Below are 230,686 nucleotides of genomic sequence, written 5' to 3'. Positions count from 1 at the left end.
CGTCTCGCAGGCCGTGCCGAACGAGTGAACGGCGCATGGCTCGTCACCGAGCTCATCGACGGCATGTCCCCAGAAGAGCTGCGGCCACTGGCGACCGAGCTCGCGCAACGGCCTGGACCAGGGGCGGTGGTGCTCGGCACGACCGCCACCGGCAGAGCGACGCTGGTCGGCGCGTTCACCCATGACCTCGCCCGCGACGGCCTGCAAGCCCGCGATCTCCTCACGGACGCGGCACGGGCCGTGGGCGGCGGCGCGGGCGGCAAGGGCGCCATCGCACAAGCAGGTGGCCGCCGACCAGAACGCCTACCCGAGGCCCTCGCGATGGCCGCGACCACAGCCCGAACCCTCCTACGCGACCACCCCTGACACAGGCCGCCGCCGACAGCGGGCTCGCATCACCACAGCAGCGCTGGCCTGCGGCGACCGCCACCGCAGGCCAGCACTGACCCAGGCGGCCGATCAACGCAGGCGGGCGCTGACGCGGGCCAGCGCCGACGCGGGCTGGCGCGGACGCGGGCCAGCGCGGACGCGGGCTGGCGCGGACGCGGGCTGGCGCGGACGAGGGCCAGCGCGGACGCGGGCTGGCGCGGACGCGGGCTGGCGCGGACGCGGGCTGGCGCGGACGCGGGCCAGCACTGGCGCAGGCTGGCTCTGACGCGGGCGGGTGATCAACGCGGGCTGGCTCTGACGCGGTTGGTGATCACGCAGGCGTGGCTGGCATGGGCGGATAGTGGGGTCAGGGTTTGGGGAGGTTTGGGGATAGTACGTCGAGGTGGTCTCGGTCGGTGTGGCGGCGCACGGGGCGCGGGTGGGTGAGGGACGTGATCGCTCGGGGGCCTGCCAGGGCCACGAAGACGGCCAGGCAGGCGGGCACGGCGAGGGCGGCCGGAAGCGAGGTGGCGTCGGCCAGGTGGCCGATGACCGCCGGTCCGGCCAGCAGGCCGCAGTAGCCGAACGTGGTCACCAGCGCCAGCGCGCGGCCCGCCGCCTCCTGGGAGGCGCCGACCGTGCTGAAGACGACGGGCACGACGGTCGCCAGGCCCGTGCCGACCAGCGCCCAGCCCGCCCAGGCGCAGCCCATGGCCGCGCCGCCCAGGGCGGGGGCCAGCATCACGAGGGCGTAACCGGAGGCGGCCAGGACGCCCGCCAGGCGCAGTGTCCGTGCGCTGCCGAGGCGGCCACGCAGGCGGTCGCCGAGGAAGCGCATGGTGGTCATCGCGACCGAGAAGACCGTGAACGCGAGCGGTGCCAGGTCTGGGCCGGCGTCGAGCACCCGCCGGGCGTGCATGGCGGCCCAGTCCATGGCCGCGCCCTCACTCACCGATCCGGCGAAGACCACGATGCCCAGCAGGGCGACGGCTCCCTTGACCGGCGGCCGGCGTCCGTCACCGGACTCCTTGGCCTCGGCGGGCTCGCGTGCGAGGCGGTCGCGCAGCAGGAACCGGCCGGGTAGCAGCATGAGGACGGCGCCGGCGAGCGCCGTCGCCGTCAGCAGGGCGCCGACGCCGAGGCCGCTCCGGAGCGCCGCCGCGGTCACCAGCCCGGCGAGCGCGCCGCCGAGGCTCCACATGCCGTGGAACGCGGACATGATCGGCCTGGCGTACCGTTCCTCCACCTCGACGGCGTGCGCGTTCATGCCGATCTCAAGGAGGCCGAAGCCGAGCCCGAAGACGAACGCCCACACCAGCAGCGCCTCGTACGACCCCGACAGCGCCGGGCCGAGCAGGAGCAGCGGGTGCAGCGGACCGGAGACCAGGCAGAGGCGGCGGCTTGAGAAGCGGTCGGCCACGCGCCCCGCGCCCTGCATGGAGACCAGCGCGCCCAGCGAGACCAGCAGGAGCACGGTGCCGGTGCGGCCGGTGCCGAGGTCGAGCCGGTCGTCCAGCGCGGGCAGGCTCGCCGCCCACACGCCGATGACCAGGCCGCACAGCCAGAAGTAGCCGAAAACGCCGAGCCTGGCGCGTTTGATCACGGTTCCTCCCAAATTTGCTCGCGCCTAGAACATAATCGACGACCGGCGGCTGGCACAATCACCCCATGCGGGAAACGGGAGCGACGACGAGCGGTGAGCTGCGGCTGCACAATCTGGTGCGGCTGCTCCGCGCGGTGCACGAGGCGGGCGCCGGGGCCACGCGTTCCGAGCTCACCCGGTCCCTCGGGCTGTCGCGCGGGACCGCCGCCGTCCTGGCGGGCGAACTGGCCAACGCCCGGCTCATCCGTGAGGAGATCGCCCGTCAGGGCACCCGTGGCCGCCCGACGGGCATCCCGCGTCCCCATCCGGACGGCCCGCTGGCCCTGGCCGTCGATCTCCGCGAGGACGTGTGGACGATCGCGGCGGCCGAACTCGGCGGGCGGCCGGCCGTTCTCGAACGGCGGCCGCACCCCGGCGCTCCCGCCGAGGACGTGCTCGGCCCGCTCGCCGCCGCGATCCGGCGGCACCGGGAGGCGCTCGCGCCCCGTTCGGTCGGCGTGGCGGTCGCCGCTCCCGGGCCGGTCCGCGACGGCCGGCTGCTCGACATCCCGCATCTCGGCTGGCGGGAGATCGACGTCGTGGCGGCGCTCCAGCCCGCCCTTCTCGACAACGACGCCACCCTCGCGGGCCTGGCGGAGGCCCGGCGGGGCGCACTGCGCGCCCGCGGGCTCGGGCTGCACCTGCACATCGAGTTCGACCTCGGCGGAGCGCTCATCCTCAACGGAAACCCCATCCCGGGGTCACGCGGGGCCGCCGGGGAGTTCGGCCACATGCCGCTGATCGGAAGCGACCGGCCCTGCCCCTGCGGCGCGACCGGCTGCTGGGGTCTGGAGGTCGGCGCGAACGCCCTGCTGCGGGCCACCGGCCGGCCGCCTCAGGACCGCCCCGGGGCGCTGGAGATCCTTGCCGACCCCGCCCACCAGGCCGTCGTCGACCAGGCGGCGAGCATCCTCGGCATCGGCATCAGCGCGCTGGTGAACGCCCTCGACCCGGAGATCGTGACGCTCTCCGGGCTCGGCGCCGGGCTGCTCGCCCGTTCGGCCGAGGCCCTGGAGACGTCCTACCAGGCGGGGTTGATGGACTTCCGCCGCGAGCACCCCGCCGCCGTCGTCCCCTCGGCCCTCGGCGCGGAGGCCACCTTGATCGGCGCCTCCGAGCTCGCGTTCGACGCCTTCCTCACCCCCGCGGGCGTCGGCGCCTGGCTGGCCGCTCATGAGAAGGGCTCAGCCGACTGACCCGTAGGTCGGGCTGGCGGGATTTGAACCCACGACCCCCGGCACCCAAAGCCGGTGCGCTACCAAACTGCGCTACAGCCCGTACACCCCGGACGCCGTCCGGGTCCGGACGGTGTGGGGCGACCTGAGCAGTGTAGTGCCGATCAGGCGCGACCGCCTCTTCATATCGCGCCGAAGGCCCCGATCTCCCACAGGCGGCGGACATGGTCGGTCAGGGGCGGGGCGGCGGCGCGCAGGGCGTCGCGGTCGCCCGAGGCCACGGCCGGGGTCACCAGGGCGCTCGTCGCCGCGACGACCACCTGGCAGGTGTAGTGGCCCACCTCGTCGGTCACCTCCATCACCTCGGCGAGCGCCCTGGTGAGGGCGATCTGCCCCTCGGTGCGCCGCCGCACGGCCTCGGGACCCGCCGCGTACACCTCGACCATGAACAGCCGCGCGAACGGCAGCTCGGCGGCCAGCACGTCGAGGTAGGCGGCGAGCGCCCGCTCGAACCGGACCAGCGGCTCCTCCCCTTCGGGCGACGCCGCGAGCACCTCGCGCAACCGTTCCATCAGGTACTCGCTCGCCAGCCGGGCGGTGGCCATGAAGCAGTCCAGCTTGGAGTCGAAGAGCTGGTAGAAGCTCTGGCGCGAGACCACGGCACGCTTGAGGACGTCCCCCACCGACGTGCCCACGTACCCCTTCTCGGCCATCACCTCGGCCATGGCGGCGCACAGCCGTGCGCGGTGGATGCTCTCCACCTCCGCACGGGACAGGGCGTACCGGCCCCGAGGCAGCCGACGTGGCTCAGTCATGGAGCCGCGACGACGGACAGATCGATGCCCGAGGGCGCGGCGGCGTCATGGCGAACGGTGTAGCGCCCGCCCAGCAGCCCGGGCAGATCGGCCAGCGGGACGAGGTGCGGGAAGTCGGCGGTGGCGACGCGCAGCCGCAGCCGGTGCCCGGCCGGGACGGTGGCGAACGCCGGGCGGATCGCGACGTCGTACCGGACGACCTCGCCCGCCGGGACCGGCCGCAGCGCGTCCTTGGTGAGCCTGTGGTACGGGCTGAGCCAGTGGCCGGAGGTGCCGGGCCAGCTGCGTCCGGTGTCCAGTGCGCGCATGGAGCCGAGCTGCGCGCCGCCGGACACGTCGGTGGACGTGCCGTCAGGAGCGACGTCCTCCAAGGTGAGCGCCCAGAGCGTCTCCGGCCGCGTGGCGGAGGCGCGCAGGGTGACTCCGATGGGCCCGGCGAGCCGCATCGGCCGGTCCAGCGGCTCGGTCGAGTAGGTGACCTCGCCTGGGCCGCGGGCGGGTTTGCGCTGGGGTCCGACGCACAGGCCGCCGATCCCGGCCTCGGACAGCTGCGACAGCAGGCCCGCCGCGAACTGGTCGGTGGAACGGGTGCAGGGATTCGACACGCCGGTGAAGAGCAGGGTGTCGGAGGGCTCGCCGGCGGCGGGCCTGTCGCTGGTCAGGCGTCCGCCGGAACGCAGGGACAGGTGAACGGGTTTGGCCTCAGCCAGCGGGTAGTTGGCCGTGGCATAGGACGCGCCGCCAGGTTCGAGCACCCGCAGCGGCGTCGCGGTGTCGGTGACGCCGGTGTCGCGGTCCTTGAGCCAGTGGTCGAACCACTGGAGCTGCAGCCGGTCCAGATCGATCCCGCGGCCCATGTCTCCATGCGTCCATGGACCGAAGGTCAGCTGGTACTTGGAGGAAACCTGCTGCCCCGGTCGCATGGGCGCGGTGACCGGCCGCCCGGCCGCGGCGTTCTGCAGCCCGCTGTAAAGGAGCGGCTCGCCGCGCTGGAAGACGTCGTAGAGGCCGCCGACGAGATGGACGGCCACGCCGTTGGCCACGATCTTCGACAGGACGCGTTCGGGCGCGCGGACCTTCCAGTACGCGTTGTCGTAGCGGCGCGGCCCGTTGGTGAGCATGTCGCGCGCGAACCTCAGCTCGAACGGCCCGGCCTGCAGCAGGTTCCGGAACGCGAGCGTGAGCGCGGTGACCGGGTCCGAGGCCAGCTCGGCGAACGGCGTGAGGACGCGCGTGACGCCGTAGCCGAACACCAGGCCCAGCGGCGACAGGACGTTGAGCGCGCCGCCGCTCGTGAACAGGTCGCGGTACGGGTCCACCGACGCCGCCATCGGGAAGATCGCCTTCAGGGGCGAGCCGGGGCCGATCTCGGCGGCGGTGAACAACTGGTCGATGGCCACGTACGACAGGCCGAGCATCCCGACCTTGCCGTTGCCGCGCGGGAGCGCCGCGGCCCAGCGGACCACCTCGGCGCCCGCGCGCGCCTCATCCGGGCTGAACAGGTCGAACTTTCCCTCCGACCCGCCCGTGCCGGGAACGTCCACCACCACGCCGATGTAACCGCGCTTCACCAGGTAGGGATTGAGGCCGCCGCTGCCATGCGTGCCCAACTGCGCCGAGGTCGACTTGCCGTACGGGGTGAAGCCGACGACGACGGGGAAGGGTCCCGCGGCCGGGCGTCCGGTCGAGGTATCGGCCGGAGTGTGCACGTCGGCGCGCAGGAGCCTGCCGTCGCTCAGCTTGACGGTGAGATTGCGCTCGACCGCGATGCCGTACCGCTCCGGATCGGGAGCCCAGGCCTGCGGTGCCGCGACCGCGACCGCGGTAGCGGCTGCCGGCGAAGGACCGGCCGGGACGGCCATGACCACGGACATGGTCAGGACAAGGGTCGTCCAGACGGCGGTCAGGGCACGGCTACGCATGGCGGTCCTCCCCGAGAGAGTGCGCCGAGTCTCTTACAGACACTGTTGTCTGTCAAGAAACCGCAGCTCGGCCTGCGCCTGCTCCCTCCCCCACCTCAAGCCACCGCTCCTGAAACGCGCCATGGCGGCGACGGCGCGGGGGGTGGGCCGGGTGGGGACGCCTGCGGGTCGGGGCTTACCCGCAGGCGTCGCGGTTCACGTGCTCCTCGTTCGGGCTCGGGTTCACGTGCTTCTCGTTCGTCCGGCTTCTCGTTCGTCCGGTTCAGGTCGTCTTCGTTCTCGCGACGGCCGGTCCCGACTCGGGCACGATGTGGCCGGAGGCGATGCGGCGAGGGGTCATGCCGAGCGCTGCGAAGGCCGCGACGATCATGAAGGCGCCGATCACCAGCCAGGCGTCGACGAACGACTCGTGCGCGTCCAGGTAGCCGTGCGGGGTGCCGAGCACGGCCACCGCCAGGCTCACGCCGAGGACGCTGCCGATCTGGCGGCTCATGTTGACCACCGCGCTACCGGTCGCGAACCGGTGCTCCGGCAGGTCGGTCGCCGCGGCCGACAGGATGGTGGGGAGTGCCAGGCCGACGCCCGCACCGCCGACGAGCCAGCCGGGGAGCAGGTCGGAGGCGTAGGCGGGGGTCGGGCCGAGGCTCGTCACCATGATGGCGATGCCCGCGGCGCAGACCGCGCAGCCGAGGGCCGTGACCACGCCGACCGGGACCCGCGCGCCGATCATCCGGCCGGCCACCAACGCGAAGATCGGTACCATCAGCGGCCCGGGAGCCACCCCGAGCCCGGTCTGGATCGCCGAGTAGTTCCAGACCTCCTGCATCCAGAGGACACCGATCAGCAGGTTGCCGGCGAACGCGACGCAGAACAGCAGGATCGCCGCGTTCGACGAGGCGAAGGTGCGCACCGCGAGCAGCGACGGCTCGATCACCGGTGTGGCGTGCCGCGACGAACGCAGCCAGAACGCACCCAGGGTCAGCATGGACACGGCCACCACGACCGCGGTCCGCTCGCCCGGCCAGTCATTGATCTTCACGAGCCCGAGCGCGAGCAACGCTATGGAGCTCGTCAAGATCACGGCCCCCGTCAGGTCGGGGACACGAGCGGACGCGCCGTCCCGGGAGTCGGGCACGTAGCGCAGCGCGAGCAACACCGCGACGATCCCGATCGGGACGTTCACCTCGAAGATCCAGCGCCACGAGGCTTCGACCAGCACGCCACCCGCGGCCGGACCCGCCGCGGCCGCCAATGCCGAGGAGGCGGACCAGATCCGAACCGCGGCGGCGCGCCGCTTGGGGGGATACACCGACAACAGCAGCCCGAGGCTGGTGGGGATCAAAGCCGCGGCGCCGATGGCCTGCAGGACGCGGAAGGCGACCAGCCACCACAGGGACGGGGCGAGCGCGCAGGCCTGGGAGGCGGCGACGAAGACGACGAGGCCGATCAGCAGCCCGGCCTTGCGGCTGTAGCGGTCGGCGAGCCTGCCGAGGGGCACCAGCAACGCGGCGAAGACGATCGTGTACGCGTTGAGCACCCAGGAGAGATCGGCGAGCGAGGCGCCCGCGTAGTCGCGGCCGATGTCGTTGAACGCCACGTTGACGATGAACAGGTCGAGCCCGGCCATGAAACTGGCCACGGAGAGTACCGCGAGGGCGAGTCGCGGACGCACCTGACTTTGATCAACCATAGTTAGGTAGCGTAGCGAGATCCGCTGACTGCGGTCAATACAAGTCAGCATGTTCTTCGGCGTATAATCGCGAAGGTGACCATCGCACTTGAGGGGCACTTCGCCGACCGCACCACCTGGTCGATGCAGAACTGCCCCGTATCCAGGACACTCGCGGCGATCGGCCCGCCGTCGGCGGTGCTGGTGCTGAGCGAGGCGTACCTCGGTACGAGCCGTTTCGGCGACTTCGTGCGGAACCTCGGCATGACCGAATCGGCCGTCACCGACCGGCTGCGGCATCTGGTGAATTTCGGCCTGCTCAGCAAGGAGCCGTACCAGGAGCCCGGCCAGCGGACCCGCTACGAGTACCACCTCACCAAGGCGGGCCTCGCCCTGGCGCCCACCCTGGTCAGCCTCATGGAATGGGGCGACATCTACCTTGAGAGCGAGGAGGGGCGGATGGTCTCCCTCGTCCACGCCGACTGCGGCGAGGCCGTCATGGCCGAGGTCCGCTGCGAGGCCGGCCACGACGTCGGCGTGAACGAGGTCATCATGCGTCCACCACTGGACCCACCGGAGGAGAACGAGGAGGTCACCGGCCTTCCGACGACCGATCCCGCCACGGAGGCGCCGACCGCCTGACCCCCGCGGACCAGCCCCTGGCAGCGACCTCCACTCGCACCCAGGCGCTGGCCACAACCGGCGGCCCGGCCTGGCCTCTACCGGCCAGCATCCGACCGCCCGGCCACGCAGCCCTAGCGGCCGACCGTGGCGCCCTGGCGGCGGGCCGTGAGGCGCTAGCGACCGGCGGTGGCGCCTGCCAGTCGCAGCGCGTGCTCGACCAGGCCGACGAGCACCCGCTTGGCCGAGTCGGTCCGCCGCGCGTCGCAGAGGATGACGGGGACGTGCGGATCGATGTCGAGGGCGCCTCGGATCTCGTTCGACTCGTACCGGTCGGCGTCGTCGAAGCAGTTCACCGCCACCACGAACGGAGTGCCCTTCTCCTCGAAGTAGTCGATCGAGGCGAAGCTGGCCGTGAGCCGCCGGGTGTCGGCCAGCACCACGGCGCCGAGCGCCCCGCGCGACAGCTCGTTCCACATGAACCAGAACCGCTCCTGGCCCGGCGTTCCGAACAGGTAGATCGCGACGCCGTCCCGCAGCGTGATGCGGCCGAAGTCCATCGCCACGGTCGTCGTCCGCTTGGCGTCGACGCCCTCCAGGTCGTCGACGCCGACGCTCGCGTCGGTGAGCGCCTCCTCGGTGCGCAGCGGGCGGATCTCGCTGACAGCGCCGACGAGGGTGGTCTTGCCGACCCCGAAGCCGCCCGCCACCAGGATCTTGAGCGCGACGCGCGGGCCGTCGTGCTCGTCGTCGGACCGGCCATCGGCCGGATCATGCAGTTCGTCAGAGCGCGCGGAGTTCATCGAGAACCCTCCTGAGCAGGTTCTGATCGGTCTGGGCGGCGGGCGAGGTCCAGCGCTGGACGCCCACCAGGCCCGAGTCGAGGAGGTCCCCGGCCAGCACCCGGAGCACGCCGAACGGCAGGTCCAGGTCGGAGGCCAGGTCGGCGATGGTGTGCGGGCGGCGGCAGAGCCACAGGATCCGCCGCTGCTCGCGGGTGAGGCGGCCGGGTTCAGCGGGCGCGTGGCCGATCGCGACGAGGATCGTGACGAGGTCGAGCGGCTCGCCACGGGCCCGGGTGCGGCCCCGGGTCATCGCGTACGGCCGGACCACGGGCCCGGCGGCCTCGTCGATCCACCGCTCCCGGCCCGGGCCCCGGGGGCCGCCGGAGACGCTCGGGTCCATCACCGCTCACCCGGATTCCGGGACCGGGCCGCGCGTTCTCAGCCCCGTGGAGAGCTGCCGGCCGACACGTTTGACCAGCATCGTCATCTCGTACGCCACCAGGCCCGCGTTCGCGCCCACCTCGCTCAGCAACGCCAGGCAGCTGTTGGCACCGGCCGGGACCACGAAGAAGAGCCCTTTGTCCATCTCGATGATGGTCTGCCGGATCTCGCCGGAGTCGAGCTGCGGCTTGGCGCCGAGCGCCAGGCTGTGGAAGCCGGCCGCCAGCGCGGCCAGGTATTCGGAGTCCTCGCGGCCGACGTCCCGCGACGATCCCATGACCAGGCCGTCCCGCGACAGCACGACGACCTTGCGCACCTGGGGCACGCGGTCGACGAGGTCGTTGAGCAGCCAGTTCAGTTCGGTCCCCACTCCCTGCTGCGTCATGATGTCGGTCCTCCCCTTCCCTCTGGGTGATCGGACGGTCCCTCGTCCTCGTCCCGGCCGCGCATCCAGCCCGCCTGGAGTTCGGCGAACAGGTCCCGGGACGCCTCGGCCGAGCGTTCCTCCCAGGCGACGAGCGCGTCGTCCGGCTGGTAGCCGGTGGACTGCTCGTCGTCGCGCAGTTGCGGCGCCAGGCTGGCCCTCCTGGTCCGCCGCGGCAGCGGGGCGCGCGAGCCGGACGCGGGCTGCGCGTACGGCGCGTGCGGCGCGTGCGGCGCGGCCATCGGTTCGCCGAACGACACCGGCGAGGTGAACGAGGTCTGCCGGTCGGCGGGCTCGGCGGCCCAGACCGGCGCCTCGGTGCCCCAGGTGGGGGTGTCTGCCGCCGACCACGCCGGTGGTTCCGTACCCCACGCGGACGTGTCGGAGGCCCAGGTCGGCACCTCGGGCGGCGCGGGCGACCCGGATGAGCGCGGCGGCACGGGTGGTGCGGGCCGCGCGGGCGAACGTGGCGGCGTGGACGACGCGGAGGGCGTGGACGGGGCCGGGCCGGTGGGCGGGGTGGGCGTCCCGAACGACGGCGGCGCGTCCGGCCCTGTCCCTTGAACGGGGGAAGCGGGCACGTCGAACGGCGTCGGCGCGTTCAGCATCGCCTTGGATCTGAGCAGGGCCTGCCGCTGACCGTTCCCCTCGGTGTGGCCGGAGCCGTTCGCCGTCGTCTCCGCCGCCTGCCGGGGGACGGGCACGCCGTCGGCGGGCACAGTGGCGGTGGCGCCGGGTTCGCGTTCGTCCTCGGGGCGGTCGATGTCGACCATCAGCTCGCGCGGGACCAGCACGACCGCCGTGACGCCGCCGTACACCGACGGCTGCAGCGCGACGCGGATGCCGTGCCGTCCCGCGAGGCGGGCGACGACGAACAGGCCGAGCCGGTCGGTGACGGCCAGGTCGAACTCGGGGGCCCGCGACAACCGCAGGTTGAGGGCGTTCAGCTCGGCCTGGTCGAGCCCGATGCCGCGGTCGATGATGTCGACCGCGAAGCCGTTCGCCCCCATCTCACCGCGGACCAGGACCTCGGTCGGCGCCGGTGAGAACACCGTGGCGTTCTCGATGAGCTCGGCGAGCAGGTGGACGACGTCCGCCACGGCCTCCCCGATCAGCGCGGCCTCGGCCGACAGCACGACGACCTCCACGCGCGTGTAGTCCTCCACCTCGGCGATGGCGGCGCGCATGACGTCCTCGACCGGCACGGGCCTGCTCCAGCCCCGGCCGGGCGAGGCGCCGGACAGGATGACCAGGCCCTCGGCATGGCGGCGCATGCGGGTGGTGAGGTGGTCCAGCCGGAACAGGTCGGCCATCACGTCCGGGTCGGTGGCGCGGCGTTCCATCTCGTCCAGCATGCGGAGCTGCCGGTGGAGCAGGGACTGGCTGCGCCAGGCGACGTTGAGGAAGACGCGGCTGATGCCTTCGCGCAGGTACGACTCGCGTACGGCCGTCTCGATCGCGGTGTGCTGGACGCGGGTGAACGCGTCGCCCACGCGGCAGACCTCCCTGGTCTTGCCGATGATGAGCGGCGGCGCCTCGGCCTCGACGTCCACCTCCTCACCGCGGCGCAGCCGGGCGACCACGCTCGGGATGCGGTCCTCGGCCAGCCGGAGTGCGGCGCGCTGCAGCCCGCGCAGCTCGCGCGACAAGCTGCGCGCGGCGAAGACCGACAGGAGCACCGACGCCACCACCGCCAGCAGACCGAAGCCGCCCACCAGGACGAGCCGCCGGACGACGCGCTCACCGATCGGCTTGGCCAGGTCGTTCAGCGTGAGGCTGGCCTGGGTGACCTTCTGCTCCCACGCCTGGGACAGCGGCGCGATGGTCGCCTGCCACTCCGCGATCTCGGGGGGCAGCCGGTCGCCGCGCCCGTTGACCACGGCCGTCTCGATGGCGCGGTAACGCTGGAAGTTGGGGGTCGCGGCGAGCTGCTGCAACGGGCGTTTGAGGTCGTCGTTCATGTCCACGAGCCCGACCTGGAACTCGCGCCGCCCGATGGCCGCCCACTCCGCGAAGGCCAGGTGCTCGGCGTCCGACAGCCTGCCGCCCTTCGCGAGCGCGGCGGAGATCAGCGCGTCCTGGCGCAGCATGTAGGCGCGCGCGTTGCCCACGCTGATGAGCGCGCGGCCCTGTTCGAAGATGTCGAGGTCGTTGACGATGACCAGACCGCTGAAGACCAGGATGACGCGGTCGAGGACGCCGCCGTAGGCGTCGATGAGCTCCAGCGTCCCGATCTGCCCGGTGTCGACCTTGGCGCGCAGCGCGGGCAGCCGGTCGAGGGCCTTCATCGCCTCGGCCAGCCGCTGCTCGGTCTCCGGCTTCGCCGCGTCCGTGGCCTCGGGCGAGAACGCCGACTTGCGGAACGCGGCCTGCACGGCGCTCGCGCGGGCGCGTTGCGCGCCGAGCTTCTGCCGGTCGGCGGGCTTGCGGGTGCTCACCGCGACCACGCTCAGCGAACGTTCCTGCTGGAGCTGGTTGACCAGGAAGAGGCCGGGCAGCCCCACCTTGTCGTAGGTGGTGGAGAAGTCGTACTTGTCGAACGCCGCGCCGAGCGTGAGGTTGGCGGCGAAGCCCCAGAGGGCGACCAGGGACATCAGCGGCACGAGCAGCAGGACCGTGATCCGCAGGCGAATCGGCAGGCCTCGCCTCCTCCCTCCGCCGGCGGCGTCGTCCGGTGCCTTCTTCCTTGCGGCCGCCCCGGGCGGGGTGGGCGGCCGGCGGTTGCTCTTGGTGCCCATCAGATTTCACCCTCATGTCGGTTCGGGCCGTGGGGCCCGGCCCGCCTTCTTCTCGATGTCGGGTAGTCGAGTTCGGGTTCGTTCGGGTTCGTTAGGGGTTCGTTAGAGATTCGTTGGGAACGGGTCGTCAGCCGGTGGCCGACCAGCCCTCGTGCCCGGTCGACCAGGTCTCTCCGGCGTTCGAGCGGGCGACCAGCCGGCGGAGCCGGTCAGTGATCATCGCGACGGCCTCCGCGTGGCCGCGGGCCGCCTTCTCCCGCGTCGTGTACTGGCCGATGTCGGCATGCATCGTGAGATCGGACGCGATCGTCTGCCACAACAGCGGCCGTCCGTTCGCCGCGAGCCCCTGGTCGATCACGGTGAACCAGGTGGACACGACCACCACGACCGGTCCGACGCGGATGACGTCCTGCGCGAGCAGGCGTGATCTCACATCGAGCAGCAGCCGCTGTGCCTCGTCCGATGTCGCGGGTCTTCCATCTGCTCGGTACCACTCCACGGACATCGCGTCCCCACCCCTATCGCCGACGGTCGGTACGTCTGCGAGGGCTTTCGGACGCGGCGTACATCGCCATGAAAACGCGCATGATGCTCTTCCGCTCCAGAACCTGGGCTCTCGTCCGGCCCGCAGGGCGGGACGGCCGGACGGCTTGCTATGAAGGACCGGCGCGGGCCGTCACGGCCACGCGGGCACTTCACACCAGACCGACTTGCCGGCGGAGGTCTGCTCGATGCCGTGCCGCTCAGCGATGATCGCGACCAGGAACCAGCCCCGGCCGGTCTCTTCCAGCAGGTTGATCCGGACGGCGCGCGGCAGCACGGGACTCGGGTCGTGGACCTCGATGCGCAGCCGCGTGCCGGCGCGGAGCATGCGCAGGCACAGCGTGGCCCCGGACACCGCGGCGTGCTGCACGGCGTTGGTGACCAGTTCGGAGACGAGCACCTCGGCGTCGTCCCGGACGTCCGGGATCTGGCAGGCCGTGGTGATGGAACGGCTGAACCCGCGGGCCAGGGGCACGGACGCGTGTGCCGCCGGAAGGTTCAGCTCACCCAGAAGCACGTCCGGTGACCCGAGGACGTCCGGGGGCCGGAGGGTGTCCCGTGGTTCCGCCACTGCGAGCACGGCAGGCGGGGCGTCCGCCGTGACCGTGGTGGAGGGAAGGGCCCTGGCCGCGACCGCGGACGCCACGGCGGATGTGGCGGCGGACGTCACGGCGGGCAGGTGCGCCGCATGGGGCGCGGTGGGCGCGGCGTGCGCCTCGGCGTGTGGCTCGGCTGGGTCGCTAGGTCGCTCTATCGTGCGGTGTTCGCCCGTCATGAACGCCTCCTCGGCTGGGGCGTGGCGACCGGTTCCCGCGCGGGCGTGGCGTGGGGCCGGGGGTCACGATGACTTGCCTTCCTCGGCGTGCGCGATTGCTCGGTCGCGCAGCAGTTGGGCAGTGCTCTCGAACCACTCGCGGTTCTCCTGCTCGAATCGGAGCCCACGCAGACACGTCAGGTAAGGCCCGATCGGAGAACCGGTACGCAGATAGGACTCCTCGTCGAGATCACCACGGAGGTGCTCGAGAGTTCGCTCGAAGATCGCGATCTTGGCGGCGGAGGCCAGCGCGCGGTCCTCGAGCTGGGTGATCACGGCAGGCGTGGAGATGTGATCCACGGCCTGCACCATGACCAGGAGATTCTCGCGGATGATCCCAGGCTTGGCCGGTACGGCGGCGAACCGTTCCAGCTCGTCGATCCCTGCCTGGGTGACGGTGAAGACCCGCTTGTTGGGACGATCGTGCTGGATGATCCGGCGGCCGGTGATCAGCCCCTCGGACTCCAGCTTGGTCAGCTCGGCATAGAGCTGCTGGGGAACGGCGTGCCAGTAGTTGGAGACGGACAGGTCGAAGATCTTGGCGAGCTGGTAGCCGCTGTACTCACCGTCCAGCAGGGCCGCGAGAACCGCGTGACGTAGCGCCATGGCCCGTCTTCTCTCCACTCTGTGCACCGGGTGATCCGTGACTTTATCAGGCAAAGACATACCTAGTCTCGTTTTTGACTAATTTGTTTTGACACAACTGGTTGAAGATCGGTTGCGAGCTGAGTGATCTTCCCGTTCAGCAGGGCCTGCCGAGTCAGCCCACGCTGTATCTTTCCGCTGGTCGTACGGCGAACCGCGCCCCGTCCGGCGAAGACGACGCTGAGTGCCGGCAGGTCGAACGCGCGGGCCACCCGCGTCTTGGTGCGGGCCGCCAACTCGCTGAGCGGCGTCTCTCCGGCCGCCGGGGCGCCCACTTCCTGCACGATGACGACCTGTTCCGTACCGGTGTCGATCGAGAACGCGGCGCTGGTGCGCGCCTTGGGATTGGCCGACTGGGCCGCCTCCTCCAGATCGTGGGCGTGGATGTTGCGCCCGTTGACGATGATCAGATCCTTGATCCGCCCGGTCACGTACAGCTCCCCGTCCAGGACGAACCCGAGGTCCCCCGTACGCAGGTACGGCCCGGCGCCGTCCGCGGTGAACGCGTGGAACGTCTCCCGCGTCTGCGAGGGCCTGCGCCAGTACCCCTTGGCGACGCTGCCGCCGCGCACCCAGATCTCCCCCACATGCCCCGCCGGCCGCACGACCCGGCTCTCCGGCTCCACGATCCGCACGTCCAGCGTGACCGCACTCCCATTGCCGACCAGCCGGCGGGTGGCCCGTTCACCGGGGTGTCCTGTGGCCAGCGGATCGTCGAGCGGGATCGCCAGGTCGTGCGTCAGGGCGTCGGCGTCGAAATCGCGGACGACGGCACCCTTGCCGAACGAGGCGCCGGTGATGAGGAGCGTCGTTTCGGCCATGCCGTAGCAGGGCATCCAGACGTCCGGCCGGAACCCGACGGGGCCGAACCGTTCGACCATCCGCCGCAGCGTCGCGGGGCGGACCGGCTCCGCGCCGTTCTTGGCCGTCCGCAGTGAGCTGAGGTCGAGGCCCTCCAGTTGCCGGTCGGTGACGCGGCGCAGGCACAGCTCGTAGCCGAAGTTGGGCGCCAGCATGATCGTCGCGCGGTGGCGGGTGATGAGCTCCAGCCACAGGACGGGCCGCTTGACGAACGTGATCGGCGACGTGAACACGTACCGGCAGCCGAGGTAGAGCGGCTGCAGGAACTGACCGAGCAGGCCCATGTCGTGGTAGTGCGGCACCCAGCCCGTGCCGACCGTGTCGGGACGGCCGTGGATGCGGCGCTTGATCTCTTCGGCGTTGTGGAGCAGGTTGCCGTGGGAGACCATCACACCCTTGGGCTCGCTGGTCGACCCCGACGTGTACTGCAGGAACGCGAGGGTGTCAGGGCCGATGTCCGGCATCGACCAGTCGCCGGGGTCGGCGCCCACGCCGGTCTCGGTGTCCAGGCACCCGACCTCGCCGGCCAGGCCCGCGTCGGCGAGCCACTTCTCCAGAATGCCGCGGTGCGCCCGGTCGGTGAGGATCCAGCGGATGTCGGCGTCCGCGATGATCCGCCGAGTGCGCCCCGACCGGCCCGCGTCGAGCTCGGGCAGCGGTGCCGGAACGGCGAGGACGCGGGCGTACAGGCAGCCCACGAACGCCGACACGAACTCCAGTCCCTCCGGATAGAGCAGCATGACCGCGCGGTCCTGGAGGTCGTACCCCTGCAGGCGCGCGGCCAGGGTGCGGGCGCGGCGGTCGAGATCGGCGAAGCCCAGCTCGGTTTCCCGGTACGTCCTGCCGGGCCCGCGTTCCTCGCTGACGAACGTGAAGTAGCGCTGGTCACCGTAGGACGCCACGTTCTCCCGCACGACCGACACGAATCCACCGCCCTGTCCCTCGCCCCGGGCGAGGCCGTCGCGTGACCGCACGGCGGATCACACCCCGGCCCGCGGGTCGGGCCCGTCCTCGGCGGCCAGCGAGAGCAGCGAGAACCAGCGGCGCTCGCCGAACCCCTTGAACATCGCGGCCTCGATCGCGGGCAGATGGTCCTCGGTCAGCGCGGTGTCGGGCTGGACGCGTTGCAGGAGTCGCTGCAGGCAGAGCACGAGCCATCCCCCGCCGGCGAACGCGCCGCCGAAGTCGTCGCGGTTGTGCAGCCAGGTCAGCATGCACGAGACCATCGCGTGGAGCTCGCAGTACCGCCGCGCCCGGCCCAGCGCCGCCACCGAGGTGGTGTCGCCCGGCGCCTCCCGGACGCCCGCGCACAGGTCGGCGCGCAGGTCGGTGATGCGGGACATGAGGTCGGCGAGGTCGTCCGCGACGCCGGGCGCCGCGTGGGCCTTGGCCTCGGTACGGACCTCGTAGGCGGTCGCCTCGAACCGTTGCCCGATCTCGTCCAGGCCCTCGTTCGTGAGCTGGAGCAGCCGGCCGTCGGGGCGCCAGGCGGGCGGGGTGCGCGTCCAGCGGAAGAGGTCGGCGAGCAGGACGTCCTCGTCGCCCGTCACCTCGGGGGAGGTGACGAGATACGGCAGTTGCGCGGCGACGTTCGCCAGGTTGACGTGCGTGGTGCCCTCGAAGATGCTCGCGATCGCGTGGTCGCGCTGGAGCTTCTGGAAGACGCCGTGGGCCACGCCCTCCCGCAGGTAGCCGCGGGCGGCCAGGACCGTGCCAATGCTGGCGACGACCTCCTCCCCCAAGATAGGGACGAAGTATTTGACGATGGACGACCACAGGCTGAGCCGTCCCGGCGCGACGGTGAGGCTGCGGGTCACCGGGATCGCGACGCATTCGGCGATCAGCAGATCGAGATGCGCCTTGACGAGGTGGTCGCGGATCACGGGGATCTGGTAGATGTCGGCGCCGTAGAGCGTGCGCCTGCGCGCGTACTCCATCCCGATCCGTGCCACCGCGTCGATCGTGCCGACCGACAGCGCCGCGATCGCCGTCCGCGTGATCTGCAGCGTCTTCAGGGTCTGGACGAGGCCGGAGCCCCGCCGCCCGATGACCCGGTCGGCCGGCAGCCGCGCGCCGGTGAACACGATGCCGCTGAGGTCGTGCCCGCGCAGCCCCACCGTCCTGACCGGCGGGAGCACCGACCAGGTCGCCGGATCGAGCGTCTGCTTGTCGACCAGGATGAGCGAGAAGTCCCGCGAGCCCGTCCGCGCGTACGTGGTGACGAAGCGCCCGCGGGTGGCGTTGCCGACCGGCCACTTGGTGCCGGACAGGACCAGCTCGTCCTCGCGCGGCTCGGCTTCGGCCTCGCACGCCATCACGTCGCTGCCATGGTCGGCCTCGGAGACCCCGAAGCAGGCGAGGGCACCGTCGAGGACGCCTTCGGCGACGGTCCGCTGCTGGCGTTCGTTACCCCAGAGCCACACGGGGTTCACCGCCAGCAGCCCCGATCCGTACATCACCGCGAGCGTGACGCTGCGCCGCGAGATGCCGCGGGTGACGAAGAACAACTCCTCCAGCGTCGCCAGGCGCCCGCCGAGATGGCACGGCACCAGGTACGCGGGGAATCCCCAGTCTCGGACCGCCTCGACCGCGCCGGGCGGCAGTTCGTCGTGCTCTTCGGCCGCCACGATGGCCTGGTAGGAGAACGGGGCGGCACCGTCGTCCATGGGATCACCGAGGTAGGCGTCCAGATCGGCGGCGATCCGGTGCGCCGGGCTCAGCGCCGCGCGACTCGGCACCGCGCGGGCGGGGACCTGGCTGTCCATCTTTCGACTCCCTCTTACTGGTCTGGGTCAGGCGGATTCGTTCGCTTCCATCCGCCTTCCGACGAGCCGCGCGAGTGTCATCGCCGCGGGCAGAGGCCGGACCATGACGGTCAGGCCGGTGACGAGTCCGGCGTCGTTGAACCTGATCAGGTCGAGCCCCTGCACGTGCTTGCCCATGACCCGGGCGCTGAAGATCAGCGCCTGGGCCGGCGGGCCGCCTGGCGGGTCCGACCGGCCGGCCGGGGCGGAACCCACCAGTTCGTCGGTGTAGTGAAAGTCCTCGAAGACCTCGAGGAGAACCCGGAGCAGCGCGGTGACCGCGTCCCGGCCCTGGTACGGCTTCACCATCACCGGGCTGTGGAACTCGATGGCCGGGTCCAGCGTCCCGGTGATCGCGGCGAGGTCCTTGGACTCCACCGCGGCACGGAATGTTCCAGGAACGGTCACGTCCGCTGCTCCTTTGCGTGAAGCGACACCGTTCAGGCGTGCCGGCACCGGCCAAACGGCACCGGCACACATCAGAGCGCCCCCTCCAAGCCCCACGCGCGCCCCCAGCCACCACCGTCCAGCCGGTGTTGCGGTTGGGGTTGTGCGTTGTTGGTGGGCGTGCGCTTGTCGGGGGGTGCGCCGGCAGACGCGCCGTTTGCCGCGTCGGCTCTGGTCAGCGCATGGTGTGCCGTTCAGAGCGCGGAGCGCGCCGGATGGACGGGGCGGGGCGGCCAGGGTGCGTACGCCGCGGGCGAGGAGATGGCCAGGGCCAGGTCGTGCGCCCAGACGCGGTAGCCGGCCGGTGACGGGTGGAACCCGTCGGAGGCGAAGAGCCGGCGGTCGCGCGCCATGGCCTCGTCCATGGGCACATGGACGGCGCCGTGCTCGTGCGCGACCTCGCGCATGATCCTGTCCATGGCCCGCGCCTGGGCGCCCAGCACCATGCGCAGCGGCTGCGGGATCGCGGGAAACCTGTGAACGGGCGGCATCCCCGCGACGAGCACGGCGGCATGGCGGTATCTGGCGCGCAGGGCGGTGAGGAGCTCGGCCAGGTCGGCGGCCCAGCGTTTCAGGGGGCGGCGCCGGATCAGGTCGTTGATCCCGACGGTGACCACCACGAGGTCCGGGGCCGAGCCGTTCGAGGTCGGTACGAGATCGGTGATGACCCTGCGGACCGTGGCGCCGTTCTTGCCGGTGACCGACCAGGCGACGCTGCGGCGCAGGTGCCGGCGCAGGGCGTCGGCGAGGAAACCGGGCAACGCCTCGGCGTGCGCCGTGGCGCCCACTCCCGCGGCGGTGGACTCACCGATCACGAGGAGGCGGAACGCGGGTTCGGTGCCGGTGGTGACGCCGGTCTCGGCGCCGGTCGCCGGGTCCAGCCGCGGTGTGTTGCGGGCCGTCCGGCGGGCCTGCACGAGCAGGACGGGCGCGAGCGGCAGGAACATCGTCGACTGCGTGATGCGGGTGATGTGGGCGAAGGAGAGTGGTCTCTTCATCTCTTAACCCCAGACGGTGACTGTCCCCCGAGGATCAGGTCGTCCGCTCAGTTCGCCGCACGAATGGATCGTGAACCGGATCGTTCGCTCCGGATCGGTCCCGAAAGGCCGGCCGGGCCGGTCATCGAGTCAGATCGTTTCGCGTGGATCGTCGGGTCGATCATCGGTTCAGATCGTTCGCGCGCTGAGCAGGTCTCTGGCGAGGTCCGCGATCACCTCCGCGACATAGGCGTGCCCTTTGGAATTAAGGTGGATTCCATCTGGACTCCAGAGGGACGCATGGTCGACTCTGGGTACCGCTTCCGGCGGGAGAAATGTCATCCCGCAGGCCTTCGCACTCCGGTTGAGCGCCGCGTTGAACTCGTGAATTCTTTGCAGCACCCGTTTCTTTCGGAAGTCGGACATGAGCCCGCGGTAGAGCAACGGCGGGTGCGGCACGGGGGCGGCGATGGCCGCCGCGCCCTGGCTCGCCGACCACGTGAAGACCTCTTCGAGACGGTCGGCGACGTCGGCGTTCTGGAACCCGTTGAGCGCGTCGTTCATGCCACAGTTGATCACCACCAGGCCGGGCCGCAGGTGCCCGACGGCGGGCAGCTGATCTCGCACCACGTCCGCGATGGTCGCGCCGGGCCGCGCCGCGTTCGCGATGTGCCCGCGGGGCATGTCCAGGTGACCCGCGAGGCGGCCGGCCCATCCGATCCAGCCGCCGGCCGGGTCCGGGTCGTGCTGCCCCTCGGCGACGCTGTCGCCGAAGACCACCAGGTGGCGGCGGGCGGTGTAGTCGTCCGGCCAGCCGTTCATCGGCCGACGAGGTCGAGCAGGTAGCCGGTCAGCGAGTCGACCGTCTCCCGGCGGCGCGCCTCGTCCAGGTCGACCTCCACCTGGAGGTGGTCCTCGATGTCGCTGATGATGCTGATGGCGTAGACGGAGTCGACGCCGTAGCGCGCCAGCTCGACCGCGGGGTCGATGCTTTCGGCCGGCTTGTCGAGGTAGAAAGCGATCCTGTCAATGAGCCACGTTTGTAGCTCGCCGTTGGATATTGTTGTCGCGTTGCCCACAGCGTTCCTCCTTTACCGGGACGAGCTATGAATCGATCGCGGTGGCCACCGGAGGACGAGCACAACGCAACATACAGCCAAACCAATGCCGCGTACACTCCCTCATGTTGACTATCTGAAACAGCTCTTCTGGCGTCTTGTAAATCGATCCGTCACCGCCGGAATAAAGGGCAGCGAAATAATCCGCGCCGCCAGTTCCAATACCTGGCTTGGATCGGGCACAGTCAGCTACGAACCTGGCTAGTCTCGGCCACAGTCAGCTACGGACCCTCGCCTCGGGCCGAAGACCGCGCTGCGCGCCGGTGAGCCGTGCCACCCCCTGGACCAGCGACGACCCGGGATCGAGGCGTCCCGGCCGAGCGACCGGAGCGGAACGGTAGGGCCCCAAACGGCGCACCCCTGTGGGGGTATTTGGGACACGGTCGGCCACGCTAGTGGCGGCTACTCCCCGTACCACCGGCCGTCCCGACAGTCACTGCCGCCCCGGTCCATGGCCGGATCGGGTCGGGAAAGTCTTACGTCGAAGCCATATCAAAGGTGGTGCAATAGGGCGGATGGCGGACAGAGAACGCGGCCGGCTCACCGGTCTCTTGATCATCCTGGGGATCGTCGCGGCGTGCTCGGCGTCCGGTGGCGGTTCCGGTAAAAGATCACACGAACCCGGTTCCCGTCAGACGGGCGGCACGGACGTGGGCGGCGGCACGCACGTGGGCGGCGGCGAACGGCGCGGCATCGCCCTGCCCTCCTGGAACACCGACGACTACGCGAGCCCCGCCGCGCGTTCCTACGTCGAGGCGATCGCGGCGACCGGAGCGCGCTGGATCCAGCTCAATCCGACGTGGTACCAGGATTCGCCGAAGGCGGCCGACCTGCGCGCGACGGAGGAGACGGCCAGTGACGCGAGCCTGCGGCACATCATCGGACTCGCGCGGCGGGCCGGGCTCAAGGTGCTGCTGAAACCGCACGTCAACCTCCCCGGCGACCAAGACCGTTCGGCGATCCGGCCACGAAGGCACGACCGCGCCCGCTGGTACGCCGCGTACACCCGGTTCGTCGTGCACTACGCCGACCTGGCGCGCGAGACCGGCGTGGCCGAGCTGGCGGTCGGCACCGAGCTCGCCGGGATGTCGGGTGACCGTTCCGGCTGGCTGGCCGTGGTGCGGTCGGTGCGGGCCCGCTTCCACGGGCCGCTGGTCTACGCGGCGAACTACGACGAGTTCGAGGACGTCGCGTTCTGGGACGCCGTCGACCTGATCGGCATCGACGCGTACTGGCCGCTGGCGCCACGTCCCACCACCGACGTCGCCGCACTGCGCCGGGCCTGGTCGCCGATCCTGGACAAGGTGGGACGATTCGCAGCCGAACGGCAGCGGCCCGTCCTGTTCACCGAGGCCGGATACGTGAGCCAGCGCGGAACGACGACCGAGCCGTACGCGTGGGAGCTCAGCGCCACCAACGGCAACGCCGAGCAGGCGGCAGCCTACGAGGCCCTGCTCGCCAGCTGTGCAGGACGGCGGTGGTGGGCGGGCGTTCACTGGTGGATGTGGGACGACTGGCCGGACGCCGCCGAGACACCCCCGCACCTCGCGTACAGCCCCCACGGCAAGCCCGCCGAACAAGTCCTACGCCGCTGGTGGCGCCCAAAGTAGACCTGAGCGCAACGCCGTGTGGGCTGCCGGCACGGCAGCATGGGCTGGTGGCGCAGCCGCGTGGGCCGGTAACGCAACCACGCGGGGCCGGTAACGCAACCACGCGGGGCCGGTAACGCAACCACGCGGGGCCGGTAACGCAACCACGCGGGCTAGCGAAGCGCGCAGGTGCGGCGGGTGGTGGCGCAGCGGCGGGGGGTTGTGCCGTTGCGCTGCTGCGCCACCGAGGGTCTGCGGGTTACTGGATCAGGGTTGCGGGGTCGACGAAGGTGTAGCCGAGGTCGCGGATGCCTCGGACGATCTCGCGTAGCGGGGCCACCGGGAAGTACGGGTGGTAGAAGGTGCTGGCGAAGCCGTCGCGGACCGCCAGGTTGTAGCGTGCCGCTCGGATGATGTCGGCTGGGTACCGGGCTGGGTGGTTGTTCTGTGACACGGGCTCGTAGTTGCCGAGGTTTTCTGGCAGTACGGTCGCGCCGTTGACGTCACGGACGGGGTAGGGGAAGAACTGGCCGATGTAGCGCTGGCCGTCCACTGGTCCGCCGGAGAGCTGACCCGAGAAGAAGAGGCTGCGCTCCAGGCGCGCGGCGTAGTGCTGCTTGATGACGCCGTAGTCCAGGGCTGATGCGGCGTAGTGCGGAGTCGTCCAGATCGTAGGTTCGGGTAGCCCGACCGTTCCGTACGCTGCCTTGCCTGCCGTGAGCCGACCGGCCGCCCAGGTCTCGGAGTCCTCCGGCACCGGGCCGTCAAAGACCACGCGGTCGTCAGCGTTGATGTGGGCCCGGAAGAACTCGAAGTCGTCGCCGGTGACACCGTTGTAGGGGTTGGCCACGTCCTTGTACTGGTGCGTGTAGCCGTGGGCGACGATACGGCCGCCGTTGGCGAGCATGTACTTGAGCGCGGCCACGACGAGCGGCCGTTGCGCCAGGGTGACGTTCTCCGGCACGCCGTCGTTGCCGGCGCCGTTCGGGTCGTTGTAGACCGGGATCACCTGGAAGGCGTACGGAATGCGCTGGCCGGCGAGGTAGCGGGCGATGTTCATCAGCTGGGTGGTATCGCTGTTCGGGCTGATGTCCTCCAGCCGCAGGATCGCGCGGTGCCGGGTGGGCGTGTCCGGCGCGAGCACGTCGAACAGCAGGTCGTGCCAGGCGATGATCCGGTCGGTCTCGTTGACGTAGGAGTACGGGATCTCACCGAGGTAGGTCAGGTTGGACGACCGGAGCGCCCACGGGAACGTCGTGACCGGCGTGGTGCTGGTGTCGTTGGCCACCGCGAGCGTCGTCACGAGGGACGGGTCGGTCACGTACGGGCGCAGCACGCCGTTGTCGCCGCCGTCCGGGACGGTGCGGCTCAGCGGCTGGGTCTTGTAGTCGACCCGCGTGACGTCCCCGATCGGGTCGAAGTAGGAGTTGGTCGGGTCCCAGCCGTACTTGGCCGTGAAGTTCGCGACGCCGATCTTGTTGGCCAGCGTCCAGATGTTGTCGTTGATCCAGACCACCGGCTTGGCGGTGGTGGCGACGTCGCTGTAGAACGCGTCGGGGACGGCGTCGGGGATGCCGCCGCCGTAGTACGTCGAGCCGATGTAGATCGTCGCGGTGTGCTGGTCGACCTGGCCGGCGGTGTACTGCGAGACCGGCTTGGCGGTGACCGCGCCGAAGCGCCCGGCCAGGTTGGCCGTGGCCATCCCGTACAGCTCGCCGAGGAACCCGTAGGGCCCGGCCGTGTCGTACAGGACGAGCGCGGACGTCGCGGCGGCGGTGCGCGCGGACGGGCCGTTCACCCTTGAAGGGATCTTGAGACCGGGGATCGGCTTGGTCGCCCGGGGGTTCGCGCGCCGTTGCTTGTCGGCTCTGACCTGCTGCTTGGCCCACTCCTTGAGCTTGAGCGCGGGCGACGGCGTCCGCGGCAGCGTCTCGGCGTGGCCGCGTCCGCCGGGACCGGCCAGTCCTCGTTCGGCCAGTCCTCGTTCGGCGAGGCCTCCGCCGTCCGCCGCCCCCGCGCCGGAACCGGCCACGATCCCGAACGCGAGGACCGTCATCACGGCCACCAGCAGCGCCATTGCTCTCCGGCTTCGCCATCTCACCCTCATGAAGTGCCCTCCACCTTTGCTGGAACGAGGTAATGAGAAATGTGGCGGCCGTCGCAACAAGACATGAAGTTCGGATTAATCAGAACTTGATCTCTGGCTTGCCGAGCCGTGCCACCAGGTGTTCACTTCCCCCGACTTTGCAAGGACTTTACTTCGGGATACGGTGCCTTCGGAACAGCAGAGGAGCCCGGATTCCGAGCGACCTGGGGAAGTCCTGCAACGGACGTAGGCGGCCTACGAGCTTTGTGGGTTTCCAGCTCGAATGACGGGCAGATGAAACGGGGGATCCGTGCTGTGTACGTCAAGTTGTCTGTCAGCACCTTTCTCATCTTCGCGGGAATCATCACGCCTCCCGCGGCCACACCCGCGGCCAGGGTCGCGCGCATTCTCCTCCAGGTGACGGGAGTGGGATTCGGCGTCTACTGCGTGGCCGCAATCGGCCTTTTCCTCGTCGGTGTGTGCGTTCGGGTGCGGGGGCGCCCGACCGGCGTCGCAGCGGACCGCCCGGCTGCGGAGGAAGGCCCATGACGGGACGCGGAGGAGCCATCGCAAGCTCTCTGGCCAGCGGTTTTGATCCGGCGATGACCGGGCGGATCGCGGTGGCGGGCAGTCTGGCGATCATCGTTCTGGCCGTCTCGTACAACAGCGGGATGTTCGCGTTGTCGCGCCGTCCCACCGGAAGGACCGTCGCCGCGGCCGGTTCACGCACTTATGTTTTCCTGCTCGCCTGTCTCAACGAAGAAAAGGTGATCAGCGAAAGCCTGGCGCGGATTATCCGGCTTCCCCTGGACGACATGCTCGTTCTGGTGGTGGACGACGCGTCCGACGACGGAACGGCGGCCGCCGTCCGCAATCTCACATCACCACGCGTCCAGCTGTACCGGCGCGAATTTCCGGACGCCCGGAAGGGAAAGGGGGCCGCGCTCAATGCCGGGCTGCGCTGGCTGCGCGAATCGGAGCTGCTCAACGGCAAAAATCCGAATGATATCATCGTCTGCGTCGTGGACGCCGACGGCCGGCTCGACGGTCACGCGGTAGAGCAGGTCGACCCCTTTTTCGATGATCCGAAGATAGGTGCCGTGCAGGTCGGCGTGCGCATGTACAATCGCCGCCTGCGCCTGCTGGCCCGCCTCCAGGACATGGAATTCGTCGTCTACGGCGAGATATTCCAGAACGCGCGGCGCCATCTCGGCAGCGTCGGGATGGGCGGGAACGGCCAGTTCATGCGGCTCGCCGCGCTGGAGTCACTGCCGGGCGAGCCGTGGAGCGACTGCCTCACCGAGGATCTCGACCTGGGCGTACGCCTGCTCGCCGCGGGCTGGATCAACGGCTTCTGCCCCACGGCCGCCGTTCACCAGCAGGCCGTGCTCACGCTCGGCCGGCTGCTCCGGCAGCGGTCGCGCTGGTTCCAGGGGCATCTGCAGGCGTTCCGGCTGGTACCGCTGATCCTGCGGCAGATCCCGGCGCGGTCGGCGGTCGACCTGATCTACCACCTGTCCAGCCCGGCGCTGCTGCTGCTCACCTCGCTGCTGCCGATCGCGTTCATGATCATGCTCGGGGACACGGTGGTCGCGTCGGTCCAGTCCGGGCACAGCCTGCTCTCGCCCTGGTGGCTGCCCTGGTTCTACCTGATGACGTTCAGCATGGCCGCGGCCTACGCGTTCGTCTACCGCAAGCGTGAACCCGTGAGCTGGGCCTTCGCCCTGCTACTCGGCCACGTCTATGTGGTCTACGGCTACATCTGGTTCATCTCCGGCTGGTGGGCCCTGGCCCGTGCCCTCACCGGCAAGCACACCTGGCTCAAGACCGCACGGACTTGAGCGAACGCTCCCCCGGCGCGGCGCCGACCGGCGCCGCGCCCGACCCTGCGGTCCTCGCGCTTCCCGCCGCCCCTGTCGAAGAGGAGCCACCATGTCCATGCCCGACCCTGCCCTGAACGTGCTCGCCGACGGCCCGATCCGGGCGATGGTCGTCCTCGGCACCCGGCCCGAGGCGATCAAGCTGGCCCCGGTCGTGCGCGCGATGAACGCCTCCCCCGCGTTCGATCCGATCATCGTGAACAGCGGGCAGCACCGCGAGATGCTCCTGCCCATGCTCCGCACGCTCGGCATCGCCGCGGGCACCGACCTCGCCGTCATGCGGGACCGCCAGCGCCTGTCCGAGCTGACCGGCCGCCTGGTGAACGCGCTCGACGCGGTCATCGCCGACCGGCGGCCCGACGTGGTGATCGTCCAGGGCGACACCACCACGGCGCTGTGCGGCGCGCTGGCCGCCTCGTACGAGCGCGTCCCCGTCGCCCACGTCGAGGCGGGACTGCGCACCGGCAACCTCGCCAACCCGTTCCCCGAGGAGCTCAACCGCCAGCTGATCGGCCGCATCGCCCGCTGGCACTTCACCCCCACCGCCCGCGCCGCGGCCCACCTGCGCGCCGAGAACGTACCGGACCGCAACATCATCACCACGGGCAACACCGTCATCGACAACCTGCACTGGATGCTCGCCCAGGACGAGGGCAAGCCCGCCTTCCGCACCGACCTGCGCCGCGTCCTGGTGACCCTGCACCGCCGCGAGAGCCAGGGCGCCGGCATGCGCGAGCTGGCCGGCGTCCTGCGGCGGCTCGCCGACCGGGGCGACTGCGAGGTGCTCCTGCCGCTCCACAAGAGCCCCGCCGTCCGCGAATCCCTCGTTCCGACCCTTAAGGACCACCCCGCCATCACGATCTGCGAGCCTCTCGACTACCCCGACTTCGCCGCGACCCTGGCGGCCTGCGATCTGGTTTTGACAGACTCGGGCGGTGTCCAAGAGGAGGCCCCCAGTCTGGGCAAGCCCGTGCTTGTCCTGCGCGCCACCACAGAACGTCCCGAAGCGGTCGAAGCGGGCGTCGCCCGCCTCGTCGGCACCGAACCGGCCCACGTCCTGGCCGCGGCCACCCGTCTCCTCGACGACCCCGCCGAACGAGCCGGCATGGCGAGGGCCGTCAACCCGTTCGGCGACGGCAAAGCCTCCAACCGCATCGTCACGACCCTCGTCCGTGACTGCCTGCGACCGGATGCCCTTTTTGTCCCGGCATTCGACTGAGGCCGCATGAGGGGCCGCCGCTGGCTCCTCGCCCTCGCGCTGATGGGCGCCCTCGCCGCCGCGGCCGTCGTCGTCGTGCCCGACTACGGCAAGACGGAGTTCGTGCAGTGGCGCGACGACACGGTCCACGGCCCGTGGCGCGCCGTCTACGACGGCCACGGCCGCAACGGCATCCGCGACGGCGTGATCACCATGCGCCCCCAGCCCGCGACGGTCCCCACCGAGACCCACGCCGGCCTGATCGTCTCGTTGACCACCTACCAGAACGTCAGCCTCCGCCTGCGCGCCCGCACCGTGGCCCAACTGCGGAACGTCCGCCCCAACCCCTGGGAATCCGCCTGGGTCATCTGGCACTACACCGACGACCACCACTTCTACTATCTGGCGCTCAAGCCCAACGGCTGGGAACTGGGCAAACGCGACCCCGCCTATCCCGGCGGCCAGCGCTTCCTGGCGACCGGAATGCCGAAGTTCTCCCTCAAACGCTGGTACGACATCCGCGTCGACCAGAAGGGCCCCACCATGACCGTCCGCACCGGCGACCGGACCCTGACGACCTTCACCGACACCGAACGCCCCTACACCAGGGGCTCAGTAGGCCTCTACACCGAAGACGCCGAGGTCGAGTTCCGCAACATCACCGCCCGCGACTGACGACACAACCACCCCGGAAACCCGGTACGCTACGGCATGGTGATCGGTCCACCCGATCCACGCGGGCGTAGCTCAATGGTAGAGCCCCAGTCTTCCAAACTGGCTACGCGGGTTCGATTCCCGTCGCCCGCTCCAAAAACCCCCAGCTCAGCCCCCTGATCACCCATAGATGATCAGGCCTCAAGATCGTTTGCCATCGGGATCTGAACTGATCAGGTGAACAGCCCGGTGCCTCGATGTCCCTTGGCGGCACTCCGCGGCACCCAGGCCGAACGCCGCCCCAAGTCCGGTCGATCACTCCGATCAGCCCGGAGGGTCGGCTGCCCGCGCCGCTTCCCGGGTCGCGCCGAGCAACTTGAGCATGTCTGCGGTAAACACGCGGTAGCACCGGGTCGCGTCCTAGGAGGCGGCAACGCGCTGACCGCCCGACTCGGCCTGTCGTGTACCAAGAAGGCAGCCAGGAAGTGCGCCCGAGCCCTGTTTCCCAGGTCAGCGCGTTCCGAGAAGACCATGTTCCGGAAGTTCTCACGCCGTGGACTTCCGAGAACGAGGGCCAAGCCATCCCATTCGACCAACTCTGCACTTCCGAGAACAAGGCGGCGTACCTGCTGGCGCTGTCCTTAACGACAGGCCGACTCTCGTTAATCCGTCCACTGCGGGATACCCAACGGGATTTTCCGTTTGGATGCTTGTCATGCCCCAGGGAAACTGGGGAGGGCCGTCCGACTGGGTTCACGTATAGACGCGCCGGCAACCGCTATTCTGATCCTCGGCGCCTTTACCTCCCAGAGGCTAGAGCCATTTCCTCTTCCACGGCCCCCAGCATCGGTTCGTAAGAGCGGTTGTGGCGCGACGCCCTTCACGGACCTCGATCCAGGTGCCTGCACCTGCCCGCCTGCCAATCGAGAAGTTCACCACCGCCCCGTAGCGGGTAGCGCTATACCCTACCTTATGGCCGTCGGCGAATTTGATCTGTACGGCCGCCCAGCGGCTGTCGGCCGCAGTGTCCTTGACATATCCCCGAACGTAGGTTTTGGAACCACTTTGCCAAGCGGTTCCCTGAGCATGTGCCCCCGCACATCCAGTCGTGGACCACGAGGCAGCTGCGGATGCGGCCGGCGCAGCGGCCGACGTGATTGGTGCTGGCGGGGCCAGGGCCGTTCTCGAGTTGTCGGCGTGCGCGGGCGAAATGAGCGTGGCGGCGGCCGTCACCACGGCGGGAACGATGATGACCTGATGTGACAAGCGCATGTGACCTCTTCTCTGTGGCTTTCCCGAAAGTGTCCGTTGAGGGGGACATCGGTTGTCGTCGTGCGGGTGGCGAGAACTCCTTCCCTTACTTTTCCTCTTGCTAGTTTTTGGTGTGCGTGCCTGGGGGTTGAGTGGTCACCACAACTGTCAGGAAGCCTGCACGCGGTGGCAAGCCCAGCCCTGTTCGGGAACGTTCACGAATCGCGGATCGTACGACGACGTGGACCTTTCAGAACACCCGGCATGGGTTGCCCCCTTGTGATCGAACTGCGCACCCGACGGGTGCGCATGCTCCTGGGACCGGCCTGCCGCAGTCGAGTGGCCGCCGAGATCCAGGCGCCTGTATTCGCGGCCGACGGCTGAAAGCCGGACAGAACACGCCTCGGATCCGATAGGTGTTGCGCATGAAAGCTATGAGATCCGGCGGCACAGCACATCAAACGAGCGGTTGAATCGCGCTACCGCGATGGGCTGGAAGAAACTCCGGGGCCTGCAACCAGCGCCGTACAGCCGTACAGCAGTGGGTTGAGTCTGAGTGGCGACCGACCGAACGTCATGGGGGCATGCCGGGAGCGAGCACACCCACGAAACACATCGAACCGCCCGGCCCACGGCAGTCACCCGACGAGAAGGTCGACCCGTACCCGCGCGGTCAGCTGGACGAGTGATTCCTAGTGGTCGTAGGCGATCAGCGAGCGGGTGACCGGTTGGCGGGCGCGGTGGTTATGTCAGGTGGCCGCCGTCATGGCCGGGGTGCGTTGGGCGACCCGGACGGCCACACCCGGGAAGGTGCGGCCGCCGTGGCGTTCCAGGTCGAGTCGGCCTTTGAGTGTGTCGTGGACCGGCTCGATCAGCTGGCGGACCGGTTTACGCAGTGATGTACCCCGCCTCTCGTGGAGTCACATTGGTTGACTTGCGTGCCATGGACCCCACGAGGAGAGGTCGGCATGCCAGGCAGGGGCTGGCTCGGTAAGCCTTGGTCGGCGATCAGCAACAGGTCTGGCCGGTCGGACGCCAGGTCGGGTTCGACCTCCAGCATCGCCTCCACCACCCCGCGTTCGTCCATCTTGGGGCTGGCCAGCGCCCAGCAGATCGGCATCCCGGCTGAGGTGCAGATCAGATACAGCCGTCACCCCCAAAACCAGCGGGAGTGAGAACGGCAGTAGCCGTAGCTCCCCCGGCCGGCCATGTCCGACCACTGGGTGGTGAGGTGGGAGCGGCCACACTCGACCGGGGGTGGAGTCGGCGATCCAGACGTGGCCGACGTCGAGGACGGCGGGTACGCCGAGCGTGTCACCACCGAGGTGGAGAACCTGATCCCGGTGCCGGACGGGGTGGGGACGCGTGAGGCGCTGGCGTTGCTGCACGATGGCGCCGGCGCGTTGATGGTCTTCGATCGGGCCGGGGTGCGGCCCGGCGCGACCGTGCTCGTGCAGCCGGCGGCCGGTGGTCTCGGCAGCGGGCTGGTGCAGCTGGCCGGCGCCGCCGGAGCCCGTGTCATCGGCGCCGCGCGGGGCGCGCGCAAACTTCAGGTCGTCGAAGGGCTCGGCGCCGACCTGGTGGTCGACTACAGCGCGCCCGGCTGGATCGACCAGGTCGGCGGCGTGGACGTGGTCTTCGACGGGGTCGGCGGGGATCTGGGCCGGGCTGTGTTCGACCTGGTGCGCTCCGGGGGCACCTACTCCAATTATGGGTTCGCCGGTGGGGGATTCACCGAGATCGACCGGGACGAGGCGGCGCGCCGTGAGGTGACCGTGATCGGAATGGAGCAGCTCGTCGAAGGCCGGCCGCACCGCAGGGCCTGGGCACGCAGAGTGCTGGAGGAAGCGGCAGCCGGCCGGATCCACCCGGTCATCGGCCAGACCTATCCTCTGGAACAGGCTGCCGAAGGACACGCCGCCCTGGAGAACCGCGACACCATCGGCAAGACCCTCCTGCTGACCTGACCCCGCCGCGTCGCTCGCGTGTGACGATCTGGGGCTGTTCGACCGCGAGGGCTGCAGCGCTGAACGGCTGGGCATGCTAATCGGCCGACGCGGAGAAGGATGTCGCTGATGGCCGGGTAGATCACAGAGTGGGAGCGCATCGGTCCGGTTTGGTGATGGCGGTCAGGTCCAACGCTGGGGCAGGAGTGATCTGATGCGGTCGGCGATGTCGGTGGACTGGCGCTGCCCGGCCTTGTGGACCTGGGCCCATCGGCTCCGATCGGCCAGGTCTGGTCCGAACGCCTCCAGCGCGGCCGGGTCCGGTGTGACCCGCACGTCCGCCTCGATCGGCGCGGCCGGGAACAGGTGCCCGATCGGCTCGATGAGGATCAGCGTGCCCGCACCGTCGGCGAGGTGGACGTTGGAACCTGCTCCGAGCCCGCCGTCCATGTAGCGCCGCCCGCCGATGGTGATCGGCGCGGCGTAGCCGGGTGCGGCGCTGCTGGAGGCGACGGCGGCGTGCAGCGGCACACCGCTGTCTCGATTCCAGACCACCGGCTCGCCGCTGTCGGTGTCCACGGCGGTGACCAGCAGCGGGGTGTCGGGCCAGGTGTGGGTGCCGACCAGGTGCTCCATGGCGGCCAGGTGCCGTTCCTCGGGCAATGCGTCGGCCTCACGGGCGAGCGCACCGACCTGGCGCAGCGCCTCGCGGCGATCCACACCAGGCATGTTGAGGATCTCCAGCACCCGCGGCATGACGGTCAGATCCCCGGCCCGCTCGCCCGGCCGTACCGGAGGCAGATCAACGAGTGCCTCCAGGTCGCGTCCGATGGCCACGGCGGCGCCGGCGATCGCGCCCGCCGAGGTGCCGACAAGCAGGTCCGCGCGCGCCAGGTCCGCGCCCTCGCGACGCAACCCGGCGGCAAGGCCGAGCAACCAAGCGGTGCCGACCGGACCACCGGGGCCAAGAACGACGGCCACATCGGACTCACTGCGAGCAAAGATCACGACCTGACCCTACGAGGCCCGGCCCGCCGGCGGTATCGGACCTTGGACCGACGACCTTCGACCGATCAAGATCGACACGCACCAGACAAACCCGACCCATCAGAGCCACCGCCCAGCGACAGTGACAAACCACCCAACAACCCCAGCAGTCCTCCCAACGCCCTCCACACACCCCCGCCCCCCGACACCCACCCTGGCCGGCCCGATCCCCCCGCGCCCGCCCTTCCACAAGCCACGCAGACCCGACACCGCCCCACCGCCCACCGCACGACCGCGGCCCAGCCCGCTAGACAGCGCAGCACCTCCAGCGCGGCCAAGCCGGGCCAGCCCTCGCCACGCCCGCCTCAGCCGCAGACTCATCCGCCGGCAAACCGTGAGCCCAACGCTGGAAGCGAAGGCATGGCTTTGCCGGCGAGAACCGGGCCGACCCTCACGTCATAAACGATGTCGTCTATTGACCTGGGTTGGCCCATGGCTATGTTTACGACATCGTTTATTAGTGCCGGATGACTGGAGCGCATCATGCCAAGGCAGATGATCTACCGGTACGGCGAAGACCGCCTATCCGAAGCCAAAGTCGAAGGCTGGTTCGACCCCGACCGGGCCCAGGCATTCGTCGAAGCCAACACCGTTACCGACGACGATTACGCCCAATGGGAGCGCACGGGCAGGGGCAGCATCCGCGGAGTCCGCGAGACCCTTTTTCACACCGATTCTGGACAGTGGGTCCTGCACCGGCATCACCTGGGTCCCAGCGACTGCTCACCATCGACCTGGGAGCTCCTCCCGACCGACCACCAGGCCGTCGACTGGCTCACGCGTAACGGCTACACCGAAGCGGTAACACGACTTCTTCCCGATCTACCCGCCGAAACAGGCCCAGGCAGACCCGAGATCGGTGGCCGCGTCCAGGTACGCCTTGGAGACCTACTGCCGCAGGTAGACCAGTACGCCGACCGGCACGGCATCTCCCGTGCCGAAGCCGTGCGAACCTTGATCTCTGCCGGGCTGGAACACTCCGGCAGCTGACGCAACCCAGCGATCAGGAACCGGTCTGCACCGCCCCAGCACACGGTCTCGGTCCAAGTGCCCGACGTGCGCGCCGAAGGCGCGGAGGCGCACGATCTGCTCGAAGCTCCGCTGGGCCGACGACGAACTGCGCGCCCGCCATGCCCGGCTGCTGACCCAGGGCTCGCCGAACACGCACCGGGCCGTGGCCGCCAGAGCCAGCCTTGGAACGCCTGGCCGCGCGGGTCGTGACTGGCAACGCCGCGGCGGTGCGGCGGCTGCTCGCCGCCTGTTCCCAGACGTGACGGAGCCGCTGCTGCTCGGGGCGCTGGGCGACGGGCAGCCGAACGTCCCGGGGCTCGCTTCGCGCCGCGCGGCTCACCGCACAGGCGCCAGCACCGGGCTGTTGTGATAGGCGGCGATCAGCCACTGGCCGTCCCGCTTCTCGAAGACCCAGGTCGCGTTCACCTTGCGCGAGTCGTCCGGGATCTCGGTCTCGCCGGGGAACAGGATGGCCGATTCGCTGATGACGATCGCGGCGTCCCCGCCGACGAAGCGGATGCTGAGCTGCTTGTTGTGGGTCGAGCTGCCCTTGAGCGGCCCTTCGAAACCCAAGGCCATGTTCTGACGAATCACGTCCCGGCTGTCGCGGAGCGAACCGGTCATGATGGCGGTCGCGTCCTCGGTGTAGTCGGCGACCATGCCGTCGGCGTCGCCGGCCTGCCACGCCTTGTAGGAATCGGCCAGCACGGCCTGGATCGCGGCCTTGTCCGCTGCACGACTGTTCGACATCAGGTTCTCCCTCGTGAACGGTCCGCCCGGGTAAGTCCGGCGAACTCGCCCATACATACCGGCGGCGGAGCCCAAACTCATCGCGCCCGCGGTCAGAACTTTCGAGACGTGCTCGCCGGAGAACAAGCACCCCCTCACCCGGCTAGGAACCCCCGGCCTTGGCGACCCCCTGGGCGTCGAGTGCGACCGCGAGACCGAAAGCCGTGAAGACCTCGGACTCCTGGAACACCGAGTTCCGGCTGATGCCCTCTGCGGTGACGGTGAAGATCTGGAGCGTGTGCAGCTCGTATCCGTCACCGACGCGCCGGTAGGCGGCGAATCCGGGCTGGCCGCCGTTGGCCGTGACCTCCTTCAGCAGCCAATCCCTCCCTGCCGCCTCGAAGACCCATTCCATGAACAGGCCGTAGTTGCCGCGGCCGGAGAACCAGTTGAGCATCGGCGGCATCTCCATGAGCACATCCTCGGTGAGCAGCCGCTTGAGGCCCTCGACGTCGGCGAGCTCGAACGCCTTCATGTAACGCTCGACCCAGGCGCGCTGCTCGGCCGTGGACGGCTCGCTGACCCGTTCCTGCCGAACCCCGACCTCCCGCAGGCGGGTCCGCGCCCGCTGCAGGGAACTGTTCACCGACACCACGGTGGTGCCGAGGATCTCCGCCGTCTCCGACGCCGAGAAGCCGAGCACCTCACGCAGGATCAGCGCACCGCGCTGACGCGCCGACAGGTGCTGCAAGGCAGAGGCGAACGCCAGGCGCAGGCTGCCGCGGTCGATCACGACCCCAGCCGGATCGCCCGCGTCCAGCGACGAGTCCGGCAGGGGCTGCAGCCAGGCGGCGTGCTCTGCCTGGACGAGCGGCCCGCGCGGATCCGAGGCGGCCACCAGCCCCGACGGCAGCGGCCGGCGACCGCGAACCTCCAGGGCGGTCAGACAGGCGTTCGTCGCGATCCGGTAGAGCCAGGTGCGCAGTGAGCTGCGGGTCTCGTCGTACTGCTCCCGCGCCCGCCACGCCCTCAGGTAAATGTCCTGGACCAGGTCCTCTGCGTCGTGAGCCGAGCCAAGCATCCGGTAGCAGTACGCCAGCAGCTCCATCCGGAAGGGCTCGATCCGACGATCCAAGCCCTCTTCCTCCGTCACACTCCCCCCTCCGTCCCCGCCACCACCACGATATCTGCCGTATGTGGTAACAGTCCGCATGGGTTGATAGACCGCAACGTGGTTGTAAACGGGCCGCCGCGACCAACCAACCGGCTCTACTGAAGGACCCGGCCCACACGTGATCCCAGCCGGGTCTTCTCCTGCTCCAGATACCGCTTCACCTGCGAGAGGCCCTCGATCACGATCGCCGTCCTGCTCATCTGGCTCCGCGCCTGATCCAAGGAACAGGCTCTAGCGGTGTGCCGCGATCCAGGAAGCAGGCTGACGAGATCAAGGCGGCTTGACGCAGGGCTGGAGGCCAAAGGCCTGGTCTTCAACGAGGACAGACCAGAATCGTTCACTTCCGTGAGGAGGTCTCGTGCCCCCGAGTCCCAGACCCCGTCCACTGGCACAGGCACGGCGTAGAACCGCGATGGCTCGGCAGACGATGCCCGGCGTGCCTGGCGGTTTTACGGCGACGTGTTCGGCTGGCGCCAGGACACCGTGTACACCGACGAGCCACAGGCGGGGGCGGCCCGCGGCGAGATCGTCGACCGCGACGACGAACTGCGGCATCCGCGGCTGGTCATTCGGGTCGACGACCTCGACCAGATGATCGAGAGGATCACCTCCGCCGGCGGGCAGATCACCGTCGGGCGAACGGAGATTCCCGAGATCGGCATGGTCTACGCCTCCTTCGTGGACACCGAAGGAAACGCCCTGAACATCGTGGGCGACCTATAAGTCCCGCCCGCCATGGCCCGGACCTCGGCTCCGCGCCGTCCAGGGCAGGGGCTGGGCGCTGACCTGATTGGTGAAAGGCCAGACGACCTGTAGGACGTCGACCTAACGGCTGATCTTGGTTGCCGAGGTGGTCAGTAGTGGTTGGCAGGCGTGAAGTGAGCGGACGCGCAGGATTCTGGAGGTCAAAGCAAAGGGCACCGCGCCGCGATCGCGCCCAGGCAGTTGCCGCACCCTACGTCGGCCCAGGTCAGCGTCCATGTCCTAGCCTGTCAGGCATGCACATGTTTCCCCGCATCATCGTGTCCGACCCGGACCATGCGTCGGCGTTCTACAAGGACACCCTTGGCGCTGAAGAAGTGTTCCGTGCTCCCCCACTCGACGATGGCCGCCCCTCCGTCATTGATCATCGCGTTGGTGATTCGTCCCTCAGGATCTCGCCGGCCGTCTCCGAGTGGGGGTGGCTCGCACCTGGTGATATTGGCGGCTCCCCGGTCCTCCTCGAAGTCGAGGTCGACGACCCGGACGGCATCGGCGAACGCATGAGCGCCCGCGGCGCCGAGGTCATCGTGCCGATCGAGAACCGGCCCTACGGCAAGCGCTCAGGCCGCATCCGTGACCCATTCGGCCACCTGTGGATCATCACAGGCGACCTTCGTTGAGCCAACCCGCGCCCTGCCCTTACGCCTGAGCCCGGGGAAAGCGCCGTGTCCGCTGACACAGGTGGAGTCCGCTTCGCCTTGCAAGCACCGTTAGCGAAGATCAGAACTTAAAAGACAAGGTCAGTGCCTGCCTGAGAACGCTGATCTTTGATTGGGCGGCAGGAGGTTCGGGTGCGCCGGGGCACGCGTGCGAAAGGTGTGAGGGTTTCACCAGCCCCGAGCCGACGCACACCCCCGGTTCCCGCGCAACCGCAGGCGTGTCGACACGGCGAAAGGGAGGGCGGGCGAGACTTCGGGAATCTGGTGATCTGAGTGGCGATCTCAATGCGGCCGCGGGAAGAGGCTGGCGAAGGTCGTGGCCAGGGCGTCCAGCGCCGGGGTGTAGGCGTGGTCGGGGGGACGGCCGTAGCCGATGATGACGCCCTGGGGAGTGCGGGGCAGTTCGCTGCGGTCGGACAGGTAGCCGAGGGCGAGTCCGCGGGCCTGGGCGATGGTCTGGACATCGGTCTCGGTGGGGCCGTCCGGGGAGAGGGGGATGAGGGCGTGCAGGCCGGCCGCGATGCCGGTCAGTGTGATCGGCAGGTCAGCCAGGCGGCTGCGGAGCCGGTCGCGTCGGCGCAGGTAGCGCTGGCGGGAGGCGCGGATGTGACGGTCGTAGGCGTGGCGGGTGATCAGGTCGGCGAGGGTGAGCTGGCCCAGGTTCTCGGTGTGGTGGTCGGTGTGCGCTCTGGCGTCGGCGATCGGGTCGATCAGGCGGTGCGGCAGCACCATCCAGCCGATCCGCAGCGCCGGGCCGAGGGTCTTGGACGTCGTGCCCAGGTAAGCGACGTGGTCGGGGGCGGCGCCCTGCAGCGCACCGACGGGCTTGCGGTCGTAGCGGAACTCGGCGTCGTAGTCGTTCTCGATGATCAGGCCGCAGGTCGAGCGAGCCCAGTCCAGCAGGGTGCGCCGCCGGTCGGGATGCAGGGTGTGGCCGATCGGGTACTGGTGTGCAGGGGTGACCTCCACCGCGTTCGCGCCCAGGCCGGTCAGCAGGTCGGTACGGGCTCCGCGGTCGTCGACCGGTAGCGAGATCACCCGTGCGCCGGTGCGGCGGATCGCCTCGCGGTGCATCGAGACGCCGGGGTCCTCCATCGCGAACGTTCCGCCGATGACCGCGGTGAGCAGCGTCAGGCCATGCAGGTACCCATTGGTGATCACGATGGTGTCCGGATGGGCGGACACGCCGCGGGCGCGTCCCAGGTATCCGGCCAGCGCGGCCCGCAGTTCCGGACGTCCTCGCGGGTCGCCGTAGCTGAACGCCTCGGCCGGAGCCGCGGCCACGGCGCGCCGTGACGACTCCAGCCACGCCGCCGCTGGGAACGCCGATGCGTCCGGACTCCCGGGACGGAGGTCGTGCCGTGGCCGCTCCACGGCCGCGGGCACCGCCGTGGGCGCCGGAGCGGTCTGTGGCCGCAGTGCCACCACGGTGCCCGAGCCCTGCCGCGCGGTGAGGTATCCCTCGGCGATCAGTTGGTCGTAGGCCGCCCGCACCGTTCCCCGGGACAGGTCCAGATCCTCGGCGAGCCTGCGGGTCGCCGGCAGCCGCATCCCGGTCGCCAGCCGCCCCGACCGCACCGCCTCCCGCAGCGCCCGCTCCAGACCCGTGCGCAGCCCGTCGCCGGCGTCCAGGTCCAGATGCAGATCCATCCCGCAATTGGGCCACTCGTCCACCATGGAAATGGATCTTATCGGCGGCCCAATCACCTTTCTAAGGTCGTCCGGGTGACCATGGTTCAACCTGCGCGAGCGACCTCACGCACGACCGTCGGGATGCTCGCGACGGCCTACGGGCTGACGATCGCGAACCTCTACTACTGCCAGCCCCTCCTGCCGGAGATCTCTCGCTCCCTGGGCGCGCACGCCGTCGACCATCTGATCGCCGTCGGGCAGCTCGGCTATGCCCTCGCGCTGGTCCTCATCGTCCCGCTGGGCGACATCGTCCCTCGTCGTCCTCTCGTGGCGGTCCTGCTGTGCGTCAACGCCACGGCCCTCGCCCTGACCGGCGTCGCCGACAGCGCCGGCGTCCTGCTGGCCGCCGGGGGACTCATCGGACTCACCGCCGCCGCTGTCGTGAACACCCTGATCCCTTACGCCGCCACCCTGGTCGCGCCCGAGGAACGCGGCCGTCCCATGGCCACGATGCTCACCGGCGGTCTCACCGGCATCCTGCTGTCGCGTACGGTCGCCGGTCTGGTGTCGCAGGTCGCCGGGTGGAGGGCCTTGTTCGCGGCAGCGGCGGTCCTCACCCTGGTCCTGGCCGTCGTGCTCACCCGCACCATGCCGCCCGCCCCGCCCGATCTGGCCCTTGCCTACCGGGCCCAGCTGCTCGCCATCGTCCGGCTGGGAGCCGCCCACCGCCTGCTGCGCCGGCGCTCTCTCATCGGGGCCTGCTCCTTCGCCGCCTTCGGCGTGTTCTGGTCGACGGTCGCCTTCCGCCTGGCCGAACCGCCCTACCAGTACGGACCGGCCCGGATCGGACTGCTAGCCCTGGCCGGCGCCGCCGGAGTGCTCGCCGCCCGCCTCGTCGGCCGGGCCGCCCCCGACCGACTAGGTCACCTTCGGCCCACCCGGGCGGTCCTGGTCGTCGGGGTCGCGTCCTTTGCCGCCCTGTGGCTCGGCGGCCGTCACCTGGCTTGGCTCCTCATAGGACTCCTGGCCCTGGACGCCGCCGTGAACGCCACCCACCTGTTGAACATGCGTGTCGTCTACGGCATCCAAGACGCCCGAGCCCGCCTCGCCACGGTCTACATGACCACCTACACACTCGGCGGCGTCATCGGCGCGGCCACCGGATCCACCGCCTATGCGACAGGCGGCTGGACCGCGACCTGCCTGCTCGGCGCGGTCTTCCTCACCATCGCCCTCGCCCTGACCCGGACGGAGAACCCGTGAAACCACAGCTGATCATCTTCGACAACGACGGTGTCCTCGTTGACAGCGAGCCCACCGCACACCGCGTCCTGTCGGGCTACCTGACAGAGCTGGGCTTCCCCTTCACCCTGGAAGAGTCCTACCGGTACTTCCTCGGCAACGCCGCCCGCACTGTCCACACGGTCGTAGCCGAACGCTACGGCGGCACGCTTCCCGCCGACTTCACCGCCCGCTGCCACGATCGGGTGTTCACCGCCTTCCGTCAGGGGCTGAACGCCGTCCAAGGTGCCTTCACCGTCTTGGCCGAGCTACGGCGCCGCGAAATTCCCTACTGCCTGGCGTCCTCCTCCGACCACGCCTGGATCGATCTCACCCTCGGCCAGACGGGCCTGCGCCCCCTCCTGCCACCCGGCGCGGTCTTCAGCGCCCAGGACGTCGGCGGCATCGGCAAACCCGCGCCCGACCTGTTCCTCCACGCCGCCGCCACGTTCGGCGCCGACCCGCGTGACTGCCTGGTCGTCGAGGACAGTCCCAACGGCGTCCGTGCCGCCAAAGTCGCCGAGATGCCTGTCCTCGGCTACACCGCCGGCAAGCTCACCGAAGCCACCTCACTCATCACACACCTGACCGACCTCCTCGACCACCTCGAACACGACCGCTGAACCCTGCCAGACCACCCCGCAGGCCAACGACCGCACAACGGCGAAATCCCGTCAGCGCCAGTAGCCGATCAATCCAGCGCCCCTGTCCGACACGGCCGACTTGAACGAGATGGATTCCCGACGAGAAGCAGGGGTGGTCTCGATTACGCCGCCGAGCCAGTTGGGTCGACGATCTGTCGTGTAGCGAGCAGTACGCCGAACCCATGCCGTCGGAGCATGAACATCGCGCGGGAGATCCGGAATTCGCTGGGTCCCGGGAATTCGCAGACACCCGAGTGGAGATCGTGGACTTCGCCGCGCCGCTTCGTCTGCGTTTTCCTCTAGCCATCTCGCATAGCCGATCTACTCTTCAAGGGCGTTAAGGCGGCTTCTCGGCGGCGTCGAGGGGCTGGGTACCAGCGGTGCTTGCGGAACCAGTTCGCGGAGATGTGCGGTCGTCGTCGATGATGCGCGGTGTGCGGGGGTTGTCCTTGCTCTGGGCACGGCGCTTGGTGCCGCTTGCTGGTGGATCAACGCTGCCCCGCACCGAGGTGTGCCCCATCCGCTCCTTGAGGCTCGCCGGCCATGCCGGGGGCCGGGCGTATTGGAGATCGCATACGGCGCCACAACAGGCTTCCGTCCTCAGTGGAGGCCGCCACACAGGTCCGGTCACAGCCGGGTCACAGCTTTGGGCACCGTGCTGTGACCGTCCGTTGGCTAGAAAGTTGCGGGTGGACGAGATCACCAAGGGAGAAGGCCATGGCTGCTGACGGAGAATGGGGTCGGCGTTCGCTGTTGCGGGGCGCCGCCGTGGTGGCCGGTGCCGCCGCGACCACGCCTTTGCTGGGGAAGGCGGCCACGGCGCGAGCCGGCGTTAGTGACGCGGACGCGCTGTTCAAGGCCGGGAAGTTCGAGCAGGCAGGCCGCGCGTATGAGGAGATCCTCAAAACAGATCCCACGAATCTGCACGCGGCCCGCCGACGCGGCTATGTCGGGCTACTGGGCAACAGGTTCGCCGAGGCTGAGAAGTATCTCAAGATGGCCCTCCGGCTGGCCCCCGACGACAATGACGCCAACTACTTCCTGGCCGATTGCTACATCCGGCAAGACAAATTCTCCCTGTCCGCACCACACTGGCAGGCAACCGGCAGCGAAGCCTACACCAAATGGTTTGCGGCAATCCGCGGTGAGGCGTATCAGGTGCACGGCGACGTCGCGCGGGTGCCGTTCCAGCAATTGGATCCGATGCCTCTGGTAGAGGCCTCGGTCAACGGCGGACCGCCGAAGCGCTTCACGTTCTACACCGGCGCCCCGAACCTGAGCGTGACCTCGACGGTGGCCAAGGAAGCCGGGCTGAGCCCCGTCGCCAGCGAGAAGGTCGATTACGAGAACGGCTTCGTCTGGGCGCACTACGGGATACTGGATTCATTCAAGCTGGGCGGCATCGAACTGCGCAATGTCCCCGTGGGCTGGTGGTCGACGGAGTCGGGCGACGATGTCGACGCCGAAGGCGACGGCATGATCGGCACGTGGCTCTTCTACCACCTGCTGACCACGTTCGACTACGCGGGCCGCTCGCTGGTCCTGCGCCGCCGCACACCCGAAACGGCCAGGAACGCACGCGCCGCCGCCGCCCGGGCGGGCGCCAAGCCCCTGCCGCTATGGCTGGCGCGTGAGCAATATGTGCACAGCAGAGGCAGCATCGCCGGCTCCGGCCCACGGGTGGTGGGTGTGAACTTCGGAGGAAGGGGCGGCGAGAGCGCCGCGGTCGTGTTCGGGGAAACGGCCGAGCAGTTGCAGATCCGCACCGACTACGACCGCCCGATCGAGACATTTGCCCAGAGCCATCCAGCCGTCACCTACCCCTGTTATCCGAAGGAAATCCGCCTCGGCGACGCCGTCGCCAAGGAGATCTACTGCGAGGCGAACCCGAAAGCCGCGCTCGCCCCCCTCGGATTCGACGTGCCGGCCGCCTTCTTCCACTCCTTCCACAAGCCCTACAACGTGACGCTCGACTTCACTGACATGAAGCTCTATATCGCTCGCGGCAAGGCCACCTGACCACTGCGGGAGCTCCCTGAGGCTCTCCTACGACCGCGAGGTAAGGGCGTACCAGACGCCCATCGTTGCCCCCGTATATATGCCGACCCCACCCAGAACCGGAGGATGCAGAAGTGACCGGCAGTGAACGAGGACAGACGATGGCGCAGGTCGACACGATCGAGACCGGGCAGGGCGACGCCGACACCCAGGACACCGGCTCCGGGACCCGCCGGGGTACCGGCTCCGGGACCTGGCGTGCGGGCTTCCGCCGGGCGATCTCTTTCGGCTCCCAGCCGGAACCCTGGAAGCGCGGCCTGGTGTTCGCGGCACTGGCGCTCCTGCTGGGCCTGGTCATGCTGCTGCACGCGTACATCCCGAACCGCATCGGCAACCTGGGCAGCCTGGTGGAAACGTTCCTGCCGTGGTTCGGCCTGTTCATCCCGGTGCTGCTGGCCGGGGCGCTGTGGCGCCGTTCCACCTCCGCGGTGGCCGCGCTGCTGCTGCCGGTCGTGGTGTGGCTGAGCCTCTTCGGCGGGCTGCTCAGCGACAAGTCCCACCCGGGCGGCGACTTCACCGTGGCCAGCCACAACGTCGGCGCCGACAACCCCGACCCAGTCGGCACCGCCCGCGACCTGGCCGCCTCCGGGGCGGACGTGCTGGCGCTGCAGGAGCTGACCCAGCAGGCCCGGGGCACCTACGAGAAGGAACTCGCGGCGACCTACCCACATCACACGGTGCAGGGCACGGTCGGGCTCTGGAGCAAGCTGCCGCTGTCGGACACCCGGCCGGTCGACACCAAGATTGACGTCGGGCCGCTGGCGGACACCAAGCCGATCGACGTCAAGATGGCCTACGCTCGGGCGCTGCGTACCACGGTGGCCACCGACCGCGGACCGCTGGCGGTGTATGTGGCCCACCTGGGTTCTGTACGGGTGAACCCCAGGGCGGGCTTTGGGACGGGCCACCGCGACAGAAACGCCCAGGCGCTCGGCGAGGCCATCGCCGCCGAGAAGAACGAGCGGGTGGTGCTGCTCGGCGACCTGAACGGCACCGTGGACGACCGCGCGTTCGCCGGCATCACCTCACGGATGCGCTCGGTCCAGGACGCGGCCGGGAACGGCTTCGGCTTCAGCTGGCCGGCGTCCTTCCCGGTGGCGCGGATCGACCAGATCCTGGTCAAAGGCATGGAGCCGAAAAGCTCGCGAGTGCTGCCGGCCACGGGGAGCGATCACCTGCCGGTGGCGGCCGGAATCAGCTGGTGAACGCCGGTGCCGCACCGGAACCAGAACCCGCCACAGGATCCGGCTCGCCGCCCTCATGCCAGGCGGTGACTCACCGCCTCGTGGCAGGCGTGGTTTGTGTCCGGGGCAGCCGTTCGGGTGGCCGGGACAGCCATGCAGGCAGGCGGCTGATGTGGTCGGCAAGGCGGATTGAGGGCTGTGCAGCTTGGCATGCGGCGGTTGGTCGGGCGGGGGTTCAGGTGGCGGGTGAGGGTGGTGATGTGCGGCTGCGGCTCGTCATTGGTGATCAAGGTTGGGGCGCTGGCCGACGATGATTCCTGCTACGAGGGCCGCTGCGGGGATGAGTCCGAGGATGATGCTTACGCCGGTGCTGCCGCCGGTGACGAGCGTGAAGTTCGAGACCACCAGCCACAGGCTCACCGTCAGACCCACCGCGGCCGCCGCGGGCGCGACCAGCGTTGCCCAGCGGCGGCCGGCGCGCAGGGTGGCGTGGCGGCCGAAGAACGCGACGACCGCGACCGATGTCAGCAGCATCAGCAGGACCATGCCGACCGTCGCCACGCCGGCCATCGATCCGAACACGCCGACCAGCGGGTCCAGTCCGGCCAGCGTGAACACGACCACGAGCACCAGCGCGGTGCCGGTCTGCACGACCGAGGAGACCGCGGGTGAACGGTGTCGCGGGTGCACCCGGGCCAGCGGGCGCGGGAAGGAGCCCTTGCCCGCCAGCACGAACTGGTAGCGCGCGACGACGTTGTGGAACGACAGCACGCACGCGAACACGCTTGAGCACAGCAGCACCTGCATGACGTCTCGCAGCACCACGCCGAGGTAGGTGTCGGTGGTGTCCAGAAGCATGTTCCCGCCGTTCGACAGCGCCTGGGTGGCCACGGAGTCCGCCCGGTCCGCGCCCACGCCCTCCACTAGGGCCCAGCAGGAGAACGCGTAGAACACGCCGATGATGAGCACCGCCAGGTAGGTCGCGCGCGGGATCGTGCGTTCGGGGTCGCGGGCCTCGTCCCGGAACACCACGGTGGCCTCGAACCCGATGAAGCCGGTGAGCGCGAACAGCACCGCGATGCCCAGCGGTCCGGAGTCGATCGCGTCCGGGGTGAAGGACGTGCCACCGATGCCCTCCATGCCGCCGCGTACCAAGATCGCTGCGTCCAGGGCGAGCACGATCGACAGCTCAAGTACCAGGGCGACCCCCAGTACCTTGGAACTGAGCTCGATGTGCCGGTAGCCCAGCAGCGCCACCACGCCCACTCCGGCCAGCGCGAACAGCCACCAGGGCAGGTTCGGGCCGCCGTAGTGGGTCACCAGGTCGCCGATCGCCCAGCCGAAGTAGCCGTACATGCCCGCCTGGATCGCGGTGTAGGCGATCAGGGCGACGTACGCGGTGCCCATGCCGAGCCGGCCGCCGAGCCCTCGCGTGACGTACGAGTAGAACGCGCCCGCGTCCGTCACATGCGGGGTCATGGTCGCGAACCCGACCGAGAACACCAGTAGCACCAGCGCCGCGATGAGGAACCCGACCGGTGCGCCCGCGCCGTTGCCATAGCTGATCGCCAGCGGTACGTTCCCGCCGATCACGGTCAGCGGCGCGGCGGCCGCGATCACCATGAACACGATGCCGCCGACGCCGAGGCGGCCGGACAGCCGCTGCGGCCCGCCTTCGTCCGGGGCCGGGCGTGTGGTGTCACGCAGGGGCGAGTTCACGGGCGCTCCTCGTACAAGTCGGGCCTGCGATCGGTGAGATAGGGGTTGTCGGCCTGAGCTCGCGCGACCGCTTCGGGGCTCACGTCGGCGATGAGGAGCTTGGTGCCGTGAACGACGCTGTCGAGGACTTCGCCGGACGGAGCGATGATGCTGCTTCGGCCCACATAGCTGAGCGTGCGTTCGTTGCCCTCGTGGTTGATGTACGCGACGTACACCTGGTTCTCCCACGCGCGGGTGCGGACGACGTTCTCCGCCACGAACTCGAACGGGGTCATCTGCGCGGTGGGCACGGCGATCAGCTGCGCGCCGGCGTCCGCGGCCGCGCGTACCGGCTCGGGGAACTCGACGTCGTAGCAGATGAGCAGCGCGATCTTCAGCCCCGCGTACCGGACGACGCAGACGAGCTCCTCGCCCGGTGCGAAGTATTTGCGGTCGAGATCGGCGAACAGGTGCGTCTTGCGGTAGCGGGCTCGCAGCTGACCATGATCGTCGAGAAAGAAGGCGGTGTTGTAGTAGGTCCCGTCCGCGTACTCGGGAGCGCCCAGGACGATCGCGACTCCTGTGCGGGCCGCGATTTCGGCCGCGCGGGCGCAGAGGTCCTGGCGGGCGAGGCGGTGGACCTCGTCTCCGATGTCGTAGCCGGTGAGGAACAGCTCGGGCGTGATGAGCAGCCGGACGCCCCGTTCGGCGGCCTCGTGCGCGGCGCGGTCGAGTTCGGCCAGGTTGGCCGGGACGTCACCGGGCGTGCCCCGGGTCTGCAAACCCGCGATTCGCACCGACTCCTGCGCCTTCGACGGCTCGCTCATAGCCAGCACTGTCCACCGCGGACAACTCAGGCGGCAAGTGACGAACCGTAAGGCGTGCGCGCCGTTGACGTACGAAGTGTCAACGGCGGCGGCAATTCAGCCACGGATCTCAACGGCCTGCCCGTAGGAAACCGCTCTGCTGAAAGGCCCGGCCACGGTCCGAGTGGCCCGCCCTACTCGGCCCGGGAGAGTCCGGAGGCTGCCTGGTCATGGTCGACGCTGTGGCGCCCGTGCCACGTGGCGATGTGGCGGGGTCGTCGGGAGGTGCTGAGTTTCGGTCTGGCGCGGCTACGGTGACGTGATCGAAGTCAGACGATCAGGACCGCCACTTCGCCGGGCTTGGTAACGAGATCGTCGAAGACGAGCAGCCGTCCAGCGGCGTACCGGACGTAGCTGGACTGGCGCAGGACGTCGTTGATCTGGTGACGCGGTCCCTTGATGTCGTGGCGGGCCACGATCCGGCCGCTGTCGGCGGCCACCTCCACGAGACCGGCGGATCGCCGCTTGGTCCCGGACCGGACGGCCAGGAGGCGTCCGCCCTCGAAGCCGACAGGCGTCAGGAGGCCATCGCGGCTGTGCGGGATCTCCCACTTGCGGCGGCCCGTCGCGAGGTCGAACGCGACGATCGGCGCGTTGCCGGCATCACCTGCCTTGCCGGGTTTGGTGTAGAGGCTGCCGCCTCCCACCACGATGCCCTTGCAGAGCATCCGATCGGAGGGGTCACATTTCACTTCCTGGCTGGTGGGCAAAGGTATCCGCGCCCGTTCGGTCCCCGATTTCGCATCGAGCACCGCGAGGTGCGCGATGCGCCCTCTCGCGCCAACGCCGATCACGGGCGCCGCGGCGAACGCCATCACCTCGCCTTGGAGCTGGTGGCTCCACAGCGCCCGGCCGGTACGCGGGTCGAGACGTTGGACGGTCGCGCGTTCACCCGACGCCGTACGACAAATCCGGTTCGCCAAAAGCATGTCCCCTCCGCCGAAGCCGCTGAAGAAGCAATCACGGCTTCGCTGCGGAGTGCTCCACAGTCGCCGGCCATCCCGGACGGAGAACGCCATGGCGCCCCCGGCCCAGTTAGCCACGACCGCTCCCCCACCGATGAGGGCCTGCACGTAGGAGACGTCCTTGCCCAGCGCCAGCGTCCGCTCCCAGACCTTGACGCCGGTACGCAGGTCGATGACGGCCGTCCGACCGCAGCGTGGGGTGGCCCCGAGCATGACGGCGACCCGTCCGTCAACGTGGTGGGCAGAGAACCCGCAGACATCGGCTAGCGGAACGCTCCATCGCTTGGCGCCGCCATCCTTGGAGTAGCCAGTGACCGCGTCCCGTCCGGCCACCGCCACCACGGCATCGGTGGCCCATACCTTCGGCTTGGCCCACCCCAGAGGCCCGGCCCCGTCACCGACCCCCACGCCACGCCCGTCAAGCCGCAGCAGCACCGACCGACCGCCGCCCTCCGAACTCCCTCCGCAACCGGCAAGGGCCGCGACCAGCGCCGCCCCCATAACCGCGACGCCACGAAAGGGCCGCCCGCTTGATGATCTTCGCTCCCACATCACGGCGTATGACGGTATCCACCCGACTTCCGTTCCACCGCCCCGGGCTCACCCGCGAGTGCCGCAGCATCCGATTGACCCCGCGACCGGCCACCTAACGCGACTCCACCGGCAGCCACCCGCCGTCGCGTGCACCTACCATCCACTGCGGCGTGCGTTCGAGCGCCTTCGCTCGCTCGGACTTGAACCGCCGCGTAAGGATCACGTCCCGAGTATCCGTTGCGGGCGGCTTCATCGGTAGAGCTTGACTCCGTTGTGCAGGACGGCGGAATAGCGGGCCATGGCGTCGGAGAGCCGAACGTAGGCGCGGAGGGTTCCGTTTCCTACGCCGACACTGACGACCTCCAGATCGGAACGGGATGTGAAGTCCCGGCGACCTCACTTGAGGCGGCCCCGGAGGGCTGACCTGACGGGTTTGTGAACCTCGCAGGGCGGTCGCGCGTCTCCGATGCAGAGGTGATCACTATGCCGACTCGTCCGAGCTCGACTTCCGTCCGGGTGGGCGCCCCCGCCGGCGCCTTGGCCGTGGCTCTGGCCTTGGGCGGGTGCAGTTCGGACAAACCGGCCGCGACCGTGACGGTCACCGCGACCCCGGCACCGACCGCCGACCAGATCGCGGCGAAGGCACGCGACGCGTTCGCCAAGGTGCCCAACGTCCGGGTCCGCGGCAAGGTCAAGACCGAGGCGGGCCGGATCACCGTCGACTACAGCATCCAGGGCAAGAACTCCAAGGGCAGGCTCAAGGGTCGTTTGGCCAGCAAGGACGACACCAACACGGAGTTCGTCAGCATCGGTGACAAGCACTACACCAGGAGCCTGGGGATCGGCTGGACCGGCCCCAAGCCGCCCGCCGGTCTCCTGAAGCGGCTCAACAAGCAGTGGACCATGATCCGGGGCAAGGACACGGGCCTCCTCGGAACCCTCCTGACGACCACCACGATGTTCGGGCCCACCGGGCAGCCCCTGTCGTTCGGGCCCGGGCGTGCCTTCGAGGGCAAGCCCGCCCATGACCTCGCCGACGGCAAGGGCACCCACCTGTGGGTCTCCAGCCAGGGCGAGCCCCTGCCCATCGCGGTGACCAACGACAAGTCGCCCGGCGACCGCCTCGACTTCGCCTATGGCCAGGCCGAGAAGATCAAGGCCCCGGCCAATGCCGTCGACATCTCCAAGCAGGGGTCGTTCCGGTTCCCGTGACCTAGGAGGAGCGGTGGTCGTTCCACGCCCACCGCAAGGTCCGGCGCGCGATGACGCCCAAGGCGTGGCGGCGGTACGCGGCGCTGCAGCGAAGGTCGTCCTCGGGGTCGGCGGCCTGGCCGACCAGCCGGGCGAAGTGCTCGACGGTCTCGTCCGGCAGGGGACGGCGGCCCTGCCAGTCGAGTTCGGAGGCCAGGAACCGTTCGGCCGCCGAGGCCGAGCGCGGCGCGGGGACCGCCGCCCCGATGCCGGTGCCGACGCGCCGCCGGCGGGTGTCCAGCACCAGGGCGAACGAGCAGACGGCGGTCACCATGGCGTTGCGGAGCCCGACCTTGGCGAAGTACTGCGGTCCGGTCGCGGCGGGAACGTGCACCGCACGGATCAGCTCGTCGGCGCGCAGCGCCGTACTCCCGTCGGGCCGGTAGAACCGCTCGGCCGCGATCATCCGTGGTCCCGCGGCGGCCGAGGCCACCTCGATGTCCGCCGCGCAGGCCAGCAGGAGAGGATGGCAGACGCCCTTGGTGGCGGCGGTGCCGAGGTTGCCGCCGAGCGTCCCCCGGTTGCGGATCTGCCGGGAACCCACCGTGCGCGCCGCCTGCGCCAGCCCCGGCAGCGGTCCGCCCAGTTCCTCGATGAGCCGGGTGAACGTGACACCGGCGCCGACCCGTACACACTCCCCCGCCGTGTCCCACTCGGTCAGCTCCGAGACCGGGCTCAGGTCCAGCAGCGCTTCCGGGCGGCACCGGCCGGCGTTGACCTCCACCATCACATCGGTGCCTCCGGCCACCGGCAGCGCCCCGGCCTCGGCGGCCCTGACCTCCAGGGCCTGCCGCCAGCCCGGGGCCCGCACGAACTCCACACACGCCGTCTGCCCGCGTCCGGGTCAAACACCGCGAGTCGTTCCCCATCGTTTGGAAAAACCTGGCGAAGGGCCGCGCGGACGGGCGGTCGCGGGTCGTTCAGCCGACCGTGCGCCGCACCTGGTAGCGCACCTGGCCGATGGTGACCTCGCCCTGACGCTCGGCGGTGACGGCGGCTGCACGGAACGCGGCGGCCGTCTGAGGGCGGCCGTCCATCTCCAGGTTGTCGGCGGAGTAGATCAGGTAGTTGCACAGCCAGCGCCGCGCGATGGCCTCGTGCCAGAACTGCGGACCCAGCGCGTGCGGGGCCGCCGCGGGAACGCCGGGGTCGATGCGGAACGCCTGGAAGAGTCCGGCGACTCCGGTGTCGGCTTCGGTCTTGGATTCGGTCTTGGCGGGGGGATCATGGTTGGCGGATGGCATGGTCTCGCATGGTCGGCGCAGGATCAGGGAGCCGGGAGCTCCGCCGGCGCGGTGCACCGGTCGGACACCCAATGTTCTCACCCGCACGGTTGCGCTGCCAGGAACACGCCCCGGTCGTCATCACGATCATGAAGAGACCGGCTGTACTCCTGACCGGCAAGGCTTCAGACGCCGGTGGGCAAAGTCTCCAGTTCGCCCTGCCGCGCCGCTTCGAGGTGGAGCGGCTCCAGGGCCGTCGTCCGACGGAACCAGCAAAGGGCGTCGTAGCGCTCACCGAGCCTGCTGGGCACGTAGTTGCGGTAATCCCGGGTGGGGTCGTACACGACGCCGATGGCCCGGTGCCCCAACGTCGACGTCAGCCATGGGGCATCAGGGCGATCGGAGAAGATGTAGAGCGCGTGCTCGGGAGAGTCGTCGGAGAGGCCGGCCTCCAGGGAGCCCGGCCGCGGCCTCGGCACGGGCATGATCTCCATCGGGTCACCCCAGCGGGAGGCGGCGACCACCTCTCCGGTGCCGCCGGCGAACCCCACGATGACCGTCTGGTCGCGGCCGTGCCGGTCACGGACGAGCTGGCCGAGGTTGACCATCCCCGCGTCCGCCATGGTGGTGGCGCGGGCGTCGCCCACATGCGTGTTGTGCGCCCACACGACGGCGCGGGAGCCGTCGCCGTGGAAGTGCAGAAGGCGGTCGAGGGTGTCGGCCATGTGGATGTCGCGGATGTTCCACGACCGCGGGCCGCCGCCGAGCATGGCGCGGTAGTAGCGGTCGGCTCCGGCGGCGACCTCGGCGTTCTGCAGGACGTTCAGGTCGTCGGCGGGCTTACGGCGCAGGCGGTTCAGGATGGCGAGCACTTCGTCGGTGCAGTCGTCCGGTGCGAACGCGTACAGCTGCGGGTCTTCGTCGTACGGCTCGAAACAGCGGTAGGCGGCCCGCGCCGTCTCCAGATACTCCGGACGATGAGCGCCCAGGTAGTCCATGATCGCGCGGAGCGACTCCCACAGGCTGTAGACGTCCAGACCGTAGAACCCGGCGCCGCCGGGCCGCCCGGCGTTGTGGCCGCGGAGCCAGCGGCAGAAGTTCACCGTCTCCTGGTTGGCCCACATCCAGGTGGGCCAGCGACGGTAGCCGTCGAGCACGTCCCGCGGATCCCGGTCGCCCGCCGTCACGCTGCGGTTGACCTCCCAGCAGTCCGGCCAGTCGCCCTCGACCGCGACGAACGAGAAGCCGTGCTCGGCGATGAGGCGTCTCGTCAGCGCCGCACGCCAGGCGTAGTACTCGTGCGTGCCGTGGCTGGCCTCGCCCAGCAGAACGCACCGGGCGTCACCGATCCGATCCAGCAGCGGGTCGAGGTCGGACTCTTCCTCCAGCGGAAGGGCCATCTCGCGCATCATGTCCTCACCTCCCAGGCGAGGTGAGACTTACCCTCTCCCACCAGCCAAAACACCTGGTCAATGGGCCAGCGGCCCTGGCCGGGCCAGTGGCCGGACCGGCGAACGAAGATCGGACAATCAGGGCCGGAACGGCCGGTTTCGGACGCCGGGCGGGTGCTTCGGCACACCCTGACGGAGGGTGTGGGCATGGACGCTGAACGAGCACGGCTGCGCGAGTCGGCGGCCCCGGACGCGCCATGGCGGCGGTGGGGCCCGTACCTGAGTGAACGCCAGTGGGGCACGGTCCGTGAGGACTACAGCGACAACGGCGACGCGTGGAACTACTTCCCGCACGACCACGCCCGTTCGCGCGCCTACCGGTGGGGCGAGGACGGTCTCGGTGGCATCAGCGACGACCGGCAGCGGCTGTGCCTGTCCGTGGCGCTGTGGAACGAACGGGACCCCATCCTCAAGGAACGGCCGTTCGGGCTAACCAACGGCGAGGGCAACCACGGCGAAGACGTCAAGGAGTTCTACTTCTACCTGGACAGCACGCCGACCCACTCCTACATGCGGTACCTCTACAAGTACCCGCAGGCCGCCTATCCCTACGAGAAGCTCGTCCGCACCAATCGGGAACGCGACAAGCTCAGCTTCGAGTACGAGCTCCTCGACACCGGCGTCTTCGACGACGACCGCTACTTCGACGTCTTCATCGAGTACGCCAAGGCCGCGCCGGACGATCTGGTCGTACGGGTGACCGTCGCCAATCGGGCACCCAGCGAAGCGGTGCTCCACGTACTGCCGACATTGTGGTTCCGCAACACCTGGTCATGGGGCGGCGACGCGTACAAACCGGCTCTGTACGAGGACGGACCGGGGGTCATCAGGGCGGAGCACCGGGATCTCGGCACCTACCGCCTTCGCTGCGACGGCGAGCCGGACCTGCTCTTCACCGAGAACGAGACGAACCACCAGCGGATCTTCGGCTCGCCGAACGCCTCGCCCTACGTCAAGGACGCGTTCGACCGGTACGTCGTCCACGGCGACGAGAACGCGGTCAATCCGGGCCGTACGGGCACCAAGGCCGCCGCCCACTACCTGCTGGCCGTTCCGGGGGGCGGGCAGGCGACCATCGACGTCCGCCTCAGCAGCAGCGACCCGCGCGGCACCGCCGACCGCGACACCGCCCACCGCGAAACCGCCCACCGCGGCAGCAGTCACCCGCCCGGCACCGCCGACCAGGTGCTCGGTGAACGGCGGGCCGAGGCGGACGCGTTCTACGCCGAGCTCTCCGGTGATCTCGGCGCGGACGAGGCCCTGGTGATGCGGCAGGCCATGTCGGGGTTGCTGTGGAGCAAGCAGTACTACCTCTTCGACGTGGAGACCTGGCTGGCCGAGCACCACCTCGATCCGTGGACGCCCTCGGACCGCCGCGACCACGGCTGGTTCGGCATGATGGCCGCCGACGTCATCCTGATGCCCGATACCTGGGAGTACCCCTGGTTCGCCGCCTGGGACCTGGCGTTCCACGCGGTCGCGGTGGCCGCGGTGGATCTCGATCTGGCCAAGCACCAGGTCGAGCTGCTGCTCGGTGAGCGCTACCTGCATCCGAACGGCCAGATCCCCGCGTACGAGTGGAACTTCGGCGACGTCAACCCGCCCGTCCACGCGTGGGCCGCGCACTACATCCATGGCGAGGAGCTGCGGCGGACGGGCCGCTCGGACCGCGGCTTCCTGGAGCGGGTGTTCCAGAAGCTCCTGCTCAACTTCACCTGGTGGGTCAACCGCAAGGACGCCGACGGCAACAACGTCTTCGAGGGCGGCTTCCTCGGCCTGGACAACATCGGCGTCTTCGACCGCAGCGCCCCGCTGCCGACCGGCGGACGGCTCGACCAGGCCGACGGCACCGCGTGGATGGCCTTCTACGCGCAGTCGATGATGCAGATCGCGATGGTGTTGTCGGACGGCGACCCGTTCTACGAGGACATGGCGGTCAGGTTCGCCGAGCACTTCCTGTGGATCTGCGGCGCGGTCGACCGCGTCGGCGATGTCAAGGAGGAGATGTGGGACGAGGAGGACGGGTTCTTCTACGACGTGCTCCGGCCGCCGTACGGCGACGCCATGCGGCTGCGCGTCCGCTCGCTCGTCGGGCTGCTGCCGCTGTGCGCGTCGACCGTCTTCGTCCCGCGCCCGGAGGGCGAGCGCCGCGACCTGCTGCTCAAGATCCGTCAGTTCGCCGAGCGCCATCCGGAGCTGGCGGCGCGGATGTCGGCGGCGCGGACGCCGGGAGCGGGCGGCCGGCTGCTGCTGTCGCTGCTGGACGAGCACAAGCTCCGGCGGGTGCTGGCGCGGCTGCTCGACGAGCGGGAGTTCCTCGGCCCGTACGGCGTGCGGTCGCTTTCCCGGCACCATGCCGAGCATCCCTACGAGTTCCGGGTGAACGGGCGGACGTTCCGGGTGGCCTACCTCCCGGCCGAGTCCGACAGCGGCGTGTTCGGCGGCAACAGCAACTGGCGGGGACCGGTCTGGGTGCCGGTGAACGCCCTGGTCATCCGCGCTCTCCGTAATCTGCACGCCTATTACGGCGACGGGTTCACCGTCGAGTGCCCCACCGGCTCGGGCCGCCGGATGACGCTGCTGGAGGTGGGCGAGGAGCTCTCCCGGCGGCTCACCGCGATCTTCCTGCGCGGCCCGGACGGCCGCCGTCCGGTGTACGGCGGGCAGGAGGTGTTCCAGTCCGACCCGCACTGGCGTGATCTTGTGCTCTTCCACGAGTACTTCCACGGCGACAACGGAGCCGGCATCGGCGCGAGCCACCAGACCGGCTGGACCGCCCTGGTCGGCGCCCTCCTGCTGGGCCACGACCCCGCCGTGGCGGGCGCTGTACGGCGCCGTACGGGGCGTCGTACCGAGACTGTCCGTTTCGATGGCATATTTGGGGTGTGAGCGTCAGTGTGGTGAGTCCGGTGCTGGTCGGACGGGGTGCGGAGCTCGGTGAGCTCGACGCCGCGTTCGCCGAGGTCCGTGCCGGGCATGCCCGCGCCGTCCTGGTCGGCGGCGAGGCCGGGATCGGCAAGACCCGGCTGATGCGGGAGTTCGGGCGGCGGGCGGGCGACCACGGCGCCCAGGTCCTCACTGGCGGCTGCCTGGAGCTCGGCGTGGACGGTCTGCCGTTCGCGCCGTTCACCGCCATCCTGCGGCGGCTCGTCCGGGAGATCGGCGCGGACGGCGTCGCGGAGCTCGTCGGCGGCCGGACGGCCGGGCTGGCCCGGCTGCTGCCGGAGTTCGGCGAGCCGGCCGACGACGGGACCGGGCAGTTCCAGGCGCGGCTGTTCGAGCTGGTGCTGACCCTGCTGGACCGCCTCGCCGCGCGCGGCCCGGTGGTGCTGGTCATCGAGGACGCGCACTGGGCGGACCGGTCGTCCCGGGACCTGCTGGCGTTCCTCGTCCGCAACCTCGGCGCCGTCGCCGCGCTGATGATCGTCGTGACGTACCGGTCGGACGAGCTGCACCGCTCGCATCCGCTACGGCCGATGCTGGCGGAGCTGGACCGGATCGACCGGGTCGCCCGGCACGAGCTCGGCCGGCTGTCGCGGCGCGAGGTCGGCGAGCTGATGACCCGGCTGCGCGGCGACGAGCCGCCCGGTGAACGGGTCGAGGCGTTCTTCGCCCGCAGCGAGGGCAACCCGCTGTTCGTCGAGGCGCTCATGGAGGCGGACGGCCAGATCGCCTGCGAGCTGCCCGAGTCGCTGCGCGACCTGCTCCTCGCGGGCGTCCAGCGCCTGCCGGACGAGACCCAGGAACTGCTGCGCATCGCCAGCGCCGGGGGCGCCCGCATCGAGCACCGGCTGCTCGCCGCCGTCAGCGGCCTCGGTGAGGTCGGCATGACGCGCGACCTGCGCCCCGCCGTGGCGGGCAACGTGCTGGTCGTCGACGGCGACGGGTACGCGTTCCGGCACGCCCTGATCCGCGAGGCGCTGCACGACGACCTGCTGCCCGGCGAGCGCACACGGCTGCACACGCGCTACGCCGAGGCGCTCGAAGGCGACACCTCGCTGGTGCCGCCCGGCCGGGCCGCCGCCGAGCTGGCCTACCACTGGCACGCGGCCCACAACGTGGAATGGGCGCTGATCAGCGCCTGGCGCGCGGCCAAGGAGGCCGACCGGGCCGCCGCCTACGCCGAGGACCTGCGCATGCTGGAGCGGGTCCTGGAGCTGTGGGAACGGGTCCCGGACGCGGCCGCCAAGATCGGTGAGCCGTACGACAAGGTGCTGGAGTACGCCGTCATCGCCGCCGATCTGGCGGGCGACAGCGAACGCGGCATCAGGCTCGCCACCGCCGCCCTGCGTGAGATCGACGACCCGCACCGGCGGGCGTTCATCCTCGAAGCGCGCGGCCAGATGAAGCACCGGGCGGGCCACCGCGAATGGCTGGCCGACCTGCGCGCCGCGATCGCGCTGATCCCGGTCGAGCCGCCCACCGTCGCCCGGGCCCGCGCGCTCGCCGGGTTCGCGCAGTACGTGTTCATGGGGACGGCGAACGACGAGGCCCGCGCGGCCTCCGAGGAGGCGCTGGTCGTCGCGGCGGAGGTCGGCGACCCGCTCGCCGAGGCCAGCGCGTTGCAGACCCTCGCCTGCATGGAGGACCGCACCGCCTACGACACCCAGGACTTCCAGCTGCTCGACCGGGCCGAGCGGCTCGCCGTGGAGCACGACCTGGAGGAGCAGCGGCTGCGCTCGGCCATCAACCGTTCGCACTTCCTTGAAGGCGCCGGACGGCACGCCGAGGCCGTGGAGACGGCCCGCCGCGGCATGGATCTGGCCCGCGAGTGGGGCCGGTTCCGCACCCAGGGCTCGTTCCTCGCGATCAACTACGCCGAGTCGCTGTACTCGCTGGGCCGCTGGGACGAGGCCCTCGCCGGGATCGAGCTGGCCCTGGAGAGCGATCCGCCGCGTCCGCACCGGTCCAGCCTGCTCGGGCTCTCCGGCGACGTCCTCTTCGCCCGCGGCGACCTCGAAGGCGCCGCCCAGCGGGCCGCGTTGTGCCGGCAGAACCGGGCCTGGGAGATCGACCGGCGGCTCCAGGAATACCTGCCGATGCTCCGGCTCGAAGCCGAGCTGCTGGTGGCCGAGGGCAAGTCCGCGGAGGCGCTGGCCCACCTGTCGGAGCTGCTGGACTACACCGGCCGTCCCGACGACGCCCGCTACGCCTGGCCGGGCCTGATCGTCGCGGCCAGGGCCGCCGACTCGGCGGACGCCCTCGCCCCGTTCGTCGAACGTGCCGCGGCCACCGCCGCGCACGGCGCCCTCCAGCGGGTCCAGCACGACACGTTCTTCGCCGAGGTCGCCCGGCTGCGCGGCGAGGATCCCGGCTGGGAGCAGGTCATCGACGGCTGGCGGCGCCTGGACCAGCCGTACTCGCTCGCCCGTGCCCTGGTGAGCGCGGCGCAGGCCGACGCGGCCCACGGAGAGCGCGAACGCGCCGCCGCCCGGCTCGACGAGGCCGTCGGCCTCGCGACGGGCCTCGGCGCCACGGCACTTCACGCCGCCGCCAAGGACCTGGCCGGCCGGGTCGGGGCGGGCGGCGCCCGGGCGTCGTCCCACGGCCTGACCGCGCGCGAGCTGGAGGTCCTGCGCCACCTGAGCCTCGGGCACTCCAACCGGGACATCGCCGAACGGCTCTTCATCTCGGCAAAGACGGCCAGCGTCCACGTCAGCAACATCCTCGCGAAGCTCGACGCCGCCAACCGCACCGAGGCCGCCGCCACCGCCCGGCGGCTGGGCATCGGGCTCGACTAACGATCACTCCCGTGGTCATGGCCCGCCGGAGGTAGATGCGTGTTCGAGTGGAATGCCGGGGTAAAGCACCGCCATGAGCAAGTCACGTGAGGTGGAGCAGGCCGACGACAGCTTCGAGCTCGCCCACTACGTGGTCGGCGCGGCCCAGCGGGAGATGGCGGAGAAGGCCAGGGAACACGTGCCCGCGCTGAGCCTCGGCGCGGTCGCCGGCGGCCTCGGAATGCTGTCGGCCGCGGCGTCCTACCGGCTTGGTGTGCTGCTGCTGGAGAAGCGGCTGCCGCCCGAGGCGGCGGCGTTCGTCACGGCCGCCACGTTCGGCGGCGGGGCCGCCCTTGCGGGGGTCGCGGCCAGGCGCAGGTGGCGGGGCGCCCGGGCACCCCTGCCGACCGAGACGGCGCGTCAGGTCGTCGAGGTCATCGCCGACGCGGCGAAGTAGCCCCGGACCCGCACAGTCCCTCCACGATTCGTCGGCGAGCGCTCCACATCCGCCCTCTTGAGTGGAACCGGCAACGGCTCATCGGGAGGGACACCATGCCGGTTCATGCAAAGCTCACCGACGCACGTGACGTGCTCGGCTGGCGTCAGCGGTTCGAGGCGCAGGCCGCAGTCCGCGAGACGACCCCGGACCCCGACTGGTCGCGCGGCGCCCGGCTGGACAAGGCGCTCGTCCGCAGCCTCCAGCGTTTCCAGGTCGGCGAGGCCGGGGACGGAGCGAACCTGATCCGCAAGGCGCGCGGCTCCGGGGCCGCGGACTACGCCGCGGCGGTCGGGCTCTTCATCGCGGAGGAGAAGAACCACGCCCGCCTGCTGGGACTGCTCCTGCACGCGGCCGGCGCGCCGACCATCACGCACCACTGGAGCGACGCGATCTTCATCAGGTTGCGGCGGACCCTGGGCCTGCGGGTCGAGCTGCTGGTGCTGCTGGTCGCCGAACTGATCGCGCTGCGCTACTACCGGGCCCTCCGGGACGGCACGGACGATCCGCTGACGGCCGAGGTCGCGCGCCGGATTCACGCGGACGAGGAAAGGCACGTCCCGTTCCATTGTGATCGCCTCCGGAACACCCACCGCGGGCTCATCGCCCTCTGGCGAGTGTTGCTCTTTGGCGCCACGGTGGTCGTCGCGGGTGACCACGGGCGGGCGCTCGCGGCGCTGGGCGTGACGCGGCGCCGCTTCGTCGCCGACGTCCTCACCGAGTCGCGGAAGGCGTCCGCCCTGATGCGAGGCCGCTGGTGAACGCGTCGTCGAAGGCGGCGTCGCCGAGGGCGCTCCGTACGGCCGCCGTGATCCGGTCGACGTCGCCGCGTTCGGCCTGAGGGAGCGGGGCGCCCGCCGCGGCACGGGCGGCCGTGGCCTCGCCCAGCAGGCGCGCGGCTTCGGCCGGCCTGCCGTCGAGCGCGGCGGCCCCGGCCAGCCCTTCGAGCGCGAGCGCGACCGCGCGGGGGTTGCCGGTCGAACGGGCGGCGGCGAGGCCCTCGGCGTGCAGGTCCGCCGCCGTACGCGCGTCCCCGCGCTGCTCGGCGGCGAAGCCGAGCTCGGCGAGCACGAGCGCCAGCCCCGGCGCGCCGTCCACGTCCCGGATCCAGCCCAGCCACCTGCGCAGATACCGTTCTGCGGTGTCCAGGTCGCCGCGCCGCCGGGCCACCAGGGCCAGGCCGGTCTCGGCGAACTGCTCCATCCGCTGGTGCGACCGCTCGGCGGCGATGCGCCTGGCACGTTCGTGCAGCTCGGCGGCCTCGGCGTGGTCGCCGGTCAGGAGCGCGATCCGGCCGAGCCTGGAGAGCTTGTAGGAGACCTCGGCGTACGAGCCGAGCTCCTCGGCCATGGCCAGCCCGTCGCGGTGCAGCCGCGCGGCGCGTTCGTAGTCGCCGACGGCCTCCGCCAGCACGCCGAGCACCTCGGTGGCCTGCAGCATGCCCCAGCGGTCCCCGGCTTCCCGGAACAACGCCATGGCGTGCTCGCCATCGCGCGACACCGCGGCGAGCTCACCGCGGGCCATGGCCTGGCCCGCCCGCGTGACGAGCACGGCGGCCTGTCCCCAGCGGTCGCCCTGGGCACGGAAGCCCGCCAGCGCGCGCGTGAGCAGCTTCTCGATCTCGGGAACATCACCGAAGCCGGTCCGGGCGAAGCCGAGAAACCACTCCGCTTCGGCGCGTCCGTCGTCCAGGCCGTCGAGGGCTCGTTCGGTGAGGGCCGTACGGTCGGCACGGTCGGCGCCCTCACCCTCCAGCATCGTGAAACCGGCCAGCCACGCCGACGCCCTCGCACGCTCGGAGGCCGGGACGCCTTCCCTCGACAACACCGACCCGAGCGTCCGGCGCGCCTCGTCCAGCCGTCCGCTCAGGAACCAGTGCCACGCCAGCGCGTTGGCAAGCCGCGAGGCGAGGCCTGGAGCGCTCTCCCGCAGGACCGCACGCAGGTTGGCGGTCTCGGCGTTCAACCGCTCCAGCCATCGCCGCTGGTCGCGTCCTCGAAGGTGCGGCCCGGCCCGTTCGGCGAGCTCGGTGTAGTAGCGGTCGCGCCGGCCCAGCACCGCCGCCCGTTCGCCCGCCTCGTCCAGCCGTTCGGCGCAGTAGGCGGCGACCGACTCCAGCAGGCGGTACCGGCCGTCGGCCCGGACGACCAGCGAGCGGTCCACGAGCCGGGCGAGCAGGCCGAGGACCTCTCCGGGTTCGATCCCGCCTCCGGCGCAGACCTGCTCGGCGGCCTCCAGCGTGCAACCACCGGCGTGCACGGAAAGGCGGCGCAGGACGGCGCGTTCGGGCCCGGCCAGCGGCTCCCAGCTCCAGTCGATCATGGCGCGGAGCGTGCGCTGGCGGGCCGGGGCGTCCCGCCGCCCGGCCGACAGCAGGCGGAACCGGTCGTGCAGGCGGTCCGCCAGCTCGGTCACGTCCATCGCGCGGACCCGGGTGGCGGCGAGCTCCAGGGCGAGCGGCAGGCCGTCGAGACGGCGGCAGATGGCGGCGACGGCCTCGGCGTCGCCCGGCCCCGGCGCGAAACCCGGCGCGGCCGCCGCCGCGCGCGTCACGAAGAGCTCGACCGCCGACGACGTCTCCAGCGGCGGGACGGACCAGACCAGCTCGCCCGCGATGCCCAGCGGCTCCTGGCTCGTGGCCAGCAGGCGCAGCTCCGGCGCGGCCGGCAGCAACCGTGCGGCCAGCGCGGCGACCGGCTCGATCACATGCTCGCAGTTGTCGAGGATGAGCAGCGTCCGCCGGCCCGCGAGGGCGTCGAGCAGCCGGTGGACGGGCGAGGAGCGTACGGCGGCCTCGTCCCGCAAACCGAGGCCCGCGGTCACGGCCGACGCCACATCGTCAACGGACAGGGCGTCAACGGACGGGGCGTCGGCGGACGAGGCGTCAGCGGACGAGGCACCGAGGGCCGTCAGTTCGACCAGCCGGACACCGTCCGCGTACTCGGCCTCCAGACCGCGCGCACTCTCCACGGCCAGCCGGGTCTTGCCCACCCCGCCCGGACCGGTGAGCGTGACGAGACGCGCCTTGCCGAGCAGCGCCCGAACGTCGCGCACGGCCCCGGCCCTGCCCACGAGCTCGTTGACCGGCGCGGGCAGGCCGGCCCGGGTCCGGGCCCGCGTCTTGTGATCGAGGATCGACCGCTGGAGGGCGACGAGCTCCGGTCCGGGGTCGAGGCCGAGCTCGTCACGCAGCCGTTCCCGGAAGTCCTGGAAGCTCGCGAGCGCCTCACCCTGGCGGCCCGCGCGATAGAGGGCGCGCATGTGCGCGGCCCGCAGCCGTTCGCGCAGCGGATGGGCGGCCACCAGCGCGGCGAGGTCGGCCGCGCCGAAAGCCGTCCCGGAGCCGGTCTCCGACCACTCCTCGATCGCCGTCAGCCGCAGCTCCTCCAGCCGGTCGATCTCGGTGCGCGCGAACTCCGCGTCGCCGAAGTCGGCGTACGCGTCGCCGCGCCACAGCGCGAGCGCCTCGTCCCAGAGCCCCGGATCTCCCGTCCGGCGCGCCCGCTCGACCAGCTCCTCGAACCGTCCGGCGTCCACGGCATCGGGCTCGACGCGCAGCGCGTACCCCGGTGCCCGCGACTCGACCAGCCCCCGGGCCGTCCCCTCGGCTCCCGCCAGCACCTTGCGCAGCTGCGAAACCCTGGCCTGCAGGGTCGCCGCCGGGTTGGCGGGAAGCCGGTCACCCCACAGGTCGTCGATCAGCCGGTCCGCCGGCACCGCCCGGCCGCGGTGCGCCAGCAGATCGGCCAGCAGGGCGCGGACCTTGAGATCCGGTACGCGCACCCGCTCGCCGCCCTCCGTCCACACCTCCAGCGGACCGAGCACCCCGAAGCGCATGTCCTTCACCGTATTGCAGCCGAAGGCCACCCGAATCCCACCCGAAGCCCGGCCGTCCAAGGTGGGTTCGGCGGCGAGCGGACGCCGCCCGAACAGAGGAGATTCGCGATGACGAACACCGTGACGGTCATGGGCCTCGGGCTGATGGGCACGGCGCTGGCCGAGGCGTTCCTCAAGGACGGCCGCACCACCACCGTCTGGAACCGGACGGCCGCCAAGGCCGATCATCTCGCCGCCAAGGGAGCGGCGCGAGCGGCCACCGCGGGCGACGCCATCACGGCGAGCCCGCTGGTCGTCCTGTGCCTGTCGGTGAACGACAACGTGCGGGAGGTGCTGACGGCCGCCGGTGACACGCTCGCGGGCCGGACGATCGTCAACCTCACCAACGGCACGCCCCGCCAGGCGCGCGAGCTCGCGGAACTGGTCACGGCACGCGGCGGCGAGTACGTGGACGGCGGCATCATGGCCGTCCCGCCGATGATCTCCCAGCCGGAGGCGCTGATCCTCTACAGCGGGTCGCGGCGCGCGTTCGACGCCCACAAGGAGCAGCTCGGCAGCCTCGGCGCGGCCCGGTACGTCGGCGCGGACGCGGGTCTGGCGGCGCTCTATGACCTGGGCCTGCTGACCGCGATGTACGGGATGTTCCAGGGCTACTACCAGGCCGTCGCGCTCCTGCGTACGGAGGGCGTCAAGGCTGCGGAGTTCACGCCGATGATGCAGTCGTGGGTGACGGCCATGATGGCGGGCCTTCCGGAGCAGGCGGCGCAGATCGATTCCGGCGACTACCTGACGGACATCTCCAGCCTCGCCAACAACGCGGCGGGCTACCCCAACCTCATCGAGGCCGCCAGGGAGCAGGGCGTGAGCACGGAGCTGCTCCTCCCGCTCCGGGACCTGCTCGACCGCTCGGTGGCCGAGGGGCACGGCGCGGACGGCGTCGCCCGCCTCGTCGAGCTGCTCGGCGCCCCGGCCGCCTGACGAACGTCTGACACCGCGTCCGGCCGTTCAGGGAAGGTTCACCGGCGGCGGCGGGTGGGGTGGTCGGGATCGTCGGGCTTGCGCGGCGCGTCCGGGCTACGGGGCGCGTCCTCCGCGCGGCGGCGGCGGTCGGCGGTGGCCGGTCCAGACGCGGCCGGTCCAGACGCGGCCTCGGCCTCGGAGGGCCGGGCGCGCTGCCGCGCGGGCTCGTCGGCGCGTGCGACGGCCGCCGCCGGGCGCCGGGCGCCGCCCGCCGATGCCTCGTCGAGCAGTCCCGCGGTCTCCAGGTAGTCGCGTCCGCGCGGGGTGATGTCCCAGCAGTTGCGCCGCCACTCCTTGCGCTTCCACACCACGCCCGCCGACAGGAGACGGCGGCCGACCCGGCTCACCTCGGTCTCGTCGGCGCCCAGCCGGGAGGCGAGCTCCTGGTTGGACAGCCCGGGGTCGGCGGCGACCGCGGCGAGGAACCTGGCGGCGTGGCTCCCGGGCTGGAGGCCTAGCTGCAGGCCCGACGGGAGCCGCCGCAGCGCCCAATGCGCACAGTCGATCAGTCCGAGGATGCGGCCGCGCTGCTCGCGGCGCTCGCCGTCGAACGCGGGCACGTCGAGATAGTGGCTGCGGTGCAGCCACTGGAGGCCGTCCTTGACCTCGACGAGGGCGGCCTCGTCGGCGCTCAGGGAGGCGTCGGTGATGAGCATGCCGAGGGCACTGAAGTGCCCGTCGGTGATGGTCTTGGCCTGCTCGATCGAGTCGAGGATGCGCCGCGCCTCGGCGCGCCGGCTCCGGTCTTGAGCATCCCGGCCCCGCTGTCCACGCGCTCGGGTCACGCTCAGTTCGTCGTCCACGGCTCACCTCTGGCGGGTCGACTGAAGCCGGACCCTTCCCAGAGTGCGACCATGCCAAGTGAATGTCAAGTGAGAGCCCGCCGATCGTTCGCGGCATTTTTCTACCCCGCCGTGACCAGCGTCGCCAACTTTCGGCGGTCGTTCTGCATCACATGACACTGAGTACTCCGGTCAGCGGGAGTTACCATCGACCGACCGAAGGTGACTTCCGCTACACCCACCCCTATCCCCGGACGCACCACCATGACGGACCCGCTGACGGCACCCGCCGTCGCGCCCTACCCTGCAGACCCCGCAGACCTTTTCGTCGTCCTCTACGACGAGTTGCCCGACTCGCTCTTCCGCGGCTGGCGGGTCATGGAGTGGTACGGCAGTTCCGTCGTGCAGAACCTCGCCACCAAGATCGCCGACGCGGTGCTGGAGTACGGCGAGCTGGCCCCCGAGGACGTCGGCCGGATCGTCGCCCGCGACGGCCACCGCGGCCGCTTCACGATCCTGCTGGGCCTCGACATCGCGCTCGCCCACGTCAACCCGTACGGCCCCTACCACCAGAGCGGCGCGATGAGCTGGCTCGCCTACCGATCGGAGTACGAGCGCGGCCACCTGCTCAACAACCCCGAGAAGACGGCGGGCGCGCTGCTGCCGCGCTGCGCCTACCCGGGCCGCCCGATCGGGCTGCGCCGCAAGGACGAGTTCTTCGGCGTGCACCGCGTGCCGCCCGAGCAGTGGGAGTCGGTCGAGCACCACGTGCTCTCACCGGCCAAGGACGCCTACGTCAACCGCGACCGGCCGGTGCCCGTGGCCTGCGCGCCGCTCCTGGAGTCGTACGAGGACGTCCGGATCGACTTCGAGCGACGCCACGGCATGACCGTCTACAAGCTGCGCCCGCGCGGTTCCGACGCCCTCCGCAACCGGATCAAGCAGGTGCTCGACCGGCTGGACGAGTCCGGCGCGCGGCTGGCCGTGCTGCCCGAGGCGACGCTGGACGACGAGCTGCTGGAGCACTGGCGCGACCTGATCTGGCAGACCGCCGACCGGCGCAGCCCGCTGCGCTACCTGCTGCTCGGCACCGGCCCGGTGGGCGGCGGCGATCCGCCGCCCAACCGCGCGGTTGTCCTGGACCGCTGGACCGGCGATGACATCCTCGTCCAGGACAAGATGGCCTGCTTCATCCTGGACACCCCGCAGATCGAGCTGTGGCGGCTGCCGAACGCGCCGGCGGCGGGCCCGGCGGAGGAGTACATGACGCCGGGCTCGAAGGTGCGCCTGGTGGACGCCGACCTGGGCCGGCTCGCGGTGCTCATCTGCGAGGACCTGAGCCGCTCGATGGACTGGGAACGCGAGCTGCGCGCCTGCGGGGTCTCGCACCTGCTGGTGCCGATCTTCTCCAAGCCCATCCTGGAGTACCGCTGGGAGCGGGGTGCCGCCGAGCGCGAGGTGACCATGCTGGGCAGCTGGGTCGTCGTCTCCAACAGCCTCGCGGTCGGGCACGCGATCCCGGCCGAGGCCCTGAAGGGCGAGCGCTTCACCTGCCTGGTCGCGGGGCCCGACGACCTGCGCCGCGCCACGTACCAGACCAGCGTCCAGCTCGGCGCGGCCGCGGGCGCCGACGAGCTCGGCCTGGTGAAGGTGAAGACCGAGGACGAACGCGTCGCCTACGAGCTGCCGAGGGTGCTGCCGGGAGCCGTCCACGACATGTGGCACGAGCACTGGCCGACGCCGGGCGACCGCTGACGAGCGCCCCGCACGCCTCGAAGCCCTCCCCACAGGTCACTCGACGGTGAACTCCATCGGGCTGACCGCCGACCCCGCCGGAGTGACCACCACGGGACGGCCGCTGGCGGCGCCCGGCGGGACGGTGACGCGCACCAGTTCGTCGGACACGTCGGTGGCCGCGGCGTCCGCCGTCCCGAAGCGCACGGTCGTGGCCGCCCCGAGCCCGACGCCGTGCAGGGTGACCATGCCGCCGACCGGCCCGGCGGCGGGCTCGATCGACCGGACCTGCGGCGGCAGCGCCTGGTCGCGGCCGGCCTGCGCGGGCGCGAACAGCGTCGCGAAGACCGCGCGCAGCTTCTCGGCGGTCTCCTGCGAGAACAGCCCGACCAGCGCCGCGATGGCCGTGATCCCGTACGGGTTGATCTCGGCGGAGCCGCCCGCGGGCGAGGTCAGCCCGCCGCGCAGCACCAGGTAGACGATGAGCCCGAACGCCGCGCCGATGAACGGCAGGAACAGGTACATCATCAGCCAGCTGCGCTTGAGCGTCCGGTTGCCGACGTACCAGTAGAGGGAGCGCAGGGCGTGCACGGTGCCGCCGATCGCCCCGGCCGCGAGCACGATGACGAACAGGCTCGTCTCGCGGGAGACCCTCGGCGACCAGCCGAAGAGCCGCACCGCCTTGTGCGCGGGCGGTTCCTGGCCGACGCGCGTGGCGCCCGGCGGCCACGCCTGGATGAGGACGACCACCAGCGCGGCGGCGAGGAGCAGCATGAGCACCGCGACGACGACGATGTCGCGGGTGCGTGCGAACTGCGTTCCGACCGGTGACTCCTGCCCCAAGGCCACCCACCTCCGCCGGAGTATCGCGCGCCACGGCGGCGGTGTTTCCCGTGCGAGCTTTCCCGCGCGAGGGGCGTATTTCGCAATCAATGACAAATTGGTGACAACTTCACCGTTCGTTCGCCGGATCAGGCCACGTCAGCTTTAGTGTCCGGCGCATGCGTCGAACAGCAGCAGCACTCACGACCGCGCTGGCGGCCGGCCTCGTCACCACGGCCGGACTCCACGCGGCACAGGCGGCGGAGCCGGGTCCGTGCTCCACCCCCGCCACCCACCAGATCGCCCAGGTCCAGGGCGCCGGTGACGCGAGCCCGGTCAGCGGCCAGACCGTCCGGGTGGAGGGCGTCGTCACGGGCGACTTCCAGGCCGGCGACCAGCTCAAGGGGTTCTTCCTCCAGGACGAGACCCCGGACCGGGACGCCGGGACCTCCGACGGCCTGTTCGTCTACTCGACGAAGGACGTCAAGGTCGGCGACCGCGTGCTCGCCACCGGCAAGGCCATCGAGTTCAACGGCCTCACCGAGCTCTCCCCGGTGACGGCCGTGGACGTGTGCGGCACCGGCAAGGTGAGGCCCGCCAAGGTCCGCCTCCCGCTGAGGGCCGGCACGAGCCTGGAGTCGTACGAGGGCGTGCTGGTGCGCTTCCAGCAGAAGCTCACCGCGACCGAGACCTACCAGCTCGGCCGCTACGGCGAGGTGTCGCTCTCCGCGAAGGGCCGCCTGTTCCAGCCCACTGACGGCCACGGCTCGACGCAGGCGGGCAACAACGCCCGCCGCGTGCTGCTCGACGACGGCTCGACCGTGCAGAACCCCGAGAACGTCCCGTTCACCAGCCCGCGCGTGCTGCGCATCGGCGACTCGACCAGCGACCTCACCGGCGTGCTGAGCTACGGCTTCAACCTCTACCGGCTGCAGCCGACCGAGACCGTGCGCTTCGCCCGCACCAACCCGCGCCCCGCCAAGCCCGAGAACGTCGGCGGCGACGTGAAGGTCGCGAGCTTCAACACGCTCAACTGGTTCACGACGCTGAACAGGCGCGGCGCCAACTCCGCCGCCGAGCAGGAGCGCCAGCTCACCAAGCTGGTCGCCGCGCTCAAGGGCCTGAACGCCGACGCGGTCGGCCTCATGGAGGTCGAGAACAACGGCGACACCGCCGTCAAGGCGCTCGTCGACCGGCTCAACGCGGCCGTCGGCGCGAACGCCTACTCCTGGATCAGGCACCCGAACCCGGGCACCGACGAGATCCACGTCGCGCTCATCTACAAGCCCGCGAAGCTCAAGCCCGCAGGCGCGCCCCGGTCGTCCACCGCGCCGGTCTTCGAGCGCCCGCCGCTCGTGCAGACGTTCCAGCGCGCGTCCGGCGGCGGCGCCGCGTTCACCATGATCATCAACCACTTCAAGTCGAAGGGCTGCGGCGGCGCCACCGGTCCCGACCGTGACCAGGGCGACGGGCAGAGCTGCTACAACGCCCGCCGCGTCACCCAGGCCAAGGCGATCGCGGAGCTGGCCAAGGGCGAGAACAACCCGCTCGTCCTCGGCGACCTCAACGCCTACTCCGCCGAGGACCCGATCAGGACGCTCACCGCGACCGGCCTGGTCGGCCTGACCGAACGCCACGTCAAGGCGGCCCAGCGCTACAGCTACGTCTTCGACGGCCAGTCGGGCGAGCTCGACCACGCCCTGGCGGGCAAGGGCCTGGCCCGGCGCGTGTCCGACGCCACGATCTGGCACATCAACAGCGACGAGCCGACGATCCTCGACTACAACACCGAGTACAACCCGCCCGCGCTCTACCAGCCGGACGCGTTCCGCTCGTCCGACCACGACCCCCTGCTGATCGGACTGCGGCTGCGCTGACCAGGACGAACACAAGCCAACGAACAACACCCGTCCGACCAACCAACTGACCTAGATCAAACCGACCTACGTCTCTCCGTTTCCCCGAGGTTTCCCCTCAAGAGGCGGAGATCCCAGAGCCCCGTACGGCCTCAACCGTACGGGGCTCTCTCATGACAACCAGGTGACCGGGAAAGGCAACCAGAGACGGCCTCAGGCCCTCCCAGACGACGCCATGTCCGTACGCTCCCCCCACGGCCTACAGCCACAGTCAGCACGGGAGCAGGTACCCCAGCGCTAGGCACCGCCCTCACCACTCGACCCCGTGGGTTTAAGGCCAGGCCCCTCCTCCGCCCATAGAGTCGCCCCTAGGAAAACCCCCAAAAGCGTCACCCTCATGGAGGGTGGGGTAATACCCCCACGGCTTGCGTACGAGCCCCGCCCGGGGTAGGGCAGTCTCCCCATGTACGGGTCAGGGACTTGAGCTAGGACGCCACACCACCCCAGATATTCAAGGACGGGAATATTCCTGTGCGGTGTTGACCTGCGGAGATACTGAGCCTAATTTCGTGCTCAGAGCCGGACGAGAGGGAGAGAAATGGAGCTAGGACGGATCATCGCGGGACCCGACTGCACTGAGGATGACTGTCCCCAGATAGCTATCGCTCCCGATGGCATGGTGGACGTTCAGGGCTACCATCAGACGCAAATTCCTACTCCGGACGGAGAAATGATCGTCCGCATCCCAGCGAATCTCATCCTGGAGGCAGCACGTGCGCTTGGAGGGAAGTGACTGGCGAGACTTCTTCGACAGCTACAAGCACTCCGCTTGGCGACTGGAGTTGCATCCTGTCTATACCATGCCGCAGGAGGCGGATGAGCTAGCAAGATATCTCGCAGGAGAAAGGCTTCCCGACGACTACTGGTCGGGGTGGATGGAACGGGTCACAGGCTACATAGCTTCTGGCCGCACCATCGGCCGCGTACATGTAGTACGCAGGCCTCTCACCGAATACTTGAGATTCGAGTTCGAATACTACCGGCCTCACTGCAAGGCGGGTGAGGACATCCGAATTCTCGATCTCACGGATAAGCCCGACCCAGGATTGCCAGATCACGACTTCTGGATGTTCGACGAGAAGCATGTCGTGAAGATGCTCTACCGGTCAGACGGTACGCAGATCGGACGCGAACTGATCGACGATCCGGACATAGAACAGTACAAAGTGTTCAGGGATCTTGCACTTGACGGCGCGATCCCATTTCCGGAGTACCGGCAAGGCTAGTGCTCGAACCGGAAGAACTAGGGCAACGCAAGAGCGATCTAGCCGCCACACTGCGGACACTTCGCAAAGAGGCCGGGCTCACCGGACAGAGCCTGGCCTTGAAGTGTGCCATGAGTCAGAGCAAGATATCTAAGATCGAGACGGGCAGACTACTGCCCTCCGTAGTTGATGTCGAGCGCATTCTTCGAGCCGTCAATGCCCCTCAAGACCTAGTAGCCGAAGTCGTCGCCCTGGCCAGGATGGCCAACACGGAGTTTCAGGATGTCCGCTCGCTTCTCCGCAAGGGGCTGGAGAAGCGGCAGCACGAGTTGGCAAGCCTCGAAGCAGCCGCCCGGGAGGTGCGCTTCTTTCTGCCCGCGATGATAACTGCACTCATCGCAACTCCGGAGTACATCCGAGCCAGCCTAAGTCATTCTCCGGCAGATACCTCAAAGGCCGTAGCGAAGAAGCTCGAACGCCAGGCGGTTCTGTATGACGAGTCGAAGACGTTCAACTTCATCATCGTAGAATCTGCCATCCGCTGGGCAATCCTACCCCCTGCCCTCATGGCCCTTCAGATTGACAGGCTGGTCTCCCTGTCCCACTTGCCAAATATTCAGGTAGGCGTAATCCCGCTTGGCGTTCATTCGCCTAGAGGACCGATGAACACCTTCACCGTGTATGACAATCGTCTGGCCACCGCCGAGACGTTCAACGGCGCGATAGTGATGCGAGACCCCAGAGACGTAACGTTCTACCGAGAGCTGTTCTCACAGTTTGCATCGCTGGCACTCTTTGAAGACGATGCCCGCGCACAGTTGACCCAATGGGCAGCGCTGTTCAGACACTGAGATCTTTATGCCACCACAGGAATAGCTCTGGCCTGCCCCTTCGAAGCTCCGTAGCTTCACCGTATGGGCACAACCACAGCGGGGATGAACATCTCAGACGCACTCCCATACCTTGATGAGCTACGGCAGAAGCTCAGCGATCGTGGGTTCACGGCCCGAGTAGTCCAGGCACGGGAGTCTCCTCCCTTCCTAAGGGTGGTCAACGCGGAGGCCGGACAACTAGCGGAGGACATCACCTGTGCCCCATGGGGCGATGAACTCTCCTTCTGGTGGTCATGGAACGCCCCCATTTGCCCTGTGAGGCACCTGGAGAGCGCGACTGAACGCGTGACCTACGTTCTTAATGCCAAGACGGCTACGGGCTAATGAGCCCGTTCCCTGGCATTGCAGACCATTGGCATGTCATGACGACTCGCAGCGGTCGCATGCAGACCACGCCGGAACGGCTGGATAGAGAGTCGGCACGTTCTGTGCTTCGCGATCTCCTGCTCAATGACGGCCAGCAAACCGGGGACCGTGCTGGCTACCAATGGGCGATCAACATTATCGACGCCGGTTGGTGCTCGGTGAAGGTATTCGGCATTCAGTACGTGGCGTTCGCCTGTGCGTGTCCTCAGCTCCCAAGAGAGAAGGTCAACGATGGAAACTCCGAGATTTCGCAAGTCCTCACGATGTGAGGAGCTGAACCAGGACGGATGCGTAGAGGTGGCGAACGGGACGGATTTCGTGGCTTTCCGTGACTCGATGGATCAGGATGGCCCCGTGGTCCTGGTAGGCCGGAGTGCATGGCGACAGTTCGTCGCAGCCGTTCGTAGTGAAGACGGCCGGTGAAGGCGGCTCGCATGTCTCAGCTGGATCAGGCCGTTGGAGAGGCCAAAGAGACCTTTGTGGTTCTCGCAAGGCTGATGGCCGAGCATGGCATTAGCTTCATAGACATAGACACTTCGGTCCGGAGCCCTGTCGGGCTTGCAGGTGTGTCGGTCGCTATGGCCTATGAACAGTGGGCACAGAAGCTAAACACTGTTGCCTGCCTCCTGGCTCACCAGGAGGGCATAGACGACTCAGCGGGCTTGACCCTGCCGGACAGACAACGACTCACAGTCGCAGCCTTCTCGCTTGTTCAAGAGTCGAGCTGACCAGACGGCCATGGCACACCCTCCGTGGCCCTGAGAAGGCCACGGAGGACCTAGAAGCCACAAGGGATGTCACCCTGCTTCTTGGTTAGCCGAACCCCCAGAGGCCGAATAAGCGGCCCTCTGACGCTCGATGCGCACCTTCTTGAGGTATTGATCCTCATGGATGTTCAACTCGTCGGCCAGCCGGTCTAGGTGCTCCGAGCTGACGTCAACACTGCGGTAACGGTTTCCGCCCTTAGGCCCCGTTCCCTTCTCAATCTCGGCGAGACCGAAGGCTGCAAGCTTCTGCGCTGCCGCCCGAATCTGGTGAGGCTTGAGACCTGTCAGCGTCACCGCTTCACTCATGCCGACAAACGACGTCGGTAGTTTGACCCAGACCTCGGCAGGCCTACCAGCCAAGCCTTTAGAGGTGGTGAACAGAGGATGTGCAACATTACTAGTACATACTCTTTCTGTCCCCCCTAGAGATGAGTATGTACTAGATTTGTCACTCATTTCTAGGTTGAAGGTGTAGGTGTCAGTCTCTCCTACTGGCTCGCCCTTAGTGAGCCAGTCTTGTTCCACGAGTCTTTGAAGTGCCTTACGTACTGTGTCGATAGCCCTACCGGACTTGATGTGCAGGTCTCTCACACTCGCCATGGGCGAGTAGGAGGAGTGCTTCTCTGCGTGTCTGATCAAAGCCAACAGAACATCTCTGTCTGTGCTTCGAGTGAAGGTGGCTTGTTCAGCCGCCTCTTGGAAGGCTCTGATCTTCTTCTTGAAGGTCTCTAGATCGAAGCTGGGAGTGACATTGTTCTTGGTCACCCAACCGACTGCGTTGTCGTAGGTCTTACCAGCAGACTTGAAGGCGGCCTCACGGCCATGCCTGTCTTCGATCTCTTGGGTCTTGGCGCCACCCTTGTTACGTCGGTCGGTCACTTGGCTGATGAACCACTCTTTGGAGAGCCCGACCCTGACGGCTGCCTGGGCGATGGCAGCCTCTGCTTGATGACGTCCTTCGTATCTACCTTCCGTGTCTCCGTCTCTGAGGAGTCTCGCCCATTTGCCGGTGAGCCCCTTGGGCGGGATTGCCTTCCCTTCGCCATCGGCGGGTCCTAGGCGTTCTAGGGCCTCCTCAACAGAGGTCGGTTCGATGAGAGACACAGGAAGACCGTTCCTGTGTGGAGAGAGTGGGGGCCTCGTAGCCTGCGTGTGACGGATGTTCTCGAAAGGGAACTCATAGTTCTCATTGAGGGCGACTTTGAAGTCTTCTTTGGTCACGGCAGATGGAAGGCAGACCCATAGATGCCTGCGCCCGTCTCCTCCTGAAGCCACAAGAACCGTTTGAGCATGGAGGTAGGTCTCTGCCCACCCCTTCACCTTCACGCCTTTAGCGACAAGCTCAGCGCTGTCCAGGTCCAAAGCGACCAGCCCTGGCTTAGGCTCGACAGCGAAGGCTCTTCCGCTTGTTACTGCTTCCTCGATTGCCACCCAACGGTCGGGAACATTGTTCTCCTTGATCAGGAGAGCATTCCCACCGTGCTTGACGACCGCCCGAGCAAGGGCAAGGACGTCTTCTTCTCTCGGCATGTGTACCTCCGCTGAACAGAGGAAGCCGGACCTGGTTGCGGGTGGCCAAGCTGAGGCTTCAGGGGGTCGTGGGGACTGTGCTCGCGCTGAGGCTACCTGGAACGTCCAAGTGCCCTAGACAGCCCTGCACAGCAGGCCTGAGGGCCTCCTGCGCTCACCTGGGGAACCTCAGGATCAAGGCTTGGAGGGACCGTCCTCTGCCGCTACGATGGGGCTCCCCTCGCTGGGGATCACGATCCTTGACAAGTCAACAGGGAAACGGAGAGACGTCCTCTCGAAAGGACGTCTCGTGCCGAAGAAGAACTACAACACCTTCGGTCCGTACAAGCGCAATGGGAAGTGGTTCTTCAAGTACGAAGAACCGGGCTCTGAGGCTGCCACCCAGAATGGCAAGCCTCGCCTTCTCTCAGGTGGGACGTTCAGCGCCAAGAAGATCTGCGAGTCGCAGATCAAGGCGAAGGATCGGGAGATCAACGATCCGGACTACTTCACCAAGCAGCAGAAGGAACGCAAGCGCGCCAAGGCTGAGGACTACGGCAACCGCTGGATCGAACTTCAATCATCCGGCAAGCCGAACACGGTCAAGAACGCCAAGAACATCATCCGGAACTACTTCATTCCTCACTTCGAGGGGCGCTGGATGGACGAGATCACACCGTCCGACGTTCAGGAGTTCGTCAACTGGATGACGAGTTTCCGGTCACCGGGGACAGTGCGCATGTTCATGGGCTATGTAGCTGCGCTGTTCTACCAGGCCAAGCGGGATCGGGTCATCACTGACCTGCCGATCGGCAGGAAGAACAACATCAAGCTTCCTCCCAAGCCGAAGAGCAAGAACCATCCGTTCGAAGATGATGAAGTGGATCTCATTCTCAAGGCCGTCGATCATCGCTTCCGACCCATGGTCCTCATCATGGCCACCACGGGTATCAGGTGCGGCGAAGCGTTCGCCCTGACCTGGGATCGGATCGACCTGGACAAGGGCACGGCCTACATAGATCGTCAGGTGCAGTACGGCAAGTTCTGTCGCCTCAAGGGCGAGAAGGGCGAGACCCTACGTCCGTTCACCATCCGGCTGCATCCGGCAGCCGTGGAGGCTCTCAAGAAGCACCGAGAGAATTCGGTCACGATGACCGTGGAGTGGGAAGGCGGGATCGAGCCAGAGGAAACGGTCGAGATGGTCACCGTGTCTGCGACAGGGCTCGTCTTGTACGGCCAACTCTTCCTGTCTCACTGGAACAAGGTGCTGGACTCCCTGAGCTGGTCTCGTAGGGGCAATGGCCCTCACAGGCTCCGGCACTACTTCGCGGTCAAGATGATCGAGGATGGCGCTTCGCCTGGTGAGGTCAAGGTGGCTCTCAACCACTCCCATGTCATGATCACAATGACGGAGTACGGAGACCGTTGGGAGCGTCCCGACGAACGGCTGTGGAGCCGTACGGATCGACTGTTTGCCAGGTTCGCAGCCTGATGGACTTCCCGTAGGTTTCCCCGTGGGGTTGGTGGCCTGGTCTTTCTGGTCATCTACCTGGGGATTCCTTGGTCATCCTCGACTACAACACCGAGTACAACCCGCCCGCGCTCTACCAGCCGGACGCGTTCCGCTCGTCCGACCACGACCCCCTGCTGATCGGACTGCGGCTGCGCTGACGTCAGCCTGAACGAAGCCGGGCGATCCGCGGGGTCGTCCGGCTTCGCTGTTTTCCGGGGATTCCCCTGGGCTCCCGGGGGGGTTTCCCGAACGCGGTTCGGAAGCATATGATCACGCCACCCCTATGTGAGCGAGGTCACAGATGAACGCGGCCGCCCCCACCGCACCGGCAGCCACCGGCTTCGGACTCGGCATCGGACCTGACGGCACCTACACGCGCGGCGCCCAGGTGGTCGCGTTCCTTCTCGGCCTGTGGACGATGCTGGTCTTCTTCCCGCTCCTCGTCGTCGGCGCCATGCTCTACGCGAACGCCGAGGAGGTGTTCAAGACCAATCCCGGGCGGGCCAAGACGATGGTCCTGTGGTCGTGGCTGAGCGTCTCGGTCTTCCCGCCGGTCGCGGCCGTCGTCGCCCTCGGCGTCGTGATCGCGGTGAAGGCCCTGTCCTAGGGCCCGGAATCAGCGCGAACCTTCACCCGTTCCGCGCGCATCGAAGGAAGGGAGACCGGGCGGGCCGTCCGATCGCTGGCGTCGTCCAGCGGCGGCCCGAGGAGCCCGGCGGGACGGGGCACACGGCATGGCGGCTCTGCGCGCGAACGATCCCACTCGGCTGGGCGGTTACGACCTGGTCCGCAGGCTCGGCGAGGGCGGCCAGGGCGCCGTCTTCCTGGGCCGCGACCCGGCCACCGGCGGGCAGGTCGCGATCAAGCTGCTGCACGCCGAGCTGAACGAGAACGAGCGGGCCCGGTCGCGGTTCCTGCGCGAGTTCGAGGTGGCCATGCGGGTCGCGCCGTTCTGCACCGCGCAGGTCCTGGACGTGGACGTGGACGAGGGCCGGCCGTACATCGTCAGCGAGTACGTGCCGGGCCCGTCGTTGCACCAGCAGGTCTCGCGGGAGGGCCCGCTGACCGGCGGCTCGCTGCAGCGGGTGGCGGTCGGGACGATCACGGCGCTGGTGGCGATCCACCAGGCCGGGATCGTGCACCGCGACTTCAAGCCGGGCAACGTGCTGCTGGGCTCGGCCGGGGCCCGGGTCATCGACTTCGGCATCGCGCGGGCGCTCGACGCGACCACCAACACGGCGGGCATGGTCGGCACCCCGGTCTACATGGCGCCCGAGCAGGTACGGGGCGAACGCGCCGGACCCTCCATCGACGTCTTCGCCTGGGGCGCCACCATCGCGTTCGCCGCCACCGGCAGGACGCCGTTCGGCGCCGACAACCTGCCGGCGGTGATCCACCGGGTCCTGAACGGCGAACCCGATCTGGGCGACCTGGCCGGGCCGCTGCGCGGCATCGTCGAACGCTGCCTCATCAAGGACCCGGCCCAGCGTCCCGAGGCGCGCGACGTGCTGATGTCCCTGCTCGGCCACGGCTCGCCCGCAGTCACACGCCATGCACCCGCGCCCACCCGCGCTCCGCAGCACCATGCCGCTCCGCCGCCGCCCCTCCCTGCCGCCGCGCCTGAGCACGAACGTGACGGGGTCATGACCGGGATGCTCCAGGCCGGGCACGACCTGGCGGCACAGCGGACTCCCGAGCCCACGCTCCTGCCCGGTTCGCCGCCGCCTCCGGCACCGACGCCCACGCCGCCCGCACCTGGCTACCCGCCCCCACCCGGTTTCTCTCCCGCACCCGGCAACGCACCGGCGCACGGCTTCACGCCCCCGGCCGGCCCTCCGCCGGGGCCCGCGCCCGCGCCGGGTGCGGCCCGCCACGTGCCTGTCCCCCACCAGATCACCATCGACCCGTTCCACGCTCCCCGGCCGAAGAAGAGGCACGGCCGGACGGCCTTGTGGGCCGTGTCGGCGACCGTTCTGGCGGCACTGCTGACCGGCCTGGTGCTGCTGGCTCCCCAGTTCGAGCGTGACGCCAAGGGACGGCAGACGAACGACCAGTCGCCCCTTCCCACCGCGACCACGTCTCAGTCCGTGGAGCCCTCGCAGAGCACGGAGACGACGACGTCGGCGACGCCCACCGAGACCGAGAGCGGCGGCTACTCCCCCACCCCCGAGCCCACGCACACGCCCACCTGGCGACCCACCCGGACCTCCGAGCCGACACCCACGCACACCCCGACCGTCGAGCCGACACCCACACCGACCCCGACCGGCACAGGCGACGGCGGTGGCGGCGACGGTGGTGGTGGTGGTGAGGGTGGCGGCGGTGGCTACGGCGACGGCTACTGAAGGGCCGCCCGCTGTGACGATCCGCTCACCCGCCGCTCACCGGGAAGAGAGCGGATCACCGGGCGGTTGTCATCGTTCATGAGCGTTCCCTTCTCCGTCCTCGACCTGGCCCCCGTCGTGAGCGGCTCCACCTCCGGCCAGGCCCTGCGCAACACCCTCGACCTGGCCCGCCACACCGAGGGCCTCGGTTTTCACCGGTACTGGCTCGCCGAGCACCACGCGATGCCCGGGATCGCCAGCTCCGCGACGGCCGTGCTCATCGGCCAGGTCGCGGCGGCCACCGAGAGGATGCGGGTCGGGTCCGGCGGGATCATGCTGCCCAACCACGCGCCGATGGTCGTGGCCGAGCAGTTCGGCACGCTCGAAGCCCTCTATCCCCGCCGCATCGACCTCGGTCTCGGCCGCGCCCCCGGCACCGACCAGGCCACCGCCCGCGCGCTGCGCCGCTCACCCGACGCGCTGTCGGTGGACGACTTTCCCGAGCAGGTCCACGAGCTGCGCGCCTACTTCGGCGAGCAGAGCAAGGTCACCCCGGCCGCGGGCAACGAGCCGCCGGTCTGGCTGCTCGGCTCCAGCGGCTACAGCGCCCGCCTCGCCGGGCTGCTCGGCCTGCCGTTCGCGTTCGCGCACCACTTCAGCGCCGAGAACACCCTGCCCGCGCTTCGGGTCTACCGCGAGTCGTTCCGGCCGGGCGCGCTCGCCGAGCCGTACGCGCTGATCGCCGTCTCGGTCACCGCCGCGGAGACCGACGAGGAGGCCCGCGAGCTCGCCCAGCCGCAGGCCCTGTCGTTCCTGCGCCTGCGCCAGGGACGGCCCGGCCCGCTGCCGAGCCCGGAGGAGGCGGCCGCGCACCCCTACACCCCGATCGAACGCGAGATCATCCAGGCGCGTCTCGACTCGCAGGTCGTCGGCGGCCCGGAGTCGGTACGCGGCCGGCTGGACGCCCTCCTGGAGAGCACCAGGGCCGACGAGGTCATGGTCACCACCATGGTGCACGACCACGCCGACCGCCTCCGCTCGTACGACATCCTCGCCGGGCTCTACGACCTCACGACCGCGGGCACACCCGTCGCGTCGAACGTGTAGCGCCACGTCCTTCACAACGCTCGGCGGCGGGTCCTGACGAACTAATTGAGCGTCGGCCGCCGGTCCCGTTATCAGCGGCCGACAAATCCCCCGCAAAAGCTTGATTTCTGCATTGACTCCGGTACAAACAGTGGGCGAACCACGTGGTTGAGGAACGCATCCGGATGCCCCATCCCCCGAGGAGAATCCATGCAGTTCCCCGTCAGACGCGCCGTACCGCCGGCCGCCCGCGCGGCGGTCTCACTGGCCGCCTGCGCGGCGATGGCGGGCACGGCCCTCGCCGCCGTCCCCGCCTCCGCGGCCACCACCACCATCCACCGCGACAACGCCGCCGGCGCCCCCTACGCCGGCAACTGGCAGATCTCCACCATCGGCCCGCTGAAGTTCTCGATCGTCTTCCTCGGCGCCACCATCACCGCGACCTGCGAAGACGCGAAGCTCAACGGCGCCGTCACCTCCACGGGAACCGGCACGCTCGCCAACGGGTCGGTAGGCGCGTGCACCGCCTCCAACGGGCAGACCTCTCCCGCCATCACGTTCGACAACCTTCAGGGCGTCGGCGGGCAGGTCACCCACGCGCCGGTCCAAGGCGGCCGCGACGGCATCCTGGCCGTCACCGGAAATCTCAACTTCAAGCTCGAAGGGGAATTCCTCGGCCGTGTCCGCACCTGCTACTACGGTTTCCGCACCGGTAATTCAGAAGGAGCGAGTTTCGACATCTACAACGGCGATAATCCGCGCCGTCCGGTGCCTTCGAGTAACGACGTCCAGGGCACCCTCGCCAACATCACGCTCGTCAAGCTGCCCGGCAGCGACTGGCTCTGCGGCTCCAACGGAACCGGCAGCGGCCAGGCCGTGGCGCGCGGCGAGACCGTCGCCGGTTCTGGCGTGTTCGACCAGCGCCTGTACGTGACCTCGTAAGAAGGCGGGACCGGGCCGCTCGATGAGGGCGGCCCGGTCCCTCGGCCCGGTCCCTCGGCCCGATCCGTCAGCCGGGTCAGCCCTCGAAGGCGGCCTCCAGGATGCCGAGGCCCTCCACGAGGAGACGCTCGGGGATGACCAGCGGCGGCAGGAACCGGAGCACGTTGCCGTACGTCCCGGCGGTCAGCACCAGCAGCCCGGCGGCGTGGCAGCGCCGCGCGATCTCCGCCGTCAGCACCGGGTCCGGCTCCGTCCCGCCGCCGCCGCGGACCAGCTCGATCGCGATCATGGCGCCGCGCCCGCGCACGTCACCGATGACGTCGTGCTTGTCGGCGAGGGCGCGCAGCCTCGCCAGCATGGTCTCGCCGATCCATCGGGCACGCTCGACGAGGCCGCCGGCCTCGATGTCCTCCAGCACCGCGAGCGCCGCCTCGCACGCGAGCGGGTTGCCGCCGTACGTGCCACCGAGCCCGCCGCCGTGCACGCTGTCCATGAGCTCGGCGCGGCCGGTCACGGCGCCGAGCGGGAGCCCGCCCGCGATGCCCTTGGCCATCGCGACGAGATCCGGCACGACGCCCTCGTGGTCGCAGCCGAACATGTCGCCGGTCCGCGCGAACCCGGTCTGCACCTCGTCCGCGACGAGCATGATCCCGTTCTCCCGGCAGAATCCGGCGATCGCCGGAAGGAAGCCGGGGGCGTGGTCGATGAAGCCGCCCTCGCCCTGGATGGGCTCGATGACCACGGCCGCCACGTTCGACGGCCCGACCTGCTTGGTGATCTGGTCGATGGCCTGCGCCGCCGCCTCCGGTCCGCAACCGTCCGGCCCGGTCGGCCAGCGGTAGGCGTAGGCGGGCGGCATCCGGTAGACCTCCGGCGCGAACGGGCCGAACCCGTGCTTGTACGGCATGCTTTTGGCGGTCAGCGTCATCGTCAGCAGGGTCCGGCCGTGGAAGCCGTGGTCGAACGCGACGACCGCCTGCCGCCCGGTCGCGTACCGCGCGATCTTGACGGCGTTCTCCACCGCCTCCGCGCCGCTGTTGACGAGGAACGACCGCTTCTCGTGGTCGCCGGGCGTGATCCGGTTGAGGTGCTCGCACACCGCGACGTACGACTCGTACGGCGCGACCATGAAACAGGTGTGCGTGAACCGCTCCACCTGCGCCCTCACCCGTTCGACGACGCGCGGGCTCGCGTTGCCGACGCTCGTGACCGCGATGCCGGAGCCGAAGTCGATCAGGGAGTTGCCGTCGACGTCCACGACCACGCCGCCGCCCGCGTCCGTCACGTACACCGGCAGCACGCTGCCGATGCCCGGCGGTACGGCGCCGAGGCGGCGCTCCTGCAACTCCCGTGACTTCGGCCCCGGGATGTCGGTGACGACGCGGCGCTCCTGCGGCAGGCGGTGGGTCCCGCCGGTGATCTGGCTGGTCATGGCGCGAACATAAGCCGGGACGCCCGTACGCTGAACTGTACGGAGTGGCGAATCATCACCACCCGACTGGACGACCCGCACAACGTGACCCCTGGGGATCGCCATGCCGCCCACGCTCGCCGAAGTCGCCTCGCTGCCCCAGCTGGGGTTGCGCGCGCTGACCGAGATGCGCGCCGACCTGCCCGTGCGGTGGGTGGCCGTCAGCGAACTGGAGGACCCGACGCCGTTCCTGGAGGGCGGCGAGCTGGTGCTGACCACCGGGATGCGGCTCACCCCCGGCAACGCGGTGCCGTACGTGGCGCGGCTGGCCGGACGCGGCGTCTCGGGGCTCGGCTTCGGGGTCGGGGTGATCCATCAGGTCATCCCGCCGGAGCTGGTCGACGCGGCCCGCGACCAGGGCCTCACGCTCCTGGAGGTGCCCCGGCCGGTCCCGTTCATCGCGATCGGCAAGGCGGTCTCCCGGCTACTGGCGGCCGAGTGGTACGAGGACGACACGCGCGCCTTCCAGGCCCAGCGGGAGCTGACGCGCGCGGCCCTGCGCGGACCGGGGCCGCTGGTCACGCGCCTCGCCCGCGAGCTGGACGGCTGGGTGCTCCTGCTCGACCCGTCCGGCGAGGTCCGGCACGCCGCCGTGGCCGCCGAGGGTCCCGGGCGGGCCGCCGAGCTCGCGCGCGTCCGCCGGCGCGCCGCCGAACTCGTCCCCGACCTCGCGCGCCTCGCCCAGGAGTCCCGGACGGCCAGCATCACGCTCTCCGGCAAGGACGACCATGTGGTGGCCCAGGGCATCGGCGTCTCCGGCCATCCGCGCGCCTTCCTGGCGGTCGGGACGGCCGAGCGCCTGCCGCGGGTCGCGCACACCATCGTCGGCTCCGCCGTGGCGCTGCTGACCCTGCAGTCGGAATCCCCGCGCACGACCCGCGACCTGCGTTCGGCGCTGGCCGGCGTGCTGCTCGGCCTGCCGCCCGGCGGCCCGGCGTTCCCCGCCGCGCCGGTCCGCGTCCTGGCGTGTGCGGGCGGCGCCGCGGTGCTGGACGCTCTGGGCGACGACGACCGCTGCCTGCCCGTCCCGCTGCCGGACGGCGCCGTGGCGGTGATCGTCCCCGCCGGGGCGGCGGAACGGGTCATGGCACTGGCCCACGAGAGCGGCCCGGTCGGCGCGAGCGAGCCGTCCGGCCTGGACGATCTGGGCCAGGCCCTCCACCAGGCACGGCAGGCGCTGGCAGCCGCCCGCCGCCACCGCGCCGCGCTCCGCTACTCCGACCTCCCCGGGCAGGGCCTGCTCGGCATCCTCGACCCCGCGCTCGCCCGGGGCTTCGCCGAGACGCTGCTGGCTCCCCTCGCCGCGGACGAGACGCTGATCACGTCCCTGCGCGCCTACGTCGCCGCCAACGGCCAGGGCGAGACGGCCGCCCGCGCCCTGGGCGTGCACCGCCACACGCTGAGGTCCCGGATCCAGAAGGCCGCCCGCCTCCTCGGCCGCGATCTCGACGATCCCGCGGTACGGGCCGAGCTCTGGACCGCGCTCGCCGTGACGGCCAGCGGGACGGAGCCGATTGGACACCCTGGCCACTAGAAACGACCCGTTCCAGAGATAGCGTGAAGGCATGAACGTGACCCCTTTCTGGCTGGCCGGGCGCGCCGCGACCGGTGACGGCGAGCTGACCGTTGAACACCCCTATGACGGCCGCGTGGTCGCCACGGTCTCCGTACCGACCCAGGACCAGGTGGAGGAGGCGCTGGCCGCGGCCGACGCGGTGCGCGCCGAGGCGGCGGCCCTGCCGGTCCACGTGCGCGCGGAGGCCCTCGCCCACGTGTCGCGGCGGCTGGCGGAGCGGTCCGAGGAGATCGCCAAGCTGATCACGGCCGAGAACGGCAAGCCGCTGATGTGGGCACGGATCGAGGTGAAGCGGGCCATCTCCACGTTCCGGTTCGCCGCCGAGGAGACCCGCCGCTGGAGCCCGGTGACGCAGCGGCTGGACACCGAGGAGGGCGGGGTGGGCCGGCTGGCCTACATCTCCCGCGTGCCCAAGGGCCCGGTGCTCGGCATCTCACCGTTCAACTTCCCGCTCAACCTGACCGCGCACAAGGTGGCCCCGGCGATCGCGGTCGGCGCCCCGATCGTCGTGAAGCCCGCGCCCGCGACGCCGCTCTCGGCGCTCGTCCTCGGTGAGATCCTGGCCGAGACCGACCTGCCCGCGGGGATGTTCTCGGTGCTGCCGATCCCCAACGACCGTGCGGGCGCGCTGGTGGACGACCCGCGGCTGCCGATCGTCTCGTTCACCGGCTCGGTCCCGGTCGGCTGGTCGATCAACGACCAGGTACCGCGCAAGCACGTCACGCTGGAGCTCGGCGGCAACGGCGCCGCGGTCGTCCTGCCGGACGCCGACCTCGACTGGGCCGCGTCGCGCATCGGGCTGTTCTCCAACTACCAGGCGGGACAGAGCTGCATCGCGGTGCAGCGGGTGTACGTGGACCGCGCGGTGTACGACGCGTTCGTGCCCAAGCTGGTCGAGACCGTGAACGGCCTGGTCACCGGTGACCCGTGGGACGACAAGACGCAGGTCGGCCCGCTGGTCAGCCAGGACGCCGCGCAGCGGGTCGAGTCGTGGGTGAACGAGGCCGTCGCGGCCGGCGCGAAGGTCCTCGCCGGCGGTTCCCGTGACGGCGCCGCGTACGCCCCGACCGTCCTGGCCGACGTGCCCGCCGACGCCAAGGTCGCCCGCGAGGAGGTCTTCGGCCCGGTCCTGCTCGTCCAGCCGGTGGACGGTGTGGACGAGGCGTTCGAGCGGGTGAACGACTCCGCGTTCGGCCTGCAGGCGGGCGTCTTCACCCGCAGTCTCGACATCGCCTTCCGCGCGCACCGCGAGCTCCAGGTCGGCGGGGTCATCATCGGCGACGTCCCGTCCTACCGCGCCGACCAGATGCCCTACGGCGGCGTCAAGGACTCCGGCGTGGGCCGCGAAGGGCTGCGCTCCGCCATGGCCGACTACACCGAAGAGAAGGTCATGGTGTTGACCGGGCTGCCCCTCTGACCTCAGGCAGCGTCAGGCGGGATCGTCCAGTCCGGATGGTCCCGCCGGGCGGGCCATGGCGAGGCCCATGCGCAGGGCGCCCGCGGCTTCGGAGACCGCCTCGGCGAAGCGGCCGCCGAGGGCGCCCATGTTCGCGAAGCCGTGGATGAGGTCCTCGTGCCGGCGGAGGACGACGGGCACGCCCGCGTCGGCGAGCCTGTGCGCGAACTCCTCCCCCTCGTCGCGGAGCGGGTCGAAGCCCGCGGTCGCGAGGTAGGTGGGCGGGAAACCGCCGAGGTCGTCCGCCAGCAGCGGCGAGGCATTGGGCTCCGTGCGCCGTTCCTGCGGGATGTAGTGGTCGGAGAACCAGGTCATGTCCGGGTCGGTCAGGTAGAAGCCCTCCGCGAACAGCTCCCGCGAGCGCCGGTGGCCGGACAGGTCGGTGGCCGGGTAGAAGAGCAGCGCGAAGGCGGGCGCCGGCTCGGCCGTCCGGCCGACGACGGCCGCGAGGTTGCCGCCCGCGCTGTCGCCGCCGACGGCCACCGCGCCCGGGTCGGCGCCGAACGACTCGGCGTTCTTGACGGCGTACTCGTACGCGGCGAGCGCGTCGTCGGCCGCCGCCGGGAACGGGTGCTCGGGCGCCAGCCGGTAGCCGACCGACAGCACGCGGACGGCCGCGGTCACGGCCAGCTCGCGGCAGAGGGAGTCGTGGCTGTCGATGCTGCCGAGCACGAACCCGCCGCCGTGGTAGTAGACCAGCAGGGGCGATCCCGAGGGCAGCCCGGCCGGGGTGTAGAGCCGCGCGGGGATGGGGTGATCGCCGTTCGGCACGGTCAGCGCGCGGGTGCTGCCGGCGCCGACGGGCCTGCCCTGGATGAGCCGCTGGCCGCGTTCGAGGCGGCGGCGGGCGAGGTCCACCCGCTCGTCGCGCAGGCCGGTGTTCTCCAGCTTCATCAGGGCGAGCAGGAGCTGTGCCTCGGGAGCGAGCCGCTGGCCGTCCCGGCTGACCTGGCGGCCGGCGATCAGCCGGCGGACCGGCGCGGGCAGCGCGTAGACGGCGCGGACGGCGAGGTTCACGGCCTGGGGCGGGATGAGGTCGGTCGGCAGCGGCATCGATCCTCCAAATCAGGACATTGCCGCTGATCGTAACTATCGCAACAAAAGGGACCTCGGCCGAGGGGCGCCGGTGCGTTCGCGTGAGGTGAACGAACGCACCGGCGCCCTGCTGGGGGTTACGACCCGGCGGGGACTTCGTACGACTTGGCCATGTCCGACTCGGTGGCCTGACGCTGGATCACCAGGCCGCCGAGCGCCTTGGCGTCGGTCCGCAGGATGTAGGTCTTGCGGGTGCCGGGCTGGTCGAACTTGCTGAAGTCCATCGGCGTGCCGAAGCCGTCGTCGTGGATGCCGCCGGACCGGTGAGCCTTGATGATGCCCGCGCGGCTCAGGTCCTTGGCCGCGCATGCCTTCTTGAGCGCGTCGGCGAAGAACAGCGCCGAGGTGTAGCCGTTGACGACCGCGTTGTCACGCGGCTGGCCCGGGTACTTCTTGCCGTAGGTGTCGGCCAGCTTCTTCAGGGCGGGCAGTTCCGCGCCGATCGGAGCGCCCGCGCTGGCCATGTAGAAGTCCTTGAGCAGGGCCGGCGCGGCGGGGGTCTGCAGCAGCTGCGGCGAGAAGCCGGAGTTGCTCGACACGATGGGCACCATGATGCCCTTGGCGCGGGCGACACCGGCGAGCGAGGCCGACTGCTTGGGCCCGGCGCTCATCAGGATCGCCGTCACCCCGGCGCTCTTGAGCGCGGCGACCTGGGCGCTCATGTCGTTGTCGGTCGCCTTGATCTTCTGCTCGACGAGGGTGAGGCCGAGCTTGCCCGCGGCGTACTTGGCGCCGTGCAGCGCGCTCTCGCCGTAGTCGCCCTCGAAGTAGACGTGCCCGACCTTGTCGCCCTTCTTGACGCCCTTCTCCTTGGTGAGGAAGTCCAGGGCGTTGATCATGTCGATGTCGTACGTGGTGCCGCTGACCTGGATGGACTCTGTGCCGAGCAGCGTGGTCGACCAGGCCATCGGGATCACGAACATCTTGTCGCTGTTGATCCGGCCCTTGAGCGCGGTCACCATCGGCGAGCCGATGAACTGCGGGATGCCGGCGACATCGGGCTGGAGCTCGCTGTAGGCGGCCATCGCCCGCTGGACGTCGTAGCCGTGGTCGCGGACCACGACCTCCACCTTGCGGCCGCAGATGCCGCCCGCCGCGTTCAGCTCCTCGAAGTAGAGCTGCTGGGACTGCGTCAGGCTCTTGCCCAGCGGGGCGTAGACGCCGGTGAGGTCGCTGACGATACCGACCTTGATCTTGTCGGCGGTGACGCCCGGGCCGAGCTTGACGCCGTCGGAGCCGGTGCCGGCGGACCCGCCGGTGGCCTTGTCGCTGCACCCGGCGGCGGCGAGCACGATCGCCAGCGCCGCCGTCGTCGTACGCAGCGCGGTGGACCTGAGCACTGTTGACCTAAGCACTGTGCGCTTCATGCTGGTTGTTCCTCTTTTTCGAGTCGGGGCAGGGTAGGGGATGATCTGCGGGCGGCCAGGGCCAGGCGGAGGCGGGCCCACAGGCCGAGCAGCCCGCCGGGCAGGAAGAGGACCACGGCGACGACGGCGGCGCCGTACAGGATGCGCGAGGCCTCGGCGGGCGAGACGCCGCCGGAGCCCGGTGCGGCGACCAGCGGGAGGCCGTCGCTGTAACGGGTGAGCAGCTGGGGCAGCAGCGACACGAAGATCGCGCCGATCACCGCCCCGGCGGCGGTGCCCAGACCACCGATGACGATCATCGCCAGGTAGTCGAGCGAGAGGAACATGCCGAAGTACTCCGGCACCGTCCGGCGGAAGACGAGCGCCAGCAGCGCCCCCGCCGCGCCCGCGTACATCGACGAGAGCACGAAGACGCCCGCCCGGTAGCGGGCCACCGGCACGCCCATCACCGACGCGGCGACCTCGTGGTCGCGGATGGTGTTGAGCGCCCGGCCCGGCCGGCCGCGCAGCACGCCGCGCGCCACCCAGGCGGCGAGCGCGAGCAGCACCAGCCCGAGGAACCAGAGCCGCTCCAGCGCGCCCAGCGGCACGTTGAACAGCACCAGCTCCGGCGAGTCGTCGAAGACGATCCCGGGCAGCTCCAGCGGCGGCACGTTCCGGCCGTTGAAGCCGCCGGTGACGCTCCCGGCGTTGAACAGCACGTGCTGCCCGATGAAGATCAGGGCGAGCGACGCGATGCCGAGATAGGTACCGCGCAGCCGTCCCGCGATCGGGCTGAACAGCCCGCCCGCGATCCCGGCCAGCACGATCGCGCCGACGAACGCGACCGGCGTGGGCAGCCCGAGCCCGTCGAGCTTGGCTTCGGAGCCCGACGCCAGGAACACGTACCCGTACGCGCCGACCGCGAGGAAGAACGCGTGGCCCATCGACAGCTGGCCGGTGGCACCGGTGAGCAGGTTGAGCCCGATCGCGCCGATCGCCGCGGAGATCGCGAACAGCCCGGTCTGCAACCAGAACGAGTCCAGGTAGAACGGGAAGGCCAGCAGCACCGCCGCGCCCACCACCATCAGCGGGACGCTCGGCCTGCGCAGGGCCGCGAGGCGACGGGGAGCGGTCGTGTCAGACACGGGTCAGCTCCCTCGTCCCGAAGAGCCCGGCGGGCCGGATCAGCAGGATCGCGAGCATCACCAGGAACGGCGCGACCTCGCCGATGCCGCGGCCGAGGAACGCCAGGTCGCCCTGGTAGCCGGTGACCAGCGACTCGGTGAGCCCGATGATCAGGCCGCCCGCCAGCGCCCCGGTGGTGGAGTCGAGCCCGCCGAGGATCGCGGCCGGGAACGCCTTCATCGCCGCGAACGACGTGCTGCGGTCTAGGCCGGGGGTCGGGAAGACGGTCAGGAACAGCGCCGCCACGGCCGCCAGCGCGCCCGCCACCGCCCAGGCGCCCAGCGACACCCGCGTGAGCCGGATGCCCATCAGCGCCGCCGTCTCGCTGTCCTCGGCCGCCGCACGCATCGCCACACCCCACGAGGTGTAACGGAACGCCAGCAGGAACGCCGAGATCAGCACGGCCGCGGTAGCCAGTGCCGCGATCCGGGTGTGCGCGATGCTGACCCCGCCCACCGTGAAGATGCCGTTCTGCCACGGGTCGCCGAGCGAGAGCACCTCCGTGCCGATGCGCCGGGTCAGCTCGGTGGTGAGCATGATGTCGACGCCGATCGTGACGATCGCCAGCACCGCGTGGTTCTCGACCGCGGCCCGGCGGATCACCAGGAACTCCACCGCGGCGCCCACCGCCGCCGCGGCCGCGATACCGGCGACCAGCGCGAGCAGGAAGCCGATGTCGTCGTGCAGGACCGCGGTCACGTAGCCGCCGACCAGCAGCAGCGACGCGTGCGCGAAGTTGACCACGTCGGTGGCCTTGAAGATGATCACGAACCCGAGGGCGATCAGCGCGTACACCGATCCCACCGACAGCCCGTTGACCACCAGCTCGATGAAGGTCGTCAAGCCCGTTCCTCTGCTTTCTGCTGTGGCGCCTCCGCCGTGAGTTCCTCGGCGTCGACGGTGTGCGCGGCGCCGAGATAGGCGCGGATCACCGCCGGGTCGCGCTGGACCTCGTCCGGTGTGCCGCCCGCGATGCGGCGGCCGAAGTCCAGGACCGTGACCCGGTCCGCGAGCTTCATGACCATGCCCATGTCGTGCTCGACGAGGAGGATCGACAGGCCGAGATCGGCCCGCGCGGCGACGATGACCTCGGCCATCCGGCGCCGCTCGTCCCCGTTCATCCCGGCCACCGGCTCGTCCAGCAGGAGCAGCCGCGGCTCCATGGCGAGCGCGCGGGCCAGCTCGACCCGCTTCTGGACGCCGTACGGGAGCATCCCGACCGGGGCGTCCAGATACTCGCTCACGCCGACGAACCGGGCGATCTCCCGGACCCGTCCGCGGTGCCGGGAGTCCTCACGCCGCGCACGCGGCAACCGCAGTCCCGCCGCGACGAAGCCCGCCCGGGTCAGCCGGTGCCGCCCGAGCATGAGGTTGTTCTCGACGTTCTGCCGCGCCGACAGCGCGATGTTCTGGAACGTGCGCCCCACCCCCAGGGCCGCGATCTTGTGCGGGGGCAGCGTGGTCAGCTCGGCGCCGCCGAACCGCACGCTCCCCTCCGTGGCGCGGTAGACGCCCGACAGCACGTTGAAGCACGTGGACTTGCCCGCCCCGTTCGGCCCGATGACCGCGTGCACGCTGCCCTCCGGCACCGTGAAGTCGACCTTGTCCAGCGCGGTCAGCCCGGCGAACCGCACCGTCAGCCCGGCGACGACGAGCTCGCTCATGAGACCCACCTCTCCAGCGAAGGCGGCCGCTGGAGCCGCAGCTCCTGCTCGTCCTCACCCGCGACGCCGAGATAGCGTCGCCGGATCTCGTCGCTGGCGGCCAGTTCGGCGGCGTCGCCGTACAGGGTCACCTCGCCGACCTCCAGGACGTGCGCGGTCCCCGCCAGCTCCAGCGCGAGCGCCGCGTTCTGCTCGATGAGCAGCACGGCCGTGCCCTGCCGGTTGATCTCGATGATCGTCTCGCTGATCCGCTCGGCCATCAGCGGCGCCAGCCCCAGCGTCGGCTCGTCCAGCAGCAGCACCTTGGGCCGGGCCATGAGCGCCCGGCCGATGGCGAGCATCTGCTGTTCGCCGCCGGACAGCAGACCGGCCCGCTGCTTGGCGCGTTCGCCCAGTACCGGGAACAGCTCCAGAACGCGCCCGCGCGCCTCGGCCGCACCGGACCGGTCGGGGGCGCCCAGCGCGCCGGCCTTGAGGTTCTCCTCGACGGAGAGCCGGCCGAACACCCGCCGGCCTTCGGGCACCTGGACGACCCCGGCCGCCACCACCGCCGCCGGACGCAGTCCGGCGAGCGGCCGGTCGCCCAGGCTGATCGTGCCCTCCTCCACCGCGCCGCGGTGGAAGGACAGTGTGCCCGAAATGGCTCTGAGCAGCGTGGACTTGCCCGCTCCATTGGCCCCGAGAACGGCCGTCACCGACCCCTCGGGTACCTCAAGGGACACCCGGCGCAGCGCCCGGACGGCCTTTCCGTAGCTCACCGAAAGATCGCGGACAGCGAGCGCTCCGCTCGCCATAGGCGCCTCCCATCGTCGTGTGGCAGGCACCTCAACATGTGACACCGAACACCGTCCATGGGGCGGGGCCAAGTCGGGGCGCGCGTCCAACGGAACAGCATTCGGGTTGTGCGGAGCGCACAGGATGCGGGCGAATCCGCACTTACATCTGGTGAATCCATGGCAACCCATGACAAAGTGATGCGGATCACTTATGGGAGACGTCCATGCCGCCTACCAGCACCGATGCCATCACCAAGCGCACTCTGGACCCGGACCTCAAGGCCGCCAACGCCCTCGCGGCCTCGGCCACCGGCGTCCTCCAGCTGCATGTGCCCGACCTCACCGACCGTCTGGTCGCCGAGGTCCTGGCGGAGGATCCGGCCTACGGGGAGTTCGTGCCCAAGGACGAGTTCTGGGAGTCGGTCCGCGACAGCCTGGAGGCCGGCATCGAGCAGATGCGGCGGAAGGTCGTCGGCGAGCGCGCGGACCTCTCGGTGGCCGAACGCATCGGCCGGCGCCGCTGCGAGCAGGGCCTGCCGCTGGAGTCCCTCCTGCGCAGCTACCGGATGGGCGGCCGCATCGTCTGGGAGGCCCTGATCCAGGTGGTCTCCGAGCAGGAGCCCGACTCCCTCCAGGTCCTGCTGCGCTACGCGAGCACCGTCTGGCACACGATCGAGCAGCAGTCCACCGTCGTCTCCGAGTCGTACCGCCGCACGGAGTCCGAGCTGCTCAGGCGCAGCAGCGAGCGGGTCCAGGCGCTGCTGGACGCCCTCCTCGAAGGCCGCGGTGCCGATCCCGGCCTGGCCAAGGCGGCCTCAGCGGCACTCGACCTGCCCGAGCACGGCCGCTACGCCGTCGTCGTCCTGCGGGTGTCGGTGCGCGACAGCGGCTTCGAACGCCCCGAGGAGATCGACGGCATGCGCTTCGTCTGGCGGATGCGCACCGACGCCGAAGTCGGCGTGGTCTTCCTCGGCGACCACGACGCCGAGGACGTCGCCACCGCCCTCCGCCCCCTCATCCGAGGCGAGGCCGGGGTCAGCGCGGTCATCGACGGCCTCGCCGGCCTCGGCCGGGGCCGCTGGCTGGCCGAGGTCGCCCTAGGCACCTGCCGTCCGGGCGACCACCGGATCGTCCGGCTCGACGGCAACCTCCCGGCGGCCCTCGTCGTCGCGCAGCCCGAGCTCGGCGACCTGCTGAGCGCCCAAGTCCTCGGCCCGCTGGCCGACCTCGACCCGACCGACCGCGAGATCCTGCTGGAGACCCTCGCCACCTGGCTGGACTGCGAAGGCTCGGCCATCCACACGGCGAGCCGCCTCTACTGCCACCGCAACACGGTCTTCAACCGCCTGCGCCGTCTGGAGCAGCTGACGTCCCGTTCCCTGCACCGCCCCAGAGACGTCGTAGAACTGGCCCTAGCCCTAGACGCAGCACGCCTCGCCAACACCAAACAGACAACCTGACACCCCTCCCAAGGCGCGACTCAAAGGCACACCGCCCGCAGAGCACGCCCCGCACACAGTGGATGCGCGGGGCTGGTGAACTCGGGTCAGTCGTCAGGCGGCCCAGGAAGTAGCATGATCGCTGCGGATCGCCGGTCTGCCGCGTTCAAATCTGGCGTCGGGTGGCAGCGCCCGATACACGTAGCGTCCGGCGTCGTTCTTGAAAATGTGCATTTGGTCGGGATGAGTGTGTTTCCAGCGGTTGTGCCAGCCGCAGCACAGAGCCAGCTTGTCGATGTCGGTGGGGCTGTTACCCAGCGCCCATCCCTCCACATGATCGACCTCGCACAACAACCCCGGTGTTTCGCAGCCCTGTACGGCGCAGGTGTCATACAAGGTTTCCAGGACGCGGCGCTGACCGGCGCTGGCGATGCGGACCGCGTGCCCCAGGTACAGCGGCTCGTGGTCGGGACCAAGAATGAGCGGTGAGATCCCGGCGGTGAGAGCGATGCGCCGTACCTGCGCGGCCGGGATCGGCGTGCCGTCACGCAACCAGCCGGGGGTGTCGCCGCCGCTAAGAGTGTCGAGGTTGGCGATGACGGTGACGCGGCTGGCCTTGTGGCCGCCCGCCAGCACACTGGAGAGCGCGGCAGCGGTGCGCTCACCCAGATCGCGCCGGTCGTCGGTGCCAGCGGGCTTCGCCAACGGCGCCAAGGTGCCGTCGAGAATGGCGGTGTCTTCGGGGTTGAGCCAGCCCTTGACGTAGCAGCCCCCATCCAACGACCGGCTCACCGTTACCCAGGACCGCTCATAACCCCGTACAACGTCGTCGGGAGGCTTGTCCTCCCCGTTGCGTTCGGCGACCAGGTCGTGGATTTTGGTGCCGAGACGGGCGACCTTGCCAGCCGACAGCCCCTCACCCGCCGCGGTCAGCAGGATGTCTTCGGCTGACGCGCAGTCCTCATCACCCAGCCGCTGCACCGCATCAGCGATGGTCGCGGCATACCCATACGACAACTGACCTGCGGCCAGTCGCGCGGTCACCTGCTCCAGCCGGGGCAGCTGGCGGGCCAGGACGATGCGCTCCTTGGCGCGGCCTTCGCGCATGCCCATCCGGCAGCGCAGCCACGCCTGGGTGGACGCCAGGCCCCAGCGCTTCATTTCCCCGGTCCGGTCCACCACCGCAATCATTCCCGCCAACGCCAACTCAACCCGATCGGCGGCGGTGGCCAATTCTTCGGCCAGCTCCATGCACGCCGCCCCCGAATCGGGGGCGGGCCGTTGGGCGAGTTCGGCAGCGATCGCGGCTGCCGCGTCCACCAATTCACTGGTGGACGCGGAATGCAGATCCGCCACGATCGAATTCATACAGCCATTATATGGCCGATTACAGACAGTCGCGAACCAATTACCGGACCCATCGTGTCCGCATGTGGCCACCCGTTTATGGAGGCTGGGCACGCTCCCATCCAACGGTCAGCACCAGGTTAAGGACGGGCGAATCAGAGACTAAGTCGGCTGGTCTGGGCGGACGGCTGAGCGGTGCCGAATTGACCCATTGCGCGCTTGTGCAACTCACCGCGTGTTGCTGACACGTTGGCTAGGGTTGCATGCGTTTGACCATGCGCCGAGGTGGAGGTGGGCGGTGGCCCAAGCTTGCGCCAGAACCCGCGCTTCGCGCGGCCAAGGTTCGAACATCAGCCCCCAGCAGCACCCGCACATCCGACCACCACCGCAACCCACCACCCCTTTCTTGTCGATGCCGCTTTTAGATCTTCAGCCCCGCAGACCCGCCTGCCGGACGGAATGCACAACCAAAGGGGTGACCGCAGCCGTTGCCCTTACCATAACCGGTGCCCTTAACCATAGCCGGGCCCTTAACCCATAGCCGCGCCCTTATACGCACAAAAGGGACCGCCGCTTACATGGGCTATGGCTATGGCTACGGCTACGGCTACGGCTTGCTGCGAACCGGCGTGGAAAGCTTCACCGACGACTGACCTGTAACGAACCTGCTGCTCAACGCCCTGCAGTCGGTGTCGACCAAATTCCAAAGGGTCGCTGACGAGCGTTTCTGCCCGTCCAGTTTGATCGTCGCCTTCTTGGTGAACGCCTTGACGACGTTCACCGAGACCTTGCTTGTGTACGCATAGCGCCGGTACTTGTCGCCCTTGATCGTGAACTTCACGTGTAGAGCACGACGGCACTTTCCGGCTTGCCTGTATGGCTGCCCCATGTACGCGGTAGCGACGAAGTAGACCTTGTCGCGGTTCTTCTTGGACTTGAAGTGCCGTGCGTACGAGGGGGCGGCGGCGGAGGGATCGGCGGCGACGGACGCATCCGCGGCGACGGCTGCTTCCGCAGGGGTGATGACACTGGCGGAGGCCACAGCGCCCGCCGTTAGAACGATGACGATCTTCTTCAACATGGCCGGGGAGAGTAACAGTCGCCAGTCTCCGGCCTGAATGCCTGGCCGGAGTAGGTCAACGACCAAGACCGCGATACCGGGCTTGGCGGGCAGCCGGATCGGCTCCGGGAACGCCGAGGAGCGCGCGTTCGACGGCCGCGGCGGCCCGGCGGCAGAACCGTTCCGGCTCGTCGGCGGCGTCGGGATCCTCGGCCACCAACTCGTCGACGATGCCGTCGCGGAACAGATCGGACGAGCGGACTCCCTGCGCCTCGGCCATCTCGGGCGCGCGATCCGGCGTGCGGTGGACGATGATCGAGGCACCCTCGGGCGACAGCGGCGACAGCCAGGCGTGCCGTGCCGCCAGGACGCGGTCGGCGGGCAGCAGGGCCAGCGCGGCGCCACCCGTTCCCTCGCCCAGGAGCAGGCACAGAGTCGGCGCGGGAAGGGTGATCATGTCGGCCAGGCAGCGTGCGATCTCCCCCGCCAGGCCGCCCTCCTCGGCTTCCGCCGACAGCACCGCGCCGGGAGTATCGACGACCGTGACCAGCGGGAGGCCCAGCTCGGCCGCGAGGCTCATGCCGCGACGGGCGACGCGGAGCCCGGCGGGTCCCAGCGGATGGCCCGTGCGCTGGCTGCGGCGGTCCTGCCCGACGACGACGCACGGCACGGCGCCGAACCTGGCCAGGGCGAGGAGGAGCCCAGGGTCCGCCTCGCCCTGGCCCGTACCGGAGAGACACGTGACCCTGGTGGCGCCGTACCGCAGCAGCTCCCGGACTCCCGGCCTGCCCGGTTTGCGAGAACGTTCGATCGAGTCCCAGGCCGGGATCTCCTGACTCGATACCGGATGACCGGGCGCATCGGCGATCAGCTCGGGGCCGGGCAGCGGACGGGCGCACAGGACGTCGAGGGCGTCGGCCGCGATGTCCGGCAGTTCGCCCATCCCGACGACGGCGTCCACCAGCCCCTTGGCGGCGAGGTTCTCGGCGACCTGGACACCCGCCGGGAACGGCCGCCCGTGCAGGCCCTCGTAGACCCGCGGACCGAGGAAGCCGATCAACGCTCCCGGCTCGGCCGCGGTGACGTGCCCGAGCGAGCCCCAGGACGCGAACACGCCACCGGTCGTGGGATGCCTCAGATAGACCAGATAGGGAAGCCCGGCGCCGCGGTGCCGCGTCACGGCGGCGGTGATGCGGGCCATCTGGGCGAACGCCATCGTGCCCTCCTGCATCCGCGTCCCACCGGACGAGGGCGCGGCGAGAAGCGGCAGGCCCGCGGCGGTCGCACGGTCGACGGCCGCGACGATCCGGTCGGCGGTCGCGAGCCCGATCGACCCCGCGAGGAAGCCGAACTCCGACACCACGCACGCCACCCGGCGCCCCCGGAGCAGCCCCTCGCCGGTGAGGACGGCCTCGTCGCATCCGCTGCGCTCACGCGCGGCGGCGAGGGCTGCCGCGTACGCCGACCCCGGCGCGGCGACCTCCACGGGTTCGGTGTCCCACGACCGCCAGCCGCCCTCGTCCAGTACGCGGCGCAGCAGCTCGCGCGCACCCGCCCGGATCGTCCCGTCGGTCATGCCCCACATCCTGTCAGCGGTGATCGGAGACCATCCTGTCAGCGGTGATCGGCGACAATGACGGCAGCCGCCTTGATTCGGAGGGTCCCCGTGTCCGCTGAGCTCCCGTTCGCCTCCGCCCGCGACCTCGTCCGCCGCATCCGCGCCCGCGAACTGTCGGCGCGCGAGGTGACCGAGGCCCACCTGGCCCAGATCGAACGCACCAACCCGCGGGTGAACGCGATCGTCACGCTGGTCGCCGAGCAGGCCATGGAGCAGGCCCACGCCTCCGACGAGGCCCTCATGTCGGCCGGTTACGCGGGGCGATTGCACGGTCTGCCCGTAGCGCACAAGGACACCCACGAAACGGCGGGGATCCGCACGACGTGGGGCTCGCCGCTGCTGGCCGGCAACGTGCCGGTGCGCGACGAGCTGGTGATCGAACGGATGCGTGCCGCCGGGGTCATCACGCTCGGCAAGACCAACGTGCCCGAGTTCGCCGCCGGGTCGCACACGTTCAACCCGCTCTTCGGGGCGACGCTCAACCCGTACGACCCGAGCAGGACCGCGGGCGGCAGCAGCGGCGGCGCGGCGGCGGGCCTGGCCTGCGGCATGCACGCCGTCGCGGACGGCGGCGACATGGGCGGATCGCTCCGCAACCCCGCCTCGTTCTGCAACGTGGTCGGGCTGCGCCCGTCACCGGGACGCGTCCCGTCGTGGCCCGTCCAGGCCGGTTGGGCGACGATGGCGGTGCAGGGTCCGATGGCCCGCAGCGTCGGCGACGTCGCCCTGCTGCTGTCGGTCATGGCCGGACCCGACCCGCGCAGCCCGATCTCGCTGGAGACGCCGGGCGAGGTGTTCACCCGGCCGCTGGAACGTGACCTGACCGGCCTGCGGGTGGCCTGGTCGCCCGACCTCGGCGGCCTCGTCCCGGTGGAACGGGAGGTCGTCGAGACCCTCCTGCCCGCCGTGAAGGTCTTCGCGGAGCTGGGCTGCGAGGTCGAGGAGGACTGCCCGGACCTGACCGGCGCGGACGAGGTCTTCCGCACGCTGCGGGCGTGGCAGTTCGAGCTCGCCCTCGGCACGCTGCCGGACTCAGGGCTGAAGCGCACGCTCGTCGACAACATCGCGGTCGGCCGCGCCCTGACCGGCCCCGACATCGGCCGCGCCGAGGTGCTGCACACGCTGCTGTTCCACCGGGTGCGGGAGTTCTTCGAACGGTACGACGTGTTGCTGGCACCGGTGAGCCAGGTGCTTCCGTTCGACATCGACCTGGAGTATCCCGCCGAGGTGGCGGGCCGCCGGATGGTGGACTACCTGGAGTGGATGGCCTCCTCGTACCTCATCTCGACCACGGGGTGCCCGGCGCTCTCGGTGCCGGGCGGCTTCACCCCGGACGGCCTTCCGGTCGGCCTGCAGATCATCGGCCCGCATCGGGCGGACTTCGCCGTTCTCCAGATCGGCCACGCCTTCGAACAGGCCACCCGGCACGCCGCCCGCCGCCCGCCGCTGGCGGAGTGACACCACCCAACCCCGCCCGAGCGAAACCACCCAACCCCGCCCGAATGACACCACCCAACCCCGCCCGAGCGACATTCGGGTTCAGTCGCTACTGGGCCTTCAGCCGTGATCGGCCTCGGCCAGGATGGCCGCCAGGCTTGCCGTGACCTTCGTGCTCAGTTCCTACTGGTTCTTCAGCGGCAGGCGCAGGACCAGCCGGGCGCCTCGTTCGCTGTCGGCGACCTCCAGCGTGCCGCCGTGCGCGACGGCGACCTCCCGGGAGATCGGCAGCCCCAGCCCGGTGCCGCCGCTGTCGCGCTGACGGCTCTCGTCCAGCCGGTGGAACCGCCAGAACACGCGGTCCCGGTCCTCTTCGGGAATGCCGGATCCGTCGTCGGCCACCTCCAGCACCGCGGTGTCCCCTTCGGCGTGCACCGACACGCGTACCAGCGAGGCGGCGTGCCGTTCGGCGTTGTCGAGCAGGTTGGTGAGCACCCGGACCAGGTGCGCGCGGGTGCCGTCGACGACCACGCCCTCCGCCGCCTCGACCTCGACCGGCACCCGGCGGCGCCGCCGTCCCACCTCCGCGCGGGCGAGTTCGCCGAGGTCGACCGGCTGGCGCTCCAGCCGCAGCCCCGCGCCCAGCTTGGCCATGATCAGCAGGTCCGTGACGATGCTCTGGAGCCGGTCGGCCTCACCGAGGGCGGCGCGGGCCACGGTCGGCCAGTCCTCGTCCTCGGGACACTCCAGCGCCACTTCGAGCTGGGCGCGCAGGCCGGTGAGCGGGCTGCGCAGCTCGTGCGAGACGTCCGCGACGAACCCCCGCTGCCGCTCGACCAGGCGCTCCAGCCGGCCCAGCGTCTGGTTGATCGACTCGGCCAGCTCGGAGACCTCGTCGCCGCTCTCGGGCACCGTCACCCGCCGGATCGGCTCGCCCTCGGTGATGGCCGCCAACTCCGCGCTCATCAGGCACACGGGCCGCATGGCCCGCCGCACCGAACGCCCGACGGCCAGGCCGGCCAGCGCCACCATCAGCGCGACCGCGACACCGAGCGCCCCCAGGAAGAATCCCCGGGTGTCCTCGAAATCGGCCATCGGAGAGCCGGCGTGGACCGTCCGCCAGCCGTCCGGCGTCCGCACCCGCTCGCTCACGATGTAGACGCGGCTTGAGACGCCCGGCACCGCGAGCGTCTGCGTCAGCCTGGTGTGCTCGCCCGCCGGGCGGCGCGTCGTCATCGCCGGACGGCCCGCCAGGGCCGGGCTCGCCGCGAGGACCGTGCCCCGGTCGTCCACCACCTGGAGCAGATAGAACCCCGGCGCCTCGGGGGCCAGCTCCGCCCGCCCGCGCGGACCGACCCGCCGGGCGTCGTCGGTCAGCCGCTCGACGGCGGTGGCACCGCGATCGTTCAGCCCGTCGTAGACCGCGTGTCGCACGGCCAGGTAGAACACGGTGACGCCGAGCGCGAGCAGGAAGGCCACGACGACGATCGACACCGCCGTCACCTTGGCCTGCAGGGACCAACGCGAAGGCTGCCACCGCAGCCTGTGACCGGGCACCCTCGGACGACCCCCTCCCGACGACACGCCGTACGACGTCCGCGCGGGGGGCCTGCGCAGCCTGAACTCGTAAAACGATCAGCAGGACTGTTTCTTACCGAACGGTGCCCGGCGAAACCTGAGCCGCTCGTCCGTGAGGCTCGTCCGGCAAGGTCATGCCGCCCGAGCGCGGCTCGGAGCGAGTCGCCGGTGACCGGGACGGGCCGTGCCGTCACCGTCCCGGTCACCGACGGTCCCCGCCGTGAGAGCGCCCCTGACGGCGGGGACGACCTTGGGGCCCAGTCCGCAGACTGCCGATGAGGACCACGAGCTCACGGACCTCAATCTTGATCCGTATAACCATATCAAGTCAATAGGTTTTATCGGGAAATAGATCCCGAAATGGCCGACGTCCGCGCGTTCGGCGCCTCCCACCCCTGGGGTGCCGATCGCGCGGACATCGCCTTCGGTGCCGCCAACCGTCTTCGGCCCCGCCCGCCGAGGAGGGTCCGGCAGGGCCGTCCGGTTGCCGATCTGTCCACCACTCTGCCCGCGCTCTGTGCACAGGGTGAAACATCAAAGTGACGATCACGTTTCCACTCGGGTGGGGCGGACCTTCCGCAGGTCAGTCGAGTGTGACGGTGCCCACAGGCCCGTCCAGGCGGGCGATCAGCGCCACCCCCGGCCCCCGCCGCACGGTCAGCTCGACCCCGAGGGAGGCCAGTTCGCCGCGTACCGCGTCCGGATCGGGATGGACCGCCTCGAACGAACGCAGCGGCACCACCGGCAGCGCGCCCGCCGGATGCGGCGTCTCGCCCCAGTCGATCAGGAACGGCAGCACGCCCGTCCGCGGCGGGGTGAGGCGCCAGCTCAGCAGCTCGCCGTCGGGACGGAGCCGGGACATCCCGGAGACCGGTCCGGGATCACGTCCGGCCGCCCGCGCGCGTTCGATGCTCGCCTCCAGCTCGGTGGTGCCGGCCGCCCACGCGACCAGCGCCGGGGCGGCGAGGTCGTCGATGCCGAACGGCCGGGGCCCCTCGGGATCGGGCTGGTCCGGGTCCGGCCCGATGATCTCCAGATAGGCGTTCCCGCCGAGACCGAGGAGCTGGTTGCGGGTGCCGAGCCCCGGATGCGGACCGCCCTCGACGGGCGTCACGCCCGTCCGGGCCGCGATGTCGGACACCGCCGCCTTCAGGTCCGGGGCGGCGTAGACAAGGTGGTCAAGGGCAAGATCCGTCATCGTCGTCACTCCAAGCGGTGCGAGTCCCAAGCCGGGCGGGCGGTCAGGTACGCCAGATGAGGCGGGCGGTCAGGTACGCCAGATGAGGACGAGGGCGCAGTCGTCGTCGCGGGCGGCGGCCATGCGTTCGACGAGTTCCCTGGCGCCGACGCGGAATCCGGCGGGGACGAGCCGTTCGGCCTCGCCGAGCAGCCGGTCGATGCCCGCGTCCAGGTCGCGGCCCGGCGTCTCGACCAGGCCGTCGGTGTAGAGCAGGAGCGCGTCGCCGGGGCGCAGCAGGCCGCGCTCGGGCTCGGAGCGCAGGTCGGGGACGACCCCGAGCACCACGCCCTTGGCGGAGCTGACCTGCCAGGTGCCGCTGCCCGCGTCGAACTGGACGGCGGGCGGATGCCCCGCGGACTCGACGCTGTACTCGCCGGTGGCCAGGTCGATCACCAGGTGCACCGCCGTGACGAAGCCCTCGTCCCAGCGCTGCCGCTGCAGATAGGCGTTGCACGCGGGAAGGAACCGGTCACTCTGGATCGATCCAAGCAATCCACCGAAAGCGCCGGACAGCATCAGCGCGCGGGTACCCGCGTCGGTGCCCTTGCCCGAGACGTCCACCAGCGCCACTTCGAGGGTGTCGCCATGGCAGGTGGAGACCACGAAGTCGCCGCCGAACGACGACCCGCCGGCCTGCAACATCACCACCTGCGCGTCCCAGCCCTCGGGCAGCTCGGGCAGCTCGCCCTGCCGCCGCAGCCGGTCGCGCAGTTCGAGCAGCATGGAGTCGCCGCGCAGTCCCTGGACCCCGAGCTGCTGGCGGGTGCGGGCGAGCGTGACGGCGAGCACCGCGGTGATGACCAGCGTCGCGATCATCCCCGGCCCGACGGCGGAACGGTCGTGCCACGCGTCGTAGGCCACCATGACCAGCACCACGCCGAGCAACGCCAGCAGCGTGCGGACCTTGAGCAGGAGGCCGCCGCCGAGCACGGTCAGCACGAGCGCGCCGGACGGCGCCCACGCGCTCGACTCGGTCGCGGCGAGGCCGAGAACGATCGCCAGCAGCGCGAGCGCGACGAACACGTAGCGTTCCCTGGTCAGCTTCCCCCTCCGGAGCCACCTGTAGAACCGCACGAGGATGGGAATCCGGCGCAGGAAGGCGCGCACTCGTGGCGGAAGCAGGTGGACCAGACGTTGAAGCATGACTCCGGAACTGTATCGAGCATCCGTGCCGATCGAGGGGCATCCGCGCCACCCATGACTCTTTGCAACGATCCAGCCACGCACGGACGGTGACGTCGGCCCCGGCTCTTGCGCGGGACCCCGCCCGGTGGTGTCCAATGGTGTTCTGAGTGACCGGGAGGTGCGCCACGTGGGTCAACCTGGAATGCGGATCACTGTCGACGCGGCGATGCGGGCACGGGACGTGTCCCGGCCGCGCGCGGAGGGCGAGGAGCCGCCCGCGAACGGCGCCGGCGCCCCGAAGGGCGTTCAGAACACCAAACCCGCCAAGCCTCCCAAGGGCGAACGCCGCCGCCTGGGCAAGCGAGGCGCGCCTCCCAGGCGTACCTGACGCGCGCAGCCGGTGATCTCGCGCCCGCAGAGGCCCGCGCCCGCAGAGGCCCGCGCCCGCAGAGGCTCGTAGGCGCAGAGGCTCGTAGGCGTCAGCCCTCGTTCGGCAGCGGCGGCAGTTCGCCGGTGCGCTCGTACTCGCTGAGCATCTCGATGCGGCGGGTGTGCCGCGGCTCCTTCGAGTAGGGCGTGTTGAGGAAGAGCTGCACGAACCGGGTCGCGGTGTCGAGGTCGTGCTGGCGGGCGCCGAGGCTGATGACGTTGGCGTCGTTGTGCTCGCGGGCCAGTGTCGCCGTCTCGTCGTTCCAGACCAGCGCGGCGCGGATGCCCTCGACCTTGTTGGCGGCGATCTGCTCGCCGTTGCCCGAGCCGCCGATGACGATGCCGAGGCTGCCGGGCTCGGCGGCGACCCCCGCCGCGGCCCGCAGCACGAACGGCGGGTAGTCGTCGACGGCGTCGTAGGCGAACGCGCCGCAGTCCACGGCCTCGTGGCCGTTCGCCTTCAGCCAGGAGACCAGGTGCTCCTTCAGCTCGAAGCCGGCATGGTCGCATCCAAGAAACACGCGCATGCGACCGATTGTCCCAGGCCGCCCAGATCGCCCGGCGCCCGGGTCACCGCGGCGGCGGCAACCCGTCGTCGGTCCTGGTCTCGGTGCTCGCGGGCGGGCTGTCGGCGGGCGCCTCGGAGTCGTCGCGCGCCGGGTCGGCGGGCTCCGGCGTGTCGTCGGCCGGCTCGGGCGCGGGAGTCTCCTCGGCGGGCCTCTCGGCCTCGGGCGGCGTGGCGGGCTCCGCCGGTGGGGTCGGCGACTCCGCGGCGGGCGGCTGCGGCTGGTAGGCGGGCGGCTGAGCGTATCCAGCAGGCCCGGCGGGTCCGGCAGTTCCGCCGGGTCCGCCGGGTCCGGCAGAGGCGGCCTGTCCAGGACCGCCGGTCCACGGCTGCTGCGGCTGGCCCGGCGCGTAAGGCTGCCCCGGTGCGTACGGCTGACCGGGCACCCCCGGCTGGCCGGGCACCCCTGACTGACCGGGCATCCCCGGCTGGCCGGGGCCGTAGGGCGGCTGGCCGGGTGCGTACGGCGACTGAGCCGGCGGCACGTACGGCGTCGCGGCGGGATGACCCGGCGGGATCGGCTGCGACGCCCCGGCGGCTCCAGGGACTGCCGCCGCTCCTGGCATCCCCGGCGCGGCGGAGGCGGGCTGACCCGGCCGCATCGCGCCCGCGCCCGCCTTCGGGCGGGTCAGCTGGTAGCCCACCAGCGCGCCGATACCCGCCAGCCAGCCGTACACCAGCCCGAACATTCCGCCCTGCGTCGTCCACGTCCAGTACACGGACGTGCCGTAGCCGCTCGGGTAGTCGAGCAGGATCTCCTGCAGAACGCCGCGCACGAACCCCGCGACGCCACAGGCGACGATCGTCGCCCACCAGCCCACGACGAACGCGTTGAACGTGCCGCGTTCGGCGTGCAGCGACCGGGCGGCCAGGAAGATGAGCGCAGCCAGGACCACGAACAGCAACAGCACGCTGAGGTCGAGCGCCGCCAGGAACTGGAACCTGCGGTAGCCGCCCCGCGTCGTGAACCGCCAATTGGGGAACAACAACCAGTTCAGCAGCATGCCGAGCGTGTCGCGCTCGCGGGCCGCGTCGGATCTGATCAGCTTGTCGTAGACCCACTGGTTACCGAAGATCAGCGTGATCAGCGCCACCGGGGCCACCGCGCCGATGAGGGTTCCGAGGACCCGCCGCGTCGTCATGGCGCGCAGAGTAATCGGGATCAAGCAGCGCCGGTAGACCCCACTGCCTCACCCGGCACGCCGGGAAAACGGAACTCCGGGTCGACCTGGGTCTCCAGGTCTTCGCCGACGGCCCGGTTGGCCCAGCTGCGCGCGTTCTTGACGTGGAACTCGACGGCCTGCCGCTGGAACTTGTCCCAGTCCTTCGTCCGGGCGTCCACCGCCGCGCGCATCCGGTCGAGCGCCGCCTCGTTGCCGGGCTCCAGGCCCACGCCGTCGCGCCCCTGCTCCAGGGCGCGGACGGCGCTGGACTGGCCGAGCCAGGTCAGCAGGTCGTCACCGACGTGCTCGCGCAGGTAGGCGACGTCGTCGTCGCTCTGCACCTTGTTGCCGACGACGGCGATGGCGACGTCGTAGTCGCGCGCGTAGTCGGTGTACTGCCTGTAGACACCGACGCCCTTGCGGGTCGGCTCGGCCACCAGGAACATCAGGTCGAAGCGCGTGAAGAGGCCGGAGGCGAACGTGTCGGCGCCCGCCGTCATGTCGACGACCACGTACTCCCCCGGCCCGTCGGCCAGGTGGTTGAGGTAGAGCTCCACCGCGCCGGTCTTGGAGTGGTAGCAGGCCACCCCGAGGTCGTCGTCGTTGAACGGGCCGGTCGCCATCAGCGTGACCCCGTAGGCCCCGTCGTCGTTGGCGCCGCGTACCCCGATGTCCTGGCCGAGGGCGTGGATCGGGTCGTCGCCGCCCAGGCTCAGCAGCCGCGAGCCCCGTCCCGGCGGCGTCGTCTTCACCATGCTCGCGGCGGAGGTGATGCGCGGGTTGTCGCCGCGCAGGTACTCCTTGATCTCGGTGAGCCGCTCGCCCATGGCCGGGATCTTGGCCGCGCGGTCCTCGTCGAGGCCGAGCGCCATGCCGAGATGCTGGTTGATGTCGGCGTCGACCGCGACCACCGGCAGCCCCTGCGCGGCCAGATGCCGCACGAAGAGCGACGACAGGGTCGTCTTGCCGCTGCCGCCCTTGCCCACGAACGCAACCTTCACGAAAGCCCCCGATTCGGATATGAAAACCGTTGCCACTTTCAGAGTAGCGAGTGTCCCGAACCGGCGGGAGGGAAGCAAGCTGAATCCCCGAACTCACCCGCGCCGGATCGCGGGGTCGAACCCGAAGGGCAGCTCCAGCCGGTGCGCGGCCAGCAGTTCCTCGTCGGCGAGCAGGTCCCGGGTCGGCGCGTCGGCGGCGATCACGCCGCCGGACAGGATCAGCGAGCGGGGGCAGAGCTCCGCCGCGTACGGCAGGTCATGGGTGACCATCAGGACGGTGACGTCCAGGCCGAGCAGGATCTCGGCGAGCTCGCGGCGGCTGGCCGGATCGAGGTTGGAGGACGGCTCGTCCAGCACGAGGATCTCCGGCTCCATGGCCAGCACGGTCGCGACGGCGACGCGGCGGCGCTGGCCGAAGCTGAGGTGCTGCGGAGCCCGGTCGGCGACGTGCAGCATGCCGACCCGGCCCAGCGCGCCGGTCACGCGGCGGTCCAGCTCGGCTCCGCGCACGCCGAGGTTGGCCGGGCCGAACGCGACGTCCTCGCGGACCGTCGGCATGAAGAGCTGGTCGTCGGGGTCCTGGAACACGATGCCCACCCGGCGCCGGATCTCCCGCAGGGTCTGCCGGTCCTTGGGGTCCACCGCCAGACCGCCGACGCGCACGCTGCCGAGGCCGCCGTGCAGGATGCCGTTGAGGTGCAGGACGAGCGTGGTCTTGCCCGCGCCGTTGGGGCCGAGGAGCGCCACCCGTTCGCCGCGTTCGATGACGACGTCCACGCCGTACAGGGCCTGTGTCCCGTCCGGGTAGGCGTAGGCGAGGCCCTTGATCTCCAGCGAGGCGGCGGTGGTCGTCACGGCGCAAGTATCCAGGAGGCCGCGGCTATCAGGGCGGCCGCCCCGGGCAGCGCGGCCGCCGCCGTCCACTGGCGGGCCGTGGCCGTGCCGTCGTCGAGGACGGGCATACGGCCGTCGTAGCCACGGCTCACCATCGCGAGGTAGACGCGCTCGCCGCGTTCGTACGAACGCAGGAACAGGGCCGCGACGGAGCGGGCGAGCACGGTGACGTCCCGGAGGCCGCGCGCCTCGAATCCCCGGGACGCCCGCGCCACCCGCATCCGCCGCATCTCCCCCACGATCACGTCCAGATAGCGGAGCATGAACGTGGCGATCTGGGTGAGCAGGGCCGGCATCCGCAGCCGTTCCAGGCCGAGCAGCAGGGCCCGCGGCTCGGTGGTGGCCCCCACCAGAATCATCGCCGCCGCGCCGAGGCTGGCCTTGGCGAGGATGTTCCACGCCGACCACAACCCGCCCTCGCTCAGCCCCACGCCGAGCACCTCGACCCGTGGGCCGTGCGCCACGAACGGCAGGAGCAGCGCGAACGCGACGAACGGCAGCTCGATCGCCATCCGGCGCAGGACGAAGCCGGGCGGCACCCGCGCGAGGGCGGCGACGAGCGCGAGCAACACCGCGTACAGGCCGAACGCCCACAGCTGCTCCTGCGGCGTCGCCACCACGGCGAACACGAACGTGACGACGGCGACCAGCTTGCACTGCGGGGGCAGCCGGTGAACGCCCGACGTGCCCGCGCGGTAGAGCGGGTGCGCGTGCCCGGCGCCCACTACCCGGCCGACGATCGGCGGCGGACGGCCCAGAAGAGCCCGCCGCCCACGGCGAGGGTCAGCCCGACGCCGATGACTCCGGCCAGGCCGCCCGAGAGCCGTTCGTTGTCCACGCCCTTCACGCCGTAGTCGCCGACCGGCGAGTCTTTGAACTGGTGGTCCTTCTCCTGGGACGCGAACTTCTTGTCCTGGGCGACCTTGGTGAGGCCGTCGGGAGAGGAGCTGGCATAGAAGCTGAGGAATCCGGCGATGACGACCGCCACCAGCAGGAAGACGAAGAAGAAGCGCTTGTTCATGCCGAGGCACCTCCGGCGGCGGGGCTGTCAACAGGCGAGTCGGCCGGCGAACCCGCAGGCGCACCGGCGGGTGACCCCACGGGTGAGCCGGCGTCGCCCCGCAGGCGGAGCGGTGCGACGGGCGCGAGGGCGACGCCGTGGACGAGGTCGGGCCGGACGGCCGCGATCGAGCCGACCGTGGCGGCGGTGATCACGCCCTCCCCGATGCCGATGAGGACGTGCACGCCGAGCATGGCGGTGGCCACCGCGCCCAGCGAGAGGTCCGCGGTGCCGCCGAGCGCGAAGAGGCCGACGAAGGCGAGTGCGGACGCGGGCACCGACACCAGCGCGCCGGCGAACGAGGCGACGGTGACGCCGCCGCGGTTCTTGGGCAGCACCGCCATGAGCAGGCGGAAGAGCCCATAGCCCACGGCCACGCTGACGATCCCCATGAGGGTGACGTTGATGCCGTACGCCGTGACGCCGCCGTCAGCGAAGAACATCTGTATCAGCAGGACCACCGATATGCAGAGCACGCCCGTGTACGGCCCGACCAGGATCGCCGCCAGCGCGCCGCCCATGAGGTGACCGCTGGTCCCCGCGCCGACCGGGAAGTTGATCATCTGGGCGGCGAAGACGAACGCGGCCGTGAGGCCCGCCAGCGGAGCCGTGCGGTCGTCGAGTTCGCGGCGGGCACCCTTGAGGCAGAGCCCGATGCCCGCCGCGGCCACGACACCGGCGCCGATCGAGACCGGCGCGTCGAAGAATCCGTTCGGTACGTGCACGCACCTCACCGTCCCTACCCGTATGAGTCGATGAGCCCAGTTTGAGGGCGTGCGCATCGCAGTTGCAAGCTCGTCGCAACAACGACATTGGCGCGAAAAGGCCGCGATCCCGGCAATCCGCAGGGCCCGCTCAGTCGAAGATGGGATCCCGGGTACGGGTGCGCTTCAGCTCGAAGAAACCATCGGTCTGCGCCACCGCGAGCACGCCGTCCCACAACTTCGCCGCCGCCTCGCCGCGCGGGATCGGCGTCACCACGGGCCCGAAGAAGGCATGCCCGGCCACCGAGATCACCGGCGTCCCGACCTCCTCGCCGACCCGGTCGATGCCGTCCTTGTGCGAGGCGCGCAGGGCCGTGTCGTACGCGGTGGAGTCGGCGGCGTCGGCCAGCGACGGGTCGAGTCCGGCCGCGGTCAGGGCGGCCTCAAAGGTCTCCCTGTTGTAGTCCTGCTTCTGGTGGTGGCGGCGGGTGCCGAGCTCGGTGTAGAGGCGGCCGAGCACCTCCGGGCCGTACTTCTGCTCAGCGGCGATGCAGATCCGTACCGGCCCCCAGCCGGCGTCCAGCATGTCCTTGTACTTCTGCGGCACGTCCTTGTCCTCGTTGAGGACCGACAGGCTCATCACATGCCAACGCGTCTCGATCGGCCGGAGCCTCTCGACCTCCAGGACCCAGCGCGAGGTGATCCACGCCCAGGGGCACAGCGGATCGAACCAGAAGTCCACCGGCTCGCGGGTTTGCTCCGACACGTCGTTCTCCTCAGGCCAGATGATCGCTTACAACGGTCAACCCGGGAGGCCACCGGCCGATTCCCCCGGAAACCCGTTCCCTGCGAACCTATGGCCGCGCCAGTCACGCCTGACGCCCCGCGGGTTGGTAGACATGGAGGAACCAGGTTTATGACGACCAAGGAGTACATGTGGCAGGCAACCTCACGCGCGACGAGGCGCGGGAAAGGGCCCGGCTGCTCACCGTCGAGTCGTACGCGGTGGAGCTGGACCTGACCACGGCGAGGTCGGGGGCGGACCCCCGGCAGGGGGTGGGTGAGGACACGGAGCGGTTCGGCTCCACCACCCTCATCCGGTTCGGCTGCGCCGAGCCGGGCGCGTCGACCTTCGTCGATCTGCACGGGGCCGTCGTGCGGGAGGTCACGCTCAACGGGACCGCGCTCGACCCGGGTAGCTACGACGCCGAGAAGGGCCGCATCCCGCTGCCCTCGCTGGCCGCCGACAACGAGCTGCGCGTCGTCGCCGACGCCGCGTACTCGCGTTCCGGCGAGGGCCTGCACCGCTTCGTCGACCCCGTCGACGAGAGCGTCTACCTCTACACGCAGTTCGAGACGGCCGACGCGCACCGGATGTACACCTGCTTCGACCAGCCCGACCTCAAGGCCACGTTCGAGCTGAGCGTGACCGCCCCGGCCGGCTGGAAGGTGATCACGAACGAGGGCTTCGACGTCAACGGGGTGCGCACGGGGACGTGGCACTTCCCGCCGACGCCGAAGATGTCGACCTACATCACCGCGCTGATCGCCGGGCCCTACCACGAGGTCACGGGCGAGTACCGGCGCGCGGACGGCAGCGTGATCCCGCTGGGCGTGTACTGCCGCGCCTCGCTGGCCGAGCACCTGGACGCCGACGCCATCCTCGACGTGACCCGGCAGGGCTTCGACTTCTTCGAGAAGGTCTTCGACCAGCCGTACCCGTTCAGCAAGTACGACCAGCTCTTCGTGCCCGAGTTCAACGCGGGCGCGATGGAGAACGCCGGGGCCGTCACGTTCCTGGAGGACTACGTTTTCCGGTCGCGGGTGACGGACGCGGCGTACGAGCGGCGCGCCGAGACGATCCTGCACGAGATGGCGCACATGTGGTTCGGTGACCTAGTCACCATGCGCTGGTGGGACGACCTGTGGCTGAACGAGTCGTTCGCCACGTACATGAGCGTGCTCTGCCAGGCCGAGGCCACCAAGTGGACGGGCTCCTGGACGACGTTCGCCAACCTGATGAAGGCCTGGGCCTACCGGCAGGACCAGCTGCCCTCCACGCACCCGATCTCCGCCGACATCCCCGACATCCGGGCGGTCGAGGTCAACTTCGACGGCATCACCTACGCCAAGGGCGCGAGCGTCCTCAAGCAGCTGGTCGCCTACGTCGGCCGTGACAACTTCCTGGAGGGCGTGCGGCGCTACTTCCAGCGGCACGCGTGGGGCAACACGGTCCTGGCCGACCTGCTGGACGCGCTGGAGGAGACGTCCGGCCGCGACCTGGCCTCGTGGTCGAAGGAGTGGCTGGAGACCGCGGGGGTCAACACCCTCCGCCCGGTGTACGAGGTCGACGGCAACGGCGACTTCACGTCGTTCGAGGTCGTGCAGGAGGCCAAGCCCGACTACCCGACGCTGCGCTCGCACCGCGTTGCGATCGGCCTCTACGACCGCACCGCCGACGGGATCGTCCGCCGCGACCGGATCGAGCTGGACCTCGTCGGCGCCCGGACCACCGTCGCCGACCTGGTCGGCACCAAGCGCCCCGATCTGGTGCTGGTGAACGACGACGACCTCACGTACGCCAAGATCCGGCTGGACGAGCACTCGCTGCGCACCCTCATCGGAGCTCTTCCGGGGGGTACAGGGGGGTCGGCCCCCCTGAAGCAATCCGCGGGGATCGGCGAGATCAAGGACGGGCTCCCGAGGGCGCTTTGCTGGTCGGCCGCGTGGGACATGACGCGGGACGCCGAGATGGCCACGCGTGACTACGTCAAGCTCGTGGTCAGCGGCATTCGCGGCGTCACCGACATCTCGGTGGCGCAGACGCTGCTCCGCCAGGCCCGGACGGCCGTCGTGCAGTACGGCGATCCGGCATGGCAGCCCACGGGGCTGGAGCTGATGGCCGACGACCTCCTCGAACTGGCACAGGAGGCGGCGCCTGGATCGGACTTCCAGCTGGCCTACGTGCAGGCGTTCACGGCCGTCGCGGCGAACGACGCCCACCTGGCCAATGTCGCCGGGCTCCTGGACGGCTCCACGGTCCTGGACGGGCTGAAGGTCGACACCGAGCTGCGCTGGGCGCTGCTCCGCCGCCTGGTCGTCAAGGGCAAGGCCGGCGTTCCGGAGATCGACGCCGAGCTCGCCCGCGACGCCACCGCGGCGGGCGAACGCCACGCGGCGGCCTGCAACGCGGCGATCCCCACGGCCGAGGCCAAGGCCGCGGCCTGGGACTCGATCGTCTCCGGCACGCTGCCGAACGCGGTGTTCCGGGCGACGCTGGGCGGGTTCACCGAGCCCGACCACCTGGAACTGCTGCGCCCGTACGCGGACCGGTACTTCGACGAGGTCGGCCGGATCTGGGACGAGTGGAGCAGCGACATGTCCCAGACGTTCGCCGAGGTCGCCTACCCGTTCCTGGTCATCGAGCAGGGCACGGTCGACCGGACCGAGGCCTACATCGACGAGCACAAGCCGCCGTCCGCCCTGGTCCGGCTGCTCTCGGAGGGCCGCGACGGCGTCGCCCGCGCCCTGCGCGCCCGTGCCAAGGACGGGTCCGCCGCGTAGCGTGCGTCTGGTGACCCTGGGAAACCCTCGTGACCATGCGATCGTTGCCGGGGCGAGAGCATGATCACGGGGGCCGGGGTGAAGGGGGCCGTGTGGAGACCGCGCGGGACGTTCTGAAGGTGCTGGCTGGGCGTTGCGCGTTCGGTGACATCGAAGCGCTCACGCCGCTCGCGCTGCCCAAGGAGCAGGTCGCGCCGCTCGCGGCGCTGTGCGCGTTCGGGCAGCGCGTCCTCGACCTGGACGCCGAGGACTTCGGCATGCCCGAGGACGTCGGCGAGGTGCCCAAGGACCTGCTGGACCGGGCGCGGGCCAGCCGGATGCCGCAGATGCCGAAGGAGCAGCCGCGCGGCGCCCTGGCGAGCCTGCGGCCGGCCTACGCGCTGCTGCTGGAGGTCATCGAGATCCGGTGGCAGCGGCGGGAGATGGCCGCGCTCGTCGCGGCCGTCCACATCGCCAGCGAATACCTGCCCATGCTCGCCTGGGAGCCGGTGCTCGGCCACGCGGGCGACCCGGCGCTGATCGGTGCGGCGGTGCGCGGGCCGGGCAGCCGGTTCGGCGTCCCGATCGAGCCGGGGTCCGCGCGGCTCTGCGACCACACCCGGCCGGAACGTTCCGCCTGCGAACGGACGCTGCGGGTCTCGAACGAGCCGGGCCCCGGCTGGCGGGCCTATCTGGACCGCCAGCACAGCCAGGTCGCCCAGGCCCTCGGCGACTGCGCCGCACGCTGCCGCACGCCCTGCTCGGTCATGTCCCGGATCGACGAGCCGGTGCGGGCCCGCCTGACCGAGCGCTGCAAGCTCGCGGCCGAGTTCACCGACAGCGCCCTGGTCAGACTGCGGCACGCGGCCCCGGTCGGGCACGGCTTCGGGGTGCCGTCGCCGGAGGAGGTCCAGACGGCCTGGGCACGCGCGCGTGCCTCGCTGCGCCACCAGGGCCTCGGCAAGGCGGCGCTCGACGGCGCGCCGGACGGCCCCTACCCGCTGCCCGGGCTTCCCGCGATCTTCTCGGCGATCGCCGGGGCCGAGATCGTGCCGGACCGCCTGCTGCACGAGGTCGCGGCCCGCGTCACCGCCAGTCTCTGAGCGGATCATCGCCAGTCTCTGAGCGGTTCGATCGCGGCCTCGATCCGCCGGTGCCCCGGCAGGTCGCCCAGGTGGACGGGGTCGCCTTCGGCGTCGGCGAGGGGGACGCGCCAGTTGGGGTACTCGTCGGTCGTGCCGGGCTGGTTCTGTGTGCGCCGCTCCCCCACGGCGTCGGCGAGCGAGATCCCGATCAGGCGGGCGGGCGTACGGGCCAGGAACCCGTGCAACGCCGCCACCACCTGCTGGTCATACTCGGCGGAGCCCTGGCCGAGCGCCTTCATGACCGTGGCGGGCGGCACCGGCAGCAGGCCCTCGGCGTGCAGCAGGTCGAGCCAGTCCGCGAGCAGGCGCCGGTGCTCGGCCTCCTCGGTCTCCAGCGGCCTGGTCAGCAGGCCGAGGCGGTCGCGCAGGTCGAGGTGGTCGCCGTGCAGGATGCCGGTGATCGGCGGCATGTCGTGCGTGCCGACCGTGGCGAGGGAGAGTTCGCGCCACCGGTCCGGGCCGAGGGGACGGCCGTCCCCGCCGCGTTCGAACCAGAGCAGCGAGGTGCCGAGGATGCCGCGCCGGGCGAGGTCCTCGCGCATGCCCGGCTCGACCGTGCCGAGATCCTCCCCGATGATCACGGCGCCGGTGCGGGCGGCCTCGTCGACGAGGCAGGCGAGCAGGGCGTTCCGGTCGTACGAGACGTACGTGCCCTCGGCCGGAGAGCGCCCTTCGGGCACCCACCAGAGCCGGGACACCTGCATGGCGTGGTCGAGCCTCAGCCCGCCGCCGTGCCTGAGCGCCGCCGCCAGCATCTCCCGGAACGGGGCGTAGCCGGCCTCCGCGAGCCGTTCGGGATGCCAGGGCGGCTGGCCCCAGTCCTGACCCCGCTGGTTGAACTCGTCCGGCGGCGCGCCGACGCTCATCCCGGGCGCGAACATCGGCCTGTACATCCACGCGTCCGCGCTGCCCTGGCTGACCCCCACCGCAAGATCATGGACGATCCCGATCGGCATCCCGGCTCCACGTGCCGCCTCCTGGGCACGCGCGAGCTGCTCGTCGAGCTGCCACTGCAGCCAGGTGTGGAAACCGACGCGGCCCGCGAGCCGTTCGGCGGCCATGCCCACGGCGGGACCGTCCGCGTCGCGCAACCCGGCGGGCCAGCGGCGCCAGTCGGTCCCGTGCTCCTCGGCGAGCGCGCACCACGTCGCGAACGCGGTCAGCGGCGTGCCCTCCCGTTCGCGGAACCGCTCGTACGCCTGCTGCCGGGCGCCGGAGCGGGGCAGCCCGTAGAGCAGTTCGAGGGCCTCCCGCTTGGCCGTCCAGACGGCGTCACGATCGATGATCTCGTCGCGTTCGCCCGCGGTCGCCGCCAGGCGGGCGACGCGTTCGCGTTCCAGGGCGGGCAGGGCGTCGTACTCGGCGACGTCCTCGACCCGCAGGTAGAGCGGGCTCGCGAAGCGGCGGCTCATCGGCGAGTAGGGCGACGGCCCGACCGGCGGCGCGGGCTCGGTCGCGTGCAGCGGGTTGACCAGAACGAACCCCGCGCCGAGCCGGCCGCTCCAGGAGGCGAGATCGGCCAGGTCGCGGAGGTCGCCCATCCCCCACGAGGCACCGGAACGCACGGAGTAGAGCTGCGCAGTGAAGCCCCAGGCACGCGGGCTCGGAGGCAGGCGCTCGGGAGCGGCCGGCGCGCCGGGGGCGGCCTGCGGGCCGGGGGCGGCCTGCGGGCCGGGGGCGGCCTGCGGGCCGGGGGCGGCTCGTTCCCGCGCGTGCAGGCGCGCCAGACCGTCCCGTACCGCCGCCGGGGTCGACGCGTCCACGCCCAGGGCGGCCAGCACGGCCACGAGGGTGTCGCGGGAGACCGCGGTCTCGTGGCCGCGCCAGTCGACGTAGTGAGTGGAGACGCTGTGCGCCTCGGCCAGGGAGTTCAGATCCTCGTCCACCACGCCGGGGAGCATTCCCCGATAAACGGGACGGACTCAGGCGTTCCAGAGGTCGGGTTTGCGGTCGATCCAGGGCCGGGCCTCTTCGAGCTGGGCCGCCAGCGAGATCAGCGTGCCCTCACCGCCGAGCCGCCCGGCGAGCATGACGCCGATGGGCAGGCTCTGGCCGTGCTCGCCGGGTTCGGTCCAGTGCAGCGGGACGTTGACGGCGGGCTGGCCGGAGATGTTGTACGCGGCGCAGAACGGGGTGAAGTGCTTCTGGCGTTCGAAGTTCTCGGCGGGCTCCTGATCGTGGAAGTACCCGACAGGGGCGGGCGGCTGGGCGAGCGTCGGGTGCAGGATCGCGTCGAACTCGTTCATGATCGGGAACGCGGCGCGCAGCGCGGCCTGGAGGTGGGCGTGCGCTCTGAACAGGTCGGGCGCGGACGTGGCGTTGCCGCGTTCGCGCAGCCAGCGGGTGAGCGGCTGGAGGAGGTGCTCGCTTTCCGGGGGGACGGGCGTGAGCGTCGCCATGACGCCCCACAGCAGCTCGAAGTGCGGCACGAGATCGGGCCCGAGCACCGGCGGGAGTTCGACGACCTCGTGCCCGAGCTCGACCAGCAGCGCCGTCGCCGCCTCGTACGCCGCGACGCAGTCCGGATGGACCAGGGCGCCCGGGACGGCCGGCTCCATGCTGCGAGCGATCTTGAGGCGGCCGGGCGGGCGGTCGGCGTACCCGAGGAACGTTCCCTCGACGCCCGGCGCCCGGTAGAGGTCGCCGGGCATGGAGACGGCCATGACGTCCAGGAGCGCGGCGGCGTCGCGCACCGTGCGGGCGATCGGCCCGTTCGTGGACAGCCCGAACAGGTCGGGGACGATCGGGCCGTGCGAGACGCGGCCGCGGGTCGGCTTGATCCCGAAGAGCCCGCACACGCTGCTGGGGATTCGGATGGAACCGCCGCCGTCGCTGCCCTGCGCGATCGGCGCCAGACCGGCGGCGACCGCCGCGGCCGCTCCGCCGCTGGAGCCGCCGGCCGATCGCGAGAGGTCCCAGGGAGTACGGGCCGGCGGCGCCACCGCATTTTCCGTATAACAGGGCAGACCGAATTCGGGCGTGGAGGTCTTGCCCAAAAGGACAGAGCCCGCTTGCCTGAGCAGTACCACAACATTGTCGTCCGCGAAACCGGTCAGCTCGGTGAAAACCTTCGATCCGAGCGAAACCCGCACGCCGTTCACCATGTTCAGGTCCTTGACCGGAATCGGCACCCCGTGGAAGGGCGGCAGCGCCGTGGGATCCGGCGTGTCCAGAACCTGCTTCTCAGCGCGGAGGGCCTGCTCCCGCGCGAGCTCGGCGGTCACCGTGACATAGGCGCCGACCTGGGGATTTACTCGCTCCATGCGTTCGAGATAGTGATCGACGATCTCGACCGGGGAAAGGTCCCGTACACGTACGGCCGAGGCAAGGGCTAGGGCGGTGAGGTCATGGGTATGCGTCACACCGCCGAACCGTAGACGCCGGACGCTCAAGCATCAAAGATGGCAACCGGCGACATGCCGAGCGAGAAAGGGGTAAAAACCAACGTACCCGGCCACGACACCCGTGAACCACCCAGGTGCGGCGACAAAAGTATTAACCCGACATGACTAGTCGCCATCCACCGGAATCATTACTCTGCGCACAGAGGATCATGCTTCCCGCGCGAAAGGAATACGGAGCGTAGCTCATGGCCATCATGGAGCGGGGCAACACCCAGCAGGCTCGTGGTCAGCCCCATGAGACACCACTGAAACGCGATGTCGGCCAGCAGGAGCAGACCTACGGCGACCTGCTCAACAACCCCCAGATCCGGCGCTGGATCGAGCGCGGCGTCGTCGCGCTGGTCGTCGGCGTGCTCTTCGCACTCGTCTTCGACCTCCGGATCGGGATCACGGCCGCGGCGGTCGCGGTCATCGTCGACGTCGTCCGCAGGGCTCGCCGGAGCTCCAGCGTCACGGCCTGGCAGAAGTCGTCCGCCGCCGAGCGGCGCACGGAGCGTCAGCTCAAGACCCTGCAGAAGAACGGCTACTTCGTCCTGCACGCGCGCGCCGTCCCGCTGGACGACGAGGGCGTCAGCGACGGCCGGATCGATCACCTGGTGATCGGCCCGAGCGGCGTCTACGCCATCGACTCGGAGAAGTGGGACAAGCGCCTTCCGGTGCGGACCCTCTCGCACCGCAAGCTCTTCCACGGGCCCTTCAACAAGAAGGACCGGCTGGACGAGGCGCGGTGGGAGGCCGAGCAGGCGGCCAAGGCCCTCGAAGAGCGCGTCGGCTTCGAGGTGCCGGTCCAGGCCTCCGTGGCGATCTACGGCCCGTCCATCCCGTGGAAGGTCATGCGGGTCCGGGACGTGGACGTCTACGCGGGCAACCGGGCCAGGGGCTATCTGCGCCGGCGGCCCAAGATCCTGACCGAGACGGACGTGCAGCGGATCTTCAAGGCCGCCGAGAAGGCACTGCCCCCGAAATATCCACAGGAGGCCTGACGGCCGACGCCGCCACGGCTCAACGACGAGCCCCCAGCGATCGGAAACCCTCGCGGGTACCGGAGCCGGAGGGGCACCTCGCACGGCGAGGTGCCCGCTCCACCTTCCCCGGTGACCGCACCTCACAAACGCCGGCAGGGCGCGGCTCCCGCCCCCGGCGTTTCCCGTAGCACAGCGCTTTTCCCGTAGTACAGGCGCTTTCGCTCCCGCCTCCCCCCCCCCGCCCAGGTTCGCTGTCGGCTCGCGGCCTGCGGCCCTGGCGTCATCCGTTCCTCCCGGTTGGTAAGCTCGAACGAGTCGACGCCGACCCCCCAGGACCTCTGCCGGGCCGGCTGGCAGCGCCGCGATCCGCCGCTGCGACTCCATCGAAAGCCCTGATCAGCGCATACGATCTTGGGTACGGCTCGTAGATGTTGGGAGAGGTCCCTATGCCCCCGCTGAGGTCACGTACGGTCACCCACGGCAGGAACATGGCGGGCGCGCGCGCCCTCCTGCGTGCCACCGGTGTAGCGCGGGAGGACTTCGGCAAGCCGATCGTGGCCGTCGCCAACAGCTTCACCCAGTTCGTTCCCGGGCACGTCCACCTGCGCGAGGTCGGCGACGTGGTCGCCGGCGCGGTCCGCGAGGCGGGCGGCATCCCCCGGGAGTTCAACACGATCGCCGTCGACGACGGCATCGCCATGGGGCACGGCGGCATGCTCTACTCGCTGCCGTCGCGGGAGCTGATCGCCGACGCGGTCGAGTACATGGTCAACGCCCACTGCGCCGACGCGATGATCTGCGTGTCCAACTGCGACAAGATCACCCCCGGCATGCTCCTGGCGGCGCTGCGCCTGAACATCCCGACGGTCTTCGTGTCCGGCGGGCCGATGGAGGCCGGCAAGCCGGTCGCCGGCGTCCAGAACGGCAACAAGCTCGACCTGGTCGACCCCATGATCGCCGCCGCCGACGAGTCGGTCTCCGACGAGACCCTCGCCGAGATGGAGGAGAACGCCTGCCCGACCTGCGGCTCGTGCTCGGGGATGTTCACCGCCAACTCGATGAACTGCCTGACCGAGGCCATCGGCCTGTCCCTGCCGGGCAACGGCACGATCCTGGCGACCCACACCGCCCGCAAGGCGCTCTACCAGGACGCCGGGCGGACCATCGTCGAGATCGCCAACCGCTACTACGAGCAGGACGACGAGAGCGTCCTGCCGCTCAACATCGCGACCAAGGACGCGTTCGAGAACGCCATGGTGCTCGACATCGCGATGGGCGGCTCGACCAACACGATCCTGCACCTGCTGGCCGCCGCCGTCGAAGGCGGCGTCGACTTCGGCCTCAAGGAGATCGACGAGCTCTCCCGGCGAGTGCCCTGCGTCTGCAAGCTGGCGCCCGCGACCGCCAAGTACCACGTCGAGGACTGCCACCGCGCCGGCGGCATCCCCGCCCTCCTCGCCGAGCTCGACCGGGGCGGTCTCCTGCACCGCCAGGTCACCTCGATCCACTCGTCCTCGCTCCCCGAGTACCTGGCGGCCTGGGACGTGCGTTCCCCGACCGCCAAGCCCGAGGCGGTGGAGCTCTGGCACGCGGCGCCCGGCGGCGTGCGCAGCACCTCCGCGTTCAGCCAGAGCGCCCGCTGGGACGAGCTGGACCTCGACCGCGAGAACGGCTGCATCCGCGACGTCGAGCACGCCTACACCACCGACGGCGGCCTGGCCGTCCTCTACGGCAACATCGCCCCCGAGGGCGCCATCGTGAAGACCGCCGGCGTCGAAGAGGAGCTGTGGACGTTCGAGGGCCCCGCCGTGGTCTTCGAGAGCCAGGACGACGCGGTCGAGGGCATCCTCGGCGGCAAGGTCAAGGAGGGCGACGTCGTCGTCATCCGCTACGAGGGCCCCAAGGGCGGCCCGGGCATGCAGGAGATGCTCTACCCGACGAGCTTCCTGAAGGGCCGCGGCCTCGGCAAGGCCTGCGCCCTGATCACCGACGGCCGTTTCTCCGGCGGGACGTCCGGCCTGTCCATCGGCCACGCCTCCCCTGAGGCCGCCGCGGGCGGCGTGATCGCCCTGGTCGAGAACGGCGACCGGATCGTCATCGACATCCCGCGCCGCGTCCTCGAACTCGACGTGCCCGAGGACACCCTCGCCGCCCGCCGCGAGAAGCTCCTGGCCAACGGCGGCTACAAGCCCCAGAACCGACAGCGTCCCGTCTCGGCCGCCCTCCAGGCGTACGCCGCGATGGCCACCTCCGCCTCCACCGGCGCCGCCCGGGACGTTAGTCAGTTGCACAAGTAACCGGACCGTGCGCTCTGTTTATGGCTTTCACGGCCTCGGGGTCCTCGCCTGGCGGCTCGGACCCCGAACCGCAAAAGCGTGCGAGCGCGACATCGCTTCGCGATCTTCGCGGGGAACATCGCCTTCGGCTCGTTCCCCGCTCAGCGCCGCGCGCTCGCGTGCGGGCTGAGGCTGTTGCGGGGTGGCGACGGCCGAGGGTTGCGAGATGGCGCCGGGTGAGGTCAGCTGCAGCAGCCGCCTCCACAGCAGCCACCGCCGCCACCGCCCGAGCTGGGGCGTGGCGCGGGCGCGGGTGCGCCGGCCTTGCTGGAGCCGGTGACGGCGACCGTGGAGAGCAGCTTGACTGTGTCGTCGTGGCCTTCCGGGCACGACGCCGGGTCGGAGGCCTGGATCATCGGGCGGGACACCTCGAAGGTCGCCCCGCACGCGCGGCAGCGATAGTCATAACGTGGCACGACGCCAGGATACGGTCTTCGTGCTGGCGCTAGGCGGCTGGTTCTGTGACGTATGCGGCCCACTGGGGGTCGCCGTCGTGGATCACGCCGATCAGGCGCCAGTGGGCGCCTCTCGGGACACCGGGGGTGACGCTGAGCGTCCAGCCGAGCTCCTCCAGCAGGCGGTCGGCCTTGCGGTGGTTGCAGGACATGCATGAGGCGACGCAGTTCTCCCAGACGTGCTTGCCGCCGCGGCTGCGCGGATGGACGTGGTCGATCGTCTCGGCGCGGCGGCCGCAGTAGGCGCAGCGGAAGTTGTCGCGCCGCATGAGGGCGGCCCGGGTCAGGGGAACGCGGGTGCGGTACGGGATGCGGACATAGCGGCGGAGCCGGATGACGGAGGGGACCTCGATCGACATCGTCGCCGAATGGAGGACCGCGCCCGAGGTGTCGTGATGGACGACGTCGGCCTTCTCCCGGAGCACGAGGCAGACCGCCCGCCGCAGCGGAAGCGTGGTGAGTGGTTCGTACGTCGCGTTCAGGAGGAGAACCTGCCGCATCAGACGCCCTCCACTGGGGCGTGCTTCCCTTTGGCCTCGGCGGACGCGCTCGAGCGCGCCTCGCACCGAGGCCCGATTATTGTCTCCGGCACCTGCGCACCCGCCATGAGGACCTCCCCAGGGGCGAACCGAACCCGAAATCAGTGTGGCGCCTGAGAAGGCCGTCCGCCACCCCAATAATCCCCCATAGCGCATGAGATCGAACGCAGAAGACTCCCGCCACCACAGAAAGTGATGGCGGGAGTCCCATGTGAGCGCCTAGACGCGGCCGCAGGAGCACTGTGCGTCACTCGGCTCCGGCGGCAGACCCCGTCCCGGGCGCGGGAGCCGGAGCCTGCGCGTCGGCCCCCGGCCCGCCGGCCGCCGACGGCCCGGACTTCGGGGCACCCGGCTTCGGAACGCCTGGCTTCGGGGCCGCCTTAGGAGCCGCCTTCGGTGCGGCGGGCTTCGATGCGGCGGGCTTCGAGGTGCCAGCCTTCGGGGCCCCAGGCTTCGGGGCCCCAGGCTTCGGGGCGCTGGGCTTCGGAGCACCGGGTTGCGCGGCGCCAAGGTTCGGAGCGGCTGGCTTCGGAGCGGCTGGCTTCGGGGCGCCTGGGTTCGGGGCGGCGGGCTTTGGGCCGCCCGGGTTCGGTGGCGCTGCGGCTGGTGGAGCGGCGGCCGGTGGGACGGCCGGTTGCTCGTCCTCTACCGCCGGGGCCTGGTCAGCGGCCGAGACCTGTTGCCAGGTCACGCGGCCGTTGATCTGAACGGTTCCCGACGCGTTCGGCGGCAGGTCGGCCACCAGGGTGCCCTGCCGCTTCTGACCGGCCTTCAGCGTGCCGTACCGGCACCGGACCGAGGCCGCCTCGACGGCGCAGGGCTTGTTGACCGACGCGACCTTCAGCTTCGGCGTGAGCCGGTGGGTGAGCACCACCTTGTCGACGTTCTCGCCGCCCGTGTTGCGGATGGTCCAGCGCCAGGTGACCTTGTCGCCCGCCTCGGCGACCGTGGGCGCCGAGTAGCTGAACACGACCTTCCCGGCGGGCGCGTACCGCGTTCCCGCGTCGGCGGGCAAGGCGGTGACCAGCAGCGGCAGGCTCACCGCCGCGGCACTCACCGAACCACGGCGCGCTCTGATGACGTTCTTCATCTTCAACCCCCGTCTGGACGAAGTCTGTGATCACCACCTCTACCGAAGATGACCAGCGTGTTCATCTCGCCACACGTGACAATCGAAGACCCCGCTCGCGCGACCCCCGATATCTGATAGGCATACCTCCCATCCCACTTAAAACATCCGGAAAGAGCTTCCAGTGCGACGTTTCTCCGCTCTCACGATCGCCGGCCTGGTCGCCGCCTCCCTCACCGCCTGCGGCGGCTCGGACTCGGCGGGCTCGAATTCGAGCTCACCCAGCGCGGGCACGTCCGCCCCTGCCGCGTCGGCCGTCCCGAACGCCCTCACCCTCCCCACGGTCGCCGGGCTCCTGCACGAGCAGCTCACCGCCAAGAAGTCGGTCAGGATGAACCTCTCCACCGCGGACGGCGGGCAGGGGACCGTGGCCGTCAGCATCGCGAGCGGCACGCCCGAGCTCGACATCACCATGACCTCGGAGGGCGAGACCGTCCGGATGATCAAGACCAAGGACGCCGTCTTCATGGAGGAGAAGGACCCCAAGCAGCAGGTGGCCCCCGGCAAGACCTGGACACGTTTCGCCGCCGACTCCAAGAACCCGCTCGCCAAGCTCATGCTCGTGCTGGTCGGCAGCATGAGCAGCATCGCCGACACCGCGCAGCAGAAGTCGCTGATGGTCGCGGGCGGCACGCTGTCCGCCCCGGTCGCGGAGCAGGTGGGCGGCGTGGCCGCACAGCGCTACACGGTCAGCATCGACATGACCAAAGCGCTCGACACGATCGACCTGCGCAAGTACCTCTCCACGAACACGAAACTGCTGCAGGACCTGAGCAAGGACCTCGGCGTCAAGAACGACCCGGACGTGGACAGACTGGCCAACCTGAGCGACGCCGATCTGGCCAAGCTGAAGGGCAACATGCTCAAGGCCGTCGCGGGCAAGCCCCTCACGTACGAGATCTGGGCCGACGCCCAGAACGTACCGGTGAAGTACAGCATGGAGTTCCCCACCAAGACGCGCGACAAGGCCACCATCACTCTGTCCGACTGGGGCACCGCCACCGTCACGGCCCCGCCGCCCGCGCAGGTCGCCGACATGCCCGACCTCCCCTCGGCCAACTGACGAGCCGCCCGCCCGTTCGCCCGGCGCGGGTATCGGGCGGGCCGTAACGGCAGGCGGGCCGTTACAGTGCCAGCCATGAGCCGACCGCAGTACCCGTCCGCCCAGCGCCAGGACATCGTCGACGACCTCTTCGGCCATCGGGTGCCCGATCCGTACCGGTGGCTGGAGAACCGGCAGGACGAGGCCACCGAGAAGTGGCTGACGGAGCAGGACGACCTGTTCCGCCGTACGGTCGGCGGCTTCCCGGGGCGGGACGGGCTGCGCCGCAGGCTCGGCGAGCTCCTGGCGGCGGGCAGCGTCGGCTCGCCGGTGTGGCGGGGGGAACGGCGGTTCTTCACCCGTCGCACGGCCGACCAGGAGCACCCGGTGCTCTACACGGTGGACACCGGCGGCACCGAACGCGCCCTGCTCGACCCGATGGAGCTCGACCCGGCGGGCACGACCACGCTGGACGGGTGGCAGCCCGACAAGGAGGGCCGGCGGCTGGCCTACCGGGTATCGCACGGCGGCGACGAGGAGTCGCTGCTGTACGTGATGGACGTGGCCACCGGCGACCTGGTGGAGGGCCCGATCGACCGGAGCCGTTACTCGTCGACCGCGTGGCTGCCCGGCGGCGAGGCGTACTACTACGTGCGGCGCCTGCCCGCGGGCCGGGTCCCCGAGGGCGAGGACCAGTACCACCGGCGGGTCTACCTGCACCGCGTCGGCACCGACCCGGACACCGACGACGTGCTGGTCTTCGGCGAGGGCAGGGACAAGACCAACTACTACGGCGTCTCGGTGAGCCGGGACGGCCGCTGGCTCACGATCAGCTCCTCCCAGGGCACCGCGCCCCGCAACGACCTGTGGATCGCGGACCTGTCGGCCTCGTCGCCCGAACGTCCCGCGCTGCGTGCGGTCCAGGAGGGGGTCGACGCCGAGACCGGGCTGTACGTCGGGCGCGACGGCCGCGCGTACGTCTTCACCGACCGCGACGCGCCCCGTTCCCGGCTCTGCGTCACCGATCCCGCCGACCCGTCGTTCGAGAACTGGCGTGACCTCCTCCCGCAGGACCCGGAGGCGGTGCTCAGCGACTACGCGATCCTCGACGACCTGGACAGGCCCGTCCTTCTCGCGGGCTGGACCCGTCACGCGATCAGCGAGATCACCGTGCACGACCTGGCCACGGGCGAGCGGATCGGCGAGGTGCCCATGCCCGGGCTCGGCTCGGCCGGCGGCATCATCGAACGGCCCGAGGGCGGCCATGAGGCGTGGTTCGGCTACACCGACAACGTGACGCCGTCGTCCGTCATGCGCTACGACGCGCGTACCGGCGAGGTGACGCTGTGGGCGTCCGCGCCCGGCACGGTCAGCGTTCCCGAGATCGAGGCGCGGCAGCTCACGTACGAGTCGTACGACGGCACCGAGGTCCGCATGCTCGTCCTCGCGCTGCCCGGCGCGTCCGGCCCCCGCCCGACGATCCTGTACGGGTACGGCGGCTTCAACGTTCCTCTCACCCCCGGCTACTCCGCGGGCATCCTCGCGTGGGTGGAGTCCGGAGGCGTGTACGCGATCGCGAACCTGCGCGGCGGCTCGGAGGAGGGCGAGGAGTGGCATCGCGCGGGCATGCGCGACAAGAAGCAGAACGTCTTCGACGACTTCCACGCCGCCGCGGAGAAGCTGCGCGCCGACGGCTGGGCGAGCAGGCTCGCGATCTCCGGCGGTTCCAACGGCGGCCTGCTGGTCGGCGCGGCCCTGACCCAGCGCCCCGACCTCTACGACGCCGTGGTGTGCTCGGCACCGCTGCTGGACATGGTCCGGTACGAGAAGTTCGGGCTCGGCGAGACCTGGAACGACGAGTACGGCACGGCGTCGGATCCCGCCGAGCTCGAATGGCTCCTGGCCTACTCCCCGTACCACCACGTCCGGGAGGGCGTCGCCTATCCCGCCACGCTCTTCACGATCTTCGACAGCGACACCCGCGTCGACCCGATGCACGCCCGCAAGATGTGCGCGGCGCTCCAGCACGCCACGGCCGCGGACGCGCCGATCCTGCTGCGCAACGAGGCGGAGGTCGGCCACGACGCCCGCTCGGTCAGCCGCTCGATCGGCCTGATGGTGGACACGCTGTCGTTCATGGCGGCCCGGACCGGGCTCGTGCCGTCGGTCACATCGGAGCCCTGACCATGGCCGGAGTCAATTGACCCGTGGTCGAATAGAGATGTGACTCCAGTGCTGAGCCCCAGCGTCCAGGATCGTGTCCGCGCCCTCCTGGAGTCGCCGCCCGGCGAGCCGCACGACGGCTACCTCGACGTGCTCGGCCCCACCGCCGAGCCCACCCCGACCGTCGCCCAGCGGGTCATGCAGTCGACGTTCCTGCCCCAGATCTACGAACGGATCTGGCGGCCGGTCGGCTTCAACCTCGCCAAGGGCTGGCCCGTGGGACCCGACACCGCCGCCGAGCACGCCCTCGCCCGTTCGTGGCTCGGCCTCGCCCAGCCCGGCGACGTGCGCAAACCGGCCGCCACCGTGCTCGACGTCGCGTGCGGCCCGGGCAACGTCACCCGTGCGCTCGCCGCCGGCGTGGGCGAGAACGGCCTGGTCGTCGGGCTCGACGCGGCCCACGGCATGCTCGCCCGCGCCGCCGCCGACAGCTCCGGCGATGTCGGCTACGTCCGCGGCAACGCCGTCGCGCTCCCCTTCCGCTCCGACTCGTTCGACGCGGTCTGCTGCTTCGGCGCCCTCTATCTCTTCGACGACCCCTGGGCCGCCGTCGACAGCATGGCGCGCGTGCTCAAACCGGGCGGGCGCCTCATCATCCTCACCACCCGCCGTCCGGGCCTGCCCGTCAGCCGCCTCGGCAGCGAACTCGTCGGCAGCCTGTCCGGCGTCCGCATGTTCGGTGACCGCGAGGTGACCCGCGCTCTCACCGACCGCGGCTTCGCCGACCTCAGGCAACGCCGCTACCCCCTCATGCAGGTGGTAGCCGGCCGCCTGCACCCCTAACCCGCACGCATAACCCGCTAACGCCGGTGCCGGTGCCGCGCTCGTCATACGGCAGCCGGGGAAGCGGTTCGGGGCCCTTGCCTGACGGCTCGGACCCCGAACCCTGAGAACCCGTGAACGCGGTCGCGGCGGAGCTCTGCCGGGGCACCGCGGCTCGTGGGCCGTCGCCTCAGCGGAGCTTCTTCTCCAGGTAGATGTTGACGATGCCGCCGATCAGCTCGCGGCGGGTCTCCTTCCAGCCGAAGTTGCGGTAGAGCTTGAGTGCCGGCTCCTGGAGCTCGGTGGTGTCGGCCCGGAGCACGCGGTAGCCGAACTCGGCGGCGCGTTGCTCCAGGGCGAGGACGACCGCCGCACCGAAACCACGGCGTTGCACGCCTGGCCGGACACGGAGGCGGACCATCTCGACCGCGTCGAGCTTGGGCGCGCCAGGGGCGTACCCGCCGAACGCGCGTGCGCTGCCGCCGGGGACGAGGTCGGCGCGACGGAGGCCGCCCATGGCGACGAGCTCGCCGTCGAGCTCGCCGACGATGAACTCTCCGTCGTTGCGCAGATAGATGTCCTCCATTCGGAAGAAGTCGTGGTCGTAGTAGACGCCGTCGCCGGGGCGCAGGCCCACCTGGGCCAGCCCCTCTCGATGGAGTTCGAGGACGGTGGCGTGGTCGGTGGCGCGGTACCGACGGATGCGCAGGTCACCGAAGGTCCATACGGGCGGCTCCTGCTGGAGCCGGACCAGACCCGCGCGGGCGCTGTCCACTCCCCCAGTGGTGAAATCGGGACGGCTTCGCCGGGGGTCGCCGTCCTGCGGTGCCATGGCGCCGCTCAGACCTGCTCGGAGGGGGGAACGGCAGGCGATTCCTTGGTCGGGCTCCGCACCGACGGGGCGGCGAGCGACTCGTAGAAGTCGCTGAGCGCCGCGATCTCTCCGTGCTTGGCGTTGACGGCCGCACCCAGCTGGCGTGCCCGGTGGACAAGGATGTCGGAACGGTGCTCGCTGGGCAGCTCCAGGATGGCGTCCCGGCCCGCGTTGAGCGCGGCCTCGGGATGGCCGGCGTGCAGCTTGCAGGACGCCCGGTCGAGCCGTACGAGGGTCATGTCGACCCAGTCGGTGGCCGAGTAGAGGGTGAGGGCGTGGCTCAGCACCTGGTCACCGTGCTGGTGGTCGCCGAGATTAGTGAAGGTGTCACCCTCGTAGAACGCCATCTGCCGGTCGGTGAACCCGAACGCCAGATCGCTGGTCTGCGTCTTTGAGAGCTGGTCGAAGACGGAACGGCCGCGCACGAGAGCGCGCCGGGCGCTGGGAGCGGCGTCACTGCGGCCGCGCAGGGCCAGCTGGCCGAGCGCGCGCGCCTCGACCGCGGGTGCCATCGCCGCCGCCACACCGGGCGTGCGCCCGGCGAGATCCTGTGCCTTGCGCGCCAGGTGGAGCGCCTCCCGGGGGTCGCCGTAATACATGGGCACCAGGGCTTCGCGCACCGTCACCCACGCCCGCAGCTGCCGGTCGCCGGTCTCGTCGGCGGCGGTTCGCGCGGTGCGGAAGAACGAGCGGGCCAGCCGGTGGTCACCCAGATTGATCATGATGAGGCCCGACAGGCCGGACAGCTGCGCGGCGATACGGCAGAGCCGTTCCTGGAGCTCGACGGGCTGCCGCTTGTCGCACATGCGCCGTACCTCGCTGAAATCCAGCAGGACGTCGCACAACATCCGCAGTGACGGGGTGGCCTGGTATTGCTGGCCGTACCCGAGGGTCGTCTCCTCCCACTGATCGAGCATGGTCGGCGACACCGTGGCGCTCACCAGGGTGTCGTCCATCTTGCGACGAAGGTTGTCCACCGCCCCAAGGAACTGACCGTCGAGCGCCACGCCCGCTCCGGCCAGCAGTTGCAGAAGGGTCCTACGAAGCACGATGTCCTCCTCTCCTACATCGACGGAGATGGGGGCTTCGGCGCGGTCCCGCCCCCGCATTTCGTTGACTGACATCCATTGGCGGTCGTCCGGCCTGGGCACGACGACCGATCCCACGAGCGTGGCGGGCTCCTCCGCGACCCGCCGGTCGGCGGTCATCCGGTCCGCGGGCCGCGCGGGCCCCGCCTCACCCGGCCGCACCACCGCACGCCCGTTCGCGCCGGCGGCGTCCCCCGGACGGGTCGCGTGCCCGCGACCGCAGATGCAGGGGCTCTGGAAGCCGAGCTCGTCGGGTTCGACGCGGTACACGGAGCACAGGTAGTGCAGGTACTCGGGACCGGGGCGCTTGTAGCCGCTCTCGTACGCCGACAGAAGCGTCTCCCCGAGCCGGGGACACGGCTTGCCGTCGACCTCGTACAGCGCCCGGACCTGAGCGACGATGTCGGACAGGGCGACACCGTGGGACAGGCGGTGTGCCTTGACCCGGCTGGTGCCGAACAGCGGCCCGCACTGATCGTGGATCTCGGCCGCGATCTCCACGGCGCAGTGCCCTCGAGCCAGACCATGCGCGCGTATTCTGCGAGCTATGTCGGTTTCTTTCCGAGGGGGGTCCGACATCGGTTCCGGCCTCCTCACCGCTGAGCCCGGAAGCCGGTCCTTGAAGGGGACGGGACCCGCGTCCGGCCACGGCGACCGGTGCTAGATGGACACGACAGATAATCTCTCGCGCACGCAGCGTAACTCTGCCGACCGGGCAGGCCAAGCCATTGTCATCGAATCCGAGGTAGCCCGAGGGCAGCTTTCGACCCCAGGTAGAGATTCTTCCACTGGGTGGGGGTGAACCTCCTCCTGAGGTGGGACAATCCGGTACTTCGGCGGACGGCGCCCCCCTTGACCCGCCACCGTGAGAGTTGCGATTCTCGCCGCGAGTAACGAAGTGCATTCAGAGAGTTGGATCACACGAGAACGTCCGAGCGATCCTCGCGGCACGATCGACGGAGGGGGTGCGCAGGTGGTCAGCGACAGACGCGTCGGCTACCTCGAGGAGCTGGAGCAGGAACTGGACACGCGCGGTCTGGTGGCCCGCGTGGTCAGGACCCGCTCGGGACCGGCCTTCCTGCGGGTGGTCAACCCGGAGGCCGCGAGCCTGGCCGAGGACGTCACGTGCGCCCCCGCCCCGGAGTCTCACGATCACTACTACTGGTGGTCATGGGGAGAGCGCATGCACCGGGTGGACGACCCGGAGGGCGCCGCGCTCAAGCTGGCGCACGTCCTGCAGGCGCACCGCCGGGAGACACGCGCCCTCGAACATCACGGCCTCGACCATCGCACCGTCGAGCACCGCGGCGCCGACGCCCGCGTCCGAGGCGCACAGGGCCGCGAGGCCCGCGCGCCCGTGGCCGCGTGGGAGTGGCCACCGGGCCGCCACTGAGCCGGGCGTGTCCCGTGGGGTCACGGCCGGAACGGCGCGGCAGCCGAGCCCCACGGGACACGTTCGTTTCCAAATGTACGCAGAGAAGCGTCCGGCCGAGGCATTCTCGCCGAGCACACCCAAGATCCGCGGCCACCACCCACACCCGCCGCCATCCCCGCTTGCCACCATCGCGCCTGCCACCACCCGCCCTAGCCACCACCCGCCCTTACCGCCACCCGCCCTAGCCACCACCCGCCCTAGCCACCACCCGCGCTTGCCACCATCCGCGCTTGCCGCCACCCGTGGCCGCCGCCACCCGTGCTTACCACCACCCGCGCTTACCACCACCCGCGCTTCCACCGTGCTTACCGCCACCCGCCCTTGCCACCACCCGCCCTTGCCACCACCCGCGCTTGCCACCACCGTGCTTACCGCCACCCGCGCTTGCCACCATCCGCGCTTGCCGCCACCCGTGGCCGCCGCCACCCGCCCTTGCCGCCACCCGCCCTAGCCATCACTCGCCCTAGCCGCCACCCGTGCTTGCCGCCACCCGTGGCCGCCACCCGTGGCCGACACCGGCGGCCGACACCATCCAACGCCGACACCGTCCATCGCCGCCGCAATTCGCAGCGGCCATACGCCACCCTGAAGTCCGCCGTCACAGGTGAAGCCCGCCGCGGTTCTGGGATCCCATGCCCGTGCTCAGGGCCACGGCAGCAGATCAGTCCCTCCCCGGCCGGGTCCCGCCGGCCCGCCCGGCGCCGTACGAACCGTTCGACACCGTCCCCTACGATCGGCTCGTACGACCGCCGCAGGTCCACGGCGACATGGCGGAGACATCCACAAGCCGGCCGGGGAGGGTCTGCCACATGCCACTCGCTCAGACGGCTCTCGCCGTGGGTTCAGCGCTGCCCTGGCAGCAGGACGGCACGCCCGAGAAGGCGTGCGGCACGCCCGATCCGAGCGTCTCGTGCCGCCTGGTGTGGAACGTCTCCCATAGCGAGAGGTTCACGAGCTTCTTCAAGACGTGGCTCGATACACCGCTCAACACGTTCTTCTGGATCGTCGTGACGCTGGTGATCGCGCTGGTGCTGCGCAGCATGGCGCACCGGACGATTACCAAGATCACGCTGCGCATGGCCGAGGGCACCATGTCGGAGAGGATCCGCGAGCGGACGCGGACGTCCTTCGAGGGCAGCCCGGCGCTGCTCAACCAGCGCCGCGCCCAGCGCGCCAGGACGCTCGGGTCGGTGCTGCGCTCGATCGCGTCCATCCTGATCATGGGCACCGCGGCGTTCAGCGTGCTGGGCGAGCTCGGTCTCAACCTGGCCCCCATCCTGGCCAGCGCCAGCGTGATCGGCGTGGCCGTGGGTTTCGGTGCCCAGAGCATCGTCAGGGACTTCCTGGCCGGGCTGTTCATGCTGCTGGAGGACCAGTACGGGGTCGGCGACTTCATCGACGTCGGCACCGCCAAGGGCACCGTCGAGGCCGTCACCCTGCGCGTGACCCGCATGCGCGACGTCGACGGCATCGTCTGGTACGTGCCGAACGGCGAGATCAAGAAGGTCGGCAACGAGTCCCAGAACTGGGGCCGCGCCGTGCTCGACATCCCGGTGGACATCCACGAGGACACCGAGCGGGTCAAGGGGATCCTCCAGACGACCGCGGAGGAGATGGCCGCGGACGCCGACTGGAAGGAGCTGGTCCTCGAAGAGCCGGCCGTCTGGGGCGTCCAGTCCCTCGCCGGCGACGCGGTGATCGTCCGGGTCGTGATCAAGACGGCGCCGGGCAAGCAGGCCAGCGTGGCTCGTGAGCTGCGCGAACGGGTCAAGAAGGCGTTCGACGAGGCCGGCGTCTCCGTGGCCACCCCGGGCGCGAGCGCCTGAACCCGGGTCACCACTTGATCAAGGTGATCCGTCGCACACCGGGGGCGGGGTCCTCTCGCATAGGGTGGGGAACGCCATGACACAACAGGTGACCTTCTACGAAGCGGTCGGCGGCGAGGAGACCTTCCGGCGCCTGGTCCACCGCTTCTACCAGGGCGTCGCTGACGACCCCCTGCTGCGCCCCCTCTACCCGGAAGAAGACCTCGGGCCCGCCGAAGAGCGGCTGCGGCTCTTCCTCATCCAGTACTGGGGCGGCCCCAGCACCTACAGCGAACAGCGCGGGCATCCCAGGCTCCGCATGCGTCACGTCCCGTTCGTCATCGGCGAGGCCGAGCGCGACGCGTGGCTGCGGCACATGCGCGAGGCCGTGGACGAGCTGGAGCTTCCCGAGCAGCTCGACACGATGCTCTGGAACTACTTCACCATGGCCGCGCAGAGCATGGTGAACGCGCCCAGCTGACCGGGCGGACCGGCGATCATGACGCGGCGTTCTTCCGCGGTCCGCTGACCTGCGTACCCAACTGTGGTGAACGGGACGCGCCGCTGCCCGCCGGCGTCTCGGCATGGCCGCCGAAGGTCACCCGGATGCTCAGCCCGCCGCCCGGGTTGGCCCGTGCGATCACCTCGCCGCCGTGCGCGCGGGCGATCGAGTCGACGATCGACAGCCCGAGGCCGGTGCCCTCGCCGCGCGCGTGGCGGCGCGGGTGCAGGCGGCGGAACGGTTCGACGAGGTGGGGGACGACGTCGGCGGGCACCTCCGGACCGGTGTTCCTGACCTGGAGCCCCGTGGCGTCCAGGCGCACGAGGACCCGCCCGCCGCGGACGTTGTAGCGCAGCGCGTTCTCGAGGAGATTGCGCACCAGATGCCGGAAGAGGGTCGGATCTCCCTCCAGCCGCACGGGCTCGATGTGCGATTCGACCGTGATGTCGCGATCGTGGGCCTCGGTGGCGTGCTCGGCGACGACCCCCTCCACCGTTTCCGTCGCGTCGATCGGCTCCGGCCGGTCCAGCCCCTGGTCACCGGCCGACAGGAGCAGCAGCCCTTCGATGAGCCGCTCGCTGCGGTCGGCCACGTTCAGCAGCCGGGTACGGACGCGCGCGACCTGCACCGGATCGGGATCGGCGAGGCCGATCTCCAGCGCGGCGCGCTGGACGGCCAGCGGGGTCCGCAGTTCGTGGGCGGCGTTGGCGACGAACCGCCGCTGCGCCGAGACCAGGCCTTCCAGCCGGTCGAGCATGGCATCGAAGGTGTCGGCGAGGTCCTTGAGCTCGCCCGGCGGGGCGGCGAGGGCGATGCGTTCGCCGAGGTTCTCGCCCGAGAGCTGCCGGGCGGTGGCGGTGATCGTGTGTACGGGGCGCAGCACGCGACCGGCCATCCACCACGCGAGGAACACCGACACGACGGCGAAGATCGCGAGCGCGATCAGCGAGACGATCAGCAGTTGCTCGTAGGTGGTGTCCTCGGCGGCGGTGGCGGCGCGGGTGACCGAGATGGTGTCCGCGTGCTGCGCGAACTCGCCGGGCCGGGCCGACGCCGCGGTCTGCGCCGGCCGGGCCGGGGTCGCGGGCGCCCATTCGGCGGGCCGCGGCACCGCCGTCATGATCGCAGTGGGCAGCCGATCGGCCAGTGACCTGCGCATCAGGAAGTAGACCGACGCGACCAGGCCGCCGCCCGCGACGAGCAGCAGGCCGCCGTACAGGGCCGTGAGCCGGGCCCTGGCGGTGATTCTCATGAACCCGGCCGCATACGGTAGCCGGAGCCGGACACGGTCTCGACGACGGGCGGAAGCCCGAGCTTGCCCCGCAGCTTGCTGACCGTTACCCGGACGGCGTTGGAGTTGTAGCTGATGTGCTCCTCCCAGACCTCCTCGATCAGCTCGTCGGTGCCGACCACGGCCCCGTCCGCCCGCATCAGCGTCTCCAGGACCGCGAACTCCTTGCGCGAGAGGTCGAGGCGACGGCCGTCGCGGTACGCCTGGCGGCGCGGGATGTCGAGGACGACCCCGGCGCGTTCCAGGACCGGCGGCAGCGCGGGGCGGGCCCGGCGCCCGAGGGCCAGCACGCGGGCGACGAGTTCCTCGTAGGAGAACGGCTTGGGCAGGTAGTCGTCGGCTCCCAGCCCGAGCCCCTCGACGCGGTCCCGGACGGTCCCGGAGGCGGTCAGCATCAGGATTCGCGTCAGCCGCCCGCTGCGCACGACATGCCGGCAGACGTCGTCGCCGTGCACCTCCGGCAGGTCCCGGTCCAGGACGAGCACGTCGTAGTCCATCTCCTCGAACCGGCGCAGCGCCGCCGCGCCGTCACCGGCGACGTCCGCCGCGATCGCCCGGGCCCGGAGTCCGTCGGCGATCAGCTCCGCCAGATAGTCCTCGTCCTCCACCACCAGCACGCGCATGCCCTCAGGTCTACCTGACCGGCCATTTCGAAAAGATAAGCGCTCCGTGCGGCCCCCGGTTAAGGAAAGGAAACACCGGGTCCGGCCAGTCTCTGGGACATCGCCGGGCCGTGGGCGGCCCGGCCCCGACCTGGAGGACGTCCCATGATCACTAGTCGCCATCGGTTGCGGGCGCTCACCGCCGCCTCCGGCCTGGCCGCCCTCGCCTTCCTCGGCGCCGCCTGCGGCGGGGACTCGGGCGGCGACGGCAAGGCCGGCGCGTCCGGGAACGGTTCCGGTTCCGGCTCCGGCGCCGCGAGCACCGGCAGGGGCGGGAGCGGCGGGGCGCCCTCGATGGACCAGCAACTCAAGCTCGCCAGGTGCATGCGCGGGCAGGGAGTGAACATGCCCGACCCCAAGCCGGGCCAGGAATCCCAGGCGCTCTCCATCGACGGTCAGGGCGCGAGTCCCCAGAAGATCGAGAAGGCCATGAAGACCTGCCGGAACGTCGCGGGGATTCCGGAGCCGAAGCCGATCTCGCAGGAGGAGAAGGACAAGATGCTCAAGTTCGCCAGGTGCATGCGCGAGCACGGCATCGACATGCCCGACCCGAAGTTCGGTAGTGGCTCGGCCTCGTCGGAGGCCGTGGGGATTCCCGGCGGCGGAATCGCCAAGGAGAAGTTCGAGAAGGCCAACAAGGCCTGCGGCGCCGCGTTCGGATGATCATCCACCACGCGGACGCGAGGAGAACCAGATCATGAAGCGAAGGGTGGTCATCGGCACCACGGCGGCCGTGTTCGCCGTGGTCGCCGGCGTCGGAGCGGCCGGGGTGGCCGTCAACGCGACGGCGGCCGGTGGCAAGGGCGAGCGGCAGGGTCCGGACACCGCCATGACCACCGCTCCGGTGGAACGCGGCGACCTGAGCGACAGCACCTCCGTGCAGGGAACGCTCGGCTACGGAAGCGAGCACAAGCTGAAGGCGGGCGCCGCGGGGACCGTCACGTGGGTCAGAAGTCCCGGCTCCGTCGTCCGGATGGGCGGCAGGCTCTACGAACTGGACGGGCGGCCTGTGCGGCTGATGTACGGCACACGCCCGATGTACCGCAGGCTCAAGACCGGCGATGAGGGACCGGACGTACTGCAGCTGGAGAAGAACCTCAGTGCCCTCGGCTACGGCGGCGGTCTCAACGTGGACCAGAAGTACACCGCGGCCACCGCCGACGCGGTCAAGCGCTGGCAGAAGGCCCACGGCGGGAAGGCCACCGGCACGGTGGGCCCGGACGCGATCGTCTTCGCGCCCGGACCGGTCCGGGTCAAGGGCCGTGACGCGTCGGCGGGCGACCGCGTCGCGCCCGGCGGCCCGGTGGTGACGTCCTCCGGCGCCGAACGGGTCGTCCTCCTCAAGCTCGACGTCGATCAGGCCGGGATGCTGCGGAAGGGCACGAAGGTCACCGTCGAGCTGCCCGGCGGCCGCACCGTGAAGGGCGCCGTCCGCACCATCGGCACCACGGCCGCCAAGGACGGCGGGAACGGCGGGAACGGCGGAGACGGCGGGAACGGCGGGGACGAGGGCGAGGCCAAGGTCAACGTCGTCGTCGAGCTCGATGACCCGGGCAAGGCGGGCGGCCTCGACCAGGCCCCGGTCACGGTGAACATCACGACCCAGACGAGCGAGGACGTGCTCTCGGTGCCCGTTCAGGCCCTGCTGGCGCTGCCGGGCGGCGGCTATGGCGTCCGCGTGGCCGCTCCGGGCACGCCTCGTACGGTCAACGTCGAGCTCGGCGTCTTCGGCGACGGCCGCGTCGAGGTGACCGGGGAGGGCCTCGGCGAGGGCATGAAGGTCGAGGTGCCCAAGCCATGACCATGGAACAGGAGGCTCCGCCGGTCGTCGAGCTCGCCGGCGTCCGGAAGGAGTATCCGGGCGGCGTCGTCGCCCTGGCCGGGGTCGATCTGACCATCCGGCGCGGCGAGCTCGTGGCGATCGTCGGGCCGTCCGGATCAGGCAAGTCCACGTTGCTCCACATCATCGGCAGCCTGGACCGGCCCTCGGCGGGCATGGTCCGGATCGCCGGGCACGAGGTGGCGGGCCTGTCCGACCGCGAGTTGTCCGCCCTGCGAGCCCAGCATCTGGGATTCGTGTTCCAGTCGTTCCACCTGGCCGCCGGGGTCTCCGCGCTGGACAACGTCGCGGACGGGCTTCTCTACGGGGGACAGCCGCTGCGGGCGCGGCGGCGCAGGGCGGCCGCCGTGCTCGACCGTGTCGGGCTCGCCGACCGGACGTCGCACCGGCCGCACGAGCTGTCGGGCGGCCAGAAGCAGCGGGTCGCGATCGCCCGCGCGATCATCGGCGAGCCCGCCCTGCTGCTGGCCGACGAGCCGACCGGCGCGCTGGACACCGCCTCCGGCGCGGCCGTGCTGGCGCTGCTGCGTGATCTGAACGCCGCGGGGGCCACGATCGCCGTGATCACGCACGACAACGAGATCGCCGCGGCGCTGCCCCGGCGGATACGCCTCCGTGACGGCGTCGTCGTGGCCGACTCGCGGACACCGATGAAGGCCGGCGCCGTATGAGGCTCAGCCGAATGAAGATCGGCCGAACGGGCGGCGGCCGGGGCGGGAAGAGGCTGGTCCCGGCGCGCCTCGCGGTCGCTGACGTGCTGCGAACCGGTTCGGTGGGGCTGCGGACGCGGCCCGTCCGCGCCGTGTTGTCGGCGCTCGGCATCGCGATCGGCATCGCGACGATGATCTCCGTCGTGGGGATCTCGGCGTCCAGCAAGGCCGACGTGCTGCGGCAGCTCGACGGCCTCGGCACCAACCTGCTGGTGGCCAGCCCGGGTGACTCGATGTTCACGGGTGACAAGACCAAGCTTCCGGAGGGCGCCGAGAAGATGGTGCAGCGGATCGACGGCGTCGAGCGGTCCGCGGCCACGGGCTCGCTGCCGCACACCGTCCGGCGGTCCGACAAGATCTCCAAGGACGAGACCGGCGGGATCACGGCCCAGGCCGCCACCGAGGACCTGCTCGCGACGCTGCGCGGCACGGTCCACCGCGGCACCTGGCTGAACGCGGGCACCGGCCGCTTCCCGTCCGTCATCCTCGGCTCGGTGGCGGCGGAGCGGCTCGGCGTCACCGAGACCGGGCGGCAGGTCCTCGTCGGCGACCGCTACTTCACCGTGATCGGCATCCTCGGCCCGCTGCCGCTCACGCCGGAGATCGAACGGTCGGCGCTGGTCGGGTGGACCGCGGCGCGGCGGTATCTCGGCTTCGACGGCCATCCGACCTCGGTCTACGAACGTTCCGCCGACGCCGCGGTGTCCCGGGTGCGCGAGCTCCTCCCGCGCACGATCAACGTGGAGAACCCGCAGGACGTCAGGGTCACCGACCCGTCGGCGGCGCTCCAGGCCAAGGCCGCCGCGGCGGGCGCGTTCACCGACCTGCTCCTCGGCCTCGGCGCCGTCGCGCTACTGGTCGGCGGTGTGGGCGTCGCCAACACGATGATCATCTCGGTGCTGGAACGGCGGCACGAGATCGGGCTGCGCCGTTCTCTCGGCGCCACCCGCGGGCACGTACGGCTTCAGTTCGTGACCGAGTCGCTCCTGCTGTCCGGGTTGGGCGGCGCCGCCGGAGCGGTGCTGGGCACGCTGGTCACCTTCGGGTACGCCACGTCCACGGGCCTCCCGCCTGTGGTGCCAGCCTGGTCGATAGCCGGAGGGCTGGGAGCGACCCTCGTCATCGGCACCATCGCAGGCCTCTACCCGGCCGTCCGGGCGGCGCGCCTGTCCCCCACGATCGCCCTCCAGACAGCATGACCGGCGATAAATGACGAGTCCCGCGCCGCAGGCCAAGGCGGCGCGGGACTCGTTCGGGGGTTACAGCGGGGGACGTCCCTGCAGGATCAGGGGGTCGACGGCGTCGGAGGGCGTGGTGGTCATCGTCTGCGCCCGCGACGACACGTTCGCCCAGCGCAGCAGGTCGGCGATCGCCTTGGCGCGCTGCGCGGCGGGCAGCTTGTCGATGAGCCTGCCGCTGTGGTTCATGCCCGGGGCCGTGTAGACGGCCGAGTCGCGGGTGCCCTTGCCGAGCCTGAAGCGCTCAGAGCCCCACGGGTCGTTCGCCCCGTACAGGAACATCAGCTTGCTGCCGCGCGTACGCACCCAGCTGTCGATGTCGCGCATCGCCTTGCCGCCGTCAAAGCGCATCCGGATGCCGCGCGGCACGTACGTACGCGGCTGGTAGCTGTTCTCGTACCGCAGCAGCGGACGCAGGTGCCTGAACTGCGGCGTGGGCCAGCCCAGCTGGGTGCCCGCCTGGTAGTAGTACGGGATGTACGGCTGCAGGCCCTGGTCGGTGTAGAACGAGATGCCCGCGATCGAGTCGAGGCTCTTGTAGAGCACGTCGTCCGAGGCGTTGAGGGCGGGCAGGGACGCGCAGTCGGACTGCAGGGCGTACTGCCAGAAGCCCCACTCGTAGTCCATGACCGAGTTCTCGAACGCGCGGTCCGGGGTGCGCAGGATCGTGAACGTCCAGCCGTTCTTGGCGGCATCGGCCTTGAAGCGCTGCAACATGGCTGGACGCCGCTTGAGGATCTCCCGCGCCAGGCGCTTCACGTGGGTCCGGCACTGCGGGTCGGTGCCGACCGTCGCGAAGAACCGGTCGTACGCGCGGTCGTCCTTGTTGTTGTGGTCGTTCGGCGCCACGTAGACCACGCTGCCGTCGACGTCACGCGGGTAGAAGCGCTTGTGGTAGACGACCGACATGCCGCCCTTGCTGGCCCCGGTGGAGATCCAGCGCTTCTTGTAGATCTTCCTGAGCGCCTGGATGATCCGGTGCTCGTCCGTGGCGGCCTGCCAGATCGTGTCCTTCGTCCAGTCCGCCGGCTGAGGGCGCGACGGGGTGAAGTAGCGGTACTCGATCGAGATCTGGTTGCCGTCCACCAGCGCCGTCGGCTCGGACTTGAACATCACCTCGGGGGTGTTGTAACCGCTGGTGTAGCGCACCATCGGCCGGTCGAGCGCCTTGTGCTGGAGCATGATCCGCTGTTCGAACCACCGGCCCTTGGGGCGCCGGTGGTCGACCGGCTGCCGGTACCTGAGCCAGAACCAGCGGTAGCCGGGCATTGTGGAGGGCTTCTCCTCCACCGTCATGCCCTTGATCGCCTTGAGCCGCGCCGTGAGGTCGTCGTTCTGCGGCTGAGCGGCGGCCCGCGTGGCCGGGGCCGCCCCGGCCGCCGCGGCCTGCGCGGTGGCGGTGGCACCGGTGCCCGCGGCCAGTACGGCGGCGAGCAGCAGGGCCATCGATCCTCTGGAGACGTTGTCCATCGTCCGCCCTTCGTGTGGGATCTCCACAATTCGCGGGGGAGACATTAGAGGGCTAGATAGGACATAAGCGAAGTTCCAGACCGCTTGTTATCCATCCGTGACAGCCCGGTCGCCCGCCGGCGGATGCAGGGCGCGCCCGTCGTCCCACGGGGCCAGCCGCTCGAAGATCCGCTGGTCATGCCAGCGGCCGTCCACGTGCAGATGCCGCCGCGCGACGCCCACGGCCGTGAAGCCGTTGCGCGCCAGCACACGCTGCGACCGCTCGTTGTCCAGCCGGGCGAACGCCTCCACCCGGTGCAGGCCCAGCTCGCCGAAGGCCAGGTCGAGCGCCTGCCGGACGGCCTCGGTCGCCACCCCGCGGCCGGTGCGGTCCCGCGCCACCCAGTAGCCGACGAAGCAGCTCTGCAGCGGCCCGCGCAGGATGTTGTTGAGCGAGATCCGCCCGGCGATCTCCCCGTTCACGAGGATCACTCCCGGCCACATCTCCCCCGAGGCGTGCGCCTGGACGAGCTCGCGCAGGTTCGCCCGCTGGCCCTCCACGGTGAAGTACGAGGCGTCGCGAGCCGGCTCCCACGGCCGCAGGTACTCCCGGTTGGCCAGGTAGAGCCCGGTGAGCTCCGCCGCGTCATCCACCCGGACGGGCCGCAGCCGGACCGTTCCGGCCGAGATCTCCGGCGTGCACGGCCCGGCGAGGATCATCGGTCCGCCGGAGCCAGATAACGCCCGATGAACTCCCGTTCCTGCGGGGTCCAGCGGCGCAGCCGGTTGCCCTCCACGTCGAACGCGACGAGCGTCGAGGTGGCGGTCGCGTACACGTTCTCGTCGTCCCGCACCTCGTAGGCGAGCTTGAACGAGGCGGCGCGCGCCTCGGTGACCCATGTCTCGACCCGGATCGGATTCACGGTCGGCAGGAGGGGCAGCTTGTAGTCGATCTCGTGCCGGGCGATCACCATGCCGCGAACGGGCTGCTCTCCCTTGCGCACGGGGTCGCCGTGGAACATCTCCAGCCGCGCGTCCTCCAGGTAGCCGAGGAACTTGACGTTGTTGACGTGTCCCTGCGAGTCGATGTCCCCGAACCGGAGATGGAACTCGTACACATGACGGAAGTCCGCCGGGGGCAGGTTCTTTCGCTGCATGTCCTCGCCTGGGGGTCGCTTGCGAACGCCGGAGTCCTCCGTCCGTCGGACGCGGATCAAGCCGATGCTATCCGCCCGCCGCAATTGCCCCGTTCGCGCCCCTTGTCGCACCCGCCGCAAAAAGCCCCGAACGCCAAGCACCCAACGCCGGGCGACGGATCGCGGGCGCCGGACGGGCGGCGGACGCCGGATGCGGACGGCGGGGCGGCGGACGCGGACGGCGGACGCGGACGCGGACGCGGATGACGGACGGCGGACGCGGACGGCGCATCACGGACGCGGACGGCGCATCACGGACGCGGACGGCGCATCACGGACGCGGACGGCGCATCACGGACGCGGACGGCGCATCACGGACCGCAGACCGCGGACTGCGAGTGGCGAGTGGCGGGCGGCGGGCAGCTTGGGCAGCGCGGACGTGCGAGCGCCGCCCGGCGCGATCGGTCGCGGCGGGCGGCGCGGATACGACGGTCAGTCGCGGGTGAGCTTGCGATGCGTGACGCGGTGCGGGCGGGCGGCGTCGGCGCCCAGGCGTTCGATCTTGTTCTTCTCGTAGTCGGCGAAGTTGCCCTCGTACCAGAACCAGCTGGAGCCCTCTTCCCACGCCAGGATGTGCGTGGCGATGCGGTCCAGGAACCACCGGTCGTGGGAGGTGATCACGGCGCAGCCGGGGAACTCCAGCAGCGCGTTCTCCAGGCTGGACAGGGTCTCGGTGTCGAGGTCGTTGGTCGGCTCGTCCAGCAGCAGGACGTTGCCGCCCTGCTTGAGGGTCAGCGCCAGGTTGAGGCGGTTGCGCTCACCACCCGACAGCACGCCCGCCGCCTTCTGCTGGTCGGGGCCCTTGAAGCCGAACGCCGCCACGTAGGCGCGGGACGGCATCTCGACCTGGCCGACCTTGATGTGGTCGAGCCCGTCGGAGACGACCTCCCAGACGTTCTTCTTGGGGTCGATGCCGCCACGGCCCTGGTCGACGTAGGAGATCTGGACCGTGTCACCGACCCGCAGCCGGCCGGCGTCGGGCTTCTCGTCGCCGATGATCATCCGGAACAGCGTGGTCTTGCCGACGCCGTTCGGGCCGATCACACCGACGATGCCGTTGGGGGGCAGGTTGAACGAGAGCTTCTCCATCAGGAGCCGGTCGCCGAAGCCCTTGACCAGGTCATCCGACTCGATCACCAGGTTGCCCAGGCGCGGGCCCGGCGGGATCTGGATCTCCTCGAAGTCGAGCTTGCGGGTCTTGGCCGCCTCGGACGCCATCTCCTCGTACCGCTGCAGACGGGCCTTGCTCTTGGTCTGCCGGGCCTTGGGGTTGGACCGGACCCACTCCAACTCGTCCTGCAGGCGCTTCTTGCGCTTGGCGTCCTTGTTGCCCTCGACCTTGAGGCGCTCGGCCTTCTTCTCCAGGTAGGTCGAGTAGTTGCCCTCGTACGGGAACAACCGGCCGCGGTCGACCTCGCAGATCCAGCCGGCCACGTTGTCGAGGAAGTACCGGTCGTGGGTCACGGCCAGCACGGTGCCCTCGTACTTCTCCAGGTACTGCTCCAGCCACTGCACGCTCTCGGCGTCCAGGTGGTTGGTGGGCTCGTCCAGGAGCAGCAGGTCGGGGTGCTGCAGCAGCAGCTTGCACAGCGCCACCCGCCGCCGCTCGCCACCGGACAGATTGGTGACGGACAGGTCGCCCGCGGGGCACCGCAGGGCGTCCATCGCCTGCTCAAGCTGGCTTTCGAGATCCCAGGCGTTGCGATGGTCGAGCTGCTCCTGCAGCTTGCCCATCTCCTCCATGAGCTCGTCGGAGTAGTCCGTCGCCATCTTCTCGGCGATCTCGTTGAACCGGTCGAGCATGCCCTTGGTCTCGGCCACGCCCTCCTCGACGTTGCCGAGGACGGTCTTGTCCTCGTTCAACGGAGGTTCCTGCTGCAGGATGCCCACGGTGTAGCCGGGCATGAGGCGGGCTTCACCGTTGGAGGGCTGTTCCAGACCGGCCATCATCCGCAGCAGCGTCGACTTGCCCATGCCGTTCGGGCCCAGGACACCGATCTTGGCCCCGGGCAGGAAGCTCATGGTGACGTCGTCAAGGACGACCTTGTCACCGTGCGCCTTGCGCACGCGCTGGAACGTGAAGATGTACTCCGCCATATCCTCCAGCCTAGGGGACCCGGAGCACCATTCGTTGCAGCGTCGGCGGACGCGGACCAGGAAGGCTGGGAATGGCCACTCGCCGGAGCCAGCAGGAACGTACCAGGGCGACCACGGGAACGCTCGTGGCGGCGGCGCGCGAGCTCTTCGTCCAGAACGGATTCGCGGGCACCTCGCTGGGCGCGATCTGCGACCGGGCCGGTGTCGCGGGGCGCCTTCTCTCACCACTTCAGCAACAAGGAAGAGATCTTCCGCGAGGTCTACGCGGCCGACCAGGAGGCGCTGGCCACCGCCGTCCGGCGGGCCTTCCGGGCGCAGGAGGACCCGTGGGACGGCATGCGGGCCGGCTGCCGGGCGCTGCTGACGGCCTCCCCGGAACCCGTCGTACGCACGATCTCCCTGGTCGAGGCGCCGGGAGCGCTCGGCTGGACCACCATGCGAGACATCCAGTCTCACTGCAAGGACCAGATGCGCGAGGGGCTGGCGATCGCCCCAGCACCAGCCCAACCCCCACTCAGCGATAGACACCACACTCAACGGTCGGCCGTCGGCGCTCGGTGGTTGGTGGTCGGTGGTGGTTGGTGGCCGGTGGTCGGCGCTCGGTGGTTGGTGGTCGGTGGTGGCCGGTGGCCGGTGGTCGGCGCTCGGTGGTTGGTGGTCGGCGCTCGGCGCTTGGTGGTCGGCGCTCGGTGGTTAGTGGCCGGTGGTCGGCGCTCGGTGGTTAGTGGCCGGTGGTCGGCGCTCGGTGGTCGGTGGTCGGTGGTCGGTGTTGCGGTTGGTGGGGCGGCGGGGGTGGGGGCGGGGGTGGGGTCAGTTGTCGGTGGGCTTGGGGCCTTCTACTGCGGGGAGGCAGACGCGGTCGCGGCCTGACTCCTTGGCGCGGTAGAGGGCGAGGTCGGCGGAGGCCAGGAGTTCGATCAGGTCTTCGCCGTGCATGCGGAAGAGGGAGACGCCCACGGAGATGGTGACGCCCACGGTGCCCTCCTCGGCGGGGACCGCGAGGCGGCGGACACGGCCGCGGAGGCGTTCGGCCACCCGGCAGGCCTCGACGGTGTCGGCCCCCGGGAGCAGGACGACGAACTCCTCTCCGCCGAAGCGCCCGACCACGTCGTAGTCGCGGAGCTGGCTGCACAGCGTGCTGGCCACCCCGATGAGGACCTGGTCGCCGACCAGGTGGCCATGGGTGTCGTTCACCCGTTTGAAGTGGTCGATGTCGATGAGGAGTAGCGCCAGGGGGTCGTGGGAACGTTGGGCCCGCGCCAGCTCGGTGTCGGCCTCGCGCTGCCAGGCCGCGGCGTTGAGCAGGCCGGTCTTGGCGTCGGTGCGGGCGGCGGCCTGGAGCTGCTGGTGCATCAGGCTCCGCTGGAGCAGGACGACCGGCGGCAGCGTCAGCAGGAGGAGGAACGGGGACAGCGCGCTGGTGATGGCCACGAGAACGCCGACGCAGAGCTCGACGACGTCCAACAGGAGGCTCTCGCGATTCCAGAGAACGTCCCGCCAGCGGCTCTCGGGATTGGCGGCATGGGCGGCGACGGCCACGATGGCGGTGTTGAGCACCGTGAACAGGGCCGCGCACGCCACGGCGACCGGAATGCCGGGATAGCCGTCGACCACCCAGGTCGGGTCGCCGTCCAGCGGGTGCGGCACAGCCAGGTGGAAGACGACCGAGGCGCACGCGCCGGCCAGTCCGAGGGCGGCGGTGACCAGGACCCGGCGGTAGAGCAGCGTCCGGCGGACCCGGAACTGCAGCAGGATCTGGATCGGGATCGGGATGAGAAGGGCGTAGACCGGCGGAAGCAGGAGGGCGACCGGCAGCCACCAGGCCGACAGGAGGTCGCGTGCCACACCGGCGGGCATGCCGAGGCGGCGGGACGCTTCGATACAGGCCGCTCCGCAGGCCAGCAGTGCGGCAAATGTCAGTAGATCATTGAGCTGGAACGGCGTGCGCACCAGCCCCGCGAGCGTCAGCACCAGGTGCAGGGCGACGACCGTCGGCACGTAGACGGCCAGCAGGGACGGGCGGCCGGGAACGCCCCGGCGCCGGGGCTTGCGGGCCAGGTCCCCACCTCGGTCCTCGGCGGACGACTGCACTGCCGTCATCCTTCCCCCTTACGACTCACGTTGTGTAACACGATAGTTGCAACGTGTGCGGAACGGGCCGGAAAACGGTACCTTCGATAACGCACAAGTAGGTGACCGCTGCGGTCTCTACGGCGGGGCCAGTGGACTCGCTGTCCTCAGCACCATCCGGAGGGGGAAGAAACCATGCGCGGCGTTTCCTGGATATAAGGCGGCCCGCAACCCCTACGGTCGGGGGCGCCGATGGCAGGTCGGCCGCCTGCCGACGACGCCCCCGCAACCGATGGGTCCTGGATCAGCTTTCGGGGGGCTGGTCCCTGCCCATCACTCCCGGACCGACGGTCCATGCGCCCCCTGATCAACGTGCGCCCCTCGTTCGGGCAACAACACCCTGGCCGTAGCGCGGTGGAGTTGGGGGATGGGCGCCTTCTCTGCGTGCGGGCTCTTGTAGGTCGCGCTGGTCTTGGCGCGAAGGCCCTTGGGCATCGCAATGGCCTCGTCTGTCGTGGGCGTGCCGTCGTGCGTCCCTTTTGGGGGCGAGACTCTTGGCATGCGGAGGGCGGTCTCCGTCGGCGCTTGCGCGATTGCGATTACACAGAGCAGATGCACAGTCACAGAGAGTACGCCTCCTTGCGCTCCCGCGGGGAGGTATCCGCTCACGTTGCCGCCACGAACGGACACCTCCCGTCACGGCGAGATCAGGCCGCCTCGGTCTGAGGGACGTCCTTGTCGTCCTCGGCGTCGTCATCTCCCGTGGCCGCCGGGCCGGGCGGGGCGAGGGGGCCGGAGACCGCCCATTGGTCGGCGGCGTCCTGGGCGACCTGGCGGTCCTCCTCACTGAGGCTGCCGGTGCGCTGGACGGGGCGGAAGTCGGCCGTGCCGCGAGAGAGGTCGTGACCCAGCGTCACAGCCTCGATCTCGGCGGAGAACCGGTAGTGCCCGTCCTTCTCGTACTGCCGGATGCGCAGCTTGCCGGTGACGACGACGGGGTGCCCGCGTTTGAATTCGGACGCGTTGACGTTGTCGGCGAGCTGGCGCCAGCAGTTGACGGTCAGGAAGAGCGTGTCGACGTCCTTCCAGAGCCCGGACTGCCGGTCGAAGCGGCGCGGGGTGCAGCCGACCCGTAAGGACAGGAACGGGGTGCCGTTGCCTGTGATCGTGTAGAAGGGCTCCGCGGCGATCCAGCCGACGACGGTGATCTGCGCCTCGTTCACATGTCCTCCACTCGGGTGGTCGTGCGCCGTGCACCATCACGGTGACGCATGCTCACCCTCCGTGAAAAGGACTTCACGGACCTGTGGATAACTCAGCCGCCGCGGACGGCCTCCACGTTGTCGCGGAACTGGGCGTAGGTGTCGAGCTCGGCGCTCACGGGCCCCAGGACCTTCTCCTCGGCCACGACCGCGATCCGTTCCCGCATGTGCTGTTCCATGCGTTCGCCGTGCTTGGCCGACTGGAGGGCGACCATGTTGCGGCAGGCCGACGCCGTCAACGCCCCCATGCCCAGCGTGCAGACGACGAGGATCGCGACGTACGGGATCAGCCCCGCCTCGCCGACCAGGCCCGTGGGCGCGTCTCCGACCTCGAAGAGGCCGTACGCGATCAGCAGGCCGATCCAGGCGACGCCCAGGATGGAGACCAGGACCAGGAAGTACTGCCAGGTCTTGACCAGCCACCACCAGCGCGGCACCTGGTTGAACGAGGGCAGCGCGTCCTTGAGCGCGTCGCCGAGAGCCTCGGGGAGCTCGGCCGCCTGCGAACGTGCCGCGGCGCGGACCGAGCGGGCCCACGGGGCGGGCAGTTCGGCGGCCACCCCGTCGGTGACGCCCTGGAGGGCGGTGTCGACGTCACCCTGCTGGGCGCCGATGGGACCGGTGAACGCGCCGCGCAGCTCGTCGCGGAGCTCGGTCAGGCGCATGCGGCGCAGCGGGTCCGAACGCAGGCGGGTGATCAGGGCGCTGACCGGCCAGCCCACGAAGTCGGAGGCGCGCAGCTCGTAGGCGCTCTCCATCGCCTCGGCGACGGCAGGCGCGCCGGCGGCGTCGGTCAGAGCCTGGACGAGCTCGGTACGGCGGGCCTCGTCGACGCCCTTGGGCGGCTCGGCGGCGCCGCGGAACTCGGTGAAACGTTCCGAGACCTTGTCGACGTCGGCGATCAGCCGTTCGGACCGGGCCCGGCGGGCGGCGACGGTGTCGACCAGCACGTCCCGGAAGCCCGCGACGCCCTCCTCGCTGACCGCCGACGTGGTGACGATGCGCGGGTCGGCCAGGCCCTCGGCCTCCAGCAGTCGGCGCAGGTCGGTCACGCAGTCGTCGACCTCGGCGGGCTGCAGCTTGTCGACCTGGTTGAGAACGATCAGGGTGACCCCGGCATGGCGGGCGAACGGCACGATGTAGTTGCGGTGCAGCGCCGCATCGGCGTACTTCTGCGGGTCGACCACCCACACGAGAAGGTCGGCGATCGTGACGAAGCGGTCCACTTCGGCGCGGTGCAGCGCCTGGATGGAGTCGTGGTCGGGCAGGTCGATCAGGACGAGCCCCTGCAGCGAGCTGTCGGCGCGTTCCAGGTCGAGGGCGCTGGCGCGGGCGTAGCGGTGGCGCTTGTCGACGTCGAGCCAGTCGAGGAGCGGACCGGCGCCGTCGAGACCCCAGACACAGGCGTGCGCCTTGGAGGTCATCGGCCGCCGGACGCCGGTCGGCGACAGTTCCAGCCCGCAGATGGCGTTGAACAGCGACGACTTGCCGCTCCCCGTACCGCCGGCGAGCGTCACGACGGTGTGCTCGCCCGACAGGCGCAGGCGCTGACCGGCGCGGTCGAGGAGCACGGCGGCGTCCGCCAGGATCGGCGCGTCGAGCCGGCCGGTGCCGAGCTCGACCAGCCGGTCGAGGCGGTCGAGCCGGTCGGTGAGCCCGGGCGCGCCGTCGAGCGCGCCGGTCACGGGCACCGGGATGCCCCCGGTCCCCACCGGGGACTTCGCGGGAATGGCCGAGGTTGTCATCGGGCGACCTCGAGGTTGTACGTGGCCTGGTAAAGCTGGACGGGTGTCGTCTCGTCGGGAATGCCGGCGGCGTCGAGGACCTGCCCGTACCGCAGGGCCTCCTCGTCGAACAGCATGCCGATGCGGGATCGCAGGTCGGCACGGGCCTTGGCGCCCATGCCGCGCAGCGACTCCGCGCCGAACAGCGCCTTGAGCAGCCGCTGCGGCACGGCGCTGGTGCCGCCCTCGACGGCGACGTCGGAGGTGCCGTAGCCGAGCAGCCCGATCATCAGGACCAGCGACAGCGCCTCCTCGTCGAAGGAGACCAGCTTGGCGACCGAGCGCTTGGTGACGCCCTCGGTGCGGATCAGTTCCTGCACGTGGTCCTGCCAGGAGCTGACGGCGCGGGTGACGCGGCGCGACAGCTCGGGCGACACGTGCCCGAGTCCTGTGGCCGACCGGGCGAGGACCTGGCCGCCCGCCGGATGCGCCCGCCACCGCACGAGCACCTGCTCGGCGCCGTGCTCGGCGGACGCGATGATCAACGATTCGAGCCCGCTGCGCAGGGCGCTCTTGAGCGCGCGCACCCGGGCGGGGCTGCGGCGCCGCCGGCTGGCGCGCCGTCCCGGCCGTCCGCGCTGAACGTGGAGAGCGCGCAGCAGGTCGCCCGTGCCGGCGAAGTCCTGCCAGCGGGCCAGCACCTCGCCGCGCAGCAGCGAACCGTTGCGCGTGGCCTCGTCCAGCTCGGCGAGCGCCGTGCCGTACGCGGCCTCGACCTCCTGGGCCAGCTCGCCGCGCTGCTCGACCTGGATCTCGACCTGCCTGGCCAGCTCGGGAACGCGGATGCGCAGGCTGTCGAGCACGCCGGCGAGGGTGTCGCCGATCACGATCTCGCGGTCCTCGGCGTTCTCGGCGACGCCGACGAGCCAGGACCGCACCTCCTCGGCGGCCTCCTCGGGCAGCCGGCTGTCCTCGATCTTGGTCTCCGGGATGGTGAACCGGCGCGCGTCGCCGACCCCGTGCTCGGTGAGCATCTCGGCGAAGTGGTCGACGACCTCCGAGCCCGCGCCCTGCGGCACCCGCGAGAGCACGACCCCGATCGTGGCGCCCTGGTCCTTGGCCCGCTGCAACATCTGCCACACCTGGGCGTCGGCGTACCGGGCCGCCGTGGTGACGCACAACCACAGGTCGGCCGCCGCCATCAGCTTGGTCGCGAACTCGAAGTGGTCCTCGAACACCGAGTCGAAGTCCGGGCTGTCCAGCAGCGCCAGCCCCGGCGGGATCGCCTCGCTCGGAATGATCACCAGCTGGTCGCCCGCGATGGCGTCCGGCGCCGGACCGGGAACGCGGCCCATGCCGGGCAGCAGCGGCCCCTCCAGGAACCATTCGCTGTGGTCGGGATGGCACACCAGGATCGGGCTGCTCGTGGTCGGCCGCAGCACGCCGGTGGCGCTGACCCGCGCCCCCACGAGCGTGTTGACCAGGGTCGACTTGCCCGCCCCGGTCGAGCCGCCCAGCACCACGAGCATCGGCGCGCTCGCCGCCTGGATGCGCGGCAGCACGTAGTCGTCGAGCTGCGCCTTGATGTCCAGCCGCGCCGCGCGCGCCTCCTCGACCCCGGGCACGTCGAGCACCAGCTCGAACGCCCCGAGCTGGTCACGCAGACCGGTCAGCGCCCGGGTGAGCTCGCCCTTGTGCACCGCCCCACCCTGCCGACGCCCCGAGAGCGCCTCCGTCTCGCCGAGATCGACTGCCCCCCGAGGCAATCCCTCACCAACCCGCCCACCACCAGAAGGCCGATCGGAAGACGACCCACCGCCAGACGACCGGTCGGAGGCGCGTCCACTACCAGACGCCTGGTCGCTGGAAGACGAACCACCCGCAGACGAGCCGCTGGCGGACGACTGGTCGCCGGAAGACGAACCACCCGCAGACGAGCCGCTGCCGGACAGCTGATCGGAGGACGAAGGACCGCCGGACGAGCCACTGGCAGACGGACGGTCGGAGGCGGGTCCGCTGCCAGACGAGCCACCGGCAGACGGCTGATCGGACGAAGAAGCACCGCCAGATGAGCCACTCACAGACGACTGGTCGTTGGAGGACGAACTAGCCGCAGCCGAGCTGCTGGCGGATGGCTGGTCGTTGGAGGGCGAAGCACCGCCAGACGAGCCACTGGCAGACGAACGGTCGGAGGCGGGTCCGCTGCCGGACGAGCCACTGACGGACGGCTGGTCGCTGGAAGACGAACCACCCGCAGCCGAGCCGCTGGCGGACGAGTCCCTGGCGGTTGGCTGGTCGCTGGAGGACGAACTAGCCGCAGCCGAGCCGCTGGCGGATGGCTGGGCGCTGGAGGACGAATCAGCCGCGGACGTGCCGGTGGCGGGCGGCTGATCGGGGGATGAGGCGCCCGCGGACGAGGCGTTGGCGGGCGGGCGGTCGGAGGCGGGTCCGCTGCTGGACGAGCCGGTGATGGACGGCTGGTCGCTGGGGGTGGAGGGCACGGTGGTGGTCTGCCCGTCGGTGGGGGCCGGTTTCTTCATGCGGCGGGAGGGCTTGGGTGGGGCGGGTTCCGTCTCGCCTGGGTCCTCGGAACGAGGCGCGCCGCCGACCGGGTCCGCGGGGAGCCGCGGGCCGCTCGGCTCGTCGGAGTGCGCGGCCGCGCCGCCGGAGGCGGCGCCGGGCGTACGCTCCGGACCGGCACCCGCCTCCTCGTCGTGGACCGCGCTCTGCTCTGCCGGGGGTGTCACGGATCCCGTCCCATGTCCGCTCGAATCATGTCGATCTCTCGTGCCACGTTGACCACGTCGCCCACGACCACGATCGCCGGCGGGCGGACTCCGGCGGCCGACATCTCGTCGGCCACGGTGCCCAAGGTGGCCGTCAGCGCCCGCTGTCCCGGAAGGGTGCCGTCCTGGACCACGGCCACCGGCGTGTCAGACGACCGACCATAGCGCATGAGGGTGTCGGCGATCAGGCTCATCCGTTCCACCGCCATGAGCAGCACCAACGTGCCTTCGGACCGGCCGAGGGCGGCCCAGTCGACGGTCGACGCGGGGGTGTCGGGGGCGATGTGGGCGGAGACGACGTGGAAGTCCTGGGCCACGCCCCGGTGGGTCACCGGGATGCCCGCCGCGGCGGGCGCCGCGACCGCGCTGGTGATGCCGGGTACCACGGTCACGGGGATGCCGTGCTTGGCGCAGTGCAGCACCTCTTCGGCGCCGCGCCCGAAGACGAACGGGTCGCCGCCCTTGAGCCGCACCACGAACCTGCCCTGCCGCGCGTGCTCGACCAGGTAGTCGTTGATGCGTTCCTGCGTCACCGTGCGGCCGTACGGGATCTTGGCGGCGTCGATCACCTCGACGTCGGCGGGGAGTTCGTCGAGCAGTTCGCGCGGGGCCAGCCGGTCGGTCACCACGACGTCGGCCTGCGCCAGCAGCTGGCGGCCGCGCACCGTGATCAGGGCCGGGTCGCCGGGGCCGCCGCCCACGAGCGCGACGCCGACCGGCTTGTGCCGGGAGTGGCGGGCTTCCAGGGTCGCGTCGCGCAGGCCGTCGACGACCGCGTCGCGGATGCCCGCCGCGCGCCGCGGGTCGCCGCCCGCCAGCACGCCCACGGTGGTCTCGCCGACCTGCCCGCTCGCGGGGGTCCAGGCGGCGGAGGCGTCGGCGTCGTCGGCGCGCACGCACCAGATCCGGGCGTTCTCGGCCTCGGCCGCGACCGCGGCGTTGACCTTGCCGTCGTCGCTCACGGCCTGGACGAGCCACGCTCCGGCGCAGTCGCCGCGTTCGTACTGCCGCCGGAGCCACGTCACCCTGCCGTCGTCGATCAGGCCTTCCAGCGACGGGGTGACCTCGGGGGCGACCAGCACGACGTCGGCGCCGGCCGCGAGCAGGGCGGGCACGCGCCGCTGGGCGACCCGGCCCCCGCCGACGACGAGGACGCGCCGCCCGCTGAGTCGCAGGCCTAGCAGGTACGGGGGCAATGCATTCTCTCGATCAGGACGCGGTGACTGACATGTGCCTTTGCGGACTAAAGGTACCGGGGTTGCGGAGCCCATGGAGAGTGCTCTCCCCCAGTCGATAGCCGAGCGTGACTCAAGCCGTGATCAGCTCGTTACGGAGTCGACTTCCGTTTTACCGCTCACCCCCGCGGAGTCGAAGGTCGCCACCTCGTGCATGACGCGTACCGCCCCCTGGACGAGCGGTAGCGCCAGGAGCGCTCCGGTCCCCTCGCCCAGCCGCAGTTCGAGGTCGACCAGCGGCCGCAGGCCCAGGTGCTCGACGGCCGCGGTGTGGCCCGGCTCGGCGGACCGGTGCCCGGCCACGCAGGCGCCGAGCGCGTCCGGGCACATCGCCGCCGCCACGAGGGCCGCCGCGCCCGCGATCACCCCGTCGAGGACGACCGGGACGCGCAGCGCCGCGCCACCGAGGATGAATCCGGCCAGCGCGGCGTGTTCCAGGCCGCCCACCGCCGCGAGGACGTCCAGGGGCGCCGGGCCGGGTGACGTGAGGCCGTGGCGGGTCAGGGCCGCCCGGACGACGTCGATCTTGTGGGTGTGGGTCGCGTCGTCGATGCCGGTGCCGCGGCCCGTGACCCGTTCGGCGGGCAGGCCGGTGAACGCGGAGATCAGGGCGGCGGACGCCGTGGTGTTGGCGATGCCCATGTCACCGGTGACCAGGCAGCGGGCGCCCGCGGACACCAGGTCGCGGGCGACCTCGATGCCGGTCTCCACGGCCTGGACGACCTGGTCGGGCGTCATCGCCGGGCCCTGGGTCATGTCGGCGGTGCCGGGGGCGACCTTGCGGGGCAGCAGGCCCGGCGCGGCGTCGAGCGTGGCGGCGACGCCGATGTCCACGACGCTGACCTCGGCGCCCACCTGGCCCGCGAAGGCGTTGACCACCGCGCCTCCGGCGAGGAAGTTGGCGACCATCTGGGCGGTGACCTCCTGCGGCCACGGCGTCACGCCTTGAGCGTGCACGCCGTGGTCGGCGGCGAAGATCGCGACGGTGGCGGGCTCCGGCAGCGGAGGCGGGCTCTGCCCGGCCAGCCCGGCGAGCCGGACCGCCACCTCCTCCAGGACGCCCAGCGAGCCGGGCGGCTTGGTGAGCCTGGCCTGGTGCTCGCGGGCGTCCCGCATCGCCGCCTCGTCCAGCGGCTCGATCGCGGTGATCGTCTGCTCGATCAGGTCCACGGATGCCTCCCCTGGCAGCCTGCGCCGCCCGTACGTCTCGTCGTGGACGGCCCATGCCAGCGGGCGGCGGCGCGCCCAGCCCGACAACGCCAGCTGTGGCGCGGGCGGAAACTCGGTGACGTGGCCTACGCACAGGTACGCCACGACCTCGATATGGCCTGGCAGGCCCAGCTCGGCGGCCAGCTCTCGCTCGTCGAAGAAGCTGACCCAGCCGACGCCCAGCCCCTCCGCACGGGCGGCCAGCCAGAGGTTCTGCACCGCGCAGGCGACCGAGTACGCCGCCGTCTTCGGCTGGCTATGGCGGCCGAGCGGATTCGGGCCGCCGCGCGTCGGGTCGCAGGTGACGGCGATGTTGACCGGGGCCTCACGGATCGCCTCGACCTTGAGGCGGTCGAACCGCCCGGCCCGCGCGCGCGGCAGACTCGCGGCGTACGCGGCGCGCTGTCGATCAGCGAGCCCGCGGATCCGCTCGCGGCGGGCCGGATCACGGATGATCAGGAAGTCCCACGGCTGAGTCAGCCCGACCGACGGCGCCCGGTGGGCCGCCTCCAGGATTCGCGTCAGCACCGCGTCGTCCACCGCACCGGGCAGAAAGCCGTCGCGCAGATCGCGCCGCTCCGCGATCACCCGATACACCGCGGCCCGTGCCGCCTCCCCAAAGCCCTCGGCACCCTGAGGCCCCGCAAGAGCCCCGCCGGCCTCAAATCCTCGGCTCAGCTCGGATGCTCCGCTCGCCTCGGATACCGATGCCTGGCTTGCCTCGGGCGCCTGGTTCATCTCGGAGGTGTGGCTTGCCTTGGAGGTCCGGCTTGGCTGGGTTGGGTTAGATGCCGAGCTCACTCAGCACCTCCAGCAGGGCGTCGTTGGATGGGCGGTCGCGGACGGCTATGCGTAGCCAGTCGGGGCCTAGGCCCGGGAACGTGTCGCCGCGCCGTACGGCGTATCCCCGCTGCCTCAGCAGTGCCCGGATGCCCAGTGCGTCGGGCACGCGCAGGCAGAGGAACGAGGCGCGCGCGCCCGGGACCACGTACAAGCCGCGGGACGACAGCTCGGCCGACAGGCGGGTGCGTTCCTTGCCCAGTTCGATGGCCCACTGCTGCGCCTCGGCCAGTGCGTCCGGCTCGCAGCAGGCCTCGATGGCGACGAGAGCGGGCGTGGAGACCGCCCAGAGCGGCTGGGCCGCCGCCAGGCGGGCGGTCAGGTTGGGCTCGGCCAGCAGGTATCCGGCCCGCAGGCCCGCCAGTCCCCAGGTCTTGGTCAGGCTGCGGATCACGACGAGGCCCGTTCCCGGCACTCCGGCCAGGCTCTCCGGCTCGCCGGGCACGCAGTCCATGAACGCCTCGTCCACCACGACCGTGCGGCCGGGGCGGGCCAGGGCGGCGACGGCGGCCTCGGGGTGCAGCACCGAGGTGGGGTTGGTCGGGTTGCCGATCATGACCAGGTCGGCGTCCGCGGGCACGGCCTCGGGGTCGAGGGTGAAGTCCTTGCCGAGGACGACCCGTTCGACCTCGTGCCCGGCGGCTCGCAGCGCCGCCTCCGGCTCGGTGAACTGCGGGTGCACGACCACCGCCCGGCGGGGTTGCAATACGCGGGCCAGCAGCACGAACGCCTCGGCGGCGCCGGCGGTGAGCAGTACCTCGTCGACCGCCCGGCTGTGCCGCCGGGCCACCGCGCACCGGGCCGCGCCCGGGTCGGGATAGGCGGCCAGGTCGGCGATCGAGGCCCGCAGCCGGGCCGCCAGCCACTCCGGCGGCGTGTTCGATCGCACGTTCACGGCGAAGTCGGCGAGGCCGTCGCCGACCTCGGCGTCCCCGTGGTGCAGCAGGTCCGCCTCGTCGATCTGCTGCGGTTCGGTCACAGGACCACCCCTTCGTAGAACGGCGCGAAGGGGGGTTCGGGCGCTAGGACGTACAACGGATCAGTGTGCATGAGCGTGCCCGTGACCATGCCCCACGGGGTCGTCGGGGTGGTGGTGCGGGAGCTGCGGAGCCCCCACGCGCTCCTCGAATCCGGGCATCGCGATCCGGTAGACGCAGGTGTCGCAGTTCATCCGGATGTCGCCCGCGAGCGCCTCCTCGTACCGTTCGGCCACGAGGCCGGCCAGCCCGTCGCAGTCGCCGATCACCTCGGCGCAGCGCACGTCCAGCTCACGATGATCGCCCGCATAGGCGCGGGCCTCCGCGACTACGCGATCGGGGAGGACGCCCGAGAACAGGAAGTACGGCAGCACCACGATCCGGCGGGCGCCCAGCCGGCGGAGCCTGTCGAGGCCTTGCGCAACGGTCGGCCCGGCCAGCGAGATGAACGCCGGCTCGACGGCCGCCAGGCCGAGACCTTGATCGGCGCCGGACGCGCCGCGCCCTTCCCAGAACAGCCGCGCCACCTTGTGGACCTCGGCGTTCGCGTCCGGGTCGGTGGAGCCACGCCCCACCAGCAGGACCGCCGTCCCCTTACCGGGCTCGTCCCCGAGGGCCGCGGCGAGCCGTTCCTCCAGCAACCTGAGCAGGGTGGGATGCGGGCCCAGCGGCCGGCCGTAGGTGTACGAGAGGCCCGCGTGCCGTACGAGCTCACGGGACATCGCCCCCGGCATGTCGCCCTTGCCGTGCCCGGCCGCGACGAGCACCAGCGGCACGGCGGCGACCCGCCGGTGCCCTGCCGCGTACAGCTCCGCCACCGCCTCGGTCAGCGGCGGGCGCGACAGTTCGATGAAGCCTCCCGCCACGTGGACGGGCATCCGGTCGCGCAGCCGCGCCACGAACCCGCCGAACTCGGCCACCCCCGCCTCGTCGCGGGTGCCGTGCCCGACCACCAGCAATGGCGGCTTCACCGTTGGTCTCCCTCGTAGTAGAGCAACGCGTTGCAGGCGGCCGCGGCGACCGCCGACCCGCCCTTCTCGGAGTAGTTGCTGAGCTGCGGCAGCCCGCTGGCGCGCAGCGCCTCCTTGGACTCCGCGGCGTCCACGAAACCGACCGGCAGCCCGATGACCAGCGCCGGCCGCACCTTCTGCTGGATCAGCTCGAACAGCGCCGTCGGGGCGCAGCCCACCACCCAGACCGCGCCGGGGCCGACCTCGGAGTACGACAGCCGGACGGCCGCGGCGGAACGGGTGATCCCCGCGGCGCGGGCCAGCCTGGCAGCCGCGGGGTCGCTCACGTGGCAGAGCGTCTGGCGGGCGGTGATCCCGGCCGCGACCATCTCGACGTCGGTGACGATCGGGGCGCCCTGGACCAGGGCCGTCCAGCCCTGGCGCAGCGCCTCCTCGGTGGTCACCAGGTCCACGGCGTACTCCAGGTCGGCACTGGAGTGGATCACCCGTTCGGCGACCGCGCGCCACAGCGGCGGCATCGGCGACAGGTCCACGCGCGACCGCAGGATCTCGTACGACCGCACCTCGATCGGGTGGGGCTGGCGAACGGTCATCTGGTCGCGCATGGGTTCTCCTCGGTCACGCATGGGCTCTCCTCGATCGTGCCCGGATGCTCGTCGATGGCGTCGACGGGGCACACCTCGATGCACTCCCCGCAGCCGGTGCACAGCTCGTCGAGGACCAGCAGCGGCCGCCCGTGCGGGCGGATCGCGTGTTCGGGGCACGTGAGCAGGCACGCGCCGCACCCCTGGCACCGGTCGGTGACGATCACTCTGAGATGGGGACGGACCTCGGAGACTATGCCCATCGATACCCCCGCGGGGTGACAAAGCGCCCGGCCACCGTACGGCTGACGCTCGATCCGACCAGGACCACCGTGAACATGTCCACCTGCGCCGGGTCGACTTCGGCGAGCGTGCTCAGCGTCACCGTCTCGTCCGGGCGTGAGGCGTTGCGCACCAGGCCCACGGGCGTCCCGGGCGGCCGGTGCTCGGCGAGGATGCCCAGTGCCTTGGGCAGTTGCCAGTCCCGGGCCTTGCTGCGGGGGTTGTAGAAGCACACCGTGAAGTCGCCCTCGGCGGCGGCTCGTACCCGGCGTTCGATGATCTCCCAGGGGGTGTGCAGGTCGGACAGCGAGACATAGGCGTGATCATGGCCGAGGGGCGCGCCCAGCAGGCCGGACGCCGCGACCGCCGCAGTGATCCCCGGTACCCCTTCGACCTCGACGGCCTCGACGCCGTCCGAGGCGGCGAGCATCTCCAGCGCCGGGCTCGCCATCGCGTAGACCCCGGCGTCACCCGACCCGATCAGCGCGACCGCGTGCCCGCGTCGTGCCTCCTCGACGGCGGTACGGGCCCGTTCCTCCTCCTGGCCGAGGCCGCTGTCCAAGACGCGCGTTCCCGGGCGCAGCAGGTCGCGCACCTGATCCACGTACTGGTCGAGCCCGACGACGACGGACGCCCGCCGCAGCGTCTCCTCCGCCCGCGGCGTGACCAGGTCACGCGCGCCCGGCCCGAGCCCGACGATGCTCAGCCGTCCCTTCGGGGCGAGCCGCGCGACCGCGACCGTGGCGTTCGGCGACTTGCGCTTCTCGGCGACGAGCTCGGCGCTACGCCCGAACGAGCGGGCGGCGTGCAGCGCGGACGCCTCCGCGACGCTCGGCGTCCCCACTTCCGCGCGCACCATCTCGGAGGGGTTGGGCACGTCGACGTGCGCGAGCACGTCCGCCGGGAAGGTGATCACCTCCCAGCCGCGCGCCCGCGCCGCCGCCAGGATGCCCTCCTCGCCGGCTTTGAGGTCCACGGTCGCCACGCACCGCACCGACTCCGGCACGAGCCCCGCCTCTCCCAGCGTCTCGTCGATCAGCCGCGAGACCTCGTCCGCCGGCACTCCGCGCGCCGATCCGACCCCGACGACCAGCGACGGCGGCCGGTAGACCAGCCGGTTGCCGAACCAGCCCTGGTGGCACATGCAGCTGAGCTCCGCCGTGTCCGTGACGAGGATTCCGGCGGAGGCCTCCGCGTCCGGGCGCACGTTCGGCGGCAGCGCGGGCAGCGGCCAGCCCTCCGCACCCTCGATCAGCACAGGCTCGCCCGACAGGACGGCCGCGCCGACGTGCGCGAGCAGCTGCCGGTTGTGGACGGTGAAGCCCAGGTCGGCGCCGTACGAGTCGAGCGGCGTGACGTTGCTCCGGTCGCTGGCGGTCGTGACGACGGGTTCGCACCCGAGCACGCCCGTGAGCCGTCTGGCCAGCACGTTCGCGCCGTGGTGGCCGCCGAGCACCGCCACCGCGTACCGCATGCTCTCGTCCACGCACACCACGGCCGGGTCGGCGGTCTTGTGACCCAAGAGGGGGGCCAGCACCCGGACGGTCGCGCCCACCGCGAGGAAGCTCACGATCGCGTCGCAGCTCTCCCACGCCTCGCGCAGGCCGTCGGCCACCTTGCCCTCAGTGAACAGCCGCACCTCGTCCGGCCACACCCCGGCCAGCGTCGCCGCCGCCGTGCGGCCGCTCGCGGTGGCCGCGACAACCCCGATCACCCGGCACCCACCCTGCTCACTCGGCGTCCACTCTGCTCACTCGGCACCCGCCCTGCTCACTCGGCGTCCACTCTGCTCACTCGGCACCCGCCCTGCTCACTCGGCGTCCTCCACGGTCTCTCCGGGCAGCGGAGCGATCTCCGCCGGCCGTTCCTCCGGCTGCCGCCGCGTGACCGGGTGCGGCGGTTCCTCGCGTACGCCCCACACCAGGTAGACCGGGTTCGTGGCCGCGAAGCGGTGCACGTCGCCCGGCATCGGCGTGAGCCGGCTCGCCTGTAGATGAACGGCGTCGGCGACGAGCCCCTCGGCGCGCAGGGCGTCCAGCGTCGGGCGCACCCGTTCCACCGCGATCAGGGCGACCACCACGGACCGCAGGGCCCGCGCGGCGCACGCCCGGACGACCTCCGGGCCGCCGCCGCCCACGAAGACCGCGTCCGGCTCCGGCAGGTGGTCAAGGGCGCCGGGTGCCTCGCCCCGCGAAACCGCGACCTTGAGCCCGTAGGCGCGCACGTTGGCACGTATGAGCTCGCACAACGCTTCATCCCGTTCGAGCGCGACGACGGCGGCGCCGAAGCGGGCACATTCGATGGCCACCGAACCGCTCCCCGCGCCCACGTCCCACACCAGGTCACCGACCCGTGGGCCCAGCTTCGCCAGCGCGAGCGCACGCACCTCCGGCTTGGTGATGAGCGAGGCGCGGTGCCCGAACGCCTCCTCGGGAAGGCCCCAGCCCACCGGCCCGGCAGGCGGGCCCGCGAGCCAGCCGCGCTCGCCGACGGCCCGCCGGGAGTCGAGCACGAGCACCACGTTCGGGTCGCGCCAGGGCCGCGTCGAGGCCTCCGCGGGCCGGACGTGCACCACCCGCTCGTCCGGACCGCCCAGGTCCTCGCAGACGACGAACGAGCGCGGCGTCTGCGGGAACAGCTCCCGCGCCAGCTCGGCCGGCCCCGACCCCGGCGCGGTCAACACCGCCACCTTCGGGAACGCACGGCACACGTTCACGGCCCGCCGCAGCTCGCGCCCGTGCGCGGACACCACCACCGCGTCGTCCCAGGGCAGCCCGGCCCGTGCGAACGCCTGCGCCACCGACGACACCGCCGGGATCACCAGCGGCGTGTGCCCGCGCTCGCGCAGCGCCCGCACGATCCCGAAGAAGCCCGGATCGCCGCTCGCCAAGACCACCACGCCGCCGTCCACCGCGTCACCTTGGGTCACCGCGTCGATCTCGTCGAGGGCGGCCGTCACGTTGCCCATCACGATGGTCCGGGCGTCCGGCGGCACGGCGTCGTCGGCGCGCACGGCGTCCAGATGCCGCGCACCGCCCACGACCAGCACCGCCCGCGCGAGGCGTTCGCGCGCCGCGCCCGCGAGGGGCGTCCCGTCGTACCCGACCACCGTGATCATGTCAGCGCGCCATCCGGCCGTACATGCCGACCATGCGCTCGCCGGTGAAGTCGACGAGCACGACCTGCGCGGCCAGCTCGCCGCCCGCCTCCTGCGCCGCGAACCGCTCCAGCACGCCCGCGACGCGGCGGCACAGCTCGCGTCCGCAGGGGCCGAGGACGCCCGCGGCCTCCCACAGCTCGTACGCGTGGCGCGCGGTGTTGGCGCGGGCCACCTCGGCCGCGAGCTCGGCGGAGCCGCCCATGTCGGTGGTGATCTCGCCGAGCAGCTCGGTGTTGACCTTGGAACGGGTGTAGTGCGTCATCAGCACGCCCGCGGCGAGCTTGGTCAGCTTGCCCGCCATGCCGACGAAGACGACCTGCCGCAGGCCGTGCTCGACCGCGCGGCGCAGCGCCGCGCCGGTGAAGTCGCCGACCTCGACGAAGCACACGTCGGGAAGCTTGGGCAACATCTTCATGGCGCCCTTCTCCGTACGGCCGCCGGTGCACAGCACGAGCGTCGTCTCGCCCTGCGCCGCCATGACCGACACCGCCTGCTCCACACTGGCACGCCACGACGCGGTGGAGAACGGCCGGACGATGCCGGTGGTGCCGAGGATCGAGATGCCGCCGAGGATGCCCAGCCGCTTGTTGGTGGTCTTGCGCGCCATGACCTCGCCGCCGGGCACCGAGATGACGACCCGCAGGCCGCGCCCCGTCGCCGGGTCGGTGACGTCCGCGGCCTCCGGCGTCTCGGCGAGCGGCTCCTCGAAGACGGCCTCGGCGACCGCATGCGTGATCATCTTGCGCGGCACCGGGTTGATGGCGGGGCCGCCGAGCTCCAGGCCGAGACCCGGCCTGGTCACGACCCCGACGCCCTCGCCGCCGTCCAGCTCCAGCCCCGGCTCGTCCCGCCACCGCACGTCGGCCGTGATGTGCGCGCCGTGCGTGACGTCGGGGTCGTCGCCCGCGTCCTTGACGACCACGGCCCGCGCGCGGTCGCCCCGGGTGTCCACGACCGTCTCCTCGACCTTGAACGTCACGCGGTTGCCCGACGGCAGCGCGATCTCCACGTACCCCGGCAGGTCCTCGCCGCGCAGCAGCAGCGCGGCGGCCTTGGCCGCCGCCGACGCGCAGGAGCCGGTCGTCCAGCCGGTGCGCAGGGCCTTCTCCCGCACCTTCATCGTGCGCGGCAGATCGGGCTCGCGCAGCGGTGTCTCGGCAGTGCGCGGGGGCTCGCCGGTGTTCTGGGACTCGCCGGTGTTCTGGGACTCGCCGGTGTTCTGGGGATCTTCGGCCATCTGGTGCTCGCTTCCTCGTCGCGCCGTCAAGAAGAGCGACGAGCTTCGCGGAGGCCGCGGCGCGCCGCGGGCTCGGCACGCCGGAAACCGTGGAAGTGACCCGGGTGATAGAGATGCGACCGCGTGCCGCCCGCCGCCAGAGCCGGACCCACCAGGACGAGCGTGTGCTTCCACAGCTTGTGCGTCTTCACGGTCTCCGCCAGCTCGCCGAGGGCACAGCGCACGATCAGCTCGTCCGGCCACGTGCACTGGTACGCGACGACGCACGGGGTGTCTTCGGGGTAGCCGCCGTCGAGGAGTTCCTCCTGGAGCTGGCCCGAACGTGCCGCCGACAGGAAGAGCGCCATCGTCGTGCCGTGCCGGGCGAACTCGCGGACCTCCTCGCCCGGGGGCATGGGCGTCTTGCCGCCGCCGAGCCGGGTGAGGACGACCGACTGCGCCACCTCGGGGATCGTCAGCTCCCGTCCGACCGCCGCCGCGACCGCGCTGAAGCTGGAGACACCCGGCACGACCTCGACGTCCAGGCCCAGGTCGAGGCACCGGTCGAGCTGCTCCTGCAACGCGCCCCACAGCGCCGGGTCGCCCGAGTGGATGCGCGCGATGGTCAGTCCCTCGGCGACCGCGCGTTCGTAGTACGGCAGCACGCCCTCCATCGGCAGCCGGGCCGAGTCGACGATCTCCGCGTCCGCGCGGGCGTGCTGGAGCACGTCGGGGTGCACCAGGCTCGCCGCCCAGATCACCACGTCGGCTTCGCCGATCGCCTTCGCCGCCCGGAACGTCAGCAGGTCGGCGGCACCCGGCCCGGCGCCCACGAACAGCACGCGACCGGCCCCGGCGCCCGTCACGGTGCCGGCTTCCGTCTCCGTCACAGCTTGCCTCCTCGCGTCGTGCGGCGACCCGGCACGATCAGGGTCGAGAGGTAGGGCACGGCCCCGGTGATCTCCCGGGCGGGACGCACGTCCTCGCCTGCCAGGCCGAGCCGCGCCCCGTACACCGCTTCCTCCAGCCGTCCCGCGTCCTTGAGCACCTCGACGACCTCCGCCGCCACCGAGCCGAACTTGTAGGCGACGACCGTGTCAGCCGCATCCAGCGCGGTACGCAGACCCGCCGCCCCGCCCGTCAGAGGCACCAGCGCGAGCGACTCGGCGCCCTCGGTGAGGACGGTGCCGGAACGCGCGGCCAGATCCTGCATCGCGGTGATCCCGGGCACGGTCTCCACGACCGTGTCCGGGCGGCGCTCGCGGACGGTCTGCGCCAGGTAGGTGAACGTCGAGTACACGTTGGGATCGCCGATCGTGGCGAAGGCGACCGTGCGCGCGCCTTCCCCGAACGCCCGTACGACCCGTTCGGCGGCGCCGTCCCACGCGGCGGCGCGTCTCCCGGTCACGCCGCCCCGGTCGTTCAGCGCGAAGACGACGCGTTCGGCCTTGCCCGTGTACGCGCGGACGACCGACTCGGCGCGGCCCTCCTCGTCCAGCGCCATGACCGGCACCAGCACGACGTCGGCCTCCCGCAGCATCCGGACGGCCTTCGCGGTCACCAGCTCCGGGTCACCCGGGCCGACCCCGATCCCGACCAGCCTCGGCGCCCCGGCGTCGGACCGGTCGAGGTCGGTGGCGAGGAGGCTGAAGACGATCTGGTCGTGGTTGACGCCGCCGGCGCGTTCTCCGCCTCGCGCGACGCCCTCCCGGACGTAGCCCGCCTTCTCCGCGACGCGGACCGAGGCGTGGTTGCTCGTCATGGCGCGGAGCTCGACGCGGTGCAGGCCGCACTCACGCAGCGCCCACTCGGAGATCAGCTGGAGCGCCTCGGTCGCGTGACCGCGGCCGCGCGCTCCCGGGCGCATGCCGTAGCCGACCTCACAGGTCAGCTGTGACCAGTCCACCCGGAAGAGCCCGATGGTGCCGGCGAAGGCGCCGCTCTCGCGGTCGAGCACCGCGAGGTGGATCGCGAGGCCGTAGCGCTGCGGCTGGTGGACGCCGGTGTTCAGCCACCAGGCCAGCCGTTCGGCGTCGAGCTCGCGCGGGAAGTTGTCCGGGAGGAAGTCCTCTCCGGCGCGGATGATCTCTATGAGCGCGGCGCCGTCGTCGATCGAGAACGGCCTCAGCTCGACCCGTTCGCCGCGCAGCAGGACGGGGCCGCGAAACGTGCTCTCGCTCATCGGCAGGCCTCCGTGAATCGGCGTGCGAAGCCGGGCGCTCCGGCCCAGTGCAGGTGCAGGTACGAGGCGACGCATCTGCCCTGGACGAAGCCCGCCGGGCCGTCGGTGGACCACTGCCAGGCGGCCGTCGTACCGTGCGCCGGGTCGGTCACGGTCCGGTGGAACTCGTGCCCGTGCACTCGTTCGCCCGCACGGGCCACGACGGAGTCGGACACCGCCACGGCGGCGCGGTAGCCGAGCGTCAGCCGTTCGGCCATGGTCGCGGTCACGTCCGCCAGCACGCCGCACATCGGCTTGCCGTCGAGCTCGCGGGCCAGGTAGAGCAGACCGGCGCACTCGGCGTAGACCGGGCCTGCGAACGCGGCGACCTCCTTGCGGAGCGGCTCGTTGGCCGACAGCTCCGCCGCGTACACCTCGGGGAAGCCGCCGCCGATCACGATGCCCCGCGTTCCCTCGGGCAGGTGTTCGTCGCGCAGCGGATCGAAGCGGACGACCTCGGCTCCCGCCGCCGCGAGCAGCTCCTCGTTCTCGGCGTACCCGAACGTGAACGCCGAGCCGCCCGCCACCGCCACCCGCACTGCCGCAGCCGCGCCCGTGCCCGTAGCGGCGGCCGGGTCGGGCGCGGCGGGCGCGGCGGGCGACCAGGGCTCGGCGGACAACGCCGGGGCGCTGCGCGCCAGTGCCAGGATCGCGTCCAGGTCACACGACGCGGCGATGAGCGCGCCCAGGCGTTCGACGGTGGCCACGGCCTCGGCGCTGCGCTCGGCGACCGGGACGAGCCCGAGATGGCGGGACGGCTTGGCGATGTCGTCATGCCTGCGGAGCGCGCCCAGCACGGGGACGCCGAGCTCCTCGACGGCCTCGCGGCACAGGCGTTCGTGGCCGTCCGACCCGATCCGGTTGAGGATCACGCCGCCCAGCCGCACCTTCTCGCCGTACGAGCGGAAGCCGTGCACGGTCGCCGCCACCGAACGCCCCGCGGCCGCCGCGTCCACGACGAGGATCACCGGCGCGTCGATCAGCCTCGCCACATGCGCGGTCGAGGCGAAGTCACCGGCGCCCGACGCACCGTCGTACAGGCCCATGACACCCTCGATCACGGCCACGTCGCAGGCGGCGGCACCGTGCCGGAAGAGAGGCGCGATCAGGTCCTCCGACGTCAGCCACGGATCGAGGTTGCGGCCGGGACGGCCCGTGGCGAGCGCATGGTAGCCGGGATCGATGTAGTCCGGCCCGACCTTGTGCGGCGAGACCGCCAGGCCGCGCGCCGCGAAGGCCGCCATGAGCCCGGTGGCCACGGTCGTCTTGCCGCTCCCGGACGCGGGCGCGGCCACGGCGACACGGGGAACGGTCACCACTCGATGCCCTTCTGGCCCTTCTGGCCACGGTCCATGGGGTGCTTCACCTTGCCCATCTCCGTCACGAGATCGGCGAACTCCACCAGCCGCGGGTCCGCGTCCCGGCCGGTGATGACGACGTGCTGCGCGCCCGGCCGAGCCCGCAGGGCCGCGATGACGTCCTCGACGTCCACCCAGCCCCACTTCATGGGATAGGTGAACTCGTCCAGCACATAGAACCGGTAGGTCTCGGCCGCCAGATCACGCTTGATCTGCTCCCAGCCCTCGCGGGCGTCGGCCTCGTGGTCCTCCTCCGTCCCCGGCCGCTGGATCCACGACCAGCCCTCGCCCATCTTGTTCCAGGTCACCGGGCCGCCCTCGCCCGTCTCACGAAAGATCCTGTCGAGCCCGTGCAGCGCCTTCTCTTCACCGATGCGCCACTTGGCCGACTTGACGAACTGGAACACCCCGACGGGCCAGCCCTGGTTCCAGGCGCGCAGCGCCAGCCCGAACGCGGCGGTCGACTTGCCCTTGCCCGGACCGGTGTGGACGATCACCAGCGGCCGGTTGCGGCGCTCGCGCGTCGTCAACCCGTCGTCCGGTACGTACTCCGGCTTGCCCTGCGGCATCTCACGCAGTCCTTTCCTTGCCCGTCCGCCATCCCGCGTCGGGCGGCGCCGCCCTCCGTGCCGAACGGACGACACCGGCGAGCGAGTCCGCGGCCAGCTCGTCCAGCCGGACGACCTCGGCGCCGAGGTGACCGGCCAGCCGCCCCGACAGGCCGAGCCGTACCGGTCCGGACTCGCAGTCCACCACGACCGACGCCACGCCGTTGAGCGGTCCGGCGACGGCCGCCGGATCGGGCCCGTGGGTGGCGCGGCCGTCGGTCACGACCACGAGCAGCGGGCGGCGCGCCGGATCGCGCAGCCGCTCGACGCGCAGCACCTCCGCGGCGCGCAGGAGCCCGGCGGCCAGCGGGGTACGGCCGCCGGTCGGGAGCCGTTCCAGCCGCCGTGCGCCGGCCTCGACCGACGAGGTCGGCGGCAGCGCCAGCTCGGCGCCGGTTCCCCGGAACGTGATGAGCCCGACCTTGTCACGCCGCTGGTAGGCGTCCAGCAGCAGGCTCAGGACCGCGCCCTTGACCGCGCGCATCCGCTGCCGCGCCGCCATCGAGCCGCTCGCGTCCACGACGAACAGCACCAGATTGCCCTCGCGCCCGTCCCGTACCGCCTCACGCAGGTCACCGGCCCTGACGACGAGCCCGGGACCGCTGCGGCCACGGGCGCGCTGGTGCGGCGCGGCGGCGCGCAGGGTCGCGGCCAGGTGCAGGCCGCGTGATCCGGGCTGGGCGCCTGACACACGGCCGTACGGACTCCGTGCCTTGGAACGGCGGCCTGGCGCGCCCATGCCCGTCCCCGGAACGGTGAAGAGCCGGGGCTTGTACGCGGCGTCAGCGGGCGCGGGCTCGGACTCGTTCGCTGCCGGAGCGGGCTCGTTCGCCGCCGGAGCCTGTCCGTCCGCCGGCCGTTGCTCATGCTCGCCGTCGGACGCCTGCGCCGGGGAGGGTCCGTCACCGTCCTCGGGAGGCGGCGCGCCGCCCGGCCCGCCGGGGTCATCATCCGGTGGCTCAGGCTCGTCCTGCTCATCGTGCTCATCGAGGACGTCGTCGAGCTTCTGCCGGTCCAGGCCGGGGGCGTCGAACGGGTCGCGGCGGCGGCGGTGCGGCAGGGCGAGACGCGCGGCCGTCCGCACGTCCTCGGAGGTGACCTCGGTCCGGTCGTGCCAGGCGGCCAGCGCGATCGCGGCGCGCGCGGTCACGAGGTCGGCGCGCAGGCCGTCCACCTCGAACGCGGCGCACACGGCCGTGATCTGGCGGAGGGCCGCGTCGGTCAGCACGACCCCCGCGAGCCTCCCCCGCGCGGCGGCGATCCGCCCGGCCAGTTCCGCCTCGGCCTCGGCCCAGCCCGCGGCGAAACCCGCCGGGTCGTCCTCGAACCGCAACCGGCGGCGGACGACCTCGGCGCGCTCCTCGGGATCGCGCGTGGCCGCCACCTCCACCGTCAGCCCGAACCGGTCGAGCAGCTGTGGCCGCAGCTCGCCCTCCTCCGGGTTCATGGTGCCGACGAGGAGGAACCGTGCCGCGTGCCGCACGGAGACGCCCTCGCGCTCGACGTACGACTCGCCCATCGCGGCGGCGTCGAGGAGCAGATCGACCAGGTGGTCGTGCAGCAGGTTGACCTCGTCGACATAGAGCACGCCGCGGTGCGCTGCCGCCAGGAGCCCGGGCTCGAAGGCCTTCACGCCCTCGGTCAGGGCCCGTTCGATGTCGAGGGAGCCGGTGAGCCGGTCCTCCGACGCGCCGACCGGCAGCTCGACCAACCGCGCGGGCCGGGCCTCCGGCACCGGACCGCCGGCATGCGCGCCGCCTGCGTGCGCGCCGTCGGGGCACTCCGGATCGGGATCGGCCGGGTCGCACGAGAAGCGGCAGCCGGGCACGACGTCCACCGGCGGCAGCAGCCCGGCGAGGGCGCGGACGATCGTCGACTTGGCGGTGCCCTTCTCGCCGCGGACCAGGACGCCGCCCACGCCCGGCGAGACCGCGTTGACCAGCAGGGCCAGCTTGAGGTCGTCCATGCCGACGACGGCGGAGAACGGGTACCGGGCACCGGCGTTCGCACGGCGGCTCATCGGCGCATCAGGCCGTGGCGGCCCGTCCGGCCCGTCCGGCCGTGCCGGTGCGTCAGGCAGGGTGACATGCCTCATCGTCCTTCCCCTCGGGTGTCCACGCCCGTGGTGGTCTGGTCCGACGGCCGGAGTCTCCTGGCTCCCGGATCATCGCTCCCCCTCAGCCTTCCAGCGTTGCCGCCGTGGCGCACGGAGAGGGAACTCCCCTGGTCACAGTTGCGGGACAGCCCCGGAATTGGCCTGCCGACAGGTCGGCACGGCCGCACCGGGTTCCTCCGCGTCCGTCGCAGGCCAAGGATGGCACACCCCCGGGGACCGCCCAAGTCGCGGCGGGACGGCGCGGCTATTGGCGCAGTGCCAATAACGTGTTCTACTGAGGTCATGCGACGAACCGATGGACTCCCGTTCCGGCCGGGCGACGTCTCGTGGACGATCATGCGGGAACCCGTGCTCGGCCTCGGCGCCGCGCCGACGCTCCTGCTGCAGGTGACGCATCCGCTCGTGGCCGCGGGGGTGGAGCAGTACTCCGACTTCGAGAACGACCCGTTCGCCCGGTTGTGGCGGACGGCCGACATCATGCTCAAGCTGTCCTTCGCCGAACCCGAGATCTCCGCCCGCCAATCGGCCAAGCTGCGCCGCATGCACGAACGTGTCGCCGGCGTCTCGGACGAGGGTGTCCGCTACCGGGCACTGGACCCCGACCTCCTGCTCTGGGTCTGGGCGACGCTGGTGCACAACGGGCTCGACCTGTACCAGCGCACGTTCGGCAGGCTTCCCGCGGGCGAACGCGAGCGCTTCTACCAGGAGCAGAAGCTGATCGCGTACGCGTGCGGGGTACCCGAGGGCCACTGCCCTGTTACCTACGAGGACTTCCGCGCTTACTTCGACCGGGTCGTCCGGGAGGAACTGCGCCCGACCACCGTCTCGGCCAAGCTGCTCGACACGAGCCGCGTACTGCCCATGCCGTGGCCGCTCGGCCCCGCCTACATCCGGCTCAACCTGCTCGCCGCCGGAGCTCTTCTGCCGCGCCCGCTGCGGCGTGAGCTGGACATCCCGTGGAGCCGGTCACGATCCCTCGCGTTCGCCTCGCTCATCAGGGCCAACAGAACGGCGGCCAAGGTCGTGCCGACGTCCGTACGGCACCGCCCAACCGACTATCTCGTGGCACGTGAGCGGCCCCTTCGGCTCTTCGGGCAGGCCCGGCGCCGGGCCGCATAGGCTGTGCGGGTGGCGCCTCCCTCTTCACGTCCGTCTCCAGGCCGTCCCGCCAGAGCGAGTTACCAGCGACTGCCCCGGGACGAACGGCGCGACCAGATCCTCGGTGTCGCACGCCGGATGTTCACGGAAGTGCCGTACGCCGACGTCTCCACCGCCGCGATCGCACGTGAGGCCGGCGTCCAGCGCGGCCTGATCCACTACTACTTCGGCACGAAGCGCGACCTCTTCCTGGAGGTCGTGCGCGACCTCACGGCCGGCTACGCGGGCCAGGCGCCGCCCGCCGACCCCACGATGTCGCTGGAGGAGACGGTCGGCCTGTGCGTGCGCCTGTTCCTGGACGCCGCCGAGAACAACGCCGACACCTGGCTCGCCGCCCTCGACGCGGAGGGCTTCGGCCAGGACCCCGAGCTCCGGCGCATCGTCAACAAGACCCGCGACCTCACGGTCGAGCACATGCTCGCGGTGCTCCACGTTCCCGAGCCCACCGACACACTGCGCGCCGTGCTCCGCACGTACTCCGGACTGGCCGAGGTGGCGACCCGCCAGTGGCTCCAGGAGAAGACCCTCAGCCGCGCCCAGGTCCACACGCTCCTGGCCGGTTCGCTGCTCGTCCTCGTCAGGGACATCGCGCCCGCCGTCGAGCAGACCTGAAACAAGCACGAGCAGACCTGAGCGCAAGCACGAGCACCCCTGAGCCCAGGCCGCCGCCTCAGGCGGCGTCGGGCTCGGGTGGCGCGTCGTCTGTCGTAGGTCTCGGCCCGGACGGGTCCAGGAACGTGGCGGCCCCGAAGGGCGCGGGGACCGCGAACCAGACCGCCTTGCCGGGGACCGGCGGCCCCAGCCGGGAAACGGTGTGGAGCACCCCCCAGCGGCCCTCCGAGAGCTCACGCACGATGCTGAGGCCTCGGCCGCAGTCGCCGGACGTCCACGAATAGCCGGGCAGGCGGGCGTCGGCGTTGCCGTCGAAGACCGCACAGCGGACCTCGCGGGTGACCGGCGGATCGGCCCTGCCCGCGGAGGGAACGTGGGTGGCCGACCGTTCCCCCAGATAGAGCCAGAGCTCGTGGGGGCCGTAGTCGGCCGCGTGCTGGTGCGCGTTGGTCACCAGTTCGCTCACCATCAGCCGGGCGTCGCCGACCGTGGCGCGGTCCACCCCGAAGGTGGTGAGCGCCTCGGCCAGCACCGACCGGGCGTACCCGGCGCAGCCGGGGCCTCGTGGGAGCGCCCAGACCCAGCCGGGCAGCTCGGTGTCATCGTCCGTGAACTCAGGCGAAGCCTTCACGGGTCCTCCCGCGTTACGTTGCGTATTGCGCAGCCGCGTACTGCTCCGTCACTTTCCGTCCCCGAACGGTCACGTTTTCAGCGTCGCGTGAGAATCTCATCCCCGCAACTCTCTTCGGAAGATTGCTCTTACCGGCTTCGCCAATCACGTTGTCCTGAACGGTCGGGATAGGGGACTCTCACCTTTATGACCTATCGGCCCACGGTGCGCGGCCGCCGGCTCGCACGGGAGCTTCGCAGGATGCGGGACGAGCAGGGACTCACCCTGCAGGACGTGGCGGACCGGCTCGGCTGGTCGCGGGCCACGGTCTCACGCCTGGAGACGGGGCAGACCAGGCCACGGCACGGCGACATAGCCGACATCCTCGACCTGTACGGCGTGCCCAGTCCCGATCGCGACGCCTACATCAACCTCGCCAAGGAGGCCGGCCATCGCGGCTGGTGGACCGCCTACGCGGACGTCTTCGCCGGCAGCTACGTGGCACTGGAGGACGAGGCGTCCCAGATCTGCTCGTGGGACGCCCAGCTCGTTCACGGCCTGTTGCAGACCGAGGACTACGCCCGCGCGGTCATCACCGCGGGACGGCTATTGCCGAGCCGTACCGAGATCGAGCGCCGCATCGCCGCCCGTAAGGCACGGCAGGCCCTGCTCGACCGCGCCAGCGCGCCGCGTCTGGACGTCATCCTCGACGAGGCGATCCTCTACCGCGCGATAGGCGGAAAGGCCGTCATGGAGGCGCAGCTCGAATCGCTGGCCGAGGCCTCCCGGCGCCCCCAGGTGACGGTCCGTTTGCTCCCGCGTGCGGCGGGTGAGCACGCCGGACTGGACGGGCGTTTCACGATCCTTTCGTTCCCGGACCCCGCCGACCCTGATATCGCCTACGTAGAGGGCACTATGGGTGACGTTTATCTCGAAAGCTCGGAGGCAATAGCCCAACACAGGGCCAGATTCGATCGAGTCACCGCGCTGGCCCTCACCCCGGAGGAGTCCGCACACCTCCTCCACGAGGCAGCAAGGAGCGGCAGCTCGTGAACCAGGTTCCCACCGAACTCGCCCTCGCCACCTGGCGCAAGTCCTCTCACAGCGGAAGCGGCGACCAGTGCGTCGAGATCGCCGCGCTGTCCGGCGGCCGCCGGGCGGTCCGCGACTCCAAGGACCCGGACGGTCCCGCGATGGTCCTCTCGGATACCGAGTGGACCAGGTTCGTCGGCACGATCTCGTAGCGACGATCCGCCGAGCGCGTCCGGCCCACCCTTCCGGCGATACTAGAACGTGTTCTAGTATCGCCGGTGCTTTCTCTTCCTGGAGGGTGACCCGTGACCGCAGAACTCAAGCTCGGCGTGAACGTCGGCTACTGGCAGCGCGACCCCGACGACCAGACCGAGACCGTCCTGGCGGCCGAGCGGCTCGGCTACGACTCGGTCTTCACCGCGGAGGCGTACGGCTCGGACGCCTTCACCCCGCTGACCTGGTACGCCGCCCGTACCTCGCGGATCAAGCTGGGCACCGCCGTGGCGCAGCTGTCGGCGCGCACCCCCACCGCGACCGCGATGCACGCGCTCACCCTCGACGCCCTGTCCGGCGGCCGGGTGATCCTGGGGCTGGGCGCGTCCGGCCCGCAGGTCGTGGAGGGCTGGTACGGCGTGCCGTTCCCCAAGCCGCTCGCCCGCACCCGCGAATACCTCGACATCGTCCGGCAGGTGTGGCGGCGCGAGGGCCCGGTGACGAACGAGGGCCCGCACTACCCGCTGCCCTATCCGGGAGGCGCGGGCCTCGGCAAGCCGCTCAAGTCGATCGTGCATCCCGTACGCCCGGAGATCCCCGTCTACCTGGGCGCCGAGGGGCCGAAGAACATCGCGCTCGCCGCCGGGCACACCCAGGGCTGGCTGCCGCTGTTCGTGGACCCCCGGCAGATCGACACGCTCTTCGGCGAGTCGCTCGCGGGCCGCCCGGACGGCTTCGAGATCGCCGCGACCGTCACCACCATCGTGAGCGACGACCTCGACGCGGCCCTGGAGTTCGCCAAGATCCCGCTCGCGTTCTACATCGGCGGGATGGGCGCGCGCGACCACAACTTCCACCTCGACATGATCGGCCGTCTCGGCTACGCCGAGCAGGCCGCACGGGTGCAGCGGCTGTTCCTGGACGGCCGCCGGAACGAGGCGATCAAGGCCGTGCCGGACGAGCTGGCCGACTCCATCTCGCTGCTCGGCCCGATCGGCCGCATCAAGGAGCGCCTGCGGCTGTGGCGCGCCAGCCCGGTCACGACGCTGCTCATCGCGGGCGTCCGGGACGAGCCCACGCTGCGCGACATCCGCGACCTCGTGCACGCCTGAGGGCGCCGCGGACGCCGGAAGCGATGCGGGCGTCACAAGCGATGTGGGGCGTCAGAAGGGGTGCGGGGCGATCTCGCCGCGCAGCGTGACCCACTGGGTCTCGGTGAACGCCTCAAGGTTGGCGTCCGGGCCGCCGAAGCGGGACCCGTTGCCCGAGGCGGCGAGCCCGCCGAAGGGCACGACCGGCTCGTCGTTCACCGTCTGGTCGTTGATGTGCACCAGGCCGGTCGGCACCGCGTCCGCCACGCGCATCGCCTCGCCGACGTCGCCGAGGATGCCCAGCGACAGGCCGTACTCGCTGTCGGCGGCCAGCGCGATCGCGTCGTCGACCGTACGGAACGGCACGACCGGCGCGACCGGGCCGAACACCTCCTGCGCGTAGGCGGGCATGTCCGGCGTGACCTCCGCCAGAACGGTCGGCCGGTAGAACAGGCCCTCGTGCGTGCCGCCCGCAGCCAGCCGCGCGCCCGCCGCGACCGTGTCGCGGACGAGCCGGTCGATGCGCTCCAGCTGTGACCGGTCGATGACGGGACCGAGCGCGACCTGACCGGAGGCCGGGTCACCGACCGGCAGCTTGCCGGCCTTCTCGGCGAGCACCGCCACGTACTCGTCGTGCAGGCTCTCGTGGACGAGCTGACGGCCGGTGGTCATGCAGATCTGGCCCTGGTGGAGGAACGAGCCCCACGCCCCGGCCGACGCCGCCCTCGCGACGTCGGCGCCGGGCAGCACGATGAGCGCGTTGTTGCCGCCGAGCTCCAGGTGGGCGCGTTTGAGCAGCCGCCCGCACGCCTCGCCGATCCGGCGGCCGGCGCTGGTCGAACCGGTGAACGAGACGACCCGTACCTCCGGCGCCGCGACGACGGCCTCACCCACGTCCACGCCGCCCGGCAGCAGGTGCAGCAGCCCGGCGGGCAGGCCCGCGTCCTCGAAGATCCGGGCGACGGTCACCCCGCCGGCGACGGCCGTCCGCAGATCGGGCTTGAGCAGCACCGCGTTCCCGAGCGCGAGGGCGGGCGCCACCGACCGCATCGCGAGGATCAGCGGGAAGTTGAACGGGGCGATCACGCTGACGACCCCGGCGGGGCGGCGGCGCGCCAGGCTCCAGCGAGGCTGTGCCGACGGCAGCACCAGGCCCTGCGGATGCGAGGCGAGGGCGGCCGCCTCGTAACACAGGCTCTCCGCGAAGTGCGTCTCCAGCTTCGCCTTGGGCGGGACCGATCCCGCCTCGCGCACGAGCCACTCCTCGATCTCTTCGGCGTGCCGCTCGAAGAGCCGCCCGGCGCGGCGCAGCACGGCGGCCCGTTCCTCGTAGGTCCTCGCCGCCCAGTCACGCTGCGCCGCCGCGGCCCGGGTCGCCGCGGCCGCGACGTCCGCGGTGGCGGCGCGGCCCAGGCCGCCGAGCGTGGCGCCGGTCGCCGGTTCGACGACGTCGTACGCGCCGTCCGCCGCGCCGGTCCACTCCCCGTTGAAGATCTTCCCGGTCCAGGTGCCGGAGTCGAGCAACGTCATGGTTCCTCCTCGGCGGATGCAGCGGACCCGGCGGGGTGGCGGCGGGTCCCACCGCGATCCTGACTCCGGAGGCGGCCACCAGGCCGCCGACCCTTCCGCCAGGTGGAAGGGTCGGGAGGTAAGGGGCGACTGGACGTCATCGCCCCATGACCTTACGTACGGGGAAGTTTCCAGCCGTCCGGTGCGCACCATAGGTTCACTTTGAGACCACCCCCGCGAGACCGGGGCATGGGGAGGGGCGGTCCGGATCCTGGCCGGGCCGCCTCTCCCCATGTCCGGACACGCGGACATGACCACCCCCGGCCACGCCCGACCGCCCCCGACCGCGCCCGACCGCCCCCGACCGCGCCCGACCGCCCCTGACCACCCGGACCACCCCCGGCCGTGCCGGGGACCTCAGGATGCGATGGAATGTCCGTGGACGTCCGGGTGCTACATCGGGTGTCCACACGACATGATCGACAAAAAGAGGGACATCCGATGTCCAGCCCGCAGGTCGCCGCCGCCAGGTTGCTCGTCCGCGCACTCGAAGCCGAGGGCGTGGAGTACGTCTTCGGCATCCCCGGCGAGGAGAACATCCACTTCGTCGACGCCATCAACGACTCCTCGATCCGCTACATCCTCGTCCGCCACGAGCAGGGCGCGGCGTTCATGGCCGAGATCTACGGCCGGCTCACCGGCAAGGCGGGCGTGGCCTCCGCGACACTCGGCCCCGGCGCGATCAACCTGCAGCTCGGCGTCGCCGACGCGACCACCAACAGCACGCCGGTCGTCGCCATCTCCGCCCAGGTCGGGCTCGACCGCATCTACAAGGAGTCGCACCAGATCGTCGACCTGGTGTCGCTCTTCCGGCCGATCACCAAATGGGCCGAGCTGGCACCGACCCCCGAGGCGCTCCCGGAGATGATCCGCAAGGCGTTCAAGACCGCCCAGACCGAGCGCCCGGGCGCGGTCTACCTGGCGATCCCGGAGGACGTCGAGGCCGCCGAGGTCTCCGCCGACCTCAAGCCGCTGCCCCTCAACGTCGTCCGCCCGCAGGAGCCCTCCCCCGCGCAGATCGCGCGTGCCGCCGACGTCATCGCGCTCGCCAGGCAGCCGATCGTGCTGGCCGGTCACGGCGCCACCCGGGCCCGGGCGAGCCAGGCGCTGATCCACTTCTCCGAGCAGCTCGGCCTGCCGGTCGCCACCACGTTCAACGGCAAGGGCGTCTTCCCCGACGACCACCGCAACGCGCTCGGCGCGGTCGGTTTCATGCGGCACGACTATGTCAACTTCGGCTTCGACGAGGCCGACGTCATCATCGCGGTCGGCTACGAGCTGCAGGAGTTCGACCCGGTCAAGGTCAACCCCAAGGTCGACAAGAAGATCATCCACATCCACCAGTTCCCGGCCGAGGTCGACGACCACTACCCGGTCGAGGTCGGCATCCAGGGCGACATCTCGCGGTCGTTGCGCGCGCTCGCCGAGTCGGTGCACCGCCGCTTCGACACGCTTCCATCGGGCACGGGCGGAACCGGCCGCAAGATCCGCGACCTGATGGCCGGGGAGCTTCGCGACGGCAGGTCCGAGAGCGGCTTCCCGCTGTCGCCGCGCCGCGTGGTCGCCGACATCCGCGAGGCCATGGGCCGCGAGGACATCGTGCTCGCTGACACCGGCGCGGTGAAGATGTGGATGGCCCGCATGTACCCGACGTACGAGCCCAACACGCTGCTGGTGTCCAACGGCCTGTCGTCGATGGGCTTCGCCGTGCCCGGCGCGCTCGCCGCCAAGCTGGCCCATCCCGACCGGCGCGTGCTGGCGGCCACCGGCGACGGCGCGTTCCTCATGAACTCCCAGGAACTGGAGACCGCCGTCCGCGAGAACATCCCGATCACGGTCCTCATCTGGGAGGACGACGCGTACGGGCTGATCGAGTGGAAGATGGACCTGGAGCTCGGCCGCAACTCCCACATCAAGTTCGGCAACCCGGACTTCGTGAAGTACGCCGAGAGCTTCGGCGCCAAGGGCTACCGGGTCACGGCCGCCGACGAGCTGCTGCCGACCCTGCAGAAGGCCCTGGCCGACGACGGCGTCTCGGTCATCACGGTTCCGGTCGACTACTCGCACAACCTCCGGCTGACCGACAAGCTCGGCGAGCTGACCGACGCGCTGTAAGAACGCGCTGTAAGAACCCGGGGAGTTAACGGCATGGATACACGCCGCCTCCGAGTCTGTACGGGAGGCGAACCCGTAGACCCGGAGGCGACGTGTACGACGACAACCCTCGTTCGTTCGTGAGCCGCGCACTGCGCTGGCTGACGACCAGGCCCGAGCACGACGACTGGCTCGATCCGGGCGCGGACGCGGACGCGACGGCCGACCTGACCGCCAGGATCGAGGCTCTCGAAGCCGAGCTCGCCGCCCTCACCCGGCAATACCCGCCGCCTTCCGGGCCGGTGCGCTGAGAAGGTCGTTCCAGGAGGCGAAGAGGCGGAGCGACTCGTCCTCGTACCGTGCCCTGAGCTCCTCGTTGTGCGCGAACACGTCCAGCTCGTTGGCGACGGTGAGCTCCGCGAAATCACGTCGCATCGGCCATGGCGGAACGACGACCGCCCTAGTGAAGCGATCACGGAAGTCCCCGTCGCGCAACCGCGGATACGAGAACTTGCGGTCACAGCTCGCGTAGAAGTAGACGAGTCGCTCCGCCTCTCCGCCGATCGCCGCCACAAGCTCCTCGCGTCTCGTCACGTCGCCCAGGGCAGTGGCGAAGCCGTCCGTTCCGTAGAACGCGTGGCACAGGCCCGCGGCCTGCAGAACGGGCCGTGCTCCCCACTGTTCGAGCAAGCCGCTCACTCGCCGCAGATGCGCCAGCAGGGTGCCGCCCGGGTGGGCTATCTCCGCGGCCCCGCGCTCTTCCAGCAACTCCAATGCTTCACGCACGCCGCCATCCTTGATTCCGCCGGGTCGCAGGTCAATCCTTGGGTTTCCTTCCAGGAGCCCGAGCGATGACTTTCATGGCGGCGCCCGGTCTACATGACCGAGCCACCGACCCGATGAGGAGACGTCCATGACTCTGGACCTCGGTCCTGCCACCCAGCGACTCGCCGGCGTTCTCGTGAACGTGACCGACAACCAGCTCACGCTGCCGACGCCGTGTCCCGCGTACACCCTGGGGGACCTGATCGAGCACATCAACGGGCTGGCGCTGGCGTTCACCGTCGCCGCCGCCAAGGATGTGCCGCCGGGCGGCTCGCGGGGTCCGTCCGGTGACGCCACCCGTCTTCCGGCCGGCTGGCGGGAGAGCATCCCGGAGCGGCTCGCCGCGCTCGCCCAGGCGTGGCGCAAGCCGGACGCCTGGGAGGGCATGACGCGGGCCGGCGGAATCGACCTGCCGGGTCAGGTGGCCGGCCTGGTGGCGCTGAACGAGGTCGTCGTGCACGGCTGGGACGTCGCGCGGTCGGCCGGGCAGCCGTACGAGAGCACGCCGGAGGCGGTCGAGGCCTGCCTCGCCTTCCTGTCGCAGGAACCCGGCGGGGACGAGGACGTGGACGGGAACGCCGACACCGGCGACCGCCCGTTCGGCCCTCCCGTCGACGTCCCCGCCGACGCCCCGGCCCTCGACCGCCTCATCGGCCTGACCGGCCGCGACCCCGCCTGGCACGCCCTCTGACCTGTCAGGACCAACACCGGATCAGGTCGGCGGGGCGGCTCAGGGGCGGCAGATGATCTCGCCGTGGGGGACGGCGAACCAGCCGTCCTCGGCGGCGGCCCACGCCTTCCAGCCGGTGTAGACGCGCTGCAGCTCGTCGCGGGTGGCGTGGCCTCCGGCTACGGCGTGGTCGGCGAGGGAGGAGTTCAGCAGGCGGCCGCCCCAGGACTCGCTCCACCACTCGCGTTCCTCCGGCGTGGCGTAGCACCAGACGGAGGCGCTCGCGGTGACCTCGGCGAAGCCCGCCTCGCGTGCCCATGACATCAGGCGGCGGCCCGCGTCGGGTTCGCCGCCCTTGTCGCGCACGGTCTTGTAGTAGATCGGCATCCACGCGTCCATGCCGGGCGGGTCCGGATGCCAGAGGAAGCCGCCGAAGTCGGCGTCCCGCGCCGCGACGACGCCGCCGGGCTTGCAGACGCGCCGCATCTCGCGCAGCGCCTGGACCGGGTCGGCCACATGTTGCAGGACCTGGTGGGCGTGGACGATGTCGAACGTGTCGTCGGCGAAGCTCAGCGCGTGCACGTCCTCCACGGCGAACACGATGGTGTCCAGGCCTCTCCTGGCCGCCTCCCCGGCGGCCTGCTCCAGCACCTCGTCTGACGCGTCGACGGCGGTGACGTGGCCCGGCGCGACACGTTCGGCCAGGTCCGCGGTGATGGTGCCCGGGCCGCAGCCGACGTCCAGGACCGTGGAGCCGGGGCGCAGGTGCTCGACCAGATAGGCCGCGGAGTTCTCCACGGTGCGCCAGGTGTGCGAGCTCAGAACCGCCTTGTGGAAACCCTGCGGGTAAGTCCCCTGTGCCGACATGAAGACACCTTTCTCCCTCACAGCATCGTCGCCGTGGCTGTTGGCACCACCCTAGACAGATTTCTCATACTTTGAGAATCATGTCTTGCAATGTGAGACGTGACGACCGGACGCAGCCGAGGAAACACAACTCTCAGGTTCGGCTCATCGGGCCTCCAGGTTGACCGCTCAGCCTCAGGCGGCATGAGATTCCGGCATGCCGCCATCCGCACCGGGGTCGCCGCCGCCATCACGCTCGCGACGGTCGGCCTGACCGTGCACGAGCAGCCCGACGACGCGCCGGCGGCCGCGGCACCGCGGGCGCCGATCACCGCTCCGCGGACCCCGTCGCCGCCCCCGGCCGTCACGCCCGCACCTTCGCCATCTGCCTCGGCGCGGGCGCGAGCACGGGCACGGGCGTCACGCGAGATCAGGGATTATCTGGAGGATCGTGCCGGACGGGTGTCGGCGGCGGTCCGGGATCTGGAGACGGGCGCCACGTACTCGTACGGGAGCAAGGTCCGCACCGCGACGGCCAGCATCGTCAAGGTGAACATCCTGATGGCGCTCCTCCTGAAGGCGCAGCGCGCGCACCGCCGGTTGAGCCCGTACGAGAAGTCACTCGCCGCGCAGATGATCCAGCACAGCGACAACGGCGCCGCGTCGGTGCTGTGGAACTCGATCGGCGGCGGAGGCGGGCTGGACAAGGCCAACCGCAAGCTCGGCCTCAGGCACACGACTGCCGGGCCGGGCGGAGCATGGGGTTCGACGACGACGAGCGCGGCCGACCAGCTCCGGCTGCTCGGCGCCCTGACCTCGGAGCGCGGCCCGCTCTCGGCCAAGCACCGTGACTACGTGCTGGACCTGATGAAAGGTGTCGTGGACGACCAGGCCTGGGGTGTCAGCGCTGCGGCGGAACGGGAGGGCTCGGTCGCGCTCAAGAACGGCTGGCTGCCGCGCCGGGTGGACGGCGGAGCCTGGACGGTCAACAGCATCGGCCGGATCAGCGACGACGGGGCCGACTGCCTGGTCGCCGTCATCTCGGCCGGTCATCCCTCGCTGTCCGCCGGGGTGGCGACGGTCGAACGCGTCGCCACCCTCGCGACAAGGGCTGTGCGCCCCGGGCGGGGCGACGGATAGGCGTACGGGCAGGCGTGTACGGGCAGGCGTTAGGCGGCCATCGCCACGCGGCGCGGCGCCGCCGGGCGCTGGGCGGGAAGGGGCTCGACCGCGGCGAGCGCGGCAACGGTGATCTCGGGCTCGGCGACCCCGGTGAAGCCGGCGTCGGCATAGGCGTTGAGAGTCAGGCTGGTGGTCGTCTGAGTCAGCCACGGCTCGACGAGGGTCCGCTCTGCGGGCCCGTCCAGCCTTGGGCGGGAAAGGTGATGGAACGTCACTTCGTTCACGGCAGCTACCCCTTCCTGCTTCACCGGCGGAGCGCCGGTCGGGATACCCGGAGGTACGCACCGAACAAGCTCCCTGGTTCGATGTGTATTCCCCGGTGTCACCCATGTCACGCTGCGAACTTACGCCCCGCCTCTGACATTTTTTCGAACGCGCGTTCGTTCAGAGGAGGCGGTACATGATGTGGAGACCGACGTAACCCTTGGACGGGTGCAAGAACCCTTCCTTCAGGGTCGCCACGACCTCCATGCCGAGGGAACGCCACAGGTGGACGGCCCGTTCGTTCGTCTCCACGACGGCGTTGAACTGCATCGCGCGATAACCCTCGGCGCGCGCCCACTCCATGACGTACTCCCCCAGTGCCCGGCCCACGCCGCGGCCCGCGTGCTCGGGCGCGACCATGAAGCTGGCGCTGGCGATGTGCGAGGCCGGTCCCATGTGGTTGGGGTTCATGTTGGCCGTGCCGAGGACGACGTCCGAGCCGTCGCCCGCCATGCCGACCGCGACGACCGTGCGGCCCGGCGGCTCCTTCATCCAGAACGAGCGGGCGCGCTCCTCGCCGATGTCGCGCGGCCACGCGAACGTGTCACCCGCGGCGACGATCTCACGCAGGAACGGCCAGATCGCTGGCCAGTCCCCGGCCGTCGCCTCTCGGATCTCCATGGCCTCAGCATGCCCTCCCCACCAGCACGAACGCGACGCGTTTTTCCGTGGCACCCGTCAGTCGGGGCGGGGCGCCGGGTCGGCGGTGACCGAGCGCAGCAGCGGGCGGCTCAGCGCGCCGGCACCGATGATCCCGGCGAACCCGAGCACGACGAACCCGGCCAGCGTCAGCGCGCCCGACGACCCGAACCCGGCCGCGAACGGAGCGGCGAAGAACAACCCGGTCAGCAGCGACCCGCCGCCCATGACGGCGAGCGGGATCAGGGTCTCCTGCCGCCGCGCCCTGTCGAGCACCTCCAGCGGCGTGCCCGCCAGCCGCAGCATCGCGTACGTCTGCCGCCGGTCGAGCACGGCCGACGCGCCGGTGATGCCCGCGCTGGTGATGGCGATGAGGAACGAGACCACGAGGACGATGAGCGCGCCGGTGCGCAGGTCGGCCAGCAGGTACAGCTCGGCGCCCGAACCGGCCGGGGGCGCCGGGGTCGTGCCGGGAACGACACCGTGCAGCGCCGTCCGGGCCCGGTCGACCGCCGCGTCACCGCCCGGCACCGTGATCCGCACCGTCCGCGAAGCACCGTCGGACGTCGTCTCGCCGGCCGTCACCGTGGAAGGAACGCCCGCCAGCCGTTCCCTGACCCGGTCCGTCACCGTGGCCACCTGCGCCTTGGGGACGGTGAGCTCCAGCCGGTCCCTGGCGTCGGCTCCCGGCATGGCCTGGGGGTTCATCAGCGACAGGAAGCCGGCGACGAACCCGGTCAGCGCCACGCCGGCGACCGTCCGCCAGGCGGAGCGCGGGTCGTCGACCAGGCGGCGGCCCGCCAGCAGCCGGGCGGGTCCCCGCGCCGTGCCGGCCGTGACGCGCCCGATCAGCGCGACCACCCAGGGCCCCACCAGGTTGATGGACAGGAAGCCGAGCGCGAGGAAGACCACGAGGACGAGCGCACCCGTCCGCCCCATCGCCGTGAGGCTCCCGCTGACCAGCCCGAACGCGACCACGATGGCACCGAACGCCAGCAGGCGGACCGCCTTCATACCCGGCGGCGTCTCCCGCTTGGCCACCCCGAGCGGGCTGACGACCACGCGGCGCAGGCCCACGACGGCGCTGACGCCGACGAGCACGGGAACTCCCGCGAGGACGGCGGCCAGCGGCAGCGGTCCCGGCCACAGATCGCTCACGAACCAGCCGCCCCCGCCCATCGTGATCCGGGTGAGCGCGGGGATCGCCGCCAGGTACAGCAGCGTTCCGGCGATCGCGCCCGCCGCCGCGGTCAGCACCGCCTCGGCCGCGGTGATCGCGATCACCTGCCCGGGGGTGGCGCCGACCAGGCGCAGCGCGGCCAGCCGCTGGTCGCGCCGGGCGACCGTGAGCCGGGCCGCCGCGCCGCCGAAGACGAGCAGCGGCACGACCATCAGCACCGAGGCGATGATGGCCAAGCCCTGGTAGATCTGCGGGATCGTCGACACCGCGCCGGTGGCGTAGTGGTCGATCGGCGTCGGGGACGCGGTCGTCTCCGCTCCCATCGCGCCGCTCCGCCTGCCGGTCATGGCGGGATCGCCCGGCCGGTGACCGGCCACCGCGACCAGCTCACCGGGATGGACGAGCGCCTCGTCCCCCAGGATTCCCGTCGGCGCCCCGGCCGGGAACCGCTTCGCGAGCTGGTCGGCGGGCAGCTTCTCGATCAGGTCGGCGAGCGCGGGCGACGCCCAGAACTCGCCCGGTTTCGGGAACGCCGCCATGCCCGGCGGCACCGGGGCCCGCCCGCTCGTGGCGGCGAGATCGACGATCGTGATCGGCGTGCCCCGGACATAGTCGGTGTCCAGCGCCTGGACGGCGGTCGCGGACGTGGACACCGCCTTGGCGGGATGCCGCCACGCGTCGGCGTCGGCCCGCTGCGCGAACGCGTGGTTGCCGCCGACCGCGAACAGCAGCAGGCCGGTGGAGACCATGACGGCGGCCAGGGTGAGCAGCGAACCCAGCAGGCCGCGACGGCCGCCACCGCGCAGCAGCCGCCAGGAGAGTTCGAGCGACGTGCGTGTCACGCGACGCCGCCCGCGGGGACCAGCAACCGCCCGTCACGGACCTCGACCGTGCGGTCGCACCAGCGCGCCACGTTGGGGTCGTGCGTCACCACCACCAGCGAGGCGCCGTTGTGCTTGGTCGCCTCGACCAGCAGCCGCATCGTCTCGTGGCCGGTGTTCTGGTCGAGGGCTCCCGTGGGCTCGTCGGCGAAGACGACCGCGGGCCTGGACACCAGCGCACGGGCGATGGCGACGCGCTGGGCCTGCCCTCCGGACAGCTCGCCAGGCCTCCGGCCCTCCATCCCGGTGAGCCCGAGCGGCCCGAACCAGCCGCGCGCGGCGCGGACGGCCTCGCCGCGCGCGACCCCGCCGAGCATGAGCGGCAGCGCCACGTTCTCGTCGGCGGGCAGCTCCGGCAGCAGCTGGCCGAACTGGAACACGAAGCCGAACCGGGTCCGGCGCAGCTCGCTGCGGCGGCGCTCGCCGAGCGCGTCGACGCGCTGCCCGAGCAGCGACACCTCGCCCGCGTCCGGCTTCATGATCCCTGCCAGGCAGTGCAGCAGGGTGGACTTGCCGGAGCCGCTCGGACCCATGATCGCCACAGCCTCGGCGCGGCCGACGGCCAGGTCCACGCCGCCGAGGGCGACGGTCGGCCCGAACCGCTTGACCAGGCCGTGCCCGGAGAGGACGAGCTCGTTCACGCGGCGGCCCTCCGGTCGTCGCCGGAGGCGGAACGGAACGCGAGCACCTCGGCGTCGTCCGCCGAGGCGGCCTTCTCGGGGGCGTGCTTGTCCGGGGCGTGCTTGTCCGGGGCGTCGGGGCCGCGTGGCTCGCGCCGGTCGTGCAACGACTCGGAGACCTCCCGCACGGGCATCACCAGGCCCGCGTAGATCACGAAGACGGCGAACAGGACGGCGATCGGGACGTAGACCAGATACATGACGTTCATGTCCCAAGCGTGCGAGAAGGGCCAGGCCGGCCACATCGGACGCGGGGCCGGTCCTGGCACGCCGACATCGGCCGAATGGTCGATACGAGCGTCCGGCGTGGGTCGTAGCCTGCGTAGTCATGAATGATCCGGGGGCACGGCTGGACCGCATCACCTCGCTCGGCGGCTGTCTCGTGCGCGGCACCGCCGGGGCGTTCGCCGCCCTCTTCCTGCTGCTCATCGTGCTCACCTCCGGCAGCGGCATCGCCGACCCCGTCCCGCCGTTCCTCGGCTTCATCGCCGTCGCCGCGGTGTGCGCCTGGGCCGCCCTGACCATCCGGGGCTTCCTGTTCTGGCTCCTGACGGCCGCGATCATGTCGTTGCTGGTCACGTTGTTCGCGGCGCTGGCGCAGCCGGACGTCGCCAACCCGAGCATGCTGCTGGAGTTCGCCGGGCTCCTGGTCCTGGTCACGCGGGTGGTCTGGCGCCAGCCGCGCGAACGGCTCGTGCCGCTGACCGTCCTGGTCGGCGGCGCCGCCGTGGTCATGCCGCTGCGCGGGTCGGCCATCAGCCTGCTGTTCTTCTCCGCCCCGCTGGCGGTCCTGGTGGCGGTCGCGATCGGCGCCGGGCTGTGGCTGCGGGCGATCGACACGCGCCGGGCCCGCGCGCTGGTGGCCGCGCGCCGCGACGAACGGCTCGAACTGGCCCGCGACCTGCACGACTTCGTCGCCCACCACATCACCGGGATCGTGGTGCAGGCACAGGCGGCCCGGTTCACCGCCGGGTCCGGCGCGGCACAGACCCCCGAGCAGCTCGACACGATGTTCGCGGGCATCGAGAAGGCCGGCACCGAGGCCCTGACGTCGATGCGCCGGATGGTCGGCCTCCTGCGCGAGGCCCAGGACACCGGCGGCGACTCCAAGATCCGGCCGGTCGGTGACCTGGCCCAGGTGGAGGAGCTCGTCGCCGCGTTCACCGACCCGCCCGCGACCCTGGAGGTCGCCGGCGGCCTGGGCGTGCTCGCACCTGAGGTGGCCACGTCGGTGCACCGGATCGTCCAGGAGGCCCTGACCAACGCGCGCAAGCACGCCGCCGACGCCACCGCCGTCCGGGTCGGCATCGCCCGGACGCCCCAGGGCGTCGAGGTGACCGTGCGCGACAACGGGCGGGGACCGTCCCAGGCGGCCCGCCGCCGGATGCCGTCGGGCGGCTTCGGCCTGGTCGGGCTGGGCGAACGCGTCGAGGCGCTCGGCGGCCGCATCTACGCCGGCCCCCGTCCCGAGGGCGGCTGGGAGGTCGTGGCCGTGCTCCCCGATCCCGATCACCTGCCACAATCGGGACCGTGACGATCCGCGTACTGATCGCCGACGACCAGCAGATGGTCCGGACCGGATTCCGGATGATCATTGACTCGCAGCCCGATCTGGAGGTGGTCGGCGAGGCCGCCGACGGTGCCGAGGCGGTCGAACTGGCCCGCCGCCTGCGGCCCGACGTCTGCCTGTTCGACATCCGGATGCCCAAGATGGACGGCCTGGAGGCGACCCGCGTGCTGGCGGGGCCGGGCGTGGCCGATCCGCTCCGTGTGGTGATCGTCACGACGTTCGACATGGACGAGTACGTGTACGGGGCGCTGCGCGGCGGCGCCGCGGGCTTCCTGCTCAAGGACAGCGGCCCGGCGCTCCTGGTCGAGGCGGTGCGCGCGGCCGCCAACGGGGAGGCGCTGGTCTCCCCCTCGATCACCGTCCGGCTCCTGGAGCACCTCGCGCGGCCTCCGGCCGCCGCACCGCCGCCGGGCGAGCCGCTCACCGAACGCGAGCTGGACGTCGTGCGGCTCGTCGCGCGCGGCCGGACGAACGAGGAGATCGCCGCGGAGCTCTACGTGTCACTCTCCACGGTCAAGACCCACCTGGGCAGCGTCCACCGCAAGCTCTCCACCCGCAACCGCGTGGAGGTCGCCGCCTGGGCCTGGGAATCCGGTCTTGGCCGCTGACGACCGCACGCCGTCGCGCAGCACGGCCTTGAAGGGCACGGCCTTGAAGGGCACAGCCTTTGAGGACACAGCCTTGCAGGGCACGGCTTGCTGAACGGCGCTCCCGTCACCGTGCTGGCGGTGTGGATCGCCGCGGCCGTCGGCTGGGGCGCCGTGGCGGGCGGCCTGCGCCGCGGCCTGTCCGGCTACCCGCGCCGCATCGCCCTGCTCGCGCACATCCTGACCCTGCCGGCGGTCGTGCTGATCCCCTCACTCCTGGGATTCGGTTTCCTGTACCTCTCGATCGCGGTCGCCGCCGAGTGGTGGGCGCTGCTCGTGGTGACGCGGGCACGCCCGGAACGCCTGGTTCTCCACGGTGATCCGCGGCGGCTGGCGGCGTGGCTCGCGCTCACCGCCGCCGCCACGGTGATCGCCACCTGCATGATCGTTTGACCGGCGGTCAGCCGGCCGTTGGGCAAGCGACGGTAAAGCTACGTAGTATCCGAGTCAACGGAGGGCAAGTTCGGACAACGGATCTCGGAGGTGCGGGGCCATGCCGTGTGCGCTGTGCGGCGACATCATCCCGGCCGAGGTCGTGCGCTGCCCGGCCTGCGGGGCCTGGGCACGGCGACGGGACTTCCGTGCCGTCGGCATCGCCGTCTTCATGTTGCTCGGCTTCAACGCGTTCATCGCGCTCGGCTCCGGCATCAGCCTGCTGCGGCTGATCGACCCGCTCCACGACGCCACCCACGACACCTATGACCCGGCCACGACAGGCAAGGCGCTCGGCCCCTACGCCGACATCTTCCTGATCTGCGGGGTCATGGCGATGATCACCGGCCTGCTCTATCTCGGCTGGTTGTGGCGGGCCTACCGGCAGTCGGCCGGGCCGCACCGCCACCACCGGGCCTGGGTCGTCTTCGGCTGGGTCCTCCCTGTGGTCAACCTCTGGATGCCACCGCGGATGGTCTACGACATCTGGGTCAGCAGCGGCCGTTACCGCACGGCCCAACGGCACGCGGTCGGGCTGATCGTGGCGGGCTGGTGGGCCAGCGTGCTGCTGGGCATCGGGCTGGCCAAGCTGTTCGCGGCCAGCAACGTCAACACGCTGGCGGACGCCCGTTACTCGGTGCATCTGGGCGTGGCCGCCGCCGCCTTCCAGGCCCTCGCCGCCGCGCTGTGCATGATGAACGTGTTCCAGATCACCCGCCTGCAGGTGCGTTCCCCCGTCCTGCACTGAGCCGCGCTGAGCTTGCGCCGAGCCCACTGAGCTTGCGCCGAGCCCGCACTGAGCTTGAGCCGAGCTCGCCTGGAGTCAGCCTGGACTGCCTTCGCTGGCGTGCCAGAAGCGGCCCGGCGGTCGCTTGACGGCGCCGCCCGCATGGCCGATGTCGGCGTACGGGGACATCGCGAACCCGTTGGCGTAAATGATCCGGCTTCCCGTCCGGGGACCGCTCCCCACCTGGTCCGCGGCCGCCATCAGCCTTCGCACGGCGGGCAGCCCGCCCCGGCGCCACTCCTCGTACAGGCTCACCAGATCCCAGCAGGCGGTGGCGTTGAGCGTGACCGCCCGCAGCCCCGGGCGCCGGACCCGGCCGCGGACCACCAGCAGCCAGGAGTTGAAGACGGTCGCCGCGCACCGGTCCTGTACCGACTCGAAAAACGTGGCGTCCACCGGCCCGGTGGCGTCGTCCACGGTGGCGAAGATCACCCGCTGGCCCGACCGGACCGCCGGGGTCTGCGTGGCGACCTTGACCCCCGCTACCAGCACGTCGGCGCCCGCCCGCCGTTCCGGCAGGTCCCGGGCGCGGACGACGCCGAGGGCCTCTAGCAGCTCGTCGTAGAAGCTCAGCACGTGGCGGCTCACGTCCATGCCGAGGACCGCGAGCTCCGCCTCGACCACCTCGGCCGGAGTCATCGCGGGCAGTTCCCCGGCGGGGATCTCTTCGGCGAACTCGTCCCCGTCCAGTGGCAGCTGCCCCTCCATCACCCGTGCCGCCGCTCCGGCCGCCCGGTCCAGTGCCCCCACCCGGCACAGCAGGTCGCGCCGCGACACCCCCTCGCCGTGCAGGTCCTCGAAGGCGCCCGCCATGACCAGCCGTTCGGCGATGGGACGGGAGACCCTGGCGCGGCGCCAGAAGTCGCGCAGGGAGGAGTAGGGCCGGTCGGCGCGTTCCCCGACGATGCGCTCCACCTCGGCTTCGCTGATGCCCTTCACCTCGTTCAGCGCCACCCTGATCCCGAGCGGGCCCGCCGATCCGCCCTGGGACACGGGTTCGACATGCCACGTCCCGGCGGAACGGTTCACGTCCAGCGGCAGGATGGGAACGCCGAAGTGCCGGGCGTCGCCGACGATGACGCGCTTGGGATACATGCCAGGGTCGTGGGTGAGCACCCCGGCGTAGAACGCGGCCGTGTGGTGCCGTTTCAGCCACGCCGACTGGTAGGTGGGCAAGGCGAACGAGGCGGCGTGCGCCTTACAGAAGCCGAACGCGCCGAACGCCGTGAGCATGCGCCACACCCGTTCGACCGTGGGTTCGCCGTAGCCGCGCGCCAAGGCCAGCTCTCGGAACCAGGCCGACACCTGCTCCTGCCCCGCCTCGGTGGCCAGGCTGCGCCGCGCCGCCTCGGCGTCGGAGAGGCCACAGCCGGTCATGACGTCGAGCACGCGCAGCACCTGCTCGTGGAAGACCACCACGCCGAGGCTCTCGCGCAGCACCGGGACGAGGTCGGGATGCGGGTAGGCGGGCCGGCGCCGGCCGTGCCTGCTCTCCAGGAACGGGCCGACCATGTCGGCGTTCACCGGCCCCGGCCGGAACAGCGAGATGTCGATCACCAGGTCGGCCAGGTCGCGCGGCTGCAGCTTGCCGACCAGCTCACGCTGCCCCGGCGACTCGATCTGGAAACAGCCGAGGGTCCGCGAGGTACGGATCAGCTCGTACGTGGGGCCGTCGTCGTGCGGCACGGCCTCCAGGTCGACCCGTTCGCCCGTCACGCGGGCGATCTCCGCGACCGTGTGGGCCATCGCCGACTGCATGCGGACCCCGATGACGTCGAGCTTGAGCAGCCCCATGGCCTCGACGTCCTCCTTGTCGAACTGGCTCATGGGAAACCCCGCCGCGCTCTGTTCGACGGCCGTGCGGTCGCGCAGCGTCGCGTTCGACAGCAGGACGCCGCAGGGATGCATCGCGAGGTGGCGGGGCAGGCCGTCCAGCCGCTCGGCGATCCTGAAGATCACATCCAGATGCCCCCGGGCAAGGTCGCTCTGCCGCAGCTCCGGCAGGTCGTGCAGGGCGGAGCGGATCTGCCGCGCCCGGACCTGCGGGAACGCCTTGGCGATCGCGTCGATCTCATGCGGCGGCAGCCCGACCGCGTTGCCGACGTCGCGGATCGCGCTGCGGGCACGGTAGGTCTCCATCATCGAGACGCACGCGACGTTGTCCTGGCCGAAGTGGTCGAAGAGCGCCCGGTAGGCCTCCAGCCGCCGCGCCGACTCGACGTCCAGGTCGATGTCCGGCAGCCCGGAACGGCTGTCGGCGAGGAACCGCTCCATCACCAGGTCGTGCCGCAGCGGATCCAGATCACCGATGCCGAGCAGGTAGTTGACCAGGCTGCCCGCCCCGGACCCGCGGATCGCGCAGCGGATGCCGCGCGCCCGGATCAGCGCGGCGGCGTCGGCGACCGTCAGGAAGTAGGCGGCCAGGCCCTTGCGCGCGATGATGCCAAGCTCGTGGTCGAGGCGCGCGGCGACCTCTGCCGCCGTCCGTGCCGAGCCGCCCGGCGCCGAGCCACCCAGCACCGGGCCGCCCGGCGCCAGGCCGCGCCGCGCGAGGCCGCGCCGCACCAGGCCGTCCTCGCATCGGACGACGAGCCGTTCGTACGGATCGCCCGCCACGTCCGGCAGGTGGACCCGGTCCATGCCGAGATCGCGGGCGGGATCGAGCACGCAGCGTTCGGCCAGCTCGCGGGTGTCGGCCAGCAGCCGGTCCACCTCGTCCGCCGCCGCTCCGGGACCGTGGCCCAGCTCGGCGACCCGGCGCATCTCGGCCTCGGACTTCAGGTAGGCGTGGCCCGTCCGGTCGTCCAGGTGCCGCCGGTGCAGCGGTACGAGGCGCCGCGTCACGTCGAGCACCTGCGCGACCGGATGGTCGGCGGGGCTCAGGTAGCGCACCGCGTTGCCCAGGACCGCCGGTACCCCGGTCTCGCGGGCGAGCGCGAGCATCCGGGCGGCGCGGTGACCGTCCCCGGGGCCGTGGTGGTCGACGATCTCGATCACCACCTCCGCGCGCTCGCGCCAGGCCGCCAGCTGCCGCGCGGCGAGATCCGGGCGCCGGTCGGCGATGGCCTGCCCCACGTCCGAGGCGGGGCCCAGCAGGACGACCAGGCCCGCGGCGTGCGCGCCGATCAGGTCGTGGCTCGTGACCGGCTTGCCCCGCGCGGCACCATGGGCGGCGGTCACCAGGCGGCACAGCGACCGCCACCCGGCGGCGCCGGACGCCAGCACGACGGCGCGGCGCCGCCCCGGCATCGTCAGGTCGGCGCCGACGACGGGACCGATCCCGGCCGCGCGGCAGGCCCGCACGTGCTTGACCACCCCGTACAGACCGTCGCGGTCGGTCAGCGCGAGGCTCTCCATGCCCAGCTCGGCGGCCCGTTGGGCCAGCTCCCACGGCGTCGCGACGCCGTACCGCGGCGAGTAGGCGGAGGCGACATGCAACTGCACGGCGGCCCCTCAGTCCCACACCCGGGAGAGCATCCAGTCATCGGTCGCGGTGTCGTGGCGCAGCTCGTAGACGCCGATCTCGGTGTCAGGAGACGCCTCGACCCGCCAGAACTCCCGTTCCCCGGTCGCCTCCTCGTCCGGCTGCTGCTCCCGCCACCAGTCGCGGGTGGTGACCCAGTGCTCCAGCACCCTGCGGACGGTGTAGAGCCGTCCCCTCCAGACGAACCTGACCGGACGTCCATCGGTCACCCAGACGTCCACGGGATCCCCGAATACGCGAGTCATCTGCCTCCCCCGGCCCTAGATCATGTGATCGCCGCACGGGGGAAGGCATGCAGCCCGTTTCGAACATACGTTCGCCAACGAGTCTAGGGAAGGCCGTCGGGAAGAGGCAAGGCGGGGTCGCCCGGAAGGCGTCCGGAAACGGGATTACCGGTGGATCGGGGGAACTCGCGCGAGGTCAGGTGAGGATGCGGACGAGCCGGTCGGCGACCCGGGCGACGTCGCCGACGTCGGCGATGCCGCCTCCGGTCCAGAGATACGACCAGCCGTCTCCGGAAGGCGTCGCGACCACCATCACCTGGATCCGCGTCATCGGATTGGAGACGCCGAGCACCGACTCCTCGGGGCCGGCCAGCCGCCACCTGAGACCGCGCGCCTCGACCTCGTACGCGAGCGCGGCGAGATGATGCCGCCGCACCTCGGCGATTTCCCGCGCACCGACAACAGACACCACGATCAGCCGCCTCGTCAGGGATGTGAAGCACCGGCCGCTCGACGACCTCTGGTGACCGAACGGGGACGACCAGTGACTCAAGAATGGCCGCAACAAATGATCACCGCAAGGAATCCCGGAGAGTCGAGCAACCTGTTCCTGCCCGGACACCCCGGCCGGCGTACGTAACGGAGGGGAACTCCCTCCTTACATACCGATTCGAAGGTGGAACCCGGCGGGCTCTGGCGCGGTGTCGCGCTCTTGGGCCGTCCGCGGAACCGCCCGCCGTGATAAGACCCTTAGAGCGCCGATCCCGCCGGCTCCGCGCGTGCTCCGCGCGCCTCGCATGATCTGTGCGTCCCTTCCAGACAGGAGACCGACGATGACCGCAGCCGCCGCGGACGACGGCAGCGCACTCTCGGGAACGCTGGCCGGCCTCCGCGAACGCAAGAAGCAGCGGACCCGCCTGGCCCTCATCGACGCCGCGCTCGAACTGTTCCTCGCCAAGGGATACGAGGCGACCACGATCGACGAGATCGTGGCGGCCGTGGACGTGTCCCAGCGCACGTTCTTCCGCTACTTCGCGACCAAGGAAGACGTCGTGATGGACACCATGGTCCAGTACGACCAGGTCATGGTGGACGCGCTGGCCACCCGCCCGCCCGGCGAGAAACCCCTCGCCGCGCTGTTCGCCTCGCTGCGCGTCGTCCTGCGCAACATCGCTGAGAGCGGACCGGACGAGTCGGCCCGGTTCCGCAGGATCCACCAGATCGTCGAGACGACGCCAGCCCTCGTGCACGGGCACATGGCCCGCCACAAGGAGACCGAGAAGGTGCTCGCCGGCGCGGTCGCCCGCCGGATCGGCGTCGATGCCGAGACCGACCTGCGCCCGCGGCTGATCGTCTCGTTCTACACCGCGGTGGTGCGGGTGGCGTTCGAGGACTGCGCCCGGTACGAGATCTGGGACGCCCCCACGGTCGCGGCCAAGGTCGAGGAGAGCCTCGTCCTGGCCCAGGACACCCTCCGCGACCTGATCTGAGCCCGCATCCGAAACCGTGTCTGAAACCGTGTCTGAGACCGCGTCTGAGACCGCCTTCCCCTCCCCGCCGGTAACGCGGAATATGATCCGGCAGGGCCGGGTTGGCGGTGTCAAGGCAGCCCTGCCCCAAGTGAATCAGCGGAGGAGCTTCAGCATGCGCGCGATCGTCGTCGAGAGTCCAGGCGGCCCCGAGGTCCTCACCGCCGCCGAGCACGCCGACCCGGTGCCCGGCCCGGGCGAGGTCCTCATCGACATCGCGGCGAGCGGCGTCAACTTCATCGACGTCTACTACCGCACCGGCGCCTACCCGCAGCCGACGCCGTACGTCCCGGGAGTCGAGGGCGCGGGCACCGTCACGGCCGTCGGTGACGGCGTGACCGAGGTCGCGGTCGGCGACCGCGTGGCGTGGGTGAACGTGCAGGGCTCCTACGCCGAACGTGCCGCCGTCCCCGCCGACAAGGTCGTCCCGGTGCCGGACGGCGTGAGCCTGGAGGACGCGGCCGCCGCGCTGCTCCAGGGCATGACCGCCCACTACCTGACCCGTTCGACCTACGAGGTGCGGGCGGGCGACACCATCCTCGTGCACGCGGCGGCCGGCGGCATGGGGCTCCTGCTCATCCAGCTCGGCAAGCTCTTCGGCGCCAGGGTCATCGGCACGGTCTCCACCCCGGAGAAGGAGAAGCTCGCGCGCGACGCCGGAGCCGACGAGGTGATCGGCTACGACGGCTTCGCCGACGAGGTCCGGCGGCTGACCGGCGGCGAGGGCGTGGCCGTGGTCTACGACGGCGTGGGCGCCCCGACGTTCGACGGCAGCCTCGCCTCGCTGCGGCGCCGCGGCCTCCTCGCGCTGTACGGCGCGGCCGGGGGCAAGGTCGAGCCGTTCGACCCGCAACGCCTCAACGCCGCGGGCTCCACCTTCCTCACCCGGCCCACGCTCGCGCACTACACGGCCACCCGGGAGGAGCTCCTCCAGCGGGCCGCCGAGGTGTACGGGTGGGTCGCGGCGGGCGACCTGCGCCTCCACATCGGCCGCCGCTACGACCTCGCCGACGCCCGTACGGCACATGAAGACCTGGCAGGCCGCCGTACCACCGGCAAGCTGATCCTGACCCCGTAGGGCACTAGGGTGTGCTTTGATCCGATTCCGGACGCAGCACACAACCCTCGTACCCACACCCCTCCAGGATCACGATGACCACGCACGCAGGAGAGAACTTCGACTCCCTCCAGCCGGACGATCCCCGGGAGCTAGGCCCGTACCGGCTGCTCTCCCGGCTCGGCCGGGGCGGTATGGGGACGGTCTTCCTGGGCGAGGACCCGTCCGGCCGCCGCGTCGCCGTCAAGGTCATCAACCGTGAGCTGGCGGGCGAGACGGCGTTCCGGGAACGGTTCCGCCGCGAGGTGACGGCGGCGCGCCAGGTCCGGCGGTTCTGCACCGCGCCGGTGATCGGCGCCGAGCTCGACCAGGACCCGCTGTACGTGGTGACCGAGTTCATCGAGGGGCCGAGCCTGGACCGGGCGGTCGCCGACCGGGGTGCGCTGCCCGGCTCCGACCTGGAGGGCCTCGCCGTCGGCGTCGCCACCGCGCTGGCCGCCATCCACGGCGCCGGGATCGTGCACCGCGACCTCAAGCCCGCCAACGTGCTGCTGTCCGCCACCGGCCCGCGCGTGATCGATTTCGGTATCGCGCGGGCCCTGGACGCCGCCGAGGGGCCGACCCGCACCGGACAGCTCGTCGGCACTCCCAACTACCTGCCGCCCGAGCTGCTGCGCGGCGAGCCGATCACGCCCGCCTCCGACGTGTTCTCCTGGGGTTGCGTGGTGGCGTTCGCGGGCACCGGCAAGGCCCCGTTCGCCGGCAACACCGTTCCCGAGATCTTCTACCGGGTGGCGCACGACGCGCCCGTGCTCGACGGGCTGGACCCGGACCTGCGCGACCTCGTGACCGCCGCGCTCGACAAGGACCCGCGCAACCGCCCGACCGTGCAGGAGCTGCTGGCCCGGCTGGTCGGCCACGCCGACGTCAACCCTGCCCGGCTCGCCGAGACCGTGCAGGCGTCGTGGCACGGCCCGCAGCCTGCCGGGGCCGGTCTTGGCTCGGGCCCCGGCGCCGGCCCGACCCGGGTCGCGCCGCCGCCGACCCTGGCCGCTCCCGGCACCGAGACGACTCGCCGTGACGGGCCGTACGGGTTCCAGCCGCCGTCGCCCACCCGCGTCGCCCCGCCGCCGCCCGGCTCTGGCGGTCCGGGCAGTCCGGGCGGTCCGGGCGGTCCAGGCCGTGGCGTCCCGCGCAAGCCGCTGATCATTGGTGCCGCCGCCGTCGCGGGCGTGCTGGTCGCCGGGCTCGCGGGCTGGGCGCTGCTCGGCCCGGACGGTCCGCCCGACAAGCTCGCCACGGTGTACAGCGACACCTTCGCCAGTCCCACGTCCGGGTGGGGCGGCGGCACGTTCAGCAGCCAGTACGGCTACAAGGACGGCAAGTACCGGCTGGAGGCCGACTCGTCCACGCCGTTTCGCGGCCGCTGGTCGCCCAAGGAGGGCAAGGACATGCCCACCCGGGTGCTGGTCACCGCCATGACCACGCTCCCGGAGGGTCCTGACGACGCCCAGACCGGGCTCTCCTGCCGGGCGAACGACGACGGCAAGACCCAGTACGTCTTCAAGGTCCGCAAGGACGGCAAGGGCGCGCTGCTGGTCAAGGGCGCCGGCGATCAGGGCACCAAGAACCTGGCCACCCCCGACTCGGTGCCGGGGTTCAAGGGCAAGGGCGCCGCCAACAAACTGCAGATCGCCTGCGAGGAGCAGGACAAGGGCAAGAAGGTGCGCCTGCGGCTCTGGGTCAACGGCGAGCAGGTCATCGACAAGACCGACGGCGACCAGCCCCTCGCCAACGGCTGGGCCGGGCTGGACGTCTCCGCCGGCGGCAACACCTCGATCAAGACCGTCGGCGACTTCGACGACTTCGACATCTCCAAGATCGTCGACTGACGCCCGCGCCGCCTCGCGGCACCCCGCACCCGCGGCAGCCCGCGGCGCAGGGTCACCGCGCGGGGAGGTAGGCGGTCATCCAGCGGATGAGCTCGGCGAACACCTCGTCACGGGCGGGCTTGGGCGACAGCACGAGATCGTGCAGGCCGCCGTCGATCCGGACGAGGGTGACGTGGCGGCCGAGCCGCGGCGCCCAGCGCGCCATGTGCGCGACGTCCAGCACCGCGTCGGCGCTCGACAGGTCGGCCACGGCGAGCTTGGGCTTGGGGCGGGCATTGGATTTCGGACGGACGCTCGATTTTGGACGGACGCTGCGTTCCGACGACATCACCAGCACGGGCACGTCGATGCCCAGCCCGGCGTGCAGGCGCAGCTGGCCCCGGCGGACGGCGGCCAGCCAGGCCGCGCGGACGGGGAAGCCCAGCAGCGGCTTCCACGCCAGGTCGAACTCCCACTCGCCCTCGTGGTCGCGGTGCAGGCTGCGCGCGTACCGGTCCGAGACCGCCGCGGGCAGCTTGGCCTGCGGGAACCGGCGGCCGAGCGCCCGCGCGACCCCGGCGCCCACCTTGCGCATGACCAGCGGCTCGGCGATGTCGAGGAACGGGCTGTTGAGGAAGATCCCGTCGACCAGGCCCCGGCCCTTCACCCGGTCCGCCCAGAGGGCCGCGACCAGGCCGCCGGTCGAATGCCCGTTGAGCAGGAGCACGTCGTGCCCGTCCTCCTCACGGACGATCCGTACCGCCTCGTCGATCTCCGGGTAGTAGTCCGACAGGCTCAGCACGAAGTTGGGCGTCTGGTGGGGACGCAGCGACCGGCCGTGCTTGCGCAGGTCGAGGGCGTAGAAGTCGAAGCCGTGCTCGACATAGAAGTCGGCCAGATGGGTCTGGAAGAAGTAGTCGACGAACCCGTGCACGTAGAGCACGGCACGCCGCGACGGCTCCGGTCCCGGCCGCCTGCGCCGGACGAGGGTGGCCACGACCTCGCCTTCGGCGTCGTTCCCGAGAGGCAGCTCGATGGCCTCGTACCCTGGGCCGAGGACGTCCTCCGTCGCTTCCATGGCGGCCAGCGTACGGCTTTCGGAACGCGCTTGATCGGGCGGGCGTCCTACTGGAAACGTGTATCTTCGCGAGTCCCCAGATAATGCGGTCTCCGGACAACCCCCAGGAAATGTGACAGGAGCATCGATGTCCCCCGAGCCCTTGCGATCGGCCGATCCCACCCGGCTCGGGCCGTACCGCCTCACCGCCCGGCTGGGGCGCGGCGGCATGGGAACGGTCTACCTGGGTGAGACCACGGACGCGCGCCCGGTCGCCGTCAAGGTGATCAACGCCGAGCTGGCCGACGACCCCGCGTTCCACGACAGGTTCCGGCGCGAGGTCACCGCCGCCCGGCAGGTGCGCCGCTTCTCCACGGCGGCCGTGCTGGACGCGCAGCTCGACGGCGAGCCGCTGTACGTGGTGACCGAGTACGTGGACGGGCCGTCGCTCGACCAGGCCGTCCAGGAGAACGGGCCGATGCACGGCGGCGCGCTCGAAGGCCTGGCCGTGGGCATCGCGACCGCGCTCAGCTCCATCCACGCCGCCGGGATCGTGCACCGCGACCTCAAGCCGTCCAACGTGCTGCTGTCATCGACCGGCCCGCGCGTCATCGACTTCGGCATCGCCCGCGCCCTGGACGCCGTGGACGGCCCGACGCGCACCGGCCAGTTCGTGGGCACCCCCGCGTACATCGCGCCCGAGCTCATGCGCGGCGAGGAGGTCTCCCCCGCCGCCGACGTCTTCGCCTGGGCGTGCGTGGTCGCGTACGCCGGCACGGGACGCGCGCCGTTCTCGGGCGCCACCGTTCCGGAGACCCTCTATCGCGTGGCGCACGATGCGCCGGTGCTCGACGGCCTCGACCCCGACCTGCGCGACGTGGTGTCCGCAGCGCTCGACAAGGATCCGGCGCGCCGCCCGTCCACGCAGGACGTTCTGGCGCGTCTCGTCGGCCACACCGACCCCAACCCGAGCCGGCTCGCGGACACCATCCAAGCCTCCTGGCCGCAGAACGCGCCCCAGGACGGCAGGACCCTGGCCGAGCCGCAGAGTCCGCCGCCTCCTCCCGGGCCGCCGCCCGCACCGGCCGAGCCCGTACCGACCACACGCGTGGCGCAGCACGAGATCCCGTCCACTCCGCCGCCGCCCGGTTCCCCGTCCACTCCGCCGCCCCGTTCCACTTCCACTCCGCCGCCCGGTTCCCCGTCCGCGCCCTCGTCCACTCCGCCGCCCTCGCCGCCGTCCGGTCCGCCGCTTCCGCCGCTGTCCATGCCGCCGCCGACGATGCCGCCAGGGGCTGCCCCACGCCCTGTCCGCTCCCGGAGTTCGAAGCGCAAGGCGTACCTGGCGATGGCCTGCGGCGCCCCCGCGGTCGTCGCCGCCGTGGTCCTGGCAGCGATCTTTGCGCCGGGAGACGCGTCCAAGGGTTCGTCTTCCGGCAGCGGGCGTTCCGGCTCCTCGTCGAACCCGTCACCGTCCGGCGGCGCTTCGGACGGTTCGCGGTCCGACCAGCCCAAGGACGGCGCCGAGATCGTCGCACGCCAGCGGTTCTCCGACGGTGCGGCAGGCTTCGACATGGATCCGCTCGGCTGCGGGCAGGCGGCCGACAACGCGCTGCGCATCAGCGCCGTGCTCACCGACGAGGCCAAGTACTGCACCGTTCCCGGGCAGCAGCCCAGGCCCTCCCACCGCTATCTGCACGATGTGAAGGTCAAGTTGCAGTCCGGCCCGGCGAACGGCCGATGGGAGGCGGGCCTGGTCATGGTCGGCGACGGCACCAACGGGTACGCCGTCGTGCTGGGGCCGGACGGCAAGGTGAGCATTCGCAAGCAGGTCGCGGGCAAGTCGACCGACAGCCTGCGGGTGGCCCCCGTCGAGGACTTCGAGGCCGACGACTTCAACCGCCTCCAGGTCCTGCTCGACCTCAACGGGCCGCACACCGTGATCAAGGTCTGGGCCAACGAGAAGCAGGCGTTCACCTACACCGACACCGACCGCCCGCTGAAGGTCGGCAAGAGCCACCTCATGGTGAACCGCCCCAAGATCTCCGCGCAGAACACCGACGCGGTGGCGTTCTTCGACGACTTCTCCCTCTCCGAGCCCAAGGAGTAACCCGCCGCACCAGCAGGGCACCCGGCCGGACGTGACGCGAGCTCACTTACAGTTATGGGCGGACTCGCATAACGGATGACCGACCGGAAAGTTAGGTAATGCCCGAAACACCGCCCGCCACCCGTGGTCTCCAGACCGGGCTGCGGCGCCGCCACATGACCATGCTCGCGATCGGTGGCGCGGTCGGCGCCGGTCTCTTCGTCGGCAGCGGCGCCGTCATCAGGACCGCCGGGCCCGCCGCGGTCCTGTCGTACGCCGCCGCGGGCCTCCTCGTCCTGTGCGTGCTGCGGGCGCTGGGCGAGATGGTGGTGGCGCGGCCGGTCGCGGGCTCGCTGGCCGAGTACGCGCGGATGGCGCTCGGCCCGGGCGCGGGCTTCACGATCGGCTGGCTCTACTGGTACCTGTACGTGATCCTGGTCGGCGCCGAGGCCGTGGCGGGCGCCGCGATCCTCGCCACCTGGATCGACCTGCCGCAGTGGATCCTGGCCGCGGCGCTGCTGGTCGTCATGACCGCGATCAACCTGGTGTCCGTGCGCTCGTTCGGCGAGTTCGAGTTCTGGTTCGCCTCGATCAAGGTCGCCGCGATCCTGGTGTTCCTCCTGCTCGGCGTGCTCTACGTCCTCGGCCTCTGGCCCGACTCGACCGGCGGCCTCGGCAACCTCACCGGCCACGGCGGGCTGCTGCCGAACGGCCTCACGTCGGTGTTCTCGGCGATCGTCATCGTCATGTTCGCGTTCGGCGGCACCGAGATCGTCACCATCGCGGCCGCCGAGAGCAAGGAGCCCGGCCGCGCCGTCGCCAAGGCCACCAGCAACGTCCTGTGGCGGGTCGGGCTGTTCTACGTCGGCTCCATCCTCCTCGTGGTCGCGATCCTGCCGTGGAACGACGCCAAGGTGCTGACCAGCCCATTCGTCAGCGCGCTCGACCGGATCGGGGTGCCCGCCGCCGGCACCGTCATGCAGGTGGTCATCCTCACCGCCGTGCTGTCGGTCCTCAACTCGGCGATCTACGTCTCGTCCCGGATGCTGTACGTGCTGACCCGGGACGGCGACGCACCGGCGGGCCTGGTCGCGCTGAACGGCCGCGGCGTCCCCGTGCGCGCCGTCCTGCTGGGCACCGTGGCCGCCTGGGGCGCGGTCGTGGCCTCGTACGCCTCCCCCGACGCGGTCTTCAAGTTCCTGATGAACTCCATCGGCGCCATCCTGGCGTTCGTCTACCTGGCCGTCCTGCTGTCGCAGCTCCGCCTCCGCGCCCGCCTGGAACGCGAGGACCCCGCCGCCCTGACCTACCGGATGTGGGGCTACCCGTACCTCACCCTGCTGGTCATCGCCGCCCTCCTGGCCGTCCTGGTCTCCATGGCCCTCATGGCCGACCAGCGCTCGCAGCTGGTCGCCTCCGTCGTGAGCCTGCTCGTCGTCGCCGCGATGTACCCGTTGCGCAAACGTTTCGGCAGGACGCCGCCCGTCACCGGCGGGGTGTGACCGTCACTCGCCGCCCTCCAGGTCGCCTTCGAGCTGGAGGTAGGTCTCGCGGAGGCGGTCCAGGACGTCCGGGTCGGGCTCGGCCCAGAGCTCGCGGTCGACGGCTTCGAGCAGCCGTTCGGTGATGCCGCGCAGCGCCCACGGATTGGACTGCTCCATGAACGCGCGGGTCTCCTCGTCGAACACGTACTCCTTGGCGAGCGACTCGTACATCCAGTCGTCCACGACCCCCGCGGTCGCGTCGTACCCGAACAGGTAGTCCACGGTCGCGGCCAGCTCGAACGCGCCCTTGTAGCCGTGCCGCCGCATCGCCGCGATCCAGCGCGGGTTGACCACCCGGGCGCGGAAGACCCGATGGGTCTCCTCGGCGAGAGTGCGGGTCCTGACCTGGTCGGGAAGCGCGGAGTCACCCACGTACGCCGCCGGATCACGACCCGTCAGCGAACGGACCATCGCGACCATGCCGCCGTGGTACTGGAAGTAGTCGTCGGAGTCGACGATGTCGTGCTCGCGGGTGTCCTGGTTTTTGGCGGCGACCGAGATGCGCCGGAACGAGGCCTCCATGTCCGGGCGCGCCTCACGTCCGCCGAGCCCGCGCCCGTACGCGTAGCCGCCCCACACCGCGTACACCTCGGCGAGGTCGCGGTCGTCACGCCAGTTGCGCGCGTCGATCAGCGGCAGCAGGCCCGCGCCGTACGCGCCCGGTTTGGAGCCGAAGATCCGCGTGGTGGCACGCCGCCAGTCGCCGTGCGCCGCGCGGTCCTCCAGCGCGTGCCGGCGCAGGAAGTTGAGCTCGCCCGGCTCGTCCAGCCCCGCGACCGCCTGGATCGCGTCGTCGATGAGCCCGATGACGTGAGGGAACGCGTCGCGGAAGAACCCGGAGATCCGCAGCGTCACGTCGATGCGCGGCCGCCCCAGCTCAGCGGCCGGCACGACCTCGAACCCCGTCACCCGCCGCGACGCGTCGTCCCAGGTCGGACGGCAGCCGATGAGCGCGAGGACCTCCGCGATGTCGTCGCCCTGCGTGCGCATCGCCGACGTGCCCCACACCGTCAGCCCGACGCTCGACGGGTACTCTCCCGTATCGGCCAGATGCCGCTCGATGAGCGAGTCGGCGAGCGCGACACCGACGTCCCAGGAGTTGCGCGACGGGATCGCCTTCGGGTCGACCGAGTAGAAGTTGCGGCCGGTCGGCAGCACGTTCACCAGGCCGCGCGTCGGTGAGCCCGACGGCCCGGCGGGCACGTACCCGCCGTCCAGCGCGTGCAGCACGGCCCCGATCTCGTCGTTCGTCGCGTTCAGCCGCGGCACGACCTCGGCCGCGCCGAACTCCAGCAGCCGGACGACCTCGGTCACCTCCCGGCCGAGCACCTCCGCGCTGACCACCTTGGCCTCCGCCACGCTCCAGCCGCGCTCCTCCATGCCCTCGACGAGCCGCCGGGCCACCGCCTCCAGCAGATCGATGACATCCGAGGCCGTACGAGCGGGGCCGTCGGCGAGCCGTGCCAGCCCGCCCGCCTCCGCCGCCGCTCCGGGATCGGCCAGGAGCACCTTCTCGTCCAGCCCGTACGACGCGGCGAGCGCCGCCCGCAGCCCCGGCATCGCCCCGGCCACGCCGCCCCACACCTGCGAGGCGCGCAGCACGGCCAGCACCAGGTTGACCCGCGCCTCGTCCTCCGGCGCCTGCCCCAGGATGTGGAGCCCATCACGGATCTGCACGTCCTTGATCTCGCACAGATAGCCGTCGAGGTGCAGGACGAACTCGTCGAACTCGTCCTCGCCCGGCATCTCCTCCTGATGCAGGTCATGATGCAGCTGAGCGGCCTGGATCAGCGTCCAGATCTGCGCCCGCACCGTCGGCAGCTTGGCCGGGTCGAGATCGTTCACCGTCGCGTACTCGTCGAGGAGCTGCTCCAGCTTGGCCAGGTCGCCGTAGGTGTCGGCGCGGGCCATCGGCGGCACCAGATGGTCGACGATCGTGGCGTGCCCGCGCCGCTTGGCCTGCGTTCCCTCGCCCGGGTCGTTCACGATGAACGGGTAGACCAGCGGCAGATCGCCCAGCACACCATCAGGAGCGCACTCGCTCGACAGCCCAAGCCCCTTGCCCGGCAGCCACTCCAGCGTCCCGTGCTTGCCCAGATGCACCACGGCGTCCGCGCCGAACTCCCTGTCCAGCCACCGATAAGCAGCCAGGTAGTGATGCGAGGGCGGCAGATCCGGATCGTGGTAGATCGCGATCGGATTCTCGCCGAACCCCCGCGGCGGCTGGATCATCAGCACGACGTTCCCGAACCGCAGTGAGGCGAGCACGATCTCGTCGCCGTCCACATAGAGCTCGCCCGGCGGTTCGCCCCAGTGCCGCCGGACGCCCTCCCGCAAGCCCTCCGGCAGCGCCCGGAACCACGTCTCGTACGCCGCCAGCGACACACGCGCCGGGGCCTGCCGCAACTGGTCCTCGGTGAGCCACTCGACGTCATGCCCACCCGCCGCGATCAGCGCATGGATGAGCGAATCCCCGCTGCCCGGATCTGCCCACAACGTCGCATCGCCGCCCAGGTCATACCCGGCCTCCCCCATCTGCCGCAACACCCGTACGGCCGACGTGGGCGTGTCGAGCCCGACCGCGTTGCCGACCCGCGCGTGCTTGGTCGGATACGACGACAGGACCAGCGCGACCTTCTTCTCCGCGTTCGGCACCTGCCGCAGCCGCGCGTGCCGGACCGCGATCCCCGCCACCCGCGCGGCACGTTCGGGATCCGCCACGTACACCGGGATCCCGTCGCGCCCCTCCTCCTTGAACGAGAACGGCACCGAGATGAGGCGCCCGTCGAACTCGGGGATCGCGACCTGCATGGCCGCGTCCATCGGCGACAAAGCCGCGTCCGACTCCTCCCAGACCGCCCGGGACGACGTCAGGCACAGCCCCTGGATCACCGGAACGTCCAACGTGGCCAGCGCCCCCGCGTCCCAGGAGTCGTCGTCCCCGCCCGCGCTCGCGCCGCTCGCCACCGACCCGCCCGCCGCCAGCACGGTGGCGATCAGCGCGTCCGCCCCGCCGAGCAGCTCCAGCAGCCCCTCATCGGCCCCGCGCAACGAACCGCAGAAGACCGGCAAAGCGTTAGCCCCCCGCGCCTCGATCTGCTCGCACAGAACGTCGACGAACCCGACGTTCCCCGACAGCTCATGCGCCCGGTAGAAGACAACCCCGACCGTCGGCCTACCGGGCTCAACCCGATAGTTTCCGTGCAGCCCGTACGACGGCATCGCGACCGGCGGCGCAAAGCCCTCCCCCGTCAGCAGCACCGTGTCGGACAGGAAGCGGGCCAGCTCCCGGAGGTTGGCGACTCCGCCCTCCCTCAGATAATCCAGAGCCTCCGCCGCCACCCCCGCAGGAACGGTCGACAACGCCATCAACTCAGCGTCCGGATCGCCCTCGCCACCGAGAAAAACAACAGGCAGACCGGACGAACGCAGCCGTTCCACACCCTCCGGCCAGGTCTTGCGCCCGCCCAGCAGCCGGACGACGACGACGTCGACACCCCGCAGATCGATCTCGTCGGGGCCGACCCGTACCGGATTGGCGGTCACGAACCCCGCATCGGCTCCGGCGAGAAGCTCGGTATCGGCGGTCGACAGCAGCAGGGCACGCATCGGCAGGCCTCCTCCGGGGTCCGCGCCCCGGCTAGGGAAAGAGGTACGCGCCGGCCGGGAGTACTCTGGCTTCCGGATCACCGGTCACAGTTGCGGGACAGCCCCGGAATCACACCGGGTTCCCTCCCCACCGTCGCGCGCCCAGTCTACGCAGGCACCAGTCAGGCGGACTGGCGCCAGGGATCGCCCGAGCGGTCGAGCCACTCGGGTTCTTTGGGGCGGATCTTGCGGACATTGCCGGGCGGCAGTGCCCGGTACACATATCGGCCGTCGGCCTGGCGGATCTGCATCTGATCCGGATTGGCGTGTTTCCACCGGTTGTGCCAACCACAACACAAGGTCAACTTGTCGATGTCGGTGGGGCTGTCGCCGAGCGCCCAGCCGTCCACGTGATCGACCTCGCAGAGGAAGCCGGGAACCTCACACCCCTGCACAGCACAGCTCGGGTAAAGCGTCTCCAGCACCCGGCGCTGTCCGGGGCTGGCGAACCGTACGGCGTGGCCCAGGTAGAGCGGCACGTTGCCCGCACCCAAAATGAGGGGCGACACCCCCGCCGCGAGCGCGATGCGCCGGGCCTGCGCAGCCGGAACGGCGGTACCGTCCAGCAGCCGCGCCGGAGCGTCGCCGCCCTTGAGGGTCTCCAGGTCCACGACCACGGTGACCTTTGTGGCCTTGTGTCCGCCCGCCAGCACGGCCGAGAGCGCGGCGGCGGTGCGTTCGGACAGGTCGCGCCGGTCGTCGGTGCCCGCAGGCTTGGCCAGCGGCCCCAGCGTCCCGGCCCAGATAGCGGCGTCCTCCGGGTTGAGCCAGCCCTTGACGTAGCAACCGCCGTCCAAAGACCTGCTCGCGGTAACCCAGGAACGCTCGTAGCCGCGCACCGCGCCTTCGGGACACTCCTCCGACCCGTCGCGCTCCGCGATCACATCGTGAATCTTGGCTGCCAGCCGTGCGACCTTCCCGGCCGACAGGCCGTCATCGGCCGCCCCCAGCAGGATCTCCTCGGCCACACCACAGTCAACGTCGTTGAGGCGCCCCACAGCATCGGCGATGGTGGCCGCGTAGCCAAAAGACAGCTCGCCGACCGCCATCCGCTTGCCCACCTGAGGCAGCCGGGGCAACTGCCGCGCCATGGCGATACGTTCCTTGGCCCGGCCCTCTCGCATGCCCAGGTGGCAACGGAGCCATGCCTGCGTGGAGGGCAACCCCCAGCGCTTCATCTCCCCGACCCTGTCAACAACACCGATCATCCCTGCCATGGTGAACTCGGCCTGGTCGGTCACCGTCGCCAGAGTCTCGGTGAGCTCCATGCAAACAGCCGCCGATTCCGGTGCGGCCCGTTGCGTAAGTTCACCGGCGATCGCGGCCATCGCTTCCACCAACTCCGCAGTGGAAGCGGAATTAAGATCCGCCACGATCGAACGCATACCGTTATTATATCGCCACCCTCCGACATCTCGCAGACAAATGCGCCACACAACTGACCCCATGTGGCCATAATCATCAACGCCCACAACTCCGCCGCCTGAGCGATATCGCCATCCAACGCACGCCGCCAGCTGAGGACGGGCGAATCAGGAGCCAAGGCGGCTGATCACAGTGGACAGCTGAGCGGAGCCGAAATGACCCAATGCGCGCACACTCAGCCTCCTGAGCGTTACTGTCACGTTGGCTGAGGCCACAGCTTCCAGGTCAGTGATCAGGTTGAGGTAGAGCCACCCATCCCATCGCCACCTGAGCGATATCGCCATCCAACGCACGCTGCCAGTTGAGGACGGGTGAGTCAGAAGCCAAGGCGGCTGATCACAGTGGACAGCTGAGCGGAGCCGAAATGACCCAATGCGCACACGCCCAGCCACCTGAGCGTTACTGTCACGTTGGCTGAGGCCACAGCTTCCAGGTCAGTGATCAGGTTGAGGTAGAGCCACCCATCCCATCGCCACCTGAGCGATATCGCCATCCAACACACGCCGCCAGCTGAGCACGGGTGAATCAGGAGCCAAGGCGGCTGATCACAGTGGACAGCTGAGCGGAGCCGAAATGACCCAATGCGCGCACACTCAGCTCCCTGAGCGTTACTGTCACGTTGGCTGAGGCCACAGCTTCAGGTCAGTGATCAGGTTGAGGTAGTGCCACGCGAAAAGCTCAGCTATCGAACGAAGCCCCACCCACTCCCTCGTCGCCGCCAAGCCCTAAGCCAAAGGGCGAACTGCCCGCAGCCGGACATCAACCTCAAATCGAACCTCACCTAACCCGCCACCTTTACCAAAGTGACCCAGCCACGCGCCCACATCGGCCTTCATAACGTTCAGCACCCAAAGCCGATCGCAAGCGCCTATCCCAGCCGACCACCACCCGAGCCGCGGTGACCCGGCGCGCAGCGAGCGCCAGCGAGTGAGCACCGGAAGCGCCGCGGTCCGATCGCCCCCAGCCCCGCGCCGACCCAGGCCACCCTGGGCGATCGTAGGCAGACGCGGCGACAACTGGCGGCAGCAACCACCCGCACCCCCATCCCCCCGCAGCCCATCAACTACCAACGCGGCCAGCCCGGAGGAACCGTCAGGCGCCAGACAACCCGAACCGTCGGGGCGGCAGGCAACCCCAACCATCAGGTGACAGGCGACCAGAGCCGCCGGTATGGCCGGCAACCCGAGCGGTCGGACGGCAGGCAACCCGAACCGTCGGGCGGTAGGCGGCCCCAATCATCAGATGACAGGCAGCCCGAACCGTCAGGTGGCAGGCAGCCCGGACCGTCAGGTGGCGGGCACCCGGTGGCTCATCTCGCGGCGGCGGTGGTGGTAGGCGATGGTTACGGCGGCCAGCAGAGGGCCCCAAAGGAGTAGCGGCGCGTAGGCGATGGCGGCGATGACGCCTTCGGTCTTGTCCAGGCTGAGGGGGTTGTCGCCCTTGGTGGGCTCGCCGCGGACGTTGATGCCCAAGGGCACGGTGATCGCGGTCCATGTCCACATGAGGGTGAGGACGAGGGCACCGAGGGCGGCGGGGATCACGGCGGCGAGGGGCGGTACGCGCCGGCCGCGCAGGCCCGGGATCCAGCGGGGAAACACCTCGCCCCACGTGGCGACCAGGCCGACCGCGGTGAACGCCACGAGCTCGGAGAAGAGCGAGAGCAACACCGCGTACACCTCGTCGGGCAGCCAGGACGGGAGGCCGTCGTCACCCTCGGCGCCCTCGCCGATCGGCAGATGGAAGGTGACGATCGCGATCCGCCAGATGCTGGAGGGAAGGACGGTGAGCGGAACGGCCAGCGCGGCGATCCAGGCCCAGTCCGGTACGCCCTCGGCGCGGGCGTGCGCGGTGGCCCATGCGGAACGGAGCCGGGGAAATCTTGTCATGACGACCAGGGTCGTCAGCCTGAGCGGCAAAATGATCACCCGTATGGGGTAGTTCGTTCCCCCGTACGGGTGGATCCGCGGACGAGCCGGATGGATACGGCGGCGCGCCGACGGTCGTACGGCCATACTCGTCACCGCCGGTCGCGTTTTCGAGGAGTCCGCTTACCGTCAGGAGGCGATGTGAGCATGTCCGCGGCGGCCTACCCCGCGCTGATCGGTGTACTTGTGGTCGCTGTGGTCGGCAAGGTCCGCGACGTACGGCGGTTCGCGGCAAGCATCGGCGGTTACCGCGTTCTGCCCGGCCGTCTTACCGGGCCCGCCGCGGTCGCGGCGATCGCCGCCGAGCTGGCCGCCGTCGTTCTGCTCGTTCCGCCTGACACCCGGCGGTGGGGAGGGCTTGTCGCGGCTGTGGTCTTCGCTGTGTTTTTGGTCGCGATGGTCTCGGTGCTGCGGCGCGGCCTTCGGGTCGACTGCGGTTGCTTCGGCTCGGCCAAGCGGACGAACCTGGTGAGCCGCCGCACCGTGGCCCGGACGAGCGTGCTCCTGCTTCTCGCTGTGATGACCGTGGTTTCCGCGCCCGCCGCGTTCTCGGTCGCTCAGCTCGGCCTGTCGGCGTTCTATCTTTGTCTGCTCGCGGCGATCTCCCGGCGCCGCCGTCCCGTTCCGCCGGAGTCCCCGCCGCCCGCCGGGCTGAGGCCCGGCGCGCGCTTCAGGGTCGCGGCGGCTCCCGTGCCCCGCGCGGGTGACACCAGGCCCACGTTGTACGCGCTGATCTCGCCGAGCTGCGGCACCTGCACGGCCATGCTGCGCGCGTTCGCGGCGGCGGCCGCGAACGCGCGCGTCGTCATGGTGAGCGCCGCCGAGGAACGGCCGGTGCGCGAGCACCTGGCCGCCCACGGCGTCGCGGACCTTCCCCTGGTGATCGACCCGGACGTCTACGAGGTCAACGACATCGCGTGGCCGCCGTTCGCCGTCATCACCGACGCGCAGGGCACGGTCCTGGCGGCGGGAGGCGCCGACACCCCGCAGCGCCTCAACACGTTGCTGCGCGTCACTTCTTATAGGGGACGAGTTTCTCCCGCAGCTCCCGCATAGTCCCGACCAGGAGCTGCTTGAGGAGCTCGCGGCTCTCGCCGTTGGCGCCCGTGTACTTGTCGATGTCGATGATCTGCTTCTTCGTGGCGGTCACCGAGTTGAGCTGGTGGTCGAGCTTGATGTCGCCCATCCACGGGCTGCGGAAGAGGTTGGCCATGTCCGTTTTGAACATGTGCACCAGGTCGTCGGGGTCGGCGATGTAGTTCTTGACCTCCGCGACGAACGTGAGGGTCGCCTTGCTGCCGATCACGGCCTGCTGGAGGGCGCTGTCACCGGTCTTGCGGTCGAGGACGATCGTCAGGCTGTGCAGGACCTGGTCCTGGACGGGCTTGAACTTCACGTACTGCAGGTCGGTGCCGGCCTGGAACCCGATGGTGGGGCACCCCTGGTAGGCCATGGTGAACACCATCTCGCCGATGAGGACCTCGTCCTTGCTCTCCCGGGCTTCGGCGTTGTTCTTGAACTTCGAGATGAGCTGCAACATCGATGGGCTCCAGGGTTCAGGCGGAGACGGAGGAGGAGATGCGGCCGCGGAGGTACTTGGCCAGCGCCTGCCGGACGGCCGCCAGATGTTGCTGGAGCACCGGGTACTTGATCGTGTACTGGTCCGCGAAGTAGGGCGCGAGGTCCAGCAGCAGTTCCACCTGCACGTAGACGTAGCTCGTGGTCAGGTCGGCGTCCACCGTCATCACGCCGGGCTCGCCGACGTCCAGGAAACCGCTCTTGATCTCCGACTTCAGCGCCTGCCAGACCGTGCGCGCGTCCTGGACCTGCTCGCCGTAGCCCATCTGCACCGAGGCGAAATGGCCGAGCGTCTTGGCCGCCATCACCTCGCCGGTGAGGTGGGTCAGCCGGAAGAGCACGCGCTGCTTGGTCGGCGGGTGCTCGAAACGCAGATGGTGGTGGTTGCCGTCGGAGCCCAGGTCGATGAGCACGTTGCCCTCGGCCACCATCGCGGTCACCACGGCGCCGACGAGGAGATCGTCCACCTCCCGCGCGAACCGCTGCTCGTCGAACCGCTGCCAGCTTCGTTTCACCAGCTGCCCGTAGACCTGGTCGAGCTCTTCGCTCACGTACGCCCCCTTTGGTTGCGGTCTGTCCGACCACGCACCCTATCGAGGCGTGATCGGGAACACTTCGGGATTCCGGGGACTCGATCGCCTTGCGCCGGTTCGAGCCTGGACGGCAGCGCTAGCTCATGACGGTCGTCGTGCTGGTCGGGGCGGTCGCCTGCGCGGGACGCGACGTCCGGTCGGCGGCACCGGAGATCACGGCGACGCCGAGACCCGCCGCGCCGATCAGTGCCCCCACCCAGAGCGGGGAGGTGAATCCGAGCCCGGCGTCGATGGCGAGCCCGGCGAAGAGCGGGCCGAGGGCGTTCCCGAGGTTGAACGCCGCGACGTTGGCCGCCGAGCCCATCGCCTCCGCGCCGACCGCCTTGTCCAGTACCCGCGTCTGCAGCGGCGGGATCAGGGCTGAGCCGACGACGCCGAAGAGAGTGAGCGTGACGGCCGCGGTGACCTTGTTGTGCGCGGTGAGCATCAGCACAGCGGACAGCCCGATCAACGTGCTGAGCAGGACGTAGACGCTCGGCATCAGGGAGCGGTCGGCGAACCGGCCGCCGATCGGGCCGCCGACGAGCATGCCCAGTCCTAGCAGCGTGATGACGATGGGCACCGCGCCCCTGGAGTAGCCGGTGACGTCGGTCAGCAGCGGCGCGACGTACGTGACGACGGCGAGGAACGGCGCCCAGCCGAGCGCGGTCATCGCCAGCACGAGCCACAGCTGCCCGCTGCGGAAGGTCTTCAGCTCACGGCGCACCCCGGTCGCCGGACGCGGGCCGCGCGGCACCAGCAGCGCGATTCCGGCCAAGGCGACCACGCCGATCCCGGCGACGGCCCAGAAGGTGGACCGCCAGCCGAGGTTCTGGCCGAGGAACGTGCCGAACGGCACGCCCACCACGTTGGCGAGGCTGAGCCCGGTGAACATCAGCGCGATGGCGCTGGCGCGCTTCTCGGGGCGCACCAGTTCGGCGGCCACGACCGCACCGATGCCGATGTACGCGCCGTGAGCGAACGAGGCCACGATGCGGCCCAGCATGAGCGCGCCGTACGAAGGCGCCAGGGCGGACAGCAGGTGTGCCGCGACGAAGAGGCCCATCAGCCCCAGCAACATCGTCTTGCGCGGCGACCGGGCGCCGAGCGCCGTCATCACCGGCGCCCCCACGACCACGCCGAAGGCGTAGCCGGAGACGAGCAGGCCGGCGGCCGGGATCGAGGTGCCGAAGTCGGCCGCGAGCTCGGGCAGCAGTCCCGCGATGATGAACTCGGTCGTACCGATGCCGAAGGCGCCGAGCGCCAACGCCAGCAGGGCGAGGGGCATGGGGAACTCCTGGAGGTGGCCGGGCTGGGAGGCTGGGTTAAAATAATCAGCGCGTGAGCCATGTCACCGTCCGGCACACCACCGACGGACACGGCGCCTTCCGACGCCGTGGAGGCTCGGGCCCAGGGCTGGCGCACGCTCGCCGCCCTCCAGAACCGCATCGAGACCCAGATCGAGAAGGCGCTCCAGGCCGAGCACGGCCTGAGCGTCAACGAGTTCTGCGCCCTCCACCACCTGACCGGCCCGGACGGACCGCACACGCGCATGCAGCAGCTCGCCGGCATGCTCGTGCCCAGTCAGAGTGCGACGACCCGGCTGGTGACCCGTTTGGAGGAACGCGGCCTCATCACGCGCGTCCTGTCCGCGGAGGACCGGCGCGGCATCTACGCCCAGGCCACCGAGCTCGGCCGGAAGCTGCACGACGAGGCGGCGCCCACGCACAACGCGGCGCTGGACGCCGCCCTCAGCGAGGCCGCCGACCTGCCGGAGCTGACTCCGCTGGTGCACGCCCTGGAGTCCCTGAGCATCAAGGTCTGAACGTCACGGTCTGAGCATCGTGGCTGAGCATTGCGGCTGAGGGGCGTGGCTGAGCATCGCGGCTGGGCATCGCGGCTGAGGGTCGCGGCTGAGCGCGGCGGCGCCATCGACGGCCCGAGGTCCCGCCTCAGTGACGGTGGCGAGGGGCGTCCGCCGTCGCCACACGTACATGCCGGGCGTGACGGCGGTCCGGCCGTTCCGGAAAGGCCGCCGGTGAGATGCCCCAGCCGTTCGGCGGCGCCTCGCCGACGCCCAGCTTCCTGAGCGCGCTGAGCACCCGCGGGTCCTGCGCGTCCAGCCAGTCGACGAGCTGCCGGAACGAGACGCACCGCACCTCCTGCTTCCGGCAGACCTCGCGCATCACGTCCTCGACGACGTCCATGTAGATGCCGCCGTTCCAGTGCTCGAAATGGTTTCCGATGACCATCGGGGCCCGGTTGCCGGTGTAGGCGCGTTCGAAGCCGCGCAACAGCCCGGCGCGCATCTGGTGCTTCCAGAGCGGACGGCGCGACGGCGGGCCGTTGTAGCCCTTCGACTGGTTGGCCAGGAAGTTGTAGTCCATCGACAGGACCTCGAAGTTCCTTCCCGGCATGGGGACCCGCTGGAGAGGAATGTCCCAGAGCCCGTACCTCTGGCGCGGCCACACCTGATCGCCGCTGCCGCTGGAGTCGTACCGGAAGCCCATCGACCGGCCCGCCTTGAGGAGGTTGAGCCGTCCCTCCAGGCACGGCGCGCGGCCGCCGATCAGTTCCTTGTCGTAGTCGAACGGCAGCGGCTCGGCCGTCGTCCAGCCGGTGGTGGTCCGCCAGTGCTTCACGAACCACCGGGCCTGCGCGGTCTCCGACCGCCACTGCGCCGGCGACCACGAGGCGACGCCCTTGGGACCGCAGAAGTGCCCGTTGAAATGCGTGGCGATCTCGTTGCCCTCGATCCACGCCTGCCGCACCTCGGTGAGCGTCCGCCTGATGCTCTCGTCGCCGAGGTAGCCGATGTCCGACGCGCCTCGGGGCTTGCCGGGCGGCGCGTAACGCATCCGCTCCGCCTCCGGCAGCAGGTAGATGCCGCTGAGGAAGAACGTCTGGGTGGCCCCGAGCTCACGCCCGAGCCGCCGGAAACGCGAGAACAGCCGGTTGTCGTCCTCGCCCGCACCGTCCCAAGAGAAGACGACGAACTGCGGCGGGCGTTCACCTGGCGCGAGCCGCCGCGGCGGTGTGAGTCCCGGCTGCGGACCGGTGTACGAGGTGGAGCCGTCGCCGATGAGCCTTCCCTTCCGCAGCGCGTTCGATCCGGGCCGCTCTGCCCGACCTCCCCCGGCCCCGGCCCGCTCCGCCCCGGCGCGTGCGCCTCCGGCCGCCTCCGCTCTGGCGTCAGGAGCGCGTGCCGGAGCGGCTCCACGTTCGATGCCGCCGGGCATGAGCTTGCCGTCCTCGTAGACCCACGCGACCGCCCAAGCCAGGACCGCTGCCCCCGCCGCCAAGCCGATCGTGGTCCGCACCGTTCCCGCCACCCGCACAACATCGCGTGTCCGCACAGGCGGGCAGGCGAAACCTGCGGGCGGAATCACGAACCATGAGGCACCCGTTGCCCGGCGTTTGCCACGGGGATCTCGTTCGCCGGATCGAGCACGGGCGTCGCGCCGAGCAACGCCCGGGTCTCCGGATGGACCGCGAAGTCGAGCGTCGTGCTGGGCACGTCCTCGACGACGGCGCCCTCGGCCAGCACGACGACGCGGTCGGCGACACGGCGGGCCACCCGCAGGTCGTGGGTCACGAAGACGATCGCGAGGCCCTCGTCGCGGCGGAGGTCGTCGAGCAGGGCCAGGACACGTTCCTGGGCGAGCACGTCGAGGCCGGTCGTGGGTTCGTCGGCGAGCAGGACGCGCGGCCCGGCGGCGAGGGCCCGGGCGATCGCCACCCGCTGCCGTTCGCCTCCGGAGAGGGTGGCCGGGCGCCGCTCCGCCATCGCGGCGTCCAGCCCGACGCGTTCCAGCAGCGCGCCGACGCCTTCGCGGGACCCGAGGGCCTCGGCGACGACCCGTTCCACCGTGTAGCGGGGGTCGAACGAGGCGAGCGCGTCCTGGAAGACGAGCCCGGCGCGGCGCCGCAGTGCCCGGCGTTCACGGTCCCGGAGAGCCCAGACGTCGCGGCCGTCGGCGAGCACCTGCCCGGCGGCCGGCCTGTCCAGCGCCGCGAGCACGCCCACGAGAGTGGACTTGCCCGATCCGCTGCGGCCCACGACGGCGATCGACTCGCCGGGCCGCAGGTCCAGGTCCACGCCGTTCAGCGCGACGCTCGTCCGGCCGCGGCCTTTCAGCACCCGCCGCGTGCCTCTGACGGACAGCAGCGGATCGCCCTGTGCGGACGGCACGTCGCCGTCCCGGCGGGCGGCCTTCCGGCCGACGCTGTCCTGACGGGGGTTCTTTCGGCCGGTTAGGCGTGCCGCGGCGACGAGCTCGCGCGTGAACGCGGCACGGGGATGGCCGAGCACCTCGGCCGCCGCTCCGTGCTCGACGACGCGCCCGCCGGACAGCACGGCGATCTCGTCGGCCCAGCGGCCCGCCACGGCGAGGTCGTGCGTGATCAGCAGCACGGCGCGACCCTGCTCGGCGGCCTGCGCCCGGATCGCGTCGAGCACCTCCGCCTGCGTGACGGGGTCGAGCGCGGTGGTCACCTCGTCGGCGATGAGCAGGTCCGGTTCCAGCACGGTCGCGACGGCGAGCGCGGCCCGCTGGGCCTGGCCGCCCGACAGCTCGTACGGGCGGGCGTCCCACACGTCCCCGGCCGCCAGCCCGCAGCGCTTGAGCGCCGCGGCGCCGAGCGCCCGGGGGTCGCCCGCGTCGTGCGCGGCGACGGTCTCGGCGAGGTGGCGGCCGATCGAGATGGTCGGGTTGAGGCTCGCGACGGCGTCCTGGAAGGCGTAACCGACCCGGCGGCCCCGGACGCCGCGCAGCTCACGGCGCCCCAGCGCGAGCACGTCCGTCCCGTTCAGGAGGATGGAGCCGCCGAGACTCACCCCGGCGTCCGGGTCGTGCAGGCGAACGACCGACCGGGCGGTGAGGCTCTTGCCGCAGCCGCTCGGCCCCACCAGCGCCACCACCCGGCTCGCCGGGACCGCCAGCGAGAGCCCGTCCACGACCCGGCGGCCCGGCACGTCGACGGTCAGCTCGGAGATCTCCAGCACGTTCACCATGCGCGGCCCTCCCGGCGGTCCAGGGCGGAGGCGAGAACGTTCACGGCGAGGATCGTCACCACGACGCAGGCGGCGGGGAAGGCGACGGTGTACCACTCGCCGGTCAGCAGGTGCGCCTGCGCCTCGGTGAGCAGGTTGCCCCAGCTCGGGCGGTTGGGCGGGACGCCGAGGCCGAGGAAGCTGAGCGTCGACTCGGTCAGGATCGCGTGGGCGACCTCGAACGCGGCGATGGAGGCGATCGGCGGCACCGCGCCCGGCAGCAGATGGCGCCGCAGCACCTCGCCGCGCGACAGCCCGAGCGCGTAGGCGGCCCGCACGTACAGCCGTTCCCGCTGGCTGATCAGCTCGGCGCGGGCGACCAGCGCGACCGGCATCCAGCTGGTCGCGGCCACGGCCAGGATGACGGTGGTCAGCGACGGGCCGATCACGGCGGCCAGCGCCAGCACCACGATCAGCATCGGCAACGACAGCAGCACGTCGGCGACGCGTGAGATCAACTCGTCCAGCCACCGCGGTCCGACGGCCGCCAGACCGCCGAGCAGCAGCCCGCCGACCACCGTGATCGCCGCCGCGGCCAGCCCGACGAGGAGCGACGTCCGCGCCCCGTACAGCAGCCGGGACAGCAAGTCGCGGCCCAGCAGGTCCGTGCCGAGCGAGTGCCCCGGCGAGCCCGGCGCCAGCCCGGTGGCCGTGGTGTCGGTCGCGATCGGGTCGTACGAGGTGAGCAGCGGCGCACAGACCGCGGCCAGCCCGAGGACGGCGAGCACCACGCCGGCGGCCCAGACGCCGGGCCGCCGCACCGGCAGCCGAGCGGCCATGAACCCGGGCCGGGCGGAACGCCGGACCGGAGGCCGGGCCGGACGCTTGACCGGAGGCCGGGCCACCGGGGGACTAGTCGCCGGCATCGTGCGTGCTCCCTCCCGACAGCCGCACGCGCGGGTCGAGCCACGCGACGGCCAGATCTCCGAGCAGATTCGCCACGATCACGATCACGCCGGTGACCAGGACGACCGCGGTCAGCACGGCGTAGTCCTGCTCGCGGGCCGCGTAGACGGCCTGCCGCCCGACACCCGGCCAGGAGAAGATCATCTCGGTGGCGTAGGCGCCCGCGATCAGGCCGCCGACGCCCACGCCCAGCCGCGCGGTGAACGGGACCATGCCGGGCCGGAGCAGGTGGCGGACGGTGACGGTCCAGCGGGACAGGCCGCGCGCGCGGGCGTTCTCCACGTGCGGGGCGGACCGCAGCCGTCCCACCCCGGTCTCCACCAGCCGGACGTACGTGCCGAAGTGGTGCCCGAACGCCAGCGCCAGCGCGGGCAGCACGAGATGCGGGATCAGGACCGGAAGCGTCACCGGCTCCCCGGGCCGGGCCAGCCCGCCGGACGGCAGCACCCGCAGCCCCGCCGCGAACACGTACAGCAGGAGCAGCGAGGTCACGAAGCCCGGCATGCCGCCGAGCGCGAACATCACGGTCTCGATCGTCCTGCGCAGCCAGGCCCGCCGGGTGAGCGCGGCGGCCAGCCCGATCGTCACCGCCCCCGCCACGCTGAACACGATCGCCACCAGCGTCAGCAGAACGGTCCAGGGAACGGTGTCACCGAGGACCTCGCTCACCGGGCGGCCACTGCCGTACGAGACGCCGAAGTCGCCGCGCACGGCCCCCGCCGCCCAGCGCCCGTACCGCACCGGCAGCGGGTCGTCCATGCCCATCTCGTGTTCGAGCCGTGCCACCGCCGCCGCGCTGGGCGGGCGTCCGCCCGACCGCGCCTCCAGGATGTCGGCGGCCGGGCTGCCCGGCGCCAGGTCCAGCAGCGCGAAGCACAACGCCGACAGGGCGACGACGACCGCCATGGCCGTCGCCGCCCGCCGGATCAGGAAGCGCCCCATGTCCTCACGACCATGACCACTGTCCTCACGACCATGACACTGTCCTCACGACCATGACCACTTCTCGGCGTTCCAGAAGAACCCGTAGCCGTGATGTCCGAGGGTCCGCTGCTGGGGACCGCGCAGCGCCGCCGGGACCGCGTTGGAGGTCTTGAGGTAGGAGATCCACACGAACGGCGGGTCGTCGGCCAGAGCCTTCTGGAAGTCGGCGTAGGCGGCCTCGCGGGCGGCCGGGTCGGAGGTGCCGCGGCCGCGTTCGAGGGCCTTGTCGACCTGCCGGTTGGCGTACGTGCCGTAGTTGGAGCCGCCGTTGGCGAGCGCCTCGCTGGAGTGGAACGGGCCGAACACCGACGAGTCCGGGTCGTACGGCGTGCCCCATCCGACGACGAAGGCCTCCAGGTCGGCCCAGTGCTTGCGGACCCAGTCACGCGGCCGCGGGTTGGGCACGACGTCAAAACCCTGCGCCTTGAGCTGCGTCGCCGCGACGTTCAGGATGCCGACGCGGGCGGAGTCCTCGGCGAACGTGCTCAGCTCGAAGCGCACGGTCTTGCCGTCTTTGGCCCACAGCTGTTGGGCGTTCTTGGCGTAGCCGGCGGACTTCATCAGCTCGTCGACCTTGGCCGGGTCCAGTTTGAACGGCGCCGGAACCTTGTAGGGGCTCTCGTCGAGCGGGCCGGTGGCCGGGGAGCCCTGGCCGAGCAGGACGCTCTTGACGAACGCGTCGCGGTCGACGGCGTAGTTCATCGCCTGCCGGACCCGCTTGTCGGCGAAGACGGGCTTCTTGAAGTTGAGCATCAGGGCGCGGTAGTCCGCCGTGGGATAGGTCTCCACCCGGAACCGGTCGTCCTCCCTGACCTTGGCCGTCTGCTGCGGCTGCAGGTGCGCGCCGTCGACCTCGCCGTTCTTCAGCTGGATGAACCGCGCGGTGTCGTCCGGCACGTACTTGATGACGATCTTCGGAAGCTTCGGCCTGCCCTCGTAGTAGCCGCCGAACGGCTCCAGCTGCGCGTACTGGCCCGGCTTGAACGTGGTCAGCCGGAACGGCCCGGACCCGACGGGGCGCTGCCCGAAGTCCGCGTCGGTGATCTTCTTGCCGCGCAGCACGTGCTCGGGCAGCAGCCCCATGCCCATGGCGTCCAGCAGCGGCGAGAACGACTTGCTCAGCCTGACGCGCGCCGTCACCGGGTCGGGCGTCTCCACCGCCGACACCGCCTGGAAGTTGCGCGACAGCGGTGCGTCGGCGGTGCCGGACTGCCGGATCAGGTCGATGGTGAACTTGACGTCCCTGGACGTGAGCGGCTTGCCGTCGTGCCAGGTCAGGCCGGATCGCAGCTTGAACGTGTAGTCCTTGCCGTCCTTGGACACCGTCCACGACTCGGCCAGCCCGGGGACCACCTTGTTGGCGGCGTCGCGCCGGGTCAGCCCGCGGAAGACCAGCTCGGTCACCGGGTCGGTGTGCTCGTCCTGGAGGGCCGGGTTGAGGGTGTCGGGCTCGTCACCGATCGCGTACGTGAACGTACCGCCCGACTTGGCGGCCGAGCCGCCGCCACCGGCCCCGCATCCGGCGGCGAGAAGGCCGGCCGCGGCGACGGCCATGCCGATGACGAGGACGGGCTTGTGCATAAGACTCCTTGTTGCAACCTATTCGCAACAAGAGACCTTAGCCGCAATGATCCCATTCATCCCAATCGCCCCCACCGCCCGGAGCGCCCCCACCGCCCCCACCGCCCGGACCGCCCCGACTGATCAACCGGATCGCCGGAGGGCCACCCGGTGGATCTTCCCCATGGGAGTACGCGGAAGCTCGGACAGGAACGTCACCGATCCGGGCACCTTGTGGGCCGGGAGACGTTCCCTGACCTGGGCCAGAAGCCGTGCCTCCAGTTCCGGCGACGCGACGGTGCCGGTGGCGAGCACCACGAAGGCCCGCAGCGCGGCGTCGCCGTCCGCCGAGACCACCACGGCCTCCACCACCTCCGGATGCCGGCCGAGCACCCGTTCGACCTCCAGCGGCGAGACCCGCTCTCCCGAGACCGTCAGCTGATCACGGACACGGCCGTGATGGTGGACGAAGCCGTCCTCGTCCACGTGCACCAGATCGCCCGTGCGCAGCCACCCGTCCGGCGCGAGCACCTCCGCGGTCCGTTCCGGCCGTCCGAGGTACTCGGCCATGACCGACGGGCCGCGTACGTAGAGGACACCGGGCTCGCTCGGCCCCTCGTCCGGCCGTCCTTCGCCCCGAACCACGATCTCGTACGGGTCCAGGACCACGCCGACCGCGCCGCGGCGACGCCGGGTGACGGTGTTGGAGATGAACGTGTGACCCACCTCGGTGCTGCCGAGGCCGTCCAGCACCGGGCATCCGAAGACGTCCTCGATCCTGTCGGCGAGCGACGGCAGCAGCGGTTCCCCGGCCGACGCCACCGCCCGCAGAGACCCGAAGACCTGATCCCCCCTCCGCCCGTCGCCCGCACGCCCGTTGCCCTTACGACCGTCGCCCGTACGCCCGTTCGCCTTACGACCGTTCGCCCTACGCCGGTCTGCCTCCTGCGCGTCGTGCGCACGCACCAGGCGGGCGTACCAGGTCGGGACGGTGAAGAGCAGCGTCGGATGGTGGCGGCGGAGCTGCTCCAGGACCCCCTCGACGGTCGGCGCCTCAGGCCACAGCACGGCCGAGCCCCCGCAGAACATCGGGAAGAACACCGTGGCGCCGAGCCCGTACGGATAGCAGGCCTTGGACAGCGAGAAGATCACATCGTCCGGTGTCACGCCGAGCGCGCCGATGGCCAGGGCCTGGAAATAGGCCTCGGGGTCCGAATGCCTGTGGACGGCGCCTTTCGGCGGACCGGTGGTTCCGGACGTGTACTGAACGTAGGCCGGTGCGTCCGGCGGGACCGGGACCGGATCGGGTACCGCGACGGGCTCGTCCGTGAGGTCCTCGGCGGCCAGGACGTGCACGGATCGGAACCGGACGGCGAGGTCGGGAGCGCAGACCGCCGCCTGCGGCCGGGAGTCGGCGAGCACGTGGGCGTGGCCGTCCTCCGATTGCTCGGGACCGGTGAGGACGGCCACGGCACCGAGGCGGAACGTTCCCAACAGGGCGGCCACGAAGCCGGCCGAGTCGGGAAGGGCGATGAGCACCCGGTGCCCCGGGCGGACCCCGGCGGCGTGCAGGACCGCGGCGGCGCGGGTGGCCGCGTCGTGTACGTCGCCGTGGGTGTAGGTGGTGTCACCTGCATAGAACAACGGGCGGTCGCGCCATCCGTAGGTATCCGCGCGTCGAGCCAGGGCGGCCGCGAGATTGCCTTCCATAGCGGAGCTCCTCTGCCTGGGGGGACAAGCGGAGGCTACGACGGGTAGGCATACCGACACGGTGCGTTCATGCGATTTCGGTCTGGGACGCGACCACGATTGGGTCGTGCGTGCGTATCCGCAACCAGATTGTGGACGAGCGAATCGCCTCGGTCAGGTCGCGGTCGCCAGGGTCTCCCAGGCACCGGCGCGCCGTACCAGAAGGTCTCGGGTGAGCAGGGCACCCGCCGGTACGTCCCAGGCGGGATCGGCGTCCTCGGCCGCCTCGCCCTCGGACCACACCTGGTCCACCGCCCACCGAAGCTTCTCGACGCCGTCGGGATGGCCGGTGCCGGTCGCGGCGAAGACGTCCCGCGCGGGTGCGGCCACCACCAGGTCGCCTTCGACGTCCTGGGCGAGCTTGTCCAGGAAGCCGTCGTCCAGGAGGAGACCGGACTCCAGCCCTTCGCCGAGCGACACCGTGACCGCCCGTACGTCCGGGTACCAGCTGAGCGTGAGGTCGGGACGCCGGTTGCGCAGGTTGGCCACCGCCAGCCGGCGCAGCTCCGCTGGAGCGACACCCAGACCAGCGCAGTGCCGCCGGGCGATGTGCTCGTAGCGGCGCCCTGCCCCCGGCACACCGGGGCGTGCGGCGGCCACACCCGACCCCGGCAGCAGGCCGGCGCCGACAGGCTCGGGCACGAGCTCCAGCGCGTACGTGACGTACAGGTCACCGGCGAACGGGTCGCGGATCGGCTCCTCGTCCGGCGGCAACGGGAACTCCAGCTGCACCTCGGCCGGCACCCGGGCCTTCATCAAGGGGACGATGAGACTGGCACGCGGCTCCGCGGACACGGCACGTTCCTCCTGTTACTCCTGAGGTCCGGAGTGGATCACACTATCGGGGCCGGACGCCTCCGGGGCCCCTCCCCCGCCGTTCGTCCTGGGTATTCACACGGACACTTTTGGCAAGGGCACCTCACAAGAGGCCGTGAACACCGCCCGGCGCGACCTCCGACCGGTCAGCCGTTGGGGATCACGCACGGCCCGCCGCCGCAGACGTCGATGACCTGACCTCCCGACTTCAGGAAGTGAGCTGCCTGGGCACGGGCCAGTTCGCTGCGGACGGTGCTGTCGTGCGGGCTGTTCGGGGGCGTCGGCGGGACGTTGCCGGGCGGCGGGGCGGGCGTGCCGCTGTCCCACATCACCAGCGCCGAGCCGTTGTAGGGGAATCCGGGAATCGCGCGGATGCCCCAGAGCGGCGTCACGTCGTTGCTGCGGCCGGGCCGCAGCGCGGGATGCTTGACGGGGATGGCGAGTGACCGCGCCATCACCTCGGTCGTCACGTTCGACACCGAGTCGTCGCCGAACGCCTCGTGCAGCAGCACCTTGTGCGCGGGCGTGCGCGGCAGCGGGTTGCGGACGAGGTGCGCGACGTAGCCGTTGGCCTCGCCCCGGTCCCACAGCATCTGCATCAGGCCGAAGCCGATCTGCTGGTCGGCCTTGTCCGGGTACGGGATGTCGATGACCTGCTGCACGCTCGCGAACGAGGAGCTGCGGTTGAGCAGCGTGGAGAAGCCCATGCCCGGGACGCTGAGCACCGACGTGGTGAAGTCCTGCGCAAGCGCGGTCAGTGCGGCGCCCTGGATGCCTCCGTGGCTGGCGCCCGCGTAGGTGAGCTTCGCGGCCGGGGCCAGCACCGGGGCGCCGTCGGCGGAACGGAAGGCGGCGGACGCCGCGGCGCCCTTCGGGTGGACCATCCAGCGGCCGAGGAAGAGCGTGTTGAGGTACGACTGCTGCATGCGGTCGGGGATGAGCGGGAAGTTGGACAGGTCTGCCAGAAGCGCGAGGTAGGGCCTGTCAGGCCCGGATATGCCCATCCAGTTGGTGGCGCACAGCATGAGGCCGTGGTCGCTGGAGAACGTCTTGACGGCCGTGGCGTCAATGGTGCTGTAGTCGCCGAACAGCCCGTGGCCGTACAGCACCGGGTTAAGCCGCTGCTTACCGGTCAGCGCCGCTCGCGGGATGTTGCACTGGAACGGCGCGTGGTACGTCCGCCAGCCCGGTGCCACGGGCCTGTCGTACGGCCCCGGCTTGGCCTTGCCGTAGTCGAGCCTGGTCCCGCTCGGGTCGAGGAAGCTCGGCACCTCGATGAGGCCGTTGACGCGCCGCGCGATCCGCGGGTCCTCCTGCTCGGTCAGTTCCTTGACCGAGGTCAGGCGCACCTTGGGGGCCTTGGCGCCGAGCCGGGCGAACGAGCTGTCGCGCATCGCGAGCGCCCGGCCGGTGAGGCTGCGCGTCGAGGAGGTGGTGAAGTCCCAGGCGAGATTGAGCCCGCGCGTGCCGACCCCGCGCCGCCGCAGGTCCTTCAGCGTCGTCTGGAGGGCGGCCCACCGCGGCCTGAGCCGCTTGTCCTTCGGCGCCGTGGCCTTGCTGAGCGCCCTGAACGCGGCGCTCGCGGGGACGGGGCGCCCGCTTGCGTTCCGGACGTTGCGGAGGGCGACCAGATAACGCGTCCCCTCGTTCAGCCGGACGGCCGGGCGGATGATCAGCGTGCGGCGCCGGGGGTCCTGCGCGTCGAGTTCGGCCCAGTACGGCTGGCGCTGCCCGGTCCTGGCGTTGACGAGCACGACCGGCGCGTCCCCCCGCAACGACCGCGCGATGTCGGTGCTCGGCGCGAGGCCGGTCCTGGCCGGATCGAGTCCGGGCACCTGAACGAGGATCGGCGTGCCGGGCGAGAAACCGTCGTTGCGGTTGAACTCGGTGGGATCGATGCCCTTGCCGAAGATGTTCCTGGGCATCGCCGCGGCCTTGAGGTTCACCCGCCGGCCGGTGTCGCCGCGCTTGTCGCGGACCGTGTAGACGTCGTTCGGGAACGGCACGAGGCACGCCGCCGGAGCGATCGGATCACATCCGCGCGCCGCCTGCTCGGCGGCCGCCTTGAGCGGATCGGCCGCCGCCGCGGGGACCGCCTGCGCCACCGCGCCGAGGGTCAGGCCGGTGAAGGCCAGGAGCACACCGAACGACCGCCTCACCGGCGTCACCCCACGTCCCGAACATGAACGACATTCAGAAGAGCAGGGTGATCTTAGCCACCGTTCACTTACTTGTCAGCAGGCAGCTTGTTGCCAGCGGGCAACCTACTCGGCGGCGGGTACGGCGGCGGGCGCCGCGGCGGGTACGGCGGGGGGCGCCGCCGGGGCGCCGCCGGGCGGTACGACGGGCAGGCCGGCGGGTGCGCCGCGTTCGATCAGCCGCCAGACGGCATCGGTGTCGAGATGTTCGTCGACGAGATCGCCGAGCGCGTCCAGGGTGGCCTCCCGCAGCGCGGCGAACGAGACGTCCGGCGCGGCCGTGAAGTCGCGCCCCGCCGCACTCGCGACGTCGTTGAGGAACGCGCGCCGGAAGCCGTCGTTCTCCAGAGCGCCGTGCCAGGTCGTGCCCCACACCGAGCCCGCCCGGCAGCCGTCCAGGAACGGTTCGCCGCCCTCGACCTCGGCGATCCCATGGTGGATCTCGTACGCGGTCACCGGCTCGCCGTAAGCGCTGCCGTTCGGCCTGCCCAGCGTCTTGTCCCGCGCGAACGTCACCCGCACCGGCAGCAGCCCGAGCCCGTGCACCCGCCCCGCCCCGGACTCGACCTCGTCCGCGATCTCACGGGCGAGCATCTGGAAGCCGCCGCAGATACCGAGCACCGGGCGGCCTTCCCGCGCCCGCCGCACCACCTCGTCGGCCATGCCGCGCTCCCGCAGCCAGGCGAGATCGTTCACGGTCGCCCGCGTACCCGGCAGGACCACCAGATCGGCATCGGCCAGGTCGCCTGGGCTCGCCGCGTACCGCACCGCTACGCCGGGCTCACAGTTGAGCGCGTCCAGATCGGTGAAGTTGGAGATGCGCGGAAACCGGACGACCGCCACGCGGAGCGTCTGGCGCCCGTACGGCGCCCGCGCGTCCGGCCTCGGCGCGTCCAAGGCGAGCGTGTCCTCGGAGTCCAGGTACAGCCCGAGCTTCCAGGGCAGCACGCCGAGCGTCGGCCGTCCCGTCAGCGCCCGCAACTGCTCCAGCCCGGGCGCGAGCAGCTCCGCCGCCCCCCGGAACTTGTTGATCACGAACCCCGCGATCAGCGCCTGGTCGGCGGGCTCCAGCAGCGCGACCGTTCCGTACAGCGAGGCGAAGACGCCGCCCCGGTCGATGTCGCCCACCACGATGACCGGCAGGTCGGCGGCCCGCGCGAGCCCCATGTTGGTGAGGTCGCCGGCCCGCAGGTTGATCTCCGCCGGGCTGCCCGCGCCCTCGCACACCACCACGTCGTACTCGGCCCTGAGCTCGGCGAGGCTCGCGGCGACGACCTCCCGCAGCCGTTCCTTGTGCGCCCCGTACTGCAGCGCGTCGACCTCGGCGACCGGCCGCCCGAGCACCACCACCTGGCTGCGCCGGTCGCTGCCCGGCTTGAGCAGCACCGGATTCATGATCGCCTTCGGCTCGACGCCGGCGGCCTGGGCCTGCATGTACTGCGCCCGCCCGATCTCCGCCCCGTCCGAGGTCACCATCGAGTTGAGCGACATGTTCTGGGCCTTGAACGGGGCGACCTTCACACCCCGCCGTGCCAGCCACCGGCACAGCCCGGCCGTCAGAACGCTCTTCCCCGCGTCCGACGTCGTCCCGGCGACCAGCAGGCCTCCGCTCATCCCACGCTCCTCGCCACGGTGGCCGCCAGCACTCCGGCCGCCACGGTCACCACGGCCGACAACCGCACCGCCCGCCGGATATCGCGCACCTCGGGCTCGCGCCCGTCGCCCATCTCAGGCCGCCGCTCCAGCCGCCCGCCGTAGACGTTCGTCCCGCCCAGCCGTACGCCCAGGGCACCGGCGAACGCCGCCTCACACCGGCCCGCGTTCGGACTCGGATGAGCGCCGCCGTCACGCCTCAGCACCCGCCACGCCTCGTCCGGCCGCCGCGCGCACACCACGGTCAGAACGCCGGTCACGCGCGCGGGCACCCAGTTGGCCAGGTCGTCCAGCCGCGCCGACGCCCACCCGAACCGTTCATACCGGGGACTCCGGTAGCCGACCATGGCGTCCAGCGTGTTGATCGCCCGATAGGCGAGCAGTCCCGGGACACCGGCCACCGCGCCCCACAGGAGCGGCGCGATCGCCGCATCCGAGGTGTTCTCCGCGACCGACTCCACCGTCGCCCGCGCGAGGGCCTTCTCGTCCAGTCCCTTCGGATCACGCGCGCACAGATGGGAGAGCCTCCGGCGCGCCCCGTCGAGATCACCGGCCTCCAGGAGCCGGGCCATCTCCCGCCCTTCCCTCCCCAGCGACGTGCCTCCCAGCACGGCCCACGTCGCCAGGGCCGTGACCGGCACACGCGCGCCCGGAAGACGCTCGGCGCACCCGAGCCCCGCCGCCCCCGCGACCAGCAGGGCCGTGTAACCGGCACCCCGCACCCGCGAGTCGGCGTACACCCGCCTCTCAAGCCCACTAGCGACGCGGCCGAAAGCGGCCACCGGATGGCCGCGCCTCGGATCGCCGAGAACGGCGTCGAGGGCCACCCCCAGGAGCAACCCGACGGCACGTTCAGTTGAGGCAGGCATCCAGCTCATCCCAGTTGCGTTCCAGCCAGTCCTGAGCGCGCCGGATGCGCGACCCGGCGCCCCCCTGCCAGAGGCGCGCCCACACGCCCCCGACATGCTCCGCCCTGAACCGCATCGCCTCGTACGACCGCTCGAACCGCGTCATCGACGCGGCCAGCACCAGCCTCCGCCGGTCACGATCCAGCCCGTAACCATCGCAGAAGACCCGCAGCCGCCGCCCCACGTCGGCCCCGTACAGCAGGCCGTCCCGATCGCAGGGATCGGCGATCGGCGCCCAATGCCGCAGAGCCGTCACCACGTCGTACAACCGCGTCGTCGGCCGGGCCAGATCAAAGTCGATCAACGCCACCGGCACCCCGTCCCGGAAGATCACGTTCTCCGGCGTCACGTCACAGTGCCCGATGATCTCCGGTACCCCGTCCAGATTGGACGCCGCGCTGTCCCAAGGAGCCCCTTCCGGCGCCTCGTACGAGCTGACCGCCTCGTGGTAGGCCCGTACCAGCCGAGCCACCCCCACCAGCGCCTCCTCGGTGACCGCGTAGGGCGGCAAGGGACGCGCCGGAGCCTCCCCGCGCACCCAACTCAAGATCTCCCGCCCCCGCTCGTCCACCCCGAGCAACCGCGGCGCCCCCTCGAACCCCACCCGCTCAAGATGCCGCAGAAGCCCATGCACAGCGGGACTCTGGGGCCCCATCGGCCGCCGCACCGTATCGCCCACCCGTACGACGCCCTCCGTCACATCCCCGCCGGAGAGCGGCACCTCCACGTTCACAGTCCCCAACGATAAGCGCTCAACCCGGGCACCCCGCCCCCCAACGGTGATCACCACCCGCCACCAGGCGTAACGGCACCGCCACGCGGAATACGACGGTGCGAAGACCATGGACCGCGCTCTACACTCAGGGCTCAACAAGCGCCGGTAGCTCAGCTGGATAGAGCATCGGACTTCTAATCCGACGGTCGCGGGTTCGAATCCTGCCCGGCGCGCTTGCACTCCCCCGCGAGAGCCCCTTGCCGTCTCCCGCCGGCACGGAACCGCCCGCCGGGCCCGGCGGAATGATCTTGGATGCTTTCGGGTGGGCGGGACTGGGTGACAGGTCGGTCTCGCTCCATCACACTGTCTTGTCGTTGTCGCCCGGTGGGCCGGTAGATTGCAGCCGATTGCCTTTGCCCTGATTTCACGGCCACCTTAGGGGCGGGCTGGCAGGGTGGACGTTTCGTGAACCCGGATCGAGTGAGGAAACATGGCCGAGGATGACAAGCCCAAGGGTGAGCCGACGGGCAACGACGACTCGGCAGCGGATGAGCTGAAGGACGAGTCGACCAGCGCTGACGGGCCCGCTGACGGCGAGGCGACCGGCGCTGAGGACGCGGACGGCGCGGCCGGCGACGGCGAGGCCGATGAGGCCGGTGACGGCGAGGCCGGCGAGGCCGATGAGGCCGGTGACGGCGAGGCCGATGAGTCCGGTGAGGACGCCGCCGATGAGGGCGAGACGAAGCCTTCGGGGAAGCCCTCCATCAAGATCAAGGCGCCGGCGGCGGGGGCCGCGGGGGCCAAGCTGCCGCAGGCCAAGAACATCCGGAGCCCGGAGTTCACGCCGCACGGCATCAGCGCCGGGCGCGGCAGCAGCGGGCCGCGGCCGTCGGGGCTGACCGCGGCGCAGGCCAAGAAGCGCCGGCAGGCGACGGTCGCCGCCGTGATCGTCGGGCTGGTGGCCATCGCGGGCGCCACGGCGTTCTACGTCACCCGGCCCGGGCCGGAGATCAAGGTGAGCGGCAAGCTCGGCACCGCGCCGAAGGTCGACATCCCCAAGGACCTCGTGCCGGACAACAAGTTCAAGGTGACCGAGGCGATCGCAGGGAACGGGCCCAAGCTCGCCAGCGGCGACATCGCCTACGTGAAGTTCGCGTTCTACCAGTGGACCAAGGGCACCGGCGACAAGGCCGAGGAGAGCACCAGCAAGAAGCTGAACTCCTCGTACGAGCAGCAGGGCGGCCAGCAGGTCATGCCGATGGTCGTCGGCAAGACGCAGGTCAAGGGGCTCGACAAGGGCCTGGTCGGGCGTTCGGCGGGCAGCCGGCTGGTGCTGCAGCTGCCGCCGGCGGACGGGTTCGGTGAGCAGGGCTCGCAGATGGGCCTCACCGCCAAGGACTCCGTGGTCTTCGTGGTGGACGTCATGGCGGCGATCCCCAAGAACGCCGAGGCCAAGGGCACCGAGAAGAAGCTCGACGACAAGAACCTGCCGAAGATCGAGGCCGGCGAGCCCGGCAAGGGCCCGAAGATCACCGTGCCGAAGGGCGACGCCCCGGACAAGCTTGAGGTCAAGACCCTGATCGAGGGCAGCGGTCCGGCGCTGGTCAAGGGTGACACCGCGATCGTCCAGTACGTCGGCAAGCTGTGGCGGGACGGTAAGACGTTCGACGAGAGCTGGAGCAAGGGACAGCCCGCCTCGTTCCCGATCGGAACGGGCGGCACCGTGCCGGGCTTCGACAAGGGGCTGACCGGCGCCAAGGTCGGCAGCCGCGTGCTGCTCATCCTGCCGCCCAAGGAGGGGTACGGGACGAAGGGCAACCAGCAGGCCGGCATCAAGGGCACCGACACGCTGGTGTTCGTGGTCGACATCCTCGGCACGCTTCCCAAGTAATTCCGGACACATGTCGGTCGGCGGGGCACCCCGGGGTGCCCCGCCGTCCTTTTGTGGCGGTTCCGGAATGGTGTTCCCGTTCGGCCCGTGAGATGGACCACGACAACCGGCGCGGGGTGCCGATCGTCCTCTCTTGAGAAGTCTCAGGAGAGTGCGGTGATCGGCCGAAAGCGCGAATGCCCTCGGGTATCGTCGGTAACGAAAGAATCACGGGGGGCTTGTGAGCAGTAGTGGTACGGGTCCGGAAGGCGACAAGCCCACCGGGCCGGACGACGTGAAACCGGACGAGGCGAAGGACGTCACCACGTCCGGGTCCGAGCCGGCGACCAGCACCAAGACCGCGACGATGGCGGTGGTGAAGGACGTCGAGACGGCGGCGGCCGGGACCAAGACGGCGACCAAGGGCAAGGGCGGCGGCGGAAGCGGCAAGGCCAAGAAGCAGCGGAGCCGCCGCGTCCGATATGCGCGGCGCGCGGCCTTCACGGTGCTCGGCCTGGTCGGCTTCGGCATCGTCGCGTTCGCCATCGCCTACCTCCTCACGCCCGTGCCTTCGCCGCAGGAGTCGGCGGTCGCGCAGGGACCGAGCTTCTACTACGCCGACGGCAAGACCCTGATCGCCAAGACCGGCACCAACCGGGACGCGGTCGACCTCGCCAAGGTGCCCCAGAGCGTCCGCAGCGCGGTGATCGCGGCCGAGAACCGCGGCTTCTACGACGACCCCGGGGTCTCGGTGAAGGGCACCGTGCGCGCCTTCTGGTCCACGGTCAGCGGCGAGCAGCTCCAGGGCGGCTCGACCATCACGCAGCAGATGGTCCGCAACTACTACGGCGGCATCGGCACCGAACGCTCCGTCTTCCGCAAGCTCAAGGAGATCATGGTCTCCCTGAAGGTCGGGCGGGAGAAGGACAAGGACTGGATCCTGGAGCAGTACCTCAACACGATCTACTTCGGCCGCGACGCGTACGGCATCCAGGCCGCCGCCAAGGCGTACTACGACAAGGACGTCAGCCAGCTGACGGCGGCCGAGGGCGCCTATCTGGCCGCCGCGATCCAGCAGCCGACGCCCTTCGGCAACCTGACCGCCGCCCGGCGTCCCGCCGCCGAGCAGCGGTGGAGGGCCGTGCTCCACAACATGCAGCGGGACGACGCCGTCACCGCCGCCGAGGTGGCGCGGATGACGTTCCCGCAGCCCAAGAAGCAGAAGATCACCGATGTCCTCAAGGGCCAGAAGGGCTACATGGTCAACGTGGCCAAGAAGGAGCTCCTGGAGCGCCGCGGCTACACCGAGGACCAGATCAACCGCGGCGGGCTGAAGATCACCACGACGTTCGACAAGGACCTCATGGACGCCGCCAAGGACGCGGTGACGGCCAACACGCCGGACGGGATGAGCTCGAAGATCCGTACCGGGCTGGTGTCGGTCGACCCGAAGACCGGCCAGGTCGAGGCGTTCTACGGCGGCCGCAACTATCTGGACGAGGCGGGCAGCAGCGCGTTCTGGGACCACGCGCAGGCCGGGTCGGGGTTCAAGCCGATCGCGCTCGCCGCCGCGCTCGACGCGGGCAAGAGCCTGTCGACGGCGTACGACGGCAGCTCGCCCCAGGTCTTCAACGACACGGAGCTGCGCAACGACGGCAACGCCCAGTACGGGATGGTCAACCTCGTCACCATGACGCAGAACTCGGTCAACACGGCGTACGTCAACCTCGGCCAGGACATCGGCACCGAGAAGATCGCCGAGATGGCCGAGAAGATGGGCATCCAGCCGGAGCAGATGACCAAGGCGCAGCGGCAGTCCCCCTCGTTCCCCCTTGGGACGGTCTCGGTGCACCCGGTCCAGCAGGCCGGCGTCTACTCGACGTTCGCCTCGGAGGGCGTCTTCCGGCAGCCCTACACCGTGAAGACGGTGACCGACGTCGACGGCGACGAGAGGGACTTCACCGAGAAGGGCAAGCGGGCGTTCAGCGAACAGGTCGCCCGGGACGCCACGTACGCGATGGGCAAGGCCGTGCAGAGCGGTACCGGTACGGCCGCGCAACTGCCGGACGGGCGCGACGTGGCGGGAAAGACCGGCACGACGAACGGCGGCCGGGCGATCTGGTTCAACGGGTTCATCCCGCAGATGGCGACGTCGGTGGCGATGTTCCGCAGCGACAACAAACGGCTGTCGATCCCGGGATACGCGGTGTACGGCGGTCAGCTGCCAGCGCAGATCTGGAATTCGTACATGACCAAGGCGGTGGCCATCAAGAACTTCGAAAGCAAGGAGTTCGGCAACCCGTCGATCTTCACCGGAGGCTACGAGGGCACGCCGAGGGGCCGTTCGACCGACACGCCCTCCGGCACGCCGTCGGACAGGCCGTCGCGGCCCTCGCTGAGGCCTGACCCGGACGGCTCGAAGACGCCGAAACCGCCGAGCGGCCGCCCGAGCCCCCCGAACCCCCGGCCGTCCGACTCGGGCGGTCCCGATGATCCCGGCAACCCGGACGACCCGGGTGACGGCGGCGACCCGCAACGCCCGAACGGCGGCCGTTAGCCGATGACCGTTCGACGGAAATGACAAGGGAAAGGGAGACCTGGCCGCGGCCGGTCTCCCTTTTTCCTGTCTGACCGAACGTTCTCGGCGCCGACGGCGAACGTCAGGAACAGGCGTTGCCGATTCGTTCCGGCGTGCCGGACATGGCGGCGTTGAGTTGTGCGGCGTCACCCGTTCCGACACTTGCGGCGGCGGTACGGAGCCGGGCCGATTCGTCGGTGAGCGCCTTCTTCAGCTCTTTCTTCTCGGCCTTTTTGGCGAGCCCGTCGATCCGGCCCGCGAGTTGTTCGGTCGCCTGTTTCCAGGGGGCCGGATCCGCGGCGGAGGCGCTCCTCACCTGGTCGATGTACTGCTGGTAGGCCTGCTTGGTATCGGTGCAGATCGCGCCCGTGTTGCCGTCGCCGCCGACCAGCCCGCACGCACCCAAGCCCAAGACCAGAGCCCCGCCGACAATCCCACGCCGCGCCACACGCCCCACGGTTCCTGTCCGGTCGGCGCCCGCCGACTGTGCCCCGTTTCGCATCGCACCCTCCCACTTGATCCCCGCCGGTATCCGCCTATACTTCCGCACTAGGTCATGAGCGCCAGCGTGAAGCCCCGGCTTGCTGGCCGGCAACCCTTCGTCCGCGATGGGGTGCCCCGGGTGAGGACCTGGCCGAACGCAACACCGTGTTCGGCAAGCGCGGGCCCCCGGTAGCCACCTTGAGGGTCCCTGGATCCTGAAAGGTCGCACCCATGCACGCCGCAACCCTCACCCACTCCCCCAGCGCCACTGCCGCCGTTCCGGCCGCGCGTACCGTCACCTCCGCGCCGCTCCGGGTCATCGGCACGGGAGCGCAGGTTCCCCTGAACGACGGTCGCACCACCGGCTACGCCAACCTCGACTATGCCGCGAGTGCCCCGTGTCTGGAGGCGGTGCACGAGGCCATCACTCGCGCACTGCCTTACTACAGCAGCGTCCACCGCGGCGCCGGGTACGCCTCACAGGTCACCACCGAGGCGTACGAGAAGGCACGCGAGACCGTGCGCTCGTTCCTCGGCGCGTGGGAACGGGACGCCGTCGTCTTCACCCGCAACACCACCGACGCGATGAATCTGCTCGCCCACGCCGTCCCGTCGGGCACCACCGTCATCGTCTTCGAGACCGAGCACCACGCCACCCTGCTGCCGTGGAAGCGCGCCGTACGGCTTCCCGCGCCCGCCAGTCCGCTTGAGGCGGTCTCCGCCGCCGACCGCGCGCTGGCCGAGGCTCCGGCGGGCCCGCGGCTGCTGGTCGTCACGGCGGCCTCGAACGTGACCGGCGAGCTGTGGCCGATCGCCGAGCTGGCGAACGTGGCGCGGCGGCACGGCGCACGGATCGCCGTCGACGCCGCCCAGCTCGTGCCGCACCGCCCGCTCGACATGAAGACCCTGGGTCTCGACTACGTGGCGTTCTCCGGGCACAAGTTGTACGCGCCGTTCGGCGCGGGGGTGCTCGCGGGCCGGGCCGACTGGCTGCGCGCCGCCGAGCCGTACCTCAAGGGTGGCGGCGCGAGTGCCGCTGTCCGCGACGGCGGCGAGACCACGCGGTGGTCGGCCGATCCTGAGCAGCGCCACGAGGCGGGCACCCCCAACGTGCTCGGCGTCATCGCACTGGCCGCGGCCTGCGAGGCCCTCGCCACCACCGGCTGGGACGTGCTGAAGGCGGACGAGGAACGGCTCCTGACCCGGCTCCGGAACGGACTCGCCGCGATCCCCGGTGTGCGCGAACTCACTCTGTGGGGTGACCGTGGCGAGAGGGTTGGAATCGTGTCCTTCGTCGTGGACGGCTGGAACGCACGCGACGTGGCGCTTACGCTGTCCGGGGACTACGGCATCGGCGTCCGGGACGGGAAGTTCTGCGCCCACCCGTTCGTCCACCACCTGCTGGGGGCCCCCGAGGCGCCACTGGAGGACGGTGCGGGCGGCTGCGGGAGCGGGCAGACCTCGGCCGTGCGGGCGAGCTTCGGTATCGGCACGACCGTGGAACACGTCGACCGGCTGCTGGACGCCCTCGCCCGGATCGCCGGGAGGCCGCGCGGCTGACGGCCGACACGCGCGCCGAAGCCCCTGGCCGGAGACCAGGTCGCCGGGCGGCCTAACCTCAGCCGGACGGCCCGGTCTCGACCGGCGACCGGCCGATAGGACGATTTGGTCCTGTTCGCCCATGTAGCGTAGTCAGGTCCGTGACTCGCCCGCCGGGGCCCGTACAGCGGGCTCGCAGGCAGGCGGGGACAGGGGCGGCGGGATGAGAGAGCGCGGCACAGAACAGGGGGTGGCGACCGTGGCCGACGCGTGGCGACCCACGTCGGAGCTCGAGCGCCGGCTGCACGAGGCGGTGCGAACCGGCAGCCAGGAGACGTATTTCCGGCTGCTCGCCGAGAGCGAGCTGGTGATCCCCGTACCACCGGACCTGATCGACGACGTGCTCGCCAACGAGGCCCAGCCGACGTGGCCGACCCAGGAGGAGGACGGGCGCGTCCACGTGCTCGCCTACACCTCGGCGGCCGCCATGCGCGCCTGCCTCGGACCGGCGTACCAGCACTTCCTCCGGCTGAGGTTCACCGACCTGGCCGAGTCCTGGCCCGACCCCCGCTGGTGGCTCGCGGTCGACGCCGCGGCCCACGGCGCCTCGCTGCCCGTACCCCTGCCGATCGAGGGCAGGCTGCCCGCGTGGTTCATCAAGCAGCTCGGCGAAGGCGACACCAAACCACCCCAGGCCGGTCGCACACCCACGCACACCCCGCGGCAACCGTCACCCGACACAACGGTCACCGACCTCTCCCCAGTCAGCACCCCCGCGCCCGAAACGCCACCCTCCCGAGGCGCCCACGCCAAACCCACACCCCCCGTCACAGACACACCCGGCGGCGGCACACCCGCGCCCGGCACTGGTACGCCCGTCCCTGGCGTGCCCGCCGGTGGCACACCCGACCAGGCCCCGCTCGGCAGTGGCACGCCCATCCCGGGCGCTGATGCGTCTATCCCTGCCGTAGCAGCGCCTGGGACGCCCACCTCTGGCACACCTGATCACGGCACACCCGGGGGTGGCACACCCATCCTGGGCACACCCAGCCCTGGCACGTCCAGCGCCGGCACGCCTATCCCGGGCACACCTGGCGCGGCCACGCCCACTCCCGGCACACCCGAGCACGGCACACCTGGGGTTGGCACGCCCATGCCAGGCACAGCCGGAAGTGGCGCACACGTCCCTGGCACACCCGAGCACGGCACCCCCGGCACACCCATCCCCGGCGCACCTGGCGCTGGCGCACCTGGGCCGGGCACAGGCGCCCCTGGCACGCCCACCGCTGATGGCGCAGGAGTGCCTGGGACGCCGACCTCCGGCACACCTGGTACCGGCACGCCCGTCCCAGGAACGCCCGGCGCGGCCACGCCCGCCCCCGGCACACCCGAGCCCGGCACACCCGAGCCCGGCACACTTGCGGGTGGCACACCCATCCCGGGCGCATCCAGCACTGGCACGCCCAGCGCTGGCACACCTATCCCAGGCACACCTGGGGCGGGCGCACCTGGCACACGTGGCCACGGCACGCCTGCGGGTGGCACGCCCATGCCAGGCACAGCCGGAAGTGGCGCACACGTCCCTGGCACACCCGCACACGGCACCCCCGGCACACCCCTCCCCGGCGCACCTGGCGCTGGCGCACCTGGGCCGGGCACAGGCATCCCTGGCACGCTCGCCGCTGACGCGACCCCTGGCACGTCCGGCCCTGGCACAGCAGCGACTGGGACGCCCACCTCCGGCACACCTGGCGTCGGCACGCCCATCCCGGATATGCCTGCGTCCACCCCGGACGTGGCAGTCCCAGGCGCGTCTGCTTCCGATACGCCCGGCCCAACTGCACCTCCTGGTGGTAAGCACAGCGCACCTGCAGCCGGGCCCGGTGATGGCTTGCAAGGTGCGGGCGGAACGAACGTTCCGGGAGAAGCCCAGGGCGACCACGTTGTGCCGGGTGGTGCAGGGTCGGACGCTTTGGTCGCTCCGGCAGCGGGCGCGGCAAACCACGTCGGCGGCCCCTCGCCCGACGAGACCTTGGTCGACACTCCCGCGGTGACCGACGACGGGCCTTGGGAAGAGCTGCGAGATCAGCACAAGGACCTACCGCGCCAGGACCGCCGCGCCGAGTTCCGGCCCGCGAACGAGGTGGAGAAGGACCTGCTTCGCGCGGCCGCGCAGAACGACCACGATCTCTTTCTGCAGACGCTGGCGGACGCCGACGTGCTGCTCCCCGTTCCGGAGGAGATGGACTACACGCTGCGACCGGGGCGGCCCGGTTTCCCGTGGCAGGCGGGTGACATCGACGGCGTCATGTTCGTGCCGATGTTCACGTCCCCCGAACGCCTCGTCGAGGCCGCCGCGGCCGTGGGAACCGGCTCCGACTCGATCAAGCTGCCGTTCACCGTGGCCATGCGCTACTGGCCGGACGCGCGGTGGGCCCTGGCGATCAACTCCGGCTCGCCGGCGGGCGGCACGATCCACGCCGAGCAGCTGCCGGGCCTGGCCAAGTGGGCGGACGAACGCGCGGCACGGCGTCTCGCGGAACGTTTCGAGCCGCAGAACGACGTGGAGCAGCGGCTCTTCGAGGCCGCTCTG

193 protein-coding genes, 3 tRNA genes, 4 pseudogenes and 3 riboswitches (2 of these 203 running past the window's edge) are annotated in these 230,686 nt (G+C 70.9%); of the genes and pseudogenes, 82 read left to right on the top strand and 118 right to left on the bottom strand.

The features are described 5' to 3' along the window. On the top strand, positions 1-366 hold the end of the coding sequence (alaS, locus tag ABD333_RS18765; RefSeq protein ID WP_344542539.1) for an alanine--tRNA ligase. The gene continues 2,289 nt to the left of window position 1, outside the view; only the last 366 of its 2,655 coding nucleotides appear in the window; its start codon lies beyond the left edge, outside the window; it ends in the stop codon at positions 364-366. Positions 367-736: 370 nt separating this feature from the next. Here alaS and ABD333_RS18760 read toward each other — a convergent pair whose 3' ends face one another. Further along, positions 737-1,972, bottom strand: coding sequence for an MFS transporter (locus tag ABD333_RS18760; protein ID WP_344542537.1), 1,236 nt, complete (start codon positions 1,970-1,972; stop codon positions 737-739). 65 nt (positions 1,973-2,037) lie between these two features. On the opposite strand from ABD333_RS18760, the gene ABD333_RS18755 reads away from it, so the two are divergent. Beyond that, complete coding sequence (locus tag ABD333_RS18755; RefSeq protein WP_344542535.1) at positions 2,038-3,207, top strand: ROK family protein; 1,170 nt, start codon at positions 2,038-2,040, stop codon at positions 3,205-3,207. An 8-nt stretch (positions 3,208-3,215) separates the two neighbouring features. On the opposite strand, the gene ABD333_RS18750 is transcribed toward ABD333_RS18755, so the two are convergent. From ABD333_RS18750 to ABD333_RS18735, 4 genes are all read right to left on the bottom strand, one after another. Continuing rightward, a tRNA-Pro gene (locus ABD333_RS18750) sits at positions 3,216-3,289 on the bottom strand. A 79-nt stretch (positions 3,290-3,368) separates the two neighbouring features. Further along, positions 3,369-4,001 (bottom strand): TetR/AcrR family transcriptional regulator, encoded by a 633-nt coding sequence (locus tag ABD333_RS18745; RefSeq protein ID WP_344542533.1) that lies wholly within the window; start codon positions 3,999-4,001, stop codon positions 3,369-3,371. Next, entirely contained in the window at positions 3,998-5,923 is a 1,926-nt protein-coding gene (locus tag ABD333_RS18740; RefSeq protein WP_344542531.1) for a CocE/NonD family hydrolase, read from the bottom strand. Before ABD333_RS18740 ends, ABD333_RS18745 begins: the two co-directional genes overlap by 4 nt. Positions 5,924-6,185: 262 nt before the next feature. Further along, positions 6,186-7,562 carry an MFS transporter gene (locus ABD333_RS18735; RefSeq protein ID WP_344542530.1) on the bottom strand — a complete coding sequence of 459 codons (1,377 nt, stop codon included), beginning with the start codon at positions 7,560-7,562 and terminating at the stop codon, positions 6,186-6,188. A gap of 126 nt (positions 7,563-7,688) precedes the next feature. Here ABD333_RS18735 and ABD333_RS18730 point away from each other — a divergent pair, with 126 nt between their 5' ends. Beyond that, on the top strand, positions 7,689-8,234 hold the full coding sequence (locus tag ABD333_RS18730) for a winged helix-turn-helix transcriptional regulator (RefSeq protein ID WP_344542529.1): 546 nt from the start codon (positions 7,689-7,691) through the stop codon (positions 8,232-8,234). A 155-nt stretch (positions 8,235-8,389) separates the two neighbouring features. Here ABD333_RS18730 and ABD333_RS18725 read toward each other — a convergent pair whose 3' ends face one another. The 13 genes from ABD333_RS18725 to ABD333_RS18665 all read right to left on the bottom strand — a co-directional run bounded on the left by ABD333_RS18725 (position 8,390) and on the right by ABD333_RS18665 (position 20,771). After that, positions 8,390-9,016 (bottom strand): GTP-binding protein, encoded by a 627-nt coding sequence (locus tag ABD333_RS18725; RefSeq protein WP_344542528.1) that lies wholly within the window; start codon positions 9,014-9,016, stop codon positions 8,390-8,392. After that, complete coding sequence (locus ABD333_RS18720; protein ID WP_344542526.1) at positions 8,997-9,398, bottom strand: DUF742 domain-containing protein; 402 nt, start codon at positions 9,396-9,398, stop codon at positions 8,997-8,999. Before ABD333_RS18720 ends, ABD333_RS18725 begins: the two co-directional genes overlap by 20 nt. Before the next feature lie 6 nt (positions 9,399-9,404). Beyond that, positions 9,405-9,824: a roadblock/LC7 domain-containing protein gene (locus tag ABD333_RS18715; protein ID WP_344542524.1), complete on the bottom strand. Its 420-nt coding sequence runs from the start codon at positions 9,822-9,824 to the stop codon at positions 9,405-9,407. Then, complete coding sequence (locus tag ABD333_RS18710; protein WP_344542523.1) at positions 9,821-12,601, bottom strand: sensor histidine kinase; 2,781 nt, start codon at positions 12,599-12,601, stop codon at positions 9,821-9,823. Before ABD333_RS18710 ends, ABD333_RS18715 begins: the two co-directional genes overlap by 4 nt. Before the next feature lie 127 nt (positions 12,602-12,728). After that, complete coding sequence (locus tag ABD333_RS18705; protein ID WP_344542521.1) at positions 12,729-13,106, bottom strand: hypothetical protein; 378 nt, start codon at positions 13,104-13,106, stop codon at positions 12,729-12,731. A gap of 171 nt (positions 13,107-13,277) precedes the next feature. Further along, a complete protein-coding gene (locus tag ABD333_RS18700; RefSeq protein ID WP_344542520.1) occupies positions 13,278-13,919 on the bottom strand; it encodes an ATP-binding protein in 642 nt (213 codons plus the stop codon). A 63-nt stretch (positions 13,920-13,982) separates the two neighbouring features. Continuing rightward, the gene (locus ABD333_RS18695) at positions 13,983-14,564 is read right to left on the bottom strand and encodes a PadR family transcriptional regulator (protein WP_344542518.1); all 582 of its coding nucleotides are present in this window, start codon (positions 14,562-14,564) and stop codon (positions 13,983-13,985) included. Positions 14,565-14,626: 62 nt separating this feature from the next. After that, on the bottom strand, positions 14,627-16,438 hold the full coding sequence (locus ABD333_RS18690; protein ID WP_344542516.1) for a fatty acyl-AMP ligase: 1,812 nt from the start codon (positions 16,436-16,438) through the stop codon (positions 14,627-14,629). 6 nt (positions 16,439-16,444) lie between these two features. Continuing rightward, a complete protein-coding gene (locus ABD333_RS18685) occupies positions 16,445-18,229 on the bottom strand; it encodes an acyl-CoA dehydrogenase family protein (protein ID WP_344542514.1) in 1,785 nt (594 codons plus the stop codon). A 27-nt stretch (positions 18,230-18,256) separates the two neighbouring features. Continuing rightward, positions 18,257-18,676 (bottom strand): nuclear transport factor 2 family protein, encoded by a 420-nt coding sequence (locus ABD333_RS18680; RefSeq protein ID WP_344542512.1) that lies wholly within the window; start codon positions 18,674-18,676, stop codon positions 18,257-18,259. Positions 18,677-18,909: 233 nt separating this feature from the next. After that, a complete protein-coding gene (locus tag ABD333_RS18675) occupies positions 18,910-19,713 on the bottom strand; it encodes an SGNH/GDSL hydrolase family protein (RefSeq protein WP_344542510.1) in 804 nt (267 codons plus the stop codon). Positions 19,714-19,881: 168 nt separating this feature from the next. Then, positions 19,882-20,514, bottom strand: coding sequence for an SGNH/GDSL hydrolase family protein (locus ABD333_RS18670; RefSeq protein WP_344542509.1), 633 nt, complete (start codon positions 20,512-20,514; stop codon positions 19,882-19,884). After that, a complete protein-coding gene (locus tag ABD333_RS18665) occupies positions 20,511-20,771 on the bottom strand; it encodes an acyl carrier protein (protein ID WP_344542507.1) in 261 nt (86 codons plus the stop codon). Before ABD333_RS18665 ends, ABD333_RS18670 begins: the two co-directional genes overlap by 4 nt. A 554-nt stretch (positions 20,772-21,325) precedes the next feature. Between ABD333_RS18665 and ABD333_RS18660 the strand changes: the two genes are divergently transcribed. Next, positions 21,326-22,420 (top strand): glycoside hydrolase family 113, encoded by a 1,095-nt coding sequence (locus ABD333_RS18660; RefSeq protein ID WP_344542505.1) that lies wholly within the window; start codon positions 21,326-21,328, stop codon positions 22,418-22,420. 238 nt (positions 22,421-22,658) lie between these two features. Here the strand turns inward: ABD333_RS18660 and ABD333_RS18655 are convergent, their stop codons facing one another. Then, the gene (locus tag ABD333_RS18655; RefSeq protein WP_344542503.1) at positions 22,659-24,476 is read right to left on the bottom strand and encodes a DUF2334 domain-containing protein; all 1,818 of its coding nucleotides are present in this window, start codon (positions 24,474-24,476) and stop codon (positions 22,659-22,661) included. 611 nt (positions 24,477-25,087) lie between these two features. Between ABD333_RS18655 and ABD333_RS18650 the strand changes: the two genes are divergently transcribed. From ABD333_RS18650 to ABD333_RS18635, 4 genes are all read left to right on the top strand, one after another. Beyond that, positions 25,088-26,326: a glycosyltransferase family 2 protein gene (locus ABD333_RS18650; protein WP_344542501.1), complete on the top strand. Its 1,239-nt coding sequence runs from the start codon at positions 25,088-25,090 to the stop codon at positions 26,324-26,326. After that, a complete protein-coding gene (gene wecB / locus ABD333_RS18645) occupies positions 26,229-27,584 on the top strand; it encodes a non-hydrolyzing UDP-N-acetylglucosamine 2-epimerase (protein ID WP_425546920.1) in 1,356 nt (451 codons plus the stop codon). Before ABD333_RS18650 ends, wecB begins: the two co-directional genes overlap by 98 nt. Before the next feature lie 6 nt (positions 27,585-27,590). After that, entirely contained in the window at positions 27,591-28,238 is a 648-nt protein-coding gene (locus ABD333_RS18640; protein ID WP_344542498.1) for a 3-keto-alpha-glucoside-1,2-lyase-like domain-containing protein, read from the top strand. Between the two features lie 61 nt (positions 28,239-28,299). Beyond that, positions 28,300-28,373: transfer RNA gene (locus ABD333_RS18635), tRNA-Gly, on the top strand. Positions 28,374-30,217: 1,844 nt separating this feature from the next. On the opposite strand, the pseudogene ABD333_RS47535 reads toward ABD333_RS18635, so the two are convergent. Further along, positions 30,218-30,745: pseudogene (locus tag ABD333_RS47535) on the bottom strand (transposase family protein); the annotation flags it as partial. On the opposite strand from ABD333_RS47535, the gene ABD333_RS18625 reads away from it, so the two are divergent. Continuing rightward, positions 30,746-31,435, top strand: a complete 690-nt coding sequence (locus tag ABD333_RS18625) for a zinc-binding dehydrogenase (RefSeq protein ID WP_344542494.1) — start codon at positions 30,746-30,748, stop codon at positions 31,433-31,435. A 162-nt stretch (positions 31,436-31,597) separates the two neighbouring features. Here ABD333_RS18625 and ABD333_RS18620 read toward each other — a convergent pair whose 3' ends face one another. After that, entirely contained in the window at positions 31,598-32,395 is a 798-nt protein-coding gene (locus ABD333_RS18620; protein WP_344542492.1) for a patatin-like phospholipase family protein, read from the bottom strand. 561 nt (positions 32,396-32,956) lie between these two features. On the opposite strand from ABD333_RS18620, the gene ABD333_RS18615 reads away from it, so the two are divergent. Next, complete coding sequence (locus tag ABD333_RS18615) at positions 32,957-33,451, top strand: hypothetical protein (protein ID WP_344542490.1); 495 nt, start codon at positions 32,957-32,959, stop codon at positions 33,449-33,451. Positions 33,452-33,808: 357 nt separating this feature from the next. On the opposite strand, the gene ABD333_RS18610 is transcribed toward ABD333_RS18615, so the two are convergent. Both ABD333_RS18610 and ABD333_RS18605 read right to left on the bottom strand, forming a co-directional pair. Continuing rightward, positions 33,809-34,348: an SgcJ/EcaC family oxidoreductase gene (locus tag ABD333_RS18610; RefSeq protein ID WP_344542488.1), complete on the bottom strand. Its 540-nt coding sequence runs from the start codon at positions 34,346-34,348 to the stop codon at positions 33,809-33,811. Between the two features lie 16 nt (positions 34,349-34,364). Then, entirely contained in the window at positions 34,365-35,354 is a 990-nt protein-coding gene (locus ABD333_RS18605; RefSeq protein WP_425546919.1) for a sigma-70 family RNA polymerase sigma factor, read from the bottom strand. Positions 35,355-35,807: 453 nt separating this feature from the next. Between ABD333_RS18605 and ABD333_RS18600 the strand changes: the two are divergent. Beyond that, positions 35,808-36,098: pseudogene (locus tag ABD333_RS18600) on the top strand (VOC family protein); the annotation flags it as partial. A gap of 275 nt (positions 36,099-36,373) precedes the next feature. After that, complete coding sequence (locus ABD333_RS18595; RefSeq protein ID WP_344542484.1) at positions 36,374-36,757, top strand: VOC family protein; 384 nt, start codon at positions 36,374-36,376, stop codon at positions 36,755-36,757. A 321-nt stretch (positions 36,758-37,078) separates the two neighbouring features. Here ABD333_RS18595 and pdxR read toward each other — a convergent pair whose 3' ends face one another. After that, on the bottom strand, positions 37,079-38,446 hold the full coding sequence (gene pdxR / locus ABD333_RS18590; RefSeq protein WP_344542482.1) for a MocR-like pyridoxine biosynthesis transcription factor PdxR: 1,368 nt from the start codon (positions 38,444-38,446) through the stop codon (positions 37,079-37,081). Positions 38,447-38,569: 123 nt separating this feature from the next. Between pdxR and ABD333_RS18585 the strand changes: the two genes are divergently transcribed. The 4 genes from ABD333_RS18585 (at position 38,570) to ABD333_RS18570 (ending at position 43,616) form a co-directional block, all read left to right on the top strand. Then, positions 38,570-39,691: an MFS transporter gene (locus tag ABD333_RS18585; RefSeq protein WP_344542481.1), complete on the top strand. Its 1,122-nt coding sequence runs from the start codon at positions 38,570-38,572 to the stop codon at positions 39,689-39,691. Continuing rightward, entirely contained in the window at positions 39,688-40,332 is a 645-nt protein-coding gene (locus ABD333_RS18580; protein ID WP_344542479.1) for an HAD family hydrolase, read from the top strand. The genes ABD333_RS18585 and ABD333_RS18580 overlap by 4 nt, the downstream gene beginning before the upstream one ends. Before the next feature lie 738 nt (positions 40,333-41,070). Beyond that, positions 41,071-42,372, top strand: coding sequence for a tetratricopeptide repeat protein (locus tag ABD333_RS18575; protein ID WP_344542477.1), 1,302 nt, complete (start codon positions 41,071-41,073; stop codon positions 42,370-42,372). A gap of 140 nt (positions 42,373-42,512) precedes the next feature. Next, positions 42,513-43,616: an endonuclease/exonuclease/phosphatase family protein gene (locus ABD333_RS18570; RefSeq protein ID WP_344542475.1), complete on the top strand. Its 1,104-nt coding sequence runs from the start codon at positions 42,513-42,515 to the stop codon at positions 43,614-43,616. A gap of 255 nt (positions 43,617-43,871) precedes the next feature. Here ABD333_RS18570 and ABD333_RS18565 read toward each other — a convergent pair whose 3' ends face one another. The 3 genes from ABD333_RS18565 to ABD333_RS18555 all read right to left on the bottom strand — a co-directional run bounded on the left by ABD333_RS18565 (position 43,872) and on the right by ABD333_RS18555 (position 47,559). Further along, positions 43,872-45,314, bottom strand: a complete 1,443-nt coding sequence (locus ABD333_RS18565) for an APC family permease (RefSeq protein ID WP_344542474.1) — start codon at positions 45,312-45,314, stop codon at positions 43,872-43,874. Further along, positions 45,311-46,120, bottom strand: coding sequence for a carbon-nitrogen hydrolase family protein (locus ABD333_RS18560; RefSeq protein WP_344542472.1), 810 nt, complete (start codon positions 46,118-46,120; stop codon positions 45,311-45,313). The genes ABD333_RS18565 and ABD333_RS18560 overlap by 4 nt, the downstream gene beginning before the upstream one ends. 308 nt (positions 46,121-46,428) lie before the next feature. Continuing rightward, positions 46,429-47,559 carry an outer membrane protein assembly factor BamB family protein gene (locus tag ABD333_RS18555; protein ID WP_344542470.1) on the bottom strand — a complete coding sequence of 377 codons (1,131 nt, stop codon included), beginning with the start codon at positions 47,557-47,559 and terminating at the stop codon, positions 46,429-46,431. A 582-nt stretch (positions 47,560-48,141) separates the two neighbouring features. On the opposite strand from ABD333_RS18555, the gene ABD333_RS18550 reads away from it, so the two are divergent. Further along, positions 48,142-48,870, top strand: coding sequence for a LolA-like protein (locus ABD333_RS18550; protein ID WP_344542468.1), 729 nt, complete (start codon positions 48,142-48,144; stop codon positions 48,868-48,870). 1 nt (position 48,871) lies between these two features. On the opposite strand, the gene ABD333_RS18545 is transcribed toward ABD333_RS18550, so the two are convergent. The 3 genes from ABD333_RS18545 to ABD333_RS18535 all read right to left on the bottom strand — a co-directional run bounded on the left by ABD333_RS18545 (position 48,872) and on the right by ABD333_RS18535 (position 51,544). Next, positions 48,872-49,729, bottom strand: a complete 858-nt coding sequence (locus ABD333_RS18545; protein WP_344542466.1) for an FAD binding domain-containing protein — start codon at positions 49,727-49,729, stop codon at positions 48,872-48,874. Positions 49,730-49,829: 100 nt separating this feature from the next. Continuing rightward, complete coding sequence (locus tag ABD333_RS18540) at positions 49,830-50,153, bottom strand: hypothetical protein (protein WP_344542464.1); 324 nt, start codon at positions 50,151-50,153, stop codon at positions 49,830-49,832. 164 nt (positions 50,154-50,317) lie between these two features. Next, positions 50,318-51,544, bottom strand: a complete 1,227-nt coding sequence (locus tag ABD333_RS18535; RefSeq protein WP_344542463.1) for an erythromycin esterase family protein — start codon at positions 51,542-51,544, stop codon at positions 50,318-50,320. 186 nt (positions 51,545-51,730) lie between these two features. On the opposite strand from ABD333_RS18535, the gene ABD333_RS18530 reads away from it, so the two are divergent. The 4 genes from ABD333_RS18530 to ABD333_RS18515 all read left to right on the top strand — a co-directional run bounded on the left by ABD333_RS18530 (position 51,731) and on the right by ABD333_RS18515 (position 58,560). Then, on the top strand, positions 51,731-54,472 hold the full coding sequence (locus ABD333_RS18530) for an MGH1-like glycoside hydrolase domain-containing protein (RefSeq protein WP_344542461.1): 2,742 nt from the start codon (positions 51,731-51,733) through the stop codon (positions 54,470-54,472). An 11-nt stretch (positions 54,473-54,483) separates the two neighbouring features. Next, on the top strand, positions 54,484-57,324 hold the full coding sequence (locus ABD333_RS18525) for an ATP-binding protein (RefSeq protein ID WP_344542460.1): 2,841 nt from the start codon (positions 54,484-54,486) through the stop codon (positions 57,322-57,324). A 73-nt stretch (positions 57,325-57,397) separates the two neighbouring features. Then, a complete protein-coding gene (locus tag ABD333_RS18520) occupies positions 57,398-57,760 on the top strand; it encodes a phage holin family protein (protein ID WP_344542458.1) in 363 nt (120 codons plus the stop codon). A gap of 95 nt (positions 57,761-57,855) precedes the next feature. After that, on the top strand, positions 57,856-58,560 hold the full coding sequence (locus ABD333_RS18515) for a ferritin-like domain-containing protein (RefSeq protein WP_344542456.1): 705 nt from the start codon (positions 57,856-57,858) through the stop codon (positions 58,558-58,560). On the opposite strand, the gene ABD333_RS18510 is transcribed toward ABD333_RS18515, so the two are convergent. Then, positions 58,514-61,636, bottom strand: a complete 3,123-nt coding sequence (locus ABD333_RS18510) for an ATP-binding protein (RefSeq protein ID WP_344542454.1) — start codon at positions 61,634-61,636, stop codon at positions 58,514-58,516. The two genes, ABD333_RS18515 and ABD333_RS18510, sit on opposite strands and share 47 nt — an antisense overlap. A 108-nt stretch (positions 61,637-61,744) precedes the next feature. On the opposite strand from ABD333_RS18510, the gene ABD333_RS18505 reads away from it, so the two are divergent. Then, on the top strand, positions 61,745-62,614 hold the full coding sequence (locus ABD333_RS18505) for an NAD(P)-dependent oxidoreductase (protein ID WP_344542453.1): 870 nt from the start codon (positions 61,745-61,747) through the stop codon (positions 62,612-62,614). Between the two features lie 38 nt (positions 62,615-62,652). Here ABD333_RS18505 and ABD333_RS18500 read toward each other — a convergent pair whose 3' ends face one another. After that, positions 62,653-63,459 carry a hypothetical protein gene (locus ABD333_RS18500; protein ID WP_344542451.1) on the bottom strand — a complete coding sequence of 269 codons (807 nt, stop codon included), beginning with the start codon at positions 63,457-63,459 and terminating at the stop codon, positions 62,653-62,655. 243 nt (positions 63,460-63,702) lie between these two features. On the opposite strand from ABD333_RS18500, the gene ABD333_RS18495 reads away from it, so the two are divergent. Next, positions 63,703-65,193, top strand: a complete 1,491-nt coding sequence (locus tag ABD333_RS18495) for a hypothetical protein (protein ID WP_344542449.1) — start codon at positions 63,703-63,705, stop codon at positions 65,191-65,193. A 36-nt stretch (positions 65,194-65,229) separates the two neighbouring features. Here ABD333_RS18495 and ABD333_RS18490 read toward each other — a convergent pair whose 3' ends face one another. Continuing rightward, entirely contained in the window at positions 65,230-66,015 is a 786-nt protein-coding gene (locus ABD333_RS18490) for an IPT/TIG domain-containing protein (protein ID WP_344542447.1), read from the bottom strand. A gap of 158 nt (positions 66,016-66,173) precedes the next feature. Here ABD333_RS18490 and ABD333_RS18485 point away from each other — a divergent pair, with 158 nt between their 5' ends. From ABD333_RS18485 to ABD333_RS18460, 6 genes are all read left to right on the top strand, one after another. Beyond that, positions 66,174-67,871, top strand: a complete 1,698-nt coding sequence (locus tag ABD333_RS18485; protein WP_344542445.1) for an ExeM/NucH family extracellular endonuclease — start codon at positions 66,174-66,176, stop codon at positions 67,869-67,871. Positions 67,872-68,623: 752 nt separating this feature from the next. Then, the gene (locus ABD333_RS18480) at positions 68,624-69,136 is read left to right on the top strand and encodes a DUF6879 family protein (protein WP_344542444.1); all 513 of its coding nucleotides are present in this window, start codon (positions 68,624-68,626) and stop codon (positions 69,134-69,136) included. Beyond that, positions 69,136-69,966, top strand: coding sequence for a helix-turn-helix domain-containing protein (locus ABD333_RS18475; RefSeq protein ID WP_344542443.1), 831 nt, complete (start codon positions 69,136-69,138; stop codon positions 69,964-69,966). Before ABD333_RS18480 ends, ABD333_RS18475 begins: the two co-directional genes overlap by 1 nt. A gap of 404 nt (positions 69,967-70,370) precedes the next feature. Further along, on the top strand, positions 70,371-70,643 hold the full coding sequence (locus ABD333_RS18470; protein WP_344542664.1) for a hypothetical protein: 273 nt from the start codon (positions 70,371-70,373) through the stop codon (positions 70,641-70,643). Then, positions 70,606-70,797 (top strand): DUF397 domain-containing protein, encoded by a 192-nt coding sequence (locus tag ABD333_RS18465; protein WP_344542441.1) that lies wholly within the window; start codon positions 70,606-70,608, stop codon positions 70,795-70,797. The genes ABD333_RS18470 and ABD333_RS18465 overlap by 38 nt, the downstream gene beginning before the upstream one ends. Positions 70,798-70,808: 11 nt before the next feature. Then, positions 70,809-71,102: a hypothetical protein gene (locus ABD333_RS18460; RefSeq protein ID WP_344542439.1), complete on the top strand. Its 294-nt coding sequence runs from the start codon at positions 70,809-70,811 to the stop codon at positions 71,100-71,102. A gap of 69 nt (positions 71,103-71,171) precedes the next feature. Here ABD333_RS18460 and ABD333_RS18455 read toward each other — a convergent pair whose 3' ends face one another. Beyond that, a complete protein-coding gene (locus ABD333_RS18455; RefSeq protein ID WP_344542437.1) occupies positions 71,172-72,671 on the bottom strand; it encodes a hypothetical protein in 1,500 nt (499 codons plus the stop codon). A 289-nt stretch (positions 72,672-72,960) separates the two neighbouring features. Between ABD333_RS18455 and ABD333_RS18450 the strand changes: the two genes are divergently transcribed. From ABD333_RS18450 to ABD333_RS18430, 5 genes are all read left to right on the top strand, one after another. After that, a complete protein-coding gene (locus ABD333_RS18450; protein WP_344542436.1) occupies positions 72,961-74,142 on the top strand; it encodes a tyrosine-type recombinase/integrase in 1,182 nt (393 codons plus the stop codon). A gap of 322 nt (positions 74,143-74,464) precedes the next feature. After that, positions 74,465-74,770, top strand: coding sequence for a hypothetical protein (locus ABD333_RS18445; protein ID WP_344542434.1), 306 nt, complete (start codon positions 74,465-74,467; stop codon positions 74,768-74,770). Positions 74,771-74,897: 127 nt separating this feature from the next. Further along, positions 74,898-76,508 carry a serine/threonine-protein kinase gene (locus tag ABD333_RS18440; RefSeq protein WP_344542433.1) on the top strand — a complete coding sequence of 537 codons (1,611 nt, stop codon included), beginning with the start codon at positions 74,898-74,900 and terminating at the stop codon, positions 76,506-76,508. Between the two features lie 78 nt (positions 76,509-76,586). Next, on the top strand, positions 76,587-77,594 hold the full coding sequence (locus ABD333_RS18435; protein WP_344542431.1) for an LLM class flavin-dependent oxidoreductase: 1,008 nt from the start codon (positions 76,587-76,589) through the stop codon (positions 77,592-77,594). A gap of 189 nt (positions 77,595-77,783) precedes the next feature. Continuing rightward, entirely contained in the window at positions 77,784-78,515 is a 732-nt protein-coding gene (locus ABD333_RS18430; protein ID WP_344542429.1) for a hypothetical protein, read from the top strand. 76 nt (positions 78,516-78,591) lie between these two features. On the opposite strand, the gene gabT is transcribed toward ABD333_RS18430, so the two are convergent. Then, the gene (gabT, locus tag ABD333_RS18425) at positions 78,592-79,947 is read right to left on the bottom strand and encodes a 4-aminobutyrate--2-oxoglutarate transaminase (protein ID WP_344542428.1); all 1,356 of its coding nucleotides are present in this window, start codon (positions 79,945-79,947) and stop codon (positions 78,592-78,594) included. Between the two features lie 103 nt (positions 79,948-80,050). Between gabT and ABD333_RS18420 the strand changes: the two genes are divergently transcribed. After that, entirely contained in the window at positions 80,051-81,520 is a 1,470-nt protein-coding gene (locus tag ABD333_RS18420; RefSeq protein WP_344542427.1) for a PucR family transcriptional regulator ligand-binding domain-containing protein, read from the top strand. A gap of 31 nt (positions 81,521-81,551) precedes the next feature. After that, the gene (locus ABD333_RS18415) at positions 81,552-82,979 is read left to right on the top strand and encodes an aldehyde dehydrogenase family protein (RefSeq protein ID WP_344542425.1); all 1,428 of its coding nucleotides are present in this window, start codon (positions 81,552-81,554) and stop codon (positions 82,977-82,979) included. A gap of 12 nt (positions 82,980-82,991) precedes the next feature. Here the strand turns inward: ABD333_RS18415 and ABD333_RS18410 are convergent, their stop codons facing one another. The 6 genes from ABD333_RS18410 to ABD333_RS18385 form a co-directional block, all read right to left on the bottom strand. Next, on the bottom strand, positions 82,992-84,071 hold the full coding sequence (locus ABD333_RS18410; protein WP_344542424.1) for an alpha/beta hydrolase: 1,080 nt from the start codon (positions 84,069-84,071) through the stop codon (positions 82,992-82,994). A gap of 119 nt (positions 84,072-84,190) precedes the next feature. Further along, the gene (locus ABD333_RS18405) at positions 84,191-85,480 is read right to left on the bottom strand and encodes an ABC transporter substrate-binding protein (RefSeq protein ID WP_344542422.1); all 1,290 of its coding nucleotides are present in this window, start codon (positions 85,478-85,480) and stop codon (positions 84,191-84,193) included. Then, the gene (locus ABD333_RS18400; protein ID WP_410557153.1) at positions 85,477-86,607 is read right to left on the bottom strand and encodes a branched-chain amino acid ABC transporter permease; all 1,131 of its coding nucleotides are present in this window, start codon (positions 86,605-86,607) and stop codon (positions 85,477-85,479) included. Before ABD333_RS18400 ends, ABD333_RS18405 begins: the two co-directional genes overlap by 4 nt. Further along, positions 86,600-87,490: a branched-chain amino acid ABC transporter permease gene (locus tag ABD333_RS18395; RefSeq protein WP_344542420.1), complete on the bottom strand. Its 891-nt coding sequence runs from the start codon at positions 87,488-87,490 to the stop codon at positions 86,600-86,602. The genes ABD333_RS18400 and ABD333_RS18395 overlap by 8 nt, the downstream gene beginning before the upstream one ends. Beyond that, complete coding sequence (locus ABD333_RS18390) at positions 87,487-88,311, bottom strand: ABC transporter ATP-binding protein (protein WP_344542419.1); 825 nt, start codon at positions 88,309-88,311, stop codon at positions 87,487-87,489. The genes ABD333_RS18395 and ABD333_RS18390 overlap by 4 nt, the downstream gene beginning before the upstream one ends. Further along, a complete protein-coding gene (locus ABD333_RS18385; RefSeq protein ID WP_344542418.1) occupies positions 88,308-89,105 on the bottom strand; it encodes an ABC transporter ATP-binding protein in 798 nt (265 codons plus the stop codon). The genes ABD333_RS18390 and ABD333_RS18385 overlap by 4 nt, the downstream gene beginning before the upstream one ends. A 206-nt stretch (positions 89,106-89,311) precedes the next feature. Between ABD333_RS18385 and ABD333_RS18380 the strand changes: the two genes are divergently transcribed. Further along, positions 89,312-90,547, top strand: a complete 1,236-nt coding sequence (locus ABD333_RS18380) for a PucR family transcriptional regulator (RefSeq protein ID WP_344542416.1) — start codon at positions 89,312-89,314, stop codon at positions 90,545-90,547. Between the two features lie 93 nt (positions 90,548-90,640). Here ABD333_RS18380 and ABD333_RS18375 read toward each other — a convergent pair whose 3' ends face one another. From ABD333_RS18375 to ABD333_RS18365, 3 genes are all read right to left on the bottom strand, one after another. Next, positions 90,641-91,894: an HNH endonuclease signature motif containing protein gene (locus ABD333_RS18375; protein WP_344542414.1), complete on the bottom strand. Its 1,254-nt coding sequence runs from the start codon at positions 91,892-91,894 to the stop codon at positions 90,641-90,643. Positions 91,895-92,480: 586 nt separating this feature from the next. Then, complete coding sequence (locus ABD333_RS18370; protein ID WP_344542413.1) at positions 92,481-92,954, bottom strand: hypothetical protein; 474 nt, start codon at positions 92,952-92,954, stop codon at positions 92,481-92,483. Positions 92,955-93,009: 55 nt separating this feature from the next. Then, positions 93,010-94,518: a carboxyl transferase domain-containing protein gene (locus ABD333_RS18365; protein ID WP_410557157.1), complete on the bottom strand. Its 1,509-nt coding sequence runs from the start codon at positions 94,516-94,518 to the stop codon at positions 93,010-93,012. Between the two features lie 81 nt (positions 94,519-94,599). On the opposite strand from ABD333_RS18365, the gene ABD333_RS18360 reads away from it, so the two are divergent. Further along, positions 94,600-96,009: an amidase gene (locus ABD333_RS18360; protein ID WP_344542409.1), complete on the top strand. Its 1,410-nt coding sequence runs from the start codon at positions 94,600-94,602 to the stop codon at positions 96,007-96,009. Positions 96,010-96,171: 162 nt separating this feature from the next. On the opposite strand, the gene ABD333_RS18355 is transcribed toward ABD333_RS18360, so the two are convergent. The 3 genes from ABD333_RS18355 to ABD333_RS18345 all read right to left on the bottom strand — a co-directional run bounded on the left by ABD333_RS18355 (position 96,172) and on the right by ABD333_RS18345 (position 99,949). After that, on the bottom strand, positions 96,172-97,482 hold the full coding sequence (locus ABD333_RS18355; RefSeq protein WP_344542408.1) for a sensor histidine kinase: 1,311 nt from the start codon (positions 97,480-97,482) through the stop codon (positions 96,172-96,174). 667 nt (positions 97,483-98,149) lie between these two features. Further along, a complete protein-coding gene (locus ABD333_RS18350; protein ID WP_344542406.1) occupies positions 98,150-98,764 on the bottom strand; it encodes a VOC family protein in 615 nt (204 codons plus the stop codon). A 69-nt stretch (positions 98,765-98,833) separates the two neighbouring features. Continuing rightward, positions 98,834-99,949, bottom strand: a complete 1,116-nt coding sequence (locus ABD333_RS18345) for a PP2C family protein-serine/threonine phosphatase (protein ID WP_344542405.1) — start codon at positions 99,947-99,949, stop codon at positions 98,834-98,836. A gap of 169 nt (positions 99,950-100,118) precedes the next feature. On the opposite strand from ABD333_RS18345, the gene ABD333_RS18340 reads away from it, so the two are divergent. Continuing rightward, entirely contained in the window at positions 100,119-100,319 is a 201-nt protein-coding gene (locus ABD333_RS18340; protein WP_344542403.1) for a hypothetical protein, read from the top strand. Between the two features lie 91 nt (positions 100,320-100,410). On the opposite strand, the gene ABD333_RS18335 is transcribed toward ABD333_RS18340, so the two are convergent. The 8 genes from ABD333_RS18335 to ABD333_RS18300 all read right to left on the bottom strand — a co-directional run bounded on the left by ABD333_RS18335 (position 100,411) and on the right by ABD333_RS18300 (position 106,513). Then, a complete protein-coding gene (locus ABD333_RS18335; RefSeq protein WP_344542401.1) occupies positions 100,411-100,887 on the bottom strand; it encodes a ribose-5-phosphate isomerase in 477 nt (158 codons plus the stop codon). Between the two features lie 43 nt (positions 100,888-100,930). Then, positions 100,931-102,067: a hypothetical protein gene (locus ABD333_RS18330; RefSeq protein WP_344542399.1), complete on the bottom strand. Its 1,137-nt coding sequence runs from the start codon at positions 102,065-102,067 to the stop codon at positions 100,931-100,933. A gap of 20 nt (positions 102,068-102,087) precedes the next feature. Beyond that, a complete protein-coding gene (locus ABD333_RS18325) occupies positions 102,088-103,089 on the bottom strand; it encodes an ATP-binding protein (RefSeq protein WP_344542397.1) in 1,002 nt (333 codons plus the stop codon). 93 nt (positions 103,090-103,182) lie between these two features. Continuing rightward, the gene (locus ABD333_RS18320) at positions 103,183-103,944 is read right to left on the bottom strand and encodes an energy-coupling factor ABC transporter ATP-binding protein (protein WP_344542395.1); all 762 of its coding nucleotides are present in this window, start codon (positions 103,942-103,944) and stop codon (positions 103,183-103,185) included. Then, the gene (gene cbiQ / locus ABD333_RS18315) at positions 103,941-104,708 is read right to left on the bottom strand and encodes a cobalt ECF transporter T component CbiQ (protein ID WP_344542393.1); all 768 of its coding nucleotides are present in this window, start codon (positions 104,706-104,708) and stop codon (positions 103,941-103,943) included. The genes ABD333_RS18320 and cbiQ overlap by 4 nt, the downstream gene beginning before the upstream one ends. Continuing rightward, positions 104,708-105,004, bottom strand: a complete 297-nt coding sequence (locus tag ABD333_RS18310; protein ID WP_344542391.1) for a PDGLE domain-containing protein — start codon at positions 105,002-105,004, stop codon at positions 104,708-104,710. The genes cbiQ and ABD333_RS18310 overlap by 1 nt, the downstream gene beginning before the upstream one ends. Further along, positions 105,001-105,768, bottom strand: a complete 768-nt coding sequence (locus ABD333_RS18305; protein WP_344542389.1) for an energy-coupling factor ABC transporter permease — start codon at positions 105,766-105,768, stop codon at positions 105,001-105,003. The genes ABD333_RS18310 and ABD333_RS18305 overlap by 4 nt, the downstream gene beginning before the upstream one ends. 130 nt (positions 105,769-105,898) lie before the next feature. Next, positions 105,899-106,513, bottom strand: a complete 615-nt coding sequence (locus ABD333_RS18300) for a mycothiol-dependent nitroreductase Rv2466c family protein (protein ID WP_344542387.1) — start codon at positions 106,511-106,513, stop codon at positions 105,899-105,901. Positions 106,514-106,683: 170 nt separating this feature from the next. Between ABD333_RS18300 and pepN the strand changes: the two genes are divergently transcribed. Next, the gene (gene pepN / locus ABD333_RS18295) at positions 106,684-109,311 is read left to right on the top strand and encodes an aminopeptidase N (protein ID WP_344542386.1); all 2,628 of its coding nucleotides are present in this window, start codon (positions 106,684-106,686) and stop codon (positions 109,309-109,311) included. 92 nt (positions 109,312-109,403) lie between these two features. Next, positions 109,404-110,393 carry a hypothetical protein gene (locus ABD333_RS18290; RefSeq protein WP_344542385.1) on the top strand — a complete coding sequence of 330 codons (990 nt, stop codon included), beginning with the start codon at positions 109,404-109,406 and terminating at the stop codon, positions 110,391-110,393. Positions 110,394-110,398: 5 nt separating this feature from the next. Here ABD333_RS18290 and malQ read toward each other — a convergent pair whose 3' ends face one another. Together malQ and ABD333_RS18280 are read right to left on the bottom strand one after the other, a co-directional pair. Beyond that, complete coding sequence (malQ, locus tag ABD333_RS18285; protein ID WP_344542384.1) at positions 110,399-112,324, bottom strand: 4-alpha-glucanotransferase; 1,926 nt, start codon at positions 112,322-112,324, stop codon at positions 110,399-110,401. 33 nt (positions 112,325-112,357) lie between these two features. After that, positions 112,358-113,797, bottom strand: coding sequence for an amidase (locus ABD333_RS18280; protein ID WP_344542382.1), 1,440 nt, complete (start codon positions 113,795-113,797; stop codon positions 112,358-112,360). Between the two features lie 227 nt (positions 113,798-114,024). Here ABD333_RS18280 and ABD333_RS18275 point away from each other — a divergent pair, with 227 nt between their 5' ends. Beyond that, complete coding sequence (locus tag ABD333_RS18275) at positions 114,025-114,822, top strand: nuclease-related domain-containing protein (RefSeq protein ID WP_344542380.1); 798 nt, start codon at positions 114,025-114,027, stop codon at positions 114,820-114,822. Between the two features lie 428 nt (positions 114,823-115,250). Next, positions 115,251-117,101: a dihydroxy-acid dehydratase gene (gene ilvD / locus ABD333_RS18270; protein WP_344542379.1), complete on the top strand. Its 1,851-nt coding sequence runs from the start codon at positions 115,251-115,253 to the stop codon at positions 117,099-117,101. Between the two features lie 221 nt (positions 117,102-117,322). Here the strand turns inward: ilvD and ABD333_RS18265 are convergent, their stop codons facing one another. The 3 genes from ABD333_RS18265 to ABD333_RS18255 all read right to left on the bottom strand — a co-directional run bounded on the left by ABD333_RS18265 (position 117,323) and on the right by ABD333_RS18255 (position 119,224). Further along, positions 117,323-117,556, bottom strand: a complete 234-nt coding sequence (locus ABD333_RS18265) for an FmdB family zinc ribbon protein (RefSeq protein ID WP_344542378.1) — start codon at positions 117,554-117,556, stop codon at positions 117,323-117,325. A 29-nt stretch (positions 117,557-117,585) separates the two neighbouring features. Then, on the bottom strand, positions 117,586-118,095 hold the full coding sequence (locus tag ABD333_RS18260; RefSeq protein WP_344542377.1) for an HNH endonuclease: 510 nt from the start codon (positions 118,093-118,095) through the stop codon (positions 117,586-117,588). A 286-nt stretch (positions 118,096-118,381) separates the two neighbouring features. Further along, entirely contained in the window at positions 118,382-119,224 is an 843-nt protein-coding gene (locus ABD333_RS18255; RefSeq protein WP_344542375.1) for a hypothetical protein, read from the bottom strand. 163 nt (positions 119,225-119,387) lie between these two features. On the opposite strand from ABD333_RS18255, the gene ABD333_RS18250 reads away from it, so the two are divergent. From ABD333_RS18250 to ABD333_RS18240, 3 genes are all read left to right on the top strand, one after another. After that, the gene (locus tag ABD333_RS18250) at positions 119,388-120,326 is read left to right on the top strand and encodes a hypothetical protein (RefSeq protein WP_344542373.1); all 939 of its coding nucleotides are present in this window, start codon (positions 119,388-119,390) and stop codon (positions 120,324-120,326) included. 75 nt (positions 120,327-120,401) lie between these two features. Then, positions 120,402-122,489, top strand: coding sequence for a prolyl oligopeptidase family serine peptidase (locus ABD333_RS18245; RefSeq protein WP_344542371.1), 2,088 nt, complete (start codon positions 120,402-120,404; stop codon positions 122,487-122,489). A gap of 39 nt (positions 122,490-122,528) precedes the next feature. Next, positions 122,529-123,311: a class I SAM-dependent methyltransferase gene (locus tag ABD333_RS18240; protein WP_344542369.1), complete on the top strand. Its 783-nt coding sequence runs from the start codon at positions 122,529-122,531 to the stop codon at positions 123,309-123,311. Between the two features lie 169 nt (positions 123,312-123,480). On the opposite strand, the gene ABD333_RS18235 is transcribed toward ABD333_RS18240, so the two are convergent. After that, on the bottom strand, positions 123,481-124,122 hold the full coding sequence (locus tag ABD333_RS18235) for a GNAT family N-acetyltransferase (protein WP_344542367.1): 642 nt from the start codon (positions 124,120-124,122) through the stop codon (positions 123,481-123,483). An 8-nt stretch (positions 124,123-124,130) separates the two neighbouring features. Then, the gene (locus ABD333_RS18230) at positions 124,131-125,753 is read right to left on the bottom strand and encodes an NsdA family TPR-like regulatory protein (protein WP_344542365.1); all 1,623 of its coding nucleotides are present in this window, start codon (positions 125,751-125,753) and stop codon (positions 124,131-124,133) included. Positions 125,754-126,225: 472 nt separating this feature from the next. On the opposite strand from ABD333_RS18230, the gene ABD333_RS18225 reads away from it, so the two are divergent. From ABD333_RS18225 to ABD333_RS18215, 3 genes are all read left to right on the top strand, one after another. Then, entirely contained in the window at positions 126,226-126,645 is a 420-nt protein-coding gene (locus tag ABD333_RS18225; protein WP_344542363.1) for a hypothetical protein, read from the top strand. A gap of 851 nt (positions 126,646-127,496) precedes the next feature. Next, entirely contained in the window at positions 127,497-128,513 is a 1,017-nt protein-coding gene (locus tag ABD333_RS18220) for a mechanosensitive ion channel family protein (RefSeq protein WP_344542361.1), read from the top strand. Positions 128,514-128,589: 76 nt separating this feature from the next. Continuing rightward, on the top strand, positions 128,590-128,973 hold the full coding sequence (locus ABD333_RS18215) for a globin (protein ID WP_344542359.1): 384 nt from the start codon (positions 128,590-128,592) through the stop codon (positions 128,971-128,973). Positions 128,974-128,989: 16 nt separating this feature from the next. Here the strand turns inward: ABD333_RS18215 and ABD333_RS18210 are convergent, their stop codons facing one another. Continuing rightward, the gene (locus tag ABD333_RS18210) at positions 128,990-130,246 is read right to left on the bottom strand and encodes a sensor histidine kinase (protein ID WP_344542357.1); all 1,257 of its coding nucleotides are present in this window, start codon (positions 130,244-130,246) and stop codon (positions 128,990-128,992) included. Beyond that, a complete protein-coding gene (locus ABD333_RS18205; RefSeq protein ID WP_344542355.1) occupies positions 130,243-130,908 on the bottom strand; it encodes a response regulator transcription factor in 666 nt (221 codons plus the stop codon). The genes ABD333_RS18210 and ABD333_RS18205 overlap by 4 nt, the downstream gene beginning before the upstream one ends. Before the next feature lie 144 nt (positions 130,909-131,052). On the opposite strand from ABD333_RS18205, the gene ABD333_RS18200 reads away from it, so the two are divergent. From ABD333_RS18200 to ABD333_RS18185, 4 genes are read left to right on the top strand one after another with little or no spacing between them, the layout of a single operon-like run. Continuing rightward, complete coding sequence (locus tag ABD333_RS18200) at positions 131,053-131,610, top strand: hypothetical protein (protein WP_344542353.1); 558 nt, start codon at positions 131,053-131,055, stop codon at positions 131,608-131,610. Between the two features lie 34 nt (positions 131,611-131,644). Continuing rightward, positions 131,645-132,748, top strand: a complete 1,104-nt coding sequence (locus ABD333_RS18195; RefSeq protein ID WP_344542351.1) for an efflux RND transporter periplasmic adaptor subunit — start codon at positions 131,645-131,647, stop codon at positions 132,746-132,748. Further along, positions 132,745-133,458, top strand: coding sequence for an ABC transporter ATP-binding protein (locus tag ABD333_RS18190; RefSeq protein ID WP_344542349.1), 714 nt, complete (start codon positions 132,745-132,747; stop codon positions 133,456-133,458). The genes ABD333_RS18195 and ABD333_RS18190 overlap by 4 nt, the downstream gene beginning before the upstream one ends. Before the next feature lie 11 nt (positions 133,459-133,469). After that, positions 133,470-134,696 (top strand): ABC transporter permease, encoded by a 1,227-nt coding sequence (locus ABD333_RS18185; protein WP_344542347.1) that lies wholly within the window; start codon positions 133,470-133,472, stop codon positions 134,694-134,696. A 60-nt stretch (positions 134,697-134,756) separates the two neighbouring features. On the opposite strand, the gene ABD333_RS18180 is transcribed toward ABD333_RS18185, so the two are convergent. From ABD333_RS18180 to ettA, 4 genes are all read right to left on the bottom strand, one after another. Further along, a complete protein-coding gene (locus ABD333_RS18180; protein WP_344542345.1) occupies positions 134,757-136,205 on the bottom strand; it encodes an aminopeptidase in 1,449 nt (482 codons plus the stop codon). 87 nt (positions 136,206-136,292) lie between these two features. Beyond that, positions 136,293-136,904, bottom strand: coding sequence for a GNAT family N-acetyltransferase (locus ABD333_RS18175; protein WP_344542343.1), 612 nt, complete (start codon positions 136,902-136,904; stop codon positions 136,293-136,295). Continuing rightward, on the bottom strand, positions 136,901-137,341 hold the full coding sequence (locus ABD333_RS18170) for an acyl-CoA thioesterase (protein WP_344542341.1): 441 nt from the start codon (positions 137,339-137,341) through the stop codon (positions 136,901-136,903). The genes ABD333_RS18175 and ABD333_RS18170 overlap by 4 nt, the downstream gene beginning before the upstream one ends. Positions 137,342-137,812: 471 nt before the next feature. Next, positions 137,813-139,477 carry an energy-dependent translational throttle protein EttA gene (gene ettA / locus ABD333_RS18165; RefSeq protein ID WP_344542339.1) on the bottom strand — a complete coding sequence of 555 codons (1,665 nt, stop codon included), beginning with the start codon at positions 139,475-139,477 and terminating at the stop codon, positions 137,813-137,815. Positions 139,478-139,548: 71 nt separating this feature from the next. Here ettA and ABD333_RS47530 point away from each other — a divergent pair. After that, a pseudogene (locus ABD333_RS47530) lies at positions 139,549-139,686 on the top strand (TetR family transcriptional regulator); the annotation flags it as partial. Between the two features lie 51 nt (positions 139,687-139,737). On the opposite strand, the gene ABD333_RS18160 reads toward ABD333_RS47530, so the two are convergent. Continuing rightward, positions 139,738-139,923, bottom strand: coding sequence for a hypothetical protein (locus tag ABD333_RS18160; protein ID WP_344542337.1), 186 nt, complete (start codon positions 139,921-139,923; stop codon positions 139,738-139,740). On the opposite strand from ABD333_RS18160, the gene ABD333_RS47525 reads away from it, so the two are divergent. Next, on the top strand, positions 139,835-140,347 hold the full coding sequence (locus ABD333_RS47525) for a hypothetical protein (RefSeq protein WP_425546922.1): 513 nt from the start codon (positions 139,835-139,837) through the stop codon (positions 140,345-140,347). The two genes, ABD333_RS18160 and ABD333_RS47525, sit on opposite strands and share 89 nt — an antisense overlap. Here ABD333_RS47525 and ABD333_RS18155 read toward each other — a convergent pair. The 4 genes from ABD333_RS18155 to ABD333_RS18140 form a co-directional block, all read right to left on the bottom strand. Further along, positions 140,288-141,577 carry a GGDEF domain-containing protein gene (locus ABD333_RS18155; protein ID WP_344542335.1) on the bottom strand — a complete coding sequence of 430 codons (1,290 nt, stop codon included), beginning with the start codon at positions 141,575-141,577 and terminating at the stop codon, positions 140,288-140,290. The genes ABD333_RS47525 and ABD333_RS18155 overlap by 60 nt on opposite strands. A gap of 677 nt (positions 141,578-142,254) precedes the next feature. Next, positions 142,255-142,770, bottom strand: coding sequence for a single-stranded DNA-binding protein (locus ABD333_RS18150; protein WP_344542333.1), 516 nt, complete (start codon positions 142,768-142,770; stop codon positions 142,255-142,257). Positions 142,771-142,862: 92 nt separating this feature from the next. Further along, the gene (locus ABD333_RS18145) at positions 142,863-144,554 is read right to left on the bottom strand and encodes a GTPase family protein (RefSeq protein WP_344542332.1); all 1,692 of its coding nucleotides are present in this window, start codon (positions 144,552-144,554) and stop codon (positions 142,863-142,865) included. After that, positions 144,551-146,233, bottom strand: coding sequence for a GTPase family protein (locus tag ABD333_RS18140; RefSeq protein ID WP_344542330.1), 1,683 nt, complete (start codon positions 146,231-146,233; stop codon positions 144,551-144,553). The genes ABD333_RS18145 and ABD333_RS18140 overlap by 4 nt, the downstream gene beginning before the upstream one ends. Before the next feature lie 394 nt (positions 146,234-146,627). On the opposite strand from ABD333_RS18140, the gene ABD333_RS18135 reads away from it, so the two are divergent. Next, on the top strand, positions 146,628-146,924 hold the full coding sequence (locus ABD333_RS18135) for a hypothetical protein (protein WP_344542328.1): 297 nt from the start codon (positions 146,628-146,630) through the stop codon (positions 146,922-146,924). A 352-nt stretch (positions 146,925-147,276) separates the two neighbouring features. Here ABD333_RS18135 and cobA read toward each other — a convergent pair whose 3' ends face one another. The 14 genes from cobA to ABD333_RS18065 all read right to left on the bottom strand — a co-directional run bounded on the left by cobA (position 147,277) and on the right by ABD333_RS18065 (position 164,000). Continuing rightward, on the bottom strand, positions 147,277-148,515 hold the full coding sequence (gene cobA, locus ABD333_RS18130) for a uroporphyrinogen-III C-methyltransferase (RefSeq protein ID WP_344542326.1): 1,239 nt from the start codon (positions 148,513-148,515) through the stop codon (positions 147,277-147,279). A gap of 123 nt (positions 148,516-148,638) precedes the next feature. Next, positions 148,639-150,351: a nicotinate-nucleotide--dimethylbenzimidazole phosphoribosyltransferase gene (gene cobT, locus ABD333_RS18125; protein ID WP_410557176.1), complete on the bottom strand. Its 1,713-nt coding sequence runs from the start codon at positions 150,349-150,351 to the stop codon at positions 148,639-148,641. 196 nt (positions 150,352-150,547) lie between these two features. Beyond that, the gene (gene cobC / locus ABD333_RS18120; RefSeq protein ID WP_344542324.1) at positions 150,548-151,582 is read right to left on the bottom strand and encodes an Rv2231c family histidinol phosphate aminotransferase CobC; all 1,035 of its coding nucleotides are present in this window, start codon (positions 151,580-151,582) and stop codon (positions 150,548-150,550) included. A 60-nt stretch (positions 151,583-151,642) separates the two neighbouring features. Further along, positions 151,643-152,551, bottom strand: coding sequence for a sirohydrochlorin chelatase (locus tag ABD333_RS18115; RefSeq protein WP_344542322.1), 909 nt, complete (start codon positions 152,549-152,551; stop codon positions 151,643-151,645). Then, positions 152,548-153,156, bottom strand: a complete 609-nt coding sequence (locus tag ABD333_RS18110; RefSeq protein ID WP_344542320.1) for a precorrin-8X methylmutase — start codon at positions 153,154-153,156, stop codon at positions 152,548-152,550. The genes ABD333_RS18115 and ABD333_RS18110 overlap by 4 nt, the downstream gene beginning before the upstream one ends. Then, on the bottom strand, positions 153,141-153,398 hold the full coding sequence (locus ABD333_RS18105) for a DUF362 domain-containing protein (protein ID WP_344542318.1): 258 nt from the start codon (positions 153,396-153,398) through the stop codon (positions 153,141-153,143). Before ABD333_RS18105 ends, ABD333_RS18110 begins: the two co-directional genes overlap by 16 nt. Then, entirely contained in the window at positions 153,389-155,131 is a 1,743-nt protein-coding gene (cobJ, locus tag ABD333_RS18100; RefSeq protein ID WP_344542316.1) for a precorrin-3B C(17)-methyltransferase, read from the bottom strand. The genes ABD333_RS18105 and cobJ overlap by 10 nt, the downstream gene beginning before the upstream one ends. 96 nt (positions 155,132-155,227) lie before the next feature. Next, entirely contained in the window at positions 155,228-156,535 is a 1,308-nt protein-coding gene (cbiE, locus tag ABD333_RS18095; RefSeq protein WP_344542314.1) for a precorrin-6y C5,15-methyltransferase (decarboxylating) subunit CbiE, read from the bottom strand. A gap of 1 nt (position 156,536) precedes the next feature. Then, positions 156,537-157,814 (bottom strand): cobalt-precorrin-5B (C(1))-methyltransferase, encoded by a 1,278-nt coding sequence (locus ABD333_RS18090; protein WP_344542312.1) that lies wholly within the window; start codon positions 157,812-157,814, stop codon positions 156,537-156,539. 26 nt (positions 157,815-157,840) lie between these two features. Further along, complete coding sequence (cobM, locus tag ABD333_RS18085) at positions 157,841-158,683, bottom strand: precorrin-4 C(11)-methyltransferase (RefSeq protein WP_344542311.1); 843 nt, start codon at positions 158,681-158,683, stop codon at positions 157,841-157,843. Next, positions 158,680-159,975: a precorrin-2 C(20)-methyltransferase gene (gene cobI, locus ABD333_RS18080; RefSeq protein WP_344542309.1), complete on the bottom strand. Its 1,296-nt coding sequence runs from the start codon at positions 159,973-159,975 to the stop codon at positions 158,680-158,682. Before cobI ends, cobM begins: the two co-directional genes overlap by 4 nt. Next, positions 159,972-161,333 (bottom strand): cobyrinic acid a,c-diamide synthase CobB, encoded by a 1,362-nt coding sequence (locus tag ABD333_RS18075; RefSeq protein WP_344542308.1) that lies wholly within the window; start codon positions 161,331-161,333, stop codon positions 159,972-159,974. The genes cobI and ABD333_RS18075 overlap by 4 nt, the downstream gene beginning before the upstream one ends. Next, positions 161,327-161,941, bottom strand: coding sequence for a cob(I)yrinic acid a,c-diamide adenosyltransferase (cobO, locus tag ABD333_RS18070; protein ID WP_344542306.1), 615 nt, complete (start codon positions 161,939-161,941; stop codon positions 161,327-161,329). Before cobO ends, ABD333_RS18075 begins: the two co-directional genes overlap by 7 nt. 1 nt (position 161,942) lies before the next feature. After that, on the bottom strand, positions 161,943-164,000 hold the full coding sequence (locus tag ABD333_RS18065) for a putative cobaltochelatase (protein ID WP_344542305.1): 2,058 nt from the start codon (positions 163,998-164,000) through the stop codon (positions 161,943-161,945). 125 nt (positions 164,001-164,125) lie between these two features. Continuing rightward, positions 164,126-164,273: riboswitch (cobalamin riboswitch) on the bottom strand. Positions 164,274-164,378: 105 nt separating this feature from the next. Here ABD333_RS18065 and ABD333_RS18060 point away from each other — a divergent pair. Both ABD333_RS18060 and ABD333_RS18055 read left to right on the top strand, forming a co-directional pair. After that, positions 164,379-165,215 carry an oxygenase MpaB family protein gene (locus ABD333_RS18060; protein ID WP_344542304.1) on the top strand — a complete coding sequence of 279 codons (837 nt, stop codon included), beginning with the start codon at positions 164,379-164,381 and terminating at the stop codon, positions 165,213-165,215. Positions 165,216-165,218: 3 nt separating this feature from the next. Further along, positions 165,219-165,866 (top strand): TetR/AcrR family transcriptional regulator, encoded by a 648-nt coding sequence (locus tag ABD333_RS18055; protein ID WP_344542302.1) that lies wholly within the window; start codon positions 165,219-165,221, stop codon positions 165,864-165,866. 58 nt (positions 165,867-165,924) lie between these two features. On the opposite strand, the gene ABD333_RS18050 is transcribed toward ABD333_RS18055, so the two are convergent. Beyond that, complete coding sequence (locus tag ABD333_RS18050; protein ID WP_344542301.1) at positions 165,925-166,497, bottom strand: ATP-binding protein; 573 nt, start codon at positions 166,495-166,497, stop codon at positions 165,925-165,927. A gap of 186 nt (positions 166,498-166,683) precedes the next feature. Between ABD333_RS18050 and ABD333_RS18045 the strand changes: the two genes are divergently transcribed. From ABD333_RS18045 to ABD333_RS18035, 3 genes are all read left to right on the top strand, one after another. Next, entirely contained in the window at positions 166,684-167,529 is an 846-nt protein-coding gene (locus ABD333_RS18045) for a helix-turn-helix domain-containing protein (RefSeq protein WP_344542300.1), read from the top strand. Then, the gene (locus tag ABD333_RS18040) at positions 167,526-167,720 is read left to right on the top strand and encodes a DUF397 domain-containing protein (protein ID WP_344542299.1); all 195 of its coding nucleotides are present in this window, start codon (positions 167,526-167,528) and stop codon (positions 167,718-167,720) included. The genes ABD333_RS18045 and ABD333_RS18040 overlap by 4 nt, the downstream gene beginning before the upstream one ends. Before the next feature lie 93 nt (positions 167,721-167,813). After that, positions 167,814-168,833, top strand: a complete 1,020-nt coding sequence (locus tag ABD333_RS18035; protein WP_344542297.1) for an LLM class F420-dependent oxidoreductase — start codon at positions 167,814-167,816, stop codon at positions 168,831-168,833. Positions 168,834-168,884: 51 nt separating this feature from the next. On the opposite strand, the gene ABD333_RS18030 is transcribed toward ABD333_RS18035, so the two are convergent. Beyond that, complete coding sequence (locus ABD333_RS18030) at positions 168,885-170,342, bottom strand: benzaldehyde dehydrogenase (protein ID WP_344542295.1); 1,458 nt, start codon at positions 170,340-170,342, stop codon at positions 168,885-168,887. A 480-nt stretch (positions 170,343-170,822) separates the two neighbouring features. Between ABD333_RS18030 and ABD333_RS18025 the strand changes: the two genes are divergently transcribed. Continuing rightward, positions 170,823-172,496: an acetolactate synthase large subunit gene (locus ABD333_RS18025; RefSeq protein WP_344542294.1), complete on the top strand. Its 1,674-nt coding sequence runs from the start codon at positions 170,823-170,825 to the stop codon at positions 172,494-172,496. Positions 172,497-172,588: 92 nt separating this feature from the next. Further along, positions 172,589-172,786: a hypothetical protein gene (locus ABD333_RS18020; RefSeq protein ID WP_344542292.1), complete on the top strand. Its 198-nt coding sequence runs from the start codon at positions 172,589-172,591 to the stop codon at positions 172,784-172,786. Here ABD333_RS18020 and ABD333_RS18015 read toward each other — a convergent pair. Beyond that, positions 172,746-173,261: a DUF6817 domain-containing protein gene (locus ABD333_RS18015; RefSeq protein ID WP_344542290.1), complete on the bottom strand. Its 516-nt coding sequence runs from the start codon at positions 173,259-173,261 to the stop codon at positions 172,746-172,748. The two genes, ABD333_RS18020 and ABD333_RS18015, sit on opposite strands and share 41 nt — an antisense overlap. Positions 173,262-173,388: 127 nt before the next feature. On the opposite strand from ABD333_RS18015, the gene ABD333_RS18010 reads away from it, so the two are divergent. Beyond that, complete coding sequence (locus ABD333_RS18010) at positions 173,389-173,991, top strand: TIGR03086 family metal-binding protein (RefSeq protein WP_344542289.1); 603 nt, start codon at positions 173,389-173,391, stop codon at positions 173,989-173,991. 39 nt (positions 173,992-174,030) lie between these two features. On the opposite strand, the gene ABD333_RS18005 is transcribed toward ABD333_RS18010, so the two are convergent. Next, positions 174,031-174,837, bottom strand: coding sequence for a methyltransferase domain-containing protein (locus ABD333_RS18005; RefSeq protein WP_344542287.1), 807 nt, complete (start codon positions 174,835-174,837; stop codon positions 174,031-174,033). Between the two features lie 183 nt (positions 174,838-175,020). On the opposite strand from ABD333_RS18005, the gene ABD333_RS18000 reads away from it, so the two are divergent. Beyond that, positions 175,021-175,956, top strand: a complete 936-nt coding sequence (locus ABD333_RS18000) for a serine hydrolase (protein ID WP_344542286.1) — start codon at positions 175,021-175,023, stop codon at positions 175,954-175,956. 29 nt (positions 175,957-175,985) lie between these two features. On the opposite strand, the gene ABD333_RS17995 is transcribed toward ABD333_RS18000, so the two are convergent. From ABD333_RS17995 to ABD333_RS17975, 5 genes are all read right to left on the bottom strand, one after another. Further along, the gene (locus tag ABD333_RS17995) at positions 175,986-176,222 is read right to left on the bottom strand and encodes a hypothetical protein (RefSeq protein ID WP_344542285.1); all 237 of its coding nucleotides are present in this window, start codon (positions 176,220-176,222) and stop codon (positions 175,986-175,988) included. Between the two features lie 160 nt (positions 176,223-176,382). Then, positions 176,383-176,883 carry a GNAT family N-acetyltransferase gene (locus ABD333_RS17990; protein ID WP_344542283.1) on the bottom strand — a complete coding sequence of 167 codons (501 nt, stop codon included), beginning with the start codon at positions 176,881-176,883 and terminating at the stop codon, positions 176,383-176,385. Between the two features lie 57 nt (positions 176,884-176,940). Then, positions 176,941-178,923: an FtsX-like permease family protein gene (locus ABD333_RS17985; RefSeq protein WP_344542282.1), complete on the bottom strand. Its 1,983-nt coding sequence runs from the start codon at positions 178,921-178,923 to the stop codon at positions 176,941-176,943. Continuing rightward, positions 178,920-179,603, bottom strand: a complete 684-nt coding sequence (locus ABD333_RS17980) for an ABC transporter ATP-binding protein (RefSeq protein WP_344542280.1) — start codon at positions 179,601-179,603, stop codon at positions 178,920-178,922. Before ABD333_RS17980 ends, ABD333_RS17985 begins: the two co-directional genes overlap by 4 nt. Beyond that, complete coding sequence (locus ABD333_RS17975; protein ID WP_344542278.1) at positions 179,600-179,851, bottom strand: hypothetical protein; 252 nt, start codon at positions 179,849-179,851, stop codon at positions 179,600-179,602. The genes ABD333_RS17980 and ABD333_RS17975 overlap by 4 nt, the downstream gene beginning before the upstream one ends. 119 nt (positions 179,852-179,970) lie before the next feature. Between ABD333_RS17975 and ABD333_RS17970 the strand changes: the two genes are divergently transcribed. The 4 genes from ABD333_RS17970 (at position 179,971) to ABD333_RS17955 (ending at position 183,039) form a co-directional block, all read left to right on the top strand. Continuing rightward, positions 179,971-181,176 carry a sensor histidine kinase gene (locus ABD333_RS17970; protein ID WP_344542276.1) on the top strand — a complete coding sequence of 402 codons (1,206 nt, stop codon included), beginning with the start codon at positions 179,971-179,973 and terminating at the stop codon, positions 181,174-181,176. Beyond that, positions 181,173-181,820, top strand: coding sequence for a response regulator (locus tag ABD333_RS17965; RefSeq protein WP_344542274.1), 648 nt, complete (start codon positions 181,173-181,175; stop codon positions 181,818-181,820). Before ABD333_RS17970 ends, ABD333_RS17965 begins: the two co-directional genes overlap by 4 nt. Positions 181,821-181,907: 87 nt before the next feature. Then, a complete protein-coding gene (locus ABD333_RS17960) occupies positions 181,908-182,252 on the top strand; it encodes a hypothetical protein (RefSeq protein WP_344542272.1) in 345 nt (114 codons plus the stop codon). A 100-nt stretch (positions 182,253-182,352) separates the two neighbouring features. Then, complete coding sequence (locus tag ABD333_RS17955) at positions 182,353-183,039, top strand: DUF4328 domain-containing protein (RefSeq protein ID WP_344542270.1); 687 nt, start codon at positions 182,353-182,355, stop codon at positions 183,037-183,039. Between the two features lie 75 nt (positions 183,040-183,114). Here the strand turns inward: ABD333_RS17955 and ABD333_RS17950 are convergent, their stop codons facing one another. The 3 genes from ABD333_RS17950 to ABD333_RS17940 form a co-directional block, all read right to left on the bottom strand. Then, positions 183,115-186,522 carry a DNA polymerase III subunit alpha gene (locus tag ABD333_RS17950; RefSeq protein WP_344542268.1) on the bottom strand — a complete coding sequence of 1,136 codons (3,408 nt, stop codon included), beginning with the start codon at positions 186,520-186,522 and terminating at the stop codon, positions 183,115-183,117. Positions 186,523-186,531: 9 nt separating this feature from the next. Beyond that, positions 186,532-186,807, bottom strand: a complete 276-nt coding sequence (locus tag ABD333_RS17945) for a DUF6504 family protein (protein ID WP_344542266.1) — start codon at positions 186,805-186,807, stop codon at positions 186,532-186,534. A 175-nt stretch (positions 186,808-186,982) separates the two neighbouring features. Beyond that, positions 186,983-187,258 carry a hypothetical protein gene (locus tag ABD333_RS17940; RefSeq protein ID WP_344542265.1) on the bottom strand — a complete coding sequence of 92 codons (276 nt, stop codon included), beginning with the start codon at positions 187,256-187,258 and terminating at the stop codon, positions 186,983-186,985. A gap of 361 nt (positions 187,259-187,619) precedes the next feature. On the opposite strand from ABD333_RS17940, the gene ABD333_RS17935 reads away from it, so the two are divergent. From ABD333_RS17935 to ABD333_RS17925, 3 genes are all read left to right on the top strand, one after another. Beyond that, on the top strand, positions 187,620-188,276 hold the full coding sequence (locus ABD333_RS17935) for a TetR family transcriptional regulator (RefSeq protein ID WP_344542263.1): 657 nt from the start codon (positions 187,620-187,622) through the stop codon (positions 188,274-188,276). 154 nt (positions 188,277-188,430) lie between these two features. Then, positions 188,431-189,393 (top strand): quinone oxidoreductase family protein, encoded by a 963-nt coding sequence (locus ABD333_RS17930; RefSeq protein WP_344542261.1) that lies wholly within the window; start codon positions 188,431-188,433, stop codon positions 189,391-189,393. Positions 189,394-189,467: 74 nt separating this feature from the next. Beyond that, entirely contained in the window at positions 189,468-191,264 is a 1,797-nt protein-coding gene (locus ABD333_RS17925) for a serine/threonine protein kinase (RefSeq protein WP_344542259.1), read from the top strand. Positions 191,265-191,316: 52 nt separating this feature from the next. Here the strand turns inward: ABD333_RS17925 and ABD333_RS17920 are convergent, their stop codons facing one another. Then, positions 191,317-192,321 carry an alpha/beta hydrolase gene (locus ABD333_RS17920; RefSeq protein ID WP_344542258.1) on the bottom strand — a complete coding sequence of 335 codons (1,005 nt, stop codon included), beginning with the start codon at positions 192,319-192,321 and terminating at the stop codon, positions 191,317-191,319. A 127-nt stretch (positions 192,322-192,448) separates the two neighbouring features. Here ABD333_RS17920 and ABD333_RS17915 point away from each other — a divergent pair, with 127 nt between their 5' ends. Both ABD333_RS17915 and ABD333_RS17910 read left to right on the top strand, forming a co-directional pair. Continuing rightward, complete coding sequence (locus tag ABD333_RS17915) at positions 192,449-194,410, top strand: serine/threonine-protein kinase (protein WP_344542257.1); 1,962 nt, start codon at positions 192,449-192,451, stop codon at positions 194,408-194,410. Positions 194,411-194,508: 98 nt separating this feature from the next. Then, positions 194,509-195,891: an amino acid permease gene (locus ABD333_RS17910; protein WP_344542256.1), complete on the top strand. Its 1,383-nt coding sequence runs from the start codon at positions 194,509-194,511 to the stop codon at positions 195,889-195,891. Between the two features lie 3 nt (positions 195,892-195,894). On the opposite strand, the gene cobN is transcribed toward ABD333_RS17910, so the two are convergent. The 3 genes from cobN to ABD333_RS17895 all read right to left on the bottom strand — a co-directional run bounded on the left by cobN (position 195,895) and on the right by ABD333_RS17895 (position 202,892). Continuing rightward, the gene (gene cobN, locus ABD333_RS17905) at positions 195,895-199,542 is read right to left on the bottom strand and encodes a cobaltochelatase subunit CobN (protein WP_344542255.1); all 3,648 of its coding nucleotides are present in this window, start codon (positions 199,540-199,542) and stop codon (positions 195,895-195,897) included. A gap of 39 nt (positions 199,543-199,581) precedes the next feature. Further along, positions 199,582-199,703: riboswitch (cobalamin riboswitch) on the bottom strand. Continuing rightward, positions 199,704-200,966, bottom strand: a complete 1,263-nt coding sequence (locus tag ABD333_RS17900) for an HNH endonuclease signature motif containing protein (protein WP_344542254.1) — start codon at positions 200,964-200,966, stop codon at positions 199,704-199,706. 1,326 nt (positions 200,967-202,292) lie between these two features. After that, the gene (locus ABD333_RS17895) at positions 202,293-202,892 is read right to left on the bottom strand and encodes a hypothetical protein (RefSeq protein WP_344542253.1); all 600 of its coding nucleotides are present in this window, start codon (positions 202,890-202,892) and stop codon (positions 202,293-202,295) included. 186 nt (positions 202,893-203,078) lie between these two features. Here ABD333_RS17895 and ABD333_RS17890 point away from each other — a divergent pair, with 186 nt between their 5' ends. Further along, positions 203,079-203,987, top strand: a complete 909-nt coding sequence (locus ABD333_RS17890; protein WP_344542654.1) for a MauE/DoxX family redox-associated membrane protein — start codon at positions 203,079-203,081, stop codon at positions 203,985-203,987. Here the strand turns inward: ABD333_RS17890 and ABD333_RS17885 are convergent. From ABD333_RS17885 to ABD333_RS17875, 3 genes are all read right to left on the bottom strand, one after another. Next, a complete protein-coding gene (locus tag ABD333_RS17885) occupies positions 203,944-204,471 on the bottom strand; it encodes a hypothetical protein (protein ID WP_344542251.1) in 528 nt (175 codons plus the stop codon). The two genes, ABD333_RS17890 and ABD333_RS17885, sit on opposite strands and share 44 nt — an antisense overlap. A gap of 16 nt (positions 204,472-204,487) precedes the next feature. Next, entirely contained in the window at positions 204,488-205,060 is a 573-nt protein-coding gene (locus ABD333_RS17880) for a hypothetical protein (protein WP_344542250.1), read from the bottom strand. Between the two features lie 118 nt (positions 205,061-205,178). Next, positions 205,179-206,369, bottom strand: coding sequence for an MFS transporter (locus ABD333_RS17875; protein WP_344542248.1), 1,191 nt, complete (start codon positions 206,367-206,369; stop codon positions 205,179-205,181). Positions 206,370-206,477: 108 nt separating this feature from the next. Here ABD333_RS17875 and ABD333_RS17870 point away from each other — a divergent pair, with 108 nt between their 5' ends. Then, positions 206,478-206,906, top strand: coding sequence for a MarR family winged helix-turn-helix transcriptional regulator (locus ABD333_RS17870; protein ID WP_344542247.1), 429 nt, complete (start codon positions 206,478-206,480; stop codon positions 206,904-206,906). Between the two features lie 127 nt (positions 206,907-207,033). Here the strand turns inward: ABD333_RS17870 and ABD333_RS17865 are convergent, their stop codons facing one another. The 11 genes from ABD333_RS17865 to ABD333_RS17815 form a co-directional block, all read right to left on the bottom strand. After that, positions 207,034-208,401 carry a polysaccharide deacetylase family protein gene (locus ABD333_RS17865; RefSeq protein ID WP_344542246.1) on the bottom strand — a complete coding sequence of 456 codons (1,368 nt, stop codon included), beginning with the start codon at positions 208,399-208,401 and terminating at the stop codon, positions 207,034-207,036. A gap of 65 nt (positions 208,402-208,466) precedes the next feature. After that, positions 208,467-210,095 carry an ABC transporter ATP-binding protein gene (locus tag ABD333_RS17860; protein WP_344542244.1) on the bottom strand — a complete coding sequence of 543 codons (1,629 nt, stop codon included), beginning with the start codon at positions 210,093-210,095 and terminating at the stop codon, positions 208,467-208,469. Beyond that, a complete protein-coding gene (locus ABD333_RS17855) occupies positions 210,089-211,000 on the bottom strand; it encodes an ABC transporter permease (protein WP_344542242.1) in 912 nt (303 codons plus the stop codon). The genes ABD333_RS17860 and ABD333_RS17855 overlap by 7 nt, the downstream gene beginning before the upstream one ends. Continuing rightward, a complete protein-coding gene (locus ABD333_RS17850; RefSeq protein ID WP_344542240.1) occupies positions 210,987-211,982 on the bottom strand; it encodes an ABC transporter permease in 996 nt (331 codons plus the stop codon). Before ABD333_RS17850 ends, ABD333_RS17855 begins: the two co-directional genes overlap by 14 nt. 45 nt (positions 211,983-212,027) lie before the next feature. Next, positions 212,028-213,605 (bottom strand): ABC transporter substrate-binding protein, encoded by a 1,578-nt coding sequence (locus ABD333_RS17845; protein WP_344542238.1) that lies wholly within the window; start codon positions 213,603-213,605, stop codon positions 212,028-212,030. Positions 213,606-213,728: 123 nt separating this feature from the next. Then, positions 213,729-215,294 (bottom strand): AMP-binding protein, encoded by a 1,566-nt coding sequence (locus tag ABD333_RS17840; protein WP_344542236.1) that lies wholly within the window; start codon positions 215,292-215,294, stop codon positions 213,729-213,731. A gap of 153 nt (positions 215,295-215,447) precedes the next feature. Then, entirely contained in the window at positions 215,448-216,089 is a 642-nt protein-coding gene (locus ABD333_RS17835; protein WP_344542234.1) for a DUF1444 domain-containing protein, read from the bottom strand. A 206-nt stretch (positions 216,090-216,295) separates the two neighbouring features. Next, entirely contained in the window at positions 216,296-218,308 is a 2,013-nt protein-coding gene (locus ABD333_RS17830) for a hypothetical protein (protein WP_344542232.1), read from the bottom strand. A 105-nt stretch (positions 218,309-218,413) separates the two neighbouring features. Next, on the bottom strand, positions 218,414-219,961 hold the full coding sequence (locus ABD333_RS17825) for a cobyric acid synthase (RefSeq protein WP_344542230.1): 1,548 nt from the start codon (positions 219,959-219,961) through the stop codon (positions 218,414-218,416). Further along, positions 219,958-220,869: a cobalamin biosynthesis protein gene (locus ABD333_RS17820; RefSeq protein ID WP_344542228.1), complete on the bottom strand. Its 912-nt coding sequence runs from the start codon at positions 220,867-220,869 to the stop codon at positions 219,958-219,960. Before ABD333_RS17820 ends, ABD333_RS17825 begins: the two co-directional genes overlap by 4 nt. After that, positions 220,853-221,641, bottom strand: a complete 789-nt coding sequence (locus tag ABD333_RS17815; RefSeq protein ID WP_344542226.1) for a phosphotransferase — start codon at positions 221,639-221,641, stop codon at positions 220,853-220,855. The genes ABD333_RS17820 and ABD333_RS17815 overlap by 17 nt, the downstream gene beginning before the upstream one ends. 141 nt (positions 221,642-221,782) lie before the next feature. Here ABD333_RS17815 and ABD333_RS17810 point away from each other — a divergent pair. From ABD333_RS17810 to ABD333_RS17800, 3 genes are all read left to right on the top strand, one after another. Then, a tRNA-Arg gene (locus tag ABD333_RS17810) sits at positions 221,783-221,856 on the top strand. Between the two features lie 257 nt (positions 221,857-222,113). Beyond that, positions 222,114-223,514, top strand: coding sequence for an FKBP-type peptidyl-prolyl cis-trans isomerase (locus ABD333_RS17805; RefSeq protein ID WP_344542225.1), 1,401 nt, complete (start codon positions 222,114-222,116; stop codon positions 223,512-223,514). A 220-nt stretch (positions 223,515-223,734) separates the two neighbouring features. After that, positions 223,735-226,050: a transglycosylase domain-containing protein gene (locus ABD333_RS17800; RefSeq protein ID WP_344542223.1), complete on the top strand. Its 2,316-nt coding sequence runs from the start codon at positions 223,735-223,737 to the stop codon at positions 226,048-226,050. Positions 226,051-226,153: 103 nt separating this feature from the next. On the opposite strand, the gene ABD333_RS17795 is transcribed toward ABD333_RS17800, so the two are convergent. Then, positions 226,154-226,573: a hypothetical protein gene (locus ABD333_RS17795; RefSeq protein WP_344542222.1), complete on the bottom strand. Its 420-nt coding sequence runs from the start codon at positions 226,571-226,573 to the stop codon at positions 226,154-226,156. Between the two features lie 50 nt (positions 226,574-226,623). Next, a riboswitch (SAM riboswitch) is annotated at positions 226,624-226,739 on the top strand. A 46-nt stretch (positions 226,740-226,785) separates the two neighbouring features. Between ABD333_RS17795 and ABD333_RS17790 the strand changes: the two genes are divergently transcribed. The 3 genes and pseudogenes from ABD333_RS17790 to ABD333_RS17785 all read left to right on the top strand — a co-directional run. Further along, positions 226,786-228,114, top strand: coding sequence for an aminotransferase class V-fold PLP-dependent enzyme (locus ABD333_RS17790; RefSeq protein ID WP_344542220.1), 1,329 nt, complete (start codon positions 226,786-226,788; stop codon positions 228,112-228,114). Positions 228,115-228,316: 202 nt separating this feature from the next. Then, a pseudogene (locus ABD333_RS47520) lies at positions 228,317-228,694 on the top strand (SseB family protein); the annotation flags it as partial. 1,371 nt (positions 228,695-230,065) lie between these two features. Further along, on the top strand, positions 230,066-230,686 hold the 5' end (the start) of the coding sequence (locus ABD333_RS17785; protein WP_344542219.1) for an SseB family protein. Its footprint extends 2,250 nt past the window's final position; 621 of the gene's 2,871 nt are visible here — the first part of the coding sequence; its start codon is at positions 230,066-230,068; its stop codon lies beyond the right edge, outside the window.

It is taken from the genome of Actinomadura fulvescens (assembly GCF_039533225.1).
GTDB classification, from domain to species: Bacteria; Actinomycetota; Actinomycetes; order Streptosporangiales; family Streptosporangiaceae; genus Spirillospora; species Spirillospora fulvescens.
The sequence above is the reverse complement of the archived record's forward strand: the minus strand, read 5'-3'. Positions and strand labels throughout refer to the sequence as shown.

Bases quoted from the DNA above. Each gene is read 5' to 3' on its own strand.
- ABD333_RS18755 (WP_344542535.1), top strand. From the start codon at position 2,038: ATGCGGGAAACGGGAGCGACGACGAGCGGTGAGCTGCGGCTGCACAAT.
- ABD333_RS18745 (WP_344542533.1), bottom strand. From the start codon at position 4,001: ATGACTGAGCCACGTCGGCTGCCTCGGGGCCGGTACGCCCTGTCCCGT.
- ABD333_RS18740 (WP_344542531.1), bottom strand. From the start codon at position 5,923: ATGCGTAGCCGTGCCCTGACCGCCGTCTGGACGACCCTTGTCCTGACC.
- ABD333_RS18725 (WP_344542528.1), bottom strand. From the start codon at position 9,016: ATGAACTCCGCGCGCTCTGACGAACTGCATGATCCGGCCGATGGCCGG.
- ABD333_RS18720 (WP_344542526.1), bottom strand. From the start codon at position 9,398: ATGGACCCGAGCGTCTCCGGCGGCCCCCGGGGCCCGGGCCGGGAGCGG.
- ABD333_RS18715 (WP_344542524.1), bottom strand. From the start codon at position 9,824: ATGACGCAGCAGGGAGTGGGGACCGAACTGAACTGGCTGCTCAACGAC.
- ABD333_RS18710 (WP_344542523.1), bottom strand. From the start codon at position 12,601: ATGGGCACCAAGAGCAACCGCCGGCCGCCCACCCCGCCCGGGGCGGCC.
- ABD333_RS18705 (WP_344542521.1), bottom strand. From the start codon at position 13,106: ATGTCCGTGGAGTGGTACCGAGCAGATGGAAGACCCGCGACATCGGAC.
- ABD333_RS18700 (WP_344542520.1), bottom strand. From the start codon at position 13,919: ATGACGGGCGAACACCGCACGATAGAGCGACCTAGCGACCCAGCCGAG.
- ABD333_RS18695 (WP_344542518.1), bottom strand. From the start codon at position 14,564: ATGGCGCTACGTCACGCGGTTCTCGCGGCCCTGCTGGACGGTGAGTAC.
- ABD333_RS18685 (WP_344542514.1), bottom strand. From the start codon at position 18,229: ATGGACAGCCAGGTCCCCGCCCGCGCGGTGCCGAGTCGCGCGGCGCTG.
- ABD333_RS18675 (WP_344542510.1), bottom strand. From the start codon at position 19,713: ATGAAGAGACCACTCTCCTTCGCCCACATCACCCGCATCACGCAGTCG.
- ABD333_RS18670 (WP_344542509.1), bottom strand. From the start codon at position 20,514: ATGAACGGCTGGCCGGACGACTACACCGCCCGCCGCCACCTGGTGGTC.
- ABD333_RS18660 (WP_344542505.1), top strand. From the start codon at position 21,326: ATGGCGGACAGAGAACGCGGCCGGCTCACCGGTCTCTTGATCATCCTG.
- ABD333_RS18655 (WP_344542503.1), bottom strand. From the start codon at position 24,476: ATGGCGCTGCTGGTGGCCGTGATGACGGTCCTCGCGTTCGGGATCGTG.
- ABD333_RS18650 (WP_344542501.1), top strand. From the start codon at position 25,088: ATGACCGGGCGGATCGCGGTGGCGGGCAGTCTGGCGATCATCGTTCTG.
- wecB (WP_425546920.1), top strand. From the start codon at position 26,229: ATGTGGTCTACGGCTACATCTGGTTCATCTCCGGCTGGTGGGCCCTGG.
- ABD333_RS18640 (WP_344542498.1), top strand. From the start codon at position 27,591: ATGAGGGGCCGCCGCTGGCTCCTCGCCCTCGCGCTGATGGGCGCCCTC.
- ABD333_RS18615 (WP_344542490.1), top strand. From the start codon at position 32,957: ATGATCTACCGGTACGGCGAAGACCGCCTATCCGAAGCCAAAGTCGAA.
- ABD333_RS18595 (WP_344542484.1), top strand. From the start codon at position 36,374: ATGCACATGTTTCCCCGCATCATCGTGTCCGACCCGGACCATGCGTCG.
- pdxR (WP_344542482.1), bottom strand. From the start codon at position 38,446: ATGGATCTGCATCTGGACCTGGACGCCGGCGACGGGCTGCGCACGGGT.
- ABD333_RS18585 (WP_344542481.1), top strand. From the start codon at position 38,570: ATGCTCGCGACGGCCTACGGGCTGACGATCGCGAACCTCTACTACTGC.
- ABD333_RS18575 (WP_344542477.1), top strand. From the start codon at position 41,071: ATGGCTGCTGACGGAGAATGGGGTCGGCGTTCGCTGTTGCGGGGCGCC.
- ABD333_RS18570 (WP_344542475.1), top strand. From the start codon at position 42,513: ATGGCGCAGGTCGACACGATCGAGACCGGGCAGGGCGACGCCGACACC.
- ABD333_RS18560 (WP_344542472.1), bottom strand. From the start codon at position 46,120: ATGAGCGAGCCGTCGAAGGCGCAGGAGTCGGTGCGAATCGCGGGTTTG.
- ABD333_RS18550 (WP_344542468.1), top strand. From the start codon at position 48,142: ATGCCGACTCGTCCGAGCTCGACTTCCGTCCGGGTGGGCGCCCCCGCC.
- ABD333_RS18540 (WP_344542464.1), bottom strand. From the start codon at position 50,153: ATGCCATCCGCCAACCATGATCCCCCCGCCAAGACCGAATCCAAGACC.
- ABD333_RS18535 (WP_344542463.1), bottom strand. From the start codon at position 51,544: ATGATGCGCGAGATGGCCCTTCCGCTGGAGGAAGAGTCCGACCTCGAC.
- ABD333_RS18530 (WP_344542461.1), top strand. From the start codon at position 51,731: ATGGACGCTGAACGAGCACGGCTGCGCGAGTCGGCGGCCCCGGACGCG.
- ABD333_RS18520 (WP_344542458.1), top strand. From the start codon at position 57,398: ATGAGCAAGTCACGTGAGGTGGAGCAGGCCGACGACAGCTTCGAGCTC.
- ABD333_RS18515 (WP_344542456.1), top strand. From the start codon at position 57,856: ATGCCGGTTCATGCAAAGCTCACCGACGCACGTGACGTGCTCGGCTGG.
- ABD333_RS18510 (WP_344542454.1), bottom strand. From the start codon at position 61,636: ATGCGCTTCGGGGTGCTCGGTCCGCTGGAGGTGTGGACGGAGGGCGGC.
- ABD333_RS18505 (WP_344542453.1), top strand. From the start codon at position 61,745: ATGACGAACACCGTGACGGTCATGGGCCTCGGGCTGATGGGCACGGCG.
- ABD333_RS18495 (WP_344542449.1), top strand. From the start codon at position 63,703: ATGACGGACCCGCTGACGGCACCCGCCGTCGCGCCCTACCCTGCAGAC.
- ABD333_RS18485 (WP_344542445.1), top strand. From the start codon at position 66,174: ATGCGTCGAACAGCAGCAGCACTCACGACCGCGCTGGCGGCCGGCCTC.
- ABD333_RS18470 (WP_344542664.1), top strand. From the start codon at position 70,371: ATGACGACTCGCAGCGGTCGCATGCAGACCACGCCGGAACGGCTGGAT.
- ABD333_RS18465 (WP_344542441.1), top strand. From the start codon at position 70,606: ATGGAAACTCCGAGATTTCGCAAGTCCTCACGATGTGAGGAGCTGAAC.
- ABD333_RS18460 (WP_344542439.1), top strand. From the start codon at position 70,809: ATGTCTCAGCTGGATCAGGCCGTTGGAGAGGCCAAAGAGACCTTTGTG.
- ABD333_RS18455 (WP_344542437.1), bottom strand. From the start codon at position 72,671: ATGCCGAGAGAAGAAGACGTCCTTGCCCTTGCTCGGGCGGTCGTCAAG.
- ABD333_RS18445 (WP_344542434.1), top strand. From the start codon at position 74,465: ATGAACGCGGCCGCCCCCACCGCACCGGCAGCCACCGGCTTCGGACTC.
- ABD333_RS18440 (WP_344542433.1), top strand. From the start codon at position 74,898: ATGGCGGCTCTGCGCGCGAACGATCCCACTCGGCTGGGCGGTTACGAC.
- ABD333_RS18435 (WP_344542431.1), top strand. From the start codon at position 76,587: ATGAGCGTTCCCTTCTCCGTCCTCGACCTGGCCCCCGTCGTGAGCGGC.
- ABD333_RS18430 (WP_344542429.1), top strand. From the start codon at position 77,784: ATGCAGTTCCCCGTCAGACGCGCCGTACCGCCGGCCGCCCGCGCGGCG.
- gabT (WP_344542428.1), bottom strand. From the start codon at position 79,947: ATGACCAGCCAGATCACCGGCGGGACCCACCGCCTGCCGCAGGAGCGC.
- ABD333_RS18420 (WP_344542427.1), top strand. From the start codon at position 80,051: ATGCCGCCCACGCTCGCCGAAGTCGCCTCGCTGCCCCAGCTGGGGTTG.
- ABD333_RS18415 (WP_344542425.1), top strand. From the start codon at position 81,552: ATGAACGTGACCCCTTTCTGGCTGGCCGGGCGCGCCGCGACCGGTGAC.
- ABD333_RS18410 (WP_344542424.1), bottom strand. From the start codon at position 84,071: ATGCCGCTGCCGACCGACCTCATCCCGCCCCAGGCCGTGAACCTCGCC.
- ABD333_RS18405 (WP_344542422.1), bottom strand. From the start codon at position 85,480: ATGAAGCGCACAGTGCTTAGGTCAACAGTGCTCAGGTCCACCGCGCTG.
- ABD333_RS18390 (WP_344542419.1), bottom strand. From the start codon at position 88,311: ATGAGCGAGCTCGTCGTCGCCGGGCTGACGGTGCGGTTCGCCGGGCTG.
- ABD333_RS18385 (WP_344542418.1), bottom strand. From the start codon at position 89,105: ATGGCGAGCGGAGCGCTCGCTGTCCGCGATCTTTCGGTGAGCTACGGA.
- ABD333_RS18380 (WP_344542416.1), top strand. From the start codon at position 89,312: ATGCCGCCTACCAGCACCGATGCCATCACCAAGCGCACTCTGGACCCG.
- ABD333_RS18375 (WP_344542414.1), bottom strand. From the start codon at position 91,894: ATGAATTCGATCGTGGCGGATCTGCATTCCGCGTCCACCAGTGAATTG.
- ABD333_RS18370 (WP_344542413.1), bottom strand. From the start codon at position 92,954: ATGTTGAAGAAGATCGTCATCGTTCTAACGGCGGGCGCTGTGGCCTCC.
- ABD333_RS18365 (WP_410557157.1), bottom strand. From the start codon at position 94,518: ATGTGGGGCATGACCGACGGGACGATCCGGGCGGGTGCGCGCGAGCTG.
- ABD333_RS18350 (WP_344542406.1), bottom strand. From the start codon at position 98,764: ATGACGGATCTTGCCCTTGACCACCTTGTCTACGCCGCCCCGGACCTG.
- ABD333_RS18345 (WP_344542405.1), bottom strand. From the start codon at position 99,949: ATGCTTCAACGTCTGGTCCACCTGCTTCCGCCACGAGTGCGCGCCTTC.
- ABD333_RS18335 (WP_344542401.1), bottom strand. From the start codon at position 100,887: ATGCGCGTGTTTCTTGGATGCGACCATGCCGGCTTCGAGCTGAAGGAG.
- ABD333_RS18330 (WP_344542399.1), bottom strand. From the start codon at position 102,067: ATGACGACGCGGCGGGTCCTCGGAACCCTCATCGGCGCGGTGGCCCCG.
- ABD333_RS18310 (WP_344542391.1), bottom strand. From the start codon at position 105,004: ATGAACAAGCGCTTCTTCTTCGTCTTCCTGCTGGTGGCGGTCGTCATC.
- ABD333_RS18275 (WP_344542380.1), top strand. From the start codon at position 114,025: ATGGCCATCATGGAGCGGGGCAACACCCAGCAGGCTCGTGGTCAGCCC.
- ilvD (WP_344542379.1), top strand. From the start codon at position 115,251: ATGCCCCCGCTGAGGTCACGTACGGTCACCCACGGCAGGAACATGGCG.
- ABD333_RS18260 (WP_344542377.1), bottom strand. From the start codon at position 118,095: ATGCGGCAGGTTCTCCTCCTGAACGCGACGTACGAACCACTCACCACG.
- ABD333_RS18255 (WP_344542375.1), bottom strand. From the start codon at position 119,224: ATGAAGAACGTCATCAGAGCGCGCCGTGGTTCGGTGAGTGCCGCGGCG.
- ABD333_RS18245 (WP_344542371.1), top strand. From the start codon at position 120,402: ATGAGCCGACCGCAGTACCCGTCCGCCCAGCGCCAGGACATCGTCGAC.
- ABD333_RS18235 (WP_344542367.1), bottom strand. From the start codon at position 124,122: ATGGCACCGCAGGACGGCGACCCCCGGCGAAGCCGTCCCGATTTCACC.
- ABD333_RS18220 (WP_344542361.1), top strand. From the start codon at position 127,497: ATGCCACTCGCTCAGACGGCTCTCGCCGTGGGTTCAGCGCTGCCCTGG.
- ABD333_RS18215 (WP_344542359.1), top strand. From the start codon at position 128,590: ATGACACAACAGGTGACCTTCTACGAAGCGGTCGGCGGCGAGGAGACC.
- ABD333_RS18210 (WP_344542357.1), bottom strand. From the start codon at position 130,246: ATGAGAATCACCGCCAGGGCCCGGCTCACGGCCCTGTACGGCGGCCTG.
- ABD333_RS18205 (WP_344542355.1), bottom strand. From the start codon at position 130,908: ATGCGCGTGCTGGTGGTGGAGGACGAGGACTATCTGGCGGAGCTGATC.
- ABD333_RS18200 (WP_344542353.1), top strand. From the start codon at position 131,053: ATGATCACTAGTCGCCATCGGTTGCGGGCGCTCACCGCCGCCTCCGGC.
- ABD333_RS18195 (WP_344542351.1), top strand. From the start codon at position 131,645: ATGAAGCGAAGGGTGGTCATCGGCACCACGGCGGCCGTGTTCGCCGTG.
- ABD333_RS18190 (WP_344542349.1), top strand. From the start codon at position 132,745: ATGACCATGGAACAGGAGGCTCCGCCGGTCGTCGAGCTCGCCGGCGTC.
- ABD333_RS18185 (WP_344542347.1), top strand. From the start codon at position 133,470: ATGAAGATCGGCCGAACGGGCGGCGGCCGGGGCGGGAAGAGGCTGGTC.
- ABD333_RS18180 (WP_344542345.1), bottom strand. From the start codon at position 136,205: ATGGACAACGTCTCCAGAGGATCGATGGCCCTGCTGCTCGCCGCCGTA.
- ABD333_RS18175 (WP_344542343.1), bottom strand. From the start codon at position 136,904: ATGATCCTCGCCGGGCCGTGCACGCCGGAGATCTCGGCCGGAACGGTC.
- ABD333_RS18170 (WP_344542341.1), bottom strand. From the start codon at position 137,341: ATGCAGCGAAAGAACCTGCCCCCGGCGGACTTCCGTCATGTGTACGAG.
- ettA (WP_344542339.1), bottom strand. From the start codon at position 139,477: ATGGCGGAGTACATCTTCACGTTCCAGCGCGTGCGCAAGGCGCACGGT.
- ABD333_RS18160 (WP_344542337.1), bottom strand. From the start codon at position 139,923: ATGTCTCGCATGGTGGTCCAGCCGAGCGCTCCCGGCGCCTCGACCAGG.
- ABD333_RS18155 (WP_344542335.1), bottom strand. From the start codon at position 141,577: ATGACGGCAGTGCAGTCGTCCGCCGAGGACCGAGGTGGGGACCTGGCC.
- ABD333_RS18145 (WP_344542332.1), bottom strand. From the start codon at position 144,554: ATGACAACCTCGGCCATTCCCGCGAAGTCCCCGGTGGGGACCGGGGGC.
- ABD333_RS18110 (WP_344542320.1), bottom strand. From the start codon at position 153,156: ATGCGCGACCAGATGACCGTTCGCCAGCCCCACCCGATCGAGGTGCGG.
- ABD333_RS18105 (WP_344542318.1), bottom strand. From the start codon at position 153,398: ATGGGCATAGTCTCCGAGGTCCGTCCCCATCTCAGAGTGATCGTCACC.
- cbiE (WP_344542314.1), bottom strand. From the start codon at position 156,535: ATGATCACGGTGGTCGGGTACGACGGGACGCCCCTCGCGGGCGCGGCG.
- ABD333_RS18090 (WP_344542312.1), bottom strand. From the start codon at position 157,814: ATGGCCGAAGATCCCCAGAACACCGGCGAGTCCCAGAACACCGGCGAG.
- cobI (WP_344542309.1), bottom strand. From the start codon at position 159,975: ATGAGCGAGAGCACGTTTCGCGGCCCCGTCCTGCTGCGCGGCGAACGG.
- cobO (WP_344542306.1), bottom strand. From the start codon at position 161,941: ATGCCGCAGGGCAAGCCGGAGTACGTACCGGACGACGGGTTGACGACG.
- ABD333_RS18065 (WP_344542305.1), bottom strand. From the start codon at position 164,000: ATGAGCCGCCGTGCGAACGCCGGTGCCCGGTACCCGTTCTCCGCCGTC.
- ABD333_RS18060 (WP_344542304.1), top strand. From the start codon at position 164,379: ATGCGACGAACCGATGGACTCCCGTTCCGGCCGGGCGACGTCTCGTGG.
- ABD333_RS18045 (WP_344542300.1), top strand. From the start codon at position 166,684: ATGACCTATCGGCCCACGGTGCGCGGCCGCCGGCTCGCACGGGAGCTT.
- ABD333_RS18030 (WP_344542295.1), bottom strand. From the start codon at position 170,342: ATGACGTTGCTCGACTCCGGCACCTGGACCGGGAAGATCTTCAACGGG.
- ABD333_RS18025 (WP_344542294.1), top strand. From the start codon at position 170,823: ATGTCCAGCCCGCAGGTCGCCGCCGCCAGGTTGCTCGTCCGCGCACTC.
- ABD333_RS18010 (WP_344542289.1), top strand. From the start codon at position 173,389: ATGACTCTGGACCTCGGTCCTGCCACCCAGCGACTCGCCGGCGTTCTC.
- ABD333_RS18005 (WP_344542287.1), bottom strand. From the start codon at position 174,837: ATGTCGGCACAGGGGACTTACCCGCAGGGTTTCCACAAGGCGGTTCTG.
- ABD333_RS18000 (WP_344542286.1), top strand. From the start codon at position 175,021: ATGAGATTCCGGCATGCCGCCATCCGCACCGGGGTCGCCGCCGCCATC.
- ABD333_RS17990 (WP_344542283.1), bottom strand. From the start codon at position 176,883: ATGGAGATCCGAGAGGCGACGGCCGGGGACTGGCCAGCGATCTGGCCG.
- ABD333_RS17975 (WP_344542278.1), bottom strand. From the start codon at position 179,851: ATGAACGTCATGTATCTGGTCTACGTCCCGATCGCCGTCCTGTTCGCC.
- ABD333_RS17970 (WP_344542276.1), top strand. From the start codon at position 179,971: ATGAATGATCCGGGGGCACGGCTGGACCGCATCACCTCGCTCGGCGGC.
- ABD333_RS17955 (WP_344542270.1), top strand. From the start codon at position 182,353: ATGCCGTGTGCGCTGTGCGGCGACATCATCCCGGCCGAGGTCGTGCGC.
- ABD333_RS17945 (WP_344542266.1), bottom strand. From the start codon at position 186,807: ATGACTCGCGTATTCGGGGATCCCGTGGACGTCTGGGTGACCGATGGA.
- ABD333_RS17935 (WP_344542263.1), top strand. From the start codon at position 187,620: ATGACCGCAGCCGCCGCGGACGACGGCAGCGCACTCTCGGGAACGCTG.
- ABD333_RS17930 (WP_344542261.1), top strand. From the start codon at position 188,431: ATGCGCGCGATCGTCGTCGAGAGTCCAGGCGGCCCCGAGGTCCTCACC.
- ABD333_RS17925 (WP_344542259.1), top strand. From the start codon at position 189,468: ATGACCACGCACGCAGGAGAGAACTTCGACTCCCTCCAGCCGGACGAT.
- ABD333_RS17920 (WP_344542258.1), bottom strand. From the start codon at position 192,321: ATGGAAGCGACGGAGGACGTCCTCGGCCCAGGGTACGAGGCCATCGAG.
- ABD333_RS17915 (WP_344542257.1), top strand. From the start codon at position 192,449: ATGTCCCCCGAGCCCTTGCGATCGGCCGATCCCACCCGGCTCGGGCCG.
- ABD333_RS17910 (WP_344542256.1), top strand. From the start codon at position 194,509: ATGCCCGAAACACCGCCCGCCACCCGTGGTCTCCAGACCGGGCTGCGG.
- cobN (WP_344542255.1), bottom strand. From the start codon at position 199,542: ATGCGTGCCCTGCTGCTGTCGACCGCCGATACCGAGCTTCTCGCCGGA.
- ABD333_RS17900 (WP_344542254.1), bottom strand. From the start codon at position 200,966: ATGCGTTCGATCGTGGCGGATCTTAATTCCGCTTCCACTGCGGAGTTG.
- ABD333_RS17895 (WP_344542253.1), bottom strand. From the start codon at position 202,892: ATGACAAGATTTCCCCGGCTCCGTTCCGCATGGGCCACCGCGCACGCC.
- ABD333_RS17890 (WP_344542654.1), top strand. From the start codon at position 203,079: ATGTCCGCGGCGGCCTACCCCGCGCTGATCGGTGTACTTGTGGTCGCT.
- ABD333_RS17885 (WP_344542251.1), bottom strand. From the start codon at position 204,471: ATGTTGCAGCTCATCTCGAAGTTCAAGAACAACGCCGAAGCCCGGGAG.
- ABD333_RS17875 (WP_344542248.1), bottom strand. From the start codon at position 206,369: ATGCCCCTCGCCCTGCTGGCGTTGGCGCTCGGCGCCTTCGGCATCGGT.
- ABD333_RS17860 (WP_344542244.1), bottom strand. From the start codon at position 210,095: ATGGTGAACGTGCTGGAGATCTCCGAGCTGACCGTCGACGTGCCGGGC.
- ABD333_RS17855 (WP_344542242.1), bottom strand. From the start codon at position 211,000: ATGCCGGCGACTAGTCCCCCGGTGGCCCGGCCTCCGGTCAAGCGTCCG.
- ABD333_RS17850 (WP_344542240.1), bottom strand. From the start codon at position 211,982: ATGGGGCGCTTCCTGATCCGGCGGGCGGCGACGGCCATGGCGGTCGTC.
- ABD333_RS17845 (WP_344542238.1), bottom strand. From the start codon at position 213,605: ATGCACAAGCCCGTCCTCGTCATCGGCATGGCCGTCGCCGCGGCCGGC.
- ABD333_RS17840 (WP_344542236.1), bottom strand. From the start codon at position 215,294: ATGGAAGGCAATCTCGCGGCCGCCCTGGCTCGACGCGCGGATACCTAC.
- ABD333_RS17835 (WP_344542234.1), bottom strand. From the start codon at position 216,089: ATGAAGGCCCGGGTGCCGGCCGAGGTGCAGCTGGAGTTCCCGTTGCCG.
- ABD333_RS17825 (WP_344542230.1), bottom strand. From the start codon at position 219,961: ATGAGCGGAGGCCTGCTGGTCGCCGGGACGACGTCGGACGCGGGGAAG.
- ABD333_RS17820 (WP_344542228.1), bottom strand. From the start codon at position 220,869: ATGCCTGCCTCAACTGAACGTGCCGTCGGGTTGCTCCTGGGGGTGGCC.
- ABD333_RS17805 (WP_344542225.1), top strand. From the start codon at position 222,114: ATGGCCGAGGATGACAAGCCCAAGGGTGAGCCGACGGGCAACGACGAC.
- ABD333_RS17795 (WP_344542222.1), bottom strand. From the start codon at position 226,573: ATGCGAAACGGGGCACAGTCGGCGGGCGCCGACCGGACAGGAACCGTG.
- ABD333_RS17790 (WP_344542220.1), top strand. From the start codon at position 226,786: ATGCACGCCGCAACCCTCACCCACTCCCCCAGCGCCACTGCCGCCGTT.